The following is a 230686-nucleotide window of genomic DNA, read 5'->3' as shown; positions in this document are numbered from 1 at the left end:
TTGTCATGGGCTCTTGAAAAATCATACTTATATCTTTGCCAATAATTTTCCTGCGTTCTTTATCCGACATGTTAAGCAAATCCTGCCCATCAAAAATCATATGGTCAGCGGTTACAGTAGACGTCCATGGAAGAAGTCCCATCATTGCAAGCATTCCAACGGATTTTCCAGATCCAGACTCTCCAACAACTGCTACAATTTCACCTTCGTCTATTGTTAGATTGATTCCATCAACTGCCCTCAGCGAGCCAGTTGCAGTGGCAAAATCAACAGTTAAATTTTTAATTTCTAATAGAGCCATTATTAAGACCTTTTAAGTTTTGGATCAAGGGCATCTCGCAAGCCATCGCCCACTAGGTTTATTGCAAGAACTGCCAACAAAATAGCAACCCCAGGAAAGGTGACGGTCCATGGTGCGTTCAAAATTAGATCTCTATTCTCAGCAATTAAAGTCCCCCACTCAGGGATTGGCGCTTGAGCACCCATGCCTAAAAAACCTAGCGCAGCAGTATCAAGAATGGCTGTAGAAAAGCTGAGTGTCCCCTGAACAATGATTGGCGCCATGCAATTTGGAAGAATGCTTACAAACATTAGTCGTGTTGGGCTCGCTCCTGCTACTCTACTTGCTGTGACATAATCACGATTTAATTCGGTTAACGTTGATGCTCTTGTTAGCCTCACAAAAGAGGGCGTATATGTAATTGCAATAGCAATCATTGCATTTAACAGTCCTGGCCCTAATACGGCTACGAGTACTAACGCTAATAGGAGCCCTGGCACAGCCATAATTGTATCCATCACCCGCATTATAAAAGTCTCAATCCAGCCTCCACGATAGCCTGCTATAAGGCCTAATAGGACCCCAATTGATAGAGACAAAACGACTACTACACAGCCAGCAAGCAAGGACATTCGCGACCCATGGATAATTCTTGACCACATGTCCCGACCCGCATAATCAGTTCCAAGGAAGAACTGCGCTTGCCCTCCTTCCATCCATGAGGGTGGAAGTTTTGCATACTCTCTGAATTGTTCAGCAGGGCCATGAGGGCTAATGACATCTGCAAATATGGCCATTAATATTACTAAAATTAAAAATATCAATCCTGCCACAGCAGTTTTGCTTACGCTGAAATAGAACCAAAACTCTTTCCATTGTTGGCTTCTTATTGAGGTCGCTGGCGTAGTCTCAGTATTCATGATTTAGACTTCTGATGAAGGATTCTAGGGTTTATTAGGCCATATAAAAGATCGACAATTAAATTAACAATCATAATGCTTGTCGCAATTAACAAGAGCCCACCTTGGACTGCAAAGTAGTCTCTACTAAAGACTGAAAATATAATCCACTTCCCGATCCCTGGCCATCCAAAAATAGTCTCTGTAAGAATTGCTCCAGCAAGCAACACAGCTACCTGAAGCCCTATAACTGTGACTACAGTAATCATTGCGTTTCTGAGCGCATGAACTCCAATTATTCTAAAGGTTGATAAGCCTTTTGCTCGAGCAGTGCGAACATAATCCTCGCTTAATACTTCGAGCATGGCTGAACGTGTTTGGCGAGCAATAACAGCGAGGGGTATTGTTCCCAAGACAATAGATGGTAAGACTAGATGATGAAGAGCATTTAAAAAAGAGCCTTCTTCGTCACTGAGAAGAGTGTCAATAAGCATAAACCCTGTCACTGGAGGCACATCAAATAAAAAAGAGAGTCTGCCAGACACAGGCGTAAGATGCAATGTATTTGAAAAAAGGATTATAAGGAGCAGGCCCCACCAAAATATTGGCATAGAGTAACCCGTCAAGGAGATGCTCATTATTCCTTGGTCTACCCAAGAGCCTCTTTTTATGGCTGCAATTATCCCCGCAGGAACACCAATAATGAGGGCAAATAAGATTGCACAGACTCCAAGCTCAGCAGTAGCAGGAAATAGTTCAAAAAACTCCTCAACGACAGGCCTATTCGTGATTAAAGAGGTGCCCAAATCTCCATGAAGTATGTCAGTCAAATAGTTTAGATACTGTTGCCATATCGGCTTATCAAAGCCAAGTTGTGCGAGAAGTTCAGCGTGTCTTTCTGTACTCAGTCCTCTTTCACCAGCAAGAACCTCAACTGGGTCTCCAGGAAGAACCCTGATAAAGCCAAAGGCAACCAGCGTGACGCCAAAGAATACTGGCACCAGCAACATTAGACGGTTAATTAAAAAGCGAAGCATAGTTACTTTGTGTGTGGCTTAAATTGGTAGGCTAAATAGCTACTAAAAAAACACGTAGCTATTAGGTCTAACAACTTAAATATAAATTGACGCGGATATTAGATATCCGCGTCAAAATGTTATTTATTTTAGGTCGACACCATCATAAAAGATGTGGCTTCCAAGTGGGTGAACTTTAAATCCTGTCACTTCAGCGCGAACAGGTTTAAATGCAACTGAGTGCGCAATAGTTACCCATGGTGCTTCCTCTTTGAAGATCTCCTGTGCTGCTTCATATAAAACAGTTCTTTCAGCTTGATCAGTTAACTGTCTTGCTTCATTTAGGAGAGAATCAAATTCCTCATGGCACCAGCGTGCACGGTTACCACCAGATTTGGCAGCGGCACAACCTAATAAAACACCCATGAAGTTGTCTGGATCACCATTGTCTCCAGTCCAACCCAATAACACTGTGTCGTGTTCGCCAGCATTTGAGCGCTTGAGGTACTCACCCCACTCAAATGTAACAATTTCAGCGTCAACACCTACAGCAGCCCAGTCAGCCTGAATTAGTTCAGCCATACGACGGGCGTTAGGGTTATAAGGACGCTGAACTGGCATCGCCCAGATATTTGTCTTGAGTCCACTTACACCAGCGGCGTCTAGCATTGATTTTGCACCAGCTGGATCATAAGCGTAATCTCTAACCGCATGGTTATAAGACCACATGGTTGGTGGAATTGGGTTTTTTGCAACAGAGCCCGCACCCTCAAAAACGATATCCAAGATTGCTTGCTTGTTGATAGCCATGCTTAGAGCTTGACGAACCATCTTTTGGTCAAATGGCGCCTTCTCAGTGTTAAATGCTAAGTAACCAACATTTAAGCCTTCTTGTTCTAGGACATTGATTTCTGGATCTGCCTGCATCTCTGCAACATCAGCAGGGTTAGGATAAGGCATCACGTGACATTCTCCTGCCTTAAGTTTTTGATAACGAACACTAGAGTCAGTAGTGATAGCAAAAACTAGCTTATCAATGTTAGATCTACCGTCCCAATAGTCATCAAAGGCTTCATAACGAATCATTGAATCCTTCTTGTAAGACTTAAAGACAAATGGGCCCGTACCAACTGGTTTGAAGTCAATATCAGCTTGATTCCCAGAGGCAGTCAAATTGTCTGCATACTCAGCTGATAATATTGAAGCAAAGTCCATAGCTAAATTTGAAACAAAAGGTGATTCAGGCTTAGTCAAAGTGAACTTAACTGTATGGTCATCAATTTTATCAATGGACCCAATTAATCCATCCATACCCATCCATCCAAAATACAAGTGCTCTCCACCTACAGCATAATAAGGATGATCTTTATCCCACTGTCTGTTGAAGCTAAACATGATGTCATCTGCGTTAAAGTCACGAGTTGGAGTAAAGTAAGGTGTTGAATGGAACTTGACACCTTTACGTAAGTTAAACGTGTACTCTAGTCCATCATCAGATGCAGACCAAGATTCAGCTAAACCAGGGATTACTTTTGTTGTGCCTGTCTCAAACTGGACAAGGCGATTGAAAATAGTTTGTGAAGAAGCGTCAAATGTCGTCCCGGCTGAGTAAAGCGAAGGTGTAAAGCCTTCAGGACTTCCTTCAGAACAAAAAACCATTGTTTTGGCTTGTGCTACTCCACTTAATGCCATACTGAGACCAAGCCCAGCGGCAAGTAGTGATTTTTTCATATATTTCTCCTTAATTTAATACCTAGTCTGGCTAGGTTATAGAATTGCTAAACAAAAAAACCAACTAACAAAAATGTTTGTTGGTTTTACTACAACTATATAGTATCAAAAAACTTTGGTCAAGGTATTTCTCTTGTTCTAAGATAGATATACAGAATACATATGAGGTAATTAAACCTCCAAATAGAAGTAACTTTAAATTAATTAGCACGTCAAGTCTTAAGACTATCTGCCTGAAATTTTAGATCGAACGATCTGATAAGGGCGTTTTAAATATGTCACAGGAACACTCCAAACATGTACAAGCCTTGTAAATGGAAATATTAAGAAAATAGTCATACCTACCAGCATGTGGACTTTGTAAGCTATCCCAACATTTTCAATCAGAGAAGCGTTAGCCCTCAAGGTCGCAACACTCTTTAAGTATTCTGATAGAAGTAACATCTCAGACACATCTTTTTGGGATGCATGATGGTAAGAGTCAAAAATAGTATTTAAACCAAGGCCAGCTGTAACGACTATCAATAAAATGATAGAGGTGTCTCTTAAGCGGCTGATCGCCTTCACACGTTCATTTGACATACCATTCAAAGCGTTTTGGCGTCTTGAACTTGGAAATAGAGTAATTACTGCAGACAAACTCCTTTTTTCTCTACTTTCAGGTTTTAGGCGTCATAACACTTTTTAACTTTCGAATTATTTTTTGAGGAGATTATGGATATACTATTTAGCCCATTATTTATGGGCGCATTTTGTATAAGCATTTTTATTGCAGGCTTGGTCTTTGTTGGCCTTCTATTTAAAGAGCTTACTTAATATGAGTAATCAAGAGATTAGGGATATTCCAAAGTTAGTTGCTGTATGTTTGGGAGTAATGGCAGCGATGTTTATAGTTGTATATCTCGGAATATTAACATTGCTTCAGTATCTTCCTGCAGCAGAGTCTTTTGTCGGCTAGCCATAAAGTAAATCATTAACTGAAATAAAGATGAATTCGTACTAAATTCAAAAGATTCTTTTAGGTCGAAAGGTTTCTTAATTAGTTTCCATCTGGTTCAATTGGTTCAGGAGCTATAACATCTCGATTTCCAGCACTATTCATGGCGCTAACAATTCCACTTGACTCCATATCTTCAATAATTCTGGCCGCACGGTTGTAGCCAATTCGCATTCTTCTTTGAAGGCTTGATATGGATGCCCTTCTTGTTGATGTAACAATCTGAACAGCTTCATCAAAGAGTGGATCAAGTTCACCACTAGCTTGGCTAGATCCATTGTCACTCGTTGGCTCAGATTTGGGATTTAATATGCCATCTAAATAGTTAGGATTTGAGTGTTTTTTAAGGTGTTTGACAACTCTCAGTATCTCGCTATCTTCAACAAAGGCGCCATGAACTCTAGTGAGATGAGACATTCCTGGAGCCATATAGAGCATATCACCCATACCCAGGAGCTGTTCGGCGCCAGACTGATCTAAGATTGTTCTAGAGTCTGTTTTAGAGGAGACTTTGAACGATACTCTTGTTGGAATATTGGATTTGATAAGGCCCGTTATCACGTCAACACTCGGTCTCTGCGTGGCAACAATTAGATGCATACCTGCAGCACGTGCTTTTTGTGCAATGCGAACAATGAGGCTCTCAACTCGTTTTGATTTAGCTTTATCTTCTTGTGCTAGTGCACCCAACATGTCAGCGTATTCATCAATCACGATGACAATCAGAGGTAGCGCTTCAAGTTCTGGGTGCTTCTCTCCTTCTTTTGCAATTTCTGGATTAAAAGAGGGGTCTAAAAGTGGCTTGCCAGACTTTTTAGCGAGCCGCTGTTTTTCGTTGAATGATTCAATATTTCTAACGCCAAACTTTGCAAGGAGACTATAACGCCTTTCCATTTCATTGACGCACCACCAGAGCGCACTTGCAGCTTCATTCATGTTTGTCACTACTGGGGTTAGAAGGTGAGGTATGTCAGCATATGAGGCCAACTCTACAATTTTAGGGTCAATCATGATCAGTCTGACTTGCTCAGGTGAAGCTTTATAGAGGATACTTAAAATAATCGCATTGAGGCCTACTGACTTGCCCATTCCTGTCGCACCGGCTACCAGTAAGTGAGGCATTTTTGCAAGATCAACTACTACTGGTAAGCCATTAATATCCTTACCAAGGCCCATAGAGAGTGTAGATTTTGCCTTGGAAAAAGCCTCACTTGAGAGAATTTCTTTAAGGCCGATCATCTCGCGATTGTTATTTGGTATTTCAAGTCCAATGACTGGCTTTCCAGGAATCACATCCACGATTCTTACGCTCTCAACAAGAAGCGCTCTGGCGAGATCTTTGTTAAGGTTCATAATTTGACTGACTTTAATGCCAGGTGCTAGAGATATTTCAAATTGAGTGACAACAGGGCCTGGGGTGACTGCTGTGATGGTGACATCAAAACCAAAGTCTTTCAGCTTAATTTCAACTTGCTGACCCATTTCAACCAAAAACTCTTCTGTGTAGCCAAGACCAGAGTTATCAACATCATCAAGTAATGATAAGCCTGGCAGACCACCCGAAGTGCCAGATTTAAATAGGTTGCTGCCTTGTTCTTTTTGAGGCTTCTCAGCCTTCTTAGGTTTTTCAGCTTTCTCTGCTTTATTGGTTTTATCTATTTTGACGGAGTCTGCAGAAGCGGGTTTAGAGCTAATGATTTCTGGCTTTATTTTTTCCTTCTTTGGCTTGTCTTGAGTCTTTTCTCTTGTATTGAGACGATTTTTGAACAGTGAGGTAGTAATATTTTTCCAAGAAGCGCTAGTCGCGATACTAAAACTCACCAGTATGATTCCAACATAAATGAGTGTTGAAGAGTCCTCAAAAAGGTCATAAAAGAGGAGCTCATGCATTGATTTACCGATCATCCCGCCAGCCAAAAAGGTTTCTTTTAGTCCATCCATCACTTTTATTTCAGGTGCATATTGATGTGCAAGCGCTGCAATAAAGAACAGCATTATAAAATAAGAAATGAGACGAATTAGGAAGGTAAGCTGGCTCTGCCTTTCTTTGTTTGCATCTCGATGAAAGTTATAGCCCAACCATATAACAGATATTGGAATTACATAAGAGACATATCCCAATATTCCAATGCTAATGTCACTTAAGTAGGCACCAAATATTCCTGCGCTATTCATTACTGGCTTGCTAAGGACTGCTCCCCCAGTCCAGGGGTCTTCAGACGGTGCACTTGTTATTAGTGCAATAAAAAAAACAGCCCCAGCAGTCAAAAGCAAAATAAAAATAGATTCGCTGACGAGTTTTGAGCGCGGATTATTTATAGGGGTATTTTGAGTGGTTCGTTTATTATTTTTTTTCAAGACAGCTTATAATACTCATTTGATTAATTAGTATAAAGTATTTCATTATGAGTGATATTAAACATTGTCGAGTTTTGATTGTTGGATCAGGCCCTGCTGGTTATTCTGCCGCAGTCTACGCGGCTAGAGCTAACTTAAATCCAGTGATTGTTAGTGGGCTAGAGCAAGGTGGTCAATTAATGACTACGACTGACGTTGACAATTGGCCTGGGGATCATGATGGGCTTCAAGGTCCAGACTTAATGGAGCGTATGAAAGAACACGCTCTGAGATTCAATACTGAAATCATTAATGACCACATAACGAGCGTTGACTTCTCTAAGCGACCTTTTACGCTTCAGGGCGGCGAGACCACCTATACTGCGGATGCTGTCATTATTTCAACAGGAGCAACTGCCCAATATTTAGGGCTTGATTCTGAAGAAGCCTTCAAAGGAAAGGGCGTCTCAGCCTGTGCGACATGTGATGGTTTTTTCTATCGCGGACAAAAGGTTGCTGTTATAGGCGGCGGCAATACGGCAGTGGAAGAGGCTCTTTATCTGTCGAATATTGCTGACCATGTCACCGTTGTTCATAGACGAGATAAGTTCAGGTCTGAAAAGATTCTCTCAGACCAGCTTATGGAAAAAGCTCAAAATGGAAACGTCACAATAGAGTGGGACCATAATTTGGATGAAGTTTTAGGTGATGATATGGGCGTTACAGGCCTTCGTCTTAGGGGAAATGACGGAAACACAAAAGAGATTGATGTGCATGGCGTTTTTATAGCGATTGGACATAAGCCAAATACCGGTATCTTTGAGGGACAAATTGAAATCAACAATGGCTATATCAAAGTTCAGGCTGGATTAGAGGGAAATGCGACTCAAACAAGTGTTGAAGGCGTTTTTGCAGCGGGAGATGTGGCTGATCATATTTACAGGCAAGCAGTTACCTCTGCTGGCTCGGGATGTATGGCAGCTTTAGACGCAGAAAAATTTTTAGATAACTCTTAGACTAGGCAAGGCTTAGAGCCTTTAAATTCAAACTCAATTATGATTTGCCTTGTGTATAATTACGCGATTTGGCCATATAGCTCAGTTGGTAGAGCAAGGGACTGAAAATCCCTGTGTCCCTAGTTCAATTCTAGGTGTGGCCACCATATTTAAAGCCGAATTAGACCAAAGTTTAATTCGGCTTTTTTTATAACTTACTATCTAGCTTGAAGCGCGAGTTTTCCAAAAGAATAATGCTGCTAAAATTAGAGCTGGTATCATTCCCATTGGGTCAAATTTAGCTGCTCCAGTTGATATATGTAATACCTGAACTGCAACGAGACCAAGGTTAATGTATACACCAAAGATCATTCCAACTTTCATTAGGTTGTCTCCAACCCAGCTTGGTGCCATCCATGAGAACAATCCTAGAGCAAATAATGGAATCGCTAAGATTTGTCCAAAAGAAACCATATTAGGTGTTAAAGTCCAGCCAGGTCCTTGAGCAGCCATCTCAGGTGCCACCCAAAATAATGCTGCATAGAGCCAGACAAAGATTGCTTGTGCTTTAAATAAATTTGATAAAGTCATTCCTTACTCCTAAAGTTATTAAAGTTTTTATAGATCAGCCCTAATGAGCTAATTGATATTATAAGCCTTAATAAGAATGATTCCTATTAAATCAAATGATAACTTTCAGTGGAGTTGGGTTGGGCTAATAAAGTCCTGTTTTGAGGGCTGAAGCGTTTCTTGAATAAATAAAACGCCAATTCTAACGAACTCAACGATCTCATAAAAATCCTCAGTATTATCATCAGTATCCAGAAGATCTGCATCAAGCTGAGATATTTCACTGATATCTTTAATCATCTCTGTTACCTCTTCATCAGAGGTCTCTACTGAGCTAAGGCCTAGGCCCACTAGGTACCCTTGGCACCATTCAATCAGTGTATTTGCCTGCTCCCTGAGAGGCGAGTCATCGTCTGCAATCACAGGCCAAAAGTTGAGCGTTGGGTCGCCAAGTTGCTCACTGGTATTGTTGAATATCTCGGCTAGTACCTGGCGCGCTTCCTTTTCAAGGAGGTTGTTAAGATCAATGCTCACTAGGATTTCATTGAGCCATTCATCCAGATGGATATCTTGTTTGACACAATAAAAGCCGCATAGTAGGCCGTGCGCAGATGAGATCGTATCGTCGGTGTTGAGTTTATGAAGTGCATCTTTTGCAAGATCATAATTAATGGACTGGCTCATGATTTAAAAAGCACCAGCAAGTATTTCCATAACAGCCATGCGCACTGCAATGCCGTTGGTCACCTGTTGAAGTATCACCGATTGAGGTCCATCAGCAACATTAGAGCTCAGCTCTATGCCTCTATTAACGGGTCCAGGATGCATCACAATTGCATCGGGTTTAGCAAGCTTCAATCTTTCATTAGTAAGGCCAAATCCTTCAAAATAGGTCTGTTCATCAGGGATATCTGCGGCAATCATTCTCTCTTTTTGTAGCCTCAAAGAGATAATAACATCAGCCCCCTCAATACCCTGATCCAGATTATCAAAGCGCTCTAACCCTGGAGTCTCTTCTTTGTAATGAAGCGTCTCAGGAGCAATCAAACGAATATCCGTTGTTCCCAAAGTTTTCATGGCTTGTATTCCGGACCGCGCTACGCGAGAGTGCCTAATATCACCAACAATGGCGACCGATAGATTATCAAACGCCTTCTTGTGTTGACGAATAGTGAGCACATCTAATAGCGCCTGAGTTGGATGCGCATTGATGCCATCACCAGCATTGATGATGGACACGCCCTTTATATTTTCAGCGACATGATGCGGAAGGCCATTTTGCTTATGCCTGATGACAAACATATCAATCTGCATCGCCTTGAGGGTATGCATTGTATCCATCAAGGTCTCATTCTTCTTGGTCGCCGAGTTCGCCAGGTCTACGTTTATCGTTTTGGCGCTGGTCCTCTTTCCAGCAATCTCAAAGGTGTTTCGTGTTCGTGTTGAGGGTTCAAAGAAGAGATTGGCAACCGACATATCCCTCAAGATTTTAGTTTTTTGAAGGTTGCCTTTTTTATCTATCAGATCATCGGCAACATCGAGTATTTTTTCAATTTGATTTTTGGGAAGGCCTTCTAGCCCTAATAGATGAGATAACCTTCCATTCGAGTTGAGCTGTGCATCGTTGCTAATCGTGTGTGGTTTCATTGAGCCAAGTCTGCAAAATTAGTTCAGCTGATCGTTTATCTACATCAGCCCTATCAGCGTTTTTGTGAGCGTAGTGCCATTTTAGTTGGTTTTTTGCCTCTGAAGAGGATAAATATTCGTCGATAAAAAAGACAGGAATGTTAAAACGCTCCTCCAGCTTTCTTGCAAATGATTTTGCGATGAAAGTCATTTCCTGCTCTTGATTGTCCTTATCAAGTGGGAGTCCAACGATGAATCCATCTGGACTATGCTGACTGATAAGATGTTGAAGATCTTTCCAGTTTGTTGAGCCATCCTTGTTGTGAATGACAGTGTCAATTCCATTCGCCTGGGCGGTTAGACTATTTGCAATAGCTACGCCTGTTCGTTTCGTACCAACATCAAAACCAAGATAGGTTTTGATGGTCATTGGAGTTGTTGAAATAGTTCGTATCCAACGTAGCCATCTGCCACAAAGCCGATATCAGATTGGAATTTTCTGGTGGCCTGTCTTGTTTTGGGTCCAGCCATTCCATCAGGCGTACCGGTGTCATAGCCTAAGAGGTTCAGGGTGTTTTGAATCTGCATCACATCTTCTCTACTCAGAAGTGGCTCATCCAGTGGTTTTGCAGAGAGTCTTCCAGCGCCGTTCAGTCTATCCGATAAGTAGGCTACAGAGAGTGCATAAAGGATTGAGCGGTTCCAACCCATAATCACTTCAAAATTTCTGTAGACCAAAAAAGCAGGACCTTTATGGCCCATCGGAACAATTAATGAGGCCTTAAAATTAGATTTTGGAAGGGCTGATCGATTCCCTTTAAGAACACCAAGTGCTGCCCATTCATTCACCGTCTTTTCAACATTTAAGCCAGTTAATCGGTAGTCAAAGTTTTTAGGTATTAAAGCTTCACGGCCCCATTTCTCGCCTTTTTTCCAGCCAAGCTCACTGAGAAAGTTTGCAGCACTTGCGTAGATATCTTCCTTGTTATTCCAGAGGTCAACCTTGCCATCATTGTTGGCATCAACGCCATAAGCAATGACATTGGTCGGCATGAACTGAACAGCACCCATTGCCCCTGCCCATGAGCCAGTCGCATCAATCGGGATGGTTTTTTTATCCATCAGTTTTAGGGCGGCAATGAGCTCTCTTGTGAAGAATTTTGAGCGCCTTGGATCATAGGCTAGAGTTGCTAAAGATTGAATAAGCCTCTCGTTACCCATGTAGTTTCCATAATTACTCTCAAGGCCCATAAAGGCTACGATGAGATGAGCCGGGACACCATATTTTTGAGAGGCTTTGTTGAGTAATGTGGCATTTTGATTTAATGTATCATTGCCATTATTGAGCCGGGTCTTGCTAACCCTTTTGTTGACATAACGCCAAAAATTTTGAGTAAACTCAGCTTGAGATTTATCAGAATCAATAATTTCAGGCTTTGGCTCTACTAGGCCCAAGAAGGCCTTGTCAAGGGTTACTTTTGAAACGCCCTGTTCGGTTGCAGATTTGCGAACCTGATCAAGAAAGTCTTCAAAAGACTGTGAATTTGCAAAAACGCTTGTGGTTAGAAAAACAAGACAAAAAAATCTTAAAAACATATCTAAATTATAATGAGACAATACCACCTTATTTTAATTAATCTAAATCAAGATGTCGACCTATAAGCCATTAGCTGAAAAATTAAGACCATCAGAACTAAATGATTTTATTGGGCAGCGTCACTTGCTTGATTCTGACAAGCCAATTGGCAAAGCATTAAGTGACAAGCAGCTTCACTCTATGATTTTGTGGGGGCCTTCGGGCGTAGGAAAGACAACCCTAGCAAGAATTATCTGCGCTCAGATGGGCGCACATTTTGAGCAGATGTCAGCTGTCTTGGACGGCATCAAAGAGCTTCGAAATGTTATTAAGCACGCTGAACTCTATAAGCAAAATGATACAAGCACGATCCTATTTGTAGACGAGATCCATCGATTCAATAAAGCGCAGCAGGACGCTTTTTTGCCTCACATTGAGTCGGGTCTGATTACTTTAATTGGTGCAACGACTGAGAACCCCTCTTTTGAAATTAACTCTTCAGTGCTATCAAGGGCAAGAGTCTATATCCTAAATAAGCTAAGTAGCAAGGAGCTTGAAAGTATTGCCATGAGGGCTATGACTGACCAAGCCATTACTCTTGAGAATGACGGCTCCTTGTCTCTTATTATCGATAGTAGTGACGGCGATGCGCGCAGACTCATCAATATTATTGAGCAGTTAACGCATAAATCTAATCACGCGTTAAGCAAAAAAGATATTGTCAAAACGCTCCAAAGTAAAGTCAGCAGTTTTGATAAAGGGGGTGATATTTATTATGAGCAGCTTTCAGCCTTTCACAAGTCAGTCAGAGGATCTTCTCCAGATGGCGCTCTTTATTGGATGGCAAGGATGATTGTTTCAGGCTGCGACCCGAAAGTTATTGCGAGGAGGCTCCTTGCAATTGCCTCTGAAGACATTGGCAACGCTGATCCAAGGGCGCTTCAAATCACGGTGAATGCATGGGATGTTTATGAGCGCTTGGGGGACAAGGAGGGGAACCGTGCGATTGCCCAGGCGGCGGTATTTTGTGCATGCGCACCAAAATCAAATGCGGTTTATACTGCCTTTAATGAGGCCATCACAGAGGCGAAAGAAACCAATGACCTAGAGGTGCCTATCCATCTTAGAAATGCAAGCACGAAGCTCATGGAAGAGCTCGGCCATGGAAAGGATTATCGTTATGCGCATCATGAGCCCAATGCTTATAGTAAGGGGCAGACTTATTTTCCAGATGAGATGGGAGAAAAGATCTATTATGAGCCCACTGATAGAGGCCTAGAGATTAAAATTAAAGAAAAATTAGATCAGCTTAGGTCAGATTTATGAGCACTTTTTCATCTATTGCGAGTATCGGTATAGGCGCCACAATTGGCGCTACCTGTCGATACTATATAGGCATTTTATCCATTCAATATCTTGGGAACGGTGTCCCTTATGGAACCCTAATTTCTAATATCATTGGATCATTTCTTGCAGGCATTTTAATTGTACTTGTCTTAGAAAAACTCTACCTGAGTGAAACCTATCGCTTGATGCTTCTTGTCGGCCTTGCGGGCTCTCTAACAACGATGTCAGCGCTTTCTATTGAGTCCGTTGAGATGCTTAGCGCCGGAGATTACTCTCAGGCACTGATTAATATCTTATTAAATTTAGGCCTCTCACTTCTGGCCGCAAGTCTGGGAGTCATGCTTGCAAAATATGGATTTAATCTAGCGCAGGGATAACCTATCTTCAACTTCATCTAAAAGCATCGCTGATATATTGAGACCAAATTGTTTGTCGAGTTCTCGAATACAGGTAGGACTGGTCACGTTAATCTCAGTAATATAATCACCAATGACATCAAGACCCACAAACATCAACTCTTTTTTAATTAGCATTGGCGCGATCTGTGAGCATAGGTAGCGATCTCTCTCTGACAAAGGCTGTCCAACTCCTTTAGCGCCTGCGGCTAAGTTTCCTTTAAAGTTACCCTCAGCAGGAAGCCTTGCTAGTGCATAGTCAACAGGCTTGCCATTGATTAAAAGGATGCGTTTATCACCCTCTTTTATTTCTGGCAAAAATTCTTGCGCCATAATGTAACGACTTTGATTATTGGTAATCTTTTGAAGTACTTCTTCAATATTATGATCTCCATGGGAGAGTTTGTATATATCAGTCCCTCCCATGCCGTCAAGGGGTTTAACGACGACCGTTTTTATCTCATTAATAAAGGTATTCAGTTTTTCAATATTTGAGCTAACAAGGGTTTTCGGAATGCATTCTGGAAAATTAAGGGCAAATAGTTTTTCGTTTGCATCCCTCAAAGAACTAGGTTTATTGACCACCAGAACGCCATCCGATTCTAGTTGCTCTAGGAGATAAGTTGCATAAATATAATCCATATCGAAAGGCGGATCTTTGCGCATAAATACAGCATCTAGCGCGCCTAATGAAAGGGGTTGTGCATCTTCACGGGAATGCCAGTCTGACTCAGAATCATTCACCAAGGTTTTTCTTGAATCCGCAATAACCTTGCCATCTGAGTAATACATGTCTGAGCTGTCAAAGGTATAGATTTCCCAATGACGCGCCTGCGCCTCAAGCATCATTGCAAAAGTAGAGTCTTTGTGTGGCTTAATGCTGGAAATATCATCCATCAATACACCGAGTCTAATTGGCTTCATCGGCATATTATAATGCAATCAGTTTCAATAATAATAGGCATGATGGCCAAATTATGTTGAAGTAGCGAGGTTTTGGGCGTATAATTTCGCCTCTTTAGTGCGGGGTGGAGCAGCATGGTAGCTCGTCGGGCTCATAACCCGAAGGTCATAGGTTCAAATCCTATCCCCGCTACCAATTTAGACCCCCTCTTTTGGGGGTTTTTATTAGGAGTTTTTTGTGGCTAAGATAGCGGATAAAGTGCTTTCAATAATTAACCCAAGTATTAAAGACTTGGGCTATGAGCTGCTAGGTATTGAATATGTCCCTAGTGGAAAGCACTCTATATTGAGGCTTTATATAGACTCAGAGGATGGTATTGGTGTCGATGATTGTGAGATTGTGTCTCGCCAAGTAAGTGCAATAATGGATGTTGAGGACCCAATTACTGGGCAGTACAATCTTGAAGTGTCTTCACCAGGCATTGAGAGGCCTCTTTTTGTTGTCGCACATTACATGCGTTTTTTAGGGCATGACGTTCGATTGAGAACATTCAGGCCGATAGAAGGAAGAAGAAATTTTACTGGCGCCATTGGAAGCGTGAGTGAAAAAAGTAATTCACTAGAATTAGTGACAGAGCTTGGCCCTGTCACATTAGATTTAGATTTAATTGAAAAAGCAAATTTAGTTGCTCATTTTTAGGAGAAGCCCATGGATGGCAAAGAGTTATTTTTAATGATTGAGGCAATCTCAAATGAAAAGAATATCACAAAAGAGGATGTTCTTGAGTCATTAGAAGAGGCCTTAGCAGTTGCAACAAAGAAGCGCAGCAACATTGAGGTTCGTGTCGAGGTTGATAGGCACACAGGTGAGTTTAAAACCTTTAGGCAGTGGCAAGTCATCGAAGATGGCGAGGAGTTTGTTGATGATGATGGAAATATGTTTGATCCAGAGCTTCACATTTATCAAGCTGATGCTAATGGACTAGATATTGACGCTTTTGTTGAAGAGCCAATGGAATCTATCGAGTTTGGCAGAATCGCAGCGCAAGTTGCCAAGCAAGTCATTATTCAAAAGGTTCGTGAGGCTGAAAGAACGGTTGTCGTTGATAACTACTCTCAGCGCGTTGGTGAGGTTGTGATGGTCACTGTTAAAAGAGTAGACCGAGGTAATGTATACGTTGATATGGGCGGAATTGATGGCATGGTTTCAAAATATGACCTCATCCCAAATGAGTCAATTAGAAAGAATGATCGTTTGAGAGCTTATATCAAAGAGGTGAAATCGACACCACGCGGTGCTCAAATTTTCCTAAGCAGAACTGTAAACGACATGATGATTCAGCTGTTTGAAATGGAAGTTCCCGAAATTAGTGAGGGCGTCATAGAAATTAAAGCAGGGGCAAGAGATCCAGGCCTTCGTTCAAAGTTAGCTGTTAAGGCAAAAGACAAGCGCATTGATCCAATTGGCTCATGCATTGGAATGAGGGGTGCTCGCGTTCAGGCAGTTTCAAATGAGCTTAATGGCGAAAGGGTTGATATTATTCTTTGGGATGAAGATCCCGCCCAGTTTGTGATCAATGCAATGGCACCTGCAGAGGTGAGTTCAATTGTCGTTGATGAGGAAAAAGGGTCTATGGACATTGCAGTTGAAGAAGACCAGTTGGCACTTGCCATTGGAAGGGGTGGTCAAAATATCAAGCTCGCTAGCAAATTAACGGGTTGGAAGCTGAATGTCATGTCACTGAGTGATGCGGACGAATTACAAGCCAAAGAGCTTCAGAAAACCGGAGAGAAGCTTGCTGAAAAACTAGGCGTTGATGCTGAAGTTGCAGGCGTATTAATAGATGAAGGCTATACCAATCTTGATGAGATTGCTGAGGCGGAATCAGAAATTCTGTCTAAGATTGAAGAATTTGATTCTGAGATGGTTGGTGAGCTTCAAGAGAGAGCTCAGGATGCTCAGTTGGTTAAGGCATTAAATGATGCAGAAGCATCAGAAGTTTTACTTGGTGTTGAGGGTGTTGATGATGCATTAGCGCAAGCACTAGTAGACGCTGAAATTAGCACTGTTGACGAGTTAGCTGAACTATCAATTGTCGAATTATTGGACATTCAAGATATTGGAAATGATACTGCATCTGCTGTTATCATGGCAGCCAGAGAAAAAGAAGGCTGGTTTGACTAATTGATAGGGTTGATATTTAGTAAAAATAACTGAAATAAATAGGTAGAAATATGGCACATACTGTAGAAAGTTTATCAAAATTACTCAAGAAGTCACCTGATCAAGTTATTTCTATCTTGTCAAGCGCAGGTATTTCTGGAAAGACAGCAGAGTCAAATATTTCTGCCGAAGAAAGACAGATTTTAATGTCAAGTTTGAGTAAACGCTCAGCAACAAAATCAAGTATCTCCGTTACAAGAAAAACAACAAAGCCAGCTGCAAGCTTATCAACAGGTGGCGTTAAAATTCAGGTTAAAAAGAAGCGTGAAGTGCCACAAGTTGCTCAATCGAATGGGGTGGATGATGCTGCAATATTAAAGGCTAAAGAGGCTCTGGAGGCGGGAAGACTTGCTGAACAAAAAGATGAAGAGCATGATGCAAAGCGAAATGATATGGTGCGTCAGCAAAAAGTAAAGAATGAAGAGATACAGGCTCAAAAAACTCAAAAAGAATTAACTGAGAAGGAAGAGCAAGCTAAAAAAGATAAAGAAAAGCTTGAAGCTGACAAAGCACAAGACAAAAAGAAAGGTCCAAAGAGGCTTAGATCAGCATCAGATTCAGCACCAAAGCGTAAAGAGCTTCACGTTGCAAAGCACAATCCTAACAGGAAGCTTAAGAAAAAAGAAAGAACACAGATTTCACAAAAAGTTCAAGATGAGCAGGCACAGCATGGTTTTCACAAACCTGTTGAGCCAATCAAACATGAAGTTTTAATTCCTGAGACTATCAAAATATCTGAGCTAGCACTTAAGATGACAACGAAGGCTGGAGAGGTCTTAAAGGTAATGATGGGGATGGGCGTTATGGCAACGCTTAATGATGTTATTGATCAAGATACAGCAATGCTGGTTGTAGAAGAGATGGGGCACACCCCTATTGCAAGCAGTGAGGAAACAGTTGAAGATACACTTGTCCAGGAAGCTAGCACTGATTCAGAATCTGCTCCAAGACCACCTATTGTAACAATCATGGGCCATGTTGATCATGGAAAAACATCACTCCTTGACTATATTCGCAAGTCTAAAGTGACTTCGGTTGAGGCAGGCGGTATTACTCAGCACATTGGTGCATATCAGGTTGAACAAAAGGGCAGCTTAATTACATTTATCGATACACCAGGTCACGCCGCGTTTTCAAAGATGCGACATAGAGGTGCATCTGCGACTGATATTGTTATTCTTGTTGTTGCCGCGGATGATGGCGTAATGCCTCAGACCATTGAGTCTATCAAGCACGCGAAAGATTCAAATGTGCCAATCATAGTTGCTATTAATAAAATTGATAAAGAAGGTTCTGATATTGATAAGATAAAACAAGTCTTATCCACTCATGATGTTATCGCTGATGAATGGGGTGGTGACGTACTAATGGTCGGAGTTTCGGCGCATACAGGTGAAGGTATTGATGAGCTTCTTGAGAGCATTACCTTGACAGCTGAAATGTCTGAGATCAGTGCAGTTATTGACAAGCCAGCCAGCGGTGTTGTTCTAGAAGCCCGTTTAGATAAGGGGCGAGGAAAAGTAACGACTGTTCTGATTCAGTCGGGCACACTTAAAAAAGGTGATATCGTTATTGCAGGCCTTGAGTTCGGAAAGGTTAAACAAATTATTGATGATAATGGTAAGCCGATTAATCAAGCGGGACCATCTTTACCCGTTGAGATTTTAGGTCTTTCGGGAGTGCCAGACTCTGGTGCAGAGGTTCTAGTCGTCGAAAGTGAGAGAAAAGCTAGAGAGGTCGCAGAGTTCAGAAAAACAAAGGATCGTGAGACTAAACTCCAGAAGCAGCAAGCTGAAAAAATGGATAACTTCTTCTCAAAAATGGAAGAGGGAGAGGTCTCTACAGTTAACGTATTAATTAAATCAGACGTAAGAGGCTCAGCGCAGGCTCTTGTTGAAGCTTTAGAGGAGCTGTCAACTGATGAGGTAAAAGTCAAGGTCGTCTCTTCAGGTGTGGGGGCAATCAATAACACTGATATTTCATTAGCAAGCGCCTCCGAAGCAATTGTCCTTGGCTTTAACGTCAGAGCGGATGCCGTGGCTAGAAAAACAGCAGATACTGAGGGTGTCAGGGTCGAATATTACAGCATTATTTATAACCTGATTGATGACATTAAAGCAATCATGGGTGGATTGCTCAGTCCAGAGTTGAGCGAAAATATTATCGGAATAGCAGGCGTGAAAGATGTATTTAGATCACCTAAGTTTGGTGATATTGCTGGTTGTATGGTTGAAGAAGGCGTTGTAAGGAAAGATAGTCCAATTCGTGTTTTACGAGAGAGTGTCGTGATTTATGAAGGTGAACTAGAGTCACTAAGGCGCTTCAAAGATGATGTGAAAGAGGTGAAATCTGGAACTGAGTGCGGTATTGGTGTCCTTAACTATACCGATGTCCAGCCTGGCGACCAGATAGAAGTCTTCGAACGAATTGAACGAGCACGTTCACTCTAAGAGGTATAGTATAAATGCCGCAGCAAGCTAGCTTTAGAGCGGAAAGGGTTAATGAGTTGATTAAGCGTGAGCTCGTTCTATTGCTGTCAACTGGAACTAAAGATCCAAGGCTAAAAGATGTGATTATTACAGACGTCATCGTGAGTCGTGATTTGACAAGTGCTAAAGTTTTTTTCTCTGTTGATGATGAATCTCATAATGATGTCAGTCATCTACTTAACAAGGCCAGTGGTTTTTTTAGGTCCTCTTTATCCAAAGCACTTGACCTTAGGCATACGCCATCGCTGAATTTTATTTATGATACTGCTCCAAATACTGGCGCTAGAATGGATGACCTTCTAAATAAGCTTTAAATCATTGAATCGTGTCTAGACGCAATAAAAAAGGTAGAGACATTAACGGAGTTTTGCTTTTAGATAAAGCGAGTGGTTGTAGTTCTAATTCAGCCTTGCAAGATGTGAAATACCTATTTAATGCCAATAAAGCAGGCCACACTGGTAGCCTTGACCCCTTGGCGAGTGGTCTTCTTCCGATTTGTTTTGGCCAGGCAACAAAGATTGCACAGTTTTTACTCGATGGAGATAAGCGATATTTTGTTAGGGGAAAATTAGGTCAAGTCAGCAACACTGGTGACTCTGAGGGAGAACTGTCTGAGTATGGTTCAACTAAAGATGTTGACGATGCCACTATCAAAAGCACACTGCTCAATCTTATTGGTAGCATTAAGCAAATACCACCAATGTACTCTGCACTTAAGAGAGAAGGAACACCTCTATATAAACTTGCTAGAAAGGGTATTGAGGTTGAAAGAGAAGCAAGAGAAGTCAGTATTCATGAAATCCTTTTTAAGGATTTTGATGCAGATATATTAACTCTTGAAGTGTCATGTTCAAAGGGCACCTATATTAGAACACTTATCGAGGATATTGGTAAATTATTAGGCTGTGGTGGCTATGTGATTGAGCTTAGGAGGATCGGGTTTGCTCACTTTGACATTGCCCAGGGAAAAACGTTTGAAGAGCTGGAGATTCTCAAAGGAGATAGCTTATCTAATATAGATCCTGTTCTGATTGGAGCAGATAAAATGCTCCCAACTGTAAATAGTGTTTATTTAAATTTGGAGCAGTCAATTGACATTAAGTTTGGAAGAAAAATAACCTTTCCTGGCTTAGATAGCGATCAAAAAGTTAAGCTTTATGATGAGAATAAAGAATTTATCGGAATTGGCCAAAGCAACAACTTATCCGAGGTTTTACCAAAAAGGCTTTTTATAAATTAGTTAGAATTAAAATAGGAACAAGATGAAAGTTTTAATTATTGGTTCTGGTGGAAGAGAGCATGCATTAGCATGGCAATGTGCTCAATTTGATGAGGTGGGGCAAGTATTTGTGGCTCCAGGCAATGCAGGCTCAGCTTTAGAAAATAAGATATACAATATCCAGATTGAATCTGAGGACATTCCAGGACTCATTAAATTTGCACAGAGTGAGTTGATCGATATTACGATTGTAGGTCCAGAGGCCCCGCTGGTACTTGGGATTGTTGATGAGTTTCAAGATAAAAACCTTCCAATATTTGGTCCATCCAAGCTTGCCTCTCAGTTAGAGGGCTCTAAAGCATTTTGTAAGGATTTTTTAGCCAGAAATAATATACCTACTGCTTACTATGAGGTTTTTACTAAAACTTTACCAGCCATTGAATATGTAAAAGAAAAGGGCTTGCCAATTGTCATTAAGGCGGATGGATTGGCTGCTGGCAAGGGTGTCATTATTGCAAATACGCTTAGTGAAGCGACTAGTGCAATCAATGACATGCTTGATGGTAACCGATTTGGAGAGGCTGGATCAAGGGTTGTTATAGAGGAGTTTTTAAGAGGTGAAGAGGCAAGTTTTATTGTTATGGTAGATGGAAATAATATACTTCCGATGGCAACATCTCAAGACCACAAAGCTCGTGATAATGATGACAAAGGTCCTAATACTGGAGGCATGGGTGCCTACTCTCCTGCACCAGTTGTAAGTGAGTTAATATTTAAAGATGCTATGGAAAATGTGATCAAGCCAACAGTAAGCGCAATGAAAAAAGAGGGTATGCCCTATACTGGTTTTTTGTATGCAGGACTTATGATTGATCATAATGAAAAGGTCAAAGTACTTGAGTATAACTGCCGGTTTGGAGATCCAGAAACTCAACCAATCATGATGCGTCTGAAAACTAATCTGGCGAAATTATGTATGGCTGCAACTAAAGGTAATTTAGATCTAGAGTCGGCTGACTGGGATGAAAAAACTGCTTTGGGCGTTGTGATGGCGGCTAATGGTTATCCAAATTCTTATCAGAAGGGTGAGACCATCACCATACCTGATGCTTCATCTGAATCCAAAGTTTTCCATGCAGGTACAAAACTAGAGGATGGCAATATTCTAACTAATGGCGGGCGCGTTTTATGTGCAACATCTCTTGGATTGAACCTAGAAGAGGCTCAAGAAAAAGCATACAACTTGGTCAATAAGGTTAACTGGGATGGGAGTTATTACCGTACAGATATAGGATTTAAGGGCCTATAAGTGATTATATTATGATTTTCATTGGTGTTGATGAGGCTGGAAGAGGCCCACTGGTTGGAAGTGTCGTGGCTGCTGCTGTTGCTTTTCCTCCTAGTTTTCAAATCGATGGTCTTACTGATTCGAAGAAACTGTCTGAAAAAAGACGTGAAGATCTATATGCTCAAATTACAAAAAAGTGTTACTGGGCTTCAGCTGAATCAAACAGCATCGAGATAGATGAGATCAATATATTGCAGGCTACCATGATGGCTATGAAAAGAGCAGTTAACACATTACAGCATCAACTCATGAGCCAAACCCAAGAGCAAGCCTTCAAAGTCCTTGTTGACGGAAACAGATGTCCAGACGTTGAAAATTGTGAAGCGATTATTAAGGGTGATTTAATTGAGCCAGTAATATCAGCAGCCTCTATCATTGCTAAGGTGACTAGAGATAGACAAATGAAGGAGCTCGATAAAATTTATCCTGAATACGGGTTTTCAAATCATAAGGGTTACGGAACTAAAGAGCATCTCGAAGCCCTAGTAAAACATGGCCCTATAAGCGGACAGCACCGATTTACGTTTGCACCAATAAAAAGGCTAGTCAGAGCCTAGTTCGTAAAGCTGCTGGTTTAGCTCATTTTGTTTGGCCTCTAGCTCAGCTTTTTTGGCCTCTAGCTCAGCTCTTTTAACAGCTGCTTCTTTTCTCTTGTTGTCTTTTTCAATTTCTTTAGCAGGTCTTACCATAAGATAATTGAATAGCTTAACGACCTTCTTAACATTCTTTGCTTTACTTGCAACATTAGTAGCATGTTCAGCCTCTCTTTTTGTAACAGAGCCCATCAAGTAAACAACACTCCTCTCTGTCCGAACTGATACATGGCTAGGATGAAAAACCTCTTGATCAAAAAATAATGTTTCAATTTGTACAGTAATGACTCCATCTTTAGCCCTATCTAGATAGGAGCTATTGGGCATCACATCAACCTCATTGATTAGCTGACTTATTTTAGAGGATTTGCTTTTAACAATGCTCTCAAGATAATCTAAAGTATTCTCATCAGGCGCTTCACCAGTAATTAAAACAGCCTGGTTGTAGACGTTAAAGTTAATATGAGCATCTTCTAACATTTGATCTTTAGCAACAAGATTTCCTAAATCAATATATAGCGTTTTATCATCTAGGATTTCACCCATTGTTCTTCGATCATTCGACATGGTTGCAACTGTACTAACAGCCGCAGCACCTTGGACTATAGGAGTGCACGAACTTAAAATTGAAGAAGTGGTCATTATTGCGCATAAGATAATAACTCTTTTCATTGTTGCTCCTTATTCTCAGCTTGATAAAGTGAAATAGATTTCTTGATATATATTTTAAAGTAGATTCATGATGTTATCACGCAAAGAGAGATAAATTTAAATCTTAGTTATCACTAATAAAGCATAATACTACAAAGAATACTTATTTAAAAAACATTATATGACTGGAAAGCTTTATGTTGTTGCTACCCCAATTGGAAACCTGGGCGATATTTCAATTAGAGCAGTTGATATCCTTAAAAGTGTAGACCTCGTTTTGGCTGAGGATACTCGTCACAGTAAAAAACTTTTTGCACATTATGAAATTGGAACATCTTTAAGGGCCTTTCACGAGCACAACGAGAAAGATAAGACAGGGTCAATCATTAATGAGATTAATGAAGGTAAATCGATAGCAATGATTAGTGATGCAGGAACGCCGCTTATCAGTGACCCTGGCTATCACTTAGTCACAAAGGCTAAAAAAGCTAACATCGAGGTAGTTCCAATTCCGGGGCCAAGTGCTCTCATAACTGCTTTATCCTCATCAGGATTGGCTAGTAACAGTTTTACATTTTTTGGCTTTCTTCCATCAAAGCCAGTAGCTAGACTAAAGTTTCTTCAAACAAAAATAAACCTAGATGAAACCATCATATTCTATGAGTCACCAAAACGAATCTTATCCACATTAGAGAATATGCTTGAGGTTTTTGGAGAGAGTCGCGAGGTATGTCTTGCAAAAGAGTTGACAAAATCTTTTGAAACAATTCTGACAGATAGATTACCAAATTTAATTGAATATCTTGACGCAGATATTAGCCATCAAAAGGGTGAATTTGTGATTTTAGTTGCTTCTGCTGATAAAATAGATCTTATTGAGTCTGAGCACCATCTCGATAAAATATTGTCTATCCTGTGTTCTGAAATGGGGACTTCAAAGGCTGCTAAGTTAGCAGCCAAGATTACTGGCATTGATAAAAAACATTGTTATAAAAGAGCTTTAGCGTTATGAGTAAATTTTACAAGCGTCATATTTTTTTCTGCAACAATATTCGGACCGATGGCAAGCAGTGCTGCTCTCAGAGTGGCGCGAAAGAAATGTATCGTTATGCCAAAGATAAGTGTCGCGCCAATGCGTCACTCGGTGAAGGACGTCTTGGAGTTAGTGAGTCACGCTGTCTTGGACGGTGTGAAAATGGCCCTGTGGTAGTTGTATATCCAGATAATGTTTGGTATCAGTATATTGATGAAGAGGATATTGACGAGATTCTTGAGTCCCATCTTGAGGGCGGTAATACAGTAGATCGTTTACTGATTAAATAATATTGTTATTTCAATCTTGATAATGCTTCAACAATGTAAGGATTTAAGTTTGTAGCTATTACCTCAATTCCCATGGCATTCGGATGCTTATAGTCAGCAAGTAATAAACTTTTTTCTAGGGCAACCCCTTCCAATAAGAAAGGCATAAAAATTAGGCTATGCTTTTTTGATAGCTCCGGATAAATGCCATCAAATGCAGATTGATAATCTGGGCCCATGCTCTCAGGAGAAAGCATTCCAGCTAATATTACAATGGCATTATTGGTTTTGAATTTAGTAATTATTACATCAAGGTTATTATTAGTGAGGACTGGATCAAGTCCTCTCAACATGTCGTTAGCGCCTAAACATAAAATCACTATATTTGGTTTATCCCCAAGGGACCAGTCCACTCTTGATAGGCCATTCTTAGAGGTATTTCCAGAAATACTGGCATTGATGAATGTTAATGAAGGATTGCTTCCTTTAAAATGTCTTGTAAGTTCAGAAGCTAAATTCTCATTTTGAGGTAAGCCATATCCAGCCATTAGGCTGTCACCGTAGAGCATCACTTTTAATGAATTTTCTGCATATACATTTGATATAAAAAATATTAACAGTAATCCAATAAATACTGATTTAAGGCTGTTTTTTTTTGAGATAATCATGCGCTGAATTTTATATTAGATTGAATAATGAGTGCAGCGATACAGTTCAATAATGTTTCATTAAGTTATGGCGTAAAAGATGATGCTGTAGAAGTTTTAAAAGGGATTGATTTCTCAGTAGATAGTGAGGAGGTTGTTTCTGTAGTAGGGCCAAGCGGCTCTGGAAAGACTTCAATTATTATGCTTGCCTCAGGCCTAGAGACTGCCTCCAAGGGGTCAATTCAAATTAATAATCAGGAAATTGTCGGACTGAAGGAAAGTGAATTATCAGAAGTTCGAAGAAAAAATATTGGTATTGTATTTCAGTCCTTCTATTTAATTCCAAATCTGACAGCTGTCGAGAATGTCCTATTATCTCTTGAAGCTAATCAACAATATAATCTTGAAAAAAATGCAGAGACACTTCTTGGAGAATTTGGACTATCCCATAGACTACATCATCTCCCTAGTGAACTCTCTGGTGGCGAACAACAAAGAGTCGCCATTGCCAGAGCTTTAATTAATAAACCAAAAATTATTCTAGCGGATGAGCCTACTGGTAATCTTGATACAGTGAACTCTGATAGCATGATGGATTTACTCTTTGACTATACAAAAAAAAGCCAAACCTCATTAGTCATAGTCACACATGACAATTCAATAGCGAATCGATGTGACCGCATCATTGAAATAAAGGATGGTCAGATTGTTTGATATTCAGCAATTCAAATTAATTAATAAGTACGCGCTCAGAGACTTCTCAAGAAGCTATAAAAAATTATGGGTTATTACCTCAACTCTTTTTGTTAGTTTGTTGCTGCTCTCATTAACCTTTTCAGTTAAGGAGGCTTTAAATACTGAAATAGCAAGCAACGCCAAGGAGCTTTTGGGTGGGGATATTCAGATTGACAGTGATATTGAACCGTTGCCTCCTAAGGTTATTGATCAGTTCAATGCCCTTGGAAAAGTAAGCGCCGCTATTGAGTTTGCAACGATGCTTTCAAAGGAAGGCGAGTCTCCAGTATTTACTGAGCTAAGGGCAGTTGACAATAACTACCCACTTTATGGCGAGATTGAGACAATTCCTGAGGAGGCGGCTAATATCATTTTCTCTTCTTCACTAAAGCCACATGTTCTAATAAATGAAAGCATACAAAACCTTCTAAATGTTGGCCCAGGTGACGACGTAACAATAATGGGTCAAAAATTTGAAGTTGCTGGACTTGTCTCGTCAGTACCAGACCTAGCAGAAAGTGCTGTTTTTGGAGAATTCGCGATTATCAGTATGGATAGTTATGAGCAATTTGGGCTTAGCTCAGGAGGCAGTTTTCTTGACCATAAGTATAGAATTAAATTTAATAATTCAAGTCAGACTCAAGAACCAGAAACCATAGTTAACTCCATTATTGCCTACGATGATACAATCAAAACTCGACTTCCCGGGCAGAGTGGGCGTCGACTAAGCAGTGTGATAGACAACTTTTCAAACTTTTTAAACCTGGTCTCTGTAAGCGCAATGGTGATTGCAGGTATTGGAATTAGTAATACACTCTTATCATTCGTAAATCAAAATAATACTAGCATAGCGGTCAAAAAATCGATTGGATTTCCGTCTAGCTTTATTCAAACAATGTATTTTTATGAAATCATATTGATTCTGTTATCGACCTCGATTGTTGCCTACTTACTGGGAGTCTTTAGTCCATTGTTGGCGAACGAGCTGTTGCCCAAGTCTCTTGGTATTGATCTGCAGCCAACCTTTAGCCTGGTTGGATATCTCAACATCCTATTCATTGGACTCTTGGTTGTATTAATTTTCTCTATTCCCTCGCTGTATTCCATTAGTGAAATTAAAGCGGCCTCTTTATTTCGTAATTCTTTTAATCCTGTAAGCTTAAATTTCTCTGTTAAAAATATTCTCTTATTGGGTGTTTTGGTCATTATTTTGACTACCTACTTTGTTAATCAAACTGACCAGAAGCTTTATACAGTTTTTTACTTCGTGGCTTTTTTTACAACCATGCTAATTTTTTATGGCGTATCAAAATTATTAATCATATTTATTAAGCGCTTTCATAAATTTTCAAATAACAGCTATAGGATAGCCTATAGAAATATTGTTGCTAAAAAATCATTAGCACCAATTATGACAATCTCTTTAGGAATAGGGTTAACTCTATTATTAACCTTAAGTTTTGTTGCTAACAACTTAAAAAAAGAAATTTCAGATAGCATTCCATCTATGGCTCCAGACTTATTTTTTGTGAGCATTGATAAAGACATTCAAGGGGATCTCCAGTCATTTATTGAAGGAGTTGACCCAAATGCAGAGCTTGAATTTAGTCCGATGGCGAGCGCATCATTTATCTCATTAAATGATATACCTATTGAGGAGATTGTTTCCAGGAGTAACAGGTCCGCTTGGGTTGTAAGAGGCGATAGGCGAATTTCTTGGTCTGAAAAGCCAAAGCCAGACAATCCTATTGTTGAGGGAGAGTGGTGGGAGCCAGGTAATGAAAGCGAGATGTTTATATCAATGGACAGTCGGGCTGCATATGACCTTGGGATGAATATTAATGACAAGATAGTGCTCAATATCCTAGGTCGAGATGTGACTGGCACTATTAAGAACTTTAGAGAGGTTGATTATCGGGACATATCCATTAATTTTGCCATCATCATCAATAAAGCTTTTGCAAACAAACTTCCTCATGAGTTTGTTGGAACATTAAAGACTGAGTTGCCATCTGGCGATGTTTTGGCAATGGTTGTTGAAAAATTTCCAAATGTATCTGCTATAAAGATTGATAGAATCCTATCCCAAGTTAGTGATGTGTTAAATAAAATATTCATAGCAGTGACTGCAATATCACTCATAGTTATTATTATTGGGTTAATTGTTATTGTGAGTGCAGTTTTGGTGCAAACAACATTCAGGCGCTATAACAATTTGATCTACAAAATATTGGGGGTAGACTTTCCAACAATCCTTAAGGCAATGACAATGGAGTTTGCTGTCATCTATGGCACTTTAATATTTTTTGCTACCTCTGTTGCAGTTATAAGTTCTTACTTAGTTGTAGAGAATGCTTTGCAGCTGACTTGGCAATTTGATTTTGGGCTGACCCTTTGGATATTATTATCAACTGCATTGACATCATTTATACTAATTCTTCTGGCTAATCGAAGTATATTTAACCCCAAAGTTTACCCGCTCATTCGAAACGAGTAATTCTTTTTAGTAGAGAATCAAACTATAGCAAACAGTTTTTGACTAAGACTTTCTATACTATCTTTAAGATCACTGATCTTTGAGTTATTATCAATAATGTCAGTAGGCAGATGGTCACCTAGTTGGACTCGCTGCTCCCTACTAGCTTGGGCTAATAGCATGGTATGTGCTTTTGCACTATCAATATTCTCCCTAGCAGTTAGACGATTTATCTGTATATCAACATCACAATCGACAACGATAGCTCTATCAAATGGACCCCATAATTCTTTTTCAACCAAGAGAGGGATGACTACAACCATAACACCTTCTTTGAAAATCTCCATCGAAGACTTCATTTTTTGAAGTATTTTGGGGTGTAATATTTGCTCAATCTTAGCCCTATTTCGTCCCTTTTTATAAAGAACATCCCGAAGATTTTTTCGATCAAGTGATCCGTCACTCAAAAGGATCGAATCGCCAAAGGATTCTACTAGCTCATTAAGCCCCTCAGTTCCGGGCAATACAACTTCACGAGATATTACATCTAGATCAATAATATGACATCCATATATTGCAAGCAAGTCACTCACCAAGCTCTTGCCTGAGGCAATGCCTCCAGTCAGCGCTACTTTAAGAACTTTACCGGCCATATGGTTAAGAATTAATATTAATAAAACTTAAATTTTATAGCTAAATGAAGTTGAGACTATTGGAATGATAATATTATTGCTCAAATTTGTTATTTAGCTTGACTTTTGAGGTAAAAATTTCGATAATAGGCGCTCTTTTTGGTTATGTAGCTCAGCTGGTTAGAGCACAGCATTCATAATGCTGGGGTCGGTGGTTCAAGTCCACCCATAACCACCATATCCCATAAGGCTTTAAGCCATTTCACCTAAATCAAATAAATGTATTGGTAATGGCAATCCAAAGCCTTATGTAAGGTTTGCAGATGTTTCATTTTCTGACTATGAGACACTGCTTGAATTATAATAATTGTTCAAATAGTTTATACGGCTAAGTATTAATAATAATATTACTCTTTTGTAATGTAAATCCAGCCAGAGTCTGGGATGAAGGCACTTCCCCCAGATTCATTGCCGATATTTGTTCTTATAGCAATGCGATTTCCAGAAGACCCAATCCCAGTTAGGCCTAATCTCGGGCCTCCAGAAGATGTGGCAGAGTCGGTTCCATTAAATACGTTCTTACCATATGGGTTCTTGTTAATAGAGTTAAAGTATGTTATGAAATAACTAGCCCAATTGGCCGTACTTTGATTACAATATCGGGTAGAACTACCCAGAACAACACTTGAAGAACCTGTAGAACATTTAGTCAGCGTAGCTGCCACAAAAGATTTTATGTTGTTGTGGTTTGTTGTGGCACTTTGCACTTTGGCACTAGCCATATAGCCGTTGTACATTGGAACACCAACTCCAGCAAGAATACCAATAATAGCAACTACAATTAGCAGTTCAATCAATGTAAATCCTTTAATTCTTAATTTGAATTGAGTGTTCATAGTAAAGAACTCCTACTTTTCTTTAATTTATTTAGAAATAGAGAGAATCATATACTTAAATTACTAAAGATAAAGAGGAGAATAAGCTACGAATGTATAAATATTAATTTATAGCTATACATTCTAAGTTCAGAGCAACCATCCCTCGCATATTTATTCAGACTTTGATGCCTAGTGGGGGAGCCTCCTATTGAACTCGGCTAAGTATTAATAATCCCTCCCTCACACATCAAAAGAAGTTTTGACTTTAGTTCTATTTGACTTAAAATCCAAGTATGAAAAAACTACTTGAACGTATAAAGCTTTGTAAGTTGCCACCTCCTCAAAGACGAAGTCTACCTTACGAATGCTACTGGGAGGACTCAATCTTAACCCAAGAGCAAGAGCGTATTTTTTCTAATCAGTGGCTTGGGTTGGGCAGGTCCGATAGGCTAGAAAATCCAGGAGAATATGAGGTATTTGAGCTTTGCGGTCAAGCCTTAGTTTTGATACGTAATCAAGACAAAGAATTGAGGCTTTATGCAAATACTTGCCGCCATAGAGGCGCAAAACTATTGGATGGAACTGGCCAATGTCAAGCTATCAGCTGCCCTTTTCATGGGTGGACTTACTCACTAGATGGTAATTTAATGCACGCTAAAACAATGGCAGAAAATCCCAGTTTTGATTTTGAAGAGCATTCTTTAATTGAGTATAAATTAAAAGAATTGCAGGGATTCCTATTTGTTTTTCTGGGAAATAAGCCAACAGATTTATCTAAGCAGCTTGGTAATTTTTCTGAATTACATCAGCCTTGGTCTATGAATGAATTGGTTACAACTAGACGTGCAACTTTTGAAGTTCAGTGTAATTGGAAAGCATTTTTAGATGTCTTTAATGAATACTATCATTTGAATAATGTACATCCAACTAGCATCGATAATCTTTATAACAAGCCTGAAGAAGCAGATAAAACAACGGGAGATTTTGCAAGTCAATTTGGATTTACCGCGGGCACAGGGGCACTACTAGAGGTGGATCAAATTAACGCTTTACCGATAATGGAAAATTTGGAGGCCCCCTGGAGCCTTGGAGCAAGGTACAGTTGGATCTTTCCAAATATGACTTTTGCAGCAAGTCAAGAAGCAATTTGGGTCTATGAAGCAAGCCCAATTACTTCAATGAGTTGTCGTATTAGACAAAGTATTTGTTTTCCAAAAAATACAACAACACTTCCTGGTTTTAAAGAAAAGTCCCAGTCATATTATCAGCGACTTGATGATGCGTTAGACGAAGATATTGTCGCACTTGAAAATCAACAGAAGGGCCTCAATAAGTCCACTTCGCTTCAGGGGCAATTCTCGACATTAATGGAGGCAAATGTTGCAACTTTTTCTGAATGGTACGCCAATAAAATAATATAAGAGGTTTGAATTTAAGTCTTTAAAAAAACAGTAAAATTAAATTTTGTATTTAAGGAGACATTATGAGATTTATTTCATCTTTAGCAATCTGTTTAATAATGACTAACAACGCCCTTGCGAATAAAGAAATAGAACCTTATTCACAAGAAACTTGCCAAAAAATATATGAATCAATTGGAACTTTCGTTCTTCTCGCTGATACAGAGTGGAAGAAAGAGAAAGAGAAAAAAGCAATGTTTTATTCAACCGCAGCATCAAATTATGCAACTATTTATGAAACGGTTTGTAGTAAATAATTATTTATCTAAATGACCCCCCCTCACATATCAAACGAAATTTGGACTTTGGTTCAAAACTAACTTCACGAAATCTTTTTGTAAAGAACGTCTAAACTTCACTTGATAGATTTGAAGTTATTCTAAACTCAACTTCCTTATATTAACTTAGGAATGACGAAATGAAAAAATTACTCTCTATTACTTTTATGATTTTACTTTTGCCTTCTATGGCTTTTGCTGGGGCATGTCCAATGCTCAAATCAGAAGTTGAAGATAAAATTGCAACACTAGACCAAACAAAGCATGCAACTTTAATTAGTTTTGCCCTTATGCTACATGAGCAAGGTGTCAAAGCGCATGACTCTGGTGACCATGGCATGTCAGAAGACTTACTGAATGGCGCTTTAAGACTATTGGATGTCTAAACTGCAAATAATCTGATAAATATGCCTTAACTATTAGGGCATATTTATTCTCACTTCTAGGGCTCCAGTGAAGCCTTCTCAGAGCTCGTAGAAATATATACAGAACTTCCCTCACACATTAAACGAAGTTTGGACTTTGATCTTCTCAGTAATTTTTTTTTGTACTTGTTTACAGTGTGACTTAGAATAATGACTTTAGTTCATTAGAAAGTTCAGGGTTATCAGTTTTTAATTTTTTAAGAATTTTTACCAAATCATCTATGCTTAATTGGAAGTTTTTTTGCAGAGAGTATCGCCCATTTATATTGTAATAAATATCATCTCCAATGATAGAGAATAAGTTAAATATTTTCTCTAAATCTAAACTAAACTCTTTTTTAAAGTTAATTGCTGCTTTTGAACTTTTTGGAAAACACATTCCCAATCCATGAGAATGCTTAAATTCAAAGCACTGTTCTCGATGTTCTTTTTTTAGTTCATCCCAAAACTGATGGACACCGAATCCTGGCTTAATCTCATGAGTATCATGAAAAAGAACTATTGCTTCTTTGGATAATTTTGGATACCATGTGCAAAAATCATTACTTACAGCCTCATAGGAGTGAAAGCCATCTATGTGTAATAAATCTACTGAATTATCATCAAATTCATTCAGCGCCTCATCGAATGTCATTTTCATCAAAGTTGAAAAGTTATCAAAATGCTCAATGTTAAAATCCATCACCTTCTTAAATAAAGATTCAGAGTAAAAACCTGCTTGCTTCTCACCCATCCAGGTATCTATCGCGTATGTTTTTGTGTCCAACTTGTTGTCTACTACACTCTGACAGAAGCTAAAATATGATCCCCCACCATGCGTACCAAGCTCGACTAATATTTTTGGTTTGAGGGCAGCAACCAACCAATAGGCAAATGGCGTGTGACCGACCCAAGCTTTTCCTTGGAGGTCCTTATTTATGTGTGTACCAGCATATGTGAGTGCTGCCAATAGGGTATTTGTTGATGAAGCGATATCTTTCATATAAAGTCCAACATTATTTTAGAATTTTTTACTTTAGCTTGGTCTTACCAATAAAGAAAAAAATAAATTTTTTTATAATGCCTATTTAGGTTTTGTAAAAAATTTTCTTATTGCGAAAATTATTCCAATCAGAATTATCAAATAAGTTAGGCTTGATAAGACCCATTTAAATGAATTTATTCCAGAACCTATAGAAACTATTGTTTCGCCTATATCTCCAGCATTTGAATAGGTTTTAATCATTATTAATTCAATATAGTTCTCAGACCAATCAGAGACCATTCCAAGAATAGGAACTAATGCTAACCATCTCTTATTATTAAAGAGCCACACAATCCATGATGCATACATCAGTGTATAAATAATTGCAAATATTGCATCCCAAATTTGAAGGAATCGGCTATAACACTTAAGCTGCTCTTGAGATCTGGATTCAAAGAAGCTGAGAACCATATCCTTTGTGTAAGAAAAAGAAAGGCCCAATGAATTTGAGCCGCTATCAAGATTGAAGCATGCTCCAACAGGAGTTAAAACAAATGTGATATAGAGCATGAATGCTACAGTAGAGCCTATAGCAAAATATAAAATGTTCTTGTTCCTTGAAACTTGAGTTGCTGTAGTCATATTTTTAAATTCCTGGTTATGTTAATATTAGCCCCTTATCTATTTATGATTCAATATACACTATCCAGAAGTTTTCAATCAAATTTGAATGAGAGTTAGAACTAAAGAGTGCTCTAATTGTAGAAAAGAGAAAAACACACTGTATCGTTGTAAATATCAGCAGAGAGAGTGGTCATTTCTTTGTGGAGGGTGCCTTGAGAAGATAAAGGTCAGGTACGAAGACTCTTATCACTATGGTGGCACATGGAAGAGCGCCAAGTAGTCTTGAAGGCTTTATCTAAAGAACTCTCAATCTTCACGTTTCTTGTTTCTTGATTCCTTATAATAAAGTTTATGAAAAAAATTATTATATTAGTTTTCTCATTAGGTTTTATGAATACTTCTTTAGCAAACGATTTAAGTGATTGGACTTCTGAAGACCTATGCAGATGGGTCGATTCTGTGTCCATTCCTGATCCTATTTCTCAAGAGATCGATTTGAGAGAGGTAATTTGTTATGAGAATCAAGAATCAAGTCAATATGCACTAGAAACTCCAGCCTATAACGAGTATGGAACAGTCTTTCCATCGCCTGTAATTAAAGAGAAAAAGAAATCGAGCGGCCTAAGATTTATATTTAACTACAAGATAACGCTTTAATCCTTCCTTTGGAATAATTACTTTAAACTTTTCAAATTAATTATTAGATTCAATAATAGTATGAGTGGTCAGAGACGATTTTTAAAAGTTTGGGCAAGGACAGTTGGGATGCCAATTGGTGTCAACGATGAGGATAAGCCTGAGTTTTTACCCATTACACAGACAGATGTCAAAAAGGCACTGGCTTTCAGAACATTTTGGATTGTTCTTCATATAGTCACCTGTGTCCTCATTATTGCAGGAAATGGAAGAGCATTAGGCTGGTGGTAAATACTGCGAAACAATTTATAGCATTCATTTTGCTGTCTTTTATAGCGACTGTTTCTCTAGCACAGAATGATCTTGTGTTTCCAATTCAGGAGGGTGCAGTTAGCGACTGGAAGTACGTTAGTGATCGCGTCATGGGGGGCGTTTCTGAGGGCAATGTTTACTTGGAAAAAGATGGGGATACCTCATTTGCAAGGCTCACTGGTGATGTGAGCACAAGGAACAATGGGGGGTTCATTCAGTTACGTTCTGCTGTCTCTCTATTTAAAAAGCCAAAGATGTTTCAGCTAATTCATGATGCTAATAAAGGGGGTCAAGAGCTTCAAGGGGTTCGATTAAATGTTCGCGGTAACGGAGAGACCTACCACGTTATGATCCGCACTTATTTCACTTGGAGGCCAAGTGATTACTATTATCATACTTTTAAGGCGGGTCCTGATTGGAGTCAAGTAGAGATGCCGTTTAGTGCATTTAAGCGTTCAACCTCAAAGACCTCCAAGCTGGACATTAATGACATAAGAGACTTTGGAATCGTTGCTTATGGACGAGATTTTAAGTCTGATGTCTCTGTCTCTGAGGTCAGCTTCTATTTTTAATTTATCAGTTTAGCCTGAGGAGAAACTTTTAACATCATTAAAGGTTAGGTAATCAGTTGTACTTTTCCCATAGTAAGCATTTTCAAAGACTTCTCTTAATAAGGCTAATTATGATCTATAAGCTAAGGTTTAAATTTTTTTTGATTTCTTTTGTTTTTCCTTAATCCAGCGAACTCTTTTTCGCCAGAGCTTATAGGAGCTTGATTTAAGATTTGCTTGCATGATCCGCTTAACTTCGGGTTCCTTGATTCCGAGATCCCTCTCTATGTCTGAAAATGTGACATCATCACTCCAGGCCATCTCAATTAGCTCATTCGTATCGATCATATGGCATTATCCTCATTCATCAGAATAGGCCTACCATCTGGAGTGTTTAAGGGAATAATTTTGTCTTTGAACCTGGCACACAGAGTCGGACTATTTTGTTTTCTATCCCCTAGATTGACTTCAAGGTCAATGAGGACCAATTCGGCATCTAAAACTTTTAGTACTTTCATTTACTCTCCATAATTAATAGCTTTATTTGGCTCAATGTTATCTAGAGCTGAGTTTATTAAATCACATTCTTGTTTAAAGATTTTTTCATCATCTGTTTCACTAAATTTATCAATTGCTGGCTTAAAAAATTGATCTTCAAGTGGATAAGTTGACGCGTAGTGAATATATTTTTTAATATGTTCAAAAGGACTATTGGTTTGAATGAGTTTTCTGTTCACAATCTCATTAGCAAGGTAGTGGAGTGACATCCATGACATGCCATCTGCAAGATTCCACATGCAATCAAAAGATCCCTTGAGATAGCCAACTTCCACTAACCCACTGAAAAGACTGAATGCAAAGCCCTCACCAAATGGACTTTCAACAGTATTTCTGATCATAGGAACCCTGTCCTCGATATAGTTATTTTTGTATGCCCACTCGTTAAATTTAGAAGATGAGAGTCTGTCACTAAAGTCAGATGGCTGACCTCTTGTTGCAAGCCTTTCAATGAGTACATACTCCTTTTTTTGTTTCAGATACCATTCAAGATGTCCGTAATCATCATTTGAATAGAGGTTACTATTAATAACTAGTTTATTGCCTTGGTAGTCTTGATATTCAATACTATCAGTTTCAAATAGTCTCTCACTCAGACTAAAGTTTTCAAAACCCTCGGTGCCTTGAACCGATGGACTTAGTCCTAGAAGAACAAAAAGGGCTTCCTCAATTCTGGTTGTTTGAGTCTGTGAAACTCTTCTCATATCAAAGCGTGCCATCTCAAGTTTGTTGAGTCTAAAACACCATTTCTGATAGTATTTATTCCATACTTTCCAAAATGATGAATATGATTTATCTAGTTCATAAGAGGCCCAAGTACCACTCTGCTCATTGTCACTATTACCCTCTATGGAGGGAAGTGCTGTAATGATTTCTTCGTCAATACTGACACTATTAGGGTTATAGAAGCACCGGTATTCTTCAAGCTCTATCCAGCCAAAACTTGCATATATTTCTCTCCATTTTTCAAAGGAAATATTGCCAGCTTTTATTTCACCAAATGCTCTTTTATCCGATTTGTCTTTCCAGTAATCAACAATACTTTTGACGCGAAGTAGCTCCTCTCTGAGCTCAGCGACAGTCTTATGAGTATAGGCGCGTGTAACAGTAAACTTCATTTCACCGTTATATTTTTTACGAGTAATGTCGTACATTAGTTCTAAAATATTGAAAAACTATGGTTTTCATTAAAAGAACACTCAATTTACATTGATTCTTGGAGGAAACAGCATATATTAGGTGTTTTTTTTATAAACTTATCTTATTATGAAAAGTCGATATTTAATTGCTTTTGTTCTAGGTTTTGCAAGCACTTCACATGGCGCTCTTTTGGATGACTGGTCTAATGATGATTTGTGTGGATGGATGGAGTCGGCAGCAACTCCTGAATATATTCAGAAAGAAGTTCTTAAGAGAGAGATCATTTGTTACGGAGGTGTTGAGGTTTCTTCTTTGCCAGATGATAAATTAGTCACTTCAGGAGTTGGGACAACTTTTCCTTCGCCAGATCCTTCTTTAATTCCTGTGACGACAAACGATAAAGATAAGTCTTACTCATATTAGGGTCGCTTTAAAGGTTTACTCGCTAAGCCTAAATGGTGGGTACTTATCCGTTGTCAAAAGAAGAGCAAATGCGCTAACCCTTAATGACCATCTTAAAAAACCTTCATTAAATCTAAATATGGCTATTGGATATTTACCTGTAAATAAGATAGCGATTAAAGCAAAAATTGTGCCTAGTACAACACCAATAAAAATAATGATTAGCGCAATGATATGAGGGATTACGAGGATCCATTTAACGAGTGGCATCCATCTCTTTAGATCTTGTTTAACATCGGGAAAGGGGATAGTTAGGTGTACTGATTGATCATCATCCGTTGAGGGGTACTCATCTCTCATAAGGAAAACATAAGCCACAATTCTATATGCAAATTTAGTGATGCCAATGTTCCAGTCAAACCACCACTTCGGGTATTTTTCTTTAAAGAGAATCATCATTGCGATCGCAAAGGATAAGGCTTCAGCATAGGTTGAAATCAGGGCTAGGATAATGATAATCGGAATGACTAGAATCAGCCTAAAGACGGCAGTTAACCGATCCGATGATTCAGGATAATCAATTTTTAAATTTACGGGATACTCTTGCATGCTTCCTCTATAAAAAAAATAATGAATTATTTAAAAAATTCTATATAGATAATATAACCCACGAGTATTAACCATATAAGGCCCATATTATCACTGATTCTATTTGAGTTTTTTTGGAGTTTTTCTAGATTATTGTCAATACGGCTGAGTTGCTCGATCAACTGATTTTTTTCATTTGTCATTTTTCATCTCTCTTAAAGGTTTCATTAAAAATTGCATCAACCCTCCTAGTAAATTCATCCTGCGTATAGACATCGATGTAAAGACCTTGCACGTACTCTTTAAACTTTTGAGTCTTTTGTTGATGCATTATGAGTTCGTCTTGAGTATCTTTTATTTGTGGATCTAGTTCAGATATTTCCATTACTTCCTCCTGGTATTAATTATTAGTTTATAAAAAAAACTTCTTGTATTTCCCTATCAAATGCCAGCGCAATCTTAAATGCTAGATCTAGTGAGGGGGTGTACTTATACTTTTCAATAGCAACGATCGTCTGTCTTGAGACGCCAACAAGTTCTGCAAGTCCTTGCTGCGTCATTTCATTACTATTAAACCTGAGCTTTCTAACGGCATTTTCTATATGAATCTTTTTCTTAATCATTACTATCTGTAGAGGTAAATTTTTAAGAAAAGACTAATAATACTTCCTATAAAACCTGCAAAAGTAATAACAATAAGGCCTGTATTGATAGAAAGATTAAACCAACCCAATAAGACAAGTGTTGTTACAATCGAGATTCCAAATATAACACTGCTTAGCTGTAAGGCATAGAGTTCATAAATTTTATCCCTTTCATCATCAATATCTTTTTCGTATTGACCTGAGATGATTGACGATAGTATATTGAAAACGATATGAAGGATAATAATTAGAATAATGCTGATTCCAATTCCCTGAGCTAGGACTTTAGAGACCAACTCTATTGTCATTGTTGAGGCATCAGTTAACTGAAGCCACATCCAAGTCATCGCAATTAATGCGCCTATTATCTCTGCAAAAGTATTTCTAATTTTGATATTCATTATGCGAAGTGTTACTAATTAATGTAAAGTATAACATACATTATGTATTAAATAATATACTCTATGTAAAAAAAAATATACATTTAGCGTGATTGACAAAATATTTATTGCGACAGATACACTTTATAATTTACATTCATAATGAGAACATTTTTTTTTATTTCACTAGTACTTATCAGTCAATTTGTTTTTGCATCTTTAGATGTCAGTGATTTTAGCGATGACCAGATTTGTATATTTGCAAAAGATCCCCCCCTATCTGCCCAGGTAATTTTTGAGCTAGAAGCTAGAGACATTATTTGTGATGAGGGGATTTCATTTAAAAAATCTGAAGTATCAATCTCCAAAGAAAGCGAACGATTCCTTAAATTAAAAAGGTGGAATAAAATGCTTATGGGGAAGGGGCCAATATATTCAACGCGCTCTGGAACTAACTTAAAGATTGATACTTTTGGCAATGAGAAATCTATAACAGTTGATAAGGCGTTTTAATCTTTGAGATATTTATTACGTAAATTCAAAGTGAGAACTTCAGTCGCTAAAGAGATTATTATTCAAAGTCGCTTTGGTGGGGCCTATGGTTAGTGCTTTTGATGTTATAAATATCTTTATCTAAAGAACTCTTAATCTACATTTAATCTTCATGTCTGACCACTATCATGTGTCATGAAAATATTAAGTTTATTATTTATACCATTTCTAGTTCTATCTTTTAATGTCAACGCTGACCTCAAAAGAGCTCTTGCATATGATCAAGCAGGTGAGTATGAGAAATCTGCAAAAGAGCTATATAAAATCAGCCAGCTCGCAACAAGAGGCCACCCCAAGGCAATGTTCGAGTTTGGCACGATGTACATGAAGGAAGGTATGTGGGTTGTTCAGAGCGATGAATCTGCCTTCGAGTGGTGGCTCAAATCTGCCAACTTGGGTTACGCACCTGCGCAATTCTCAATCGGCGCTTCATACATAGGGGGGATAGGTGTTAATCAGGATATGCAAGAGGCAAAGAAGTGGCTTGAGAAAGCTATGGATAGCACCTATGAAAAATATAGTAAGGTTGCAGAAGAGCTATATAACATCAATGAGTTAGATAAAATTTAAACTCCAATGCCAAGGTGAGATTGGCATGAAAGACCTACAGCAAGAACTCTCACACCAAAGCTAGTAAGACGCGTCGGCTTTGAAAGCTTGCTGTAAATTTTAATGTCCTTACTATGTTCTTATCTTAATCCTGATTAGATCGATATTATAAGGCAGGGTTTATTTCTAAGAAAGAAGATATTTAACAATTGCTTTAGGAGAAAGTAATTTTTAAATTTATACCCTACCTTATTAATCAGTATACTAAATTTAGATGTCATAATGAGCTTAATTTTAAGATTCTTTTATCCACCCTTAATATGAATTAAAGGTTTATGGTATATTAAAATTTCTTTTAATAATAAGGGGTTATTATGAGTTTATCTTTAGTTTTCAGACTTCAAGCTGCCTTGATGGCAATCTTTGGTATTGGGATGTTATTGTCGCCAGCTTCTTTGATGGCAGGATTCAATGTCGGTGAAAATGCGCTTGCAGCAAATATGATGCAGGGCATGTCATTAATGGTCATCGCTATTGCTTATATCAGTTGGCAGATGCCAAATTGGGTTGGCGATAACTTAAAGTCAGTCGGTATGTTCTTCGCTCTATGGCATGTAGTATATTTGATTTTAAGCGTTTACCAGATGATGACAGGCGTGTTTCCTTCTGACGGTGCGAACCTCATTGGAAATTTAGGCCCTGATGTAATTTTTGCAATTTTGTTTTTTTGGAAATCTAGATAAAATTTAAAGAGTCAATAATGAAAGGTCCTAATTATTAGGGCCTTTCTTATTTGAAGCATCAAGACTATTTATGTTTTGTTTCGCCTGCATCTCTCACTGCAATACAGAACATTATCCCAGTCCTTTCGCCATTTCTTTCTCCAGGTAAAGGGCTTACCACAAGTCTTACAAATCTTTTCAGGCTTCATAGTGATCTCTAATCTAGAATTATGGAGAGACTTAATTTTCTTTTGAGTAAAAAAAAGCCCTCTAAATAAGAGGGCTTTAATTGAGCAAAGAGTGTTAAGCGTCGCTAGACTCTCTTACTGCTACATTCCATATAATTAAACCAAACAGAATCTTGTTAACAAAATCTGCAAGGTTGTAAATAATGTTTAGTGATCCTGAGTCAACACTGCCCATCATATATCCAAAGATATATCCTAGAGGGTAGATTGCCCAACCAACTAAAACAATAAGTCTTAGTGCGTTGAAGGCAGATTTAACTCCTGCATTAGCCTCTGCAGCCTTACTTGCTTCACCACCGAAGATTTCCCAGATGATGATTGCCCAACCTACCATTCCTATAATAAATCCTAGGGAAGCTGAGATCAGCATTAACTCACCTGCAAATCCACCGATAAGCATAACTAGAGTACCAACTAACAGTCTCCAGAAAGAGTTTGTTGAGATGCTGGCACCAACTGCTTTAAGAATAATGAAGAATTCAATCATTAATAAAGGTACAGTGATTAACCAGTCAATATATCTATAAACTATAGGAGAATCTGGAGTGCCAGCAATTACTGAAGCAACCCAATAGTCTCTCATATAGTAGTAATGAATTGCTGCAACTAGTGTCACTAGTCCTGCAATTGTCATTGAAAGTTTCCACTCTTTTTTTACTGACATTCCTTCATAAAAAAAGAACACTGTCGCAGCGACCATAGCAACAGATACTAACCAAAATGAGACGCCAACAAAATCTCCAGCTTGTAACATGCCTTCCATATTAACTCCTTAACTAAAAAGATAAAAATTTAAATTTTCTTGTAGCCCCTTTTTCTACAGTTTCGGATTATACCAACAAAGAACTAAATAATAAATACATGATATTATCATGGTTTTTTTTGATCTACTTTTATAAATATCTCTACATATATGTCAATAAGTTGATAGTATTATTAACTATAAATTTAATTAAACCGGAGCGATTACATTGGAAATAAAACTTATCTATTTTGATATGCCATTTTGGCGTGCTGAAGTTGCAAGACTTCCCTTATTTCTCTCTAACATAAAGTTTGAAGACTTCAGAATTACAAGTGATGACAACAAGTATCTTAAAGAGCATGGTAGGCTAAAAGATGGAACCATCATACCCTTTAGACAACTGCCAGTTTTAGTTGTGGATGGGCAAAGCATCGCTCAGACTGGGGCCATTGCAAGGATCTGTGGCAAGGTGAGTGGGATGTATCCTAAAGATATGTTAGAGGCTGGTCAGGTAGATCAGATTATTGATACGGTGACTGATATCAATGTACTTATAAACCCTTCAATGCGAGAAAATGATCCAGTCTTAAAAAAACAAATGAGAATTGAATTAAGTCGCGGCCCCTTAAGTCAATACTTTGGATACTTAGAGGAGCTGTTGAACTCAAATAACTCAGGCTGGTTTGTTGGAGAAGAGATGACTATTGCCGATATTGCTGTTTGGAGTATGCTCGGTTGGATTGCTCAGGGTGTGCTTGATGACATACCAAAAGATTTATCTAAGTCATTTAAGATGTTAACTGATTTATACAATAATATTAGCAGCCAGTCCGGAGTCCAGGATTGGAAAAAAATGACTTATGCCTATGAAGAGTCATCAACAGGCGAGTATAACTATCATGTGCCTGACAGAATATAAGACTCTTTCAGTCAACTACTATTTAGCTATCCCAAACTGCAAATGACTTGCCCTGGTTATTGAACTCATAGCCTATAAATGGTTCGTCACTAATTATTTCACCATCATGCCCTGGAGATATAGAGTATGCATCACCAGCTTTTACAATCATCTCTGTACCATCATCATGAGTGACACGCATGGTGCCTTGGATGCATGTTCCTAGATGTCCTGCCTGGCAACTCTCACCACCAACATGAGGCTTGATGCATTCCGACCACATCCATCCTGGTTGAAGTGTAATTCTATTTGCTTTTACTGAGCCAAACTCTAATGTTGCTACGCTAGTTTTATCAGGCGTTACGGAATCATCTGGGTTGTCAAAAGATTTTCTTACTAAATTAGCCATTGTGCTTCTCCTATATGTCAAATTTTTTTTATGAGTCTATGGTATTCTATAACAAATAATTAAATTCTACAAATATAAGACATTGTGAAAAATTTTCTACTCTTTTTCTTTCTTTCTATGACTATCGCTAGTTCTGCTAATGCAGATGGAGCTGATGACTGGCAAGATGTTGGTTTTAATACTGATATATTAAATCAACTGAATCAATGTAAGGGCTGTGACCTTCGCGCCACCAATTTTATTCGTGCCAACCTCTCTGGTGCAAACTTGAGTGGTGCAAACTTTATTGAAGCTAAACTCAGTGGCGCAAACTTAAGTGGCGCAAACTTTGAAGGATCAAGCTTATTTGGAGCTAACTTTGAAGGGGCTAATTTAGAGAATACTTCATTTTTTGCAGCCAATCTTTTTGGCGTAACCCTTAAGGAGGCCTGGTTGATTGGAGCTGACCTAAGACAAGCAGATTTAAGCAAGGCAGATTTAACGCTAGCCAATCTTACCGGTGCAAACCTGACAAATGCAAATCTAAGAGGGGCAATCCTTAATGGCACAATTTTTTGTAATACTAAAACCCCATGGGGCCTAGACAACTCTTCATGTGAGTGAAATAGTTTTAATCTTATATTTATATTCCAAAGTTTAAATTAATAGAGTTTTCTTGAATCATCTAGATAAGGTAGTTTTTCGCGCACTAATAAAATATCATCGGTATCAATCTCAGTGCAAATCAGTTTTTCCCCTTGTTCTGCGCTAACAAGATCTATCCCATCTGGACCGATAATCTTACTCCCACCCATGAAGTTAATATTATTCAGCTTGCCTGTTGAGTTTGCATATGCTACGAATATGCCATTCTCGAATGCTCTTGTTCTGCAGTTATGAATAGCAGCTGCTGGCCAATTCGACGACTGCCCAGTTGGGCAAATGATTAACTGGACATCTTGCATTGCTAAGTCTCTTATGAGCTCTGGAAACTCTAACTCATAACATATAACGATTGCTATTTTGATGCCACTGATTGAGACGATAGAGCTATCCTGACCAGGTGTAAATATTTTTGACTCATCCGCGGTTGGTGGCAACATTTTTTTACGATGGTTAGCCATTGATAGGCCTAAAGAGTCAAAAAGTTGAGCTGAATTGAAAAGCCTATCATCACTTATCTCTGGGTAACCATAAATAATTGCAGTATTAGTTTCTATTGCTAGGGATGATATTCTATTGGCATATTTACCATCACTGGTTTCACTATATTGTTGTATTTTTTCAAAACTTCCATAACCGGATATAAATAACTCAGGACATACGACTAAATCTAATTGGGGATTATTATTTAATTGGGTTTCAAGTCTGCCTATCTTTTCAAGAGGAATCTCATCCTGCATTTCATATTGAAAAATTCCGATATTTATTTTCATTAGTTTTTTTGGCGAATTTTTTTTATCAACCGATAAGGCTTTATTCCAAACCAGTATAGCCAAACTGGAGTGCCAACGATAAAAAATATGTGCCAGTAGACATTGTATAAGTCAAACCAACCCACAATGATTTGGTTATTGAGTTTGGAGTAGGTGGTCGCTATGAAAAATGAAAAAAGAAGCCAGCCACCACTCAGGTAAAAACTCACTCTTGTTTTTAATGATAGCTCTATCATCTGAAATAAATATACTTAATTTGTCTTAAGATAACTATAATTTACTTTCTAAATTTATAGGAACTATTATGATAAAAACTTTGCAAATTTCTGAAAAAGAGGGGTGGGATTTAGCATTCAACGCTCTAGTTAATAATAATACTTCAGAAGAAAATGCCAAAGAGGTTGCTGATGCATTAATCAGTGCTGAGTTTGATGGACAAGCGGGGCATGGACTTTCACGAGTACCCTCTTATGTTGAGCAGCTGACTGCAGGCAAGGTTAAAGGAGCTGAGGCGCCATCAATCATTAGTTCAAAGGGCAGCGTTATAAGAATTGACGCTAAAAATGGCTTTGCCTACCCTGCTATTTCATTGGCATTAAAAGAGATAACGACTACCTGTAAAAACTTTGGAATCGCTGCTGCTAGTATAACGCGCTCCCATCACTTTGGTCAGGCTGGAAGACATGTGGAGATTTTGGCTGATCATGGCCTTATAGGCTTAATGTTTGGCAATACCCCGAAAGCGATTTCGCCTTGGGGAGGTACTAAACCTCTATTTGGAACCAACCCAATAGCATTCTCAACGCCACGAGAGGGCGAGGCGCCACTCGTTATCGATATGAGTTTGAGTAAAGTTGCTCGCGGTAAGGTCATGGTTGCGAACCAACAGGATGAAAAGATTCCAGAGGGCTGGGCCATTGACAGTGAAGGTAAGCCCACGACTGATCCAAAGAAAGCTTTAGAGGGTGCGATGCTTCCGATAGGAGACGCCAAAGGAAGTGCTCTTGCGCTCATGGTAGAAATATTAGCCGCAGGACTAACAGGTTCAAATTTTGGTTTTGAGGCAAGCTCATTTTTAAATGCTGATGGAGATGCGCCAGGAGTTGGGCAGCTCATCATAGCAATTGATCCTAGCTTTTTTGCAGGTGATCAATTCTCTGAGAGAACAGAGACTATCGTTTCTTCAATTCTTGAGCAGCCATCAACGAGACTTCCTGGTAATAAACGTTTAGAAAAGAGAAAAATCCGTGAAAGCTCTCAGAGTATTACTATTTCAAAAGAATTATTTGAGAAGATTTCTAAGCTTAGTTAGATTGGCTCAAGAACGGAGCTCTTCTTAACTTCTATCATATATATGTCTCTTGATATATAATTACACCATTTAATGATGGGTATTTCTTTTATGAAATTATCAAGTAATAAGGTATCTAAGGTTTTACTTAGCTCTATCTTGACAATGTCACTAGGGTTTTCCTTGACGGTACATGCGGATGATTCTGAGCAGATTAAGTCCTCATTAATGAGCAGAATGACGGGAGCTACTGGATCTTTTATCTCTTCTGGTATTGGAGCAATTCTGAGTCCTAATTTTGACACGGTAGAGGTCAGTACTAATTTAAAAGAGGGCGATTCGAGTGTTGATATAGGTGTTCTAAAAGCCTTCGGTGATAACCCTAACTCTTTTCTTTTTAACCAGATCAATCTTAATCGGTTTGATAAGAGAACCACTTTAAATCTTGGTTTTGGTTACAGAAGACTTAATGCTGATGAAACCTGGATGACCGGGGTTAATGCATTTTATGATCACGAGTTTCCAGATGATCACAAACGAAACGGCGTAGGATTTGAAGTAGTAAGTTCAGTCTTAGAGTCCAGAGTCAATATATATAAAGGTACTACTGGGTATATAAAGGACAAGAGCGGAACTGACTCAAAGGTTTTAGATGGAAGGGACATGGGCTTCAAGGTTGCGCTTCCTTACCTTCCCGGCATGATGTTCGGTATGAACGCAGTGCAGTGGGATGGTATCGATGGCCTGAAAGATCAAAAGATGAGAAAGTACTCTTTAGGCGGAAGCTTATCTGATAACTTATCTTTGAATTACGTCCGCACTGATTATAAAGATGCCGCTAAGAAGGATACTGACAGCATTTCACTGAACTTCACTTGGGCATTTGGTCAAGAAAAACACGTAAGACCAACCCTCTTTACTTTGTCTGATAAGGCTTACGAGTTTAAGAAGCTTGGTGCTGAAAGGTATGACCTTGTTAAGCGTGAAAATCAGCTTGTCAAGAAAAGGTCCGGCACATTAACAGTAACTGGAATCTAATATGAAAACACTAAACTTAAATAAAATCATTTTATTAGCCACCTTATTTTTAGCGGCAATAGCATTTTCAAATAGTGCCAGTGCACTATGTGTTGTTAACGGAGATGGGGCCATTGTTACTGTGAGTGGAAACTCAACTACTCCTGTGAAGGATGACACTGCTGATGAAGAAGTTGCTGCTAATACAGCAAAGGATAGCTGTCTCATTACCCCTGATATCTACAAATTAAATATTTATAAATTTGGTCTTTGCACAGCAGACCCTGATCTCAATGACTTGAGTAGTTGTCAGATGTTCTTTGAGAGTGCTGCAGGCATTGAACTTGATATCCAGAAGGGTGTTAGTGCAACGCTACCTATACCAGAATTCTATATTGAGCCAGGAACCTATCCATACTTGTATGTTCAGTTAAGCTCCAAACTTGGCATGAAATGGTCAGGTACATTTAGTAACGATGTTGATGGATCGTCTGGTGATGGTAATGGCGGAACTTATTGTTGGAGCAGTAACGCTGGCATGAGGGCTTCTAGTTATCCAACTGGTGGTGCTGCATTTACTACAGCACATGGTACCTCTTTGGCAGATAATGTTAAAACAATGGACTGCGGTACCGCTGAAGGCACGGTTGTTACTACGTACGAGCTTTTAACCAAGTTTAGTGAGGAAAATTGTTCTGCTTTGGCTGCTAATGGTGATAAAGTTACCTTTGCAATTGAGGGCACAGGGTCGACTCGCGGGATACCAACCGTTAACTTACTGACAGCTGCTGAAGCGTTTGCAACAACTTGTGCGAATGCAGCCAAAATTGCTTGGACAACAGCCCTGTCGACCTCTTATGTCGTCACGGAAAATTCCACTTTTGCTATGAGTATTGTAGCAACCGCTGCAAATAGTCTTGAATTTAGTGATGGAAATGATAACGACATACGCCTTCTTGGTTCGGGCGCGCCTAGAATCTATTTGACTGTTACAAATTAATTAAATTCTATTATCTCTTTCACGCGGGTTGCTTTAGACTAAGAAAGTCTAGAGCGACCCCCATCAACTCCAATTATTTGACCTGTAACCCAAGAGCTTCCTTCACCTAGAAGAAAACCAGCAAGAGAGGCCGAGTCTTTTCCTTCGCCCAGTCTCTTGAGCGGGTGAGCCTTAGCAAGTGCCTCGGCAACCACTTCACTTTTAAGCATCGACTGAGAAATCTTTGAATCAGTCAGACTTGGCGCTATGCAGTTGACGCGAATACTTGGGGCAAACTCTGCAGCAAGGGTCACCGTTAAGCCCTCAATAGCAGCTTTGGCAGATGCAATAATTGTATGATTTGTGAAGCCTTTTTGCGCAGCCACAGACGAGAACAGTACAATCGACCCATGATTCTTTTTTAGATCATCTTGAAAGCCTTTGATTGCCTCGATCGCTGAGTAAAGATTTAGTTTCATACACTGATGTAAGTCAGATTCAGTTACTCTCTTGAGGGGTTTTAAGTCAATCGAGCCGATACAGTAAGCAAGTCCATTAATATTAAATTCCGATGTATCAGACTTAATTTTATCTATAAAGCCATCCTCCAAAACATCAGCAACTGTGAAAGTAAAACCCAGATTCTCTGAAATAGATTTAAGCTCATCTTCATTTCTGGCAACGAGATGTGCATCCTGGCTAGACTCCTTTAGTTGTTTAGCCAGACTAGAGCCTATTGCCCCAGTTGCTCCAAATATGAGGTGTTTGTTTGACATAAATAGTTGTTATTTAATAAAAGTTTCAATTTTAGCAATTAACCTATTCTAAAGATGTGATTTAGATGTAATTTAGATGTTTATTTTGGTTATACTTTATCGCTTATTTATCAAATTTCTATTAAAAAATATGAAGAATCTACTCATTGCTTTCACACTTTTAATTGGTTTTGTAATGCCAGCCCATGCGGATAAAGAAGTTGCAGATAGAGCAATCAGGTGCTCTGCTCTTATTTATATTGAGCTGACCAGGCCTGAGATGTCTGGCCTCACTGCAGGAGAGGCGCTGATGAATAGAATCTACGCCTATCACCAAATTGATGGAACTGATACTGAGATGACCAATGGGCAAATCACTGCTGCTCAAACTGAGGCAATTACAGGCTTGACTCAAGATTATATTAAAGGAATCAATCTTGCCGAAGAGTATAGAGGATGTATTTACTGGATGACTGATGTTGCAAAATTTATCAACATTAGTGAATATGTCTCTCAAGATAATCAAATGGAGGAAGCAGAAGAGATGGCGTTATTTTTATCAGCGCCAACAGAATCCTCTGTTACAATCTTTAAAAATCCTATTGAAACATGGGAGCAGCAAGTTGATTTAGGTTTTGCTGCGTGGGCATCACAGGAGTTAAAGGTGCCATACAAAGAAGCTATTCTAGTTAAGGTTAGCGAAAAATTTGAGTAAATTTTTAATAATTATTAATGGATAAGAAAACAAGAGACAACTCGGCAATGATGAATGGCCTATATTGGTGGGGCGTGCCAACACTTTTTCGTTGTCCACATAAGCCTGAGCCCGAAGGCTGTGATATTGCACTTGTTGGAGTGCCTCATAGCACAGGAAATGGAACGACTCAGCGTGATCAGCACTTAGGTCCAAGAGCGGTAAGAAACATTTCAGCTCAGGGGAGAAGGGGTCATTTAAAGTTTGGCATCTCTCCATGGGAGATGTGCGAAATTAGGGATTTTGGCGATGTTCCGCTTCCTGAAGCTAACAATAACGAGCAGTGCATTGAGAGAATAACGGAGTTTTATGAAGTGCTTGCTGAGTCTGGCGTTCGCCCAGTTTCAATTGGTGGGGACCATTCAATTACAGGCGGGATCTTGCAGGCCATTGCAGGCCCAAAATCCAAACTAACCAATGGGAAAAAGGCTGTATTGGTTCATTTCGATGCGCACACAGACGCCTTTCACCAGCTTGATCATTTTTTAGGTGCAGTCAAATCCGCAGCACACTGGGCGAGCTATTTGGTTAGAGATGGGTTTGTAGATGCGTCAAAAAGTATCCAAGTTGGAATCAGGGGAAACACGAGAACGCTTGACTGGTTGGATTCAAGCTATGAGCTGGGCTATGAGATCATTACCAAGGATAACTTTGATGAATTTGGTGTTGATAAATGCATAGAAATGATTCAAGAGCGCGTTGGTGATGCGCCTATCTATATTACATTTGATTTAGACTGTCTAGATGTGACAGTAGCTCCTGGTGTGTCTAACCTCGAGCCTGCTATCGAAGGCTTTAAAATGCCAGATGTCCTCAAGATGCTTCAAGGTCTTCGTGGTAAAAATATTATTGGGGGTGACGTAGTTTGTCTCATGCCAACAGTGGACTCACCTAACCAGATTACCTCACATGTAGCGAATTCAATCATGTTTGAGATGGTGTGTTTAATCGCTGACAATATGGGCGATAAAACCTAGGACTTATAATTCTTTAGATGAATGTCGAGCGCCTTTGTTGATATTATTGTTTCAAGAAGCGCAAAAAATAAAGAGCCAGAGAGCATCAATAGGCCAAAACCAAAAATGTAGTTGGCGAGTATGTAATATTTTAAGTAGACCAAAATAATGGTCATCAAGTTAAAAATAAAACTCATTACGCCAAAAACCTGCATCCTTCTAATATAGATCACACGCTTTTCAAGAATATTCAGTTGCTCATCTGCGTGCTTTGTCTTGGACTCATCGCTCCCTTCAGTTGTCATCGCCCGAATTAAGACACTCAGTGAGTGAAGGCGGTTTGTATAGGCTACAAATAACAAAGAGATTGCAGGAAAGAGAAGTGCGGGAGTTGTAATATCCATAGCTATCTATTTTAATAAGGAATGAGGCTCGATAAAGTCTATTTAAAACTTTGTTGTTTTAATAACTTCAATAAGATGACTCATATTTGCCTCATCATTATAAATGTGAGGCGAGATGCGTATGCCTTGACTGCGAACATCAACACTAATGTTATTTTCTTTAAGGCGGCTTAAGATCCTCTCTTGATTATTTTTAAAATCAAGGATCATGGTGCCTCCTCGCTTTGCCTCTTCCCTTGGAGATACAAATTCAACATCAAACTCTCCTGAGACTTTTTCAATGAGCATTTGATTATGCTGCCGAATTTTTTTAATTCCTATTTGATTGAAATAATTGATGCTATGCGCTGCAATGACGTAAGGAGCAATCGATGGCGTTCCTCCCCAAAACCTCATGGCAGTGTCTTTATATCTAAAATCATGAATATCAAATTCAAATGGATTTTCATGACTAAACCAGCCCACATCTCTGGGTTTGCAATAAGGAAGACGTTTAGAGTTGACCCACAAGTATGCTGACCCCGGTCCACCGCAAAGCCACTTTACCGATGATCCAATCATAAAATCAGGCTCTAAAGCCTCTAGATTAATTGGAACAATGCCAACGGATTGCGCGACATCCAGTATTGATAATATATTTTTGGATCTAGCAAAAGAGAGTACATTATCTATTGGGGAGAGCTGACCAGTATTTGAATAAGCATGACTGATAAAGACCATATCAATTTCATCTGTCAGATATTTCTCCCAAACAGTGTAATCAGTCACATCCTCATTAGAGGGAATGAACCTGATTTTAGAATGAATAGGTAATGCTTTTTGCAAGACAAATCCCATGCCCGGAAAATCGACTTCACTCATCAAAACAACCATTTTTTTGTTTTGATTTTCTTCGAAGGACTGTAATATTTTAGTGAGCCCTGAAGAGAGGTTAATCTGCGGACAGAACTCCTCTTTTTTAGCATTGAATAGCTGAGCTAATTCATTTGTAAAGTGATCAATGACTGGAAGCCATTGATTCCATGGCTCATCGAGAGAGCTGGACCAAGGTTCAAAAAACTGATTAGTAAAAATCGTTTCAGTGTCCTTGAGTGGCCTTCCAACCGAGTGATTTAGAAGGTAATTAGCGTTTGTTAATATAAAGTCTTTTTTGTAATTCTTATATTGGGTTGAATGCTTTTTCAATCTATTTTTAAGAGTTTCAATATCTTTAAATCGGGTGGGTATGTCATTTCGATCTGCTGCAGCTCTTCTATCTCTTAGTTTCTCAAGTGCACTAATTAAAACTTCAAGAGGAGGGCCACTCGCTGTAATGTTATCGAGCTGAGTCTCCTTTAAAGAATTAGAAGGTGTTGCGATATACTTTTCGACGAGTTGATTATGGTGCTGTGTTGCGGCTTTACCATGTAGTTCACAAATTTCTAAGAATAAAGTAAGATTATCCTGATACCATTTTGCGTTACTATCAGTAGCGTTTAAAAAGTCATCCATAAAGCTTGTTCTTCTCATGCAGTCCCTTAAAATACCCTGGTCTTCAGGCATCATATACATAAACTTATCAACAAGCATTTGGGAGTAAGCAGGCTCTTTTGCTAAACATAGTCCCAGTAGAATATCAATGACATTGATTCCTGCAAAATCGCCAGCATTAGCTCCCCGATAAACTTGAAATCCAACATGATAGGGCTTGTAGTAGGGCCTTACACTGAAGAAAAAATCATCAACACTTAATTGATCAAAGAGAAATTGATTGGATTGAATGACATCGATCAGGGATACTTTTACAACTTGGAGCAGTTCCTGGCACATTGGATGCGAGATACCAAGTGAGTGAAGTTTAAGGAGGGCATCTGCAGCTCGTTTATAAGCAAGAATGGCTTTCGTATTGTAATCAAGGAAGAGTTTTTCAGCAGGCAAACTCGTAAAGCTCTTGTAGACTCCATCGACAGCTTTGTTGTGAGTTGATAGATGAGCTGTTGCAAAGCGAGGCACCACACCTATCGATGCACCAATATTCATTGCAAGCCCAGAAGCTTCTTTCAAGGGCGATGATGAGTCTTTAGATGGGTCAGTTATTTCATGTCTTCGACATGCCGCCATGTAAAGCCCAACATTTCCTAAAAGGTCAAAAGCATTATCAAAGCCTTCATCTGTATTACCCTCCGATAGAAGTTGTTTGATGAGATCACGTCCTTCATCTTCAAGTGTTTTTTTTATTTGATCACCCACTTGATTCACATTAATGCGTTCATTTTGATTTTTATAGAGTAACTCAAGCTCTGTATTGAGCTCAACAAAGCGATTTCTAATCCAGTGGTCAAAGGTAAGAGAATTAGGTGTCATGAGTAATTTCTATATATATAAAAAAAGGCTTATATTATCATCAGAGTAGAAATTAAATTCACTAAAATCAACCCTTAAAATTTATTTAAATGAATTAATTCACTAATATTATTATAAATAATATAGAATATAGTTAATATATATTGAAATAATAATAAATCTTGCTATGGACTCTAAAGACTTACACATCTTATCAATACTACAGAAGAATGGAAGAATTCCAATTTCAGAGTTAGCTATTAAACTTAATATGTCTGACACGCCCTGCCTCAGGCGAGTCAAAAAACTTGAAAATTCTGGGGTCATCAGTGGCTATAGTGCTAATTTAAGTGCAGATAGTTTAGGCTTTAATGCTATTGTTTATGTTTTTGTAAGGCTCACTGAAAACTCTAACGATAATGCTGATATGTTTGAAGGTGCTGTAAAAGACTTTCCCGAAGTGCTTGAGTGCTCAGTTATTTCAGGCTCTCACGATTATCTTCTTAAGATTATATCTAATGACCTGTTAAGTTATGAGAGTTTTATTAAGCAATCATTTGGAAATTTGCGCTGTGTTTCTAGCATTGAGTCCACTGTTGTTCTTAAGCAAACATTTTCAAGGCAGCAGCTTCCACTCATTAAAACAGAAAAAAAAATGAGTTTCTTCTAGATTAAAGCTGCTTCTGGGACTAGACCACAGCTCTGATTTGCTGGAACAGCTACTTTAATTTTTTTTGGAAGTGATAGATCTAAATTATTTACATTTTGAATAAATCTATCTTGATCATAAGAGTCTTTGATCATCGTATTAAATTTTTTTTCTTCACCGATTGTGCTCACAGATAGGCCGTTATAGTCATGTGCTGGATAGACTTCAGTGTTGTCAGCTAGCTTGTAGAGTTTATGAATAGATTCATATAACGTTTCTGCTGAGCCTCCTTGGAAATCACAGCGCCCTGTGCTTCTGATAAAAAGTGCATCTCCTGTTAAAACTTTATCCTCTACAATATATGACATGCAGCCTATAGTGTGTCCAGGTGTTTCAATTGCCTTTATTTCATATGAACCAATTGGAAGAAGATGTCCTTCACTTACCATAATATCTGCGCAGGCTTCTGCATCAATATTTTCCATTCCTAATACGATTCTTGCATTGGGATAGTATTTTTTAAGTGGACAAGCACTAGTTATATGATCAGCATGAATATGCGTCTCAATAATGAATTTTAGGTCAAGTTCAAGTTCTTTCAATAAGGCAGTATCCCTCTCAATCATAATATCCACAGCATCAATAATGGCAGCCTCTTTGGTCAAACTATCTGCAATAAGGTAGGTATAGGTACAGCTCTCCCTTTCAAATAATTGTTTAAAAATTAGACTCATTTGATGCTCCTCATTAACCTATAAAGAACTTGGTTTATGCCATATATTCTACATTCATTTTTTCACTATGAACGTAATAATCATAGAGCTTAAGATTTGATGCAGCAAGCTGATCAAGAACAATGATAGCATTTTCATGATATTGAAGAACACTACCGGGGCAAAAAGATGATAATGGACCCTCAACTAGATCAGCGACCGCTTTACTCTTATGCTGACCAAGCCCAAGTAGTAAGATATTTTTCGCATCCATAATAGTTCCTATTCCCATCGTAATTGCAATGGAAGGCTGTGGCTCTGAAGCATCAAAGAAGCGCGCATTATTTGCAATTGTATTTTTAGTGAGTGTTTTTACTCTAGTTCTAGAGTTAAGGCTTGAAGTTGGTTCATTGAAGCCAATATGACCGTTAGACCCAACCCCTAAAAGCTGAAGATCAATACCGCCATGACTTTTTATTTTGGACTCATAATTTTCACATGTCGATTCAAAATCTCCATCTAGGCATTCAGGTATATGAATATTATTTTCATTAATATCAATATGACTGAATAGTTTTTCACTCATGTAATGCCTGTAGCTTTGCTTATGATTAGGCTCTAGTCCGACATACTCATCTAAGTTGAAAGAAATGACATTTTTAAAACTTAGATTTCCTTCATTATATTTATCAATGATTGCATCATAGGTTAATAAAACTGAACTTCCTGTGGCCAGCCCAAGAACTGAATCATTTTTTTCAGTTATAAATTTTTCAATAAAGTCCGCTGCAAAATCACTCGCCTCTTTTTCAGTTGGAAGTATTACTACTCTCATTGCGGATCCTCTTTTATTTGCTTTCCTGCGAGCCAAACATTTTGTACATGAAAGTTTGAGTCAAAATGAGCAAGATCTGCTCGGTACCCTTTTTTTAACTGGCCAATATAGTTAGACACACCTAAATATTCTGCTGGATAAAGTGTTGCCATAGAGATTGCACTTTCTAGGGGAATGCTGCATTTTTGATACGCATTTTTAATGGCATCAATTTGAGTAATGGATGAGCCTGCAAGTTTACCTTCTGAATTAATAATGCGTCCATTTGACTCACTAACCACTTCATCATAAAGCTCAAATGAGGGCTCCCCATGATTAATGGTTGCCATAGAATCTGAGACAAAAAAGAGTTTTCCTTTTGGTTTTTGTTTGAACGAGAGATTAATTAAAGAAGGATGAACATGGTGTAAATCAACAATAATACTTGCGGATGTTTCATCAAAATCAAATGCAGATCCGACAACACCTGGCTCTCGTGCTGAAATTTGGCCCATTGCATTAAAGAGATGAGTGAAGCCATCTAAGCCATATTTAACCGCTTCTTCGAGCTGATCGTAGTTTGCGTCGGTGTGACCTGCCAGAATTTTAAAACCTAAAGAATTAAGATGTTTAAGCTGCTTGATCGATATACATTCGGGAGCAAGCGTAAGCATGACTGGAAACTTATCGAGTGTCTCAAATAGATTTAAATATGAAGCATTAATGGTATTAATATATTGTTTTTGGTGGACCCCTCTATACTTTACATTGAAAAATGGCCCCTCAATGTGAATGCCAAGTAGTGAGTGATTATTATCAATCTCGTTAGAGATAGTGTCAGTGCATTTTTGCAAAATATTTAACGAGTCACTGATGACTGTTGGCATAATACTTGTAGTGCCAAAATATTGATGTGCAGATATTATTGTATTAAGGCTTTCCTTGTCTGGAGAGTTATTAAATAACTTTCCACCACCTCCATTAACTTGAAGATCAATAAAGCCTGGAGACAAGATGCCACCATCTAGTTTTTTGACTTGGAAGTCAGTGGGTATAGCATCTTTATTTACAATTCCAGCAATATGTTGATCTTCAATGAGGAGTGCTTTATGCTCAATAAAATCTATACCGTTGAAAAGCTTCGAGCCTGTGATTGCTTGTTTCATCCTAATTCGACCACATAATCATAGCGATCACCACGATAGTAGGATTGGGTATATTCGACCACTCGACCATTGGCATCTTTACCCTTTCTTTCAACAAATAAAATAGCACTTCCAGGATTGACTTCAAGCTTATCAGCTAAATTATCATCTGCAATAATCGCGTGAATATTTTGTTTTGCAGTGACTGGGTTCATTTTTTTGGATTCAAGAAGTTCATATAAAGAATTGTCAATGGCAGAGGTTATTGAAATGATTGACGCAGGTATGACAGCTATTTCATAAAGAAGTGGCTCATTAACTAGGTATCGAACTCGATTGAGTCTATGCACAAAGTCATCTTCATTTAAGTTCATTATCAACGCTTCCTTCGCGGTAGCTTTGCCTTCCTCTCTAAGAGTAATTCTTGAGTAGGACTCAAGGCCTCTTTTCTTCATATCAGCGGTAAAACTATTTAAAGAGGAGAGGTTTTTGTGAAGAACAAGGTCAACATTTTCAGATACAACTGTTCCAGCACCTTGTCTCTTAATAAGCATTCCAATTTCTACAAGCTGATCTATCGCCTTACGGACAGTGATGCGAGACATTTTTAAATTAGAAGCCAAATCCCTCTCTGGCATAAGCGCATCACCAGGCTTTAAAATTCCCTCTTGAATGGCACTATTTAGTGAGCGAGATAATTGTTTGTATAGAGATTCAGAACTATCACCAGATGGTCTTAAGAAGTTAATTAAATTGTCAGTACTCACCATATGATTGAATTAAGCTGTTAAATAAATTAACAGCATTTTTAGTTAAATTGGTATTTAATTGGTATTATTATATTCTAATAGTCTAAAGAAAGTCAATAACAAGAATATAAAATATTTAAAAGCGTTTATTACCCATATAATAATCATATATATTGGATTAAATGATCTTTATGAGATTAATTAAATACTAATCAATAAATCTTATTTGCTTTTTATTTAGTACCTGTTATATAATACCATTATATTACCAATTTTTACTAGACTAAGTGCTAATTAGACGCTGCAATGAGTCTATTTTGAGAAAGATAAATAACGATGAATACAACTGGTTTTGTGATGACTACATCAATCAATTCAGACAATTACTTTTGTTCAAGCTTGAGCAATAATTCTGATAACTCGATAGAGAATTTTAGGTTTTGTTTTAGCTTACTTGCACCTTCAAAAGCGATTGAAAATTGTAGTGTCGTCAAAAGTTCAGGTGGTTATACAGAGTTATGTCATTCTGAAGAGTTGATTTTAAAGCCTGGTGAACAGTGGAGTTTTAAATATGCCTATGAAGAGTCTAGGCACAAGCCTATGAATCATCGATGGTCACCCCAAGGCTGTTTTTTAAAAAAAGATAATGGAGATCTGATCAATCTTGAAATGATAGATTTAGATCTAGAAAGAATCTCCTCCGTGGCCCCAATTCCCAATTTTTTGGGAGACAAATTAAATTATGAATCTTTTAGATTGGTGCCACACCCTTACTCATGGAATCCAAGTGCAGGTGTTTGTAACCTGTGTTCGCCGATTAATGTAGCGTTTGAAAATCTGGAAATAATAACAAGTGCCTATCAATCAGCTTTAGAACTTGGTAATCGACTTAATCTCAATCTTTTATCTAACTCAACAAACGAGATAAATAAGAAAGCAACCACATCACTAAAGCTAACTTTTCAGGATCTTTCTGATGACTCTGCCTATAAAATTACCATAACGAGTGATGATGTTGAGATTGTATCAGGTGATGAATCAGGCTTTTATTATGCTCTTGTCTCTTTGATGCAGCTTTCCCAAAATTATCATCAGCTAGTCCCGTGTGGTTCTATCTTTGATAAGCCTCGTTTTAGTTGGAGAGGACAGCATTTAGATACTGTGAGGCATTTTTTCTCGGTAGACAGTTTATTTAAATTACTAGATTTAATGAGTCTTTTCAAGCTGAATAAGTTTCATTGGCATGGAGTCGATGATGAAGCCTTTCGATTTAAATTAGATAGTTATCCTGAAGCTGCTACTGAAACTTCAAAAAGAGGAAATAATTTATTAGTACCACCTGTTTTCGGATCTGGATCAGATGCAACTGGTGGTTATTATGACAAAGAAGATATTGATAGAATTATTAGTAGGGCCTCAGCTAACTATATTGAAGTCATACCCGAGTTTGATTTGCCGGGCCATAATATGGCGCTAATTAACTTGTACCCTGAGATGAGAGACCCTGAAGACAAAAGTAATGAAGTTTCAGTTCAAGGCTATAGAGAGAACACGTTGAATCCAGCCATGCCTGAAACCATAAAGGTTGTCGAGTCTTTAATAGACGATATGTGTAATCTATTTCCTGGGGAATATATCCATCTGGGTGGGGATGAAGTAGCGCCCGGCGCTTGGGAAAAATCTCCTAAAGTACAAGACTTAATGAAAGAGCATGATCTTAACAGTGCTAAAGATGTTGCTTCATGGTTTATCAATAAGCTTTCAAAAAGAGTAGAGTTAAATAACAAAAAAACTGCCTCTTGGCAGGAGGCTGAAGATGGCAATCATCATGACGATAAGTCAGAGAAATTATTATTTTCATGGCAGAATCTTGAGTCTGGTTTTGATCTAGCAAGACAAGGCTATAAAGTGGTCTTGTGTCCAGCTGAGAACATTTATTTTGATATGGCTCAAAGTAGAAACTATGCTGATCGAGGGGCAAATTGGGCAGCTGTGATACCTTTTGAGAGTTCTGTTGATTGGCAAATTATTCCTGAAGATGAGCCAGAACTTGAATCTAATATTATGGGTATTCAGGGGCATCTTTGGTGTGAAACAATTCTAAAAGATAGTGAGATGGAATCAATGCTTTGTCCAAGAGTTATTGGACTTTCAGAGAGTGCTTGGACATCTAATGAAAACAGACGAAAAGGCACTGATCTCCATAATTTGGCCACAAATAGCTTTAGAGAATTGTTTGATAGAATTGGATGGGACTATTATATAGCCGAGAAATTTGATATCATGTCAGATCCAGCAAAGAATGAGGAGGTTCTGGCGAGTGAGTAATTTTATACAAATGCTTAAACCTAAAACAAAGGCACAAACAACAACCATGTTTGCTTGGGCATTAATTGCGCCTGCTGCACTGGTTATGTTTTGGATTGTACTTTGGCCTTTATATGAAACCTTTCGACTGTCTTTTACTAATTCAAACCTTGGAACCTTGATGGGAGGTGCTGATTTTGTAGGTTGGGAAAATTATGAAAAAGCTATAGGAGGACGTAAGTTTCCTGCAATTGTTACAAGAACCTTTTATTGGATGTTCCTTTCAGTTGGTTTTAAAATGATTTTAGGCTTAATCGGTGCAACACTTTTAGCAAGTAATATAAGAGGCCGAGGTCTTATGCGCGCTTTAGTAATGCCACCATGGATTGTCCCTATTGCTATTGGCTGTTTTGGGTGGTTGTGGCTTTATAATGGTCATTTTGGATTGCTCTCAAACTTTGCAGAAATGGTTGGGATTACCAATGGACCATTTAGTTTCTTGGCTTACAAGCAGAGTGCTTTTTACTCAGCAGTTGTCACAGATGTTTGGATTGGAACGCCAATGGTAACCTTATTCTTTTTGGCGGCAATGCAAGGCGTTCCAAAAGATTTATATGAGGCTGCTTATGTTGATGGTGCATCAAGGTGGTATCGTTTTAGAAGAATCACTTTGCCCCAAATTATGCCTACTATTATCTCTATGGCTTTGTTATCTGCAATCTGGACGTTCAACTCATTTGAAATTATTTGGATTTTGACAGAAGGCGGACCTCGTGGTGCAACTACTACATTAATTATTGACACCTTCAAAACAGCAATCTTTAGTTATAAGTTTGGTGCTGGCGCAACTAGAGCAGTTCTTGTTGTTTTGATTCTAGGGGTATTTTCAGTAATATATTTAACTGTGCTTGGAAGACTGAGTAAAAAGTATGGATACAGTGGGGTTCAAAAATGATGGATAAATACTCATTACTTCACAAAATAGGCATCTATTTTTCCCTTGGGCTGTTCATATTATTTATGTTATTGCCTTTTGTTGAAATGTTTGTAGCATCACTCAGACCCATAACTCATTTGTTTAGTCGTCCAGAATTAGAGGTTGGTGAAACAATGGGTTTTCTCGACTTTATGAGTCGATTCTGGTCAGATACTATGAGTTTTCAAGCCTATAGAGATATGTGGGTTACAGTTCCTCAGTTGCCTCGCTATATATTTAATAGCGTATTTATAGCAACAGCTGTTACTCTTTTATCAATGTGTTTCATTATTCCTGCTGCTTATGCTTATGCCCGCTTTGACTTTCGTGGCAAAACAACTAGCCTTACATTATTTTTAGCAGTGAATATGTTTTCAGGGGCTGTTCTTTTAATACCTCTGTATAAATTATTACGATCTTATGGTTTGCTTAATACATATTGGGCTATGATTATTCCTGGTGTGGCTTTCCTTATACCAACGGGAATATGGCTACTTAAGTCTTTTTTAGAAAAGATTCCATACGAACTGGAGGAGGCTGCATTTGTTGATGGGGCATCTCGACTTTACACATTAAGACGTGTTATCCTACCTCTTGCAGTTCCTGGTCTAATTGTTGTTAGTGTTGCAATGTTTATTGGTGCCTATGCACAACAGTTTTTATTTGCAATTACTTTTAACCAAAATAGAGATTACATGCCACTTCCAGCTGGCATATTTGAATTTGTTGGATACCAGACAGTGCTCTGGAATGAAATGATGGCAGCAAGCCTTATTGGAATTCTGCCCGTGCTATTAATTTTCCTGTTTATGCAGAAACATCTCATATCAGGATTAACAGCAGGGGCAGTAAAGGAGTGAGAGGTAAGAGTCTCACATAAAGTGTTATTAGATTTTTTTTAATTTCTAGTAACTTGATGTAAATAGAAAAGGAGAAGTAAATGAAAAATATACAAAAAGCACTCTTCTTAGCTGTAATGGGTGCCAGTTTAATGGCTCCAGTGCAGGCTGAAGAAGTACACATGATTATGTGCGGCGGTGAAATCCGTGAAGCTGATCAAGTAGTAATTTCTGCTTTTGAAGCGAAATACTCAGGTGTTACAGTGAATGCTGAAGCAGTTCCTTGGGGAACATGCCAAGACAAATCAATGACACTAGCTGCTGCTGGTGATCCAGTAGGTTTGGCTTATATGGGTTCACGTACTCTTAAGCAACTAGCTCGTAGTGGTCTGATTGTTCCAGTTAATATTTCTGATGAGCAACAAGGCATGTATCAGCCAGGTATTCTTAATACTGTCAGTGATGGTGGAAAAACTTGGGGCTTCCCTCATGCGTTTTCAACCAAGGCTTTATTTATTAACTGTGGTCTAGTTGAAGAAGCAGGTATGGCTTGTGTCGCACCTAAAACTTGGACAGGAATGTACAACATGGCTAAAGCTATCAATGATAATACTTCGGCTGCGGGTGTTGGCGTAACTGGAAAGGACTTTGATAACACTATGCACCAATTCTTAAATTACTTATATAGTAATGGCGGTTCTGTAAATGATGCAGCAACTGGTGAAATCACTTTTAATAGTCCCGAGACTATCGAAACTCTTGAGTTTTATGGTAAGTTAGCGGGTGTTGCTCAGGAAGGACCTATGGGATATGAGCGTTCTCAGTTGACTCAGCTTTATAACGATGGACAAATTGGTATGTATATCAATGGACCATGGGGTGCTGGACAGCATAACGATAATATTTCTGAAATTGTTGTTCCAATTCCTGCAGGCCCAAGTGGTGAGAGCGGAACACTTTTAATTACTGACTCTATTGCAGTATTTAAAGGTTCAGCTAATGAAGATCTAGCCATGGAGCTAGCTTCAATGCTTTCATCTGGTGAAGCTCAGTACGACCTAGATAAGAGCTGGGGTTTAACACCAATCATGCAGTATGAAAAAATGATGGATGATGTTTACTATACTACCGACTACTGGCAGACATTTGTTGCGCCAATTGGTAGTGGTGGTCCAGAGCCAATGTTTGAAGACTTTAAAGCATTGCAAGCTGGTATCAATGGTGCTATCCAAGGCATCATTTTGGGTGAAGGTTCTGCTGCTGATCTAGTTGCAGAAGCTGCTGAAATTTTAGCTGAAGGTAATTAAGTCAATTAATTGACTATTTCAGGGGTAACACATTGTTACCCCTGAATTTTTAAAAGGCATACCTCAAAAAGAGACTTTCCTCAAAGGATCTTTTTGAAGCTTGCTTTAACTATAAGTAGAAAATTTAAATGCGCACTAAGTTTGCGCTCTTTTTAAGGAAGAAAGAATGGCAACAGTAAAACTCGAAAATATTTATAAAAGTTTTGGTGAGACAGAAGTTTTATTTGATATTAACCTAGAAATAAATGATAAAGAATTTGTTGTTTTTGTTGGCCCATCGGGCTGTGGAAAAACAACATTATTAAGAATCATTTCAGGCTTAGAGGAAGCTACAACAGGCGGTGTAATTATTGATGATAAAGATGTTTCTAATGCCCCTCCAGTTGAAAGAGGAATTTCGATGGTCTTTCAATCTTATGCTCTCTATCCTCATCTTTCAGTGTTTGAGAATATAGCCTTTCCACTCAGAGTTGCAAAAGTTAATGAGAAAGAGCTTGAAGAAAAGGTATTTAAAGCTGCTGATATTTTGCAGTTAAGAGATCGTTTAGATTTTAAACCAGGACAACTATCAGGAGGTCAGCGCCAGAGGGTTGCTATTGGTCGCTCGATTGTAAGAGACCCTAAAGTATTTCTTTTTGATGAGCCTTTGTCTAATTTAGACGCAGCTCTTAGAGGAGATATGAGAGTTGAGCTAGCAAAGCTTCATCAAAATTTAGCAACGACTATGATATACGTTACGCATGATCAAATTGAAGCTATGACAATGGCTGACAAGATTGTCGTATTGCGAGATGGGGTTATTGAGCAGGTTGGCTCACCAATGGACTTATACCACAACCCTAAAACAAAGTTTGTAGCAGGGTTTATTGGCCAGCCAAATATGAATTTCCTTAAAACAAGTGACATAGATATTAAAAATCAGAAGCTAACTGCAAATATTGGTGAACTATCTTTGGAACTAGCTGTTGATGTTTCAAACATAAAAACAGGTGACGAAGTAGATATTGGAATCAGGCCAGAAGACTTGATTGTTTCTTCAAAAAAAGGAGGAATTCCAATGACTGTAGATGTTGTTGAGCATATTGGAGCAACAGTAATCCTTTATGGTTCTGTTTTGGGCAATAGTAATTTTTGTGCTGTTTTACCAAGCGACTCAGTTGTTAAACCAGGTGATACTGTCAACCTAGCTTTAGAACCTCTTAAATGCCACGCTTTTGATTCATCCGGTCATTCTCTTTTAAAAAGCTAATTACAAAGACAAGGAGTAAATTATGCGAACTGGTATTGTTGGCTTAGGACTCAGAGCTGGAAATGTTCTAAAGATGATTCAGAAAGAAATGCCCGAGCTTGAGTTAGTTGGTTATGTTGATCCAGATCCTTGCGGGTTATCAATAATAGAGGAACATGCAAGTCAATTAAAACAATTTGAAAGCCTTACGAAAATGATTAGCGAAAGTGAGCTTGATTTGCTTTGGGTTGCTTCACCAAATCACCTTCATTTAGAGCATATTAAGTTAGGACTTGAGGCAGGGCTTCAGGTTTTTTCAGAAAAACCGATAGTAACGAGTAAAGAAGATAGTTTTGAGCTTGCCAAGCTAATTAAAAAATTTGGTGAAAATAAACTTATTGTTGGGCTTGTTTTACGCTACTCCACTCATATGAGAGAAATGAGGCGAGTCCTTGATGCAGGAACCTTAGGCAGTGTCACCTCTCTTGAAGCAAATGAGCATATTGCACCTTATCACGGATCCTTTTTTATGAGAGATTGGAGAAGGTTAGAAAAGTACTCCGGCGGATTCATGTTAGAAAAATGTTGTCACGACATTGATCTATATAACAGTATTGTTGGTGAGAGACCAGTAAGGGTGGTCAGTTTTGGAGGAAGAAATAATTTCATTCCTTCTGAGGCCCCGTCAGATAATAAATATGACAATGTCTATCAAAAAAAACTCTCCTACTGGGAAAATGTTGATAATCCATTTACTAGTGATGCTGATATTATTGATCATCAAAATGCATTAATTGAATATCCAAATCAGGTTACCTTTTCTTTCCATACAAGCATCAATGTGCCTGATGAGCAGAGACGTTTTTGTGTTATTGGTAGTCGCGGAATGGCTGAGGGAGATTTTGGTCGTGGAGGCCTCAGAATAACTGATGCTAGAACGGGTGATTGCCTTGAAGAGCATGATTTTAGCTATCCAAGCACTCCTGGTTCAGGAAACTATCCATCTCACTATGGTGCTGATCAATTAATGTGTGAGGATATTGTTAGTTTTCTAAGAGGTGACTTGAGTTCTTTGCCTGTGGGTCCTAAGGAGGCAATTGCTGCAGGCCTTGTTGCTATGGCAATAGATGAAAGTATGAAGACCAGTCAGATTGTTGATATGACTGAGACTTGGCAAAAGCTTGATTCATTATATTAAAGGAGTTTGTTTTGATTAAAGGTATCAGTTATCTTTCATTTGAGAATGGTTTGTCTAATAATGAGTCTATTGATTCTGCTTTAATCCAAACCCAATCGAATGGGTTTGAAGCACTAGAATTGTCAGTGTCTAATGAGGGCGTCATAAACACCAACTTGTCAGAAAGCGAGTGCGGTGCAATCCGTCATAAAATAAATGATTCAGGGGTTTTTGTAGACAGTATTGCAACAGGAATGAGTTGGGGCATCAGTCCTACTAGTGATGATGTAGAAGTTAGGAAAAATTCTATTAAGCTCCATCAAGATGCAATTAGGGTCGCAAGTTACCTAGATTGCAAAGCTTTATTATTTGTTCCAGGCGTCGTAAAAAGTCCAATTTCTCCTGAAATTGTTCGTTACGATAAAGCCTTGGATAGACTTAGGGAGGCTATTAATCAAATGCTTCCTATTGCAGAAGAGCTCGATGTTGACTTGTGCATGGAAAACGTTTGGAATGGGTTCTTTTATTCGCCTATAGAGCTTAGAGATTTTGTAGACTCTTTTGAGTCTGATAAGCTTGGAGTGTATTTAGATATTGGAAATTTAATTGGTTATCAGCAGTACCCACCTCACTGGATTGAGCTCCTTAACTCAAGAATCAAGAGGGTTCAAATTAAAGATTTTCAAGAGAACTTTGACTGGACTGGTAGTTTCAGTTTTTGTGACCTTGGAGCGGGAGATGTTCCATGGAAAGAAACAGTATCTGCCTTAAAATCTATTCAATACAAAAGTACTATTATTGCTGAAATGTTACCTTGGGATGAAACAATTTTGTCTCGGACATCGGTGGCTATGGATCAAATATTTAACTTTAAATAAACTAGTTTAGAAATAAATAATATGAGCAAGAAATTAAAAGTTGGAATCATTGGTCTTGGAAGTATGGGTTCCACCCACCTGGATATTTATTCCAAAATAAAAGGTGTAGAGGTTGTCGCTGTTGCGGATTCAATCCAGAGTAGACTCGATGGGTCTAGTAAAGCTGAAGGTAATATTAGTGGTCAAGCGGAAGGTGGAGTCTCTGGCCTTAGTGTTAAAAAATATCTTGATGGAATGGATCTTATTAATAATTCAGATATTGATATAGTGGATATATGTGTTGGTACAGATCTTCATTATATTTTTGTAGAGGCCGCTCTTGCCAAAAATAAACATGTATTAGTTGAAAAACCATTGGCTAGAACATACGACGAAGCTCAAAAAATAATTCAATTAGCAGAGCAGTCCACCTGCAATATTATGTCTGCGATGTGTCTAAGGTATTGGCCAGCATGGGTTTTTCTTAAGGAAGCAATTGAAAATTCAACATATGGAAAATGTTTATCACTAAACTTTAGACGACAAACAAGTTTTCCTGGCGGTGCTTTTTATTCAGATGATAATCAGTGTGGCGGTGCACTTCTCGATCTTCATGTCCATGATACTGACTTTGTGAATTACTGCATGGGGTTGCCAGATGCTGTCTTCAGTCAAGGCTACAAAGGTCCAAGTGGAGGCGTTGATCATGTAGTGACAAATTATATTTTTAATAAGACAAATGCATCACCTTTAGTGAGTTCTGAGGGGTCCTGGACCATGCAAGAGGGATATGGCTTCAATATGTCATATACAGCTAACTTTGAAAATGGAACACTTAGCTATCTTTTAGATGGAGAAGAAACGTTAAAGCTTTCTAGAGATGCGCAGTCTGAAAATATAAAGTTAAAAGAAGGCATGGGGTATGAGTTTGAAATTCGCGCTTTTGTTGATGAAATCTTATCTGGAAATAAGACTAATTTAGATCTATTGATTCAAGCAGCAAAAACCATTGCAATTATAGAGGCTGAGAAAATAAGTATTGAAACTTGCTCAGTTGTTGCTGTAAAAGCCTAAATTAAAACAAAATTTTGTAAAACAGTTTATTACTAGTAGGTTCCAAGTTTATAGTCATCCCAAACTTGTTGTGCAAGTGCGCCAATATATTGATCATTGTTTTCTAGAGCTTGCTTTATCCAAAACCTTGCCTCTAAGAAGTTTTTATCATCGCCCTTACCGAGTATATACATTCTTCCTAGATTGTATTGAGCAGGAGCGTCACCCTGTTCAGCTGCTTTGATAAACCAACTAAAAGCAAGTTTATCATTTTGGGTCGCTCCTTGGCCTCTTAAGTAGAGGTTACCCAAGTTATACTGAGCATTAACATTCCCCTGTTCAGCAGATTTTGTATACCACTTGATGGCCTCTTTAAAATCTTGCACTGTGCCTTTAGCGTTTGCATGCATCCAGCCAAGATTATATTGTGCTCTTGCATTACCATCTTCAGCAACTTGAGTCCATTCAAGAATAGCTACACCATAGTCACCACTTGCATAGGCCCTCTGACCATCAATATAGTCAGCTGATACATTTAATGTAAAGAATAAGGAGAATAAAAAAACTAATAAAGTATGATTTTTTGACATTTTTCCCTTTTGATTTGCACGTTTTTACTAATTAAAGTCTATTATAAAATATATTAACATATTTGTATTTATTTATGCAGGTTTGAAAGACTCTAATATGAATAACTAATAAGCTAAATCACTATAGAATATAGTGGATAGATTTTTCAAATTTGCTGATTCATTTGTTAAAAATCTAATCATTAAAAAAGTCATGAAATAGATATGTTGAATTCTCAGTTAAAGGTTTTTGCTTTGTTATTTGTATGCCAATTTTTTATTGGCACTCATTCTTTGGCTAATGAAATAAGAATAGCTGTTGCAAGTAATTTTTATCCAACAATGAAAGCAATTGTTGAAGAGTTTGAGTTAGAAAATTATGAGTCTTCTAAAATTAACAAAATAGTTTTGATTTCTGGGTCCTCAGGTAAACATTATGCACAAATCATAAACGGTGCTCCATTTGATATTTTTTTCTCAGCTGATAAAGCAAGACCTGTCTTACTTGAAAAAGAAGGAATAGTTGAGAATGAATCTAGATTTACCTATGCCTTGGGTAAAATTGTATTATGGAGTCCAGCTAATGGGTTTGTGGATTCAAAAGGACAGGTTCTTTATGATAACAATTTTCGATTTTTAGCTATAGCCAATCCTAAAATTGCTCCTTATGGAATAGCAACTAAGGAAACATTGGTATCAATGGGTTTGTGGAATAATATGGGTAAAAAAGTAGTCAAAGGTGAAAATATAGCCCAAGCATTTCAATTCATAAATAGTGGAAATGCAGAGCTTGGTTTTGTCTCATTCTCACAATTAATGAGCCCTAATTTCTCTTTATTGGGGTCCTTTTGGGAGGTTCCAAAGTCTCTCTATAATCCAATAGAGCAGCAAGTGGTTCTTTTAAGAGACAGTTTACTCGGTAGAAGTTTTATGGAGTTTGTTCAAACTGATAAGGTCTTAAATATAATTTCCAAATTCGGATATGACTTACCATAATGTTAAATGAATTAGATTTATCTGCAATCATTGTTACTATTAAGTTAGCCATAGTAAGTACTTCTATATTAATTTTAATTGGAACTCCGATCGCTTGGTGGCTCTCACAAACTAAGTTTAAATTTAAAGCAGTATTTGAGGCACTCATAGCCTTGCCACTGATTCTTCCACCAACAGTACTAGGTTTTTATTTGTTAATAACACTTGGATCTAACGGTCCTATTGGAAAGCTATTGGAGTCTCTTGGGGGAAGTTCAATAGCATTTACTTTCACTGGTCTGGTTGTAGGCTCAGTTATTTATTCTATGCCTTTTGTGGTTCAGCCACTTCAAAATTCCTTTAGCTCTGTTGGAAGAAAGCCACTGGAGGTTGCTGCGACATTAGGTGCGTCAAAAATTGATCGCTTTTTTTCAGTTGCTGTTCCTTTGTCACGTTCTGGCTTTATTACTGCTGCTGTATTAGGGTTTGCTCATACGGTAGGAGAGTTTGGGGTGGTACTCATGATAGGAGGTAATATCCCAGGTGAAACAGGAGTAGTATCAATCGCAATTTATGATCATGTTGAGGCAATGGAATATGGACAAGCTCACTGGTTAGCAGGAGGCTTACTTGCCACATCATTTCTAATGCTGTTATTTGTTTATATCATTAATCGTCATTTTTCAATTATGAGGAGTAAAGACTAGTGATTGAATGTAACATAAAAATTCAATTAGAAAGCTTTATGCTTGATGCTAATTTTAGTATTCCTGATAGGGGCATAACTGTAGTATTTGGTCCCTCTGGATCTGGAAAGACAACCCTACTCAGAGCGATTGCAGGACTTGAAAAGAGTGATGATGGCTTTCTTAAAATCGGCGATTCAGTTTGGCAGAAAGGTGAAGATTTTTTGGCAACACATAAACGCCAGATTGGATATGTCTTCCAAGATGCTGCACTATTTGATCACCTTGACGTTAAGGGTAACCTCAATTTTGTAGTTAAAAGAGCAATAGGACTAAAAGAAGATTTTATAGAATCCATACATAATTTATTAGAAATAAAAACCCTACTTAACAGGAAAACAACGCAGCTTTCAGGGGGGGAGAGGCAGAGAGTTGCAATTGCAAGAGCCTTATTGACTAACCCTAAAATTTTACTTTTGGATGAGCCTCTGTCTGCTCTAGACTCAAAACGTAAAAACGAAATTCTACCTTACCTAGATTCCATTCATAATGATTTGGAAATTCCAATTCTTTATGTGACCCACTCTCAAGATGAGATGTCAAGGTTAGCCGATCATCTTCTTCTAATTGAAAATGGAAATATTCTTGGTAGCGGGCCTGTAAATGATATGTTAACTCGATTTGATATGCCTTTATCTCATGGTGGTGACGCAGTATCAATAATCGAAGCTGAAGTCATGAAACGTGAATTAGAATTTAATTTGATGCATTTGAAGTTTTTAGGGGGGCAATTTATAGTTCCAGACAATCGCTTTCCAGTTCAAACCAAAGTTAGGATTAGAGTGGTAGCACGTGATGTGAGTCTTACAAAATTAAAACAGGTTGATACAAGTATTTTGAATATTTTTCCAGCAATGGTTCAGCAAATAGTAAATGAAGGTGAAGCCCAAGTCATGGTCCGCCTCCAGATTAAGGAGACCATTCTACTTGCATGCATCACTCGTAAATCATCCCATAAGCTTCGATTAGAAAAGGGATCAGAGGTTTTTGTTCAAGTCAAAAGTGTGGCGATACTCTCTTAACTGGTCTCAACGTTAGCTCGAATCCTTTTTATTGGCCGCTCATCGATGTAGACATGTATCAGTGCAGTAATTGCCGCAATGATGGCTGCCCACCACCAGACTTGATCATAAGAACCAGTTGTATCAAAGAGATAACCTCCAATCCAAACACCGGTAAATGAGCCAATTTGATGGTTTAGAAAAACGATACCGTAAAGTGTGCCCATAAATCTTAAGCCAAACATCTGAGCAACTAATCCTGATGTTGGAGGGACTGTTGCAAGCCAAAGAAAACCTGTTGCAAAAGAAAAAGCGTAAATTGTAAAAGTTGAAATCGGCGTTATAAGAAATAAAACAATGATAATTGATCTAGCTGCATAAATATAAGTGAGAATCCATTTTTTTGAATAGATTCCTGAAAAGTGTCCAGAAATGAGTGAGCCAAAAATATTACAAAGACCAATAATGGATAAACTTGCAGCTGCGACAGAGCTATCAAAGCCCTTGTCTGCTAGATAGGAAGGCATATGAACTACAATAAAAGCAAGCTGGAAGCCGCATACAAAAAAACCAGCAATAAGAAGCCAATAATGAATATGTCTTGAGGCTTCATTGAGAGCTTCTTTTAGAGTTTGGGATGGTTCATTATCTAAAGTAGTATTTTTGATTTCATCGCCTTTAAATACGGGCGAAAAAAGGATCATTGAGAGCGCCCCAATTGCCATAATAATAAGAGCTGTCTGCCATCCATAGGCCACTAAAAACTCTCTAGCAACTGGGATAAGTAAAAATTGACCTGCAGATCCAGCTGCGGTTCCTATGCCTAATGCCATAGCTCTTTTTTCTGGTGAAACCATTCTTGCCATAGCTGGAAGTATGACCCCTAAACCAGTTCCTGCAATACCCATACCAATAAGAATTCCTGCACCTATATGAAGACCCATAAAGCTATCTGCAGTGGCTGTAATATAGAGGCCCAGTGAATAAAAGAGAGTTCCTAATATAATGACTCGAGATGTTCCAAATTTATCTGCAAATGCTCCAGCAATTGGTTGAGATAATCCCCAAAAAAGATTTTGAAGGGCCAATGAGAATGCAAAAACTTCTCGACCATATCCAAATGTTTCTGAAACGGGCTTAAGAAATAAGCCAAGAGACGACCTCAAGCCAAAATTAATAGCCAAAAGTACACAAGCAAGTGCAATTGCCAAACTAATTATTTTTTTATGTTGAACCATTTTTTTGCATTGAAAACTTAGGACAATATAACCACTATTATTTGACGAGCTTATGTATAAGTATTAATATATATTTTATTACATATTTTGTATTTTAAAAAGGAGTCTGCAGATGCGAATATTAGTTTTTCAGCATGTTGATTGTGAACATCCCGGGTCATTAAGACAATTCCTGGCTGAAGATGAAATTGAATGGGATCCTGTATATTTACATCGCGGCGATAAAATTCCTAGCTTTGATAAGTATGATGCACTTTGGGTTATGGGGGGGCCAATGGATGTATGGGACATTGAAGAAAATCCGTGGCTCGTTGAAGAAAAGGCAGCAATTAGGCATTGGGTTTCTGAGCTAGGGAGACCTTACCTTGGTTTATGTTTGGGTCATCAATTGCTTGCAGATGCATTAGGTGGCACATGTGGTCCACAAAAAGTTCCTGAAATTGGAGTACTTGAAGTTGAATTAACGGAAGAGGGAAAGAAGGATCCACTATTTTTAGGGACAGCCCCTAAACAGCAATGTCTTCAATGGCACTCAGTTCGAGTGGCACAAGCGCCAGAAGGTGCAATTGTTTTGGCTAAGTCAGATGTATGTTCAATTCAGGCAATGAGGATTGGAACTAATGCCTGGTCCATGCAATATCATGTCGAGATCGAATCAGATACTGTAGATAATTGGGGGGCAATTCCAGCTTATGCTGAAGCGTTGACAAACACATTAGGTGAAGGCGCACTCTCAAATCTTAAAAAAAATACCGATGCAAATATGAGTCAATGCCTCAGCTGTGCGAGACAAATTTATGATAACTTCATGAGTGAGATAGTTTAGTTAAATTCAAGTTTTTTTTGTGATTTATTTCACATATTTTAAAACGTTCAATAGTTATATATAACAACATCTTAAAGGGAAATAAGTTCTAAAAAACTATGCAAATTGTACAATTTTTTTTAAATGTAAATTTAATGATTGACACCGAAATTAATTCAAGGTATCTTTCCGTTTTTTAAGTATTAATTATTCCTTTTATAACCGAGGCAAAGCAATGAGTGACGAAGACGATTTTGACCTGAATGATCTCGATGATAAAGAGCTTGTAGAGCAGATACAAGATGACCTTTATGATGGCCTTGATGCAGAGGTAACTGAAGGCACCAATATACTTCTTGAAAGGGGTTGGGACGCTAATGATGTTTTGGGTGAGGCGCTCGTTGGTGGTATGAAGATTGTTGGGATTGATTTTAGGGATGGTATTCTATTTGTTCCTGAGGTTTTAAAGTGTGCTGGCGCAATGAAAGGTGGAATGAAAATTCTGAGACCAATACTTGCAGAATCGGCGGAAGATACATCGCTTGGCAAATTTGTGATCGGAACTGTTAAGGGTGATATTCATGATATTGGCAAAAACTTAGTTGGAATGATGTGCGAGGGAGCAGGATTTGAGGTCATTGATTTGGGAATTAATAACCCTGTCGAGAACTATCTTGAAGCGGTAGATACCCATGAGCCAGTTATTGTTGGAATGTCTGCATTATTGACTACGACGATGCCTTATATGGGTGTTGTGGTTGAAGAAATGGAAAAAAGAGGTATGCGTAAAGATGTTCACATTATGTGTGGTGGCGCACCTTTGAACCAAGAATTTGCAGACTCAATTGGCGTTCCTGCTTATGGTCGTGATGCAGCAAGAAGTGCTGAAATGGCTGAAGAGCATGTTCGTGGTCTGAAAAAAAATCGTGCTCACAGGTAAGGAAGTCGCCAGTGAAAATAAAAAAAGATTAGTATTAGGTTGTGGTGCGCTTGTTTATGATCTTTTAAGATTAATAAAGCAAAACCCCTCATTTTCAGATAAAGTCAATCTTCAATGTTTACCAGCTGGTTGGCATAACTCCCCCCAATTAATTGCCCCAGGTGTGGAGGATTATTTATCAAAAAATGCTCATCTTTATGAAGAAGTATATATTGCTTATGCTGATTGTGGAACAGGTGGTGCACTTGATAGAGTTATCAATAAGTACAAAGCGAAGCGAATAGAGGGAGCACATTGTTATGAATTTTTTGCTGGCAAAGATGTCTTTGATAGGCTATCAGAAGAGGAAATAGGAACTTTTTATTTAACAGACTATTTGGTAAAAAATTTTAATAGAATAATGATTAAAGGTTTGGGCCTTGATAAGCATCCAGAACTTTTTGAAGTCTATTTTGAACATTATAAAAAATTAGTATATTTAGCTCAAACAGAAAATGAGCAGTGGAATAAGGATGCAGAGAAGTATGCAAAAGATTTTGGCTTTGAATACGAGTATAGGCTTGTAGGAACAGGCAGTCTTGATTCTGTTTTTGAGGAAATAGACATCCAACCATTAAGTTCATGAGTTAAATTAAGTGAAAAGAGATTAATATTACTGCGAGTTTTAGGAAGGTTAAATAATGTCGTTACTAAGTGCATTTTCTTCAAAAGAAAATAATAAGAAAACAAGTGATCAACTTAAGAATTTTTTAGATGATTTCTCAATTGAGGTTATGCCGCGCACTGCCTCAAAAATTGAGAGCTTTAAAGAGATATTGCCACAAAATACAAGGGTCTATATCGCCCATATAGAAGGTGTTCCAATTGAAGAGATGGTTGAAACTGCAAAGCGAATTAGTGGTGAAGGTTTTGCTGTGATGCCCCACTTCCCTGCGCGTATTATTAAAGATCAAAATACGCTTGAAGATTGGATAAATAGATACCAGAATGAGGCTGGTATTGAGCAAGCGCTGCTTTTGGCTGGAGGGGTGACTAATCCCCATGGGGATTACACCAGTTCAATGCAGCTTGTTGAGACAGAGCTTTTTGAGAAGTATAACTTTAAGCATCTGCATTTTGCTGGCCATCCAGAGGGTAACAAGGATATTGACCCTGATAGCTCTAATAAGAATATTGATCAGGCCCTTAGCTGGAAACAAAAATTTAAAGAACGCACAGATATCAATCTAGCTTTAACGACACAATTCTGTTTTGAGGCTAGTCCTGTAATTGAATGGGCAGACTCTCTAATCAAAAACGGTATTGACATTCCAGTTCATATTGGTGTTGCAGGGCCGGCTAAATTACAAACTTTAATCAAATTTTCAATCGCTTGCGGTGTTGGGCCATCTCTGAGAGTTTTGCAAAAAAGAGCAAAAGATGTTAAGAAATTATTGTTGCCTTTTGAGCCAAATGATTTTTTAGAGACATTGGCTGAGCACAAAAAAGCTAACCCCAGCTTCAATATCACAAATGTTCATTTTTTTCCTTTAGGGGGGATAAATGTGAATGCTTCATGGATTAAGAATGCAACAAATAATTAAAAATAGGAGTAAGTAAATTGGCAACAACAACACTATCATCTTCATCAAGAGAGGTAACCATTGGTTTTGGACATCCATTTGTAATGATTGGAGAAAGAATAAACCCTACTGGCAGAAAAATTTTAGCTGCGGAAATGAAAGCAGGAGATTACTCTCGTGTTGTTGCAGATGCAATTGCTCAGGTTGAGGCAGGCGCACAAATGCTTGATATAAACGCAGGTATTCCATTGGCTGATGAACCGGCAATATTGGCGGAGTCTATTAGACGTGTTCAGGCTGTTATGGATGTCCCAATATCAATTGACTCTTCAATAATTGAAGCGCTTGAAGCTGGATTAGGTGCATACCAAGGAAGAGCGTTAGTCAATTCCACAACTGGTGAGACAGAGGTATTGGAAAGGGTGCTACCTCTTGTCAAAAAATACGATGCAGCCATTGTTGCAATTTCTAATGATGAGACGGGAATCAGTGAAGATCCAAATGAAAGATTTAAGGTTGCTAAAAAAATTGTTGAACATGCTGCTGATTATGGAATCAAGCCACAAGATGTTGTTGTTGACCCATTAGTGATGCCAATTGGCGCCATCTCTCAAGCTGGAAATCAAGTATTTGAGTTGGTTAGAAAGCTTCGCAGTGAATTAAAGGTGAATACAACTTGTGGAGCTTCAAATGTAAGTTTTGGCTTACCTCAAAGAAGTGGAATTAATAATGCCTTCTTACCAATGTTGATTGCAGCTGGAATGACCTCTGCCATTGTTAACCCTTTGCATCCAGAACTTGTCCAAGCCATTAGAGCTGGAGATGTGTTGACAGGTGTGGATGATGGATGTACAAAGTGGATATCAGCCTACAAAGAACCATTGAAAGAGGGTGAAAATCCTAGGGAAGGAAGAAGAAGGAGACGTGCATAAATTATGCCTAGCATAGAGTATGAGGGGTCTTGTGTTTGTGGACAGACTTCCTATACAGCTTTTGATTTGAATGATATTTCATATTGCCACTGTGAGCAGTGTCGAAAAATGACAGGCCACTTTATGGCTGCATCACAAGTAAGCAGAGAGAATATTAAAATCAAGGGTAAGATTAAGTGGTTTTATACTCATGAAGGCTCAAGGCACGGCTTTTGTGATAACTGTGGTGCAAATATGTTTTGGCAGAATGACAACAAACCAACTATAAGCGTGACAGCAGGAAGTATTGATGATTCCAAAGAACTAAGGACTTGGCACCATATATTTACTGAAGAAAAAGGATGTTATTATAATATTAACCCTAAAGAGCCTCAAAGTGAGGGCTATGGCAACAGCAAAATAGACGAGTAAGAATAAAGATGGATGATAATTATCAAGTATGTTTCACTCCTTCAGGCCGCCAATTTAAGGGTGAGTTTGGTGATACATTATTACAAGTTGCACAAGATGCAGGAGTCGCTATTCGTTCACTATGTGGTGGATATGGACAGTGTCATCAGTGCTGGATAGAGGTTTCAGAGGGAGAACATTCGAAATTTGGTGTAAAGTGTGACCCTGAAAATGTAAGCGCTGTTACAAGACTTGAAAAACAATTAATTCAAGATAACCCAACATACAAAGGAAAAAGATTGGCTTGTCAGTCCTGTATACAGGGTGATTTAGTTATTGATGTTCCAGAAGATAGTCAAGAACACAAGGCCTATATTAGTAAGAAAAATGCTGCTCAAACTTATTCAATTTCTAGTTCAATAAGTCTCATTGATTGCACACTAGATGAGGCAACCCTGGATGAAAACCCATCAGCTTCAGAAAACCTTATTGCTCAGCTAACAAAACAAGGCGTTAAGGCAAACATTGACTTTAATCTACTGAGAGATCTTCAGCCACTTATTCATGAATGCAAAGGCAACCTCACTGTTGCAGTTCGTGACAGCAGTCAAATCGTTGCCGCATATCCAAAAGGCACTCATCAAATCCTAGGGGCAGCGATTGATATCGGCTCAACAACTTTAGCGCTTTATGTTTATGATCTAAAAAATGGTAAATTGGTTTATGAGTCTTCAGCAATGAATCCACAAATTCGTTTTGGTGAAGATTTAATGAGTAGAGTTTCTTATGTCATGATGAATAAGGGCGGCGATGAAAAGTTGACTGCTGCCGTTAGAGGAAAAATCACTGAAATGCTCCATGAAGCATGTGAAAATTTAGAAACAGAATGGGATAAATTACTTGAGGTTGTATTGGTTGGTAATCCCATTATGCACCATATATTTTTTGGAATCTCGCCAGTTGAGTTGGGGCAGGCCCCTTTTACTTTATCTATAAGAAGCTGGCTTGATGTTGACGCTAAAGATTTGGGTTTTGACCTCTATCCAAAAACTAGATTATCATTCTTACCTTTGATTGCAGGTCATGTTGGCGCTGATACAGCGGCAGCCTATCTCAGTCAAATGGATACAATGCATACCGAAACGACTTTGCTAGTTGACATCGGTACAAATGCTGAAATCATGCTCTCTAAAGAAGGTAAAGTTTATGCCACTTCATCACCAACAGGCCCTGCATTTGAAGGCGCTGAAATTAGTTCGGGCGTCAGGGCGACCTATGGCGCTATTGAGAGAGTTAGGATAGATAAAGATAGTTTGAAGGTCCGTTTCAAGGTAATTGGTTGTGATGCCTGGTCTGATGAGCCTGATTATGAACTCGTTCAAATGAAGGCAGTTGGGATTTGTGGAAGCGGTATTATTGAGGCCATTGTTGCATTCGCAGAAGCAGGAATTATTGACCAGAGTGGTCTTTTTGTTGAATCAATTGCCCCAGAACTCTTTTCAAAAAAAGGGAACACAACTCGATTTTTATTAGTTGATCAGGGTGATAAATCGATCTATATCGAACAAGTGGATATTCGATCTATTCAACTAGCCAAGGCGGCCCTATCAGCGGGTGTATCAATATTGATGGACTACCTTGATTGTGATCATTTTGATAAAATATTATTAGCAGGTGCTTTTGGTGCCCACCTAGATGCAAGATATGTCGCTTTACTAGATATTATCCCAACATCAACGGCTGAAAAAATAGAATCAGTGGGCAATGCTGCTGGTATTGGCGCAAGTGCAGCACTATTAGATGTTAATAAAAAGCAAGCAATTATCGAGGCGGTAGACAAAGTTGTGAAAATTGAAACTGCTACAGAACCAAGGTTTCAAGAGTTTTTTGTTGATGCGATGAAATTCAGTGTATCACCTGTTAAGCAACAACAAACTAAAAAAGTTAGGCGCCGAAAAAGAGCGTCATAAGTTTATCAAGGAGAATTTTAATGGCTAGAGAAAGAAGAAGACGTCGGGGCGGATCTGCTGATGAGTCTGATGCGAAGAATATTCCTAAAGCGCCGGCTTATATAAAACGAAAAATACCTCACTACAGTATTCTTAGTGATGATGATCTGAGTATTATTGAAGACAATGCAGATACTATTCTAGAGGAAATTGGCATTGTTTTCTCTGAAGATCAAGAGGCACTTGATATTCTTAAGAAAGCGGGTGCAAGCATTGATGGTATGCGTGTTAGATTTCCAAAAGGAATGTGTCGCAAACTAATTCAAGACAATGCTCCAAAGCAATTTACTCAATTCGCTCGTAATCCTGAGAGAAATGTTGAAATTGGTGGCGACAATATGGTTTTAGTTCCTGCTTATGGCCCTCCATTTGTTCATGATCTTGATGAAGGCCGACGTTATGCAACAATAGAAGATTTTAGGAATTTTATAAAACTTGCTTATATGTCAGACAATCTTCATCACTCTGGTGGGACGATTTGTGAGCCAGTTGACTTACCGGTTAATAAACGTCATTTTGATATGGTTTATAGTCATATCAAATACTCAGACAAACCTTTTATGGGGTCTGTTACTGCAGCCGAGAGAGCTCAGGATACTGTTGATATGGTGAAAATAGTTTTTGGAGATGAGTTCGTAGACAAAAACTGTGTGTTAATTAGTTTAATCAATGCCAGTTCACCTATGTCATTTGATGCAACGATGTTAGGCGCCCTTAAGGTCTACGCAAGAAATAATCAAGCAACTATCATTACGCCATTTATTGTTGCAGGGGCAATGGCTCCAACAACTGCTGTAGGTGTAGCCGCACAAAGTTTAGCAGAGGGGCTTGCTGGCATGGCATTTGCCCAACTTGTGAGACCGGGTGCGCCTGTTATCTATGGGAATTTTGTTACTGCAATGTCAATGAAATCTGGTGCGCCAACATTCGGCACCCCTGAAGCTGCCCACATGATGAATATTTCAGGAGCTTTGGCTAGAAGATTAGGCGTTCCATTTAGAAGTGGAGGTGGGTTTAATGGTGCAAAGATGCCAGATGCTCAAGCAGGCTATGAGGCTGCGAATACAATGCAAGCTACTTTAAATGCAAGTGTTAACTTTAACCTTCATACCGCTGGCTGGTTAGAAGGCGGTTTATGCATGAGTTATGAAAAATTTATAATGGACGCTGATCAAGCAGGAATGATGAGAGTTTCTGCAGAGGGAATCGACATGAGTGAAAATGGCCAAGCAATGGACGCAATTCGTGAAATTGGAAGTTTTTCTGATGATGTTCCTAAACATTTTTTAGGGTGTGAACACACTAAGAAAAATTTTAAGACAGCCTTTTATATGTCAGATGTTCTTGATGATAATAGCTTTGAACAATGGGTTCAGGATGGATCAAGAGATACAGCAATGCTCGCAAATGGCATTTATAAAAAAATGCTATCAGAATATGAATTGCCACCACTTGATACAGAAATTGATGAGGCATTATTAGCCTATATGAAAGAACGCAAAGATAGTTTTGAGGATTCTAATGTTTAATACAGTTTAGATCTGCATTTATTAAAATTCAAGCTGTTATGAATTTAATTATTAATAGCTGCTTGAATTTGTAAGATAATATCTATTCTAAAAATTCTAACACCAAGATTCAAGTTTTATACCGCCAATTTTTTTTCGTGGTAATAGACTTTTTTCTTTATTAATTGATTTAAAGCGCACTTAGGAGAAGAAATGAGCGAGTACAAAACAGATATTGATATTGCTAGAGAAGTTTCTGGTGAACACATAAATGATATTGGAGCAAAGCTCAACATTGATAAAGTGGATCTGGTTCCTTTTGGCCATGATAAGGCTAAGATTTCTTGGAACGCAATTGATAGTGTCCAAAAAAATAAGGATGGCAAACTTATTTTAGTAACAGCAGTCACTCCAACTCCAGCAGGTGAAGGTAAAACGACTACTTCGGTAGGCCTTACAGATGGTTTAAATAAGATTGGTAAACAAACTACGGTCTGTCTACGTGAGCCAAGTTTAGGACCTTGTTTTGGAATGAAGGGTGGTGCCGCTGGAGGCGGTTACGCACAAGTTATCCCTATGGAGGATATCAATCTTCATTTTACAGGTGACTTCCACGCAATAACATCAGCGCATAGTCTTCTATCTGCAATGATTGATAATCATATTTATTGGGGCAACTCGACCAATATTGACAGCAGAAAGGTTGCATTCCGCCGCGTTGTAGATATGAATGATAGATCTCTAAGAACTATCACTTCATCTCTTGGCGGTTCTACTAACGGATATCCAAGGGAAGACGGCTTTGACATTACAGTTGCTTCAGAGGTTATGGCAATTTTCTGTTTGTCTCAAAATCTAGTGGAGCTTGAGGAGAGATTAGGAAATATTATTATTGCATATACGCGAGATATGACTCCAGTTAGAGCAAAGCAGATCAATGCTCATCAGGCAATGACAGTTCTTCTTAAGGATGCCTTCAGACCAAACCTTGTTCAGACTCTAGAGGGTAATCCTGCACTTATTCATGGTGGACCTTTTGCAAACATTGCACACGGATGTAATTCAGTTATTGCAACAAAGACAGCACTTAAATTATCAGACTATGTGGTTACTGAAGCAGGCTTTGGAGCTGATTTGGGTGCTGAAAAATTCTTTGATATTAAGTGCCGTAAGGCTGGACTAGCTCCAGATGCTGTTGTTTTGGTTGCCACTGTAAGAGCGCTGAAGCATCAGGGAGGCGTCGCTAAAGATAAGTTAAATAATGAAAACGTTGAGGCCCTCAAAATAGGTTGTTCAAATCTAGGAAGGCATATACGCAACTTAAGCCAATTTGGGGTGCCATTAGTAGTTGGCATTAACAAATTTGTTTCGGATACTGAAGCTGAATTCCAAGTTATTAGAGATTATTGTGAGCAATTTAACGTTGAAGTCAGTGTTACAAGTCACTGGGAGCATGGCGGTGATGGTGCGATTGATTTAGCAGAAAAAGTTGCCAAATTGGCTGACTCTGGTGCTTCACAATTTAAGACATTGTATGATGATGAACTTCCATTGTTAGAAAAGGTTGAGACAATTGCTAAAACGCTTTATCAGGCGGATGAGGTCATGGCAGACAAAGTGGTGAGAGACAAAATGAACTGGTTTCAAGAGAATGGCTTTGGAAATCTTCCAGTATGTATCGCCAAAACTCAATATAGTTTTTCTACAGACCCTCAGTTACTTGGTGCTCCAACGGGCCACTCACTTTCTATTAGAGAAGTGAGACTTTCTGCGGGTGCAGAGTTTGTAGTTGTTGTATGTGGCGCAATCATGACTATGCCTGGACTACCAAGGGTTCCAGCTGCAGATAAAATTAAACTAGATGAAAATGGATTAGTTCAAGGACTATTCTAGATATGAAAGATGTTGGCTCAGTTGATTATGAGATTCACAGAGTTGAAGGTTTAACTCGAGGAATATCGGCTGACTGCATTGCAATTGAGGAGCCTCTTGAGATAATTGTAAGGTATTACAAGGGCAATGATTGGGTCATTGAGCCACTTATGGTGACAATGAGAACGCCAGGTGATGATTCGAATTTAGTGAGTGGACTTTTATTTTCTGAAGGTGTTATTCAGGATAAAAGTGCTATTGATTCAATTAAAGTTAACGCTAAGAATAAAGGGAAGTATGACGTTGACAATTCTTTGATTGTAACTCTCTCAAAAGGTAATAAACTTGATCTAAAGAATCTTCAGCGTCATTTTATGGTTAACTCTAGTTGTGGTGTTTGTGGAAAAGGTACCTTAAATGCGATTGAAATCGCTTATGAGCCAGAAATTAATAAAGAAGGACCTATAGTGAGTATTGGTTTAATTAGTAAGCTGCCCAATATACTGTCAGACAAGCAAAAGCAATTTGCAAGTACTGGAGGAGTTCATGCTAGTGCATTACTTTCTGATAAAGGTGAAGTCTTACATATAGCTGAAGATGTTGGTAGACATAATGCCCTTGATAAGTTAATTGGACATGTTCGCACCAACGAAATGTTAAAACCACTAGAACAATTTGTAATGTGTTCTGGGCGCTTAGGTTTTGACATTATTCAAAAAGCTGTTATGTCTGGTATTGGAATGATAGTTGGTATTGGTGCGCCAACTTCATTGGCTCTTGATTTAGCAGAAAAATTTGATATCACTTTAATTGGCTTTATTAAAAAAAATAAATATAATATCTACACTGGTAATTGGCGTATCAGTGAAAATTTCGGAGAATAGATGTCTAGAAACATAAGTTTACTGTCTGGTAAAAAAGACGATAAGAATAGTTTATTTGGAAAAATATCTGTAAGTCCAAATGACACCAGTGATGCCCAACTTGCGGGTGAGTACAACCTGGGCGTATCGACAATTCATAGTACTAAAAGTTTCTATGATTTCCTGAACGAAGATTTCAAAAATAAAAAAGCTTATGTTTGTACTGGAAGTGCCTGTATGTGTAGAGGTACACAGGAAGATGTTACTCAAAAACTAAAGAATAAGCTTGGCGAAGATAGTGTCGGTGAAATGATTTGCTTAGGTAGGTGTTATGAAAATAGTGCATTTTATTATGATGGTGAAAACTACTCAGGCGATGATATTAATCAATTAGATAATATTTTGGCTGGTAAGCATAAAAGCCTTCCTTACACAATGAAATCTTATTCAGAAACTTCATTCTTAGTAGAGAATGAGGTATTTTCTTCTTTTGAAGATTTTAAAGAATTACTTCAGAATTGTTTTGAAACTGACAAGGATGAGCTTATTAATACGCTCAAGGATTCAGGCCTTAGAGGAAGAGGTGGTGCCGGATTTCCAACTGGGATGAAGTGGGAATTTTGTAAAGCGCAGGAAGCCAAAGCTAAGTATGTGGTGTGTAACGCTGATGAAGGAGATCCAGGCGCGTATTCTGATCGTTATTTACTAGAAGAGCAGGCTTTGAAAGTCCTTTTTGGCATGGTAGTTTGCGGATACATTATTGGTTCAAAGCAAGGTTTTATGTATATTCGTGGAGAATATCCTGAATCGATTGATATTACTAATGAAGCTTTAGCCAAATTAAGAGAATTAGGTCTTTTAGGTGAAAACATTTTAGGTAGTGGGTTTGATTTTGATATGAATGTGGTTGAAGGCCAAGGTGCATATATCTGTGGTGAAGAGACAGCACTTATAGCATCAATAGAGGGTCGCCGTGCTGAGGTTGATGTTCGACCTCCTTTTCCTGTTGTTGAAGGCCTCTATAAAAAACCAACAGTTGTCAATAATGTTGAGAGTTTAGCAGCAGTTGCAGCTATTTTAAAGAACGGCAGCAAATCTTATAAGTCAATAGGAAATGGTCGTTCTCTGGGAACTAAGCTGATTTCTCTTGATGGGTTTTTCAATAATCCTGGTCTTTATGAAGTAGATTTGGGGACCTCACTGGAATTTATTATTGATGAGATTGGCGGCGGGTTTAATGCTGATATTAAGGCAATTCAGATTGGGGGTCCGCTTGGAGGAATTGTTCCAGTGGACAAACTGAAATCCTTAAAACTAGATTTTGAAGTTTTTGCTGAGGCTGGTTTTTTACTTGGACACGCTAGCTTTGTATGCATTCCTAAGTCATTTTCTGCTGTGGAGTACGCAAAGCATTTATTTGCATTTACAGCCCATGAGTCATGTGGGAAATGTTTCCCTTGTAGGCTTGGCTCTACTCGTGGAAAAGAAATGCTAGGTTCAGCGATTGATAATAATCAAAAATTCTCAGAAGAATTAATATATGATTTATTAGAAACAATGGAGGTGGGTTCCTTGTGCGCTTTGGGCGGTGGATTACCTCTTGCAATTAAAAATTTACTCGAACACTGTAGTGACGAGTTTAAACCTTTAATGGAGAAATAGTATGTCAGATCAACCAAAAGGTGTATTTATTGATGATGTTGAGTTTCCTTTTGATGACTCTTCATCAATTTTAGCTTTTACTGATAAAGCGCTTGGCGATAAAATTATTCCTACACTATGCAATGATGATAATTTGAATCCCTATGGAGCATGTAGGGTTTGTTCTGTTGAAGTTCAGCAATCAGAAGATGCGCCAAAGAGAACAGTCGCTTCATGTCATACACCAATAGCTCCTGGAATGAGAATTTATACTAACTCAGAGAGCGTTAAGAAGCTTCGCAAAAACATTGTTGAGTTAGTTCTTAGTGATCATCCGCCAGATTGTTTGACATGTGAAGTCAATGGCAACTGTGAGCTTCAAGATGTTGCTGCAAGCGTTGGTGTTCGTCAAATAAGATATGCAAAAGGTGATAATCACTGCGATCGTGAAAAAGATTTATCTCATGCATATATGCGAATGGACTTGTCTAAATGTATTAACTGCTCAAGGTGTGTTAGAGCGTGTGATGAGGTTCAGGGCCAGTTTACTCTCACAATGACTGGACGTGGTTTTGAGTCTCGTATTACTACTGATAACGACATGCTTTTTGGAGATTCTTCTTGTGTCTCTTGTGGTGCTTGTGCACAAACTTGTCCAACTTCAGCTATTTCAGACGTTTTTCAATCTAAGTCAGTTGAAGCAGATAAAACTGTGCGAACAACATGCTCATATTGTGGTGTTGGGTGTAATCTAGAAGTTGCCGTAAAGAATGATGAGGTTTTATCAATTCGAGCGCCTCAAGATGCAGTAAATGCTGGTCATACTTGTTTAAAAGGTCGTTATGCATTTAAGTTTTATAATCATGAAGATAGGCTAACTTCCCCTTTAATCAGAAAAGATGGAGTTTTAACGCCATGTTCATGGGACGAAGCGCTAGATTTCATTAAAGGAAAATTTGAATCAATAAAACAAGATCATGGTCCAGATGCAATTGCTGGAATATCATCAGCACGATGTACTAACGAAGAAAATTATATGTTCCAAAAAATGATTCGCCAGTTAGTTGGAACTAATAATATTGATTGCTGTGCTCGTGTTTGTCATTCCCCAACAGCTTGGGGAATGCAGCAAAGCTTTGGAACAGGTGCCGGAACGAATTCAACTGCAGATATTCCATTAGCAGATTTGATGATCGTAATTGGTGCTAATCCAACTGCAGCGCATCCAGTAACTGGCGCTAAAATTAAGCAGCAGGCTATGTCTGGGGCTACTTTAATCGTGATTGATCCGGTGAGAACAGAGTTAGCTCGAATGGCTGATCACCATCTTCAACTCAAACCAGGGACTAACGTCGCTGTTCTGAATATGATTCAGTACTATATAGTCGAGGCTGGTCTTTTAGATCATGAGTTTATTAAAGAACGCTGTGAAGGTGGAGAGGATTTCATAGAGCAAATAAAAGAGCTCGATGTGGATGCAATGGCAGAAATTTCAGGGCTTGATAAAGAGGATGTAAAGGCTGTTGCAATTGCTTATGCTTCAGCAAATAATGCAATGGAATTTCATGGTTTAGGTGTTACTGAGCATTCTCAAGGAACAAAGACTGTTATGCTAATTTCTAATTTGGCAATGATGACAGGAAATCTAGGTCGACCTGGCGTGGGTGTAAATCCACTTCGTGGTCAGAATAATGTTCAAGGCGCAGCCGATATGGGATGTCAGCCACATCATGGTCCAGGATATTTGTGGATGGATCAAAAAGATGTTCAAGACTTTTATGAGGATAAGTTGGGTCTTCCGACACCAACAACTCCTGGAAGAAAAATTCCTGAAATGTTCGATGGTGCAGTTGACGGCTCACTTAAAGCACTTTGGATTTTTGCTGAGGATGTTGTTCAGACTGATCCAAATACCCATCATGTCGTTAAGGCAATGCAGGGGCTTGATTTACTTGTTGTTCAAGAAATATTTATGAGTGAAACTGCTAAGATGGCAGATGTAGTTCTTCCCGGAACTACTTTTCTTGAAAAGAGTGGAACTTTTACAAACACAGAAAGACGAATTCAACAAGTTAATGCCGCAGTTAAACCTCTTCCAGGTACAAAAACAGATGGTCAAATTATCGTTGAAATGATGCGTAAATTAGGCCTTGATCAGCCTGATTTTGATGCAGCAGAGGTTCTTAAAGAGGTTGCTAGTGTTGTATCATTTTTTGAAGGTGTCACTTGGGAAGGTCTTGCAGCAAGCCCAATGGGGCTTCAGTGGCCTGTAAACAAAAAAGGTGAAGATACACAAATCCTTCATATTGGAGAGTTTAAGCGTGGCAAAGGTAAGTTTCATTACCATGACTGGAAAGAGAGTGAAGAGCTTACTAAGCATAAGAATGAGTACCCATTTATTCTTACAACTAGTCGTGAACTTCAACATTACAACTGTGCAACAATGACTAGGAGAACTTCAAATGTTCAAATCCTAACTAAAGATGTCATTATGCTCAACCCAAGAGATGCAAAAGCAAAGGATCTCATATCTGGTGATCGTGCAACTTTGAAGTCTGATAGGGGTCAAGTCACACTTGATGTCGAGGTTACAGATAGGGTTAAGAAAGGTGTAGTTAGAACAACCTTCCACTTCCCAGAAGTGCTAATCAATGAGGTTACTAGTGGTGTTACAGATGAAGAGACAAAGTGTCCTGAATACAAAATTGTAGCTGTAGACGTATTAAAAGCCTCCTGACGAAAATCAATAAAGTGAGTCTAAAGGGCTCACTTTATTAAAACCTAATACCTTCTCTCTAGTTTACTTTTTTGAAGTATACGTCCCGCAATTTCTTCGATTGAGATGTGGCTGGTGTCGATATAAGGAACATCATTTTGAACAAACATATCCTCCGCTCTTCTCACCTCTTTTCGACATTGTTCAATTGAGGCATAACCGCTATTAGATCTTCTAACATCTCTTATGTTTTGGAGTCTAACTGGGTTAATACTTAGGCCATAGAGTTTATTTTTAAAGCCTTTAAGAGCATTTGGAAGTTTAGAGGTATCTAAATCTTCATCAATAAGTGGGTAGTTTGCAGCATAGATTCCATACTGAAGTGCTAAAAAAAGACATGTTGGTGTTTTTCCAGACCTAGAGACCCCTGTCAGAATTATGTCAGCAGTTTCATAATTTTTAGTAGTAAGTCCATCATCATTATTAAGGGCAAAATTTATGCTATCAATTCGACCTGAATAGGTATTTTTATTACCCACGCCATGAGAAAGCCCCATCTCATGTGAAGATTGAGTTTCAAGTATTTTCTCCATTTTTGAAATATAAGTCTCAAAAAAATCAAAAATAATCCCACCACTATTTTCAAGAAGATGACGATATTCATTTGAAACTTGAGTGCTGAAAATTAGAGCAGCCTGACCATCAGTCTCTGACGCCTCTTTAATCAATTGAGCTGCTGTTTGTGCCTTTTTTTGAGTGTCAATAAAGGCAAGATTGACTCTTTTAAAATCAATTTGGGGAAACTGAGTAAGAAGACTATTTCCAAGTGCTTCAGCAGTTATTCCCGTTCTGTCTGAAATAAAAAATACGGTTCTCATGCTATTAAAGCGTACCCAGTTTGGTCCAGGTTTCAACAACAGTATCTGGATTAAGAGAGATACTTGTAATTTCTTTTTCTAAAAGCCATTGAGCTAAATCCATATGATCAGAGGGCCCTTGTCCACAAATACCAATATACTTGCCTTCACGGTGACAAGCATCAATAGCCATCGTGATCATTTTCTTAACTGCTGCATTTCTTTCGTCAAAACCATCAGCAATAAGGCCAGAGTCTCTATCCATTCCTAGAGTCAGTTGTGTTAAATCATTTGAGCCAATAGAAAAGCCATCGAAGTATTCCAAAAACTCTTCAGCAATAACTGCATTCGAAGGAAGTTCACACATCATGATTATTCTCAAACCATCTTTACCCCTTTCAAGGCCATTTTCTTTCAGAAGATCAATTACTTTTGAGGCTTCAGATGTGGTTCGAACAAAAGGGATCATGATTTCAACATTTGTTAAACCCATTACATTTCTGACATTTTTTATGGCTTTGCATTCAAGTTCAAAACACTCTCTAAAATCTGTTGAGATGTACCTTGAAGCGCCCCTAAATCCAATCATTGGATTTTCTTCATTGGGTTCATAGAGTTCTCCTGCAAATAAATTTGAATACTCGTTAGATTTGAAGTCTGACATGCGAATGATTACAGGGGATTTAGAAAAACTGGCTGCTATGGTTGAAATTCCTTCAGTGAGTTTTTGAACATAAAAGTCCACAGGTGATTTATAGCAGGATGTTCTTTTTTTGATTTCACTTTTGAGTTCAGACGGCAAGGTATCAAACTCAAGTAAAGCCTTTGGGTGAATGCCAATCGTATTATTGATAATGAATTCAAGGCGAGCGAGCCCTACCCCAGTATTGGGAATACTTGCAAAATCAAATGCGCGAGATGGATTTCCTACATTCATCATAATTTTGACTGGAATATCAGGAAGGTTGCTTACTTCAGAAAATGTGTGTTCAAAATTTAATTTACCTTGGTAGACTTTGCCTGTATCACCCTCTGCACATGAAGCCGTGACCTCTTCAGAATTTTTTAATAGTTCAGTCGCATTTCCAGTTCCAACAATGGCAGGAACTCCGAGCTCTCTAGCAATAATCGCAGCATGGCAAGTCCTCCCACCACGATTGGTGATAATTGCAGAAGCTAATTTCATGACTGGCTCCCAGTCAGGGTCGGTCATGTCTGTAACAAGTACGTCGCCCTCATGAACTGAGTCCATTTCAGATAAGTCATTAATTATCTTAGTTTTTCCTGTGCCAATTTTTTGGCCAATGGCTCTTCCTTCAACAATCGTTTTTGATGTTTCAAGAAGTTTATAGCGTTCAATTTTTTGAGAACTTTGTCTGCTTTTAACAGTTTCTGGTCTGGCTTGAACGATATAGATTTGTCCATCAACTCCATCCAGTGCCCACTCAATATCCATTGGTCTTCCATAATGGCTTTCAATTTTAATTGCATAATGAGCAAGCTCTTCAATTTGAGAATCATTTAAACTAAATCTTATTCGATCATCAGAATTTACTTCGGTTGTATTAACTAGTGATCCCGAATCTTTTTCTGCGTAAACCATTTTTATTGATTTAGAGCCAAGGCTTCTAGATAGAATTGCAGGTTTTCCAGATTTTAAGGTAGGTTTGTGCACATAAAATTCATCTGGATTGACAGAGCCTTGAACAACCGTTTCACCTAGGCCATAAGCCGAAGTGATGAATACTACATCATCAAATCCGGATTCCGTGTCCAGAGTAAACATAACACCACTAGAGCCTATATCACTTCGAACCATCTGCTGAATACCAGCAGACAATGAAACCATTTCATGTTCAAAGCCTTGATGGACCCTGTAAGAGATTGCTCTATCATTGTATAGAGATGCGTAAACTCTTCGTATTGAGGTTAAGATGTCATCAATTCCACTGACATTAAGATAGGTTTCTTGTTGCCCAGCAAAGGATGCTTCAGGTAAATCTTCAGCAGTAGCGGAAGATCGAACTGCGAAGGTAACATCTGAGCCATACTGCTTAGTCAGTTTTTCATATCCATCGACAATAGACTGATGGAGATCCTCTGGAAAAGGTGCCTCTTCAACCCATTGTCTTATCAATGAGCCAGTTTTAGTAAGTTCCTTAATGTTGGTAATATCAAGATTAGAGAGTAGATTGTTTATTTTACTTTTAAGATCGGAATGGTCTAAGAAGGACTCAAATGCGACCGCTGTTGTTGCAAATCCTCCTGGTACTCTCACACCTTGGGAATTGAGACCACTAATCATTTCACCAAGTGACGCATTCTTTCCACCAACTCTTTCAACGTCAGTCATAGTGACATCTTTCAGCCAGACAATATTTTCAATCATTAGACCCCTTATCTATGGTTCTTATTTTTAAGATACGATGCGTAGCAGCTATTTTTGACACAAAATGTAATAATAGAGTTTTTCATCAAAAGTATAATTTTAATACATTAGAAATGAAGTGAGTTATGCATTCCTAAGTATAGTTTAACTTTTGTAAATAAAGTAGTAATGATACTATACTGCTATTGAATATTTTTCCTCAAATTTGCTTTCATAGAGGCTTTTGAGGGCAAGATGATAGAAAAAAAAATGTATAATTTGGGGTTCACTATTTTTTCATAGGTTTTAACAATGGCTACACAACTCGAATTAGCAAATGCAATCCGTGCTTTGAGCATGGATGCTGTACAAAGAGCAAACTCTGGACATCCAGGGGCTCCAATGGGTATGGCTGATATTGCTGAAGTTTTATGGAATAAGCATTTAAAGTTCAATCCGTCTAACGCAAACTGGTCTGATAGAGATCGTTTTGTATTATCTAATGGTCATGGCTCAATGCTTATCTATTCATTGCTTCACTTAGCTGGATTTGATTTGAGCATAGAGGATCTTAAAAATTTCCGTCAACTACATTCTAAAACACCTGGACATCCTGAGTATGGTTATGCTGAGGGTGTAGAAACTACAACTGGCCCTCTTGGACAAGGAATTACTAATGCTGTTGGTATGGCAATTGCTGAGAGAACTCTAGCTGCCCAATTCAATAAGCCAGGACACTCTATTGTGGACCACAATACATACGTTTTTATGGGAGATGGGTGTTTAATGGAAGGCTTATCCCATGAATCATGTGCTCTAGCTGGAACACTTGGGCTGGGTAAACTAATCGCCTTTTGGGATGACAACGATATTTCAATCGATGGCCATATTGGTGATTGGATGGAGAAGGGCGTTCCGGGTCGCTTCAAGTCATATAATTGGCATGTTATATCCGATGTTGATGGGCATGACCCAGAGGCTATTAATGCTGCTATTAATGAAGCTAAAGGAATTCAGGATAGACCCTCTTTAATTTGTACTCGAACAGTTATTGGTTACGGTTCGCCTAATCTTGCTGGTTCACATAATTGTCATGGAGCCCCTTTAGGGGATGAGGAAATTGCAAAAACACGAGAGAATATAGGCTGGAAACATGAGCCTTTTGATATCCCTGAAGAGATTTACGAGGGCTGGAATCATGTTTCTGAAGGTGCAGAGGTTGAAGAAGAGTGGAGTGAAAAATTTAGAGCTTACAGCGCCTCTTTCCCCAATGAAGCGGCTGAGTATCAGCGTCGCATCAGTGGAAAATTACCTGAGAATTTTTCAACAAAAATGGATGAATTTATTGCTAAAACTCAGCAGGATATGCCAAATATTGCTTCAAGAAAAGCATCTCAAAATGCAATTGAAGCTATGGGCCCTCTTGTTCCAGAGTTATTTGGCGGTTCAGCAGACTTGACGGGCTCAAATTTGACTAACTGGTCTGGAAGTATCTTAGTTAATGCAGACAATGCAAATGGAAATTATATCTCTTGGGGAGTTAGAGAGTTTGGGATGGCTGCTATGATGAATGGTATGGTTCTGCATGGTGGATTCAAGATTTACGGCGCAACATTCCTAATGTTTATGGAGTATATGCGAAACGCATTACGCATGGCTGCAATGATGAAAATTGGAACCATTTTTGTCTACTCTCACGACTCTATTGGTTTGGGTGAGGATGGCCCAACGCATCAAGCAGTCGAACAAATTGCAACTATGAGAGTAATTCCAAATTTTCAAACATGGCGAGCATGTGACGCTATCGAGTCTGCAGTTTCGTGGAAAGTAGCTATGCTGAGAGGAAATGCTCCAACAGCACTAATATTTTCGAGACAAAATTTAACGCCAATGGAGCGTACAAGTCAGCAGGTTTCCAATATTGAAAAAGGGGGCTATGTGCTTTCAGACTGCAGTGGAAAGGCTGACATTATTCTGATAGCAACTGGCTCAGAGGTTTCACTTGCGATCGATTCTGCAAAAGCAATGGGTGACAAAAAGGTTCGAGTGGTTTCGATGCCATCAACTAACGCCTTTGATGAGCAGGAACAGTCTTATAGAGACTCAGTGCTAACGCCAGGAGTTAAGAGAGTGGCGATTGAGGCTGGTGTTTCCGAATCTTGGTATAAATATGTTGGGCTAGATGGTGGCATTGTTGCAATGAGTACCTATGGTGAGTCAGCACCTGCCGGAGAACTATTTAAGCATTTTGGTTTTACCGTAGACAATGTAGTTTCTACTGTTGAGAGAGTTTTAAGTTAATTTATTATAGGAGTTTGAGATGACAATAAAAGTTGGAATTAATGGTTTTGGTCGAATTGGAAGAATGGTATTTCGTGCGATTGATAAGGATTTTGATAATTTAGAGGTGGTTGGTGTAAACGATCTTCTTGATAATGATTATTTGGCTTACATGTTGCGATATGATTCTGTTCATGGAAGGTTTGGTAAAGACGTAGCTGTTGAAGGCAACAATTTTGTTATCGGCGGTAAAAAGATTCGCCTGACTGCTGAACGCAATCCTGCAGATTTGAAATGGGGTGATATTGGTGCTGACCTTGTAATTGACTGTACTGGATTTTTTCTGACTGAAGAAGGTTGCCAAGCTCATTTAGATGCAGGTGCAAAAAAAGTAATTCAATCAGCTCCATCTAAGGATAGTACTCCAATGTTTGTTTTCGGCGTAAATCATGATGCTTACGATGGTCAATCAATTATTTCAGCCGCTTCGTGTACTACAAACTGCTTGGCACCAATTGCCAAAGTACTGAATGATGAATGGGGTATTAAGCGTGGATTAATGACCACAGTCCATGCTGCAACAGCTACTCAAAAAACTGTTGATGGTCCGTCAATGAAAGATTGGCGTGGTGGTCGTGGTATTTTGGAAAACATAATTCCTTCATCTACTGGAGCTGCAAAAGCTGTTGGTAAAGTATTGCCAGAATTGAATGGAAAATTGACTGGAATGGCCTTTAGAATTCCTACCTCTGATGTTTCTGTTGTTGATTTAACAGCTGAGCTCAACAGCTCCTCTGATTACGATGCAATATGTGCAGCAATGAAGTCTGCATCTGAAGGTTCAATGAAGGGTGTTTTAGGATATACGGATGAAAAAGTAGTTTCTACGGACTTTGTTGGAAGTACTTGTGCCTCAACATTTGATGCAGAGGCAGGAATGTCAATGGATGACACTTTTGTTAAAATGGTATCTTGGTACGATAATGAGTACAGCTATACATGTAATTTACTTCGTTTAGCTGGCCATATTTCACAATAGGCCTTATTTTATTGAGTTGGAGCATTTGATGAATTTACTAAAGATGACTGATTTAGACCTGAATGGTAAAAGAGTTCTAATTAGACAAGATTTAAATGTTCCAATAAAAAATGGTGAAGTAACAAGTGATAAAAGAATTGTTGCATCATTGCCAACTATCCTTCATGCTATTAAAGCTGGTGCTAAAGTTATAATTACCTCGCATTTGGGAAGGCCTAATGCTGGTGAGTATGAAGAAAAATTCTCACTTCGACCTGTTGCTGATCACCTTTCAACATTGCTTGGACAGAAAGTCAGGCTTGAATCTGATTGGCTAGAAGGCGTTGAGATGGAGTCAGGAGAAGTAGTTCTCTGTGAGAATGTAAGATTTAATGAGGGCGAAAAAGAAAACGACGAGACCTTATCTAAAAAAATGGCAGCTTTATGTGACGTTTGTGTCCAAGATGCTTTTGGAACTGCCCATAGAGCGCATGCTTCTACATATGGCGTTACTCAGTTTGCACCTATCGCTTGCGCAGGTCCTCTTTTGGTTGGAGAGCTTGAGGCTCTTGGTAAGGCACTTGATAATCCTAAAAGGCCAATGGTTGCAATTGTTGGTGGTTCAAAAGTATCCACTAAACTAACTGTATTAGATGCCCTATCTAAGATTGTTGATCAGCTAGTAGTTGGAGGTGGTATCGCAAATACATTTATTGCAGCCCAAGGCCATAGTGTTGGACAATCTTTATGTGAGCATGATCTCATTCCAACAGCTCAGGCTTTAATGGAAGATTGCCAAATTCCAGTTCCTGGCGATGTTGTTTGCGGTAAAGAATTTTCAGAGTTTGCAGCAGCAGACACTAAAAATGCAACTAGCGTTGCCTCAGATGATATGATCTTTGACATTGGTCCCAATTCAACAGCTGAACTATGCGAAATTATGAAGAACGCTGGAACAATTGTTTGGAATGGTCCCGTAGGAGTTTTTGAATTTGATCAGTTTGCAAATGGCACAGAGCAGCTTGCAAGAGCAATAGCAGAATCTGAGGCATTTTCGATTGCTGGAGGCGGGGATACACTGGCTGCAGTTGATAAATTTAATATTGAAGATAAAATTTCTTATATTTCTACAGGCGGTGGTGCCTTTTTAGAGTTCCTAGAGGGAAAAAAACTTCCAGTTGTTGAAATACTTGAGGAAAGATTACAAAATTAATGATTAATAGACGTACTAAAATCTTAGCAACACTCGGTCCATCAACGGATAATCCAGAAGTTTTAAAAGGCATTTTGGATGCAGGAGTGAATGTTGTGAGAATCAATTTTTCTCATAATAACGAAAAAGAACACTTAGAGCGTATTGCTCAAATAAGAAAATACGAAAAAGAGAATGATAGCTTTATTGGAATCTTGATGGATTTACAGGGTCCAAAGATTAGAATTTCAGGATTCAAAGATGGAAGTATAGAGCTGAAAAAAGGTGATCATTTTGCACTTGATGCTGAACTTGATGAATCTGAGGGTAGTCAGGATTCTGTTGGAATCGCCTATAAGGAGCTCCCAAATGATTTAAATGTGGGTAATACGTTGTTGCTAGATGATGGAAAGATAATTCTAGAGGTCCAGCAGATTAAGGGACAAAAAATTCTAACTAAGGTATCGCAAGGTGGAATTCTTTCTAACAACAAAGGAATTAATCTGCGAGGTGGCGGCTTAAGTGCGAGCGCGCTGACTGAAAAAGACAAACAAGACATTATTACTGCGGCTAAAGCTGACGCAGATTTCGTTGCAATTTCTTTTCCTATTAATGCAGATGATGTTCGTGAAACAAAGAGACTTCTAATGGATGCAGGTTCTAACGCAAGTGTCATTGCAAAAATTGAAAGAGCAGAGTCTCTTCAAGAAGACGTCATTACTGAAATCATTCAGGAGTCGGCAGGCATTATGGTAGCTCGAGGTGATTTAGGAGTTGAAATTGGTGATCCTCAATTACCCGCTCAGCAAAAGCGATTAATTTTGTTAGCTAGAGCTAATGATAGATTTGTGATTACTGCAACTCAGATGCTTGAATCAATGATTATGAGCCCTATACCTACAAGAGCTGAAGTTTTTGATGTTGCAAATGCTGTTTTAGATGGTACTGATGCTGTCATGCTATCTGCTGAAACAGCAGTTGGTAAGCACCCAGTGAATGCTGTTAAAACGATGAATGATGTATGTCTAGAGGCTGAGAAGAGCCCAACAGCAAAAGTTTCTCATCATAGACTTCATGAAAATTTTGAAGGTATTGATGAAACGATTGCATTGAGTTCTATGTATGCAGCCAATCACCTAGGCGCTAGAGTTGTTGCTACACTCACTCAGACAGGTAAAACAGCGCTATGGATGTCTAGAATTAGTTCAAATATTGCAATTTTTGCTATGTCAGATAATTATAAAACATTAAAGAAAGTTACTATTTACAGAGGAGTCTATCCTTGTTATATTGACAAAACTAGCGCCGATGATTGGAATGATGTTAATAGTCATGTTATTGAAAATCTTGAGGATAGGGCTGAGGTGACTAATGGAGATATTGTTATTGTTACAAAGGGTATGCATAAAGATAAATCGGGTGGAACAAACTTGATGAAAATTTTGCGTGTTGGTGATGGAAATTATTAAAAGAAAATAAAAGGGTAAATATTATGATAAATAATCAAGAAGAGTTAAGACAAACGGCCAATCAACTTTCTGCGAAAGGCAAAGGACTGCTTGCAGTAGATGAATCTACTCCAACCATAGGTAAAAGACTTGCTGGAATTAATGTTGAGAATACAGAAGAGAATCGCCAGGCATACAGAGGCATGCTTTTCACCTCAGAGGGCCTTGGTCAATTTATCAGTGGTGCAATCCTTTTTGAAGAGACTCTATATCAAAACCATGCTGATGGTGAGACCATGGTTTCAAAGATTAATAAGCTCGGAATTATTCCTGGTATTAAAGTCGACAAAGGTTTAAGTCCGCTTGCAGGTGCTCACGAAGTTGAAACTTGGTGTAAGGGGCTCGAGGGCTTAGCTGAGAGAACTGCTGAGTATTATAAGCAGGGCGCGCGATTTGCAAAATGGAGAGCTGTTTTACAAATTACTGCTGACGGTTGTCCAACTGATTTAGCAATTCGCGAAAATGCTTGGGGTCTTGCAAGGTATGCAAAGATTTGCCAAGAATCTGGACTTGTCCCAATTATTGAGCCAGAAATCCTAATGGATGGTGACCATACAATTGAAACAACAGCAGAGGTTCAAGAAAAAGTTTTAGTTGAAGTCTATAAAGCTTGCTCAGAAAATAAAGTTTTCTTAGAGGGAACATTATTGAAGCCGTCAATGACTGTTTCAGGAGCTGATAATAAAAATAAAGCTGGATCTGAAGAGGTTGCAAAAATGACAGTAAGAACAATGAATCGTTGTGTTCCTGCCTCAGTACCTGGGATTATGTTCTTGTCAGGTGGTTTAACAGAAGAAGATGCTTCTGTTTATCTTAATACGATGAATAGTATTGAGCATAAAAGTTCAACTAGTCTCACGTTTTCATATGGTAGAGCGCTTCAACAGTCATGCTTACAAGCATGGAGTGGAACTAATATTGAAGCAGGCCAAAAGGCCTTAATGGCTAGATGTCAAGCGAATTCAGAAGCTTCAACTGGAGACTATGTTGCGGGCTCTCAGCCTTCATCACAAGAGACTCTTTTTGAGGCAGGCTATAAGTATTAGTATCAGCTCAATAAAGCAACCAATGACTTAATTTATCAAGTTAAAGTCTTAAAGCGTATAATGAAGGGCCCGATTAATCGGGCCTTTTTTATTGATAGGCAAAAAAAGATGAACCAAAGTAAATATTATCCTGTGATTGTTGTCGGCGGTGGTCATGCTGGAACTGAGGCTGCATTGGCTTCTGCAAGGATGGGTGTGGATACACTATTAATCACACATAATATCGAGACACTTGGTCAGATGAGTTGCAATCCTGCTATTGGAGGAATTGGTAAAGGACACCTGGTAAAAGAGATTGATGCAATGGGCGGATCAATGGCACAAGCGATTGATTTAGCAGGCATTCAGTTTAGAACTCTGAATGCATCAAAAGGGCCCGCTGTTAGAGCAACAAGAGCACAGGCAGATAGACTTTTATACAAGGGTGTTATTAGAGAGAAGCTCGAAAACCAAGACAACTTAACTTTATTTCAGCAACCAGTCGATGATTTAATTATCGAAAATAACCGAGTAAAGGGTGTCATAACCCAGATGGGGCTTGACTTTTTTGCTGATAAGGTCATTCTTACTTCTGGTACGTTTTTGGGTGGAATCATACATATTGGGCAACAAAATTATCAGGGTGGAAGAGCGGGTGATGCTCCAGCCAATATTTTGTCAGAAAGGTTGCGTTCATACGATTTGGGAGTAGGAAGGCTAAAAACTGGAACACCACCACGTCTAGATGGAAGAACCATAAACTATAGTCTTCTTCAAAAACAAGAGGGTGATACTCCATTACCTAGTTTTTCTTTTATGGGTAAATCATCAGATCATCCAAAGCAAATTTCTTGTTTTATAACTCATACTAACGCTAAAACTCATGAGCATATCACGAATGGATTAAAGGACTCTCCACTATTTAGTGGAAAAATTGAAGGAATTGGTCCGAGATATTGCCCATCAATAGAGGATAAAGTGGTTAGATTTTCTGAAAGAGACTCTCATCAAATTTTTGTTGAACCTGAAGGCCTCACAACACATGAGGTTTATCCCAATGGCATATCTACATCATTAGCTTATGATGTTCAGGAAGAGTTTGTAAACTCAATTAAGGGTTTTGAAAATGCCAAGATTATGAGACCTGGATACGCAATCGAATATGATTTTTTTGATCCGCGTGGATTAAAACAAACACTTGAGGTCAAGAAAATCTCTGGTCTATTTTTTGCAGGGCAAATTAATGGAACGACGGGTTATGAAGAGGCAGCTGCACAAGGTTTACTTGCGGGGGTTAATGCTGCTCTGCAAGTACAAGAAAAAAATCCTTGGATACCTAAGCGAGACGAATCTTACATCGGGGTCATGGTTGATGATTTAACCACTAAGGGTGCAACTGAACCCTACAGAATGTTTACTTCTAGAGCAGAATACCGATTACTACTTAGAGAGGATAATGCTGATGAAAGGTTAACCCCCCAAGCAAGAGAGTTGGGACTTATTGATGATAATCGTTGGCAGTCATTCAATGGCAAATATGAGCAAGTAGCACTTGAAAAAAAACGGCTCAAATCTTTTTGGATTCAGTCAAGTGATGCCCAAGCTGAGGATGTGCTTGGAATTAAACTTAGTCATGAGTACAGTCTAGAAGCGTTGCTAAAAAGACCAAATATAGATTACAAACTTCTTAGTAAAATCGAAAGCGCCAAGCCTTTTTTAGAGGATAGATTAATCATTGAGCAAGTAGAAAACCAAATTAAATATGAAGGTTACATCAAGAGACAGCTAGATGAAATTGAAAAATATCGTAAAAATGAAAATACGAAACTTTCCTCAGATATTGACTATTCAGAGATTAAAGCTCTATCTAATGAGGTCAGACAAAAGTTAAACGAGTTTAAACCTGAAACCATCGGTCAAGCTAGCAGAATTCAAGGGGTAACTCCCGCTTCCATTTCAATATTATTGGTCTTTCTCAAAACTTATAAAACATTGTCGTGAGTGAGATCAAAAAATTGCTTTGCGAGGGCGCAAAGACAATGGATGTTTCACTTACAGATGAACAGGTTAGACAACTTTTAGATTATCATGCGCTTATTAATAAATGGAACAAGGTTTATAACTTAAGTGCCATAAGAGATCCTCTTGAGTCTATAAAAAAACACTTTTTGGATAGTTTCTCGATTTTAGAGTTTATCAAACCAGGATTATTACTAGATGTTGGTTCTGGAGCTGGCTTGCCAGGTATTATCATTGCAATTATGAAGCCTAAAACCAATGTTTTTGTAATCGATAGTGTTGGAAAGAAGTGTCGTTTTATGCAAACAGTTAAGACTGAGCTAGGTCTTGAAAACTTAACGGTAATAAATACTAGAGTTGAATCTTTTAATTACCCCGAATCGTTTTCCCAAATAACTTCAAGGGCTTTTGCTTCAGCGATTGATACAGTTAATAAAACTAAGCATTTGATAGCTAATGATGGGCGATATTTATTAATGAAGGGTGACAATATCGCTTTAGAAAATATTGAAAATATGGAATCTAAAGTACATATTTTGCAGGTTCCATTTGTTTCAGATAATCGTTCACTTTTAGAAATTAAGATATAATTTTTTATTATGCAAATAGTTGATTCCCATTGCCATATTGACCGAGTTGATTTAGACGCCTTTGGTGGAAGTATGGAGTCAATGCTAAGGCATGCAAGTGAATTATCTGTTTCTAAATTTTTATGTGTTTGTATTGATTTGGAGCATTTTGAACAAGTTCATAATCTATCGCTTACCTACCCAAATATATACTCATCCGCTGGGGTTCATCCAACAGAAACAAATTGTAAGGATCCATCTGTAGAAGAGTTATTGGAGTATGCGGATAAAGAAAAGGTTATTGCGATTGGCGAGACTGGTTTAGATTATTTCCATGTTAGAAAAGATGAGGCAGATTGGCAAAGAGAGCGTTTTAAGAGGCATATTGAAGCGTCTAATGTTTCTGGTAAGCCTATGATTATCCATATGAGAGATTCTAAGGAGGATACGATTGAAATGCTCTCTAAAGAGAAGGCTCAAAAAGGCGTTATGCATTGTTTTTCAGAGGACTTACATACTGCTGAAGCTGCTCTAGATCTTGGATTCTATATCTCATTTTCTGGAATTTTGACTTTTAAGAGCGCTGAATCTTTAAGAGAGGTTGCTAAAAAAATTCCGGCTGAACGAATCTTAGTAGAGACAGATTCTCCTTACTTAACCCCAGTCCCTAAAAGGGGTAAGCCTAATAGCCCGGCTTACACATATTACGTAGCAGAAAAACTTGCTGAGATTCGTAATACAAGTATTTCAGAGATTGCCAAAGTAACTACTCAAAATTTCAATAGACTATTCTTCACCTAAACTAATGATCAATCATGACTCACCAAGATTTATAACTGTTGATGATTTTTCGGTTGGTCAGAGACTTGATAACTATTTAATTAAACAGCTTAAGGGTGTTCCAAAATCACGAATTTATCGAATTATCCGTAAAGGCGAGGTAAGAGTTAATAAAGGTAGAAAAAAAGCTGACTATAAACTTAATTCAGAAGATGTTGTTCGAATTCCACCAATCAGGACTTCTTCAGCAAAAGATATAAAGCCATCTGAGGACCTACTAGCGTTACTTAATTCTTCAATTCTATATGAGGACAAGGGACTTGTTGTAATCAACAAGAGGCATGGAATGGCCGTTCATGGTGGAAGTGGAGTTTCGATCGGAATCATTGAGGCGCTCAAGTCACAATATAAAGAGCCAATAGAGCTGGTTCATCGATTAGATAGAGCCACCTCGGGTTGTCTAATTCTTGCAAAAAAAAGATCAGTTCTTAAATCACTTCATGAACAGCTGGTAAATCACGAACTAGAAAAAAGATACACAGCACTTGTTAAAGATACTTGGAGCAAGAAAAAACATACTATAGATGCGCCTATCTATCAAAACTCTAGATACAGCGTTATTGACTCAAAAGGCAAGGAATCATTAAGCCATTTCCATCCAATCAAAAATTTCCAACTGGGAGACTTCAGCGCATCATTAGTCGAAGTCCTAATTGAAACAGGCAGAACCCATCAAATTCGGGTTCATGCTCAGTATGCCAAGCATCCTGTGGCCCAGGATAATAAATATGGAGACAGCTTATTTGATCAGTTTATGAAAAAGAAAGGTTTAAACCGATTATTTTTGCATGCAAAAACTATTACATTTACTAATCCAATGAACAATGAGATCCAAAAAGTTACAGCACCATTACCTAATGATCTAGAAGAATTTTTAAATAAATTATGAATGCATATATCCAATTAATGAGGCTAGATAAACCTATAGGCATATTACTTCTTCTATGGCCAACCTATTGGGCACTTTTTTTGAGTGCAGGTGGATGGCCAGATTTTGATTTATTGATTATATTTACTTTGGGTGTTATCGTTATGAGGACTGCCGGGTGCGTTATTAATGATTTTGCCGATCGAAACATCGACAAATATATTAAAAGAACAAAAGATAGGCCGCTCACCTCAGGCCAAATCTCACCAAGGTCCGCCTTAATATTGTTTTTTATATTGCTATTGATAGCTTTAGCTTTAGTTTTGCAAACTAATCAACTTACAATTAAGCTTTCATTTATAGCGCTATTTCTCGCATCGCTATACCCCTTTACAAAGCGATGGACTAACCTACCTCAGTTTGTATTAGGGGCCGCATTTGGTATGAGTGTTCCTATGGCATTCAGTGCGCAAACTGGTTCATTGCCTATCACTGCTGGAATTGTATTTCTTGCAACGCTTGTATGGACACTGATCTATGACACGCTATACGCAATGGCAGATCGTGATGAAGATATCCAAATTGGAGTAAAGTCAACCGCTATTTTGTTTGAAAAGTACGATCAGATCATCATCACTTTGTTACAAATCTTGCTCATTTTAATTTTTATAGTGATGGGAAATATATTCAAATTAGGCCAAATTTATTACTTTTCTTTAATAATTATTGCTATTTTCATGACTTATCATCAGTTTTTAATGAGAAAACGTCAAAATGAGCAGTATTTTCTGGCCTTTTTAAGCAATAATTACATTGGTATGACTGCGTTTGCAGGGATTTTCTTATCTGTGGCCCTATAAAGTTAAATTTTGTTGTTTTTTTGCAACTTCTAGTCAATTTTTGAGCATTTTTGCTCTTTTTTTAGTTTTTTTCATCAATTAAACTTGACACTCTGATTTCATTACTATAAAAAGTCCACCAATCGGCAAAGATGCTGATTATCTTTATAATTAATGGAGAGAAAATATGTTAAGTAATGTAACTGGTTGGATTAAAAAATTAACTGAAGCAGGTGTTGGTCTTGTAGCACTTGCAGTTGTTGTTCAAGTAATATTTGGCTCAAGCGCTTCATTCCTTCCTGGTGATGTTGTGGCTAGGTTAACGGATATGATTGGTGCTCTTGGTAGCGCTGGCTTAGTTGGTTTAATTACAGCAGGTTTGTTGTATACCATCTTTTCTAAGTAAACATTTCATATTTACTCAAGAAGAACCCGCCTAACGGCGGGTTTTTTAATATATAAATGAAATAATTCTGTGTTATTTAAATTGAGATTAGAAGATCTTAGCTAATTATTAGCCATTCTGAGTCTTGAAAACTTGACACACTGATTTCGATACTATAAAAAGTTTAACAATCAGCGAAGAATCTGGTTATCTTAAAATTAATGGGGAGACTATATGTTAGATAATGTAATTGGTTGGGTAAAAAAATTAACTGAAGCTGGTGTAAGTATCATTGCACTTGCAGTTGTTGTTCAAATAATTTTTGGTAGTCAAGCTGCATTTCTACCTGGTGATGTCATAGCTAGATTAACAGATATTATTATGGGACTTGGTTCTGCAAACTTGGTCGGCTTAATTGCTGTTGGTTTGTTGTATAAGATCTTTACTAAGTAATCAATACTAGCTTAGTAAAAAAACCCGCCTTACGGCGGGTTTTTTATAATCTAATTAAGTCAAAATTTAAATTCCTCTAAGGAGTTCATTTATGCCTACTTTTGATCTTGTCTTGGCGTCAACCTGTTTGACTATAACCGCACAATAGAGAGAATAACTTCCATCAGTAGAGGGAAGGTTGCCTGAAACTACAACTGATCCAGCTGGAATACGTCCATAACTGACTTCACCTGTCATTCTATTAAAAATTTTGGTTGATTGGCCAATATAAACTCCCATCGATATAACAGCTCCTTCTTCAACAATGACACCCTCAACTACTTCCGATCTGGCTCCAATAAAGCAATTGTCTTCAATAATAGTTGGACTCGCTTGCAAAGGTTCTAATACCCCACCAATACCAACACCACCTGAAAGGTGGACATTTTTACCAATTTGCGCACAAGATCCTACTGTGGCCCATGTATCAACCATTGTTCCAGAGTCAACATATGCACCAATATTTACATAAGATGGCATTAAGACCGTATTTGGGGCGATGTATGAGCCTCTTCTTGCAGTTGCAGGCGGGACTACTCTTACGCCTGAAGCTTGAAATTCTTTTAAAGTAGTTTCAGCATATTTAGATGGAACCTTGTCAAAGTACTGTGTAAACCCAGAGGGCATGGGGACATTGTCCGCAAGTCTAAACGATAGTAATACTGCTTTTTTAAGCCACTCATTGACTTCCCAATCACCAATGCCTTTTTGCTCTGCAACCCTAGCCTTTCCAGAGTCAAGCAAATGTATTGCTTCATTAACTGCTTCTTTGACCTCAGAGCTAGCTGATTCTGGTGTGAGATGGTTACGATCTTCAAAAGCTGCTTCAATAATATTTTTCATAATTCTTAGCTTAAAAAAAGGAAGAATTATATCATTTACATTGCTTTTAAAGCTATTTAATGTTCGTGATGGTGGTTGTGATGATGCTCATAAGTTGCCATTAAATCATTGATTTGATCAGCAAATAAGTCATTAAATTTCTCATCCTTTAAAATTGACTCTGGAAGTCCTTCACAGCAAATGTGGTGATAGAGGCATAAAACCTGAGTTGACTCTTTCATAACTCTATGGAGATCATGGGATACCATTAGAACCGCGCAATTTTGTTGTTGATGTATGTCTTGAATTAACTTGTAAAGCTGCATTTGCCCATCAACGTCAAGATTTTGAGCAGGCTCATCCAGTATTAAAACATTTGGCTTGTTGAGAAGTGCCCTTGTTAACAATACCTTTTGCAATTCACCGCCAGATAAGTTTTTTAAAGGGGATTTAAGTAAATCCTTTATTCCTGTTAGCTCAAAAGTCTTGAGCATAAATTCAGAGTCTAATTTTTGATTTAAGGTTAAAAAATCCTTTACAGAGATCGGTATAAAAGGATTGGCTGAAAAAGTTTGAGGTGTGTAGCCTAGTCTAATGTTATCAGTATATGTTATATCACCAGAGTCCTGCTTAATGACGCCCAACAGGACTTTAATTAAAGAGCTTTTGCCAGCTCCATTTGGGCCTATTAATGTTATAAATTCACCCTCATGGAGTTTAAAGCTAACATCATCAAGGACATTTTTTCCATTATGGCTTAGGCTTATATTGTTAAGTGTAATTAGAGCGTCAGACATCTTTACATTTTATATAACAATTTATATACAGACTCAATATATATATTTTGAAATAGCAAATTTATAACTTAGTTTTCAAGAACAACAAAACTTAGTTTAGATGTAAAATTTGGACATGGCCCACCCACTCATTTTAGTTGACGGTTCAGCGTTTTTATTTCGCTCATACTTTTCAACTATATCTCAGAATTTAACCAATGATAGTGGTTTTCCTACTGGAGCAATGTTTGGCGTCGTGAATGCCATTAAGCACCTACAAAGAAAGTACCAAGGAGCAAAACTCATAATGGTATTTGATGCGAAAGGGTCCAATTTTCGCCATCAAATGTTTCCTGACTATAAGGCAAATAGAAGTCCCGCTCATGATGACTTAATTATTCAGATAGAGCCTCTATATAAAATTATTCGCGCTATGGGTTTCCATTTCTTATGTGTTGAAGGTGTTGAGGCCGATGATGTCATTGCTACATTGTCAAGATTTGCAGCTCAAAGTGATATTGAGACAATCATTGCAAGCGGTGATAAAGACCTCTTCCAGCTTGTCGGTGGAAATATTAAGCAACTAGATATGAAAGGGAAATTATATAGTGAAGCTGATGTCAAAGAAAAAATGGGAGTTAATCCTAATCAAATTTTAGATCTGCTCGCTTTAACAGGTGATTCTGCAGACAATATTCCCGGTGTGCCGAGTGTTGGGCCTAAGACTGCATCTAAATGGCTTGAGCAATATTCTAATATTGAAGGAGTCAAAGCCAATGCTGAGAAGATTGGTGGTAAGGTAGGTGAAAAACTTAGGGAATCTTTTGATTTATTAGACCTCTCTTATCAATTAGTTCAACTTAAGTTTGATGTTCAGCTGCCTTTTGATATTTTAGAAGAGGAGCCTGGAGAAAATACAGAAGAATTAATTGCCCTATACAAAGAGTTTGGCTTCTCTATGTGGTTAAAGCAGTTAGATGAAAAGAATGAGACTGTTCAAATTAATTCACAAGAAAAAGAGATACCAGAATCTCCAAACACTGATGCCAAAATATCGATGGATGACTATACTAAATCGTTAGTGCTCACTGAAGATGAATTTACATTGTTATTATCGAAGTTATCCTCTAGCAAGTCCTTTGTATTTGATCTTGAGACAAATAGTCTTGACTATATGGAGGCCGAAATCGTTGGATTCGTTTTCCTTATTGAAAAGAGCAGTTATTACGTCCCAGTGGCCCATGATTATTTGGATGCTCCAGTGCAGCTTCCAAGATATATGGTATTGAATTCTCTCAAGTCAATTTTAGAAAGTGAGGTAATAGGCAAAATTGGTCAGAACTTAAAGTATGATGCCCATGTTTTAGCTAATGTCGACATAGAGCTCAATGGAATTGTTGATGACACAATGCTTAAATCTTATTGCTTGGATTCAGTAGCAAGTCGCCACAACATGGATGACTTGGCGCTGCATTATTTAGATCACACTACAATCCATTATTCAGATGTAGCTGGAAGCGGTAAAAAACAATTAACCTTTAATCAGGTCAGTATTGATGAGGCAATGCCATATGCCTGTGAGGATGTAATTGTGACAAATGAACTTAATAATTTACTTGAGCTAAAACTTCAATCCTTTCCTAAGCTTGTAGCGTTGTACAAGAGTATTGAAATTCCATTAATTAAGGTCATGCTCAGACTGGAAAGGAACGGTGCACTTTTAGATGAGACATCTCTTTTTAATCAGCAAGTTGAAATAAAGGCTGAGATGGCTAGCATTCAATCAAAGGCATTTGAAGTAGCAGGTGATGAGTTTAATCTGGAGTCGCCTAAGCAAATACAACAAATATTATTTAGTGAGGAGGGTTTTGGGCTTGAGCCAAAAAAGAAAACAGCCAAAGGCCAACCATCCACAAATGAAGAAGCATTAAAGTTGTTAGATCATCCCTTAGTTGACTTAATTCTTTCCTATAGAACTCTGACAAAGTTAAATTCTACATATCTAGAAGCACTTCCTAAACAGATCAATAGAAGAACAGGTCGACTGCATACCTCATATCATCAGGCTGTAACCGCAACTGGCCGACTTTCATCATCAAAGCCTAATTTTCAAAATATCCCAATAAGAACCGAACAGGGTGCTCAAATTAGGTCCGCTTTTATCGCTAATAAGGGAAGCATTATTCTTGCTGCCGATTACTCTCAAATTGAATTGAGGATTATGGCCCATATCTCAGAGGATAAAAACTTACTCACTGCCTTTAATAATAATGAAGATGTCCACCGATCAACCGCTTCTCAGGTTTTTGATACAGAAATTTCTAAGGTGACTAAAGATCAGCGTCGAAAGGCTAAAGCCATTAATTTTGGCCTAATTTATGGAATGAGTGCATTTGGTTTAGCTAAACAAATCGATGTTTCAAGGACGGAAGCCAAACAATATATAGATGGCTACTTTGAAAATTATCCTGGTGTCCTTCAATTTATGAATGAGACAAAAGAGAAAGCGAAATCTCAGGGATATGTTGAGACAGTATTAGGTAGGAGGCTTTATTTGCCTCAAATTAATTCTAAAAATAAAATGCTTCAGCAGCATGCATTGAGGACTGCTATTAATGCTCCTATGCAAGGGTCATCTGCTGATATTATCAAAAAAGCAATGCTTAATATTCAGGATTGGATTGATTCAGAAGGCCATGAGATCAAGATGTTTATGCAAGTGCATGATGAGTTAGTATTTGAGATCAACTCTGAAAAGGCTGATGAGTATGCAAATAAAATAAAATTAATGATGTCGAATGCTTTAAAGCTGCACATCCCCCTTGAGGTTGATATTGGTATTGGATCAAATTGGCAAGAGGCTCATTAGCTTTAAAGTAGATGTTTTACAGCGGACGCTGAAAGTATAATTTGAGCCTAGTTTAATATTAAGAAAATACTAATCTAGAAAATAATAGAAATCATTCGCAAGATTATATGAAAGATCAATTACAAGACTTACTTAAAAAATGTATCCAGGATCTTATTAATGAAGGGCTAATTAATGAGATGCCCCCTAAAGTAAGGCTCGATCATACAAAAGACAAAAGTCACGGTGATTATGCAACTAATATTGCATTGATGCTTGCCAAACAAGCCAAAACCAGCCCTCTTGAGCTTGCAAAAATTATTGTTAATCAACTAGAGGATGCAAGTTTTATTAAAAAAACTGAAATTGCTGGCCCTGGGTTTATTAATTTTTTCCTTTCGGATGCATCCAGTACCTCGATAGTAAGTGAGATTATTGAGCTGGGTGAAATGTATGGTAAATCAGAAATTGGTAAAGGCCAAAGTATTCTTTTAGAGTATGTTTCAGCCAATCCAACTGGACCGCTTCATGTTGGCCATGGAAGAGGCGCAGCATATGGTGCGACAGTATCTAACTTGTTAAGAAATATTGGTTTTAAGGTTGATAATGAGTATTACGTAAATGACGCCGGCAGACAAATGGATATTTTAACGGTGAGCATATTTTTACGATACTTATCCCTTTGTGGAGAGCAAATAAGATTTCCTGATAATGGTTACCAAGGCCAATATATCAATGATATTGCCGATAGTATTGTTGTTGAAAGTGGTGAGTCTTTTAAACAGAGTGCAGATATAGTTTTTGAAAATATTTGTAAAGATGGCATTGAGGGTGGAGACAAAGAGTCCCATATTGATGAGTTAATTGTCAGAGCAAAAGACTTATTAGGCGACAATTTTCAGACTATTTTTCAAGTCGGTATCGAAAGTATTCTTGGTGGTATAAAAGATGATCTTGCTGATTTTGGAGTGCGCTTTGAAAAATGGTTTTCAGAGCAATCATTAATCGATAGTGGTCTTTCAGAGTCTTGCATTACAAGACTAAAAGATAGTGGACATATTTATAAAAAAGATGGGGCACTTTGGTTTAAAACGACAAACTATGGAGATGAAAAAGATCGTGTTGTCGTTCGTGACAATGGAAATCATACTTACTTTGCTTCTGATATCGCTTATCACCTTGAAAAATTAGAGCGTGGTTACGACAAAATTATTAATGTTTGGGGGGCGGACCATCATGGCTATATCCCAAGGGTCAAGGCTTCTATAGGAGCCTTGGGTCATAAACCTGATAAATTAGAAATTCTGTTGGTTCAATTTGCTAATCTATATCGTGGTGGCCAAAAAGTACAAATGTCAACTCGAAGTGGTTCTTTTGTAACTCTTGAAGATTTAAGAAAGGAAGTGGGAAATGATGCAGCTCGTTTTTTTTACATTCTTAGAAAATCCGAGCAGCATATGGATTTTGATTTAGATTTGGCTAAATCAAAAACAAATGAGAACCCAGTCTTCTATATTCAATATGCACATGCACGAATTTGCTCTGTTTTTAGACAAGCAAATGAAAAAGGTTTTGAGTCAAATCTTGAAGATGCGAACTTATCCCTTTTAACAGAAGAGGTTGAAAAAAATATTCTAAGAGAGCTTAGTCGTTATAAAAGTGTTATTGAGTCGGCAGCGATTCAGTATGAGCCCCACCAACTTGCTTACTATCTCCGTGACTTAGCTACTCAGTTCCATAGTTACTATAATGCTTGCACATTTATTTTGGAAGACCAAGATCTGACTCAAGCTAGACTATCACTTATTCATGCAGCGAAACAGATCTTAAGAAATGGACTCTCTATTCTTGGGGTGGGCGCTCCTGAGTCAATGTGAATGATCAAAAACAAAGAGACCAAGCGTTAAATATTGAGAGCTCATTTATTGTTCAAGCCCCAGCGGGCTCTGGAAAGACTGAACTTATCACGCAAAGATATTTAAAATTATTGGGCTCTTCTGAAGAACCAGAAAATATCTTAGTTATGACATTCACTAATAGGGCAGTCGATGAGTTAAAGCTCCGAATTGTAAGTGCTTTAAGTGATGCACAAGTGGAGCCACCTAAGGAGCCTCATAAACTTATAACCTATAATCTTGCTTTACGGGTTTTAAATCAATCAAAGAAAAGAAACTGGGACCTTCTTAGGCACCCTTCACGGCTGAAAGTCATTACCATTGATTCATTATCTAATTTGATAGTTTCAAGGTTCCCATCTCTTGATCAATTGATTCCCCACAGAACAATCATCGACTCCTATGAGTACGAATTTATTTATCGTCAGGCCGCAGAAAATACTTTGCTATTGATCAATGATGATGAATATAAATCAAGCGTTTCCTCAGTCTTACTATCTCTTGATAATCATGTTGATAGATTTTATCGCCTCATAGAGGAGATGCTTGCTAAAAGAGAACAATGGCTACCAAGGCTATTCATTGATGGCGCTTTAGATATCAGCTCACTGGAGAGCATCTCAAAAACATTAATAACTGACTATCTAGAAGATCTTCGAGGTATTGCTCAAAATGCTCTTGGAGATAATTTTTTTAGTCTGTTAAAGGTTAGCAAGAGGGAAGATATCTCACAGATTTCAAAACTCCCTGGGTCAAGTATTAAAGACTTAAAGGATTGGAGGGCTATTGCTGATATTCTGATTACAAAAAGTTCAAAAAACTGGAGAAAGAAAATTGATGTAACTATTGGCTTCCCAGCTGAAATGAAAGATGAAAAAAATCAGTTAAGAAAATTTATTGATGGCCTATATTCTGAGTTTGAGCTTAAAAAATTGCTCATTAATTTACATAATTTACCCAGTGAACACTTTCCTGAATTTACAAAAAAATATATTACTGACATAGCACAGGTACTAAAGTTGAGCGTTGCAGAGCTTAAAGTTATTTTTGATGAAAAAGGCCTTCAAGATTTCTCTGAAGTCAGTTTGCAGGCGATAAATGCGCTTGATACTCGAGAGGAATTAACTGACATCGCTTTGTTACTAGACTATCAAATTAAACATGTCCTTGTAGACGAGTTTCAAGATACTTCTTATTCACAATTAAATTTAATTCAAAAGCTTGTCGAAGGTTGGCAGCAGGATGACGGTAAAACCATTTTTTTTGTTGGTGACCCAATGCAGTCTATCTATAAGTTTAGAGAGTCACAAGTTGGAATATTTCTTGAGGTCGTCAGAAGTGGTATTGCGAACCTTGACATTAAACCCCTCATTTTAAGTACTAACTTTAGATCAACTCAAAGTATTGTTAGAGAAAATAATGAGATTTTTGCTAACATCTTTCCAAATGAAGATAATTTAATTCTTGGTTCTATTCATTACTCAAAATCGACTCCATTTTCGAAAGAAGAGCAAAAAAATGCTATATCCTTTTATGTATTTAGTCCAAATCAGGATCAAGAAGAGGCAGAAGAGATAGTAAAAATTATTCAACAATCTCTTCTTAGAAATCAAGAGAAAGAAATAGCTGTTCTTGTCAGATCAAGATCTCATTTAAGCCAAGTGAGTTCAGCGCTTCAAAAAAATAATATAAATTTTGAATCATTAAAGACTGAGTCCCTTCGATCGAATCTTTTTACTAGGGATTTATTAAGTTTAACAAGGGCTCTTCTTAGTTTGAGCGATAAGCTAGCATGGCTTTCAATCCTCAGGGCTCCATGGTGTGGCCTGAAACTAAAAGACTTATTGGCGCTTAGTAAGACATCAGATCAAACCATTTTTAATCAATTAATGAATGTAGAGTCAGTTCAAAATCTGAGTGATGATGGGATCAAAAGGGCACAACACATTTTCCTGGCTACAAAAGAAGCCATTTTTTCTGAGGGTAAATTTACCTTTGTTGAGCGCTTTTCATTTGTATTAGAAATGCTTTATAAAGACCATTATTTAGAAGAGCAAGAAAAAAATATTAAAACTCAGTTTCTTAAACTACTTAATCATTGTGAGTCGAATCAAGTTTTGAATATCAAAACGATTGAGTCAATGCTTCAAGATTTATATGCACCATCAAGAAGTTCAAATTTGAAATTGATGACTATCCACCAAGCCAAGGGTTTGGAATTTGATATAGTCATTATTCCTGGTTTAGGCAAAAAGGGCAGGAATGACAACCTTCCATTAATGCAAATGCAAGAGTTTTCAGATAATCATGTTTTATTGGCTCCCATAAAGCCGACAGATGAAGATAGCGAGAGTGAGACATATCTATACTTGCAGTATTTAAAGAAGCAACAATCACACTTTGAGTTAATGAGGCTCCTTTATGTTGCAATGAGTAGGGCCAAACAAGAAGTCCATTTATTAGGCGCTCTATCAAAAAGTGGAAAGCCTACAACTGGTTCATTTCTATCATTATTGAGTGACTACTATGAGGACAATGTCATTCATATCAATAGTCAAAATGAGTCTAGTTTAGAAATAGAACAACCTCCAAAACTCCTGCGCAACAAAATCTTAATGCCACCTCTGGTTAGAAAGCAAAACTATGTAGATGATTTAAACAACTCTCCAAAAGCATTTGATTTAATTTATCAAGGTGCTCTGGGTACTATTGTTCACTTCTATCTAGAGCACGCTGAATTTAATCCATCATCGCTAAGTGTTGATACAATGCTTAGAGAGAGGGGAGTGCCATCAAGATTACTCAATTCTTTGTCTGATACAATTTTAAGCCTCCTAAAAAATACCAAGCGTGATAAAAACTTTGAGTGGATTTTTAAGTATAGAGAGTCAACAGAAGTTGAGTCAGAATTTAGTAACTCAACCCAAACGATTATTGTTGATCGATTATTTGTTGAGGATGGAGTTTTGTGGATTATAGACTTTAAGACCTCCTCTCTTCATGAAGGTGAAAATATTAATGCATTTATTGAGAGGCAAAAAAATGCTCACCAGGGGCAAATTGAAAACTACAAGGGCGTTCTTGAAGAGTTTTTTCAGCTTCCATCAAAATCGGCACTCTATTGTCCAGCAGCCAGCCAGTTAATATTTCTATAAAGCTATCCCTAAAAAAATTGCTGGACAAAGGATTCAATTCCTCCTATGATGGCATCCAATTCTTCAAATAATTATATATATGTCAAAGCGAAGTAATGATGTTGGCTGGATAGACTATACCCAGAAGTATGGTGATCGTGAAATACGAACTGTGAACCCAGACATTCAAAGTGGCTCTACAGTACTATTCAATAATTTTGAGGATATGCAGCTAGCCCTAGAGGGTAATTATCCAGGCGTAGATTATGGAACACATGGTCTGTCTACTCAAAAAGCCTTTGAAGAGGCAATATGTAAGCTTGAAAATGGTCATAGAACCTATGCATTTCCATCAGGGATTAATGCAATAACAAGTACTTTGATGGCTTTTACTCAAAGTGGTGATGAGGTTTTAGTTTGTGATAATGTGTATGGCCCAACCTCAAGGTTTTGTCATAAGATTCTTTCTAAATATGATGTAAAAACAACGCATATTCCATCAGATATTGGATCTAAGATTAGTAGCTATATTACCAAAAAAACTAGGCTAATATTTCTAGAGTCTCCAGGTTCGAATACATTTGAAATGCAAGATATTGTAGAAGTAGTAAAGGCTGCAAAAAAAGCAGGCATTATGACTATCATTGACAGCACCTGGGCTACTCCTTTGTATCTAAAGCCTCTTGATCTAGGGGCTGATATTGCAATTCAATCAGTCACTAAATATATATGTGGTCACGCAGATATGCTAATGGGCTGCGCAACGGTTAATAAGCAGTATGCTGACGAATTTGCAGACTATTTTAAGACTGTTGAGAATTACACAAACCCTCAAGACTGTTATGTTGCGCTTAGGGGCCTGAGAACTCTTAAGGTTCGATTGGAGGCTCATGAGAACTCGGCAAATGAGGTTGCTAGGTGGCTTGATGAGCAAGATATAGTAGATTGTGTCATTCATCCTAGCCTAGAGTCACACCCCCAACATGGATTATGGAAGAGAGATTTTTCAGGATCTTCAGGCTTATTTTCATTTACATTTAAAGAGGCTTATAGCGCAGATCAAATTGCGTTATTTATTAATTCGCTTGAGATGTTCGCCCTTGGTTTTAGCTGGGGAGGCTATAAAAGTTTGTTAACTGCTAGACCATATAAGAGAGATGGCCAATGGGTTCATGATGGCAAGCATGTAATTCGTCTGAGTATAGGACTTGAAGATACAACTGACCTTATTGAGGATTTAAAACAGGGCTTCTCACATTTAAGCTAGGGTGACTGACAGTCTAAGATTTATCCCTTTTATCGTTAATAACCGTGATTCGTTGCATATGCCTTAATTCAGGCAAGTAGTCACATACCGCATAATGCTGGGTTATTCGATTATCCCAAATGGCAACAGAGTCATCTTCCCAGTGAAACCTCACTTGGAACTCAGGCTTATTCATATGCTGATATAAAAACTGCAACACATGATCACTTGGACCTTGATTTTCATTAACGATATTTCGTGTAAATGACTGATTAACATTAATATATTTAAGGCCAGAAATTGGGTGAGTATCTATGACTTTATGAACTGCTGAGCCAACAGATTTCAGAGCATTATTAATTGACTCAACGCCACCTTCTTTATAGTAATCGTTGCGAAATGTCCCCATATCATGGATCGCCTCAAGGCCCTCCAAATAATCTTTCCAGCCATCTGGTAGCTGATCATAGGCAGCACTCATGCTTGCCCAAAGTGTATCACCACCAGACTTAGGAACTTTTATCCCATGGAGTATGCTAGCAAAAGGCGGATTTGCTTTAAAAGTCAAATCTTTATGCCAGTCAGCAGTATCAGGCCTATTATTAGCATCATTCCTCAGTAAAACAATACTTTGATAGCCATCTACATGAGGATAAACGGGGTGCCCAGGATCAATCTCTCCAAGACTTTCTGCTAATTTAAGATGTGAGTCTGGCGAAAGGTTTTGATTTCTAAAAAAAATGACCTGATGTTTAATAAGAGAGTTATATACTTGCTCGATAGCATCATCATTTAATTCATCATTAAGAGAGATACCTGAAATCTCAGCTCCAATTGATGGCGTGAGTGGTCTAACCTCAAACATTCATAACTCCAATAAGATTTTGTTGCATTATAAAAGAAAAAAACTGATTAGAATTAACCATTCTTCTTTAGCCACCACAAGAGCAGAACCAATTGCATTAAAAGAAGTGGGATCACCGAAAGAAGAACAACTTCCCAGCTAAAATTAAATACAAACCATCCCGCTGAGAGTGCAGCAAGGGCTTGTAGACCAAATATTAAAAAATCATTGATAGATTGAACTTTAAACTTTTCATTCTCATTGTAAGACCTTGGGAGTAAATTTGTACCACCAATAAATAGAAAATTCCATCCCAGTCCTAGCAGCACCAATGACCACCAATAATTAGTAAGTGCATGGCTCATAAAGGCAATGATTACCGAGATAAAGAATAATAAAATGCCTAAAAGCATCATACGGGTTAACCCTATATATCGAACAATTATTGCAGTGAATAGAGAAGGGAGAAACATTGCAATGACATGACTTTGCAGAACTACCTTAGTATGGTGAAGAGAGTGGCCATCCATGACGTGCATACTTACAGGAGTCGCAGTCATAATGAAACTCATAACGACATATCCAGTAGTTGCTGCACATACAGCGACTATAAAAGATCCTTGTTTGACAATCTCGACTAATGATCTTTTTGACTCATCTACTTGCTCTTTAAACTTAACAGCTGGCTGAAAAAAAGTCATCAAAATGAAAGCAATTACAAATAAAAACGCCAGCAGAACGAAAGATCCCACAAAGTCAGTCTCAAAATAATTCTTGCCTAAAGTTGCAACTTCGGTTCCAAGGAAGGCTGAAATTAATCCACCAAGAAGAACAACCGCAGTAGCTGACGGTCTTTTTTCAGGTTCAACACTCTCAATGGCAGCGAACCTAAATTGCATCATGGTTGCCACACTGGCGCCAAGGCAGAAGCTAGAAAAGCTAAAAAGAAAAAACATTTCTTTAGTGATTGAAAAGATACAAAGAGAAATCAATAAAATTGTGTAAAGGCAGGCACTTAAAAAAACCTTTTTTCTGCCAAATACTGACATCAGTCTTATCACTGGAATAACACTTACCGCAGTTCCTACAACAATAGTCGCAACAGGTAAAGTAGACAGGCTTTTTACTGGTGAAAGGTTACTACCAATAATGCCCGCTACAAAAACAATAAAAACACTCAGAGACATAAACAAGGACTGACAAGCGGTCAGTATCCATACATTTTTTGGTAGGTTAAACATTCAGATGTATCCTTTATGAGATAGATATTACTTCTTAAGAGGTCGTTTCCATTTACTAATGGTGGACTGCTTATTTCGACTCAGAGTGAGTTGACCGTCTGGCGTATTCTGAGTTATAGTGGAGCCAGCACCAATTGTTGCATTTTTCCCGATAGTGACCGGGGCGACCAACTGACTGTTGGAACCTACAAAAGCCCCATCTTTAATCTCAGTTTGAAATTTATTAATACCATCATAGTTACATGTAATAACGCCAGCCCCAACATTGACATCGTTTCCTATCTTGCTATCGCCAATGTAGCTTAAATGTGAGACTTTTGAATTATTCTCAATAGATGACTTTTTAACTTCAACAAAGTTACCAATTTTTGAATGATTACCTATCTTAGTTTCAGGACGTATTCGTGCGAAAGGGCCAATCGAAGCATTGGATCCAATGACAGCATTTTCAATAATTGAGTTTGCGAGTATATGAGTATTATCGCCGATTTTAGACGCTTTTATAATACAATTAGGCGAAATTAAAACATTTTTACCTAAATCATTATCACCTTCAAATACCACATTCACATCTATAACGCAGTCATCTTTAAAGCTCAACTCACCTCGACAATCAAATCGTTTTGGATCCATGATGGTTAAACCTTTTGACATTAAATCACTAGCTTTATTCTGTTGGTATGCTCTTTCAGCTTGTGACAATTGATTTTTGTCGTTAATTCCCATAACTTCTGCCACACTTTCACATATAAATGAAGCAATATTAACATTATCTTTAACTGCTTTTTCAACTATATCAGTCAGATAAAGCTCTCCTTGGGAATTATTTGGCTCTAATTCTTTTAAATATTTTTTTAAGATTGAGCCTCTGATTGCCATGATCCCTGTATTAATTTCTCTGACCTGAAGTTCATCTTTGCTCGCATCTTTTTGTTCAACAATTGACAAAATAGAATTATTTGAATCCCTAATAATTCTGCCATACCCAAAGGGATTTTCCATCATAACACTCAACAGGGAAAAGCCTGAAGATTCTGCTTTGTCAGTCAGTATTTGAAGTGTCTCAGTTTTGATAAGGGGCACATCACCATATAAAATTAAACAGATTAAGTTGTCATTGATATGAGGGATTGCTTGTTTAACAGCATGACCTGTTCCAAGCTGCTCTTTTTGATTAACCCAGTTAATGTCGTCATTTGAAGTTGTTTTTTTGACAGATTCTGAGTGATGTCCAATAATTACATTAATAGAATTGACTAGAGGGCGAGATGCATCAATGACGTGTTGAAGAAGACTCTTGTTGCCGACTTTGTGAAGAACTTTAGCCGTCTGAGAGTTCATTCGAGTGCCTTGTCCAGCAGCTAATATAATTGCAGTATTCATTCTAATTGGGTACGTTTTTATCTCGAAATAATTGATACTATGAATTAATTATTTCAAATATTTTGTATAATGTTACCCTTTAAATTCTTAGACTCCAAATTTAAACTTCATTTGTCATAAAGCAGAAATATTGACCCATTATGATGATTTATTTTTTTAGTTAGATTGAGCAAAATAAATAGTATGCAAAAAAAACTAATTGCAGAATTAATTGGAACTTTTATTCTTGTGTTTGCAGGAACTGGGGCCATCATTATTAACGACATTGCTAACGCAATTGGACATGTCGGTATTGCCCTAACTTTTGGGTTTGTTATCGTTGCATTAATTTATAGCTTTGCACATGTCTCTGGCGCTCACTTCAATCCAGCTGTGACAGTTGCTTTTTGGTCAATGGGTGAATTTGAACGAAAAAATGTTATCCCATATATTTCAGCACAAATACTTGGTGGAGTTCTTGCAAGCTTAGCCCTTTATTTACTTTTGAGAGAAAATTTTGTTTTAGTGTCAGACGTGAGCTATCTTGGGGCAACCCTTCCAAGTGGCTCTGCTTCGCAATCTTTTGGTTTTGAGTTTATCCTCACCTTTATTCTGATGATTGTCATTTGTTCTTCAGCAGTTCATGGCAAGGCGACAAAGGATTTCGCAGGATTAGCAATTGGACTCACAGTAGGACTCGAATCGATGTTTGCTGGACCAATAACAGGTGCAAGCATGAATCCTGCAAGAAGTATAGCACCGGCCCTTGTCAGTGGAAACTTTGAGCATCTATGGCTTTATATTGTCGCAACAATTTTGGGAGCGGTATGTGCAGCTTTAGTTTTTCTGAAAGTTTTTAAATCAGACTCATAAGAATTAACTATGGCAAAGAAAGTATTGGTTTTATGTACCGGTAATAGTTGCAGAAGTATTATTGCAGAGGCCCTCATTAATCGTACTTTTGATGGAAAAATTGCAGCATACTCAAGTGGCGTTTCTGCCAGCGGCATGGTTAATCCAAGTGCAAAAAAAATACTTCAATCTAAAGGTATTTGGAGAGATCATTACCACTCTAAGCCCATCAAAGATTTAGAGCAAATTGAATTTGATCTAGTGATTACGGTTTGTGAGAATGCAAGTCAAACCTGTCCCGTTTTCCCTGGCAATACTCCTGTGACTCATATCGGCTTTGATGATCCAGATGGGAAAGAATATGAGGCATTTGAGCTTTGTTTTGAGGAGATTAAAAGTAAATTATTGCCATTTATAAATAATTACTCTTTCGATAAATAATCTATCCGGTTTGAATAATATTCAACTACAGAAAAACTAAGGGCTCTCTCTAGTACCTTAATACTAAGGCTTAACAACTCAGCTATAATGAAGAGGTTGAATGATACTAAATACACTTCTTGTTGTAATAAAAAGCAACCTAAATTTGAATTCAATTCGTTATAATGCGCATTTTGGCTTCAACTGCCAAAGAAATTTTGAGTTATTTTGTAGTATTTTTTTACCTTTAAACTATATACGGAGTAGATTAGAGATATGACTGGAAAAGACAACATAACTAGCCTATTTGGAAAGTCACCAATAAGCCCATTACAGCAGCACATGAAACAGGTTCATTCATGCTTAAAAGAGTTTGGAGTTTTTGCTAAAGCGGCTAATACTGAAGATTGGGAAAAGGCTCAATCAGCTCATCTATCAATTGGCAAAAAAGAACAGAAAGCAGATGTTCTTAAGAAAAAACTAAGAATGAATTTGCCAAGTACATTTATGATGCCTTTCTCTAGAAGGGATTTACTGGATGTTTTGCTAATTCAGGACTCTATTGCCAACATTACAAAAGACCTTTCAGGCTTGATGATGTCGAGAAAAATGCACTTTCCAAAAGCGTTTGCAGAAGACTTTTTAGAATTATCTAAGCTATGCATTAAAACTTCAGCGGCCGCCTTGGTTGCAATTAATGAATTGGATGAGCTCTTAGAGACTGCGTTTAGTTCTAGAGAGCGAAAAATTGTTGACAAGATGATTAAGAAAGTCAACGAATTGGAACATGAGACAGATGTTGCTCAAGAAATTATTAGAAAAAAGCTTTATCTGCTTGAGGCCGAATTACCACCTATAGATGTAATGTTTTATTATCGAGCCATAGAGTGGCTTGGTGAGACTGCTGATGCTGCCCAAAAGGTTGGATCGCGTTTTGAAGTTATGTTGACAAAGTAGGGGGCTAACAATGGAAATTATCGTTCAAAATAGAGATATTCTTATCATGTTGGCTATTGGATTTGGCCTGTTTATGGCCTGGGGCATTGGTGCCAATGATGTTGCAAACGCAATGGGGACTTCTGTTGGCTCTGGTGCTATAACTTTCAAACAGGCTGTCATTATCGCAGTCATTTTCGAATTTGCAGGAGCTGTTTTGGCTGGTGGAGAGGTCACTGCAACTGTCCGTAAAGGTATTCTTGATGCAGGAGCATTTACAAATAATCCAGAATTATTAGTATATGGAATGCTTGCATCTCTATTGGCTGCAGCGACTTGGCTTTTAATTGCCTCATCTCTTGGTTGGCCAGTATCCACAACACACTCAATCGTTGGTGCAATCGTTGGTTTTGGAGCAGTTGGAGTTGGTATAGAGGCTGTATCATGGGATAAAGTGTATGCCATTATTGCAAGTTGGGTGGTCTCACCACTTATTGCAGGAACAATGGCTATTTTGATATTTAAAAGCTTACAGCGCCTAGTAATAGATACAGAGCAGCCACTTGAAAATGCAAAAAAATACCTCCCTTTCTACGTTTTTTTTGTAGGATTTGTCCTCTCATTGGTCACTCTATTAAAAGGACTCAAGCATGTTGACTCTTTAAAACATCTCGGTAAGGACCTTCCAACAAGCATGATGATTGCAACTTTAGTTGGAATTCTTGCAGCCATCATTGCCGCAATTATTATTAGGCGAATTAAAACCAACCCCGAAGATGATAATGAGTTCTCCTATGCAAATATGGAGAAACTATTTGGCGGACTGATGGTAATTACAGCTTGCTCAATGGCTTTTGCTCATGGATCAAATGATGTTGCAAATGCAATTGGCCCATTAGCTGCGGTCTATAGTATTGTTGAGTCGGGCGGGCAAATTGTTTCAAAAAGCGCACTCCCTTCATGGATATTGTTAGTAGGTGGTGGTGGAATCGTCTTTGGTCTTGCAACCTTTGGTTTTAGAGTAATGAAAACGATCGGTAAAAATATTACTGAGCTAACGCCAAGTAGAGGTTTTTCTGCTGAACTTGCCGCTGCAACAACAGTAGTATTTGCCTCTTATACGGGGCTTCCAGTTTCAACAACTCAGGTACTTGTTGGTGCTGTTCTTGGTGTGGGTATTGCAAGGGGCGTAGCATCATTGAACCTGAGAGTTGTTAATAGAATATTTCTATCTTGGTTAATTACATTGCCAGCTGGAGCAATAATGTCGATCTTGTTTTTCTTTACACTCAAAGGTATTTTTAGTGCTTAGAGCGTATAATTATTTCAAAATATTACATTAAAAATTATGACACTAGAAGAAGTTCAATTGAAGCTCGAATCAGGACTTGAAAGTTCAGATGTAACAATGGAGGGAGATGGTTGTAATTGCTCTGCTGTTATAGTATCCCCTGTCTTTGAGGGTTTGTCTTTGCTGCAAAGACAGCGTATGGTTTTGGGTCTTGTCAAGGAAGAAATTAAAAGCGGCGAGCTCCATGCATTAACTGTTAAAACATTTACCCCAGCAGAGAGATAGTATATAATTCCCACTTTTTGAAAAACTTGAAGATATAAGGCTATGCAAACAGATATTCACCCTTCATATGAAACAATAAAAGTTGTGTGCAGTTGTGGTAACTCATTCGAGACTCGCTCAACTTCAGGTAAAGACGAAATTCATCTTGATGTTTGTTCAAGCTGTCACCCTTTTTACACAGGCAAGCAAAAGATTATGGATACTGCTGGACGAGTAGAGAAGTTCAAATCTCGCTACGGCGCTTTCAAACGTTAAATTCAAATTGATTGACTCTTAAAGCCACAAATGTGGCTTTTTTTGTGTCAAAAGGAAACTTCAGATTAAAATTTAAAATTGATATAATCAACTATTTTGAGACAACATAATGGCTTTTGACTACATTAATGCGTTATTAAAAAAAGAGGTCACCAGAACCCCTATTTGGGTCATGAGACAAGCAGGTCGTTACTTGCCCGAATATCGAGCAACTCGAAAAAAAGCGGGTGATTTTTTAACGCTATGTAAATCAAGTGATTTGGCCTGTGAAGTTACACTTCAACCATTAGAGCGTTTTGATTTAGACGCAGCCATTCTCTTTTCTGATATTTTGACTATTCCAGATGCAATGGGACTTGGATTACACTTTGTTGAAGGGGAGGGTCCAAAATTTTCTCACCCGCTGAGCTCACTTTCAGAAATTAATCAATTAACTAAGCCTGACGTATCAAAAGATTTATCTTATGTCAGTGAGGCCGTATCAGTTATCAAAAAAAATCTTAAAGGAAGGGTTCCACTAATCGGCTTTAGCGGAAGTCCATGGACGCTTGCAACTTATATGGTTGAGGGCGGCTCCAGTAAGACCTTTTCAAAGGTTAAAGGATTGATGTACGAAAATCCAAAGCATATGCACCAACTTTTAGATGTTCTAGCTGACACAATTATTGACTATCTTAACTCTCAAATCGAGGCTGGTGTGGACTCAGTTATGATTTTTGATACCTGGGGTGGTCTTTTAAATAAAGCCAGTTATGAAAATTTTTCATTAATGTATATGTCAAAAATAGTGGCTGGAATTAACCGCAACCCCGAAGGCAAAACAATACCTGTTACGCTTTTTACAAAAGGCGGATCCGCATGGCTTGAACAAATTGCTGCAACTGGTTGCGATGCTGTTGGTATTGACTGGACAGTTGAAATTGGAGAGGCAGAAAGAAGGATTGGCTCGAAAGTTGCCCTTCAAGGTAACCTTGACCCATCTGTACTTTATGCATCAGCTGAGGTTATCAAAAGTGAAGCACATAAAATTTTAGATCAGTTTCAAGGCTCAACGGGACATGTATTTAATCTGGGGCATGGCATCACTCCAGATGTTAATCCTGAAAGTATGAAGGCCTTGGTTGATGCGGTCCATTCATACTCAAAATAAAAAATCACTTAAATAGAGTGAGAGTCTCTCTATGTTAAAATTTCGTAATAAATAATAATAATAACAATATGTCAAGAATCTCTAATATCTTTAAAAAACTTGATGATCAAGATCAGACCGCCTTCATTCCATTTATTACTGCTGGTGATGGTGGGTTAGATGGCTGTGAGGCTCTTGTCTTCACTTTGGCTGATAGTGGCGCCGACATTATCGAATTGGGAATGCCGTTCTCTGATCCAATGGCAGATGGGCCTGTCATTGCAAAGTCACATGAAAGAGCAGTTGCAGACGGTATCAACTTAGATTCTGTTTTTGCAATAGTGGAGAGGTTTAGAGAGCACAATCAGACGACAGGTATCGTTTTGATGGGCTATACCAACCCTATTGAAGTCTATGGCTACAAAGAGTTTGCTATTAGAGCAGACGAGGCTGGAGTTGATGGCATTTTGGTTGTTGATATGCCGCCTGAAGAAGCTGCAGATCTTAAACAGGAGCTGGATAAATATAAGATTGATTTAATTTTTCTGGTTGCCCCTACAACGACAGATGAGCGCTTAGAGCAAATTTCGAAAATAGCCAGTGGATATATTTATTATGTTTCCCTCAAGGGGGTAACTGGCGCTGCAAATCTTGATATTGACTCGGTCAATTATCACCTTGAACGAATGAGGAATTATATTCAACTTCCAGTGGGTGTTGGTTTTGGTATAAAAGATGCTGACACTGCAAAACAGGTTGGTGAAAATGCTGATGCAGTGATAGTTGGAAGTGCCCTTGTCTCTATTGTCGAAGAGCTCGCATCTGATAAGGATAAAATGGTTACCAAAGTTGGAAATTTAGCAAAAGAAATCTCGAGTGCAATTACTTAACTAAGGCATAGTATGAGTTGGTTAGAAAAAATAATGCCATCGATTGGCAAGAATGCTAAAAAAAATATTCCAGAAGGACTCTGGAGCAAATGTCCTGAGTGCAATAGGGTTCTTTATCAAGAGGAACTTGAACGCCTTCTATATGTCTGTCCAAAGTGTAATCACCATTTAAGAATTTCTGCCAGAAGGCGCATTCAAGATTTTCTTGATATGGAGAATCAAGTTGAGATAGCTCCAAATATTCAATCAGTCGACCCTCTTAAGTTCAAAGATCAAAAGAAATATAAAGATCGTTATCAAGATGCACAAAAAAAGACTAAAGAAAAAGATGCACTCATTGCAAAATCTGGTTTTTTAAAGGGCATGCCAATTGTCACAGTTGCATTTGATTTTAGCTTTATGGGCGGGTCAATGGGCTCCGTAGTGGGTGAAAAGTTTGTTCGAGCGGCTCATCTAGCTATCAAGAATAATCAGCCTTTAGTTTGTTTTTCGGCAAGTGGTGGTGCTAGAATGCAAGAAGGACTTTTCTCATTAATGCAGATGTCTAAAACATCTCTTGCGGTGAAGTTACTATCTGATAATAAAATACCATTCATTTCAGTTTTAACTGATCCAACGATGGGAGGTGTTTCTGCTAGTCTTGCGATGCTCGGTGACATACAAATTGCAGAGCCAAACGCAAGAATTGGTTTTGCAGGAGCGAGAGTGGTTGAGCAGACGGTTCGTGAGGAGTTACCAGAGGGTTTTCAAAGAAGTGAATTTTTGCTTGAGAAGGGTGCTATTGATATGATTGTTCCTCGATCAGAGCTTAGAAATAAAATTTTTCAAATACTCTCTGCGCTTCATCCAGCATCAGCTAGTTAATTTTTTTTAACTATTGTGTATTAAATTTTGAAGATATATTTAGCAAATCCGAGGGGTTTTTGTGCAGGAGTTGATCGCGCTATCGAGATTGTTGAGCGTGCCATTGAAAAACATGGACCTCCAATCTACGTTCGTCACGAAGTAGTCCATAATAAATATGTTGTAAAGAACCTTAAAAATAAAGGGGCTATATTTGTTGATGAAATTTCTGAGGTTCCAAGTGGGAGTGTGGTCATTTATAGTGCACATGGCGTATCGCAAGCTGTTAGAAAAGAGACTAATGGTATCTCCGCTATCATCTATGATGCTACTTGTCCACTCGTTACAAAAGTACATAAAGAGGTAACACGTCGCCAAAAATATAATCATCAGGTTATTCTTATTGGACATGCTGGGCATCCCGAAGTAGAAGGAACTCTTGGGCAGGCAACTGAAAATAATAATATCACCTTGGTTGAATCAATAAGTGACGTTGAGAAAATAGATCTGCAAAAAGACAGAGATATTTCTTTCACAACTCAAACTACCCTATCAGTCGATGATACAAATGAGATTGTAGATGCCTTGAAAGTAAAATTTCCTAATATTCAGTCCCCTAAAAAGAGTGATATTTGCTACGCAACTCAAAACCGTCAAGACTCAGTTAAAGAGGTCATTAAGCATTCTCAAATCCTTATTGTAATTGGGTCAAAAAATTCTTCAAATTCAAATCGCCTTAAAGAAATTGCTGATAATAAAGGTAAACCATCTTATTTAATTGATAGTCCTGAGGATATTGATATTGAATGGCTTGATGGTATTAGTTCTATTGGCATAACTGCAGGAGCATCAGCGCCTGAGATATTGGTTCAGGAGGTTGTTTCATTTCTAGTGTCTAATGGTGGATCTGAAGTTATCGAGCTCGGTGGTACAGAAGAGTCTGTGAGTTTTCCAATTCCAGCTCTACTCAAAGTATAAATTATTTATTAATCAATTTGGAGTTCTAAGTTAATGAAAAAATATGATATTTATGGCATTGGCGCAGCTATTGTTGATACAGAAGTTATTGTGAGTGACTCATTTCTAAGTGATAACGAAATTGGTAAAGGCCTAATGACACTTGTTGATGAAGAGCGACAAAAATATCTGATTGACTCTCTAACAACACAGCGCATCCCTGTGAAGATGAGTTGTGGTGGCTCTGCCTGTAATTCTGTTGTAGCTGCCAGTCAGTTTGGCTCTGCTACATTCTTTTCGGGTAAAGTTGCAGATGATGAGGTCGGTGTTTTCTTTGCTAAAGACCTCAACAAATCTGGCGTTGAATTTCATCAGGTAGAGCCTTCAAATGGGGTAACAGGCAAGTGCCTCGTTATGGTTACGCCAGACGCCGAAAGAACTATGAATACAAATTTAGGAGCAAGCCTTGAGCTTTCTTATCGAGAAGTTGATGAAAAAGCTTTAGCAAGCTCAGACTGGCTATACATAGAAGGCTATGTAGTCACTGATGATCAAAGAACTGCAGTTGCAAGAGATGCTATGAAATTTGCTAAACAAAATGGAGTTAAAACTTCTTTAAGCCTTTCTGATCCATTTGTGGTAGAAGTTTTTTCTGAAAATATTAAAACTATTATTGGCGATGATGGTCTTGATCTCATCTTCTGTAATGGGGATGAGGCCAGAAGTTTCACTGGGACACACACAATTGAGGCTGCAGCAGAGGAGTTAAAAAAATATGCAAAGACTTTTGCAATTACTAGGGGACCTGGTGGATCCTTAGTTTTTGATGGAACTCGTCTAATACAAACTGCTGGGGTAATGGCAAGTGCAGTCGATACGAATGGTGCAGGGGATATGTTTGCAGGCTCTTTTTTGTTTGCTTTAGGTCAGGGCAAGGACTTTGGTTGGGCTGCTGATTTTGCTAATGCCGCTTCTTCAAGGGTTGTAAGTCAATTTGGTCCAAGAATTAAAGCAATTGAGTATATTAGTCTCAAACAACAATTTAATCTCTAAATACTTGATATATTAGAAGTAAGTACTCATTGAAATTTATTGATTTTCCAGGTGTACAAAATTATTGTATACTTGCACTAAATTAATTAAGTGACGTAATTTATAATTTCTTTATATATTGCTTGAGGTAGTAAATGAAAAAAGCGGTTAACAGGTTATTCCAACTTAGACAGGCCCTTGATGAGTGTGAAAAAGAGCTTGGTTTGAGTGGTTACTCGGAAGTAGAAAGAGCAGTGTTCTCTTATATTACCTCTAATACTCATGTTACGATTACTTCAATTAAAAATGATCCATACTTCTCAAAATATTCTTTATCCACTATTAAAAGGGCAGTTCTTTTTCTAACATCAAATAGTATTATTAGCGCAAATCAATCTTCTGAAGATAAGAGGGAGATGATTTTGTCTTTTCAAAAATAATATTAAAATTTAGAAAATTTAGAGTAGACTTAATTTAGTATTTTTTTTATTCTGCATTAGAAATAAGTTAAATCATGCGACTTCATTTTTGCAAAAAAGCTTTTGTTTTGCTTGTAAGTTGTTTAATTTGAACTAATAAGAGTGGAGAAGTTCAAGGCCAATATAAAGGCGAGAATATAAAAAGGTGAGGGGCATCGAAACGACACCTTAAAAAGCGTAGGAGAAGACATGACTTTAAATGTTGAGAAAAGTGAGTCAACATACCATAATCTAAAAATATTTTTGCAGCCGCAAATTGTTACCTTTTTGGCTATTATATTTGCTACCTTTATTAATGGACCGTCTTATCCTTATATTGGAAACCTAATTTGGCTTCCATTAGGTGCTATGTCATTGTGTTTCTTATTGTTTGACTATAAAGTTGTTCTAGCAGCATTATTGGCAACACATTTTGCAGATGTTTGGTTTCACTCTGCGCCGATGATGATGACGCAAGATACAATAGTTCAAAATATTGCAGCTGTGATTGCGCCAATAATTGCCATTGCTAGTATGAAATTCTTTAAATTATCAAATTTTTTTGATGGGGGTAAGGTAGTTTTTCAGCACCTACTTTTCTTAGCAATTCTTACTGCTTTATTTAATACCATTAGCTCTTTCTTTATAAATTCATATATCGCATCCAAAGACGCAGCCATGGAGCAAATCAACGCGACAGTGTTTATAAAAAATTATCTAATCGGAGACCTATTAGGTTGCTTAGTCGTATTATTTTTTGCAGCACTGGTAATTGTTCCAGCTATTAAGTATTTTTCGCCCAAAAGTGTGCCAATGGTATAGCGTATTTGACTCTTTTTCATCTCCTCATTTCTTTGATTTAATCACACTAAGCGATTGCACTGAGTAGCTTGCTTATCTTTCTAATTCTTGACATGTCAGGCTCCATAGATTCATTAATAACGATAGTATTTTGATTTTTTAATTGATACTGGGTTGGTTTCGTTTGGATAAGGCCAATAATTTTGGATGCGTCGATACTATTCTTTTCATTTAAAGTAATTTCAGCTTTATCATCGTAAATATTAATTTTCAAAACACCGATATCATTTGAGTAGTTTTTTAATGAGGAGGATTCGAACAAGTTACTTGTTGAGTCTGGAAGAAGACCAAAACGGTCTATCATTTCAATCTTAAGATCTTTCAATTCTTCCTCATTATTCGCACTAGCAATTCTCTTATAGAGGATTAATCGTTCATGAACATCTGGAAGGTAGGTATCTGGAATAATGCAAGCTATACCAGGGTTAATCTCAACCTCTTCAGTAAGTGCTTCTTTAATATCTAGCTGTTTATTATTCTTAATGGCATGAATCGTTCGTTTTAATAAGTCATGATAAAGATTAAAGCCAATTTCTGAAATTTTCCCACTTTGATTTTCTCCTAATAAATCTCCTGCACCCCTTATCTCTAAATCATGATTGGCCAACATAAAGCCAGCGCCGAGTTCCTCTAATGATGCAATTGCATCAAGACGTTTCTTGGCATTTTCAGTAATAGATTGATGAGATTTTATGACGAGATATGCATATGCTTTGTGATGTGAGCGTCCAACTCTTCCTCTTAATTGGTGAAGCTGAGCAAGACCAAAATTTTGCGCATTATTTATAATGATGGTGTTTGCACTTGGGATATCTATTCCGGTCTCTATTATTGTTGTGCATACTAAGACTTGAAAGCGCTGATGATAAAAATCAGTCATTATTTGTTCAAGTTCTTTGCTTGGCATTTGACCATGAGCAATTCGAATCTTTAAATTGGGCATAAGCACTCTTAATGACTCAGCCATATTGTCTATAGAATCGATGTCATTGTGAACAACAAAGATTTGACCGCCTCTATGAATCTCTCTAGAGCATGCTTCAACTATTGTATTGTCATTCCACTGATCTACAAAAGTCTGAATTGCTGTTCTTTTTGCAGGAGGTGAGGCAATAATTGAAAGTTCCTTTAAAGATCCTAGGGCCATATTTAAGGAGCGTGGTATAGGGGTTGCAGTCATTGTTAATATGTCACTTTGACCACGGATTTTTTTTAATGATTCTTTTTGTTTAACGCCAAATCGATGCTCTTCATCAATAATAATAAGTCCTAATTTTTGATATTTAATGTCACCTTGGATCAGTTTATGAGTTCCTATAATAATATCAATTTTTCCTTCCTTTAGATTCAGCTTGATTTGTTTTTGTTCTCTCGCATCTTGGAATCTAGATAAAGATTTAATAACAATGGGAAATTTTGAAAAACGATCATTAAAAGTTTGGAAATGCTGATTAGCTAATAGGGTTGTGGGTACTAGAATGGCTACTTGCTTTCCAGATTCAACTGCTAGAAAAGCTGCCCTCATTGCAATTTCAGTTTTCCCAAAACCGACATCACCACAAACTAATCGATCCATTGGCCTATCAGACTGCATATCAAGTAGAACATCATCCATTGTTTTAAGCTGATCAGGTGTTTCTTCAAATTTAAAACTTGAGACAAAAGAACTATAAGAGTCATTGGGAGCTGGATAAGAAAATCCTTTTTGAGATTGTCTCTTAGCATAGATTTCTAGTAGCTCGGCTGCCACATCATAGAGTGCTTCAGCTGCTTTTCTTTTTGCTTTTATCCATTGCTGGCTTCCAAGTTTGTGAAGAGGTGCGTGATCAGAGCTCACACCAGAATATCTTGAGATCAAATTAAGGCTGGTTATTGGAACCATTAATTTTGATCCATTTGCATACTCTAGAGAGAGAAAGTCTTGTTGATTTTCATCAAAACTTCTGCTTTCAAGTCCTAGGTATCGCCCCACTCCATAGTGTTCATGTACAACTGGATCTCCAAGTTTAATTTCAACTAAACTTTTTATCGCTTCATCAAAATCTTTATGTTTAGCTCGCCGTCTACGCCTTTGCTTAATAGCATCCTTACCGAATAAATTATTCTCAGAAATGATTGCTATTTTTTTAAATACAACACCTTCGTTGAGACTTGCACTTGTAATACAGAGTTTTGAGCTGTGATTAATAAAATCAATCCAATCAGAACATTGAGTGGGATTCAGTTTATATGACGATAACAAATCTACTAAAACGCTCTGTCTTCCATCCGATTCGCATACAATTAAGACCCTTCCCTCAAAACCCTCAATAAATTTGATTAATTTGTTAAGTGGGTTTTTTGCTTGAGCTTCAATTTTGAGGGGTGGGAGTATTGAGGATGTAAAATTAAGGCCTGTCTTCTGCTGTATTTTTGAAGTCTGTATTTGTATTAGTTTTTTTTCATTGAGTGAACTAAAAAAATCATTACTATCCACGAAAACTTTATTGATTGGAAGGGGAAGTCTTTCCAGTGAACTTTGACAATAATTAAACCTTGATAATAATTCAATACTCTGATTTTCTAGTAACTCATCAAGCCCTTTTTGATAAACAATCATTGAGTTATTAGGAATGTAATCAAACAAAGTATTTGTTCCATTAAAGAATAATGGCAAATAGAACTCAATTCCTCCAGGGTATCTTCCTTCACTGACTTCTGTATATATAAAGCCATCAGTATTTCCAAACTCAGACAGATAGTTTTCCTTGAATATATTAATGCTGGCACTATCGGAAGCAAATTCTCTAGCTGGCAAAAGGTGAATTTCCTCAATCACCTCTATAGATCTTTGGGTGGATGGATCGAAGGACCTTATAGAATCAATCTCATTATCAAAAAGGTCAATTCTGAATGGATTTGCTGCGCCCATAGGGTACAGATCTATCAGTGCGCCTTTTATGGAAAACTCTCCTGGCTCCATTACAGTTGTTACTCTTCTATATCCAATTTTAATTAAGCTTTCAACAAATGAATCAATCTCAAGACTCTGTCGAGTCTTTAAATTTAGGCTGTACTGATTAATGTATTCCTTTGGGCACAATCTTTGGGAGAGCGTTTCAAGTGTTGTAACAACAATTGCACTGTCGATAGATAATAATTTGGATAAGGTATGAATCCTTGATGAAATAATGTCAGGATGAGGTGAGAAGTGATCAAAAGCTAACACTTCCCAGCTATCAAAATCTAATATATCTATAGATGTTCTAAAAAATAAAAGCGCTTTTTTAATTTCATCATGATGTGCAATGTCTCTCGCAATATAGAGAACAACACATTGATTTGATTCTGCAAGCTCTATAAGTGCAAGAGCTTCTGAGGACCCAAATAATGATCCCCAATAATTTTTTTTTAAGTCAGAGGAAAATGACCCAGATTCTTGCGGATAGACAATACTCATAAGACGTGAACATTTTCCTTTGCGAGCATATTTATTAATTGAATTGTTGGCAAACCAATAAGACTGTTAGGGTCATCACCCGCCATACTGTTAAATAATGCTATACCAAGACCTTCGGACTTAAAGCTGCCAGCACAATTGAGAGTATCCTCTTTAGATAAATAATTTAAGATTTGACTATCTGAAAGTATCTTAAAATTTACTTTGTAATATTCAACATGAAGCTGCATTTCTGAGGTGTCTGTATTCAGGAGCGCTAATCCTGTGAGAAAGTTTACATTCCTTCCAGAGCTTTTTTTTAATTGTAAGAAAGCATTCTCATGAGTACCAGGCTTAGTTAAAATTTCATCTGCTCCATTTTCGCCAGAATCAAAAGTGGCGACTTGATCTGAGGCAATAATTAGACCTGAATGAGTTTTAGCTACTTCTAGAGCTTTTTCTTTAGAAAGGCGAACAACTAAATCAAATGGAGACTCGTTGTCTTTTCTCATTTCATCAATCTCTGGAGCAATGACATCGAAAGGCAAACCTAGTTTATCTAGAATAGCTCTTCTGAATGGAGATGATGAGGCTAGAATGAGTGACACTGCGCGTTTAAAAATTGTAAAATAATCTAATATTTTACTTCAATCGGGCTGAATTAATGGGCTTATCAATAGTAGTTGCAATGGATAACAATGGGCTGATTGGTAAGGATAATCAACTACCATGGCACTTGCCTGCCGACTTAGCCTATTTCAAAAAAATCACAACGGGTAAATCTATATTGATGGGAAGGAAGACCTACGATTCAATTGGACGGCCATTACCCAATCGACGAAATATTGTCATTACTCGCAACACAAAAATAATAATTCCTGAATGTGAAGTTGTCTCTTCAATTGACGATGCACTTTTATTAACTGAGAATGAAAAGGAAGTTATGGTGATTGGAGGAGCAAGTTTATGCGAGCAATTACTGCCAAAGGTTAACCGTCTTTACATCACTAGGATTGACTCTGAGTTTGAGGGCGATATCTATTTCCCAACTTATGACGTTTCAAGTTGGCACCAAGTTAGCGCTGAGTCTCACCCAAAGGATATTGCAAATAACTACTCCTATCATTTTATTGTATTAGAGAGAAATTCTTGAACAAGCTAATTATTCTAAGTTTAGCCATTCTTTTTTTATCGGGCTGCGTTTTTACCAAAGTAGTCACGGTGCCTATGAGAGTTACAGGCGCTGTTATTTCAGTCATTCCAGTTGTGGGTGATGGGGTTGATAGTATTTTAGGGACTAGCGCCGATGTAATCGACGCAATACCTATTTAAATTGCCTTTAGGTGTTGTTTGTCTTGGGCAGCCAGAACTTCTTTTAAGGCTTTCGGCATAACCTTCACAAAGCAAAGTATCTCTTCATCCCAGTTATTTAATATTTGGCCAGCGATTTTTGAGCCTGTATATCTGTAATGCTTCTTTGTAAGTTCAAACAGCTCTGAAACAGATGCTTTATCCATAGGATCAAAATCAATCATTGAGGCATTAGCTCTGCCTTCAAGTGTTTTATTTGGATTATAAACATAAGCAATACCTCCACTCATGCCTGCTCCAAAGTTTCGACCAACCTCTCCTAGAATAACTGCTCTTCCTCCAGTCATGTATTCACATCCATGATCACCAATTCCTTCAACAACAGCAACTAATCCAGAGTTTCGAACACAGAATCGTTCTGCCACTTGACCCGAGAGATATAATTCACCACCGGTGGCGCCATAGCCGCACACATTGCCTGCAATAATTTCGTTCTGGGATGAAAATGTTGAATCTTTGGGAGGATAAACGATGACACGGCCACCAGAGAGTCCTTTTCCAACATAGTCATTAGCATCACCCTCTACAGTAAGCGTAATTCCATTCGCAAGAAAGGCTCCGAAAGACTGGCCAGCTGACCCTTTAAAATTGATATGAATTGAATCTTCTTTAAGGTTGTTGCCATTCCTATATTTAACAACATGGGAAGATAGCATTGCACCAACCGCCCTATCAACGTTTGAAATAACAGAGTCAAATTTAACTGGAACATCTTTCTCAATTGCCTCTTTTGATTTGACAATTAAATCAATATCCAGTTGTTCTTCAAGCTGATGATCTTGTTTCATAGTTTGATAGGTTCCGGCATCTCTATATAGATTTTCAGCTGGTGTCAGTATTGCACTCAAATCAATTGAGTCTTGCTTCCAGTGATTGATAGCTTTATTCATCTCAAGCATATCTACTCTTCCAACCATATCGGTTAGTTTAGAAAAGCCAAGTTCAGCCATAATTGTTCTTAACTCTTCGGCAACCATGAATAAGTAATTAACGACATGCTCAGGCTTGCCAGTGAATTTTTTACGCAATACTTTGTCTTGCGTCGCAATACCAACTGGACAGGTATTTAGGTGACACTTTCGCATCATAATGCAGCCAAGCGTTATTAATGGCGCCGTTGAAAAGCCAAACTCTTCTGCACCTAATAGCGCGGCAATAGCAACATCTCTTCCAGTTTTGAGTTGACCATCAGTTTGAATGACAACCCTTGAACGAAGATCATTCATGACAAGAGTTTGATGCGTTTCAGCAACTCCTAGCTCCCAAGGAAGGCCTGCGTGCTTGATTGATGTTAACGGAGAAGCTCCTGTTCCACCATCATGACCTGCAATAACGATATGGTCAGATTTGGCTTTAGTGACACCAGCTGCAACTGTTCCTACCCCAACCTCCGAAACCAATTTGACACTTATACGGGCATCTGGATTTGAGCGCTTAAGATCAAAGATGAGCTGTGAGAGGTCTTCGATAGAATATATGTCATGGTGTGGTGGAGGACTTATAAGGCCTACACCAGCAGTTGAGCATCGAATTTTTGCAATACCTTCATCAACCTTTCCACCAGGAAGCTCACCACCTTCCCCTGGCTTTGCACCTTGAGATACTTTGATTTGAAGTTCATCCGCATTATTTAAATAATCAATAGTGACTCCAAACCGACCCGAGGCAACTTGCTTGATAGCGCTGCGACGTGAATCACCATTCTTATCTGGAGTCCATCGCTTCGAGTCTTCACCACCCTCACCAGTATTGGACTTTCCACCAATACGATTCATGGCAATGGCGAGTGATTCATGAGATTCAGCTGATATTGAGCCAAAACTCATTGCACCTGTAACAAACCTCTTAACAATCTCTTTTGCGGGTTCGACTTGATTAATATCAATTGAGTTGCCATTTTTGAAAGACATGAGGCCACGGAGTGTACAATTTCTTGTGCCTTCTTCATCTGATTTTTTTGAAAATTCCCAGTACGCATTTTGATCATTTCCTCGAGCAGCCTGCTGTAAACTCGTGATAGTTTGAGGTTCCCACATATGCTTCTCGCCACCACTTCTCCAGTGATAGTGCCCAAGATTATCCAGTGACTTTGTAACAAAGGCTTTTTTATGCTGCTCTTCAGATTCTGTTTGAACCACATCAAAACCTACTCCACTAATTCGACTCGCTGTCTCAAAAAAGCATTTATGCATGATTTCATTCGATAAGCCGACTGCCTCAAAAATTTGAGCTCCTTTATATGAAGCGAGCGTTGAAATACCCATTTTTGCCATCACTTTTAGCATGCCCTTGGCAATTGCTTTTCGATATGAGTTAACGACAGCATGATCATCTTCAAGATCAATTAGTTTGTCTCTTCTTGCCTGCCATAATGCCTCAAAAGCGAGATATGGGTTAACAGCATCAGCACCAAATCCAGTCAAAAGGCAAAAGTGATGAACTTCTCTAGCCTCACCTGTTTCAACTATGATACCAACCTGTGTGCGTTTGTGATTTGCAACCAGATGACGATGAACTGCAGATGATGCCAGAAGAGCGCTGACAGCATTTCGATTAGCATTTATTTTTCTATCTGACAAGATGACAAGGCTATGACCATCATCAATGGCTTGAGTGCTTTGTCTACAAATTGAGTCAAGCATGTCACTCAAATTATGACCATTATTGATATCATAGGTAATATCTATCCTTTTACTGGTCCAGCCTCGATGGTCACAATGTTTCAGAGCCGACATTTCCTCATTGGTTAAGATGGGATGCTCAATCACGAGTCGATGAGCATTTTCCTCTATATTACTAAGTAAATTACCCTCAGGCCCAATTGCGCAACTCAAAGACATAACCACTTCCTCTCTTATTGAGTCAATAGCAGGATTTGTAACCTGGGCAAAGAGTTGTTTAAAGTAGTCGTAAATGATTCGAGATTGATCGGATAGACAAGCCAGTGCAGAGTCATTTCCCATAGATCCTACAGGATCTCTAAGCTCACTGACTAGAGGTAATAACATGAACTGAAGTGTTTCAGTGCTATAACCAAAAGCCTTAAGTCGGCTAATGAGAGTCTCAGGATAAAAACCTTTTGAGTCACCATGAATTTTTAGATCTGATAAAACTATTTGTTGATTTTTGAGCCAGTCACTGTATGGATTTTTTGATGCAAAACTATTTTTTATTTGCTCATCGTCTACCAACTGTCCTTTTTTGAAGTCAACCAGAAACATTTTTCCAGGCCTAAGCCTGCCCTTAGTTTTGACGTTATTAGTCTCCACATCAACAACACCAACTTCTGATGCCATAATGACTCTATCATCATGAGTTAGGTAGTACCTTGATGGTCTAAGACCATTTCTATCAAGAACAGCTCCAATATAGCGCCCATCAGTAAAGGCTATCGATGCAGGGCCATCCCATGGCTCCATCACATTTGAAAAATACTCATAAAAGGCTTTTTTCTCTGCACTCATTTCTTTATCATTTTGCCAAGCTTCAGGGACCATCATCAATATGGCTTCTTGAAGGGAGCGTCCATTCATCAATAAAAATTCAAGAACGTTGTCAAAGCTTCCTGAGTCAGAAACTTCAGTTTCAATAACAGGCAAGGTTTTAGATAAACTGTCACCAAAAATATCACTTTTGAGATCACCTTCTCGAGCTCTCATCCAGTTATAGTTCCCTTGACGAGTATTAATTTCACCATTATGTGCCATGAATCTGCATGGCTGCGCTCTATCCCAAGAAGGAAAGGTATTAGTTGAAAAACGAGAATGCACCATAGCTAAGTAGGTGCTAAATTTCTTATTACTGAGATCAGAATAGAATTCTAGTAACTGAGACCCCATTAACATACCCTTGTATATGATTACTCTGGTCGATAGACTGCAAATATAGAAAAGTAATGCCTGTGAGATAGACTCATCAGTTCTAATAACCTGAGAAATATTTTTTCGGATAACATAAAGAACTCCCTCAAAACTCTCTTGATTTAAGTTACCAGTGCTTTGAATGATTAACTGCTTGATATTTGGTTGAGAGTCACGAGCTGTATCACCAACATTTGCTTTTTTTGAGTCAACAGGAACATCTCTCCATCCAACCAAGGTTTGCCCCTCATCTTTGACCATTTTTTCAACCATAGACATGCAGAGATCTCTTTCTTTTTCATCTTGAGGTAGAAATATATTACCTACACCATAATTACCCGCAGTCACATCTAACCCAAAAAGGGTTTTTATCTCCTCAATAAAAAAGTCATGCGGAATGTTTGTCAGTATTCCAGCGCCATCACCGGTATTTGCCTCGCATCCACAGGCACCTCGATGATCCATACGAGTTAACATTTCCAAAGCATCTTGAGTAATTTTATGAGACGAATCACTTTTTAGATTGGCAATAAAACCAACACCACAATTCTCTTTCTCGTTGGCTGGGTGATAAAGCCCACGCGCTTTTGGCAAATGTAATTGCTTATTTTTCATAAAATTGAGATTAAAACGAATACAATCAAACCACACATCATACCTTATTTTTTATTACTTTTAAAGGCCAAATTTGCCTACTTATGTTGTTATAACAACGATTTTAAGGTAGAATCTTTTTCATTTTTGTACCGCATATGTTGGCAATTATTTCTCCATCAAAAACTCAAGATTTTTCTGAATGTAATATCGAAAAGTTTTCTCAAACAAGACAGCAAGAAAGTTCCAATGAATTAGTTAGCATTCTGAAGAATCAAAGCCAGTCTCAAATTTCAAAACTAATGTCAATCAGTGAAAAATTGTCAGCACTAAATTTTGAGCGTTTTCAAAAATTTAAAATACCTTTTACTCTTGAGAATGCAAAACAGGCCATTCTTGCTTTTAAGGGAGATGTTTATAATGGTATTGATGCTCCGTCACTATCAACAGAGGATTTGAATTTTGCTCAAGATAAGGTTCGAATGCTCTCAGGATTATATGGCGTGATTAGACCGCTTGATTTGATTCAACCTTATCGACTAGAGATGGGCACAAAGCTGAGTAATGCTAAAGGTAAGGATCTATATGATTACTGGGGGTCTGATATAAGTCATATTTTGAATGATGATGAGAATGAATTAATTGTCAATCTTGCATCCAATGAGTACTTTAAGGCAATAGATAAAAAATCACTTAACGCCAAAATATTGGATATTGTATTCAAAGAAAAAAAAGGTGATTCATACAAGGTGATTGGAATATACGCAAAAAGAGCCAGAGGATTAATGGTTAACTTTATTATCCGCAATAGGTTAAACAACCCAGAAGCACTTCAAGATTTTTCAGATGAGGGATATCGGTTTGATAAAGATCTATCGAGCGATTCAACTTGGGTTTATTTGAGAGGATAAAGCCACAATATTTATGTTGTGATGCTTGGCCTCTTTAGCCTTCACACTGGTATCATTTGCGCTCTTAATAACTGTATTGATCTTTTTTATTTTATGATTAAAGTTTATACATCACACTCTTGCTTCTACTGCACAAGAGCCAAAAACTATCTTGACAACCTAGATATAGAATACGAGACACTCAACATTCAAGAGGATAGTGATGCACGTAACTTCTTTATGAAGTCAGGTTTTAGGACAGTCCCACAAATATTTGTTAATGACACGCTTTTGGTTAAGGGTGGTTCTGATGGGTTGGTGCAAATGAGCAAAGAGGATATCCAAAATAAAGTTCTTGAGATTACAGGTTCCGAGCTCTAGAGTCCTCTAATACCAGCAATTCCCTGAGCACCAATACTTAATGCTCTATCCATCAATTTTTTATTCATTCCTCCTAAAAGAAATATAGGCGTCTTGCATTGATTAATAATGTCAGAGGCATTTTCCCAGCCTAAAACTCCAGTATTTGGATGAGAAAGTGTTTCATTAATCGGTGAGAGGCTGATGTAATCTGCAGATATATCCTCAGCATGTTTTGCTTCATTTAAATTGTGTACTGAAGCGCCAAATAATTTTTTTTCATCAAATGGCCTCTCTTTTATTTCCATCAGTTCATTGGAAGTGAGATGCCAACCATCACATGCTTCCTTAAAGCTTTTATTAGGCGTATTGAGTATAAGTTTTGCTTGATTCAGTTGACATAATGTAAAAATTTTCTCAATATAAGTATTGTTGAGAGTAGATTTGCTTCTTAGCTGAATTATTTTGATTCCATCTCTAAGGCGCTGTTTACACTGATTAATGACTAAGTCAGATTTGTGTTCATCTGGCGTAATCCAATAGCTTTTTGGAAGACAAATTCGATGGATAATTTTCCACATTGTGGGTAATAATTTATAGTCCTTTAATTTATCAATGCCACACCAGCAGAATTCTTGTCCTTCATTTCCCAGGGGGGCCCCGTCATATTTTTCAATAGAAAATACTGAAAGGTTAATTGTCTTTTGAGGATATTGATGCTCAATTGTTTGAATTAGATGGTGATTCTTTACAGTAACTCCTGTTTCCTCATAGAGCTCTCTCATAATGGCAATAGAATGACTCTCCTTATTCTCAACTTTACCCCCAGGAAGTTCCCAATACCCAGACATAAATTGATCAATTTGACGCTTTGTAATAAATATTTCATTGTTGTCGTTGCGCATCACACCAACAACAACTTCAATGCTCTTATTTTTATGACTCATCACTATTAGATATATTCATTTTGTAGTTATTTTCTATTATCACCGCTATCATGAGACCGAGGTAAAATAACTATTTTAATATTTGAGATAAAAAAGTGAGTCTTCAAGATAAAATTAATTCAATCCATTCTTTTAAAGACAGTCTTAATGGAAATCTTATAGGGATTGAGAAAGAAGGGCTGCGAGTTGCTGAAGATGGAACTATTGCGCAAACCCCTCATCCAGAGAGCTTTGGCTCTGCATTGACTCATCCAGAAATTACGACTGATTTTAGTGAGGCACTAGTTGAAATAGTTACAAAGCCAATCCAGGGCTCTCATAATGTCATTAATGAATTATCCAAAATACATCACTATGTTCAACATCACTTGCCTGAAAGTGAGCGTTTCTGGCCTGCAAGTATGCCCTGTATTCTGAGAGGGAAGACGAATATTCCTATTGCATATTATGGTGAGTCTAATATTGGAAAAATGAAAACGGTCTATCGCCGTGGGCTATCCAATCGTTACGGAAGTGTTATGCAGGCAATAGCTGGTATCCACTTCAATTATTCATTTTCAATGGATTTTTGGAATTCCTACCGTGAACTTATCGCACCCTCAAGCAAGGTTGATTCTCAAAAGTTTATGAGTCACCATTATATGTGCCTGACTAGAAATGTATTAAGGTATGGCTGGTTGGTCACCTACCTATTCGGAGCTTCTGCAACTGTTTGTAAATCATTTATGCAAGATTATCATGAGCATAATTTAGAGGAGTTTGACGACAATACATTATATCTTCCATACGCAACATCATTAAGAATGGGTGATATTGGCTATCAAAATTCTCAAGAGGATAAGAAAGGAGTTAAGGCTAACTACAATAGTTTGCGGCATTATGTTTATAGTCTGAGGGCTGCAATGCAAACAAGCTGCGATGATTGTGAAAACATTGGTGTAAAAAAACATGGTGAGTATCAACAACTGAATACCAATATTCTTCAGATTGCTAATGAGTATTATTCCTCTGTTAGGCCGAAGCCATCTGCCCATGGGAGTGATAGGCCATTGGGAGCTCTTTTAAATGAAGGAGTGGGCTACATAGAATTAAGGTCGCTTGATGTAAACCCAATGATGAAAGAAGGAATTGATGAGGAGCAAGTTCAATTTCTTGAGGCCTTTATGTTGTTTTGCCTTTTAGAAGATTCTCCCGCCGTTTCTTCTGCAGAGTTGACTGAAATTGATGTTAACGCAAATTTAGTTGCTCACAGAGGTAGAGAGCCAGGATTATCTCTATGTCATAATGGAGAAGATGTAACTTTATTAAATTGGGGTCAGTCTATTTTGGCTAGGATTAATGACTGTTCAGTGCTTTTGAGTGAGGCTCATCAAAAATCTGTTCGGAATATTTCAAAAAGAATCAATGAGCCTGATTTGACTCCTTCAGCCGAAATGCTTAATCAGATGAAGGATGAAGAAAAAGGTTTTTTTGAATATACCAATCAATTCAGTCTAAAGAACAAAGAGCTATTTAATGAAATGCCTATAACTGAAGAGTACTTTGTAGAGCTTGACAATCAAAAAATACTCTCAATTAATAAACAGCGTGAAATTGAGTCGAGTGATACATTAAGTTTCGATGATTTTTTAGCAGATTATTTCTCAAGTGATACATAAGTCAGATACCATATGTGCACTGGCAACTGCTTATGGCCAAAGTGGAATTGGTGTCATTAGGGTGACTGGACCTCTTTCAAAGTCTATTTCAAAAAAAATACTTCATCAAGATTTGCAGCCCAGGTATGCCTATTATGGCTCATTCTTTGATAACGACAATAACCTAATTGATAAAGGAGTAGCGATTGCCTTTCCTGGTCCCAATTCTTATACTGGAGAAGATGTGGTTGAGTTTCAGGGGCATGGAGGAGTCAGCGTTATTAGAAAGCTCTTAGCGACCATCATTTCACTGGATGTTAGGGTTGCTGAACCAGGTGAATTTACTAAGAGGGCGTTCTTAAATGGCAAAATGGATCTAGTGCAAGCTGAAGCAGTTCAAGATTTGATTCAATCCAGCTCTGAAGAATCTGCATTAAGTGCAGTGAGGTCATTAACTGGAGAGTTTTCAGAAAAAATCAATCAAATACTTTCAGAGTTAATCTCATTAAGAGTTTTTGTGGAGGCTACTATTGATTTTTCTGATGAAGAAATTGATTTTTTAGAGTCTCATGAAGTTTCAAGCAAGCTTCAAGATCTAAAAGTAACGCTTTTAAATATCCTAGAAAGTGCAAATCAAGGCGCAATTTTAAGAGATGGAATTCATGTGGCAATTGCGGGTAAACCAAATGCGGGTAAATCCAGTTTACTGAATTCCCTCACAAAACAGCCTAGTGCTATTGTCACCGATGTTGCTGGCACCACAAGAGATGTTCTAAAGGAAACAATCCAAATAGATGGAATGCCTATTCATATTATCGATACTGCTGGCCTGCACAATAGTGACAATATAATTGAGCAAGAGGGAATTAGGAGAGCACATACCGAAATTAATAATGCAGATGTTGTTTTGCTTGTTTATGATGCAAGTGATAAGTCCGTTGATCTATCTATACTGCCAGAATCAGTTAAAGACAAACCAAAAATCGTAATCAAAAATAAGATTGATTTAACAGGCTCTAAAACTGGGATTCAAAATATTCAAAACAACCCAGAAATATCTATCTCAGCAAAAAATGGAGATGGAATTAATATAGTTAGAAAAGCCCTTGCAGATTTTGCCGGACTAAATTCAAATACTGAGGGCGTCTTTCTGGCTCGCAAAAGGCATATCATTGCCATTAATGAAACCCTCTCGTTTATTAATAGTGCCATCAGTCAACTGGATGGAGGAGCAAGCGAACTGGTTGCTGAAGATCTTCGTCAGGCAGGAATGCATCTTGGTCAAATAACTGGTGAGTTTTCATCAGACGATCTATTGGGTCAAATCTTCTCTTCATTCTGTATTGGCAAATAGAGTACAATTGAGGGTTTTCGAGAGAAAAAAATAGGAAATTCTTGATCTTAGTAATTCTCTCTATATTGTTGATTTAAAACACTATTTTATAGACTGCTACTTTATTAATTTTAGCGCTCAAAAGTTTATTTAATAAAAAAGAGCAATATAGCTTGACGCAACAATTTGAGCATGTATAATTTCCCGCTTTCACCGCACAAATAGATCTTTTTTTGGGTGGTAGTTCTTTAACAATTTATCAAGCAACTTGTGTGGGCACTCGTGCAAGAAATTGTGCAGTGCACATAAAAAAACAAAAGCAGATAAGCTTTTAAAAAAATTGAACTATTGGTTATAAATGCCATGTGTTCTAAAAGTCAAAGATTAAACTGAAGAGTTTGATCCTGGCTCAGATTGAACGCTGGCGGTATGCTTAACACATGCAAGTCGAACGGAAACGATACTAGCTTGCTAGTAGGCGTCGAGTGGCGGACGGGTGAGTAACGCGTAGGAATCTGCCTGATAGTGGGGGATAGCCCGAAGAAATTCGGATTAATACCGCATAATCTATTCGTAGTAAAGTGGGGGACTTTCGAGCCTCACGCTATCAGATGAGCCTGCGTAAGATTAGCTTGTTGGTAGGGTAAAAGCCTACCAAGGCGACGATCTTTAGCTGGTCTGAGAGGATGATCAGCCACATCGGGACTGAGACACGGCCCGAACTCCTACGGGAGGCAGCAGTGGGGAATATTGGACAATGGGGGCAACCCTGATCCAGCAATACCGCGTGTGTGAAGAAGGCCTGAGGGTTGTAAAGCACTTTCAATTGTGAAGAAAAGTTAGCGGTTAATAACCGTTAGCCTTGACGTTAACTTTAGAAGAAGCACCGGCTAACTCCGTGCCAGCAGCCGCGGTAATACGGAGGGTGCAAGCGTTAATCGGAATTACTGGGCGTAAAGCGTGCGTAGGCGGTTTATTAAGTCAGATGTGAAAGCCCCGGGCTTAACCTGGGAACTGCATTTGAAACTGGTCAACTAGAGTATGGTAGAGGAAAGTGGAATTTCTGGTGTAGCGGTGAAATGCGTAGATATCAGAAGGAACATCAATGGCGAAGGCAGCTTTCTGGACCAATACTGACGCTGAGGTACGAAAGCGTGGGTAGCAAACAGGATTAGATACCCTGGTAGTCCACGCCGTAAACGATGATAACTAGCCGTTGGGGGGATTTACCCCTTAGTGGCGAAGCTAACGCGTTAAGTTATCCGCCTGGGGAGTACGGCCGCAAGGTTAAAACTCAAAGGAATTGACGGGGACCCGCACAAGCGGTGGAGCATGTGGTTTAATTCGATGCAACGCGAAGAACCTTACCTGGTCTTGACATCCTGCGAACTTTCTAGAAATAGATTGGTGCCTTCGGGAACGCAGTGACAGGTGCTGCATGGCTGTCGTCAGCTCGTGTCGTGAGATGTTGGGTTAAGTCCCGTAACGAGCGCAACCCCTATCCTTATTTGCCAGCACATCATGGTGGGAACTATAAGGAGACTGCCGGTGATAAACCGGAGGAAGGCGGGGACGACGTCAAGTCATCATGGCCCTTACGACCAGGGCTACACACGTGCTACAATGGGAAGGACAAAGAGCCGCGAAGCCGCGAGGTGTAGCTAATCTCATAAACCTTTTCGTAGTCCGGATTGGAGTCTGCAACTCGACTCCATGAAGTCGGAATCGCTAGTAATCGTAGATCAGAATGCTACGGTGAATACGTTCCCGGGTCTTGTACACACCGCCCGTCATACCATGGGAGTGGGTTGCACCAGAAGTGGCTAGTCTAACTTTATTGAGGACGGTCACCACGGTGTGATTCATGACTGGGGTAAAGTCGTAACAAGGTAGCCCTACCGGAAGGTGGGGCTGGATCACCTCCTTAAGAAAAGCATGAGTGTTCACACAAGTTGTTTGATAATATTAAAGTAAGAGAAAAAAGACCAATAACCCAAAGTCAATTTAATTGACATTAAGGGTCTGTAGCTCAGTTGGTTAGAGCGCACCCCTGATAAGGGTGAGGTCGGTGGTTCAAATCCACCCAGACCCACCATTTTCTGGGTTATTAGTTTTCTAATGGGGCTATAGCTCAGCTGGGAGAGCGCCTGGTTTGCATCCAGGAGGTCAGCAGTTCGATCCTGCTTAGCTCCACCATTTTTCTCTAATGAAAACTTAAGTAAGTTTTATTAATAATGCTTACTTAAGTTTTTATACCAAGCCTTGGTTTATTCCTTGGTTCGGAGCTCTTTAACAATTTGGATATGAAGTAAAGTTTGTTAAATACAATACAACGTAAAAAGGTGTATTGCATTGACACAACAATTTCAAAAAATATGGATTCTCATTGATAGATTTATCTATCATTGAAAAAATAGAATTCACCGATTGTATCGTGAGATACAGTTAGTGACTTCTCGGTGTAAAAAGAACCATTAACCCAGATACTTTGGGGTTATATGGTCAAGTGAATAAGTGCATACGACGGATGCCTTGGCAGTAGAAGGCGATGAAGGACGTGATAATCTGCGATAAGCTTCGGTTAGCTGATAATAAGCTCTAACCCGGAGATCTCCGAATGGGAAAACCCAGTGATCATAAGATCATTATCCTTAACTGAATACATAGGTTAAGGAGGCAAACCTAGGGAACTGAAACATCTAAGTACCTAGAGGAAAAGAAATCAACCGAGATTCCCTTAGTAGCGGCGAGCGAACGGGGACCAGCCCTTAAGCAATTTTTTGATTAGTAGAATGTTCTGGAAAGTTCAACGACACAGGGTGATAGTCCCGTATACGAAAATCTTTTAATTGTGAAATCGAGTAAGGCGGCGCACGTGAAACGCTGTTTGAATATGGGGGGACCACCCTCCAAGGCTAAATACTCTCTACTGACCGATAGTGAACAAGTACCGTGAGGGAAAGGCGAAAAGAACCCCGGGAGGGGAGTGAAATAGAACCTGAAATCGTATGCATACAAGCAGTGGGAGCAGACTTGTTCTGTGACTGCGTACCTTTTGTATAATGGGTCAGCGACTTACTTCTCAGTAGCAAGGTTAACCATTAGGGGAGCCGTAGGGAAACCGAGTCTTAAATGGGCGTTTAGTTGCTGGGAGTAGACCCGAAACCGGGTGATCTATCCATGGTCAGTGTGAAGGTTAGGTAAAACTAACTGGAGGCGCGAACCCACTTATGTTGAAAAATGAGGGGATGAACTGTGGATAGGGGTGAAAGGCCAAACAAACCCGGAGATAGCTGGTTCTCTCCGAAATCTATTTAGGTAGAGCGTCATGTATTACTTCTGGGGGTAGAGCACTGTTATGGCTAGCGGGTCGTCAAGACTTAGTAAACCATTGCAAACTCCGAATACCAGAAAGTATGAGCATGGCAGACACACTGCGGGTGCTAACGTCCGTAGTGGAAAGGGAAACAACCCAGACCGTCAGCTAAGGTCCCAAAATTATAGTTAAGTGGGAAACGATGTGAAAAGGCATAGACAGCCAGGAGGTTGGCTTAGAAGCAGCCATTCCTTTAAAGAGTGCGTAATAGCTCACTGGTCGAGTCGGTTTGCGCGGAAGATTTAACGGGGCTAAACTATATACCGAAGCTGCGGATCGCAATTTATTGCGATGGTAGGAGAGCGTTCTGTAAGCCGTTGAAGGTGAACTGTGAGGTTTGCTGGAGGTATCAGAAGTGCGAATGCTGACATGAGTAACGATAAAGGGGGTGAAAAACCCCCTCGCCAGAAGTCCAAGGTTTCCTACGCAACGTTAATCGGCGTAGGGTTAGTCGGCCCCTAAGGCGAGGCAGAAATGCGTAGTCGATGGGAAACGGGTTAATATTCCCGTACTTCATATAACTGCGATGGGAAGACGGAGAAGGTTAGCTCAGCAAGGCGATGGTTGTCCTTGTTCAAGCGTGTAGAAATGGTTCTTAGGAAAATCCGGGAACCTCTATTTCAAGGCGTGATAACGATCCCTCTTTTGGGAGAAGTGAGTGAGACCATGCTTCCAGGAAAATCCTCTAAGCTTCAGGTTATATGAAACCGTACCCCAAACCGACACAGGTGGACGAGATGAGAATTCTAAGGCGCTTGAGAGAACTCGGGTGAAGGAACTAGGCAAAATGACACCGTAACTTCGGGAGAAGGTGTACTCTTGTTATGTGATATCACTTGCTGATAAAGCAGAAAAGAGTTGAAAATACTAGGTGGCTGCGACTGTTTATTAAAAACACAGCACTCTGCAAACACGTAAGTGGACGTATAGGGTGTGACTCCTGCCCGGTGCTTGAAGGTTAATTGATGAGGTTAGCGCTTGCGCGAAGCTTTTGATCGAAGCCCAAGTAAACGGCGGCCGTAACTATAACGGTCCTAAGGTAGCGAAATTCCTTGTCGGGTAAGTTCCGACCTGCACGAATGGAGTAACGACGGCCACACTGTCTCCACCCGAGACTCAGTGAAATTGAAATTGCTGTTAAGATGCAGTATACCCGCGGCCAGACGGAAAGACCCCGTGCACCTTTACTACAGCTTTGCATTGAACTCTGATCCTACTTGTGTAGGATAGGTGGGAGGCTTTGAAGCTTTAACGCTAGTTAGAGTGGAGCCAACCTTGAAATACCACCCTGGTATGGTTGGGGTTCTAACCTAGGTCCGTAATCCGGATCGGGAACAATGCATGGTGGGTAGTTTGACTGGGGCGGTCTCCTCCTAAAGAGTAACGGAGGAGCGCAAAGGTATCCTCAGCACGGTCGGACATCGTGCAATGAGCGCAAAGGTAAAAGGATGCTTGACTGCGAGACTGACACGTCGAGCAGGTAGGAAACTAGGTCTTAGTGATCCGGTGGTTCTGAGTGGAAGGACCATCGCTCAACGGATAAAAGGTACGCCGGGGATAACAGGCTGATACCCCCCAAGAGTTCACATCGACGGGGGTGTTTGGCACCTCGATGTCGGCTCATCACATCCTGGGGCTGAAGCAGGTCCCAAGGGTATGGCTGTTCGCCATTTAAAGTGGTACGCGAGCTGGGTTTAGAACGTCGTGAGACAGTTCGGTCCCTATCTACCGTGGGCGTTGGAGACTTGAGGGAAGCTGTTCTTAGTACGAGAGGACCGGAATGGACACACCTCTGGTGTTTCGGTTGTCACGCCAGTGGCATTGCCGAGTAGCTATGTGTGGAAAGGATAACCGCTGAAAGCATCTAAGCGGGAAGCCCCTCCCAAGATTAGGTCTCCCTGATTATTTAATAATCCTAAAGATCCCTCGAAGACTACGAGGTTGATAGGCTAGGTGTGAAAGTGCAGCAATGTATTGAGCTAACTAGTACTAATTGATCGTGAGGCTTGACCATATAACACCCAAGATATTTGGAGATGTTGTTGTGTCAACAGGCAATATGCCTTATAGACTTTACTTTATCCATTTTGTTATACCTTTTTTGGTATAAAAACTTTTTAATTCACTTGGTCTAAGTTCCTTATTTAGTCCAGGTAAGCAGTTTGCTTAGTGATAATAGCAAGTGTGACCCACCTGATCCCATCCCGAACTCAGAAGTGAAACCACTTAGCGCCGATGGTAGTGTGGGGTCTCCCCATGTGAGAGTAGGACATTGCTAGGCTTTTATTCAAAATACCCCGACCTTTATAAAGGCGGGGTATTTTTTTGTCTGACTATTTTCTAGTAAAATAAACCAAGTTTTAATCATTAAGAACTGCCGATATGAGTAGTAAAGTAAATGTAATGAATGTTGTAGATGGGATTAGTGTGATTGATTCTGAATACTATAGTAAAGATTTCGCAGCAATATATCTCCTCAAGCAAAAAAACAAAGTTATTATTATTGAAACGGGGACTAATTATAGTGTTCCCCACGTTAAAGAAGCACTTTCTCAGATTGGTCTCAGTTTTTTAGATGTGTTATATGTTATCCCAACTCATGTTCATCTGGATCATGCTGGAGGTGCTGGCTTACTTATGATGCAATGTCAAAATGCAACCTTAGTTGTTCATCCAAGAGGGGCTCGTCATCTAATTGATCCAAGTAAGCTCGTTGCAGGGGCAAAGGCGGTCTATGGTGACAATAAATTCAAAGAATATTATGGTGAAATTTTTCCAATAGATGCCAATAGAGTAATTCAGGCAGACGATAACTTTATTTTAGATTTTGATGGAAGAGAGCTCAGATTTATTGATACTCCAGGGCATGCAAGGCACCATTTTTGCATCTGGGATAAGACAACAAAGTCGATGTTTACTGGCGACACATTTGGAATTTCCTATCGTGACCTTGACCATCAAGATGAGTTATATATTTTGCCTAGCACGAGTCCTGTCCAGTTTGATCCAGAAGCACTCATTCAAAGCATTAATCGAATTATGGAGTTCAAACCAGAAAGGGTCTGCTTAACCCACTTTTCAGCTATTAAGCCAACCAAAAAGGCTACTAATAAATTAATAGAAAGTATTCACTTTGTCAGTAATTTAGCAATCAAGTACGCAGATAAAAATGACTCAGAGTCCATCATTTATAAAAAAATGATGGATTATTTTCTTGAAGGACTTAATGAGATAGGTTTTCAAAACAATGATTATGCAAAGGATAGGTTAAGTCTTGATGTTCTAATTAATACTCAAGGTCTAATTTACTGGCAGAAAAATAGTTAAGGCCGACTCTTGAATTTAATCCTTTAATGAACATATAGATATAATATAAGTATGCGTTAGAAAACTAAATATGAAGAATCTATTACTTTATCTTAACGAGTATTTTGCGAGAGTGCCCGGTCAACTTATTCCCTATCGTAAAATAGTTCTTATAGTAGCCCTGCTATCAACTATTTTTATGGGTTTTGGAGCCTCTCGTTTTGTACTTGACACTTCTTTTGATGTCTGGTTTAGTGAGTCAGATCCTGCAATCGAAGCTTTGGATGATTTCCGGGACCAATTTGGAAGTGATGATGGTCTTTTCATTGTCTACGAGGCAAAAGATGGCGATGTTTTCTCAAATAAATCGCTCACATTAATCGCAGAGATAACAGAGTCTCTAGATAATTATGAGCAAATCAGTGATGATGAATGGCTTAATCAGTATGGTTTAACCCTAGATATTGTTGAATCACTTACTCACATTAAACGCGTTCAATCCTTATCAAACATTAGAATTCAGAAAAATGATGACGATGTTTTAAGTTCGCCTCGCTTAGTGCCTAAAAATATTCCAAGTGATATAAGTAAGTTAAGTGCAATTAGTTCTGAGGCAGATGATCAGCCTTCTCTTGAGCTATTTATGTTTTCTAAAGACCATCGTTTTGGGGCAATCTCTATAAAAACTGATTTTGGCGCTATTCCAGTTTTCCAAGAGTCTGATGACGACTCCTCTCTTTTTTCTGATGATGACTGGAGTGATGATTTTGATGCCAGCATGGATGATAGTGCTGTGATTCAAAAAATCGAATACCAGCCTGACGAGCCTGCCCTTTATATCCCCTTTATGAAGGCTATAACAGCAATCACAGAGCAGCCAAAGATGACTGAACACTTTAAATTTTATCCGATTGGCAACTCTGCAATGATCTCGTTAGCTATGGATACGCTTATCCAGGCTGCATTCTTACTGGTAGGAATGGTAGTAATCATTAACCTCTTGCTTTGGACTTTGTTTCGCTCTGCCAGCGCCGTTGTTCTGCCTCAACTTGCAATAGGCCTAAGTATTTTGTTTGTAATTGGTGGGCTGAGTTGGTTGAATTTAGCATCAACAACGCTTATAGCTCTAACAGTAATGCTTGTAATTGCAGTAGGTGTTGCCGACTGTGTACATGTTATGAGCTCCTACTTATTTTTTAGGCGAGATGGGAAGGAGCACGATGAGGCTCTTTCAAAGGCTTATGGCAAAACTGGTGTTCCTATACTCCTGACTACTATAACAACGATGGCAGGCATGTCTTCACTCGCCGCAACAGGCATGCCGATGTTCGTGCAGTTTGGTCTTTCTTCCGCAGCAGGCGTTTTTTTTGCCTTCCTTTACACAATTTATTTGCTACCCGTTTTGTTAAATTACTGGCATCCAATGCAGATTAAAAAATCAAGTAATGAAGATACTTATAACAAAAAAGGAATTAGAGCTCTGGCTTTATTGTTGAAATCAAAGCTATTAAGTTTTTTATGTTTCTTTGCAAAACCTCTATTAAGCGCATCAAAAAAAGTTGGCTTGACCTGGTTAGTGAGCGCAGAGTGGCTCCAGCCGTTATTAGATAGAATCCCAGCTTTTGTAGAGCGTTTTCGATACATGATTGCAATCATGTTTTTTGGTGGGTTTATCTTGTGTTTGTATGGCGCAACGCAAGTGAAAATAGACTCTAACCTAGTTGAGCTTTACTCTGAGGATGTTCCAATTGGTCAGGCATACGACATTGTTGATGACAATATGATGGGGACTGGAAACATGGTCATAGTTGTTGATACTGCTGTATCTGATGGAATCATGGATCCTGCGGTCTTAAGTTCAATGGATAGACTTCAGACTAAAATTGAAGATAGTTATAGTGATTACATTATCCGTACAAATTCCCTAGCTGACCTCGTTAAAGATACTCACGCGATTATGCAAAGTTCAGAGGAATTCAGAACTATTCCCGACAGTCAGATTGCTGTCTCCCAGCTCCTTTATCTCTTTAATAGCTCCAATCCAGAGGAGCGAAGAGCTTTAGTCAGTGATGATTTCAGTAAAAGTCATATTAGTGTGCAGCTAAGGAATGCAGGATCAGAAGAATACAAAGATTTTTTTGATGAGATACAGACGGATATTAATAATGAGTTTAATAAGCTGACAGCAACCTACCCAGAACTCAAGGTTCAAATTACTGGCTCATTTGCATTGATGATGAGGCTAGCAGATGATATCAGCAAGAATCAATTCAAGAGTTTGGCGATAGCTGCAGTTGTCATCAGTTTACTCATGATGTTGACACTTGGTTCATTGCAGGCAGGTGTAATGTCGATTGTTCCAAACCTAATTCCAGCGACATTGGCCTTTGGATTGATGGGTCTGCTTGGCATTTCGCTGGATACAGATACGCTCATGATTGCACCTTTAATTATTGGTATTGCGGTCGATGATACAATTCACTTTATTAGTCATTACAGAATGTCACTCGCTCAAAACCACAACATGAAAATTGCGTTGGTTGAAACCATTAAAGAGGTTGGACAGGCAGTTACGTTTACAACGCTCATATTGGGTTGCGGGTTTTTTATGCTAACCTTTAGTGACTACTTAGGATTAGCCAAAATAGGAGGCTTTGGCTCCTTAGCGATTTTTGTAGCGCTGCTATGTGACTTGTTGTTTTTCCCTGCACTGATAATGATATTTAAGCCCAAATTTGGCCAGAAAGATGTCGATGATAATTTAAACTTTATAGAGGTTTCAAAATGAATAAAACAGTTAGAAATGATTTGAACTTAAAACTGCTCATGTTAAGTTTTTGTGTGGCAATGTTTAGTCTAAATGTCAGTGCTGATAGTGATATGAGCGCTAGAGAAATCATGGAAAGGGTTGACGAAGAGTCCAGAAAATCGACAGACTCTGCGTTCACTAGAATGAAGTTAACGACTTGTAAATATGGCAAAAAGGATGGCAAGATTAAGTGTGCTGAAAAGCCTCGTGTTAAATTAGTCGAGAATGCACAAATCAATACTGGCATTGATGACAAGGACACCAAGAGTGTCGCAATCATTCTTGAGCCAGCAAGTGAGAGGGGAATTGGAATGCTCTCTTACAGCTATGATGACAGTGACAGAGATAATGAGACTTGGCTCTATTTGTCTGCGCTTGGAAAGGTGAAGAGAATAAGTGTCAGAAATAGTGATGATGAGGAGACTGAGTCGGCTAGTATTTTCGGAACTGAAATGACAACAGAAGATCAGGAGTCTGGAAAGCTCGATGACTATACCTATGAATTACTAGAGCAAGGCAAGTTTAGAGGTCGTGACGTTGCCGTCGTTGAGTCTATACCAAAGCCTCATCGACTCAGTAAAAGTAGTTATGGAAAAACTCAGAGTTGGGTAGATACTGAAAGATTCATTACCTTGAAGGTTCAAATGTTTGATAAGAACTCCAATCCTATTAAAAAGCTTGAGGTAGGTAAAGTTGAAAAAATTAATGATGTTTGGATGGGTAGAAGTTTGACATTTTTTAATACTGTCAGTAACAGGCTAACCAACATGAAGCTTGAGGCTATCAATTTTGATATGGACATTAAAGAGGATTTTTTAACTCAGAGAGCTCTTACTGATCAGGCCTTCAGAGAGAAATATCTGAAAGATCTTCGCAAACAGGCTAAATAAATCGTAAGATGTTAAATAGTGTTCTAAGACAATTAATATTTGTAATATTTGGCTTTACCTTCCTAATGAATGTAAATGCAGACAACTCATTTTTTGATGACGATATTGTTTTTGATGAGTCTGAAGGAGATTTTGATGAGTGGTCTGATGATAGTGATATCTTTGGAGAAGAAACTGCTATTAAAGAGAAGCCATTATCCTGGCTAGATCTTGGAGTGACTCAGAAGTGGGGCTTTAATCCTGCGAGTGATTACAGCACCACTGAAGAAAGAACAGAGATTATGCTCGGAACTAGTGGGAGTGTCTCTGATTCAGGCTATGGAGAGGTTGAATTAAAGGCAACCAAATACTGGCCAAGTGATAGCAATTATTCAACTGAAAAAAGCGATTTAGAGGTTGAGCAGGCTTTTTTACAGTTTAGTTTTGATGACTGGAGCACTAAGATAGGTAAACATACCATTGGGTGGGGTGAGCTCGAAGGTGGAGCACTTGATGTTGTTAATCCTTCTGGAGGATTAACAGATCCTTCCATGATTCCTCAGTGGTTTTTGAGTGCAACACGTTATTTTGATCATAGTGATTTAAGTTTTTTTTACAACACGAATCCAAAAGTTTCGAAGAGTAGTCTCCTTATTCTGAAAAACGATACCTATGATGAATTTGGAATGCGATACGGCATTAGCAGTGAGGGGAGTGATATGGCATTTTATTTGGGTCAACTAGTGCCCAATGATGCGCTGACTAATCTTACTGATGGACTGGTTTATGCAACTCCTTATCAATTAATAGGTTTTGGAATGAACAAGGCTTTTGATGACTTCTTGCTTAAATTTGATATTGCCCTCAAGAATAATGTTCAGCACAATCGAACAGGACAATTTATTAAAGTAGATCGGGTTGATTGGGACTTGGCATTTGATATTCAGAACGATGATAGGCAGTGGCTTATATCTATTAATTCTCAGTATCTTTTGGATTATGCTAATGATTATTTAACGCCTTCAATTTTAGGTGTTGGTGTTGGCGCAAAACGAAATAATATGAGCTACATGGCCAGTGTCAGTGATAAGTTTGGAAATTCTGATTGGAAATGGGGATTATCAAATGTCATATCTTCAAATAATGACCTAAATCTCAGCTCAGTATCTCTAGATTGGGACATTAATGATCAGTGGCAAGCTTCTTTTAGTGGGACCTATATCGATGCTAAAGATAATCGTGCTTTTGCTGCATTAGATGATTATCAGAGGGTTAATTTAGAAATTAAGTATCAATATTAAGATACAGTGGCCTTAAGTTAATAGGAAAGACTGTTGCAACACTATAAAGGCCTTATCCAGAGTGGTACATAGTATAATTTACGCATAATAATTTAACTTAACATCATGTTAGAGAGTAAGCTTTTAAGAGGGAATATTAATTTTGTTGTTGAGCAGCTCAAAAGAAGAAATTTTTCTTTTGATGTTGATGAATACAATGAACTTGAAAATCAAAGAAAAATCATCCAAGTTCAAACTCAAGAATTACAAAATTTACGAAACACCAAATCAAAGTCTATCGGACAAGCAAAGGCTAGTGGGGAGAATATTGAGCCACTTTTGGAAGAGGTTTCAGAGCTTGGTGATAAACTTGATAGTGCTAAAGATCAATTACAGGAAATCCAGTCAAAGATTAACGAGATAGTTTTATCGATACCTAATATTCCTCACACTTCAGTTCCAGAGGGTATCTCTGAAGATGATAATGATGAGGTTTTCAGCTGGCCAGAAAAGGGACCAGCAACATTAGACTTTGAACCTAAGGATCATGTTGATATTGGTGAAATGCATGGAATAGACTTTGCTGCTGCAGCTAAGATTTCGGGTTCAAGGTTTGTAGTTATTACTGGTAAGCTTGCAAAACTTCAACGCGCTCTAACTCAGTTCATGCTGGATCATCATACTGAAAAAAATGGATATACAGAGACTTATGTCCCCTATCTAGTTAATTCAGACTCCCTAATGGGTACTGGCCAATTACCTAAATTTGAGGCAGATTTATTCAAAACTCATCTACATGGTGAGGAGGGAGAAGCAAGAGCTTTGTACTTGATACCTACAGCTGAGGTTCCTGTGACAAATCTTGTTAGAGATTCAATCTTGAAAGCATCTGACTTGCCAGTCAAATTTGTTGCTCATACACCTTGTTTTCGATCAGAGGCTGGTTCCTATGGAAAAGATACTAGAGGATTAATACGCCAACATCAGTTCGAAAAAGTTGAGCTAGTGCAAATTTCAAAACCCTCTGAATCATACAAAATTCTTGAAGAGTTGACAAGTGATGCTGAGGGCATTTTGCAGTTATTAGGTCTTCCATATCGCAAAGTAGTCCTTTGTTCAGGTGACCTCGGTTTCTCATCAGCAAAAACTTATGACTTAGAGGTATGGCTACCAGGTCAAAATGCCTATCGTGAAATTTCTTCTTGTTCTTGTTTTGAGGCTTTCCAGGCCAGAAGAATGCAGCTCAGATGGAAGAACCCTGAAACGAATGAGACTGAGTTTTTACATACACTCAATGGATCTGGCCTTGCAGTTGGCAGAACATTGGTTGCAGTGATTGAAAATTATCAAAATGCTGATGGAAGTATAACCATACCAAAAGTCTTACAGGGCTACATGAAAGGCCTAACTAAGATAAAATAACCCCTTTACAATTTTTGGAGCAAAAAATGAATTTACCACCAGAACTCTTTCTGATAGCAATGTTTGTGCTTATGTATTTTTTACTTATCAGACCGCAACAAAAAAGAGCTAAAGATCATAAAAACCTTCTAAAAGCTTTGAAGAAAGGCGATGAAGTTGTAACGAATGGTGGAATTATTGGAAAAATTACTGCTGTCGACGAGTCTTTTGCTGAATTGGAAATTGCCTCGGGTGTCTCAGTAAAAGTTCAAAAGCAAGGTATTAACCAAAAAATGCCTAAAGGAAGTGTCAAGTCAATGACTAAGTCTAGCTCAAAAGCTAAGTCTAGCTCAAAAGCTAAATCAATCGAGAAAAAAGAAAAATAACTATAAATAAGTTTCTATGAATCATTACGCAGGATGGAAAAATGCACTTATCGTATTTTTCCTTTTCATCTCAACTCTCTACGCTATTCCTAATCTTTATGGGTCGGATTTAGCGATCCAAATTACCGGTACTGGTGACTATGTAGTTCAAGAAAAAGATCTGAAAAGCATAAATGAGACACTTTCTGAGAATAGTGTTGACTATAAATCTGCAATAATTGAAAATAATAATGTTCTAATTAGGTTTAGTGATTCAAAGTCTCAATTAACCTCTAAAGCTCTGTTGAAGGATTCATTGAATAGGAATTATGTTGTTGCGCTTAATCTTGCGCCTTCAATTCCACAATGGCTCTCAAGTTTAGGTGGCAGGGCAATGTCTCTAGGGCTTGACTTGAGAGGTGGTGTTCATTTTCTACTTGAGGTCGATATGAATGCAGTTACTGCAATGGCTATGGATCGTTATTACAACGAATTAAGAACAACTCTTCGTGAGGATAAGCTTTATAAAAAAATTCGTAAAGATGAAGATATTCTTGTAGTTAGCTTTAAAACTGAAGAACTTAAGAATGAAGCAAAAAAGGTTATAAAAAGCGATTTACCTGATTTGATTATTGCGGAAGGAAGCGAGCAAGCATTAGAGCTTGGTCTTGAAATTTCTTCAAGCGCACAAGCAGCTGCAAAACTAAGTGCATTAAAACAAAATATAACAACACTAAGAAATCGTGTTAATGAGTTAGGTGTCGCTGAACCAATCATTCAACAACAAGGTACAGAGAGAATTGTTGTCCAATTGCCAGGCGTTCAGGATACAGCAAGAGCCAAAGAAATCTTAGGTGCAGTCGCGACTATCGAGTTTAGAATGGTCGATGAGAAAAATGATGTACAAACAGCTATTCAGTCAGGAAAAACACCGGCTGGATCAAAAATATATAAATTTAAAGATGGCCGACCTTTGCTTCTGAAAACTAACGTCATAACGACTGGTGAAAATATAGTTGACGCTTCATCAAGTATGGATGAAAACAATCAGCCCAGCGTCAGTATAGTCCTGGATAGCTCTGGTGGAAGATCGATGTTAGATACTACTAAGGAGTTTATTGGTTACAGAATGGCGGTAGTGTTCATTGAGAACAAAGTTGAAACAGTTTTAGAGGAGGGTATTGCTGTCAAAAAGCGAAGTAAAACTCAGGATATTATTAATGCTGCAACAATACAAGGAACATTTTCTAACCGTTTTCAAATTACTGGCCTAGATAGCTCTAGAGAGGCTACAAATCTTGCTCTTCTCTTGAGGGCTGGTTCACTTTCAGCGCCAGTTGAAATTATTGAAGAGAGAACAATAGGCCCAAGTTTGGGTGCAGATAACATTCAAAAAGGCCTTATTTCTGTTCTTGTTGGTTTTGCTTTAGTATTAGTTTTCATGGGATGGCGCTATCGCGTTTTTGGCCTTGTTGCAAATCTAGCATTAACAATTAATTTAATTACAATAGTATCTATCTTATCCTTAATCCAGGCAACCCTTACTCTGCCAGGTATAGCCGGAATCGTTTTAACTGTGGGTATGGCTGTAGATGCGAACGTATTAATCTTTGAGCGAGTAAAGGAAGAACTGAAGGCTACAAAAAATATACAAAAGGCTATATCTGCAGGCTATGAAAAGGCACTGCTAACAATTGCAGATGCCAACATCACCACGCTAATAGCGTCCATAGTATTATTTAGTTTTGGCACTGGAGCAATTAAAGGTTTTGCTGTAACGCTATCGATTGGAATTATTACATCGATGTTTACTGCCATTATTGTTTCCAGAGCAGTGATAAATATTATTTATGGCGGTAAAAAAATTGAGGAGTTGGCAATATGAGTCTAAGATCATTAAATATTCCTGTGATTGACTTTGTTGGCAAGCGGAAGTATGCCATGATTTTTTCTGCAGTCTTATTAGTTTTGTCTATTGCTTCTATAAGCTTTCAAGGCCTAAAGTTTGGAATTGACTTTACAGGTGGAACATTAATAGAGTTAGGCTATGAAAAAACAGCCGACCTTGAAGATATCCGTTTAAAACTTTCAGAGGGTGATTTTAAGGGAACTAATGTTCAATATTTTGGTTCAGATACAGAGGTGCTGATTCAACTTGAGCCTCAGGAGGTCTCAAGTGCAAAGCTTAGCTCTTCAATCATCAGAATGCTTGGTGATGGCATTGATGTAAGAAGGGTAGAGTTTGTAGGCCCCAAAGTTGGCGAAGAATTAACAAATGACGGCGGCCTTGCAATGCTATATGCGCTCATAGGTATTTTGATTTATGTCGCATTTAGATTTGAATACAGATTTGCCTTAGGCTCTATAGCGGCCCTTGTTCATGATGTGATAATTACGTTAGGTATTTTTTCAATTTTACAAATTGAATTTGACTTGACTGTTTTGGCAGCAATTCTTGCTGTAATTGGTTACTCTCTTAATGACACCATTGTTGTGTTCGATAGAATTAGAGAAAATTTTCTCTCTACACGCCAAGTTGAGGCTGAGCCTATCATCAACGAGGCTCTTAATCAAACGCTATCGCGAACATTGATGACCTCACTGACGACCTTGTTGGTTCTTCTAGCATTATTTTATTTAGGTGGCGAAGTGATTCATAGTTTCGCAGGTGCATTATTGATTGGAGTTATTATTGGTACTTATTCATCAATATATGTTGCAAGTTCAATGATCCTTGCGCTCGGAATTTCGAAGGAAGATATGCTTCCTTCAGAAAAAGAGAAAAAAGAGATCGACGCTAGACCTTAATTATTTTGAATCGCTAAACTTTTCAAAAACTAGACACGCATTTGTACCGCCAAAGCCGAAGCTGTTTGAAAGTATTCGATTCAGTTTAATATTTTTGGTCTCAGTTACAATGGGCATTCCTTTCGCCTCATCGTCAAGATTTTCAATATTCACGGACTCAGCAACAAAGTCATTTTGAAGCATTAAAAGTGAGTAGATTGATTCGTTCACACCAGCAGCACCTAATGCGTGACCCGATAAGGATTTTGTAGATCCAATAAGTGGTATTGTGCTATCACCAAATACTTCCTTTATGGCCCCTAGCTCTTTAAGGTCTCCTACAGGAGTCGACGTTCCGTGAGCATTAATATAATCAATTGGTCCTTTAATTCCGTTAATTGCAATTTCCATACATCTTTTTGCACCTTCACCAGAGGGCGCCACCATATCATAGCCATCAGAGGTTGCGCCATAGCCAACTAGTTCAGCAATGATATTTGCTCCTCTTGCTTGTGCATGATCCAAGGATTCAAGTACAAGAGCACCCCCACCGCCTGAAATAACAAATCCATCACGATCGGCGTCAAATGCGCGTGAGGCTTTATTAGGAGAGTCATTATATTTTGAAGAAAGAGCTCCCATGGCATCAAACAACATAGTAAGAGACCAGTCCAACTCTTCACCACCACCTGCAAAAACAACATCTTGTTTCCCAAGTTGAATTTGTTCCATCGCATTACCAATACAGTGGGCACTAGTTGAACAAGCTGAGCTGATAGAGTAATTAATACCTTTAATCTTAAATAACGTTGATAGGCATGCAGATGTTGTAGAGCCCATTGTCCTTGGAACACGATATGGCCCAACTCTCTTAATACCTCTGTCTCTCAAAATATCAGCTGACTCAACAATATTTTGGTTTGAAGCACCACCAGATCCCATAATTAAACCAGTTCTCTCGTGCGATACCATCTCTGGGCTAAGTCCAGATTCTTTAATGGCTTCGTCAAGCGCTAAGGCATTATATATAGCTGCATCGGCCATAAAGCGAAGCATTTTTCGATCTATTACATCACTTGTATCAATTTCAGGAATAGAACCATGAACATGGGATCTTAAACCCATTTCTGAATATTTTTCACTAAACTCAATTCCGGTTTTTGCAGACTTAAGGGACTCTAATACTTCAGACTTATTTATGCCTAAGCTACTAACAATACCCATGCCAGTGACAACAACTCTATTCATCAGAATGCTGAAGTATCAGTAAACAATCCAACTCTTAGATTGGTTGCCTCGTAAATGGTTTTTCCATCAACTTCCATCGTAGCATCAGCTATACCCATATATAGTTTTCTTGCGATAACACGTGAAAGGCTAATGTTATAGGTGACTTTTTTGCTTGTAGGCAATACTTGGCCTGTGAATTTCACTTGTCCAGAGCCAAGTGCACGCCCTCTGCCTGGACCCCCTAGCCATCCGAGATAAAACCCAACCAATTGCCACATAGCATCAACACCAAGACAACCTGGCATGACTGGATCTTCATTAAAGTGGCAATCAAAAAACCATAAATCTTTATGAATATCAAGTTCAGCAGTCATTCCTCCCTTGCCATAATCTCCACCATTTTCATTAATCTCAGTAATACGATCAAACATTAACATGGGTGGTTGTGGTAGTTGGGCATTTCCAGGTCCAAACAATTCTCCTTTGCCACAAAGGATTAAATCTTCATAAGAGTAGCTATTTTGCTTCATAGAATTTGAAATATCTTGTTTTGAATGAATTTTAACATAGTTGAATTACGCTTAAAATTCAACTTAAGGCTTAAGGTCAGCAATAATATCTTCAACATTTTCTAATCCAACAGAAATACGAATTAGGTTTTCAGTGATATGCGTTTGTTTTTTTTCATCATCACTAAGCCTAACATGAGTCGTGGATGAAGGATGAGTAATAGTCGTTTTTGTATCACCCAGGTTTGCAGTGATTGAAATCATTTTAGTATTATTAATGAGTTTAAAAGCCTCTTTTCTGCCACCCTTGACCTGAAACGAGACAATTCCTCCAAAACCTGACTGCTGTTTTGAAGCAATCTCATGATGTGGATGGTTATTTAGGCCGACGTAGTGAACTTGTTCAACAAATGCTTGACTCTCTAGCCAGCTTGCAAGTGTCATCGCACTTTCACAGTGTGCCCTCATTCTAAGATTAAGTGTTTCAAGGCCCTTTAGAACAATCCAAGCATTAAAGGCACTTAAGGTAGGTCCAGTACTTCTCGTAAATGAGCTAATATCATCAATAATTGAGGCTTTGCCTGCAACCGCACCAGCAAGGCATCTTCCTTGGCCATCAATATATTTGGTTGCTGAATGAATCACTAGATCTGCACCCAAAGATAAAGGTTTTTGAAGAGCTGGCGACATAATACAGTTGTCAACTGCTAAAACAATATTATTACTTTTTGCAATAGACGAGAGTTTTTTGATGTCTACCACTTCACCTAAGGGGTTTGAAGGAGTTTCTAGCAGAAACAATTTTGTATTTGTTTGAACATTTGAGGCCCAATCATCAAGATTTGGTAGATCAACAAATGTGACTTTGATTTCAAATTTTTCAATAATATCATTAAGGAGAACAATGGTCGTCCCAAACATACAACGAGAGGCCACCATATGTTCACCCGGCTTAAGTATTGTCATGATAGTTGCAAAAATAGCTGACATACCGCTTGCTGTAGCTTGGCACTTCTCGGCGCCCTCTAAGGCTGCTAATTTGTTTTGAAAAGCATCAACTGTTGGATTTGTAAATCTAGAATAAACGTTACCCTCTTCCTTTTTATCGAATCGTTTTGCAGCTTCTTCAGCACTATTAAATTTGTAGCTTGAGGTTAAGAATATTGCAGCCGAGTGCTCTTGTTCATTCGTAGGCTCGTGTCCTTCACGAATTGATTTGGTTTGAAAGCTTTTTTCAGTCATGATTTTGTCTGTTTAGTCAGCATCATTGTAGATCAATTCTGAGCTTTCATTCGTCATATTGGTTTCTTTTGCTTTGTCAGATCTAATGGCTTCAAGGTTATCTAGGTAGGGTTTGTCAATGTCATTAGTCAAATAATTTCCATCAAAACACGAACAATCAAAAGATTTGATATTAGGATTTCCTTGCTGAACAGACCATATCAGGTCATCCAAGTTTTGATAAATGAGTTTATCTGCTCCAATGACTTTGCATACTTCATCAGTTGTTTTTTCATGAGCAATAAACTCATTTTTACTTGCCATATCAATGCCATATACATTTGGGTAGCGAACTGGAGGAGCGGCTGAGGCGAAGAAAACTTTTTTTGCGCCAGCTGCTCTTGCCATCTGAACAATTTCTTTGCTGGTGGTGCCTCGTACAATTGAATCATCAACGAGAAGAACGTTTTTATCCTTGAATTCTAGTTCGATTGCACTGAGTTTTTGACGTACTGATTTTTTCCTTTGTTTTTGCCCTGGCATAATAAAAGTTCTGGCAATATATCGATTTTTTATAAAGCCCTCTCGATATTTAATATCTAACTCATTAGCCAGCTGAAGCGCCGCCGTCCTCGAAGTGTCAGGCACAGGCATAACAACATCAATTTCATCCCTAGGCCATTGAGATTTAATTTTTTCTGCAAGTTTTTCACCCATTCTTAGGCGTGATTTATAAACTGAAATATTATCAATAATAGAGTCAGGCCTTGCAAAATAGACAAATTCAAAAATACAAGGAGAGAGCCTCGAGTTATCTGAGCACTGATGGGAGTGGACTTGGCCTTTGCGATCAATCACTACTGTCTCGCCAGGGTCAACATCGCGTGTAATCTTATATCCAAGAGCAGTCAAAGCAACGCTCTCTGAAGTTAGCATATATTTAGTACCCTCTGTAGTAGTTCTTTCACCAAGTATCAATGGTCTGATTCCGTTAGGATCTCTAAATCCAAAAATTCCATAGCCTGGGATCATTCCAATAGCTGCATATGCCCCCTTTACTCTTTGATGGAGCTTAGTTACTGCTTTAAAAATATCTCTTTCATTGATTCTATGTTTTTGCTCTTCAGCAATTTCACTTGCCAAGATATTCAGTAGAATTTCGGAATCTGAATTGGTATTAATATGACGAAGATCTTGCTCAAAAATTTCTTGAGCCAGAGTTTCTGCATTGGTAAGGTTGCCATTGTGTGCAAATGCAATTCCATAGGGTGAGTTGACATAAAAAGGTTGCGCCTCAGCCTCTGAAGAGCTTCCTGCAGTTGGATAGCGTATGTGTCCAATACCCATATCACCTATCAGTTTTTCCATATGCTTTGTTCTAAATACATTTCGAACAAGGCCATTACCCTTTCTCATATAAAAACGACCTTTATTGGCTGTTGTTATTCCTGCGGCATCTTGACCGCGATGTTGAATAATTGTTAATGCATCATAGATGTATAGACCAACATCTTTTTTAGTTGTGGAGAGAATACCAATAATTCCGCACATATATTAATCCTTCAAAATTTCACTTTCTATAAATTCAACAACAACATCACCCGGTTCAAGCTCTACAAAAAGAAGATACTTGGATAAGACGGGCTTAACGTCAACAGACCAGTCCTGAAATGTTCTTAATGCACCACTCGTTTCAACCCACGCATGATTTTGTGTGACCCAACTCATGTTTTGTAAAATAAGAACAACGATAAGAACAAAAGTACCACCTATAAACAAACCTAAAATGGCTCCAAAAAATTTATTCTTTAGACCATCAACATTTCTAGCATTAATAAGAGTATCTAAGGAACTTAATGCACTTAATATACCCTCATATACTGGCGCCATAATGGAAGGATTTTCTGTATCAACTTTAATATTAAGAAGTTTTGATAGGGCAAATAATCCAACCATTAAGATTACGAAAATTAGGACAAAAGACACAAAACTTCTGAGTGACTCGTTAGTGATTATTGCTTCAATAGTTTTAAGGTCTGCAACTGTTCCTAAAAAGTTAAAGCTAAATATTCCAACTATCACAAAGATCACTGAATTGGCAAAGGGTCTATTTAGATCATTAGAATTTTGGTTACTTGCCGATGCACTTGCAATTCTGTATAAGCCTTTTTTAATGAACCAAGCGCTCAGAAATAGTCCTCCAAAGGATAGTGCATAGGTAGATTGATTATCTGAGTTAATCCAGCTACTTAGAAAGGTCTTAGCAAATGGCTCATAGTAAAGCCAAGCTAATATGATTGCAATAATAACAAATATAAAGCTTATGACTTCTTTGGCAAGGCCTTGAATAAAACCTCGAACAACAAATGTGATAAGAATTAAGAGGGTGAGCCAATCTGACCAAGCCAATATGCTTATTGCACTCCAAACATTGTCAAAAAAATTGCCCATGAGCTCCTTGATAGATAGAATTGATTTTACAATAGTTTATGATGCTTTGTCGTTCTCTCCAACGACTAATACTATCTGAGTTTATTAATAATTATTGAAGCATCTGCAATTGTATAAAAAGAGCCAAAAATAACAATTCTTTCTACCTCTCTAAGAGCTAATGACCCATGAATTGCACTTTCCATATCTTGGCAGATTGTTGTTGAGTCAGAGCTTGAAAATTTTTTATTCAATACTTCTGATTTAATTGCTCTCTCTGAGGAAAGGGGGACCAGGTACCAATGCTTTATTGCTTTTGAGGCAAGTTCAATCATCTCAATAATATCTTTATCTACGAGCGCTGAAAAAATAGCGACTGTTTGCATCGACGATTTAGATAGAGTTTCTACAAGCGTTTTTACAGCTGCTGGATTGTGAGCAACATCCAGAATAATTGTTTTATCTCCAATCTCAACCTTCTCAAATCTTGCTCTGATTGATGCATTTTTGATGCCTTCGCTAATCATACTTTTAGAAATTGGGTTTTGTACTGCAAGACTTTCAACTGCTTTGATTGCAACAGCAGCATTGAGTCTCTGATGATCTCCCTCGAGTCCAATTTCATCTTCATAGGCCTTACTCACAAATGTAATATCGGTGCCAATTTCCTTAGCATATGCCAATAAGCTTTGAGGAGGGTCCTGATCTCCACAAATGCAAGGCCTAGAGCCTCTCATCACGCCTGCTTTTTCTCTGCCTATAGCCTCCCTAGTGTCTCCTAGGTAATCGGTATGATCGATTGCAATATTTGTGATGATGCTCACATCACTATCAACTACATTGACAGAGTCAAGCCGGCCGCCCAACCCAACCTCAAGTATTGCGATGTCGACCTCGGCCTTTTCAAAAATAATGAAGGCTGCGAGAGTTGAAAATTCGAAATAGGTTAACTTGATATCTTCTCTTTTGCCTTCAATGATCTCAAAAGCTTCGATTATGACGTCATCAGATGCATCTTCACCATCTACTGCATAGCGCTCATTGTATTTCAATAAGTGGGGAGAAGTAGAGCGCCCCACTTTATATTTTGATAGCTGGTAAATACTATCAATAAAGGAAACCGTGGAGCCTTTTCCATTAGTTCCTGCAACTGTTATAACTTTGAAGGGAACACCATTTGGAAAAAGTTTTTCAAAGACTAATTGAACTCTATCAAGTCCTAATACAATCGTCTCTTCCATAAGGGTTTCTTGCCAGGCCAACCAGTCATCTAGCGTTTTTTTGCTTGTCATTATGAGATATTTATTGCTGATTTTTTTTGAAATAGAGGATTATTTATCTTCCCAAAATTCACCCTCGATAGTGTCATCTTTATTTGATTTTTTTTCACTGCTGTTTGTTCTGTTAATAAAGACTGAGTTTCTTTGCTTAAAAACGCGCTCAGCATTTTTCTCAAGAAAATGATTAATAAAGTAACTTCTGCTCCAAGGCATTAGACCTAGAAGTCCAAGTGCATCTGTCAGAAAACCAGGAGTCAGTAAAAGGATTCCAGAAACTAAAATAACGACACCTTCCATCATCTCCATTGCTGGTGTTCTTCCCTCTGACATGCTTTGTTGAGCTTTGGCCATAGTTGACCAGCCCTGCTGTCTAAGAAGGCTTGATCCAATAAATGCAGTAATTACAACGAGTAGAACTGTTGAGAGGCCACCAATGGCCTGTCCCACAGAAACAAGAACGTATATTTCAGCTAGCGTTACAACAACAAATATAGGAAATAACATTTAACCCCCCTTTGTGTTTTTAAAAAGTAAGTCCCAAACACCATGACCTAATTTATGACCACGATTTTCGAATTTAGTAAGCGGCCTATTTTTGGGCCTTTCAGAATATATATGGCCTCCTGCAATGTTTTTAAAGTGAGGATGCGCTTCTAGAGTTTCCATGATATGTTCCGCATAGTTTTCCCAGTCAGTTGCTATATGGACAGTTCCATTGGTTTTTAGTTTTCTCGAAAGGAGATCTAAAAAGCTTGTTTGGACAATTCTACGCTTATGGTGCTTCTTTTTGTGCCAAGGATCAGGAAAAAATAATTGGAAATGCGAAATACTTTCATCAGGGATGTTATTAGCGATTACCTCTACAGCATCATCTTTGATAATCTTTAGATTGCTGACGTTTTGTTTACTCGCCTCATTAATAATTCTTCCAACTCCAGCCTCATAGACCTCAATACCAATAAAATTTTGAAAAGGCTGTTTTATGGCCATCTCAAGAAGGCTATCACCATTCCCAAAGCCAACTTCAAGCGTAATATCATTTTGCTTTACAAATATCCTATCAAAGTTGATGAGTTCCTTGTCATTAATCTCAACCCCAAAATCACTCCATAGATTATTCAGTCCAAGGAATTGGGCTTTTGAAAGTCTGCCCGACCTTTTAACAAAGCTCTGAATTTTGCGATGGCCTTTTACTTCACTCATAACTGATAATCAATGATTAAAGGAGAATGATCTGAAAAGCGCTCCTCTTTGTATATTTCACATGAGGTTGCAGTGCCAGCCATATTTGAACTGACGACATGATAATCAAGGCGCCAGCCAGTATTATTCAGCCAGGCTTGGCCACGGTTAGACCACCAAGTATATTGGAACTCTTCTTGGTTGATTTCTCGGAAAGAGTCGATATAGCCTAAATCATCATAAAGTATATCAAGCCATGCCCTCTCTTCTGGAAGGAAGCCTGAGTTTTTTTGATTAGATCGCCAATTTTTTAGGTCAATTTTTTTATGTGCAATGTTCCAATCACCACAAATTACGTATCTTCTATTATCTTTTTTGAGCTCACGTAAGTGTGGCAAAAAGCGGTCATAAATAAATTCCATTTTCAGTGCTTGTCTCTCCTCCTTTGATGATCCAGAGGGGAGATAGATTGATAAAACGCTCAAGTCAGCGAAATCTGCTTGAATAATCCTTCCTTCAGAGTTCATGTCTTCCCATGGACTATAAGATATCTTGTCAGGCTTAGACTTACAATAGAGACCAGTCCCGCTATATCCTTTTCGCTCTGCAGGATGATAATACGTATGCATATCGTCAGGATAAAAACGCTCATCAAGCTGATCTTCCTGCGCTTTAATCTCTTGCAGACAGACAAGATCAGCATTCTGTTTTTTAAGCCAATTAAAGAAACCTTTTCTCTCAGCAGCCCTTATTCCATTAACATTAATTGTTATAATTCTCATATCGCTTATTTTAATTGTTTAGGAATATTGGATGGAACAGTATCAAAAGGATTTTGTTGATTTTACGTTAGAGACTGGCGTTCTTAAATTTGGAGAATTTACACTTAAATCAGGCAGGATTAGTCCCTATTTCTTTAATGCAGGTCTATTCAACAAGGGCAGTCACTTATCTGAATTAGGAAAGTTCTACGCGCAAGCCATTGAAGCGAGTGCGCTAAAGTTTGATGTGTTGTTTGGCCCTGCATACAAGGGTATACCTCTTGCAGCTGCTGCGTCTATTGCACTTAATGACAGTTTTAATCATAATGTTCCCTACAGCTTTAATCGAAAAGAGGCAAAAGATCATGGTGAGGGTGGAAGCATAGTTGGCCACCCCCTGGAAGGAGATATTTTGATTATTGATGACGTTATAACGGCAGGAACTGCGATTAGAGAGGCTCAAGATATTATCCAAAATTGTGGGGCAAATGCGAAAGGTGTTATTGTGGCGCTTGACAGACAAGAGAAAGGGAAGGGTGAGCTTTCAGCCATACAAGAAGTAGAGCAGATATTTGGTATTACGGTTTTAAGCATCATCAATCTGTCTCATATCATTGACTATTTGAAGACAAGCGATGATTCAAAAATCCTAGATAAAATTGAGAGCTACAGATCGCAGTACGGGATCAGTTAAACTTCTGATTAGGTCTTAACAGGCTCGACAATAAAAGTAGACGCCTCAACGCCAACAATTTTAACGGTCTGACCCACACTGAGATCAGTGCCCTCAGCGAACCAAAGTGACTTTCCTATTTGAACTTTAATGACGCCATCCTCCATTGAGCTGACTTTACATTCTTTTCCGATATAAGTCTTGGCCTTCTCGTTTAATTCATCATCAACTGTTTTAATAGGATAATATTTTTTAGAAAGGTATGTTGCGGCAACTGAAATGGCTAGGAAAGTAAATACTTTTGTGAGCCCATCAACATCTGGAATGAGATAAAAAACAATACTCACGGTGATTGCTGAGGCTCCAACCCAGAGAAGAAATGTTGTCCATAAGAACAGCTCTAGAATGATGAGTGCAAGGCCCAAAACTAACCAATGCATGAAGTTTAAATTATCAAATAATATTTCCATGTAGATAATTTTATATTCTTTCTAATAGGCCATTAAATTTTTCTTTATTTTTTCTTAATTTTGGTTCATAATGCCCTTAGGAGGCTATGTATGCAAGTAAAAAATGAGTCTGACAACAAAGAACTGATTGATCAATTTCATCGAGATGGCTATATTTTCTTTGAAAATGCAATTACCAGTGAGCAATTAGTATCACTTAATGCTGAGCTTGCCAGCTGGGTTGATGAAAGTAAAAGCCACAAAAAGCCTTTTGGAAAGATAAAGGATGGAAGGCCTCGATTTGATATTGAGCCTAAAACTCATTCTGAAAGCACACCAGCAGTGAGAAGGATCACATCACCAGCAGAAATTTCGGAGATATGCCTTGACGTGGTAAAAGATAACAATGCATTGGATCTGGTGACTGAGATATTTGGACCAAATATCACACACCTTGGCAATAAAATAAATCTCAAGTTGCCCGGCTCAGGCACTGAGGTGAAGTTCCATCAGGACTTTCCTTTTGAGCCTCATTCCAATGAAGATATTATGACTGTTCTTTATTTTTTAGATGATGTGACCCTTGAAAACGGGCCGCTTGAGGTTGTTCCTGGAACCCATAATGGGCCACTACACTCTCATTGGCATAAGGGCATTTTTACTGGAGCTGTTGCTGAAAATGTTGTATCTGAAAATAAAAAAAATGCGTTAAGTTGTATTGGTAAAGCAGGTTCAGCTTGCCTTATGCATTCAAAATTGCTGCATGGTTCAGCACCAAACCGATCTTCACTGCCAAGATCATTATTCATCATTACCTATAAAGCTGAGGATGCAGTTGCACTCTCTCCAAACCACCTCCCAAGTGATCTAGTTGGTATGGTTGTCAGGGGTAAAGAGACTGGTACCGTGAGGTGTACTAGCTATAGTATCGAGTTGCCAGAATACCCAAAAGAGGTTTCCTTTTTTGGACAGCAATCCAAAAGTAAAAATATTGCAATGTAAAAAAACTTAAAGCTAGATTATCAAAGGGGACACAAATCGATTTAATCAAAATAATTTCTATAGTCGGTGATGAGTTGGTCATAGATTGGAGTGATGGAAATAAAAGCTCTCTTTATAGTCTTTGGCTAAGAGACCACTGTCAGATGCCTGAATCAAGAAACTTAGATAATGGGCAAAGACTATTTAGCGTTAAAGATCTGCCCTCTAATATTACTATTGAAAAGGCTTACAAGGATGCTGAGGGAAATGTTTGCGTGATGTTTCAACCTGAAAATCACTTGTCAGTCTTTTGTCAGAAGTGGCTCAGGGAAAACTGCTATGAACTCAACAGTCATTTCGAGGATAGGAGCGAAAAGTCCAAAAAATTATGGAAAAAAGATAGCTTTGATAATGGACTTCCTTTTATCAGCTATGACTTGATGCATTCTGATGATACTTCAAAGGTCTTAGCGCTTAGGTCGCTTAGAGAGTATGGTTTCTTTGTTTTAAATGACGTTCCAACCCAAGACGGCCAAGTGTTGAAAGTGATTAGTGAGTTGGGGTTCACTAGAGAGACAAACTATGGGGCTTTGTTTGAGGTAAGAACAGAGGTCAACCCAAATAACCTTGCCTTTACCAATCTCGGGCTTGGCTCTCACACAGATAATCCTTACAGGGATCCTGTTCCAACAGTGCAATTACTGCATTGCCTTGAGAGCTCTACTGAGGGCGGAGAGTCAATTTTGGTTGATGGTTTTAAAGCCGCATCTATTCTTCGAGAAGAGAGTCAAGAGAACTTTCTATCCTTAGCAAATACCTGGATTAATTATCGCTTTTCAGATAGTAAAACTGAGCTTCGCTCAAGGGTACCGATGATTGACTTAAATGATAAAAAAGAAGTTATCAAGGTTAGATACAACAACCGTTCAATCGATACGATCAATGTGCCTCAAGATAAAATGAGGTCTTTTTATAAGGCATACCGTCACTGGAGTGAGATCATTGAGAGGGATGAATTAAAGATTCAATTCAAGCTATCTGAGGGCGATTTAATGCTTTTTGATAATACTCGAGTGATGCATGCTAGAACAGAATTCTCTAAATCTGGAAAACGCCATCTGCAGGGTGCATATTCTGATTTGGATGGCCTTTATAGTCTTCTTAACAGGCTAGAAATGAAAAATAATAATGACTAATACCCCAGAATATATATTAGATCTTATTGAAGATATTTTTGAAAGGCGCGGTGCTGAGTCCTACTTAGGCGAGGAAGTTACGATGGCACAGCACATGCTTCAGGCCGCTCAGTGTGCTGAAGAAGCGGGTGCTGATAATAGTCAAATTGTGGCGGCACTTCTTCATGATATTGGGCATTACAAAAATGAAATTCCTGAGTCATCATTAGTTAAAGGTATTAATAACTTTCATGAAGAGGCAGGTGCTAATTTTCTTGAAGAGTATTTTCCGGCATCAGTCGTTGAGCCAATTCGTCAGCATGTCTCTGCAAAGCGATATCTTTGCGCAGTTCAACCTGATTATTTTGAACTTCTCTCATCAGCCTCAATCCACACCTTGAATCTTCAAGGAGGTCCAATGAGTGAGTATGAGGTGAGAGAGTTTGAAAAAAATGACTATTTAGAGCAGTGTGTCAATCTGCGCCACTGGGATGAAGAAGCTAAAGACCCGAACAAGCAATGTCCACCATTTTCATACTATCGGTCTTTAATTGAGGCTCAATTAATCAGTAATATTTAGTAAATAAATACTTGATTTTTAATCTTTCTATATAGTTTCATTCGGAAAGTATAATATTGTGGTAATAAATTGAAATTAATCACTTTATGAAAAAAAAATTATTAATAATCAATGGCCCTGGGCTTTCAGATTTGAGCAACTTTAATGAATTCGGCCATGATAACCTTACTTTGGAAAAGGTCCAAAAAAAATGTTTAGAAACTTGCGATAGTTTAGGGATTAGTGTGGATTTTTGTCAAACTGATGATCAGGCTGAGTTATCAAACTATCTTTTAAAGGCCTCTAAGGAGTTTGATGCTTTAATAATTAATCCTGCTGCTTATTCCAATGCAGCCTCTTTAGACCCCGATCTATACGCATCTAATATAGAGGCCATGGCTAATCAAAAAAAGCCAGTTATTGAGGTGCATATTGCAAATATTTTCCAGAAGGGAGTTAATATTAATAGTCCAATAAAGGCTTCGGAAGGGAATGTTGGTTTTGTAAGTGGATTTGGTATCCATAGCTATGATCTTGCTATTAGAGCAGTCAATAAGCAGTTGAGTCAAAAATCATGAATATTTTTGTTATCAATGGTCCAAATATAAACCTACTTGGCTCGCGCGAGCCCGAGATTTATGGGCATGATACATTAGATAGTATTTCAAAAGAGTGCATAGAACAAGGTCTTAAAGATGGCAATAATGTGAAATTTATGCAGTCTAATTATGAAGGTGAAATAGTTGAGTGGATTCAGAGCGCAATAAAAGAAAAAATTGATGTAATTGTCATTAATGCTGCTGCTTATACTCATACATCAATTGCAATTCATGATGCTTTAAAGTCTTTTCCTGGCTTGAAGATAGAGTTACATATTTCGAATCCACATTTACGTGAGTCATTTCGTCATATTTCTTTTGTCTCTCCAGCTGTGGATGCAGTAGTTGCTGGTCTTGGTGCAGATGGGTATAGCCATGTCATTGAGTTGTTGGCAGATTTACAAAGATCCTAGCCTAATAGTAAAACTCTAGTGTTGAGACTGAAATATCAGAAACATAGTCTTTACCATAAGCAACAATACCAAAACTCCTAATTTTTTTTGGATCCAAGGTCGAGTCCTTTGACCATCTTCGTTCAAATTTATTAAAAGGAAGGTCAATCATTTGCCACTCCTCACTAGCTATGAAAGTTGTAGCATAATAGTCTGAAGGCGACCAACTCTCATTTGTTCGGATATGGATGTAGTAAGTTTCACCATTTCCTCTTACGTTCAGTCGAACGCCTTTAAGATTCTCCCCTTCCTTTTCAGAATTTGCAAATGAAACACTCGCACGCAATTGAATAAAGCCACCGTTGTTTGCTGTACTTACATTACCAGTAAGTCTTGCGTAATACATTTCACCGTCTTGTTCAAGATTTACCTTGCCATCAGAGACACCACCCATGACCCTATCACTAACGTACTGCCAGTACCGGCCACTATCTGCGTTGAATGGATAAGCAAGTACTTCATCATTTGCAATTACATTTGAACTAATTGATAAGATTGAAAATGACATTAGTACTAGAAGATGTTTTAATTTGGATTGAAAGTATGAATATAAGGGCATAAAAGCGAATTTTTTATTAATAAAAAGCTTATTATATGTTTATTTTATAAACACTTAAATTATTTTATTTTGGCTCAGTTAAAGAGCATCTTGATTGGTTTCACCAGTTCGAATACGAACTACTTTTTCGATATCAGAGATAAAGATTTTTCCATCACCTTTTTGCCCAGATCGAGCGATATCACTTATAACATTAATGACTAAATCTAAATTTTTAGTAGAAATGGCAATTTCAAGTTTGACCTTGTGGACAAATTCAACAGTAAACTCTGTGCCTCGATATTGTTCGGTGTGACCTTTTTGTTTGCCAAAACCTTTGACTTCGGTAACAGTCATGCCTGGTATATCAACATTACAAAGCGCTTCTCTAACTTTGTCTAAAATTTCAGGCCTTAATATTGCAGTAACTAGTTTCAAATATAATCCTTATTATTTTGTTTTTAACTTATTGAGTTATAGGAGAAATAATATACTTAAATTGTATTTAAGTAGCAATGGATTACAATTTTAAATTGATTTTTTAGAAACTGCTTGAAAAGCATGTATCAATGGTGGAGGGACAGGGATTCGAACCCTGGAAGGGTATTAGCCCTTGCTGGTTTTCAAGACCAGTGCATTCAACCGCTCTGCCATCCCTCCGAAAGATTGGTATGATACCGTTTTTATGAATAAAGTAAATAAAATTTATTTAAAAAAACTGCAATTTTTTGCGTATAATTCTCCCTTTTTAGAAATTTGATTAGGTGGTCGTTATGTCTAAAGTATGCCAAGTAACTGGTAAGAGACCTATAAGCGGAAATAACGTTTCTCACGCGAATAACAGAACGCGTCGTCGTTTTTACCCTAACCTTCATACTCACCGTTTTTGGGTTGAGGCTGAAAACCGTTTTGTTAAGTTGAAGTTATCTGCAAGAGGTCTTCGCGTTATTGATAAAAAGGGCATTGATGTTGTTTTAGCAGAAATCCGCGGACGCGGCGAAAAGGTATAAGGAGTAAGTTATGAGAGAAAAAATTAAACTGGTTTCTTCAGCTGAAACAGGTCACTATTACACTACAACTAAAAATAAAAGAATTCACCCAGAAAAGGTTGAAGTTAAAAAATTTGATCCTGTTGTAAGAAAACACGTAATGTATAAGGAAGCAAAGATTAAGTAATCCTTAATAATATTCATAAAAAAAGCCGCTTTAGAGCGGCTTTTTTATTACCTAAAGTTTAACTTTGCAGGATCATCTCAAGTGGAACATTGGAAGAAGATTCTTGATAATCCGCGATTTGGTCAAAATTGAGATACTGATATATTTCACCTGATAAAGGCTCAATGTCTTTCATTAAGGATAAGTACTCTTCAGAAGTAGGAATATATCCCAGCTTAGCAGAGATTGCAGCAACCTCTGCTGATGCTAAAAATACATTGCTGTTATCTCCTAATCGATTTGGAAAGTTTCTGGTCGAGGTTGAAACGACAGATGCTCCTTCTTCAACCCTTGCTTGGTTTCCCATACAAAGTGAGCAGCCTGGGACCTCAGTCCTGTCTGTAAGTCGTTCAAAGGTTTCATATATTCCCTCAGCCCTTAACTGTTTTTCATCCATTCTTGTTGGAGGCACCACCCATAAAACTGTATTAAGCTCTGACTTATCTTTGAGTAGCTGTGCCGCAGCCCTGAAATGTCCAATATTGGTCATACAAGAGCCAATGAAAACTTCATCTATTGATGTTTTGGCAACTGATGATAGAAGTCTTACATCATCTGGATCATTTGGACAGGCTACGATTGGCTCCTTAATGTCATTAAGATTTATTTCAATGACCTCTGAATACTCGCAATCTTTATCAGCCTCAAGAAGCTCTGGATTATCAAGCCACTTTTTCATATCCTGTATTCTTTTTGCTATTGTTTTTTTATCATCATAGCCAGAATCAATCATCGAGCCGAGAAGTGTAATATTTGAATTTAAATATTCTGCAATGGGTTCTTTATTAAGCTTTACAGTACATCCATTTGCCGACCTCTCTGCTGTTGCATCTGCAAGCTCAAATGCTTGCTCAACCTTTAGATCCCCAAGACCCTCAATTTCAAGAACGCGTCCAGAAAAAATATTCTTCTTGTTAGATTTATCAACAGTGAGTAATCCCTTTTGAATGGCAACATATGGGATTGCATTGACAAGGTCCCTTAGAGTGATTCCAGGTTGCATCTCACCCTTAAACCTGACTAAAACTGATTCAGGCATGTCTAATGGTAGCACTCCAATTGAGGCACCAAAGGCAACAAGGCCAGAGCCAGCTGGAAAACTAATTCCTATTGGGAAACGCGTATGAGAGTCGCCACCAGTTCCAACAGAGTCTGGCAAAAGCATGCGATTTAACCAAGAATGAATAATGCCATCGCCTGGTTTGAGTGACACGCCACCTCGTGAATGCATGAAGTCTGGGAGTGTGTGCTGCAACTCAAGATCAATGGGCTTAGGATAAGCAGCTGTGTGACAAAAACTCTGCATAACTAGATCAGCAGAAAATCCTAAACAAGCTAATTCTTTGAGCTCATCTCGAGTCATTGCTCCTGTTGTGTCTTGAGATCCAACTGTACTCATGCGAGGCTCACAATAGGTTCCGGGCCTTATACCTTTAACACCACAAGCTTTACCAACAATTTTTTGAGCTAAGGTAAAGCCTAATGAACTATTCTTTGGGTCCACTGGACGAAGAAACACATCACTCACCGCTAAGCCAAGTTCAGCTCTTGTTTTATCTGTTAAACCTCTTCCAATAATAAGTGGAATTCTGCCACCAGCACGAACCTCATCTGGCATCGTACTAGGCGCAAGATTAAATTTTGAAATAACTTCTCCAGATGCATCTTTAATAGTGCCTTCATATGGATAGATTGTAATCTCATCACCCATTTTGAGTTCTGAAACGTCGCATTGAATTGGAAGTGCCCCTGAATCCTCAGCTGTATTAAAAAATATTGGAGCAATTTTGCCACCAAGGACTATGCCACCACTATTTTTATTAGGAATGTAGTCAATAGGTTCACCCATATGCCATAAAACCGAGTTAATTGCTGATTTTCTTGAAGAGCCAGTACCCACTACATCTCCAACATAGGCAAGAGGATTGCCCTTTTGCTTTAATTCTTCAATTTTTTCAAGGGGCTTATCCATTTTTTTGACAAGCATTGCTTTTGCATGAAGAGGGATATCAGGACGAGACCAGGCTTCAGTTGCCGGTGAAAGGTCATCAGTATTGGTTTCACCATCGACACGAAATACTGTCACTTTAATGCTCTCAGGAAGAGTCTCTTTGGAGGTAAACCAGTCAGCTGAAGCCCAAGAATCAACTATCTTCTTCGCATGTGCGTTGTTTGCTGACTTTTCCATTATGCTTTGGTGGGCCTCATAGATAAGTATTGTAAGAGATAGTGCTTTACAGGCTTCCTCAGCAGTTTCATCATCATCCAGAAGATTAATTAAGGATTCGATGCTATATCCACCAAGCATTGTTCCTAGCAAAAAAGTAGCATGTTTTCTTGAGATCGCATTGCAAGACTGTTCTCCTTTAGCAATACTAGTTAAAAAACCAGCTTTTACATAAGCAGCTTCATCAACACCCGGTGGGACTCTATGAGTGAGTAAATTCAAATAGAAGTCATCATCAAGCCCTGATATTAGGCTCTCTACGACAGACTTAGTTTGTTTAGCATCGAGTGCTAGTGGTGGAAGATTGTCCGACTTTCTCTCTTCACAGTGCTTTAAGTAAGCTTTTATCATAGTAATACTGGTTATTAGGTGATTAAATAAAAGAGTATAATTTTATCCTTTTTAATATGAAGGCTTAAATTTTTTGAAGCATTAGTTCGTATTATGACATTTGATAAACTTACCTCTATTTCACCAATCGATGGGCGTTACAGCGATAAGACCGCTCAACTCAAAACTATATTTAGTGAATTTGGGCTTATAAAGTATAGGCTTTTAGTTGAAGTGCGATGGTTAGAGGCAATGTCAAACAATTCAGAAATATCTGAAGTTCCCTTGTTTAGCTCTGAAGCCAACAAAAAATTATTAGCTATTGCCGATAATTTTTCTATAGATGATGCAAGAGCAATAAAAGAAATTGAAAAGACAACCAATCATGATGTTAAAGCGATTGAGTATTTCTTGAAAGAGAAAGTATCTTCAACTCCTGAACTTCATAAAGTGAATGAGTTTATTCATTTTGCATGCACCTCAGAGGATATTAATAATTTATCACATGCGCTTATGCTTGAAAATGGAAGAGAGGTTCTTTTGGCTGAAATGACAGAAACTTTGAATCTAATGACTGGCTTAGCAAGGGAAAATGCTGAAATTCCAATGCTTTCAAGAACGCATGGTCAAACAGCATCTCCCACAACTCTTGGAAAAGAGATGGCAAACTTCTCTTATCGACTGCAGAGACAAATAAAGCAGCTGAAAGATGTTCAAATAATGGGTAAGTTTAATGGGGCAGTTGGAAATTTCAATGCTCATCTCAGTGCGTATCCTGAAGTTGATTGGGAAAAAGTTTCTAAGAGCTTTATTGAGAGTCTCGGAGTGAATTACGCTCCTTATAGTTCACAGATTGAATCACATGATTATATTGCTGAGTATTTTCATGCATTAAATAGATTTAACACCATCTTAATTGACTTTTGCCGTGATGTTTGGGGCTACATTTCATTAGGTTATTTCACTCAAAAAACAGTTAAAGGGGAAATAGGTTCTTCAACTATGCCGCATAAGGTCAACCCCATTGATTTTGAAAATGCTGAGGGCAATCTTGGATTAGCCATTGCCATTGGAGAGCATTTTGCAACAAAACTTCCTATATCAAGATGGCAGCGTGACTTGACAGATTCTACTGTTTTAAGAAATTTAGGCGTTAGTAGTGCACATTGTTTAATTTCGTATGCTTCAATTTGTAAAGGCATAAAAAAACTTGAAGTAAATGAAGAAAAACTGATCGAAGATCTGAATAATTCATGGGAAGTTCTCGCTGAACCAATTCAAACTGTAATGCGCAGGTATGGCGTGTCAAATCCCTATGAGAAACTTAAGGCTCTGACAAGGGGAAAGAAAATTGACGCCAAAATTCTAAGTGATTTTATTGCCTCTTTGGACATCCCCTCAGAGGCAAAAAAAGAACTGAACAAGTTAACGCCAATGAACTATATTGGGGATGCGATTAAATTAGCACGCAACATCTAAAACTGATATAATTTCTCGCCTTAATAATTTAACAATCTAAAAGGAGCAAAAAACCCATGGTTAAGATAAGACTAGCCCGAGGTGGAGCCAAGAAAAACCCTTTTTATTCGATTGTAGCGACAGACTCTAGAAAGAGAAGAGATAGTGGTTACATTGAGCGTATTGGATATTTTAATCCTGTCGCTCGCGGACAAGAAGTCAGGCTTCAACTCGAAGAAGACAGACTGTCACATTGGATTTCTCAAGGCGCGCAGATTTCGGATCGCGTTAAGCAGCTTGTAAAAGAGTACAGAGATCCCTCTATTCGTGAAAAGCAATTAGCTAAACAATCAGCAAAGGCAGATGATAAAGCTAAAAAGATTGCAGCAGAAGAAAAAGCAAAAGCTGATCTAGAGGCTAAAGAGGCAGCAGCAGAAGCCGCAGCAGCAGAAGAAGCCGCAGCAGCAGAAGCCGCAGCAGAAGCTCCAGTAGAAGAAGCAGCAGCAGAAGCTCCAGTAGAAGAAGCCGCAGAAGAAGCTCCAGCAGCAGAAGCTCCAGCAGCAGAAGCTCCAGCAGAAGAAGCCGCAGCAGAAGAAAAGCCAGCTGAAGAATCTGAAGTAAAATAATTTGGTGTCATCTGCACCTCACTCAAACGAAAAAAAGCTATTAGTCGGAAAGATTAATGGCTTTTTTGGTTTACAGGGCTGGGTAAAAGTTTTTTCATACACCAAGCCCAGAGTTAATATCCTAAACTACTCACCTTGGTCAATTGATGTTGATGGGGAGCTTCAAAAAATCGAAATAAAGAATGGACGAGAACAGTCAAAAACAATTGTCGCACATATAAGTGGAATTGATACCCGTGAAGATTCTCAAAAACTGATTGGTAAAGATATATATATCGACAAAGAACAGCTTCCAGAATTGAATGAGGATCAATACTATTGGCATGAGCTGATAGGGTTTACGGTTTTAAATCATAATAAAGAAAACCTTGGATTAGTTGATTATTTTGTTGAAACTGGCGCAAATAATGTCATAGTTGTAAAAGGTATAAAAGAACATTGGATCCCATACATTGAGCCGTACCTTGTTTCAGTCGATTCAAAAAAGAAAGAGATTTTTGTTGACTGGGATAAAGATTTTTAATTACTAGTAAAAAAATTCTGTGTTTGCCTTCGCTAGTGAGGTAGACTTATTGCTGAATTAAATACAAAATTTCAGAAACATATTTCATGAATTGGATAACAAGACTATTTCCGTTTTTGTTATGGATTAAAGATTTAAGTAACCCTAAGAACTTAAAAGCGGATATTTTGGCGGGCACAACAGTTGCATTCGTTATAATTCCTCAGTCAATGGCCTATGCACAGCTTGCAGGTTTGGGTCCGCAATATGGTCTTTATGCCTCATTCTTGCCAGTTTTAATTGGTGCATTGATGGGCTCATCAAGACAACTTTCTACTGGACCTGTTGCCGTTGTTTCCTTGTTAACTGCTGCAGCACTTGGTGAAATCGTGACTGATCCTTCGAGTTACGCAGTGTACGCAGCACTTCTAGCATTAATTGTTGGCGTATTTCAGTTTTCACTGGGAATTCTCAGGTTAGGTTTTGTAATTAACTTCCTCTCGCATCCTGTGGTTACAGGCTTTACGAATGCTGCAGCAATCATTATTGGTGCTTCTCAACTTCCAAAGGTTTTTGGTATTAGGGTCATTAGTTCAAATGATACTGACTGGGTAAGTGCCTGCCAACCATTGACGATCATTGAAAGAATTGAGTCAATAGATGTTAATGGATTGCACGCAATTTGTAATGCAGATCAGAGCTACCAGACGATAGCAAGACTTCTAGAAGCGGCAGTTTTTCATACCCATCTACCTACCTTGGCAATGGCTATTTCTGGCGTATTAGGTATTATACTTTTTCAGCGTTTTTTCCCAAGATTGCCAGCTATTTTGTTAGTAGCTGTTCTTTCAACAGTAGCGTCATTCTTGATGGACTTCCAGGCTATGGGCGGAGCAATCGTTAGCTCAATCAATATTGATGGACTGTTTAGCTTTAAGGTGCCAAGATTTGATTTCAACGCGGTTGGAACTTTGTTTATCTATGCAATTACAATTTCATTAATTGGATTTATGGAGGCGATTTCTGTTGCTAAATCAATGGCTGCAACCACGAAACAGCGATTAGACGTTAACCAGGAATTAATTGGTCAGGGTTTATCAAACGTGACCTCAAGTTTTTTTCAAGGTTACTCGGTTTCAGGATCTTTTTCGCGATCAGCAGTCAATTTGACAGCAGGAGCAGTGACTGGATTTTCATCTGTCGTGACTGCTGTTATCGTAGGTTTAACCATCGTTTGGCTAACCCCTTTGCTATACCATCTTCCTCAGGCCACTCTTGCTGCAATTATTTTAATGGCTGTTGTCAACCTGGTTCACTTCTCACCACTCAGGCACGCATGGAAAGTAGAGAAGCATGACGGTTTGGTTGGTTTGTTGACTTTTGTGATGACGCTAACTTTTGCGCCTCATCTTGAGAACGGAATCGCATTTGGAATCATTCTGTCATTAGGTTTGTTTCTTTACAGAACGATGGAGCCAAACTTTACCGAGTTATCAGTCGAACATGGGTCAATTATTGCGTCAAGATTCGCTGATGAATCTGTTGAAGCAAGTCAATCCGTTAAGGTTGCTAAGTGGAGCGGCTCACTTTACTTTGCAAATGCTGCTTATTTTGAAACAAAGTTACTTGAGTTAATTGCTAAAAATAATGACGAACTCCAGTATGTCATTGTTGATGTGGCATCGATTGTTCAAGTGGATGCAAGTGGTGAACAAGTATTATCAAACCTGGTAGAGAGTTGTTCAAGCTCTGGAGTTGAGATACTTTTTGCAAGAACAGAAAGATTAGAAGCAGAATTATTCCGATCAGGGTTTAAAAAACGTTATGGTGAAAATCGTTTTTTTGATTTAAGAGCGGATGCCCTTAAATATGTTTGGCAGGAGTTAGAAAACATTGAAAAAGAAAAAGATGAAGCGCAGGTAGAAGATATTGACGAGACCAGCGAATCAAATTAATTAAATCTCTTCATAGAATGCTTTGATAAAATAAAGGCCTTGTGGCTCTGCAGTTGGCCCCGCCTCTCTTCGATCTTTACTTGCCAATACAGATGTCATCCACTCAATATTCTTCTCACCCCTTCCAATTTTTAAAAGGGTTCCAACAATATTTCGAACCATATGATGAAGGAAGGCATTCGCCTTAATGCTGATGATCATCTCGTCTGTAGATGATTCAATTTGAATATATTCAATCGTTTTAATTGGTGATTTTGCCTGACACAGGCTTCCTCTAAAACAAGAAAAGTCATGCTCTCCAACCAGTAAATCTGCAGCTGTTTGCATCTTAGTTATATCTAGAGATCTTGGCTCCCACAAATAATAATCCCCTTTAAGTGATGATCTAACAGGATTATGATGGATCTTGTATTCATAGGATCTTGCAAAAGCACTAAACCTTGCATGAAAGTCATCACTCACCTCCTTAACCCATTTAAAGTTGACATCACTTGGAAGGTTAACATTCCCACCAAAAAGCCACGCGCGTTCTGTTCTAATTACTGACGTTTCAAAATGAATGACTTGTTCCATGGCATGAACTCCTGCGTCTGTTCTTCCACTACAAAATACACGCACAGGGTGGTTTGCTACTTTTGATAAAGATGCTTCAACAGAGCTCTGTACAGTTCGAAGGCCAGATTTTTGAACTTGCCAGCCATGAAAATTCTTACCAAAATATTCAACGCCTAATGCAATTTTCATAATCAACCACTAAATTTTTTTATTGTAAAATCAATCTTAATATTTTAACAAATTATTGTGACTCGCCTGTCGAGTCTAATTTGGATGCTAATTATATGACAGAAAATCAAAAACCGACTGGTATAAAAAAACTTTGGTCTGCTTCTATCTATTCAGCTCAGGGTTTAAAGGCATGTTATCAATCAGAATACGCGTTTAGGCTTGAAGTATGGTTAGCCGTTTTTTTGGTTCCAATTGGTTACTGGCTTGGTGAATCCTCAATCGAAAAAGTACTTCTTATTTTTCCTATATTTTTAGTTTTAATTGTTGAAATGTTAAACTCTGCTATTGAAGCAGTTGTTGATAGAGTTAGCCTTGAACACCATGAGCTGTCAGGTTTTGCTAAAGATGTAGCGTCAGCAGCAGTTCTAATCTCACTAATTATTTTCTTGTTCACATGGATCATTATTCTTCTTTAAGGAAGTTAATAGAAGATGATATTGATTGTCATTTTTTTGATTCAATAGAGAGCACAAGTTCTTACCTGACAAAGGTTCCCTATTCAAAAAGAACACAGCTTTGTGTAACTAGAGAACAAACTATGGGGAAAGGTCAACATGGAAGAGGCTGGGCATCCCAAAAAGATGGCAGTATTCTCTTCTCACTTCGCAAATGTTTTAATATTGATACAAATCTAAATGGACTCAGTTTAGTGATTGGAATGGCCATTATTAAATCCATAGAGGAGGAATGCCAACTTGAAGGTTTAAAAATTAAGTGGCCTAATGATGTTTATTATGGAATTAACAAGTTAGCAGGCATTTTGATGGAAAATAATATTCATAAAGAGGCACAGTATGTAGTTATTGGAGTTGGAGTTAATTATCAGTTGGATCAAAAAATTAATATTGATATCCCATGGACTGATTTGGCACAAATTTTAAAAAAATTACCTAGTTTTGACACATTAACTGCTGCATTCATTAAAAATATATTAGCCATGACCAAAGATTTTGAAAGCAAGGGGCTCTCTACTCTGCTATCAGAGTGGAACGATTATGATATGCTCAAAGGGGTCAAAATTAGATCAAAAGATTCAAAAGAAATTTTTGAAGGTGAAGTGGATGGAATTACTGAGCATGGGGCGCTTAGGATTTCAACAACAGAAGGCGTAAAAGAGGTTTATAGCTCTATCCATATTGAGTACATTTAGGGTAAGATAGTTTCTATCATATAGCCGCTTGATTGGAATGGTAAATCACCAGTTAGAAGTTAAAAATCTTTATAAAAAATATGCACGTCGTGAGGTTGTTAATGATGTTTCATTTTCTGTTAAAGGTGGTGAAATTGTTGGTTTGCTGGGTCCAAATGGTGCTGGTAAGACAACGTGCTTCTATATAACTTGTGGCCTTGTAAGGTCGAGCAGGGGTGAAGTAACTCTGGACAATAAGAGCATCGGCCATATGCCAATGCATAAGCGTGCAAAGCTGGGTCTTGGATACCTTCCTCAGGAGCCATCTATTTTCCGTAAGCTAAGCGTCGAAGACAATATTATGGCAGTCTTAGAAATGAACAAATCGGTTGCAGAAAAAGATAGGCCTGCAAGACTCGAAGAACTTTTATCCGAATTTAAGGTTGAGCATGTTCGCCATATAAAGGGCATTACCTTATCTGGTGGAGAGCGAAGAAGGGTTGAAATTGCTAGAGCTTTAGCGATGGATCCAAAATTCATTTTATTAGATGAACCATTTGCCGGCATTGATCCAATCTCAGTTGGTGATATTCAAGAAATAATTTATCAACTTAGAGATAAAGGAATTGGGATATTAATTACTGATCACAACTATAGGGAAATGCTTGATACGTGTAATCATTCTTATGTCTTAAGTGCAGGAAAAATCATAGCTCAGGGCGGCAAAGATGCAATTTTGGCTAATGAAGAAGTTAAAAAAGTTTACTTAGGTGAGAGCGTTGGTGGTTAGTAATAATCTTATTACTTTGGGGATTGAATCCTCTTGTGATGAAACAGGAATCGGGATTTATACTAGTGAGGGCGGCCTAATTTCACATAAGTTATTTTCCCAAGTGAGTCTTCATGCAGAATATGGTGGTGTAGTTCCAGAACTAGCTTCTAGAGACCATATTCAAAGAGCCATACCCTTGATTAAAGAGGCTCTTAATGAGAGTGGAATTAAATTAAATGAACTAACTGGCATTGCATATACTGCTGGACCAGGCTTATCGGGAGCACTTTTAGTTGGTGGTTCAATTGCTCAGAGTTTAGCATGGGGTCTAAGTATCCCTGCATTAGGTGTTCATCATATGGAAGGACATCTTTTAGCACCACTTTTAGAGGTTGAAAGGCCTGAATTTCCTTTTGTAGCACTTTTAGTTTCTGGAGGCCATACATTGCTTGTCGATGTTCCTAGAATTGGTGAATATAAAATTCTAGGAGAGTCACTGGATGATGCAGTTGGTGAGGGGTTTGATAAAACTGCAAAAATACTTGGTTTGGGTTATCCAGGTGGTCCTGCTCTGGCAAATCTGGCTAAACAAGGTGACAAGAATCGATTCACTTTTCCAAGACCCATGACAGATAGACCCGGACTTGATTTTAGTTTTAGTGGTTTGAAGACATACGCAAGAAACACATTCATTGACTTCCCTGAAGAGAAAGCTAATATTGCTAAAGCATTTGAAGTTGCAGCCACTGAAACATTAACAATAAAATGCAATAGAGCGCTTAAACAAACTGGATATAAAACACTTGTGGTGGCTGGTGGAGTTAGCGCTAATTTGTCCCTGCGTGAATCTTTGAATGAGATGACAACAAAAAATAATGCAAGTGTTTTTTATCCTGCGCTAGATTTTTGTACGGATAACGGTGCGATGATTGCTTTAGCTGGCCACTATAGATTCCTCGCAGGCCAAAGTAATCAAAATTATGAAATAACCATTAAGCCTCGATGGAGTCTTGAAGAGCTTCTACCGGTGGATTAATTATTCGATTTTCGTTATGGAGCCTCTGTTTCCAGAGCATAGAGTATAATTTAACTCACAAATAAAACTTCTTAGCCAAATAAATATCCTTATGATTATTATTCCTGCGATCGACTTAAAAGATGGTCAATGTGTCCGCCTCCGTAAAGGGAACATGGAGGATACAACTGTTTTTTCAAATAACCCTACTGAAATGGCTTCCAAATGGGTTGCAGAGGGAGCAAGAAGACTTCATTTGGTTGACCTCAATGGCGCCTTTGAGGGTAAATCTATAAATGCAGACTGTGTCAATGAGATTACTAGGTCTTTCCCAAATCTTCCAGTACAAATTGGCGGAGGTATTCGTAATTTACAGACTGCAAATGCATATATTGAAGCAGGGATAAGCTATCTCATCATTGGAACTATGGCAGTAACCAATCCTGATTTTGTGGAAAAACTTTGTGATGAGTTTCCTAATAAAATTATTGTGGGCCTTGATGCCAATAATGGTCTTGTTGCTACAGATGGTTGGGCAAAACAAACAGATATAGATGTTGTAGAACTATCAAAAAAATATGAACAGTATGGAGTTAATTCTATTGTTTATACTGACATTGCAAGGGATGGGATGATGCAAGGTGTCAATGTTGAAGCTACTGCAAATCTTGCTAAAAAAACATCGATTCCAATCATTGCATCTGGCGGGATAACTAATCTGGATGATATAGCGGCACTTTTGAAAAATGCACATCATGGGATAATGGGTGCTATAACTGGAAGGGCTATATATGAGGGGCAGCTAGACTTCAATGATGCCCAAACAATGAGTGATATTTATGATAGTTGAGGTGGCTTATGCCATAGCTAACAAGCAAAGCCTTATTAGTATTGAGGTAGACAATGGTACAACACTTAAAGAGGCAGTTTTGGCATCAGGTATTCTTGATACTTATAAGGAAATTGATTTATATAAAGACAGAGTAGGTATTTTTTCAAAATTCGCAACCTTAGAGACAATACTGAGAGAGAAAGACAGAGTTGAGATTTATAGACCGCTCATTGCTGATCCAAAAAAAGTTCGTAAAGAGAGGGCAGCTGAGGGTAAGGCAATGCGAGTCAATAAAAAGGCCTAATTCAAGGTAAAATAGATCACCCATAACACATTTAATAATTTTATGAGCGACGACAAACCTCCGAGTAGATCATTTTTTAAGTTATTTGATAAGTTTTTTCCTAAAACTTTAAAACCAAGAGCACAACTAATGCAGGCCTTAGAGGAGGCTGAAGAGAATCTCGTAATTGACCCTTACAGTAGGTCAGTTATTGAGGGAGCATTGCAGGTTGAAAGTTTAAAAGTGCGTGATGTCATGGTTCCACGATCAAAGATGATCATGATTGATTCTGAGGCAACTACAAAAAATCTCCTCCAGGTTATGGTGGCATCGTCTCACTCAAGATTTCCAATTCATAACGAAGAGCAAGACTCAATTTTAGGTGTTGTTTTAGCTAAAGATTTGCTGTCACATTTTGCACAGAACCAAGAGGAAGAATTTAACTACAAAGAGTATCTTCGAGACGCTTTATCTGTCCCTGAAAGTAAGCCATTGGGAGCTTTACTGCGTGAGTTTCAACAAAATAAATCACATATGGCAATAGTACTTGATGAGTATGGTGAAATAGCTGGATTGGTAACTTTAGAGGATGTCATAGAGCAAATTGTTGGAGAAATTGAAGACGAACATGATAAAGAAGAAGACAACATTATAGATTATGGCGATGGTCGTTATTTGCTTCAAGCCAACACAACATTGACAGAATTTAATGAGTTTTTTAATTCGAGTATTGCTAGTGATGATTATGATACTGTTGCCGGATTAGTTATCTCTGGCTTTAGTTACTTGCCCGAACAAATGAGTGAAATCAGTCTTCATGGATTCCAATTCAAAGTTTTAAAAACAGACAACCGTAGGCTACACCTTCTTGAAGTTCAACATAAGCTGAGTGATCACAAAGTTAAAGAATGAAAAAAGCAATCATTGAGGCTTCATTTAATATCAGTCAGTTAGTATAATCCAGCATTATGAATTCACTAGAACAGACAACGCAATTAGTCATCGACCTCATTAAGCAAAATAAAGCGAGCGATTTCGAGTTTTCTATTGGTAGGAGCTCAGGAGTTTCAACCGCAGTAAGATTGTCAAATGTAGAAACACTTCAATATCACTTGGATACAAGTTTTGATGTCAGTGTCTATTTTGGAAAGAATAAAGGTCAAGCGACCAGTGTTGATCTTAGCAAAGAAAGCTTAAAAAAAGCTATTGATTCAGCTTGTATGATTGCTAAATACACTCAAGAGGATCCATTTAATGGTTTGGCGCCAAAAGATAAAATGGCTTGGGATGCACCTGATTTGGATCTTTATCATCCATGGAAATTGGAAGCTAAGCAGAGTATAGAAATTGCCACAGAATGTGAACAAATCGCACTTGAGCAGAATGAAATTGATAACTCTGATGGCGCTGAATTATCAAGTTATGAGGGTGAAACTTATTACGCAAATTCAAATGGATTAGTTACAAGTATAAAAAATACCAGACACTCTCTTCACTGCTCTTTGATTGCTAAAAGAGATGCAGAAATGCAGACTGCTTATGAGTATTCAATTGCAATAGATTCAAATGATTTAATAAGCCCTTCTAAAATAGGTCAAAAGGCAGCAAGCCTAGCACAACAAAAACTTGGCTCAAGAAATTTAAAATCTCAGAAGTGTCCTGTTATTTTTGTACCAAGACAGTCCTCAGGTTTATTCTCTCAATTGCTTGGTGCTCTAAGTGGTTCAAGACAATTCAAGAAAACCTCTTTTCTTCTTGACTCATTAGGTAAGGTTGTTTTGAATGAATCGATCAGTATATTTGAGGATCCATTAAAAGCTAAAACACTTGGAGCAAGAGCATTTGACCTAGACGGTGTATTAAAATCTAAGCAGTTTTTTGTAGAAAATGGCATAGTTTCAACTTACATGATGGGCCAATATTCTGCTAATCAACTTGGTTTAAAAACTACCGCAAATGCCGGAGGAGTGAGTAATTGTAGAGTTAATTCTAATTATGATGGGGGGCTTGCTGAGCTAACCAAAGAAATCAAAAAAGGCCTCATTGTTACAGACTTGATGGGGCATGGTGTCAATGCAACAACAGGTGATTATTCTCGAGGGGCAAGCGGCTTTTGGGTAGAAAATGGAGAGATTCAATACCCAGTCTCTGGCATCACAATAGCTGGAAACTTAAAGGATATGCTTAAAAACATTACCTATGTTGGTAATGATTTTGATCTCAGAAGCAATCTAAAAGTAGGTACCACCTTGATAAGTGAAATGACAATTGCTGGGGAAGGGTAATTGAAAGAGTTTGATGTCATCATAGTTGGTGGCGGCATGATTGGACTCTCATTAGTGGTTGAACTATCAAAAAAAATGGAATTAAGTATTGCAATTATTGACCCAAATAATTCTAATCCAACAATAACTGACTCATTTCATACCCGGGTTAGCGCTATTACACCATCTACCCAAGATTTTTTATGTTCAATCAATGTCTGGGATAAGATAAAAAGAAAAAAAGGGTTTAGTGCCACCAAAGTTTGGGATCAAAACTCACATGGCCATCTTAATTTCTATGCAAAAGATGAAGGCATTGAATACTTAGGTCACATTGTAGAGAATGATCTCATTCAAGCTGCCCTTTTTAATGCAGTTGATCAATCTAAAGTCACCATGATTAATGCAAAGCTAACTGAACTCACAAAAACAGACTCAGGTTATACGTTAGATCTAGATAATGGTGAAAATTACTCATGTAACCTTTTAATTGGGGCAGATGGACCTCACTCAAAAGTAAGAGGTTTGGCAGAGATTCAAGTCACCGAGCATGATTATCAACAAAAAGCAATTATTGCAAATATTGTAAGTGAAAAGCCTTTGATGGATACCACATGGCAAAGATTTTTAACAGATAGTATTCTTGCCATATTGCCTCTATCAGAAAATCAGGCTTCGATTGTTTGGTCCTGTAAAGAGACACTTGCTAATGAGCTTGAAACAACAACAATAAGTATATTCAATAAAATGTTATCTGAGGCATCAGAGTATCAATTTGGATCTTTGGAGCTTCAAAGTAGTAAGAAAAGTTTTCCTTTGGTCTCAAGAAGTGCAAAAGAGTACGTTCTTGAAAATTTAGCATTGATTGGTGATGCTGCTCACAATATTCATCCACTGGCTGGCCAAGGTGCAAATCTGGGCTTTTCTGATGTCATCGAGCTAAGTAAACAGTTATCCGAAAATATTGACAAACCAATGGGAGATTTTATTGTTCTTCGAAAGTATGCAAGAGCAAGAAGGCTAGACAATGAAATGATGTCAAAGACCATGACAGGACTGGACTGGATTTACAAAGAGAATAACGAATCAATAAGATGGCTTAGGGGTTATGGAATGAATTTAATTGATGAAACTCCCATTCTAAAATCTTTTTTTCAAAGACAAGCCTTAGGAAAAGTGAATAAAAATAGTTAACGTATAAATCGCGTTGGAGTGACTATTCCATTGACTGGAACATCCCAGGGCTGAGAATAAAGACGACTCACCTCTTGAGCATCAAATGCTAATCCAAATAATTTTGGTACTCGAAAATTCTTTAATTTTGTATGAAAGCTCAGAGTTTTATCATAGAACCCTCCCCCCATTCCAAGTCGATTTTTATTTGCATCAAATCCGACGAGAGGCATCAGAATAAGATCCATCTTATGAGCGCCAACAAGAGGACTAAAGATTGGTTCATCTATACCAAATCTATTCTTTCTAAATAGTTTGCCCATCTTTGCAAACTTTAGTTTTTCCCCAACAAGAATCGGCAAATATACATAATAACCCTGATGTGTTAAAAAATTTATGGTGTCAATAGTTTCGATTTCACCATCATTAGGTGTGAAAATTGCAATATGTTTCGCATTTCTGAAGATGGCATGTTTTTGACATTGATACAGGAGTTTTTTACCTTGCTTTTTTCGAGTTGGCGTATCGATTGACTTTCTAATGATTCTTAGTTTTTTTCGAAGTTCTTTCATTCGGCAATTTATTTAAATATGTACTAATTTTAGCAGTACAAAAAATGCAAAGAATGGTTATTTATAATTAGATTAGAGGGTCCATTGTGCCGTGTTGACATGGTCCTGAACCATTCTGGTTCAAGGCGGAAGTTCGATGTTTACCGTAGGTTTCCCACTTCAAGGTGGGCATACACAAAAGTAACCAATCTCATCTCCTTTTCTATACTTAATCGGCTCAGGGAAATAAATCAAGCACGAACACAACAGATAGATAAATTATCACCTTTAGAGGATTGAATTGCAATGATATTTCTTCTTTTATTTGCTTAAATTTTTAGGAACAGATAATTTGATAATTTCATTTACTATTATATTAAAAATCTATTCCTATAAAATGCCAGCTCCATTTCTTATAAAAAAACCCTCAAGTGACTGTATTAGCTGCAATTTTATTATTAATTATTATCATGGACCCTATTGGAAACGTGCCTGTATTTCTTAGTATCCTTAAAAATATACCAATTGAGAGACGAAGAATCATCATTGTTCGTGAATTATTAATTGCCCTAGTCATTTTGTTATTTTTTATGTTTGTTGGAAGATATATTCTTCAGTTGTTAGATATAGATCAGTCTTCGCTTGGTATTACTGGTGGAATAATATTATTTATTATTGCCATTAGAATGATTTTCCCTGGAACAAAACCTATCTTTAGTCACAATGAGAATACTGAGCCTCTAATTGTGCCGCTTGCTGTCCCAATGCTAGCTGGTCCATCAGCGATAGCAGCAGTAATACTGTTTATGGCAAAAGAGCCAAATAGATGGGTTGAGTGGACTTTTGTTGTATTTGTTGCTTGTTTAATAACTGGGATTATATTAATCTCATCAGAGGCATTGGGAAGAAAACTAGGTAACAGGGCATTAATTGCTATTGAAAGGTTAATGGGAATCTTGCTGATAATGGTTTCTGTTGACTTTATTCTTGACGGATTAAAACAAACATTCAATATTTAGATTTTTTTCATAAATTTTTAACTTGTCTGCTTCTATTCAAATTTGCTATGTAAGCTTGCAAAGGCTATAATGGCGCCTTTTTTACAACTTAATGGCGAAGAATTTGGCACCTATAGTAATGAAATTTGGAGGCACAAGTCTTAGAGATGAGGATTGTCGCTCTTATGCTTTAAAGCAATCCAAGAACTACCACGAGTCTGGAGAGAGAATTGTGGTTGTTGTTTCTGCTATGGGACGAAAAGGTGAGCCATATGCTACGGATACCCTTGTTGCCCTTCTTAGGGATGTTGGTCACAATATTAATCCAAGGGAGTTGGACCTAGTGATGAGCGTTGGAGAAACGTTAAGTTCTGCTTATTTTTCTCACCTTTTGAGTCACAATGGAATGCCTGCCGAGTCATTTAATGGAAGGCAATCTGGAATTCTTACAGATGACAATGCAGGCAATGCTGAAATTTTAGATATTAATCCTGCTCGAATTGTTGAAGCTCTTGATAATGGGTTCATCGCTGTAGTGGCAGGTTTTCAAGGTGTCAATGATAAGGGTGATATTCGCACTCTTGGAAGAGGGGGGAGTGACACTTCAGCTGTAGCACTCGCATCTGCATTGGGAGCTGAAAAAGTTGAAATTTTTTCTGATGTGGATGGTATAGCTAATTGCGATCCAAGACAGGTTGAGGGTTCTAGCTACTTAGAATCTGTTAGTGTTAATCAGATGCTTGCAATGGCTGATGAGGGGTCTAGAGTGATTCATCCAAGAGCAATCAAAGCGTCATTAAAAACTCAAACACCACTTATTGCTAAAAACACCTTTAATGATTCAGAAGGTACTTTGATACACCATGACATATCTAAAAAGAAAGAGGTTGTTGCTATTGCCCATCGTGAAAGTATGGTTCTGATAGAGTTCGCATTGGAGCATAAGGCCGCAAGTCATGTTAATGGTGTTGTCAATATTGACTCAAAGAGACTGCTACTAAATGACGATGTGTATTTGAGTGATAAGTTGGCCCAGCTAGAGGAGAAGCTCGGCTTCTATAAGTTAAGTAGACACTGGGCAACGATCTCTGTGGTATTTAATAATAAAGTTTCAAAAAAACCCGCCGAACTTGACTATGCTGAATTGCTGGATTCCCCAGATACCATTATCAGATACCTCCTAAAAGAGGTTAAAGTTAGAGAAACCTTGAAATTTTTACATGGCAGATATACAAGCTAATTTAAGGCTTATAACCTGCGTTATTTACATAACTTAAAAGCACTTCATCTGTAAACGCTGCCTCAAGTTCAGCCGCCTTTGTCTCGACTGGCTCTTTTAAATCTCCGTCTGCAATTTCAGTGACCTCATTGTGCCAATCTGTAAGGTATGCATCTGCATCTGTAGAGTCACCTAACGTTGCAGCAGAGTCAACAGCCTCCATAAAGCGATTATCTAGCTGAAGTTTTTCAACCTCCCTCCTGCTTTTTTTTATCATCACCTGTGTAGGTATATCACGCCATTTAATAACAGTTAGCTTCATTTTATTCTCCAAAAAAACAACATATAATTATCCCAATAAATTTCAAAAAATTCTACCATTAACTTATTGATGTAATTGCTATAATTTAGGTATATAATTCACGTTTTTCGAAGTTAGAATTTGTATTGAGGAAGGTATGAAAAATAAAGCACAAGTAGTTGTAATTGGTGGTGGTGTTGTGGGCGCTGGGACACTTTATCATTTGGCTAAAAAAGGTTGGACTGATGTTGTATTATTAGAACGTAAAGACTTAACTTCTGGTTCAACTTGGCATGCTGCTGGATTATTGCCTCTATTTAATATGAGCTACTCAGTGGGGAAGCTGCATCAGTATTCAGTTGATTTTTATCATGATCTTGAAAAAGAAACGGGTATGAATGTTGGCTTTAGTGTCGTATCAAACATCCGCTTAGCAAATTGCCAGGATCGAATGGATGAATATAAATACTATTCTGGTGTTGGAAGCACCGTAGGTGTTGATGTTAAATTTTTAACTCCAGACGAAGTTAAAGAGGTTTGGCCTTTATGCAATACTGAAGGCCTGCTTGGCGCAATTCAGCATCCAGATGATGGCTATATTCAGCCAGCAGACTTAACTCAAGCATTGTGCAAAGGTGCTAGAAATCGTGGCGCTGAAATCTATGAAAACACGATCGTAACTGATTTAGAACAGCAAAAAGATCATACATGGGTAGTCAAGACTGATCAAGGTGATATTGCTTGTGAACATATTGTCTCATGTACCGGAAGCTTCGCAAGAAAAACAGGTGAAATGGTGGGTCTCGATGTACCTGTAATACCTGTTGAGCATCAGTTCCTCGTAACAGAGCCACATCCTGACATTTTAGAAAGAAAGAAAAAAGGCCTACCTGAAATGGCTGTACTTCGTGAATCTGATGCGGCTTATTACCTTCGTGAAGAGGCTGGGGGAATGATCTTAGGTATCTATGAAAAAGGAGCGCCTGCATGTTATGTTGATGGCCCAAGTGACGACTCAAAGTATGAGTTGTTTAATGGTGAACTTGACCGCTTAATGCCACATATTGATGCTTGTATAAATCGTGTTCCAGCTTTTGGCGAGGTTGGAATTAAAGAAATTTATAATGGCGCTATTGCGTATACGCCAGATGGCAACCCAATTGTTGGTCCTGCTCCAGGACTTAAAAATTTCTGGTTGAATGAGGGACATAGTTTTGGAATAACTGCTGCTGGTGGTGCTGGTTGGCAGCTTGCAGAGTGGATAGTTGATGGTGAGCCAACCGTTGATATGATGGGTGTGGATCCGCGTCGATTTGGGCCCTATGCCACTCGTGGATATTTGAAAGAAAAGAATGAAGAGGCATACTCAAATGTTTTCACTACGCACTATCCTGATGAGGAGAGGAGTGCGGCAAGACCTCTCAAAACTGCACCATGCTATGATCGAATGAAAGACTTGGGTGCGGTTTTTGGATCTGTTTATGGTTGGGAGCGTCCAAACTGGTTTATGCCAAGTTTAGATTATTCACTCACTGCTGAAGATTTAAATCAGGCAGATCCTTCCAAGGTTATTCTTAACAAAAACCACTCTAAAGCACTAGATGATGGTCGCATTGTTGAAAAGAATTCATTTCGCCGCTCCAACTACTTTGAACATGTTGGAAATGAGTGTAAGCATGTCAATGAGAACGTAGGTCTTCTTGATATGTCAGCCTTTGCGAAGTGTATTGTTAAGGGGCCTGGTGCAGAGGAATGGTTGGAATATATCTTTGCTAATAAGATGCCTCAAACTATTGGCAGGATTAGTCTGGTTCATATGCTATCTTTGAATGGCGGAGTCAGATCAGAATTTACAGTTTATAAAACTGGACCTCAAAGCTATTATTTAGTTTCCGCTGGTGCGTTTGAAACACATGACCATGACTATTTATTCAAACTTGCTCCTAAAGATGGAACTGTCAGCATTCAAAGAGTTACTACACAAACAGGTGTTCTTGTATTGGCTGGACCAAGGTCTCGAGATGTTCTTCAAAAGCTTACGGATACAGATCTATCAAATGAAAACTTCAAGTGGCTAACTGGGAGAAAAATCAATGTTGGATATGCATCTGCTGAAGCACTTCGTGTTAACTTTGTTGGCGAATTAGGTTGGGAGCTGCATCACCCAATTGAGATGCAAAATTATATCTTCGATCAAGTAATGGAAGCTGGTGCTGAATTTGATATCAAACCTTTTGGTATTCGTGCAATGGATAGTATGCGTCTTGAAAAATCGTATCGTCTTATTCCTAGAGAAATGTCAATTGAATATTCTGCCTATGAATCTGGATTAGATCGTTTTGTTAGGCTTGATAAAGAAAATGATTTTATTGGTAAAAAAGCCTTGAAAGATTGGCAAGATAGAGGTGCTTCAAACGGTTTTGTAACTATGGAAGTGCAGGGTGTTGTTGATGCAGATGCTCGAGGCTCTGAGGCTATTTATAAGAATGGTGAAGTTGTGGGAAGAGCAACCTCAGGAGGTTTTGGTTGGCGCTGTGGTAAGTCGCTAGCGTTAGGCCTTGTCAAGAAAGATCTAACTTCAATTGGAACTGAACTTGAAATTGAAATACTGGGTGAGAAATATAAGTCAGTTGTTATAGAAGAGTCACCATTTGATCCTGCTAACGAAAGTTTGAGGTCCTAACTATGTCTCTCATTAAAACAAAATCTGAACTTCATGAACAAATGGTGACTTGGCGTCACTATATTCATAAACACCCAGAACTTAGTTTTAAAGAGGAGATGACTAGTGACTTTATAGCTTCTGTTTTAGAATCTAATAATATTGAAATGCATCGCGGTCTTGCAGTCACAGGAATAGTTGCTACTGTTCATGGAACAAAAAATGGCAAGGCTATTGGACTGCGTGCTGATATGGACGCTCTTCCAATTCAAGAGAGGAATGAGTTTAGTCATAAATCTATTCATGACGGAAAGATGCACGCTTGTGGGCATGATGGCCATTCGACAATGCTTCTCGGGGCTGCTGTTTATTTAAAAGAGAATAATGATTTTTCTGGTACTGTTCATTTTATTTTTCAGCCTGCAGAGGAGGGTGGAGGTGGTGGCCGTGTTATGGTTGAAGAAGGTATATTTGAAAAATTTCCTTGTGAGGCAGTTTATGGGATGCATAATTGGCCAGGTATGGCGGAAGGTCAGTTTGCCGTTCATGATACTGCAGTAATGGCTGCAAATGAAACACTCAAAATTACAATTAAAGGCAAGGGTGGTCATGCCGCTATGCCAGACCAATGTGTTGATCCAATTGTTATAGGAGCTCAAATCATTACAGCGATTCAAAGTGTTGTTTCAAGAAATGTTGCACCACTAGATTCTGCAGTGGTGAGTGTTACTATGGTTGATGCAGGATTTGTATCTAACGTCATTCCGAATGAAATGAATTTAACAGGCTCACTGAGATACTTTAAGTCTGAGGTTGGGGATGATGTGAAGAAAAAAATTAAGACTATTGCTGAAGGAATTAGTCAGTCTATGGGTGCAACAGCATCATTCAGCTCAGTTCCAAATTACCCTGCAACTGTAAATACTCCAAAGCATGCTAAGCTCTGTGCTAGTGCTGCTGAAGTGGTTGTAGGTAGTACAAATGTTTTAAGGAATGAGAAGCCTAGTATGGGCTCTGAAGATTTCTCATTCTTGCTTAATGCATCTGAAGGTGCATATATTTGGATTGGTAACGGACTTGTTCCAGAAGATGGACCTGAAGGTGGCTGTATGCTTCATAATACTCAATATGATTTCAATGACGAAATTCTTCCACTCGGAAGCAGCTACTGGGTAGAGTTAGTTAAAGGAATCCTAAAGTAATTTTTAAAGGTTTAGCTTATGTTTTCTAAGGCAATTGTTAGAACTCCTGGAAAAAGTTTAATTGATGGCCTCACTGATTCCAAACACCTAGGCTCTCCAGATTATCAAAAGGCTATCACTCAGCATAAGGCCTATATCATGGCTCTTCAGTCATGTGGCCTTGAGGTTCATGTATTGGAATCTTGTGAGGATTATCCTGACTCGACTTTTGTAGAGGATGTAGCTCTTATAACCCCAAAATGTGCTATTTTTACCCGTCCAGGCGCCGAGTCTAGAAGAGGCGAGGTTGAACAAATTGAAACCGTTTTAAGGGATCAATTTGATAATGTTGAGCGTGTTGAGGCTCCTGGAACTATAGAGGCGGGTGATATCATGATGGTTGATAATCATTATTATATTGGATTATCAGATCGAACAAATATTCAAGGCGCTGAGCAAATTATTGGGATTCTTAATAAATATGGCTATACAGGATCTACTGTAAATCTCAAAGAAGTGCTCCATCTTAAGACTGGTCTTTCGTATCTCGAAAACAACCTATTGGTTATATGCGGTGAATTCAAAAATGACCCTATTTTTTCAAGGTTTGATCACATTGATATACCTGAAGAGGAGAGTTATGCTGCAAATTGTATTTGGGTAAACGATAATGTTCTTATTCCAACTGGATACCCACTTGCGAAAGGGAAAATAATTAGCACTGGGTATAACGTTATAGAGGTTGACGTTTCTGAATACAAGAAACTTGACGGTGGTTTGAGCTGCCTATCACTCAGATATTAAAAAGTTTCTACACTAAAGCTAACTTTCTAGTGTTTAAAATGTCGCATTCCTGTAAATACCATAGCAATCCCATGCTCATTAGCTGCTGAGATTACTTCCTCATCGCGCATTGATCCTCCTGGATGAATAATTGCATTTATACCGACTTGAGCAGCTGCATCTATACCATCACGGAATGGGAAGAATGCATCTGACGCCATGACAGAACCTTTTACCTCTAAGTTTTCATCGGATGCTTTAATGCTGGCAATCTTCGCTGAATAAACTCTAGACATCTGACCTGCCCCAACACCTATGGTCATTTGATCTTTTGCATAGACGATTGCATTTGACTTAACGTACTTTGAAACTTTCCATGCAAATAATAAATCCTTCATCTGAGATTCAGTCGGACTTAAAGAGGTTACGCAATTCATATCAGATGGATTTAATAAGGTTAGGTCTTTATCTTGAATGAGCAAGCCACCAGATATTTTTTTATAGTCAAAAGCTGGTTGTGTTTTTTCTAGTTCACCACACTCAAGAACTCTAATATTTTCCTTTTTTAATAAAATAGATCTTGCACTATCAGCAATCTTTGGGGCAATGATGACCTCTACAAACTGTTGGTTGATAATGCACCCAGCAGTTTCTTTATCTAACTCACGGTTAAAAGCAATAATCCCTCCAAATGCAGAGGTAGGGTCTGTAAGGTAGGCGCTTTGATAAGCTTGGAAGATATTTTCTCTCGTTGCAACACCACAAGGATTTGCGTGTTTAATAATGACGCAGCTAGGTTCTTCAAAATCCCTGACACACTCTAAAGCAGCATCCGCATCGGCTAGATTATTAAATGAAAGAGGCTTACCTTGGATTTGTTGACTAGATGATACCGATGCTTCATTGAGATTTGATTCTATATAAAAGGCAGCATTTTGATGAGGATTTTCACCATAGCGCATCGCTTGTGATTTGATCAATTGAAGATTTAATGTATTTGAAAAGCCATCATTCATTCTGCCAAGATAATTTGCAATAGCGCCATCATATTGTGCTGTATGTTCAAAGGTTTTGAGAGCTAATGACTTTCTCATTTCATGAGTTGTATCACCCCTATTAGTTATTTCATCGAGTACCAATTTATAATCAGAACTATCAACAATCACAGTGACTGAAATATGATTTTTAGCGCTTGATCGAAGCATAGCAGGGCCACCAATATCAATGTTCTCAATAGCATCTTCCTCAGTGCAGTTTGGATTTTGGATGGTTTTTTGAAATGGGTATAAATTAACAACCACCAGATCGATTGGTTTAATTTGATTCTGTGACATCACCTCTTCATCTTTTCCTCTTCTAGCTAAAATTCCACCATGAATCTTTGGGTTAAGAGTTTTGACGCGACCAGCCATCATTTCAGGATAGCCAGTATAGTCAGATACTTCAGTTACAGGAATGTTGTTATCCCTAAGGAGTTTTGCTGTTCCGCCTGTAGATAAAATTTCTATATTTAATAACGAGAGGCCTTTTGCAAATTCAGCTATTCCAGTTTTATCTGAAACGCTTATTAAGGCTCTTTTTATAGGCATTTTAGGATTAAGAGATGTAGATATTTTTAAGAATCAAATTATAAACTCTTAGAGGTTATAAAGGCTTGCTTTTTTCTTTAAGGTAGCACGGTTTATACCAAGTATTCTGGCTGCCTCACTTTGATTTTGATTGACTTTATCAAGAACATACTTAATAGTTGCTGACTCAGCTTGTTGCGTAACCATCTTAAAAACACCGTTAGATGATTCACCGTTCAAGTCTGAGAAATACTTCTCAAGATTTTCTTTAATGCAATCCTGTAAACCCCTTTGTTTCATATTGAATACAAAAATTCATGAAATTTCGAATATTGTTCAGAGTGATCTGACACTCTGTTAATGCTTGGCCAAAAGGCTAGGCCTTTTTCTTGGTCAAGGTGCATAGAATACCAAAAAATATGCTTTCTGGATAGTTGTGTTCCCATTTTATGACCATAAAAATCATGAATTTGTGAAATATGACCCAAAATCAATGGAATTTTTTTCTCTAATGTTGGCTCTTCTCCTGTTTTGCCAGATGTCAGAAATTGATTAACTTGACTAATCAACCAGGGGTTTCCTTGCGTTGCTCTTCCAAGCATCACTGCATCTGCACCAGTGAAGTCTAATATATCTTTAGCTCTTTTTGGCGAATCAATATCTCCATTTGCTACAACTGGAATTGATACTTGGCTTGCAATTTTTTTGACTGTATCAAATTCAGCATCACCATTGTATTTCTGTGATCTCGTTCTGCCATGTATTGCAAGCATCTTTATGCCATTATCTTCTGCAATTTTTGCAATTGTTGGTGCATTTTTATTTTCCTCATCCCAGCCTGTTCTCATTTTGAGAGTGACAGGAACTTCAACAGCATTTACTACAGCTTTTAAAATATCTTCTACCAATTCTTCATTTTGCATGAGAGCGGATCCAGCTGCTTTATTGCATACTTTTTTTGCTGGACATCCCATATTGATATCAATAATATCTGCCCCAAATTCTAGTGCTTTAATTGCAGAATTTGCTAGTTCTTGTGCCTCTGATCCAGCAATTTGAATGCTGATAGGCAGTTGTTCCGAGCTAAAATCCAAGCGGTGTTTTGATTTATTTGAATTTAATAGATGATTTTGAATTACCACCATTTCAGATGTTGTAAGGCCAGCACCTTGATCCCTGCATATCATTCTAAAGGGTTTGTCACTTGTGCCTGCCATGGGAGCAAGCAGTACTTTCGAAGTTAGTTTATGTGAACCAATATTCATAAAGATATTAACTTAAAGCTTTTTTGTTTGCTTTTCCGCTTTCTTTTTAAGTCTCTTCTGCTTTAGTTTTGATAAATGATCCACAAACAATATTCCATTTAAATGATCCATTTCATGCTGAATACAAACAGCAAGCATCTCACTTGCTTCAATCTCAAATGATTGGCCTAGTTCATTCAGGGCACTGACTTTAATTTCATTAGCTCTTTTAACACTCTCATAATAATTTGGTACTGAAAGGCAACCCTCTTCCCATTCAATTTCACCATTTTTTTCAATAATCTCAGGGTTAATAAGGCAGATTGGCTCATTACACTCTTCTGATACATCCACAACTATAAGGCGCTGATGAAAGTTAACTTGAGTTGCTGCAAGACCAATTCCTGGCGCATCATACATAGTTTCAAACATATCTTTAACTTGCTTTTTTATCTCACTGTTAACATTCTCAACTGCCTTTGCAACAGTTCTTAAGCGCTTATCAGGGTATTTGAGAATTTCTAATATCATGACTTAGTCATTACTGTGTTTTGAATTTTGCTCATTTTATTTGGATAATCTTGGTTATAGTGCAATCCTCTACTCTCTTTTCTAGACAGTGCAGATTCTACAATAATTTTAGAAGTTTGAGCTAAGTTTCTTAGTTCAATTAAATCCTCAGTTACAGTATAAATACGATAATACTCATCAACTTCTTTATTAATTTGTTGAATTTTTAGATACGCGGAGTTCAGTCGATTATTACTTCTAACGATGCCAACAAAGTTCCACATGATGAGTCTTATTTCGTGCCATAAATGAGCAATAACTACTTTTTCTTTAGAGGGCGCCACTCTTGAGTCGTCCCATTTTTCAATTTTAGTTTGTGAATTTTCAAATTCACTACTGTTAATATGATTGGCACAGGATTTAGCAAACACTACGCACTCAAGCAAGGAGTTACTTGCCATTCTATTTGCACCATGCACTCCAGTATGTGCGACTTCACCAACGGCATAAAGATTGTTTATGCTGCTTTGTGCATCTATGTTTGTATTAACGCCACCACAAGTGTAATGTGCAGCAGGAACAACGGGGAGAGCTTCTTTAGATATATCAATACCAAGTTCTTTGCAGCGCTGAGTGATTGTTGGAAATCTAGATTTAATCCACTCTTTATCTTTAAATGAGAAGTCTAGATAGACACAATCATAGCCATTAACCTTCATCTCATTATCGATTGCTCTTGCAACGATATCACGAGGTGCTAGCTCAAGTCGATCGTCGTATTTATGCATAAACTCCTGACCATCAGGCAAAAGAAGTTTTGCACCCTCACCTCTAAGAGTCTCTGATATTAAAAAAGATTTGGCATGCGGATGAAAAAGACATGTAGGATGAAATTGGGTAAATTCCATGTTGGAAATCTCGCATCCTGCTCTGTAAGCCATCGCAATACCATCTCCAGTTGAAGTATCTGGGTTTGAAGTGTACAAATAAGATTTTGAAGCGCCACCAGTTGCAAGAATAGTTTTGTTTGAACTAAAGGTCACTACCTCCTTCGAGTTTTTATCAAACACATATGCGCCATAACAATTTTTATCTTTAACAACAAGATCGACAGCAACATATTCTTCAAAAAGCTCTATGTTATTTTTTTGCCTTACCTTAGCAAGAAGGTTGACTTGGATTGACTGACCCGTTTTATCGGCAACATGGGCCACTCTTTTTGAGCTGTGACCACCCTCAGTTGTGAGATCATAGCTATTATTGATGTGAGAAAATTGAACACCAGTGCTTTCAAGATCTTTAATAGCCTGGGGGGCTTGCTCTACCATATACCTGATACTCTTTTCGTTCCCGAGGTTAAAGCCGGTGTTAACAGTGTCTTCAATATGTGAATCAAAATTATCTTCTGGATCTAGTACAGCTGAAATTCCACCTTGGGCATAATACGAAGAGCCTTCCAATATTTTATCTTTAGCAATCACCGCTATTGAGGTGCTACTTGAGAGCTGAACAGCACTCATTAATCCAGCAGCTCCAGAGCCTATTATAAGAACATCGAATTGATATTTTTTAGCCATAGTTTATTGTCACAAAAAGACACAAAATTAAAAAATATTAAAATATTTTTTATATATAATTTCCCGCAAGTTAAACACTACTATATTTAACTTATTTCTCCTTTTAATAGTAGACTAACCCCACACTCTTATTCGAGGTGGGGTTTTTTATTTTAAGGATTTTTTTAATTCATTTCTGGTTTAAAAAATATTAGCAATTTGGGTAATAAAGTAAGATTAACAAATACTGCACTGAGCATTGCAATTGCCATAAATATTCCAAAATATATGCTTGGGATAAAGTTTGATAATATTAAAACCAGAAATCCTATAGCAACCGTTGCTGCCGTATAAAACATAGAAACACCAATAGAGTTATGTGCTCTATACATCGAAGCTTCAAAATCAGAATCAACCAAAAGTTCTGATTTAAATCTACTAATATAGTGTATTGCATTGTCAATACCGATCCCAATAGCAATGGCTGCGATTGTGATTGTCATTATATCCAGGGGTATTCTTGCTAAGCCCATTAATCCAAGAATTATTAAAGACGGTATTATGTTTGGAATTACTGCTATTAGAGCAATAGAAATTGACCTAAATACAATTAAGAAAAGCATAAAAATGATTATAAAAACGGTAAAGATAGTTTTAACTTGTGAAGAAAATAAACTTTGAAGAAGATTGTTATAGAGTGAAAACGTTCCAGTGAAATAAAACTCATCCTCACTGAAGTAAAAGCGTTCAACTAATTCTTTTTTGACATCAATGATTAATTGATTCCTATCTAAGTCTGTGGTTGTTTCCTTGATTCTAGCAACGATCCTGATTTGATCAGTTTCGTCTGAAATATGAGGCTTTAAAACTTGTGATTTTGCAAACTCAGGCATATTGTTTTTGCCAAGCATAAGTAAAAACCCATTAGGCGTTTTTCCATCATTTGATTCTTTGAGGACTTGTATAAAGGTGTCAATGGATAAAACTTTTCCGATACTGGGGATGCTGTCAAGATATTGATGAACATCATGGAAGTCCTCTCTTAAGCTTGAATCTGCCCAGTAAGCACTTGCCAAATCATTAAAAACAATTTCAAGTGGAATCGTACCTCCCAACTCTTTGTCAATGAAATTTAGCCCCTGATAGATTTCAGTATCTTTTTTAAAGTAATTGATGAAGCTATTTTCTACAGAGATTTTACTTAAGCCAAAAATTGCAATAGCACTGACTAGTGCGATTCCTAAAATTATATTTTTGCCACCTTTGTCTGTAGCAATGGCTAACTTTTGAAGTACATAAAATTTTTCAGTTTTGTGGGATGTTTGAGAAGTTGGAAAGAGGGTCATGACTAATGCAAAGCTGACAAATGATAATATAAAAGCAACCGTTACGCCAATACTCATCATTAAGCCAAAATCTATAACAGGCTGAACATGGCTTGTGGTGAGTGAAGCAAATGCAGCTATCGTTGTGACCACAGTATAGAGGCATGGCCTTAACATTTCATTTAGAGTTCTTCGAGTGATTTCATCATTACTCATTCCTGTCTGTTGATTTAAGATTTCTCTATACCGAACAACTAAATGAATGATAACTGAAAGAGTCATGACCAAAAGAAGTGAAAAGAAATTAGCAGAAATCACTGTCACCTTCCAGCCTATAGAGCTAATCAATCCAGTCATAAATAAAGCACCAATGATACTTATCGCAATTGGCATTAATACCCATCTCACTTTATGAAAAAAGAGTGAAAGCATTAATGACATAGCTAGGACTACTGCAAGACTAAATATAATTAAATCACTTTTAATGAAATCAATGACATCATTTCTAATCATCGGGACCCCACCCAAGTATAGTTTAGCGTTATTTTGATATTGACTCATTGTGGTGCGAATCTCTCCTATTAATTGCTTTAATGAATCGTCATTTATTATTTCACGTGGATCATCAGTTGCAAGAGGGATTAATAAGGCCGTGGTTTTTAAATCAGCACTGATAATATTATTAGCGTAAAGGGGGCTGGTTTTAAACTCTTTAGCAACTAAATTTTGGTCTGCTTTTCCGTTATCAATAGTGTAAACATCACTTGCTAGTTCAACTAATGAGAGTGGTGGTGACTGAAAAAGTGAAACATCTAAAATTGATATGACTGAACTAACTCCATTGATATTTAATAAGTCATCCCTCAGTGAGCTCAGGTAAGTCAGTTGTTCTTTTGAGAGAACAGTTCCTTTTTTAGCTGTGTAGCTAATGACTAAAGACTCATCTGAGCCAAAGGTCTTTTGAGTATCAAAGTAAAGTTCTAGATTATTATCTCCATCTAAAGATAATGATTCTGATGAAGCATCAAGGGAAAAGTGCTGTATCTGAAAAAATGATGAACCGATGATCACTAAAAATGCCAATAATGACCAAAGAGGCTTCTTAGTCAAAAAATTTAAAATTGAATTAAGCATGCCTGCCTATTTCAAATCAAAAAGAGAATTTTTTAGGTGGTTCATGACCTTTCATGAATTCTAGATGAGTCTCAAAAAGAGATTTAGAGTTCCAAATAAGTTCAGTTTCTCTTGAAATAAGATTGGCGTGCATTTGATTTTTAGAGCCTAAAACAACAAATAATTTTCCACCTACTTTTAACAGTTTTTTTAAATCATCTTCAATATTGGGAAGAGCAGATCCAATAATAATTGAATCAAACTGCCCCTCTTTAAAGTTTGAGCTATTAAAAGTATCATTAATTAGGTTGGTATTGATTATCTTGAGTTTATCTATATTTTCTTTTGCTTTGACATGTAAGTCATGTTCTATTTCTATGCTTGTCACAGAGTTTGATAGTTTTGCTAGAACCGATGTTAAGTAGCCACTTCCAGTCCCAACCTCTAAAATGTCTTCATTGCCTTGAAGGTTTAGACTATCTAAAATTCTTCCTTCTATTTTTGGAGAGAACATCTTATCTGACTCATTAAGAGGTATTTCAATATCTGCAAATACGAGTTTTTGATATTCCTCTGGCACAAAGTTCTCCCGTGGAGTATCTGAAAGTGCTTGATTTGCTCTCACATTTAGCCCACCCCAAGGTCTTATTTGTTGCTCAATTACATTTTTTCTTGCTTCTTTAATATCCATAATTAACCTACTTTCTTTTCCTTGGCGGCATTAAGTCAGTAATTGTTCCTTCAGCCATTTCTGCTGCAAACGCAGTCGTTTCTGATAATGTTGGGTGAGCATGAATCGTTAACGCAATATCACTCATATCGCAGCCCATTTCAATTGCTAGACTCGCCTCAGCAATTAAGTCACCTGCATTTGTTCCACATATTCCCATGCCGAGAATCTTACCTGATTTAGAATCAAAAAGGCTTTTTGATACTCCTTCAGTTCTTCCAATGCTCAGACTTCTTCCAGAAGCAGCCCATGGGAAAACTCCTTTTTCAAATTCTATTCCAGCTTCTTTGAGCTCCTTTTCAGTTTTGCCAGTCCATGCAACTTCTGGGTCTGTATAGGCAACAGAAGGAATAGTTAGTGCATCAAAACCAGACTTTTCACCACAGATAACTTCAGCAGCAACTTTAGCTTCATGAACTGCCTTATGGGCAAGCATTGGTTGGCCGACAACATCTCCAATTGCGTAGATGTTGTCAACATTAGTTTTCATTTGTTTGTTTGTTCCAATGAAGCCATTGTCATTAATATTGACTCCAGCTTTCTCAGCGTCAATTAACATTCCATTTGGTGTTCTTCCAACGGCAACTAAAACCTTATCAAAAGTATCTGATTCAGGTGCATCTTTACCTTCAAATAAAACTTTAATGCCTTTCTTTAGGGGCTCCATTGAAGTAACTTTAGTGTTTAAAAAGATATTTGCATAATTTTTCTTAGCTTTCTTAAAGAGTGGATTAACAATATCTTTATCAGCAGCAGGAATGATTTGACCTCCGAGTTCAACAATCGTAATTTCAGAGCCAAGAGCATCATAAATTGTGGCCATCTCAAGGCCAATAATCCCACCACCAACTATTAGCATTCGTTTCGGTACGTCATCCAAAAGAAGTGCATCAGTCGAATCCATCACTCTTTCATCATCAAAAGGGAACATAGGAAACTTAGTAACCCTAGATCCTACAGAAATAATGCACTGTTCAAACTCTATAACTTCATCACTTCCATCCAGACTAACTTGATTTTTAGATAAAAATTTAGCATATCCATTAATCACTTTAACTTTTCTTGCTTTGGCAAGTGCATGGATTCCGCCTGTTAGTTTATTCACTATGCCGTCTTTATTTTTCTTAACACCTTCTAGATCAATTTTAGGTTTTGAAAAAGTGATCCCAAGTTCACTTGCATGCTTACTTTCGTTAATTACTTCAGCCGTATGAAGAAGAGTTTTGGATGGAATGCAGCCTACATTGAGACAAACTCCGCCTAATGATTCATAGCGCTCAATTAGGGTCACTTCTTTTCCTAAGTCTGCAGCTCTAAACGCTGCAGTATATCCGCCAGGACCAGATCCAATAACTAAAACTTGAGTTTTAATCATAATAACATCTCCATAATATTACTTAAGACTTGATTTAGTTCAGCCATAAACCTTGCTCCCTCAGCACCATCAATGACCCTATGATCATAAGAGAGTGCCAATGGAATCATGGCTGTTGGTTCAAAAGTGCTACCATTCCAAATTGGTTTAATTTGAGTTCTTGATACACCTAAAATTGCAACCTCTGGGGAGTTGATGATCGGCGTGAATTGTGTGCCACCAATCCCACCTAAACTGGATATCGTGAAACCAGCCCCCTTCATTTCACTTGAATCTAGTTTGCCTTCCCTGGCTCTCAAAGAAATATCTGCAAGCTCCTCTGAAAGCTCAATCAGTGATTTTTTATTAACATCCTTAACAACTGGAACTAGAAGTCCATTAGGGGTGTCTACCGCTATTCCTAGATTGAAGTACTTTTTAAGTATGAGGTTTTCACCACCTTCATCCAAAGAGGCATTGAAGTTAGGGTGGCGCTTTAATACTTGAACAATTGCCTTCATGATAAAAACTAGAGGACTTAATTTGATATTTTTTTCTTTTTGATGCTTACGGAATTTTTCTAATTGATCAATATTTACTTCATCAAATTGACTGACATGTGGAATTGTGTTCCAGCAATTAGAAAGATGTTTGCCAGATAATTTCTTAATCCTGGATAAAGGAATGGTCTCAACTTCTTCATTTGAAGACCCATGAGTGACAAGATCTTTTACAAAGGATTTTAGATCTTCATCAAGAATCCTACCTTTTTTTCCTGTTCCATTTATTCTGGATAAACTAACTCCAAGCTCTCTAGCTAGTTTTCTGATTGAGGGCGAAGCATGCGAATTTGAATCAGTTTTCAGTGAAACTTCCTCAGTTTGTTTTGTATCATCTTGTGATACGGTCTTTGTGATAGTTGGCTCATTATCATCATTGATTTTAGTATCAGGTTTCTTAGGTTCTTCCACTGAATCATCAGCTTGATCTGCAGAAGCTGAGTCAGTTTCTAGGATAAGTATGAGATCACCTTTAGCTACCTTATCTCCAACCTTTATTTCAAGGCTAGTCACCTTTCCAGAAAAGGGTGCCGGAATTTCCATTGTAGCTTTATCAGTCTCAAGGGTGACGATGCTGTCATTTTCATTTACAACATCTCCAACCTTTACCAGAACTTCGATAATATCTACGGCATCAAAATCACCAATATCAGGTAACTCTACATTTTTTTGAGACAAAGCTAAATTAAGGTGTTGATCACTATCTAATTTTGATGTTTTTGATTCTTCCACTGAATCATCAGCTTGATCTGCAGAAGCTGAGTCAGTTTCTAGGATAAGTATGAGATCACCTTTAGCTACCTTATCTCCAACCTTTATTTCAAGGCTAGTCACCTTTCCAGAAAAGGGTGCCGGAATTTCCATTGTAGCTTTATCAGTCTCAAGGGTGACGATGCTGTCATTTTCATTTACAACATCTCCAACCTTTACCAGAACTTCGATAATATCTACGGCATCAAAATCACCAATATCAGGTAACTCTACATTTTTTTGGGTAGGCATATGTACTATTAAATAGCTTTATATTTGAACAATGCAATTATCCCAAATTTACTCTATGAAAGGCGATTAATGTTAAAATTAATTTAAACTATAAAACGATAAATAATCCACATTTCCTCTTCATTTTTTAACTCTAGTTATTAATTTATGTCTCTTGCTCTTTCTACTGATAACCTAGCTAAAACCTATTCCAATAAACTTGAAGCTTTGAAAGGTATCAATCTAAAGGTAGAGAAGGGTGACTTTTTTGCATTATTAGGCTCAAATGGTGCTGGCAAAACAACAGCAATCGGAATCATTTCAGGACTATTGAAGAGCACTTCAGGAGAAGTGATCATCGATGGCTTGAATCAAAAAAAGCATGTGAATGACATTAAGCAAATGATTGGGCTAATGCCTCAAGAGTTTAATTTTAATCCTCATGAGCCAAATATCGAGATCCTAATTAACCAGGGTGGTTACTTTGGAATTCCTAGGAAAGAGGCTAAAATTCAGGCTGAAATTCTTTTAAAAAAAATGGAACTATGGGATAGGCGCTTTGATGTTGCTCAATCCCTATCGGGAGGAATGAAGAGGCGTTTAATGCTTGCAAGAGCTTTAATGCATAAACCTAAAATTTTAATTTTAGATGAGCCAACAGCTGGAGTTGATGTCGAGATTCGACAATCGATGTGGCATTATCTGAAGCAGCTCAATAAAGAGGGTATGACAATCATATTGACTACTCATTATTTGGAGGAGGCGGAGTCCTTGTGCCGAAATATTGCGATTCTTAACAATGGCGTTTTAGTTGAGCAGTCTAATATGAAAAAACTCCTCTCAAAAGCTAAGAGGCAAGTCATTATCATTGATACAATTGAAAAATTACCTGAGAGTATTCAAATAATAAACTGTGATTGTGAAATCATTGATGAAAATACATTGCAAGTTTCTCAAGGTGAAGGCACAACAATATCTGATGTCATTTCAGCACTATTAGCTCAAAATATAAATGTTTTACATTTAAGAAGCTCTCAAAATCGCTTAGAGTCACTCTTTTTATCACTTACTAGTTAAATATTTATGTGGATCGCATTTAAAACTATTGTTATCAAAGAGATACTGAGGTTTTCTAGAATCTGGGTTCAAACAATAGTGCCACCAGTTATAACAACCTCACTATACCTTCTAATTTTTGGTGGACTGATGGGATCCAGAATTGGTCAGATGCGAGGGATTGATTATCTTGACTTCATCGTTCCTGGAATCATCTTGATGACAGTAATCATGCAGTCATATGCAAATACAGTGTCCTCATTCTTTATGACAAAATACAATAATAGCTTTGAAGAATTGCTTGTATCAACCACACCAAATTGGGTAATATTGTTAGGCTTTGTAAGTGGCGGTATCTCTAGAGGGCTTTGTGTTGGCGCAGCTGTAACATTCACAATTTCTTTTTTTGTTGAAATTCAAATTCATAGCTTTTTAATAATTGCAGTTACTTTCTTTTTAACATCAATAATGTTTGCATTGGCCGGCTTTATCAATGCAGTTTATGCGAAGACTTTTGACGATATTTCTATCATTCCAAACTTTGTTTTACTGCCACTGACTTATCTCAGTGGAATGTTCTATAGTATCGATATTTTGCCTAGTTTCTGGCAGAGCTTGTCAGCATTTAATCCCATCTTCTATATGATGGATTCTTTCAGATTAGGTTTTTTAGGTGTAAGTTCTGTAGAGCTATGGAAGGCTTTTTTGATCCCTGGAGTTATGATAATTGTATTAGCTTTCGCTGCAAATTTAATGCTTAATCGTGGTGTAAGTATTAAAACAGAGTAATATAGCACCTCGCAAACCCATTCCTCATAAGATATCCACAAAAGTTCGTAATGCGTTTGTAATAAAAGCAATAATCTAACTATTATCTTATATGTTTAAAAATTCTTTAAAAATTTCAAAAATAAGTTATTTTTTATTCTTAATAGTTATTTTTACTTTTAATTCAAAAGCGATTGCTGTTGAAGACCTCTCATATCCATTTAATTCAGATAGTGGAAAGTACTGGCAATACATTAGTGATCAAGTGATGGGCGGTGTTTCTGTTGGTAAAGTTACTCTTGAGCAAGATGGAGAAATCTTTTATGCAAGACTTACAGGCAATGTAAGTACAAGGAATTATGGCGGCGTTATTCAATTACGCACAGGAATTTCATTTGCAAATTCTGAAAAAGATGGCAAAAATCTTCAGGGAGTTCGTCTCAATGTAAGAGGCAATGGTGAAACTTACGATATCCATATATTAACAAATGATATGGCTTATTATGGAGACTTTTATTCTGCAACCTTCCAAGCTGATCCTAATTGGAAAATGATTGACTTGCCTTTTAATAAATTTGAACGCAAGCGTTACAATTCTTCGAAGTTAGATGCTAAAAATATAAGAAGCTTTGCTATTGCTGCTTATGGCCGTAATTTCACATCTGATGTTTCAGTCTCAACAATAGAGTTTTACTACTAGAGAATAAATGAAAAAAGCAAAATTTGGACTTTAGTCCAAGTTGGCATATAATCCTATTTTTTCTAGGAATTTCTTTGATGCGATTTGCTAAATATGAACAACAGTTGAAGTGGTTCGCACTATTCCTCGGCATCCTAAGTACAATTGCCATTATCAATGACTTGTATCCTTACACGATGTTTATTGGACTTCCATTTTGTTTAATCTGGGTTTACTGTGCCTGGCTTCATACTGAAAAACAATTGAAATGGATTAATATAATTTTTACTGGGTTATATACATATGGAATAGTGAATTACTATATTTAAAACTAAGTAACAAAGTAATAAAGTATTATTCATCTTTGATGAATTCAAGCAGTAACCAAACTAAGGCATATGATTTTAAAACTAGAGATATAAAGGTTTTAAAAAAGCTATTGCCGTATTTACTTAAAATGCGAGCCCGTGTTATTTGGGCTGTTAGTTTTTTAATGTTGGCGAAATTGGCTAATGTCGCAGTTCCACTTGCACTAAAAGAAATCGTTGATAGCCTAGATCAGACGAATATAATATTGGTATTGCCACTTGGCATGTTGCTAGCTTATGGCCTTTTAAGACTAGCAAGTTCTCTATTTAATGAGCTTCGTGATGCCATTTTTGCCAAAGTTCGTTATCACGCAATGAATTTAATTGCACTTGGCGTATTCAGGCATTTACATACTTTGGATTTATCCTTTCATTTGGATCGACGCATTGGCGGTATAACCCGTGATATTGATCGGGGAACTCTAAGTGTCTCAACCTTACTCTCCATTTTTGTCTTTAACATTCTGCCTTCTTTGTTTGAGATATGCCTAGTAATTGGTATTATGTGGCTAAATTACGACCTACTTTTTGCTGGTGTCTCTTTATTGACAGTATTGTTTTATGTTGCGTTAACAATGGCTATTACGACTTGGCGAATGAAGTATCGCTATCAAATGAATGATATGCAATCCGAAGCCAATACCAATGCTGTTGATAGTTTGATTAATTACGAAACTGTCAAATACTTCAATCAAGAAAAATTTGAAGTCGATCGTTACGGTGAGACCATGCAGCGCTGGGAAGAACTTGCGACCAAAAGTTTTACCTCGATGACGGCGCTTAATTTTGTTCAAGGAGCGGTAATTGCTATTGGTGTGACCATTGTTTTGATTATGGCAGCACAAGGTGTAGTTGATAATAGCCTTAGTTTGGGTGACCTTATTATGATTCAAGCACTCCTCTTACAGCTCTTTATTCCACTAGGTGGCTTGGGTATTATTTACCGTCAAATTAAACATAATTTCATTGATATGAATAATATGTTTGACCTATTGGATCGCACCTCTAAAGTCACTGATATTGCTAATGCATCTGAGCTTAAAGTCACTCAAGGTGAGGTTAAATTTGATAATGTCTCTTTTGCTTACGCAGGTAAAAATGAGGTTTTAAGTAATATTAATTTTGTTCTTAAACCAGGCCAAAAAGTAGCAATTGTTGGCCCTTCTGGTGCTGGCAAGTCAACACTTGCTAAGCTACTCTTTCGTTTTTACGATATTTCTAGTGGTGAAATACATATTGACCAACAGGACATTAAACAATACACCCAAGATTCAGTCCGCGCGTCAATAGGTGTCGTACCTCAAGACCCTGTAATGTTTAATGAAAGCATTTATTACAATATTGCTTACGGCCGTGCAGGTGCAACTGAAGCTGAAGTTAAGGAGGCAGCAAAACTCAGTTTTATTGATAGCTTTATTGACTCCTTGCCACAAGGCTACGACACTCTGGTTGGCGAGAGAGGTTTAAAGCTCTCAGGCGGAGAAAAGCAGCGTCTAGCAATTGCTCGAGTGCTGTTAAAAAATCCATCGATATTGATTTTTGATGAGGCAACCTCAGCACTTGATTCTTATTCAGAGAAAATGGTTCAAAAGGCTTTAGCAAGTTTGGCACATAATCACACAACATTGGTGATTGCTCATCGCCTTTCTACCATTGTGGACGCCGATCAAATTATTGTCCTTGGTAATGGAACTATTGTTGAACAAGGCATGCATCAACAGTTGCTAGATCTTAATGGCCAATATGCAAGACTTTGGCAAATACAAGTCAACAAGCAAGATCAGACTTAGCCTAATAAAAAAAAATGTTTATCAGGTATGTAACTAAAAATAGTCATTAAAAACTTGATATCAAGTAGAATCAAAATTTACTCATTATGAAATACTCTTTATGAAAAAACTACTCCTAATTTTTTTTATCTCTATTAGTTTAAATGTTTTTTCTAGTAGCCCAATATTAGATGACGACTCTCTTAAACCAATGCCTGTGGTGGACTATGTTGATCTAGAACGGTTCATGGGGGGCTGGTATGTTATTGCAACTATACCGACTTTTCTTGAAAAGGATGCATTCAATCCCGTTGAAACCTATCAAATGTCTAGTGATGGGAGTATTGCAACGACATTTACTTTCAATAAAGGTAGTTTGAACGGTCCCGAAAAAATATATCGACCTCGTGGGTTTGTTGAAGATAAAAGCACTAATGCGATTTGGGGTATGCAGTTTATCTGGCCAATAAGGGCGGATTATAGAATTGTGTATTTAGATTATGACTACCAACAAACCATTATTGGACGCAACAATCGTGATTATGTATGGATTATGGCTCGAACGCCAACGATTTCTCAAGAGGATTACTTAAACTTAGTGACACTGGTAGGCAACCTTGGATACGATCTAGATGCTTTGCGAAAATCTACTCATTCTATTAACTAGGAGCCAATTACACCCTCTTCACCATTCATAATTCTTCTAATATTTTCACGATGAGTAAAGTAGATAAAAAGATTGATTAGAAAAATAACCATAGTTGCTCTCACATCATGAGTGGTTATGAAATAAAAATAAATTGGAGAGAGAAGCGTTGCAGTTAAGGCTGCAATGGATGATACTTTCATTACTTTAGCAACGATGAGCCATATAATCGAAAATGTTAGTCCTACAAAAAAACTCAACCCTATCAGTCCTCCAAGGTATGTTGCAACACCCTTGCCACCTTTAAATCCATAATAAATTGGGAAAACATGTCCAAGGAAAGCGCTAAGAAGAATAATTGTTAATTCAAATAGGTTTAGTCCAAAATAATGAGCAAGCATGACTGGAATTGCGCCTTTAAGGCCATCAAAAATTAGAACAAAAGCCGCAACTTTTTTACCACCAATTCGCAGAACGTTTGTAGCTCCTGGATTACCAGATCCTTGGGTTCTTGGGTCGGGTAGATTGCAAATCTTACATATAATTATGGCACTTGAGATTGATCCAAGTAAGTAACTACCAATTAAAAAATATAACAATAAATTCTCCTGTCACTTCTTAAAGTGAAATTTTTAATTACCCGCGAATTATATCAATGAAAGGAATTTATTGTGGTTATTAGTGGATATCACAAAGGTATCATAAGAGTTTTTAATCAATTTATATAAAAATTATGGATATTGTTTTTGTGCAAGGGCTTAAAGTTGATACGGTAATAGGTATTTATGACTGGGAAAAGAAAATTCGTCAAGATATTGTTCTAGATATAGAGATGTCATCTGATATAGCTGCGGCAGCAGAAACTGATCATATCGATCAGGCTCTTAACTATAAAAATGTTTGTAAGCGTGTGGCCAGTTTTGTTCGTGAGTCAAAGTTTGAACTTGTAGAAACCTTGGCTGAGAGAATCTGTCAAATTATTCTAAATGAGTTTAATGTTCACTGGGTCAAATTAAAGCTTAATAAAGGTGAAGCAATTACGGGCGCTGAGGGAGTGGGAGTAATTATTGAGAGGTCAAAGAGTTAATGAGTCTGCTACACCTTAATATTGGATCAAACCAAGATAGACGAAAAAATATTCGTTTAGCACTAGATCAGCTTCAACCTTTCTTTAATAAAATTACTATTTCTTCAATTTTTGAGAGCCCTTCTGAGGGTTTTGAGGGTAGTGATTTTTATAATGTTGGGGTCAATGTTGAAACCCATAAAAGTGCTTCTGAAGTGATCAATTTTTTGCATAAAATTGAAGACTCGCTTGGAAGGAATCGAGAGCTCCCAAAATTTTCTTCGCGGATTATTGACCTTGATCTTGTTTTGTACGACGACTTAATTGATGAAAAATTAAATATACCTCGAAAGGACATTCTCAAGTATGCATTTGTCTTGGCGCCACTTTTTGAACTAAATCCTGAAGGAGTACATCCAGAAAAAAAAGTTCTTTATTCAAGTCTTTGGAAAGATTTTCAGAGTAATCAGGATTTTGATTTGCACAAGTATAATATTGATAAACTATATAATTAATCTTGTTTAAATTCGATATATGAAAGATAATTATTCATATAAATAATGAGTGTTATAAGCCGAATTTATCTATAATTTATTTTTAAAATTAAAATGACCAATAACATGAAAAAAATAACAGCACTAACCTCACTAATTGTTCTATCAGTTTTTGTTTTTTTTACTAACACTACTCAGGCTGAGTTTGTTGCAGGAAAGAATTATGTTGTTCTAGATAAACCTGTTGAAACTCAAACTGGAGATCAGGTTGAGGTTAGAGAGTTGTTTTGGTATTTTTGTCCTCATTGTTTCTCTGTTCATCCTATGCTTGAAGAATGGATGCAGACTATGGATAGTTCAGCTCAATTGGTTCTGCAGCCCGCTGTTTTCCCTGGGTGGGAGTATGGCTCTACTTTTTATTATGTTTTAGAGGAATTGGGTGAACTTGACCGATTACACTCAGCATTGTTCAATGCGATTCATATTCAGAAATTAAACCTCAAGACTCAACAAGACTTTGTGACATGGCTTGCTTTAAATGGAGTAGATGAGGCCAAAGCAAATAAAGTTTGGGAATCATTTCCAGTTAAGGTTGCAGTGAATAAAGCAAAAGCTAGTACATATAAATACCGTATTACTGGAGTTCCTGCATTTATTGTAAATGGAAAATATATGGTTAATGCTACAAGCGCTGGCAGTGAAGAGAGAATTTTTGAAGTAATCGATTATTTAATTCAAAAAGAAACCCAATAATACATGGATAGGCCTAAAGCCGATTCAGTTTTAGTACTTTCGGGCCTAGATCCATCAGGTGCTGCTGGGATTGCTGCTGATATAGAGACTATCAATCAATTTGGACTGACTCCGCTTCCAATCATTACTCTACTAACTGCTCAAAATACTCAAAAAGTAGAATCATTAGAAGTTACAAAAAATGATCTTTTGGAGCATCAATTTAAGTTAATTGATGAGGACATTCACTTTAATACAGTCAAAATTGGCCTTTTGGGGTCATCAAGTCAGATTATTGCTATTTCTAATCTGATAAAAAATAGAAAACAACTCAATATTGTTCTTGATCCTATTTTAATTTCAGGAAGCAATGAAAATTTAAGTTCCATTGAGATCATTGAGGCAATGAAAGCTGAGCTTTTCCCTCTTTGTTTGGTGCTAACACCTAATCTAGCAGAGCTTAATGCTCTTGCTCCTGGTTTAGATGAACAGGCGGCAGTCGCGAGCCTTAACTGCCCGTGGGTTCTTGTAACCACTTCTGACAGTTCAGAGGCTGAAATTGAGCATCGCCTCTATCATGAAGCTAAGCTAATTCAAAAGTTTATTTACGATAAATTACCACACAAATTTCACGGTTCAGGCTGCACCCTTTCAAGTGCAATTTCAGCGTTAATTGCAAGCGGTGATGATGTTGATGTGGCTTGCAATAAGGCACTTCAGTATACTTATCAATGTCTATTAAACGCAAAAAAGCTTGGTAAAATGCAATTTCATCCAAATAGAACTTCATCTAAACTAATATGACCTTTATCGAACAATGGCTAAGATCTGATATAAAAAATATCGACGCTTATCATGTGCCTGTTTCAAAGGATATGATTAAGTTAGATGCAATGGAGAGTCCTTTTGGCGTTCCTGAAGATTTGAAAGTTGAATTCTTAAAATGCATTGAGCAGTCTGAGGTAAATAGATATCCTGAAGCTGATCCAAGCCTACTTAAAGATACTCTTAGATCCCTTATGGATATACCTGATGAATTTGGCATTCTTCTTGGGAATGGCTCAGATGAGCTGATTCAGCTTCTGGCACTTGCATGTAGTAAAGATGATTTGATAATGAGCTTTGAGCCAAGTTTTGTGATGTATGAGCTTGTGTCAAAGTATGTTAATTTAGAGTACTTTGGGGTTCAATTAGACTCTAACTTTGATATCAACTTAAGTGATGCACTTTCAACTATCGAAAGAGAGAAGCCAAAGATAATTTTTATTGCTTACCCAAATAACCCAACAGGTAATTGCTTTGATTATGATGCTATTATTGAAATCATTAAATCAACTAACAGTATGGTTATTCTCGATGAGGCTTACTATGCATATTCAGACAAAAGTTTTTTATCTGAAATTTCAAATTTCCCTAACTTACTCGTTTTAAGGACCATTTCAAAAATTGGTTTTGCTGGACTTAGGCTGGGCCTCTTAATTGGAGATCAAGAAACAATAGCACAATTAAACAAGTTGAGACTTCCTTACAACATTAATGCCCTGACACAAACTAGTGCCAATTTTTTACTCCAGGATAAGCAACGAATAATTAATAATGCACAAATCATTATTGAAGAAAGAAGGCGCCTTGCTCATGAGCTTTCATTGTTTTCAAAATTTAAAGTCTATCCTTCACAAACCAATTTTATTCTTGTTCATTCTGAGGATGCATATCCTCTGCATACTGCTCTTAAAGAGAATGGGATATTGATTAAAGGCTTTCCCAAAGACTCTAAGTTATCAGATTTTATTCGTATTAGTGTTAGTGAACCGGTTGAGAATAACATCCTTATAGATGCAATCAGGAATTACTATGGTTCATAGAGAAGAGTTAGATAATTATTGTAATAAATTCTTAAGTGTTAAAAATTTTAAGGATTATGGCCCCAATGGAATTCAAATTGAAGGATCTGACAGTATTGATAAAATTGTAAGTGGTGTTAGTGCCAATTTAGATCTTATTGAGCGTGCTATTGAAGAAAATGCGGATGCTATTTTTGTCCACCATGGTATTTTTTGGGATAACGAATCTAATTTAATAACGGGAGCGAAGCGAAAGAAGATTGCCCTGCTTATGAATAATAATATCAATCTATTTGGTTACCACCTTCCATTAGATGACCATCCTGAAGTAGGAAATAATATTGAATTAGGTAGAATCCTTGGAATAAAAAAAATGAGGCCAGTTGAGGATAGTTACCTTTGGCAGGGTGAATTAAAAACTGATTTAAAGAGTTTTTCTAGTTTAATTGAGAAAGAGCTGGGAAGGACGCCCCAGTTATTTGGTGAAATGAAAGAATCAGTAAACAAGATTGCTTGGTGCACTGGTGGAGCACAAGGCTTCATAGATGAGGCTATAAAACTCAAGGTTGACTTATATTTAAGTGGTGAGGTCTCTGAAAGAACTCCTGCAGTGGCTAAAGAGAATGGCATTGCCTTTATCTCAGCTGGACACCATGCAACTGAAAGATATGGAGTTCAGTCACTATGCAATCATCTCAGTGCTAAATTTAAATTGCAACATCAATTTATTGATGTCGATAACTCTGTCTAGTTACATTATCATTTGGAGCCTCCATGGAGCGTGTAAATTTATCTAGTTCTTCTAGCATTAGTAGAATAATTTATGGAATGTGGCGTTTAGCTGACGACATCAATACCTCATCAAAACATATTAGTGATAAAGTTAACCTTTGCCTGGGTCAGGGGATAACTTCATTTGATCAGGCTGCTGTATATGGCTTGTATTCAGCTGAAGCATTATTTGGAGAGGTCTTGAAAGCTAATCCATCGTTAAGGCATAAGATTGAGATTGTATCTAAATGTTGCATAGTCAACCCCTCTGATAGATATGCTGGTGTATCTGTGAGTCATTATGACACCTCAAGGGAGCATATTTTTAATTCTGTGGACTCATCTTTAAAGAATATGGCTACAGATTATCTAGATCTACTATTAATTCATCGCCAAGACCCTTTTTTGGATCATCATGAGACTGGAAAGGCTTTAGATGATCTTATAAAGTCTGGAAAAGTTAAAGAAGTGGGTGTCTCAAACTTTAAGCCTTGGGACTTCAATCTTCTGCAGTCATCCATGAAAAGTCACCTAGTGACTAATCAAATTGAAATGTCCTTAGCTGCAACTGACTCTTTTACAAATGGAGATCTGGCTTTTCATCAGGAGCGAGCAACAACAATTATGGCTTGGTCACCTCTTGGAGGTGGCAAACTGATGAAGGATAAAGGAATACTTGGTAAGGCCTTAAAAAAGATAGCTGTTAATCAAAATGTTGATATAGCAGCAGTTGCAGTTGCTTGGTTATTGGCTCATCCAGCAAGGATTTGTCCTGTAATGGGGACAAATAATCTAAATAGGATAGCGAAAATTTCAGATGCTATGAATGTAAAAATGGATCGTGAGTCTTGGTTTGAGTTGTACACAGCTTCGTTTAATGATGGTAAATTGCAATGGAGACTCCCTTGATTTTATTAAAAATAAGAGTATTTTCTTGATTTCAGGCAATAAAAAGCCGAAAGTGTTGTATATATTTATGAATATTAGGTCTAGTACTTTATAATCTAAAGTCTTTTTAAAGCCTTAGAACATTATGAGTCAAAAATATAACGTAGCTATTGTTGGAGCAACTGGAGCAGTTGGTGAAACTCTAATCTCAATTCTTGATCAGAGAAACTTTCCTATTGAAAATCTTTACCCTTTAGCCTCAAAAAGATCAGCAGGAAGTAAGGTCTCTTGCCAAGGTAAGTCATGGGTGGTTGAAGATCTTGAAACTTTTGATTTTTCAAAAGTCCAGATTGGATTGTTTTCAGCTGGAGGAAGTATTTCGGAAAAATATGCACCCATTGCAGCTGAACAAGGCTGTATCGTGATTGATAATACTTCACATTTTAGAAGGGACGAGGAAATCCCTTTAGTAGTTCCGGAAGTAAATCCCCATGCAATCGCTAACTATACAAATCGCAATATTATTGCTAATCCCAATTGTTCAACGATTCAGATGTTAGTTGCTCTTAAGCCAATATATGATGCTGTAGGCATCTCAAGAATTAATGTGGCTACATATCAGGCGGTTTCAGGCAGTGGCAAAGAAGCAATTACAGAGCTCACCTCTCAAACTGCTAACTTACTCAATGGTAATGATGTTGAAGTGGAAGTATATCCTAAGCAAATAGCATTCAATGCTATACCCCATATAGATACTTTTCAAGAAAATGGATACACAAGAGAAGAGATGAAAATGGTCTGGGAGACACAAAAAATCTTTGAGGATGAAAGTATTCTCGTTAATCCAACGGCTGTAAGAATTCCAGTTGTATATGGTCATTCTGAGGCTGTTCATATAGAAACTAAAGAGAAAATTAGTGCAGATGATGCTAGGAATTTGCTTGAAAAAGCTGACGGCGTGGTAGTGATGGATCAAAGAGAGGATGGTGGTTACGCAACTCCATTTTCTGAAGCAACTAATAATGATGCAACTTATGTCAGCAGGATAAGAGAAGATATTAGTTTTGAAAATGGGTTAAATATGTGGGTTGTTTCGGATAATATTAGGAAAGGAGCGGCTCTGAACACAATTCAAATAGCTGAAATACTCATCAGAGACTATATTTCATAAGATAAAATCAAATCATGATTATTAAAGAGCGCAAAACAAACGAAACTAACATCAAAATAAGCCTTGAGCTTTATGGCGTTGGTAATTCTAAAATTGAAACAGGTGTTCCATTCTTGGATCACATGTTAGATCAAATTGCTCGTCACGGACTAATGGACCTGACCATTGACTGTAAAGGAGATAATGAAATTGATGATCATCATACTGTTGAAGATATTGGAATAACACTTGGGCAGGCTTTTTTTGAGGCAGTAGGTGATAAAAAAGGTCTAACTCGATATGGTCACGCCTATGTTCCTCTTGATGAAGCGTTATCAAGAGTGGTTGTGGACCTATCAGGGAGGCCAGGATTAGATCTAGGTGTTAAGTTCACAAGGGATAGAGTGGGTTCATTTGATCTTGATCTTATTAGAGAATTTTTTCAAGGGTTTGTTAATCATTCATTGGTCACTCTTCATATTGATAATTTAAAGGGAATTAATTCGCATCATCAAGCTGAAACAGTTTTTAAGGCATTTGGAAGGGCACTTCGAATGGCTACAACTCCAGATGAAAGGCAATCAAATATAATTCCCTCAACCAAGGGTTCACTCTAGAAGATAACTAGGAAGGGCAACATGCAAACAATTGCAATTGTTGACTACGGAATGGGAAATGTCCGTTCTGTTCAAAAAGCATTAGAATATGTTGCTCCAAATGATGAGTGTATTCTCACTAATGATCCAAAAGTTATTCGAGACTCAGATAGAGTTGTTTTTCCAGGACAAGGAGCTATGGGCTCCTGCATGAGAGCACTTGAGTCCAATGATCTTATAAGTGCAATAAAATTATCTTCCGAATCGAAACCATTTCTAGGAATTTGTCTTGGACTTCAGTTATTATTTGGTTATAGTGAAGAAAATAATGGTACAAATGGTCTTTCAATAGTACCAGGTGATGTCGTTAAATTTAATAATAAAGATTTAAAAATACCACATATGGGATGGAATAATGTTAATCAAGTAAAAAATCATCCACTTTGGTACAAAATTGATAATAATAGCCGTTTTTATAGTGTCCATAGTTATTATGTTACTCCGACTGACACTTCTTGCGTGGTGGGGACAACAGAGTATGGTCAATTATTTGCTTCTGCAATAGCTATTGATAAAATATTTGCGGTTCAATTTCATCCTGAAAAGTCACAAAGTGACGGTCTTCAATTACTCAGAAATTTTGTTGAGTGGGCTTAATTTATAAGCATTGTTAGTAGTCTAGATCTAGGCTATTAATCTATAAATTTTTTAAAGCTGTTTTAGAGCCTGAATGTAACCATCAAGATCAAAAGCAGCATTATTTTTTTGAGCATTGAAAATCATTTCTGCTATATGTTCCATCATCATATGTTCTACTTCATGCGCATCTTTGATTTTTAGTAAAAGTTGACTATGAATTTCCTTAATTCCTTTTGGTTGGTCCATTGTAATTTGATCTTGAAGGGTCAGATGAAGGTTAATATGAAGAAAGGGGTTAGTGTTGCCTTGTTCAGGAAAATACTCTGAATCTAAATTTTTGATTAAGTTTTGATATTCTGGATGTTGTTCAACTATCTTTGATAATTGAAGTTCCAATGGCTCTAGTTGTTCCTGACTCGTGTATTTTTCCCAGGCTTGTTTTAGATATTGTCTTTGTTTAGATCTGTTGGATGTAAACACTTAATATGCTTTAAATATTTTTCTCTTCATATTCACACAAATCTAGCAAGGTACAATCAGGGCAGTGCGGTGATCTTGCCTTACATACGTATCTGCCATGAAGAATCATAAGGTGGTGTGCTGGAACTTTAAATTCATCTGGAATGAATTTAATGAGTTTCTTTTCAACCTCTAGAACAGTTTTCCCAGATGCGATAGCAGTTCTGTTGGCTACTCTATATATGTGTGTATCTACTGCAATGGTAGGTTGACCAAATGCCGTATTTAGAACTACATTTGCGGTTTTTCTGCCGACACCTGGTAAAGCTTCAAGTTCCTTTCTAGTTTCTGGAACTTCAGAGTTATATTTATCAATCAATATCCTGCAAGTTTGAATGATATGCTTAGCTTTTGAATTAAATAGACCAATAGACTTGATTGTTTCTCTTAAGGTATCTTCACCCAGCTCAAATATAGTTTCGGGTGTATTTGCAAGAGGAAATAAGATATCAGTGACTTGATTAACGCTCTTATCAGTCGCTTGTGCTGATAGTGTAACAGCAACTAGAAGTTCAAACGATGTTGAGTAGTTCAGTTCAGTTGTAGGATTTGGTATTTGCTTTAAAAGCCTAGCAAACATTTCACTTCTTGTTTCTGCGTTCATTTGAACCTTTTTAATGATTAAACTATGGGCAAATATTATACTTAATTTTTACATATTTATCAATAACTAGCTCTTGCTCTTAGATAAATGATTGTGCATAGTCTTCTAGCTCTTTCCAAAGGTTTTCCCTTCTAGGCTGAGTCTCTCTGAGGCTTTCTATGCTTCTTTCAAAGCTATCAATTGAAAGAAATCCATTTGCACCACTCTGAATTCTGGATTGAACTATTTCAAACCACTGTTCTTGTTCAAATTCATTGAGTAGCTGAGGATAATTTCTTGCTTTAAAGTTTAAAAATAACTTGGTCAGTCTTCTATCTTCAAATTCTGGGACAAATTCAGATAGTTGAGTTGGTGATAAATTTTGAATCTCATTGCAAATTTGTCGATCATTATTACTTATAAAACCATCATATAGTGACTGATCAACATCTCTGCTTGGCTCCCTATCAGAGTCGTTTCTGTAAATTGCACGCACTTTATCTTCAATACTTTGGCTATTATGCTGAATAAATCGTAAATTTTTCAGACACTTGTCTAAGTTTAATTCAAATTTCTCAATCAAAATTGGCGATAGTTTAAAGTTATCTGAGTTTGGACTACATACAAACATTGGGCTTTTGTTATAGACCAACTCACTGAGATCAAGCTTTTCAATGCCTTTAGGTAGGTCTGATTTTTTGGAAAACGTTAATGTTTTTAATTCTTCAGACTCAAGCTCTAAAAAAATCTCAGGGTCTTGATTCAAATTAAAGACAATCGAACGATCATTGTATTCAGGATGATTACAAATTGAAGTAACGAGTCTTGTAAATGATGACTTATAGCCAAAAGATGAAGATGTTAAAAGCATAGGGTGTAGAGGCTTTACCAGTTGAGCGACTTCTTTTTTATCATTGAGGCTTAACGCGTAATTAAAAAACTTTGGCTGCGTATCTTTGATAATCCTTGCAATACCAATAGTAGCTCTAACATCAGCCATTGCATCGTGAGCATTAGTATGTTCAATGTGATTAGCAGGAGCTAGCCTATCAAGTTTAAAGATAGGTCTATTTCTTTCATTTTTAACCCAATTAAGGCTTCCCTCTTCTTTATGTGCATAGCAAAATCTTGCCACATTAAGTATGTCCCATCTTGCATTGCCATTTTGCCAATGCCAAGAGTAAGGATCTAAGAAGTTTCTGAAAAGAGTGTGCCTTGTATATTCATCATCAAATGCAATTGAGTTGTATCCAACAATGCAGGTACCAGGTTTAGAGAATTCATCATGAATTTTCTTTATAAACTCATGCTCAATTAAGCCTTTTTTTTCACACAGCTGAGGTGTGATACCTGTAACTGCGCAAGCTTCAGGAGCTGGAAGAGAGTCATGAGTGGGTTTACAGTAAAACATATGCTCGTCTAGAACATTTAGATTTTCATCTGTTCTTATTCCTGCAAATTGAGCAATTCTTTGGACTTTTGGCGAAAGGCCAAAGGTTTCGTAGTCGTACCAGTAAAATGTCTTCATGTATTCCTGTGTTTACAGTAATTATATATGTAACAAGAGATTTTTAACAGGCATGGCTTGATTAATCAAAGAGTCCACCTTAAAAAAATAAGACGTACAAGGGGCTAAACTTAAAATCAATAAGAGATTTAAATTAAAACTGTGTTTTCTTTGGGGTTAAAAAAAACCAAAAAAACAGTTTAATACGGAACGTTAATTTAAAAACCCAGCACTGAGGCTGGGTTTTTATAAAATAATTCTTAAATTATTTCGCTACTACGTTAGCAGCTTGAGGGCCTTTAGCGCCATCTTCAAGTTCGAATTCTACTTCTTGGCCTTCCTCTAGTGATTTGTAACCATCACCTTGAATAGCTCTGAAGTGAACAAATACATCATCACCACTTTCTTGTTCAATAAAACCAAAACCTTTTTTTGCGTCAAACCATTTGACGCGTCCTGTTGTTGTAGACATGCAGTCTCCTAAAAAAAAATAAAACATGGAAAAGATGCAACCAACCCAAATTACTGTGAAACCGTCATACAATGAAGCAACAACACAACATAAAAATCAGCTGAATTTTAACCAGCACTTGCAATTTTAACCTAAAAATTCAAAAATGTATATTAATTTGATAGTAGCAGTATTTTGAGGCTATTTTCTAGACCTGCTTCTTGAAAATTTCTTATCTCTATTTGAGCGTGGCTTGCCATTTCCTTTTCTTTTTGAGTGCTCCCTTTTGAAATGACTTTTTGATTCACGAGGTGCTGTACTGTTATTTTTTTCTGAAAGCTCCTCTATATTTAGTTTCTTATCATAGACTCTTGTGTTTTTCAAAATAGCAAGCGTTTCTTTTGGCATCTCATCAGGTAAATCAACCGTTGAGAAATCTTGGAAAATTTGAATAGCTCCAATAAAAGCGCTACTAATCTCTGCCTCATTTGCTATTGCACCTAGAATATTCCCAGGTTTGATGTTGTCTTTTCGTCCAACTGATATTCTATATCTTCGCATTTGAATAGAGGGATTATCTTTAAGAGGGTCAGCCTTAATCGAAATTGAAATTTTATTTTTATTATCTGAGTCAAATTTAGGTTGATTAATCTCTTTCTCATTAAGAAGAAGCGGTTCAGTGCCTTGCGCCATTAGAGCTAGAGATGAAGCAATCTTAAATGCGTCAACTTCATGCTCTGCTTGATAGCTTGATACGAGTTCTTCAAAAATAGTTAAATCTTGGTTTTCCAGGGTATTAGTAATTCTTTGTTTAAAGTTAATGACTCTTTGTTCATTTATAATTTTTGCTGAAGGGAGCATCATGGGATCAATCGGCTGACGTGTAATTCTTTCAATCGTCTTAAGCATTCTTCTCTCACGTGGTGCTACAAAAAGAATCGCTTTCCCTTCTCTTCCAGCTCTTCCAGTTCTTCCTATCCTATGAACATATGATTCAGGATCTTGAGGTATATCATAATTTACTACATGAGAAATTCTCTCTACATCTAGCCCTCTAGCAGCAACATCAGTTGCAATTAATATATCAATTTTGCCATTTTTGAGTTGCTGAATAATTCTCTCTCTTTGGTTCTGAGCAATATCACCATTGATTGCTTCAGCAGTAAATCCTCGAGCCGATAATTTTTCTGCCAAATCTACAGTTGCAGTTTTTGTTCTAACAAATATAAGAAGAGCATCAAATGACTCAACTTCTAAAATTCGCGTTAGCGCATCAAGTTTATGAACTCCACCAACCAGCCAGTATCTTTGGCTAATTGTCATTGCTGTAGCAGTCTTTGTTTTTACTTTTACTATTTTAGGATTGTTAAGAAATTTTTCAGCAACCCGTCTAATAACATCTGGCATTGTTGCTGAAAAAAGAGCAATTTGGCGCTCTTTAGGTAGCTTTTCCATGACCCATTTGACATCATCAATAAAGCCCATTCTTAACATTTCATCTGCCTCATCTAAGACGAGTGCCTTGAGTGAATTTAGCTTAAGGGTTCCTCTTTTTAAGTGGTCCATGACTCTGCCTGGAGTACCTACCACTGCATGGACTCCTCTTTTTAAGGGCCTTAGTTGAACATCATATGACTGTCCACCATATATCGGGAGAACATGAAAACCTTTAAGATGTCTTGAGTATGTTTGGATTGCCTCAGAAACTTGAATAGCGAGCTCCCTAGTAGGAGCTAGAACCAAAAGTTGAACTTGATTATTGCTTATATCTATTCTGTCAATGAGAGGAAGGGAAAAGGCTGCTGTCTTACCTGTTCCAGTTTGAGCTTGACCAATGACATCATGGCCATCAAGAAGATGAGGTATGCATTGCTCTTGAATTGCAGAGGGTGTTTCATATCCTACGTCATCAAGTACTTTAATGATTTCTTTAGATAGGCCAAAACTGTTAAATGTAATGCTTGATGCATGCTCAGACATGATATGAGAGGGCAGTGAAAATAAAGGGCGGTATTATACCTTGATTTAACTCTTCACATGAAGGCGAGGTCACTAGTAATGGTAAATGAATTAAAAAGTATCATTAATCAAACCATTTAATTGAGCAGCCCATAGAAGGAATTTGATCGACGGGTCCTTTTTCAGTCTCAGCAATAGTCTTCATTGCCTCAAATAGCTCTCGTTTTGCATCTGTGACAGACTCTTTTCTGGATTCATCAAGTCTTCCCCGATATTGTAATCCAAGATCTTTGTTGTATCCAAAAAAATCTGGGGTACAGACAGCACCATAAGACTTTGCAACTTCTTGTGTTTCATCAATTAGATAGGGGAAAGGAAAAAACAGATCTGTTGAAATTTTTTTCATATTCTCAAACGAGTCTTCTTCATACTCATTTGGATTATTTGACATAATACCCACACTATTTACACCAAGTTTCTTAAGCTCATTCGTATCTCTGATTATTCGTTTAATAATAGATTTCACATAAGGGCAATGATTACAGATAAACATAATCAATAAGCCATTTGGTCCTTTTAGCGAATTTAAGTCATAGTACTTTCCATCTACTCCCTTTAGTTTGAAATCAACTGCAGGTAAATTGAAGTCACAAATTGGGCTTTCAGTTCTCACCATGACATGTTTATTTTAAATTTACTCATGACCTTAGTATAGTTTGAATAATGTGTCCTGCCATCATTAAACCAAAAATATTGGGCATATAAGATATAGCTCCATTTACCGCTCTTGGCCTCCCTGGCGGCGATAGATCAGTTTCATTAACTGCCTTATGGGGAAGAGCCTTAATTTGTACTTCTGTAGAGTGAACCACTGGAAACTTTAATGAGGCGTGTTTATTTCTAAGTTGTCTTCTTAATTCTCTAGCCAGGCCACAATACTCTGTTTTATCCATTCTTGAAATGGTGACTTTCGTTGGATCAAGTCTTCCACCTGCTCCCATGCTAGATATTATTGGCATATCTGAACGATTACAAGCATCAATTAAATTTGTTTTGCAGGCAATAGCATCAATACAATCTGCCACAAAGTTCAAATCGGAATCAGTGGCAATTACCTCAGCTTCTTGACTATCAATAAACAGGTTTTTTTCATTAATAATAGTATCCGGATTAATATCTCTTAATCTTTGCGCAAGGACATTAACTTTTGACTCACCTAAAGTCGAATGAAGTGCAATAAGCTGACGATTCAGATCTGTTTTGGATACTGTATCAAAATCAATTAGGGTTAATTCGCCAATTCCTGCCCTGCAAAGAGATTCAGCGCAAGCTCCACCGACTCCACCAAGTCCAGCAATAACGACATGTGATTCAGCCAATTGAGCTAAACCCAGCTGACCCACTAATATTTCAGTTCGAGCACAACTTCCAGCCATTAACTAATCTTAAAAATATTAAAAGTATTTTGATCGCATTGTTCTATGACTTGATCAACGGTTATTTTTTTTATTCTTGCTACTCTTTCGGCAACTTGAATCAATTCATCGGGATTTTTCCTGTCATCTGTTTCAATGACTATCGATTCGATGGGCAGGAATTTAACGATATCATGCAGCTTGTATGCATGAGGATTGGTAAGAGAGGTTCCAAATCCAAATGAAAAATTGATTTTTAGTAAATTTTCAGCTTGTTGGAGGCTTCCAGAATAGGCATGGATTACGCCTCGTGATTTTGAATATGACTTAAGTAAGTCAGTGACGTCTTCTGTAGCATGAACTGAGTGAATGATTAATGGCAAGTCAAACCTTGTCGCTAAAGCAACTTGCTCGTCAAAGAAAAATCGTTGCGTATTTTGATCTTTTACCTTTGCATAATCTAATCCGCATTCTCCAACTGCAATAGGCTTTTCCTCTTCAATTCGAACTTCAAGGTCATGCAAATCAATCATTTGATGATCTTTTACAAACCATGGATGAATCCCAAGGGCAAAATAACTATTGTCATTGGAATGACAACATGCAATGACGCTATCCCAGTTATCTTTCCCAGTGGAAGGGATAATAACCCCAGTTGTTGAGCTTGATGGTGAATTAACGTTATCAAAATCTAAGTGTATGTGTGAGTTAAGCATTACTTCCTTTATGATCTAATGGATAATATAATAAAAATTTTTTCAATCAAAATAAATGCAGCTTTTTTCTAAAAAATTATCTGAAGTTAATCTAGTATTGTTAGTTGCAGCATTTCTAACTTTAACGGGTAATTTTACATTTTTAGAAAAAACATTGCAGATTTATCCACTATCTGAAAACTGGTTATTTGTAGGATCTTTATTTTTATTTTTATTCACTTTTCTATCTGCATTACTTATAGTATTGTGTTTTAGATGGTCACTAAAACCGATTTTAATCCTTTTACTGCTTATCTCTGCAGTTTTGACTTACAGTACCAATAACTTTGGAGTAGTTTTTGATCATAATATGATCACCAATACTTTTGAGACTGATACAAGTGAATTTAGCGATCTTGTCAGCATTAAATCATTAATTTATTTCTGCCTATTGGGCCTAATTCCATCAACTTATGTATGGAAAATCCAACTTGTCAAATCTTCAATTAAAACTCAATTATGGCAAAGAGTTAAGATGTTGTTGGCACTGATTGTTGTTTTTGTCATTGTTGTTTTATCTTTTTCTAAGCATTACACATCTTTTGCTAGAGAAAATCGAGATTTAAGACTCTATATCACTCCAACTTATTATTTGTACTCTTCAGTAAAGTTTATTAATTCTCAAATAGAGACAAGTGCTAAGCCATTTAAGGAGATTGGCTTAGACGCCAAAATTAATAAAAAGTCAGATAAAAGACGATTAGTCATATTTGTCATTGGAGAAACTGCTCGAAGGGATCGTATGTCAATTAATGGCTATGATCGGAAAACGAATCCCTATCTTGAGCAAGAGGATATTATCTCATTTAAAGAAATGACATCGTGTGGCACTGATACAGCGCTGTCAGTTCCATGTATGTTTTCAATCCTTGAACGTGGTAATTATTCTCATGCCAAAGGAAAAAATATGAGTAATGTGCTCGACCTAATAAGTCAGGCTGGAGCGAGTGTAATCTGGTTAGAGAATAACTCTAGTTCAAAAAGCGTTGCAGATCGAATTGAATTCAAAGACTATCGATCCTCTGAAAATAATCCTATCTGTAATCCAGAATGCAGGGATGAAGGAATGTTGATTAACTTACAGAATTACATTAATGAACAAAATAAAAGAGACACATTAATCGTGTTACATACTATGGGTAGTCATGGACCAGCCTACTATAAGAGATATCCAGAAGAATTTGAGGTATTCAAGCCAATCTGTAAAACAAATCAATTAAATGAATGTTCCAATGCGCAGATCAGTAATTCTTACGATAATACAATTTTGTACACTGACTATTTTCTCTCGAAGGTCATAGAGCTTCTTGAAAGCAATTCACAAGAATCAGACACTGCTATGTTTTATGTAAGTGACCATGGAGAATCACTAGGAGAAGGGGGGCTATATCTACATGGAATGCCATATTTTATGGCGCCTAATGAGCAGATAGATGTTCCAGCTTTTATGTGGTTAGATGAATCATTGTCTGAGGTTTTTAACAAAGAAAAGTTAAGAAAAAATGCTGAACTTCCTCAATCACATGACAGTTTATTTCATACATTGCTTGGATTAATGGATGTAGAAACTAAACTATATAAAAAAGAAATGGATTTGATGACAAAATAATTAGAATTCTGCCTCATATTGATTGCTAGATATTTGATGTATTTGCAATATGAAAACTTACATTAAGAATAAAAAGTGATTATAATAGTGCGCTTGTTCTAATCTGACGAAGATAATAGAGTTATGAAAACATTTAGTGCGAAAGCAGATGAGGTAAAAAGAGATTGGTTTTTAGTTGATGCGGACGGCAAAACACTTGGTCGTCTTGCGACTGAAGTTGCCTCTCGACTGCGCGGAAAGCATAAACCAGAATACACACCTCATGTTGATACAGGAGATTACATTGTTATTGTAAACGCGTCTAAGGTTGCAGTTACTGGTAACAAATATAATGACAAAATGTATCATCATCATACTGGATATGTGGGTAATTTAAAGTCGGTACCATTTAAAGAGTTACTCGCTAAGAAGCCTGAAGAAGTTATTCAGAAAGCAGTTAAAGGGATGCTTCCTAAAGGTCCACTTGGAAGAGAAATGGCAAGAAAAATGAAGGTTTTTGCAGGCGGTGAACATACTCACGCAGCCCAACAGCCGCAACTTTTAGATATTTAAGGCTTATTAATATGGCAGAAAAAGAAGTTTTTTACGCAACTGGAAGAAGAAAGACATCAGTTGCTAGAGTTTATATGACAAAAGGTAAGGGTGTTTTCACTGTTAACAAAAAGCCAATGGCTGAGTATTTTGGTAGAGAGACATCTTCAATGATTATCAATCAACCTCTTGATGTTGTTGAAATGCATAATAAATTTGATTTCAACATTATGGTTAGAGGTGGTGGTGACACCGGTCAAGCGGGCGCAATTAGACTTGGGGTTACTAGAGCATTGATGGCCTATGATGAGGCTACTCGTTCTGATCTAAGAAGTGCTGGACTCGTGACTCGTGATGCACGAGTTGTTGAACGTAAGAAGGTTGGTAAGAAGAAAGCGCGTAAGAGTGAGCAGTACTCAAAACGTTAATCTTGAGGCTAAAACTGATTCAAAAAAAACCCGCTCTAAGCGGGTTTTTTTATATATCTATTAGAATTCTAACTAGTTTAAAAAGTCATGTCTCTGGAGTTGATTAAAGTTTATGACTGATTTAATTGATTCAATATATTCGTCACCTGGGAAAGCATAGTTGCCAAGACCTTCAGCTAAAATAATTCCTGTGATTGGTTGATATTGTTCGCGCTGATTTTGTCTAATTGAACGAAGGTCTTCATAAGCATAGCTTCTATTGATATTTAATACATAATAATCAATACAATCATCTAATGAGTTAAAACTTGCCACTTCATGGGTTGCATCTTCTTCTCGTTTCATTGGCACAACGCCACAGCCTTTGGAAAAACACCAGATACCAAAATAGTTATTAAATTCCTTGGCGAATCTTGATCTTCCCCAGTTAGATTCATTCGCTGCTTGAGCGAGGACAAGTGACGGTGGAAGTATATCAATAACTTTTAATAATTCTTCTTTAGAAGCAGGCGTACTTAAGCGATATTTTTTTGCTAAATCATCTAATTGAGCATTG

Annotated in this window: 228 protein-coding genes, 6 tRNA genes, 3 rRNA genes, 1 other RNA gene and 1 pseudogene (2 of these 239 cut by a window edge); 152 read left to right on the top strand and 87 right to left on the bottom strand. The window is 37.9% G+C overall.

Translation table 11 applies throughout. From position 1 onward, the window contains the following. The 5 genes from W908_RS08435 to W908_RS08415 all read right to left on the bottom strand — a co-directional run. Positions 1 to 301, bottom strand: partial view of an ABC transporter ATP-binding protein gene (locus W908_RS08435; protein WP_053820728.1) — the 5' portion only. Its footprint begins 671 nt before the window's first position; the window shows 301 of its 972 coding nt (coding positions 1-301); the start codon lies at positions 299 to 301; its stop codon lies beyond the left edge, outside the window. 2 nt (positions 302 to 303) lie between these two features. After that, complete coding sequence (locus W908_RS08430) at positions 304 to 1200, bottom strand: ABC transporter permease subunit (protein WP_053820727.1); 897 nt, start codon at positions 1198 to 1200, stop codon at positions 304 to 306. Further along, positions 1197 to 2216 carry an ABC transporter permease subunit gene (locus W908_RS08425; protein ID WP_053820726.1) on the bottom strand — a complete coding sequence of 340 codons (1020 nt, stop codon included), beginning with the start codon at positions 2214 to 2216 and terminating at the stop codon, positions 1197 to 1199. Before W908_RS08425 ends, W908_RS08430 begins: the two co-directional genes overlap by 4 nt. Before the next feature lie 123 nt (positions 2217 to 2339). Continuing rightward, on the bottom strand, positions 2340 to 3926 hold the full coding sequence (locus W908_RS08420) for an ABC transporter substrate-binding protein (protein ID WP_053820725.1): 1587 nt from the start codon (positions 3924 to 3926) through the stop codon (positions 2340 to 2342). A 225-nt stretch (positions 3927 to 4151) separates the two neighbouring features. Then, positions 4152 to 4565 carry a respiratory nitrate reductase subunit gamma gene (locus W908_RS08415; RefSeq protein ID WP_053820724.1) on the bottom strand — a complete coding sequence of 138 codons (414 nt, stop codon included), beginning with the start codon at positions 4563 to 4565 and terminating at the stop codon, positions 4152 to 4154. Between the two features lie 178 nt (positions 4566 to 4743). Between W908_RS08415 and W908_RS08800 the strand changes: the two genes are divergently transcribed. After that, positions 4744 to 4884 carry a hypothetical protein gene (locus W908_RS08800; protein ID WP_156736151.1) on the top strand — a complete coding sequence of 47 codons (141 nt, stop codon included), beginning with the start codon at positions 4744 to 4746 and terminating at the stop codon, positions 4882 to 4884. Positions 4885 to 4965: 81 nt separating this feature from the next. Here W908_RS08800 and W908_RS08410 read toward each other — a convergent pair whose 3' ends face one another. Beyond that, complete coding sequence (locus tag W908_RS08410; RefSeq protein ID WP_053820723.1) at positions 4966 to 7281, bottom strand: DNA translocase FtsK; 2316 nt, start codon at positions 7279 to 7281, stop codon at positions 4966 to 4968. Between the two features lie 47 nt (positions 7282 to 7328). Here W908_RS08410 and trxB point away from each other — a divergent pair, with 47 nt between their 5' ends. Together trxB and W908_RS08400 are read left to right on the top strand one after the other, a co-directional pair. Next, positions 7329 to 8276, top strand: a complete 948-nt coding sequence (trxB, locus tag W908_RS08405; RefSeq protein ID WP_053820722.1) for a thioredoxin-disulfide reductase — start codon at positions 7329 to 7331, stop codon at positions 8274 to 8276. A 70-nt stretch (positions 8277 to 8346) separates the two neighbouring features. Continuing rightward, positions 8347 to 8422: transfer RNA gene (locus tag W908_RS08400), tRNA-Phe, on the top strand. A 55-nt stretch (positions 8423 to 8477) separates the two neighbouring features. Here the strand turns inward: W908_RS08400 and W908_RS08395 are convergent. The 5 genes from W908_RS08395 to W908_RS08375 form a co-directional block, all read right to left on the bottom strand. Next, positions 8478 to 8846, bottom strand: a complete 369-nt coding sequence (locus W908_RS08395) for a hypothetical protein (RefSeq protein WP_053820721.1) — start codon at positions 8844 to 8846, stop codon at positions 8478 to 8480. A 105-nt stretch (positions 8847 to 8951) separates the two neighbouring features. Beyond that, positions 8952 to 9509 carry a UPF0149 family protein gene (locus W908_RS08390; RefSeq protein WP_053820720.1) on the bottom strand — a complete coding sequence of 186 codons (558 nt, stop codon included), beginning with the start codon at positions 9507 to 9509 and terminating at the stop codon, positions 8952 to 8954. Between the two features lie 3 nt (positions 9510 to 9512). Then, positions 9513 to 10472, bottom strand: a complete 960-nt coding sequence (locus tag W908_RS08385; RefSeq protein ID WP_053820719.1) for an aspartate carbamoyltransferase catalytic subunit — start codon at positions 10470 to 10472, stop codon at positions 9513 to 9515. Beyond that, on the bottom strand, positions 10453 to 10881 hold the full coding sequence (gene ruvX, locus W908_RS08380; RefSeq protein ID WP_053820718.1) for a Holliday junction resolvase RuvX: 429 nt from the start codon (positions 10879 to 10881) through the stop codon (positions 10453 to 10455). Before ruvX ends, W908_RS08385 begins: the two co-directional genes overlap by 20 nt. Then, complete coding sequence (locus W908_RS08375) at positions 10878 to 12047, bottom strand: lytic murein transglycosylase (RefSeq protein ID WP_053820717.1); 1170 nt, start codon at positions 12045 to 12047, stop codon at positions 10878 to 10880. The genes ruvX and W908_RS08375 overlap by 4 nt, the downstream gene beginning before the upstream one ends. Positions 12048 to 12099: 52 nt before the next feature. Here W908_RS08375 and W908_RS08370 point away from each other — a divergent pair, with 52 nt between their 5' ends. Beyond that, entirely contained in the window at positions 12100 to 13353 is a 1254-nt protein-coding gene (locus W908_RS08370; RefSeq protein ID WP_053820716.1) for a replication-associated recombination protein A, read from the top strand. Next, entirely contained in the window at positions 13350 to 13751 is a 402-nt protein-coding gene (crcB, locus tag W908_RS08365; RefSeq protein WP_053820715.1) for a fluoride efflux transporter CrcB, read from the top strand. The genes W908_RS08370 and crcB overlap by 4 nt, the downstream gene beginning before the upstream one ends. Here crcB and gshB read toward each other — a convergent pair. Then, positions 13737 to 14693: a glutathione synthase gene (gene gshB / locus W908_RS08360; protein ID WP_053820714.1), complete on the bottom strand. Its 957-nt coding sequence runs from the start codon at positions 14691 to 14693 to the stop codon at positions 13737 to 13739. The genes crcB and gshB overlap by 15 nt on opposite strands. Positions 14694 to 14791: 98 nt before the next feature. Here gshB and W908_RS08355 point away from each other — a divergent pair. From W908_RS08355 to W908_RS08320, 8 genes are all read left to right on the top strand, one after another. After that, a tRNA-Met gene (locus W908_RS08355) sits at positions 14792 to 14868 on the top strand. A gap of 42 nt (positions 14869 to 14910) precedes the next feature. Continuing rightward, positions 14911 to 15372, top strand: coding sequence for a ribosome maturation factor RimP (gene rimP, locus W908_RS08350; RefSeq protein ID WP_020025122.1), 462 nt, complete (start codon positions 14911 to 14913; stop codon positions 15370 to 15372). Between the two features lie 9 nt (positions 15373 to 15381). Beyond that, complete coding sequence (gene nusA / locus W908_RS08345) at positions 15382 to 16857, top strand: transcription termination factor NusA (protein ID WP_053820713.1); 1476 nt, start codon at positions 15382 to 15384, stop codon at positions 16855 to 16857. 50 nt (positions 16858 to 16907) lie between these two features. Next, positions 16908 to 19346, top strand: coding sequence for a translation initiation factor IF-2 (gene infB, locus W908_RS08340; RefSeq protein ID WP_053820712.1), 2439 nt, complete (start codon positions 16908 to 16910; stop codon positions 19344 to 19346). A gap of 14 nt (positions 19347 to 19360) precedes the next feature. Next, positions 19361 to 19699: a 30S ribosome-binding factor RbfA gene (gene rbfA, locus W908_RS08335; protein ID WP_053820711.1), complete on the top strand. Its 339-nt coding sequence runs from the start codon at positions 19361 to 19363 to the stop codon at positions 19697 to 19699. 11 nt (positions 19700 to 19710) lie between these two features. Beyond that, positions 19711 to 20625, top strand: coding sequence for a tRNA pseudouridine(55) synthase TruB (gene truB / locus W908_RS08330; RefSeq protein WP_053820710.1), 915 nt, complete (start codon positions 19711 to 19713; stop codon positions 20623 to 20625). A gap of 22 nt (positions 20626 to 20647) precedes the next feature. Next, complete coding sequence (purD, locus tag W908_RS08325; protein ID WP_053820709.1) at positions 20648 to 21913, top strand: phosphoribosylamine--glycine ligase; 1266 nt, start codon at positions 20648 to 20650, stop codon at positions 21911 to 21913. Between the two features lie 11 nt (positions 21914 to 21924). After that, positions 21925 to 22509 carry a ribonuclease HII gene (locus W908_RS08320; protein ID WP_053820708.1) on the top strand — a complete coding sequence of 195 codons (585 nt, stop codon included), beginning with the start codon at positions 21925 to 21927 and terminating at the stop codon, positions 22507 to 22509. On the opposite strand, the gene W908_RS08315 is transcribed toward W908_RS08320, so the two are convergent. After that, on the bottom strand, positions 22495 to 23217 hold the full coding sequence (locus W908_RS08315; RefSeq protein ID WP_053820707.1) for a BON domain-containing protein: 723 nt from the start codon (positions 23215 to 23217) through the stop codon (positions 22495 to 22497). The two genes, W908_RS08320 and W908_RS08315, sit on opposite strands and share 15 nt — an antisense overlap. A gap of 160 nt (positions 23218 to 23377) precedes the next feature. On the opposite strand from W908_RS08315, the gene rsmI reads away from it, so the two are divergent. Both rsmI and W908_RS08305 read left to right on the top strand, forming a co-directional pair. Then, positions 23378 to 24208, top strand: coding sequence for a 16S rRNA (cytidine(1402)-2'-O)-methyltransferase (rsmI, locus tag W908_RS08310; protein WP_053820706.1), 831 nt, complete (start codon positions 23378 to 23380; stop codon positions 24206 to 24208). Beyond that, on the top strand, positions 24205 to 24519 hold the full coding sequence (locus W908_RS08305; protein ID WP_053820705.1) for a (2Fe-2S) ferredoxin domain-containing protein: 315 nt from the start codon (positions 24205 to 24207) through the stop codon (positions 24517 to 24519). Before rsmI ends, W908_RS08305 begins: the two co-directional genes overlap by 4 nt. Positions 24520 to 24524: 5 nt before the next feature. Here the strand turns inward: W908_RS08305 and W908_RS08300 are convergent, their stop codons facing one another. Then, on the bottom strand, positions 24525 to 25166 hold the full coding sequence (locus W908_RS08300; protein ID WP_053820704.1) for an arylesterase: 642 nt from the start codon (positions 25164 to 25166) through the stop codon (positions 24525 to 24527). Positions 25167 to 25193: 27 nt separating this feature from the next. Here W908_RS08300 and W908_RS08295 point away from each other — a divergent pair, with 27 nt between their 5' ends. Then, on the top strand, positions 25194 to 25859 hold the full coding sequence (locus W908_RS08295) for an ABC transporter ATP-binding protein (RefSeq protein WP_053820703.1): 666 nt from the start codon (positions 25194 to 25196) through the stop codon (positions 25857 to 25859). Beyond that, positions 25843 to 28377, top strand: coding sequence for an ABC transporter permease (locus W908_RS08290; RefSeq protein WP_053820702.1), 2535 nt, complete (start codon positions 25843 to 25845; stop codon positions 28375 to 28377). Before W908_RS08295 ends, W908_RS08290 begins: the two co-directional genes overlap by 17 nt. A 17-nt stretch (positions 28378 to 28394) precedes the next feature. Here W908_RS08290 and coaE read toward each other — a convergent pair whose 3' ends face one another. After that, the gene (gene coaE / locus W908_RS08285) at positions 28395 to 29009 is read right to left on the bottom strand and encodes a dephospho-CoA kinase (protein ID WP_053820701.1); all 615 of its coding nucleotides are present in this window, start codon (positions 29007 to 29009) and stop codon (positions 28395 to 28397) included. Between the two features lie 140 nt (positions 29010 to 29149). Between coaE and W908_RS08280 the strand changes: the two genes are divergently transcribed. Beyond that, positions 29150 to 29226 (top strand) — tRNA-Met (locus tag W908_RS08280). A gap of 169 nt (positions 29227 to 29395) precedes the next feature. Here W908_RS08280 and W908_RS08915 read toward each other — a convergent pair. After that, positions 29396 to 29884 carry a type IV pilin protein gene (locus tag W908_RS08915; RefSeq protein WP_053820700.1) on the bottom strand — a complete coding sequence of 163 codons (489 nt, stop codon included), beginning with the start codon at positions 29882 to 29884 and terminating at the stop codon, positions 29396 to 29398. A gap of 275 nt (positions 29885 to 30159) precedes the next feature. Between W908_RS08915 and W908_RS08270 the strand changes: the two genes are divergently transcribed. The 3 genes from W908_RS08270 (at position 30160) to W908_RS08260 (ending at position 31990) form a co-directional block, all read left to right on the top strand. Next, positions 30160 to 31287 carry an aromatic ring-hydroxylating oxygenase subunit alpha gene (locus W908_RS08270; protein ID WP_053820699.1) on the top strand — a complete coding sequence of 376 codons (1128 nt, stop codon included), beginning with the start codon at positions 30160 to 30162 and terminating at the stop codon, positions 31285 to 31287. A 98-nt stretch (positions 31288 to 31385) separates the two neighbouring features. Beyond that, complete coding sequence (locus tag W908_RS08265) at positions 31386 to 31583, top strand: hypothetical protein (protein WP_144417913.1); 198 nt, start codon at positions 31386 to 31388, stop codon at positions 31581 to 31583. A gap of 161 nt (positions 31584 to 31744) precedes the next feature. Continuing rightward, on the top strand, positions 31745 to 31990 hold the full coding sequence (locus W908_RS08260) for a hypothetical protein (protein WP_020026669.1): 246 nt from the start codon (positions 31745 to 31747) through the stop codon (positions 31988 to 31990). Positions 31991 to 32171: 181 nt separating this feature from the next. Here the strand turns inward: W908_RS08260 and W908_RS08255 are convergent, their stop codons facing one another. Together W908_RS08255 and W908_RS08250 are read right to left on the bottom strand one after the other, a co-directional pair. Continuing rightward, entirely contained in the window at positions 32172 to 33011 is an 840-nt protein-coding gene (locus W908_RS08255; protein ID WP_053820697.1) for a class I SAM-dependent methyltransferase, read from the bottom strand. Between the two features lie 81 nt (positions 33012 to 33092). Then, entirely contained in the window at positions 33093 to 33635 is a 543-nt protein-coding gene (locus W908_RS08250; RefSeq protein ID WP_053820696.1) for a hypothetical protein, read from the bottom strand. A 333-nt stretch (positions 33636 to 33968) separates the two neighbouring features. Between W908_RS08250 and W908_RS08245 the strand changes: the two genes are divergently transcribed. From W908_RS08245 to W908_RS08235, 3 genes are read left to right on the top strand one after another with little or no spacing between them, the layout of a single operon-like run. After that, entirely contained in the window at positions 33969 to 34274 is a 306-nt protein-coding gene (locus W908_RS08245; RefSeq protein ID WP_053820695.1) for a hypothetical protein, read from the top strand. Between the two features lie 60 nt (positions 34275 to 34334). Further along, the gene (locus tag W908_RS08240) at positions 34335 to 34544 is read left to right on the top strand and encodes a hypothetical protein (RefSeq protein WP_020023875.1); all 210 of its coding nucleotides are present in this window, start codon (positions 34335 to 34337) and stop codon (positions 34542 to 34544) included. After that, on the top strand, positions 34538 to 35137 hold the full coding sequence (locus W908_RS08235; RefSeq protein WP_053820694.1) for a CIA30 family protein: 600 nt from the start codon (positions 34538 to 34540) through the stop codon (positions 35135 to 35137). The genes W908_RS08240 and W908_RS08235 overlap by 7 nt, the downstream gene beginning before the upstream one ends. Before the next feature lie 129 nt (positions 35138 to 35266). Here the strand turns inward: W908_RS08235 and W908_RS08230 are convergent, their stop codons facing one another. The 3 genes from W908_RS08230 to W908_RS08225 are packed head-to-tail and all read right to left on the bottom strand — an operon-like array spanning position 35267 to position 36828. Next, positions 35267 to 35464, bottom strand: a complete 198-nt coding sequence (locus tag W908_RS08230) for a TIGR03643 family protein (protein ID WP_020023873.1) — start codon at positions 35462 to 35464, stop codon at positions 35267 to 35269. Further along, positions 35461 to 35634: a hypothetical protein gene (locus W908_RS08830; protein WP_020026702.1), complete on the bottom strand. Its 174-nt coding sequence runs from the start codon at positions 35632 to 35634 to the stop codon at positions 35461 to 35463. Before W908_RS08830 ends, W908_RS08230 begins: the two co-directional genes overlap by 4 nt. Further along, a complete protein-coding gene (locus W908_RS08225) occupies positions 35635 to 36828 on the bottom strand; it encodes a hypothetical protein (RefSeq protein ID WP_053820693.1) in 1194 nt (397 codons plus the stop codon). A gap of 112 nt (positions 36829 to 36940) precedes the next feature. Between W908_RS08225 and W908_RS08220 the strand changes: the two genes are divergently transcribed. After that, positions 36941 to 37237, top strand: a complete 297-nt coding sequence (locus tag W908_RS08220) for a hypothetical protein (RefSeq protein WP_053820692.1) — start codon at positions 36941 to 36943, stop codon at positions 37235 to 37237. A 15-nt stretch (positions 37238 to 37252) separates the two neighbouring features. Here W908_RS08220 and W908_RS08215 read toward each other — a convergent pair whose 3' ends face one another. From W908_RS08215 to W908_RS08200, 4 genes are all read right to left on the bottom strand, one after another. Continuing rightward, on the bottom strand, positions 37253 to 37825 hold the full coding sequence (locus tag W908_RS08215; protein WP_053820691.1) for a DUF4389 domain-containing protein: 573 nt from the start codon (positions 37823 to 37825) through the stop codon (positions 37253 to 37255). A gap of 178 nt (positions 37826 to 38003) precedes the next feature. Next, the gene (locus W908_RS08210; RefSeq protein WP_053820690.1) at positions 38004 to 38189 is read right to left on the bottom strand and encodes a hypothetical protein; all 186 of its coding nucleotides are present in this window, start codon (positions 38187 to 38189) and stop codon (positions 38004 to 38006) included. Positions 38190 to 38211: 22 nt separating this feature from the next. Further along, positions 38212 to 38427, bottom strand: a complete 216-nt coding sequence (locus W908_RS08205; protein ID WP_053820689.1) for a helix-turn-helix transcriptional regulator — start codon at positions 38425 to 38427, stop codon at positions 38212 to 38214. A gap of 2 nt (positions 38428 to 38429) precedes the next feature. After that, positions 38430 to 38849, bottom strand: a complete 420-nt coding sequence (locus W908_RS08200; RefSeq protein WP_053820688.1) for a hypothetical protein — start codon at positions 38847 to 38849, stop codon at positions 38430 to 38432. 141 nt (positions 38850 to 38990) lie between these two features. On the opposite strand from W908_RS08200, the gene W908_RS08195 reads away from it, so the two are divergent. The 3 genes from W908_RS08195 to W908_RS08185 all read left to right on the top strand — a co-directional run bounded on the left by W908_RS08195 (position 38991) and on the right by W908_RS08185 (position 40672). Further along, positions 38991 to 39341 (top strand): hypothetical protein, encoded by a 351-nt coding sequence (locus W908_RS08195; protein WP_053820687.1) that lies wholly within the window; start codon positions 38991 to 38993, stop codon positions 39339 to 39341. Positions 39342 to 39515: 174 nt separating this feature from the next. After that, complete coding sequence (locus W908_RS08190; protein ID WP_053820686.1) at positions 39516 to 39950, top strand: tetratricopeptide repeat protein; 435 nt, start codon at positions 39516 to 39518, stop codon at positions 39948 to 39950. A gap of 353 nt (positions 39951 to 40303) precedes the next feature. Beyond that, positions 40304 to 40672 (top strand): hypothetical protein, encoded by a 369-nt coding sequence (locus tag W908_RS08185; protein ID WP_053820685.1) that lies wholly within the window; start codon positions 40304 to 40306, stop codon positions 40670 to 40672. 68 nt (positions 40673 to 40740) lie between these two features. On the opposite strand, the gene W908_RS08745 is transcribed toward W908_RS08185, so the two are convergent. Both W908_RS08745 and W908_RS08180 read right to left on the bottom strand, forming a co-directional pair. Then, complete coding sequence (locus W908_RS08745) at positions 40741 to 40860, bottom strand: DUF2256 domain-containing protein (protein ID WP_082345036.1); 120 nt, start codon at positions 40858 to 40860, stop codon at positions 40741 to 40743. Positions 40861 to 40954: 94 nt separating this feature from the next. Further along, the gene (locus W908_RS08180) at positions 40955 to 41662 is read right to left on the bottom strand and encodes a bacteriorhodopsin-like (RefSeq protein ID WP_053820684.1); all 708 of its coding nucleotides are present in this window, start codon (positions 41660 to 41662) and stop codon (positions 40955 to 40957) included. A 208-nt stretch (positions 41663 to 41870) separates the two neighbouring features. On the opposite strand from W908_RS08180, the gene W908_RS08175 reads away from it, so the two are divergent. Continuing rightward, positions 41871 to 42563 (top strand): glutathione S-transferase family protein, encoded by a 693-nt coding sequence (locus W908_RS08175; RefSeq protein WP_053820683.1) that lies wholly within the window; start codon positions 41871 to 41873, stop codon positions 42561 to 42563. A gap of 22 nt (positions 42564 to 42585) precedes the next feature. Here W908_RS08175 and W908_RS08170 read toward each other — a convergent pair whose 3' ends face one another. Next, positions 42586 to 42951: a cupin domain-containing protein gene (locus W908_RS08170; protein ID WP_020027193.1), complete on the bottom strand. Its 366-nt coding sequence runs from the start codon at positions 42949 to 42951 to the stop codon at positions 42586 to 42588. A gap of 84 nt (positions 42952 to 43035) precedes the next feature. On the opposite strand from W908_RS08170, the gene W908_RS08165 reads away from it, so the two are divergent. After that, positions 43036 to 43554, top strand: a complete 519-nt coding sequence (locus tag W908_RS08165; protein ID WP_236849147.1) for a pentapeptide repeat-containing protein — start codon at positions 43036 to 43038, stop codon at positions 43552 to 43554. A 38-nt stretch (positions 43555 to 43592) separates the two neighbouring features. On the opposite strand, the gene W908_RS08160 is transcribed toward W908_RS08165, so the two are convergent. Next, positions 43593 to 44366, bottom strand: coding sequence for a nitrilase-related carbon-nitrogen hydrolase (locus tag W908_RS08160; protein ID WP_053820682.1), 774 nt, complete (start codon positions 44364 to 44366; stop codon positions 43593 to 43595). A 304-nt stretch (positions 44367 to 44670) separates the two neighbouring features. Here W908_RS08160 and W908_RS08150 point away from each other — a divergent pair, with 304 nt between their 5' ends. The 3 genes from W908_RS08150 to W908_RS08140 all read left to right on the top strand — a co-directional run bounded on the left by W908_RS08150 (position 44671) and on the right by W908_RS08140 (position 47674). After that, positions 44671 to 45678, top strand: coding sequence for an Ldh family oxidoreductase (locus tag W908_RS08150; protein WP_053820680.1), 1008 nt, complete (start codon positions 44671 to 44673; stop codon positions 45676 to 45678). A gap of 90 nt (positions 45679 to 45768) precedes the next feature. Then, the gene (locus W908_RS08145; RefSeq protein ID WP_053820679.1) at positions 45769 to 46695 is read left to right on the top strand and encodes an inverse autotransporter beta domain-containing protein; all 927 of its coding nucleotides are present in this window, start codon (positions 45769 to 45771) and stop codon (positions 46693 to 46695) included. Position 46696: 1 nt separating this feature from the next. Continuing rightward, complete coding sequence (locus W908_RS08140) at positions 46697 to 47674, top strand: hypothetical protein (protein ID WP_053820678.1); 978 nt, start codon at positions 46697 to 46699, stop codon at positions 47672 to 47674. 38 nt (positions 47675 to 47712) lie between these two features. On the opposite strand, the gene W908_RS08135 is transcribed toward W908_RS08140, so the two are convergent. Next, positions 47713 to 48429: an SDR family NAD(P)-dependent oxidoreductase gene (locus tag W908_RS08135; protein ID WP_053820677.1), complete on the bottom strand. Its 717-nt coding sequence runs from the start codon at positions 48427 to 48429 to the stop codon at positions 47713 to 47715. Positions 48430 to 48559: 130 nt separating this feature from the next. Between W908_RS08135 and W908_RS08130 the strand changes: the two genes are divergently transcribed. Together W908_RS08130 and W908_RS08125 are read left to right on the top strand one after the other, a co-directional pair. Continuing rightward, the gene (locus W908_RS08130; RefSeq protein ID WP_236849146.1) at positions 48560 to 49123 is read left to right on the top strand and encodes a hypothetical protein; all 564 of its coding nucleotides are present in this window, start codon (positions 48560 to 48562) and stop codon (positions 49121 to 49123) included. A gap of 17 nt (positions 49124 to 49140) precedes the next feature. Further along, the gene (locus W908_RS08125; RefSeq protein WP_053820675.1) at positions 49141 to 50139 is read left to right on the top strand and encodes an arginase family protein; all 999 of its coding nucleotides are present in this window, start codon (positions 49141 to 49143) and stop codon (positions 50137 to 50139) included. On the opposite strand, the gene W908_RS08120 is transcribed toward W908_RS08125, so the two are convergent. The 3 genes and pseudogenes from W908_RS08120 to W908_RS08945 all read right to left on the bottom strand — a co-directional run. Beyond that, positions 50136 to 50522 (bottom strand): DUF2721 domain-containing protein, encoded by a 387-nt coding sequence (locus W908_RS08120; RefSeq protein WP_020026245.1) that lies wholly within the window; start codon positions 50520 to 50522, stop codon positions 50136 to 50138. The genes W908_RS08125 and W908_RS08120 overlap by 4 nt on opposite strands. 42 nt (positions 50523 to 50564) lie before the next feature. After that, positions 50565 to 51707, bottom strand: a complete 1143-nt coding sequence (locus tag W908_RS08950) for an aminotransferase class V-fold PLP-dependent enzyme (RefSeq protein WP_335334136.1) — start codon at positions 51705 to 51707, stop codon at positions 50565 to 50567. Beyond that, positions 51702 to 52865 (bottom strand): annotated as a pseudogene (locus tag W908_RS08945) (PrnB family protein); the annotation flags it as partial. The gene W908_RS08950 and the pseudogene W908_RS08945, both read right to left, overlap by 6 nt. A gap of 166 nt (positions 52866 to 53031) precedes the next feature. On the opposite strand from W908_RS08945, the gene W908_RS08110 reads away from it, so the two are divergent. Then, positions 53032 to 53514, top strand: a complete 483-nt coding sequence (locus tag W908_RS08110) for an Lrp/AsnC family transcriptional regulator (protein WP_020023846.1) — start codon at positions 53032 to 53034, stop codon at positions 53512 to 53514. Here W908_RS08110 and W908_RS08105 read toward each other — a convergent pair. Genes W908_RS08105 through W908_RS08090 form a run of 4 tightly spaced genes read right to left on the bottom strand, consistent with a single transcriptional unit; the run spans position 53511 to position 56935 of the window. Further along, positions 53511 to 54227, bottom strand: coding sequence for an MBL fold metallo-hydrolase (locus tag W908_RS08105; RefSeq protein ID WP_053820673.1), 717 nt, complete (start codon positions 54225 to 54227; stop codon positions 53511 to 53513). The two genes, W908_RS08110 and W908_RS08105, sit on opposite strands and share 4 nt — an antisense overlap. A gap of 34 nt (positions 54228 to 54261) precedes the next feature. Then, positions 54262 to 55041, bottom strand: coding sequence for a glucosamine-6-phosphate deaminase (nagB, locus tag W908_RS08100; protein ID WP_053820672.1), 780 nt, complete (start codon positions 55039 to 55041; stop codon positions 54262 to 54264). Further along, entirely contained in the window at positions 55038 to 56186 is a 1149-nt protein-coding gene (gene nagA / locus W908_RS08095; RefSeq protein ID WP_053820671.1) for an N-acetylglucosamine-6-phosphate deacetylase, read from the bottom strand. The genes nagB and nagA overlap by 4 nt, the downstream gene beginning before the upstream one ends. After that, positions 56183 to 56935, bottom strand: coding sequence for a GntR family transcriptional regulator (locus W908_RS08090; RefSeq protein ID WP_053820670.1), 753 nt, complete (start codon positions 56933 to 56935; stop codon positions 56183 to 56185). Before W908_RS08090 ends, nagA begins: the two co-directional genes overlap by 4 nt. A 315-nt stretch (positions 56936 to 57250) precedes the next feature. On the opposite strand from W908_RS08090, the gene W908_RS08085 reads away from it, so the two are divergent. The 8 genes from W908_RS08085 (at position 57251) to W908_RS08050 (ending at position 66679) form a co-directional block, all read left to right on the top strand. After that, positions 57251 to 59242, top strand: coding sequence for a beta-N-acetylhexosaminidase (locus W908_RS08085; protein WP_053820669.1), 1992 nt, complete (start codon positions 57251 to 57253; stop codon positions 59240 to 59242). Between the two features lie 10 nt (positions 59243 to 59252). Then, positions 59253 to 60176 carry a carbohydrate ABC transporter permease gene (locus tag W908_RS08080; protein ID WP_020023840.1) on the top strand — a complete coding sequence of 308 codons (924 nt, stop codon included), beginning with the start codon at positions 59253 to 59255 and terminating at the stop codon, positions 60174 to 60176. Further along, a complete protein-coding gene (locus W908_RS08075) occupies positions 60173 to 61057 on the top strand; it encodes a carbohydrate ABC transporter permease (protein ID WP_020026254.1) in 885 nt (294 codons plus the stop codon). Before W908_RS08080 ends, W908_RS08075 begins: the two co-directional genes overlap by 4 nt. Before the next feature lie 80 nt (positions 61058 to 61137). Beyond that, positions 61138 to 62343, top strand: coding sequence for an ABC transporter substrate-binding protein (locus tag W908_RS08070; protein ID WP_053820668.1), 1206 nt, complete (start codon positions 61138 to 61140; stop codon positions 62341 to 62343). 166 nt (positions 62344 to 62509) lie between these two features. After that, on the top strand, positions 62510 to 63592 hold the full coding sequence (locus tag W908_RS08065; RefSeq protein ID WP_053820667.1) for an ABC transporter ATP-binding protein: 1083 nt from the start codon (positions 62510 to 62512) through the stop codon (positions 63590 to 63592). A 22-nt stretch (positions 63593 to 63614) separates the two neighbouring features. Next, positions 63615 to 64769 (top strand): Gfo/Idh/MocA family protein, encoded by a 1155-nt coding sequence (locus W908_RS08060; protein WP_053820666.1) that lies wholly within the window; start codon positions 63615 to 63617, stop codon positions 64767 to 64769. 11 nt (positions 64770 to 64780) lie between these two features. After that, on the top strand, positions 64781 to 65626 hold the full coding sequence (locus tag W908_RS08055) for a sugar phosphate isomerase/epimerase family protein (RefSeq protein ID WP_053820665.1): 846 nt from the start codon (positions 64781 to 64783) through the stop codon (positions 65624 to 65626). Between the two features lie 21 nt (positions 65627 to 65647). After that, positions 65648 to 66679, top strand: a complete 1032-nt coding sequence (locus tag W908_RS08050) for a Gfo/Idh/MocA family protein (RefSeq protein WP_053820664.1) — start codon at positions 65648 to 65650, stop codon at positions 66677 to 66679. Between the two features lie 32 nt (positions 66680 to 66711). On the opposite strand, the gene W908_RS08045 is transcribed toward W908_RS08050, so the two are convergent. After that, positions 66712 to 67248, bottom strand: a complete 537-nt coding sequence (locus W908_RS08045; protein WP_053820663.1) for a tetratricopeptide repeat protein — start codon at positions 67246 to 67248, stop codon at positions 66712 to 66714. A gap of 204 nt (positions 67249 to 67452) precedes the next feature. On the opposite strand from W908_RS08045, the gene modA reads away from it, so the two are divergent. From modA to modC, 3 genes are read left to right on the top strand one after another with little or no spacing between them, the layout of a single operon-like run. Next, positions 67453 to 68223 carry a molybdate ABC transporter substrate-binding protein gene (modA, locus tag W908_RS08040; protein ID WP_053820662.1) on the top strand — a complete coding sequence of 257 codons (771 nt, stop codon included), beginning with the start codon at positions 67453 to 67455 and terminating at the stop codon, positions 68221 to 68223. After that, positions 68223 to 68909 (top strand): molybdate ABC transporter permease subunit, encoded by a 687-nt coding sequence (modB, locus tag W908_RS08035; RefSeq protein ID WP_053820661.1) that lies wholly within the window; start codon positions 68223 to 68225, stop codon positions 68907 to 68909. The genes modA and modB overlap by 1 nt, the downstream gene beginning before the upstream one ends. Then, entirely contained in the window at positions 68909 to 69970 is a 1062-nt protein-coding gene (gene modC / locus W908_RS08030) for a molybdenum ABC transporter ATP-binding protein (protein WP_053820660.1), read from the top strand. The genes modB and modC overlap by 1 nt, the downstream gene beginning before the upstream one ends. Here modC and W908_RS08025 read toward each other — a convergent pair. Beyond that, positions 69967 to 71187, bottom strand: coding sequence for an MFS transporter (locus W908_RS08025; RefSeq protein ID WP_053820659.1), 1221 nt, complete (start codon positions 71185 to 71187; stop codon positions 69967 to 69969). The genes modC and W908_RS08025 overlap by 4 nt on opposite strands. Positions 71188 to 71299: 112 nt before the next feature. Between W908_RS08025 and W908_RS08020 the strand changes: the two genes are divergently transcribed. The 12 genes from W908_RS08020 to fdhF all read left to right on the top strand — a co-directional run bounded on the left by W908_RS08020 (position 71300) and on the right by fdhF (position 86446). After that, entirely contained in the window at positions 71300 to 72013 is a 714-nt protein-coding gene (locus W908_RS08020) for a type 1 glutamine amidotransferase (protein ID WP_053820658.1), read from the top strand. A gap of 214 nt (positions 72014 to 72227) precedes the next feature. Beyond that, positions 72228 to 72932, top strand: coding sequence for a cobalamin B12-binding domain-containing protein (locus tag W908_RS08015; protein ID WP_020023827.1), 705 nt, complete (start codon positions 72228 to 72230; stop codon positions 72930 to 72932). After that, positions 72919 to 73557 (top strand): DUF1638 domain-containing protein, encoded by a 639-nt coding sequence (locus W908_RS08010; protein ID WP_020023826.1) that lies wholly within the window; start codon positions 72919 to 72921, stop codon positions 73555 to 73557. The genes W908_RS08015 and W908_RS08010 overlap by 14 nt, the downstream gene beginning before the upstream one ends. A gap of 55 nt (positions 73558 to 73612) precedes the next feature. Continuing rightward, positions 73613 to 74515, top strand: a complete 903-nt coding sequence (locus tag W908_RS08005) for a methylenetetrahydrofolate reductase (RefSeq protein WP_020027163.1) — start codon at positions 73613 to 73615, stop codon at positions 74513 to 74515. Positions 74516 to 74532: 17 nt separating this feature from the next. Then, a complete protein-coding gene (locus tag W908_RS08000) occupies positions 74533 to 75426 on the top strand; it encodes a dihydropteroate synthase (protein ID WP_053820657.1) in 894 nt (297 codons plus the stop codon). A 3-nt stretch (positions 75427 to 75429) separates the two neighbouring features. Then, positions 75430 to 75837, top strand: coding sequence for a GFA family protein (locus W908_RS07995; RefSeq protein WP_053820656.1), 408 nt, complete (start codon positions 75430 to 75432; stop codon positions 75835 to 75837). A gap of 8 nt (positions 75838 to 75845) precedes the next feature. After that, on the top strand, positions 75846 to 77786 hold the full coding sequence (locus W908_RS07990; protein WP_053820655.1) for an ASKHA domain-containing protein: 1941 nt from the start codon (positions 75846 to 75848) through the stop codon (positions 77784 to 77786). A 20-nt stretch (positions 77787 to 77806) separates the two neighbouring features. After that, positions 77807 to 79354, top strand: coding sequence for a trimethylamine methyltransferase family protein (locus tag W908_RS07985; RefSeq protein ID WP_053820654.1), 1548 nt, complete (start codon positions 77807 to 77809; stop codon positions 79352 to 79354). Between the two features lie 192 nt (positions 79355 to 79546). Beyond that, positions 79547 to 81226: a formate--tetrahydrofolate ligase gene (locus tag W908_RS07980; protein WP_053820653.1), complete on the top strand. Its 1680-nt coding sequence runs from the start codon at positions 79547 to 79549 to the stop codon at positions 81224 to 81226. Between the two features lie 2 nt (positions 81227 to 81228). Then, positions 81229 to 82089, top strand: a complete 861-nt coding sequence (gene fdhD / locus W908_RS07975) for a formate dehydrogenase accessory sulfurtransferase FdhD (RefSeq protein WP_053820652.1) — start codon at positions 81229 to 81231, stop codon at positions 82087 to 82089. Next, positions 82090 to 83730: an NADH-ubiquinone oxidoreductase-F iron-sulfur binding region domain-containing protein gene (locus W908_RS07970; RefSeq protein ID WP_053820651.1), complete on the top strand. Its 1641-nt coding sequence runs from the start codon at positions 82090 to 82092 to the stop codon at positions 83728 to 83730. Position 83731: 1 nt separating this feature from the next. Next, on the top strand, positions 83732 to 86446 hold the full coding sequence (gene fdhF, locus W908_RS07965; RefSeq protein ID WP_020023817.1) for a formate dehydrogenase subunit alpha: 2715 nt from the start codon (positions 83732 to 83734) through the stop codon (positions 86444 to 86446). 44 nt (positions 86447 to 86490) lie between these two features. Here the strand turns inward: fdhF and ppsR are convergent, their stop codons facing one another. Next, positions 86491 to 87303 carry a posphoenolpyruvate synthetase regulatory kinase/phosphorylase PpsR gene (gene ppsR / locus W908_RS07960; protein ID WP_020023816.1) on the bottom strand — a complete coding sequence of 271 codons (813 nt, stop codon included), beginning with the start codon at positions 87301 to 87303 and terminating at the stop codon, positions 86491 to 86493. Between the two features lie 4 nt (positions 87304 to 87307). Next, positions 87308 to 89671 carry a phosphoenolpyruvate synthase gene (gene ppsA, locus W908_RS07955; RefSeq protein WP_053820650.1) on the bottom strand — a complete coding sequence of 788 codons (2364 nt, stop codon included), beginning with the start codon at positions 89669 to 89671 and terminating at the stop codon, positions 87308 to 87310. 291 nt (positions 89672 to 89962) lie between these two features. Here ppsA and tkt point away from each other — a divergent pair, with 291 nt between their 5' ends. The 12 genes from tkt to W908_RS07895 all read left to right on the top strand — a co-directional run bounded on the left by tkt (position 89963) and on the right by W908_RS07895 (position 102646). Further along, positions 89963 to 91951, top strand: coding sequence for a transketolase (gene tkt, locus W908_RS07950; protein ID WP_053820649.1), 1989 nt, complete (start codon positions 89963 to 89965; stop codon positions 91949 to 91951). A 19-nt stretch (positions 91952 to 91970) separates the two neighbouring features. Further along, a complete protein-coding gene (gene gap, locus W908_RS07945; protein ID WP_020027153.1) occupies positions 91971 to 92969 on the top strand; it encodes a type I glyceraldehyde-3-phosphate dehydrogenase in 999 nt (332 codons plus the stop codon). A 28-nt stretch (positions 92970 to 92997) separates the two neighbouring features. Beyond that, a complete protein-coding gene (locus tag W908_RS07940) occupies positions 92998 to 94161 on the top strand; it encodes a phosphoglycerate kinase (protein ID WP_020023812.1) in 1164 nt (387 codons plus the stop codon). Next, positions 94161 to 95609: a pyruvate kinase gene (pyk, locus tag W908_RS07935; protein ID WP_053820648.1), complete on the top strand. Its 1449-nt coding sequence runs from the start codon at positions 94161 to 94163 to the stop codon at positions 95607 to 95609. The genes W908_RS07940 and pyk overlap by 1 nt, the downstream gene beginning before the upstream one ends. Positions 95610 to 95632: 23 nt before the next feature. After that, positions 95633 to 96694, top strand: coding sequence for a class I fructose-bisphosphate aldolase (locus W908_RS07930; protein ID WP_020023810.1), 1062 nt, complete (start codon positions 95633 to 95635; stop codon positions 96692 to 96694). Positions 96695 to 96802: 108 nt separating this feature from the next. After that, a complete protein-coding gene (mnmG, locus tag W908_RS07925) occupies positions 96803 to 98674 on the top strand; it encodes a tRNA uridine-5-carboxymethylaminomethyl(34) synthesis enzyme MnmG (RefSeq protein WP_053820813.1) in 1872 nt (623 codons plus the stop codon). Next, positions 98671 to 99282, top strand: coding sequence for a 16S rRNA (guanine(527)-N(7))-methyltransferase RsmG (gene rsmG, locus W908_RS07920; protein WP_053820647.1), 612 nt, complete (start codon positions 98671 to 98673; stop codon positions 99280 to 99282). Before mnmG ends, rsmG begins: the two co-directional genes overlap by 4 nt. 9 nt (positions 99283 to 99291) lie before the next feature. Then, positions 99292 to 100062: a TatD family hydrolase gene (locus tag W908_RS07915; protein WP_020026280.1), complete on the top strand. Its 771-nt coding sequence runs from the start codon at positions 99292 to 99294 to the stop codon at positions 100060 to 100062. Between the two features lie 4 nt (positions 100063 to 100066). Then, complete coding sequence (locus W908_RS07910) at positions 100067 to 100990, top strand: RluA family pseudouridine synthase (RefSeq protein WP_053820646.1); 924 nt, start codon at positions 100067 to 100069, stop codon at positions 100988 to 100990. Then, entirely contained in the window at positions 100987 to 101829 is an 843-nt protein-coding gene (ubiA, locus tag W908_RS07905) for a 4-hydroxybenzoate octaprenyltransferase (protein ID WP_053820645.1), read from the top strand. Before W908_RS07910 ends, ubiA begins: the two co-directional genes overlap by 4 nt. A 166-nt stretch (positions 101830 to 101995) precedes the next feature. Beyond that, positions 101996 to 102214 carry a hypothetical protein gene (locus W908_RS07900; RefSeq protein ID WP_020023804.1) on the top strand — a complete coding sequence of 73 codons (219 nt, stop codon included), beginning with the start codon at positions 101996 to 101998 and terminating at the stop codon, positions 102212 to 102214. 213 nt (positions 102215 to 102427) lie between these two features. After that, a complete protein-coding gene (locus W908_RS07895) occupies positions 102428 to 102646 on the top strand; it encodes a hypothetical protein (protein ID WP_020023803.1) in 219 nt (72 codons plus the stop codon). Between the two features lie 66 nt (positions 102647 to 102712). Here the strand turns inward: W908_RS07895 and dapD are convergent, their stop codons facing one another. After that, positions 102713 to 103528 (bottom strand): 2,3,4,5-tetrahydropyridine-2,6-dicarboxylate N-succinyltransferase, encoded by an 816-nt coding sequence (gene dapD / locus W908_RS07890; RefSeq protein ID WP_053820644.1) that lies wholly within the window; start codon positions 103526 to 103528, stop codon positions 102713 to 102715. A gap of 56 nt (positions 103529 to 103584) precedes the next feature. Then, complete coding sequence (locus W908_RS07885) at positions 103585 to 104304, bottom strand: metal ABC transporter ATP-binding protein (RefSeq protein ID WP_020023801.1); 720 nt, start codon at positions 104302 to 104304, stop codon at positions 103585 to 103587. A gap of 115 nt (positions 104305 to 104419) precedes the next feature. On the opposite strand from W908_RS07885, the gene polA reads away from it, so the two are divergent. From polA to metC, 4 genes are all read left to right on the top strand, one after another. Next, complete coding sequence (gene polA, locus W908_RS07880; protein ID WP_053820643.1) at positions 104420 to 107152, top strand: DNA polymerase I; 2733 nt, start codon at positions 104420 to 104422, stop codon at positions 107150 to 107152. Positions 107153 to 107259: 107 nt separating this feature from the next. Further along, the gene (argS, locus tag W908_RS07875; protein WP_053820642.1) at positions 107260 to 109008 is read left to right on the top strand and encodes an arginine--tRNA ligase; all 1749 of its coding nucleotides are present in this window, start codon (positions 107260 to 107262) and stop codon (positions 109006 to 109008) included. Beyond that, positions 109005 to 112181 (top strand): UvrD-helicase domain-containing protein, encoded by a 3177-nt coding sequence (locus tag W908_RS07870; RefSeq protein WP_053820641.1) that lies wholly within the window; start codon positions 109005 to 109007, stop codon positions 112179 to 112181. The genes argS and W908_RS07870 overlap by 4 nt, the downstream gene beginning before the upstream one ends. A gap of 79 nt (positions 112182 to 112260) precedes the next feature. Further along, positions 112261 to 113427, top strand: coding sequence for a cystathionine beta-lyase (metC, locus tag W908_RS07865; RefSeq protein ID WP_053820640.1), 1167 nt, complete (start codon positions 112261 to 112263; stop codon positions 113425 to 113427). 13 nt (positions 113428 to 113440) lie between these two features. Here metC and W908_RS07860 read toward each other — a convergent pair whose 3' ends face one another. From W908_RS07860 to glmU, 3 genes are read right to left on the bottom strand one after another with little or no spacing between them, the layout of a single operon-like run. Then, positions 113441 to 114271: a TauD/TfdA dioxygenase family protein gene (locus W908_RS07860; protein ID WP_053820639.1), complete on the bottom strand. Its 831-nt coding sequence runs from the start codon at positions 114269 to 114271 to the stop codon at positions 113441 to 113443. A 53-nt stretch (positions 114272 to 114324) separates the two neighbouring features. Then, complete coding sequence (locus W908_RS07855; protein WP_082345034.1) at positions 114325 to 115491, bottom strand: MFS transporter; 1167 nt, start codon at positions 115489 to 115491, stop codon at positions 114325 to 114327. Between the two features lie 27 nt (positions 115492 to 115518). Further along, complete coding sequence (glmU, locus tag W908_RS07850) at positions 115519 to 116874, bottom strand: bifunctional UDP-N-acetylglucosamine diphosphorylase/glucosamine-1-phosphate N-acetyltransferase GlmU (protein WP_053820637.1); 1356 nt, start codon at positions 116872 to 116874, stop codon at positions 115519 to 115521. 183 nt (positions 116875 to 117057) lie between these two features. Between glmU and W908_RS07845 the strand changes: the two genes are divergently transcribed. From W908_RS07845 to W908_RS07785, 13 genes are all read left to right on the top strand, one after another. Next, positions 117058 to 117726: an MIP/aquaporin family protein gene (locus W908_RS07845; protein WP_020023793.1), complete on the top strand. Its 669-nt coding sequence runs from the start codon at positions 117058 to 117060 to the stop codon at positions 117724 to 117726. A 9-nt stretch (positions 117727 to 117735) separates the two neighbouring features. After that, positions 117736 to 118146: an arsenate reductase ArsC gene (locus W908_RS07840; protein WP_053820636.1), complete on the top strand. Its 411-nt coding sequence runs from the start codon at positions 117736 to 117738 to the stop codon at positions 118144 to 118146. Between the two features lie 255 nt (positions 118147 to 118401). After that, positions 118402 to 119082 carry a TIGR00153 family protein gene (locus tag W908_RS07835; protein WP_020023791.1) on the top strand — a complete coding sequence of 227 codons (681 nt, stop codon included), beginning with the start codon at positions 118402 to 118404 and terminating at the stop codon, positions 119080 to 119082. 10 nt (positions 119083 to 119092) lie between these two features. After that, positions 119093 to 120373 (top strand): inorganic phosphate transporter, encoded by a 1281-nt coding sequence (locus W908_RS07830; RefSeq protein WP_020023790.1) that lies wholly within the window; start codon positions 119093 to 119095, stop codon positions 120371 to 120373. A 36-nt stretch (positions 120374 to 120409) separates the two neighbouring features. Beyond that, entirely contained in the window at positions 120410 to 120637 is a 228-nt protein-coding gene (locus tag W908_RS07825) for a BolA family protein (protein ID WP_020026303.1), read from the top strand. A gap of 42 nt (positions 120638 to 120679) precedes the next feature. Then, on the top strand, positions 120680 to 120892 hold the full coding sequence (rpmE, locus tag W908_RS07820) for a 50S ribosomal protein L31 (protein WP_020023788.1): 213 nt from the start codon (positions 120680 to 120682) through the stop codon (positions 120890 to 120892). Positions 120893 to 121001: 109 nt separating this feature from the next. Then, positions 121002 to 122042, top strand: a complete 1041-nt coding sequence (gene hemE / locus W908_RS07815) for a uroporphyrinogen decarboxylase (RefSeq protein WP_053820635.1) — start codon at positions 121002 to 121004, stop codon at positions 122040 to 122042. Between the two features lie 68 nt (positions 122043 to 122110). Continuing rightward, entirely contained in the window at positions 122111 to 122911 is an 801-nt protein-coding gene (trpA, locus tag W908_RS07810) for a tryptophan synthase subunit alpha (RefSeq protein WP_020028006.1), read from the top strand. Positions 122912 to 122923: 12 nt separating this feature from the next. Beyond that, a complete protein-coding gene (gene accD, locus W908_RS07805) occupies positions 122924 to 123775 on the top strand; it encodes an acetyl-CoA carboxylase, carboxyltransferase subunit beta (protein ID WP_020027098.1) in 852 nt (283 codons plus the stop codon). Between the two features lie 27 nt (positions 123776 to 123802). Then, complete coding sequence (ispH, locus tag W908_RS07800; RefSeq protein ID WP_053820634.1) at positions 123803 to 124732, top strand: 4-hydroxy-3-methylbut-2-enyl diphosphate reductase; 930 nt, start codon at positions 123803 to 123805, stop codon at positions 124730 to 124732. A gap of 33 nt (positions 124733 to 124765) precedes the next feature. Further along, a complete protein-coding gene (locus tag W908_RS07795) occupies positions 124766 to 125764 on the top strand; it encodes an adenosine kinase (protein ID WP_053820633.1) in 999 nt (332 codons plus the stop codon). Between the two features lie 134 nt (positions 125765 to 125898). Beyond that, positions 125899 to 126183, top strand: coding sequence for a hypothetical protein (locus tag W908_RS07790; RefSeq protein ID WP_053820632.1), 285 nt, complete (start codon positions 125899 to 125901; stop codon positions 126181 to 126183). Positions 126184 to 126411: 228 nt separating this feature from the next. Then, positions 126412 to 127023: a hypothetical protein gene (locus W908_RS07785; protein WP_053820631.1), complete on the top strand. Its 612-nt coding sequence runs from the start codon at positions 126412 to 126414 to the stop codon at positions 127021 to 127023. Between the two features lie 46 nt (positions 127024 to 127069). Here W908_RS07785 and mfd read toward each other — a convergent pair whose 3' ends face one another. Continuing rightward, complete coding sequence (gene mfd / locus W908_RS07780) at positions 127070 to 130501, bottom strand: transcription-repair coupling factor (RefSeq protein WP_053820630.1); 3432 nt, start codon at positions 130499 to 130501, stop codon at positions 127070 to 127072. After that, the gene (locus W908_RS07775) at positions 130498 to 131088 is read right to left on the bottom strand and encodes a Maf family protein (protein WP_053820629.1); all 591 of its coding nucleotides are present in this window, start codon (positions 131086 to 131088) and stop codon (positions 130498 to 130500) included. Before W908_RS07775 ends, mfd begins: the two co-directional genes overlap by 4 nt. Positions 131089 to 131144: 56 nt before the next feature. Here W908_RS07775 and folA point away from each other — a divergent pair, with 56 nt between their 5' ends. Together folA and W908_RS07765 are read left to right on the top strand one after the other, a co-directional pair. Beyond that, complete coding sequence (gene folA / locus W908_RS07770; protein ID WP_053820628.1) at positions 131145 to 131633, top strand: type 3 dihydrofolate reductase; 489 nt, start codon at positions 131145 to 131147, stop codon at positions 131631 to 131633. Further along, positions 131630 to 131812, top strand: coding sequence for a DUF6726 family protein (locus tag W908_RS07765; RefSeq protein ID WP_020023777.1), 183 nt, complete (start codon positions 131630 to 131632; stop codon positions 131810 to 131812). Before folA ends, W908_RS07765 begins: the two co-directional genes overlap by 4 nt. Here W908_RS07765 and gltB read toward each other — a convergent pair. Next, on the bottom strand, positions 131809 to 136326 hold the full coding sequence (gene gltB / locus W908_RS07760) for a glutamate synthase large subunit (protein WP_053820627.1): 4518 nt from the start codon (positions 136324 to 136326) through the stop codon (positions 131809 to 131811). The genes W908_RS07765 and gltB overlap by 4 nt on opposite strands. A 137-nt stretch (positions 136327 to 136463) precedes the next feature. Between gltB and yaaA the strand changes: the two genes are divergently transcribed. Together yaaA and W908_RS07750 are read left to right on the top strand one after the other, a co-directional pair. Next, positions 136464 to 137216 carry a peroxide stress protein YaaA gene (gene yaaA, locus W908_RS07755; protein ID WP_020023775.1) on the top strand — a complete coding sequence of 251 codons (753 nt, stop codon included), beginning with the start codon at positions 136464 to 136466 and terminating at the stop codon, positions 137214 to 137216. 93 nt (positions 137217 to 137309) lie between these two features. Then, positions 137310 to 137576 (top strand): glutaredoxin family protein, encoded by a 267-nt coding sequence (locus tag W908_RS07750; protein ID WP_038328893.1) that lies wholly within the window; start codon positions 137310 to 137312, stop codon positions 137574 to 137576. Here W908_RS07750 and W908_RS07745 read toward each other — a convergent pair. Then, positions 137573 to 138502: a Nudix family hydrolase gene (locus W908_RS07745; RefSeq protein ID WP_053820626.1), complete on the bottom strand. Its 930-nt coding sequence runs from the start codon at positions 138500 to 138502 to the stop codon at positions 137573 to 137575. The two genes, W908_RS07750 and W908_RS07745, sit on opposite strands and share 4 nt — an antisense overlap. A gap of 95 nt (positions 138503 to 138597) precedes the next feature. On the opposite strand from W908_RS07745, the gene gshA reads away from it, so the two are divergent. From gshA to secF, 15 genes are all read left to right on the top strand, one after another. Next, the gene (gene gshA / locus W908_RS07740) at positions 138598 to 140160 is read left to right on the top strand and encodes a glutamate--cysteine ligase (RefSeq protein WP_053820625.1); all 1563 of its coding nucleotides are present in this window, start codon (positions 138598 to 138600) and stop codon (positions 140158 to 140160) included. Beyond that, positions 140150 to 141493, top strand: coding sequence for a tRNA uridine-5-carboxymethylaminomethyl(34) synthesis GTPase MnmE (mnmE, locus tag W908_RS07735; protein WP_082345033.1), 1344 nt, complete (start codon positions 140150 to 140152; stop codon positions 141491 to 141493). The genes gshA and mnmE overlap by 11 nt, the downstream gene beginning before the upstream one ends. A 365-nt stretch (positions 141494 to 141858) precedes the next feature. Next, positions 141859 to 143399 (top strand): 16S ribosomal RNA (locus tag W908_RS07730). 91 nt (positions 143400 to 143490) lie between these two features. Next, positions 143491 to 143567 (top strand) — tRNA-Ile (locus W908_RS07725). 25 nt (positions 143568 to 143592) lie between these two features. Beyond that, positions 143593 to 143668 (top strand) — tRNA-Ala (locus tag W908_RS07720). A 304-nt stretch (positions 143669 to 143972) separates the two neighbouring features. Continuing rightward, positions 143973 to 146862: ribosomal RNA gene (locus W908_RS07715) — 23S ribosomal RNA — on the top strand. Positions 146863 to 147013: 151 nt separating this feature from the next. Then, positions 147014 to 147129: ribosomal RNA gene (gene rrf, locus W908_RS07710) — 5S ribosomal RNA — on the top strand. Together the 16S, 23S and 5S rRNA genes with 2 tRNA genes alongside form the textbook arrangement of a ribosomal RNA operon. Before the next feature lie 101 nt (positions 147130 to 147230). Beyond that, on the top strand, positions 147231 to 148175 hold the full coding sequence (locus tag W908_RS07705; protein ID WP_236849144.1) for an MBL fold metallo-hydrolase: 945 nt from the start codon (positions 147231 to 147233) through the stop codon (positions 148173 to 148175). Positions 148176 to 148353: 178 nt separating this feature from the next. Next, on the top strand, positions 148354 to 150942 hold the full coding sequence (locus W908_RS07700) for an efflux RND transporter permease subunit (RefSeq protein WP_053820811.1): 2589 nt from the start codon (positions 148354 to 148356) through the stop codon (positions 150940 to 150942). Further along, complete coding sequence (locus W908_RS07695; protein ID WP_020028023.1) at positions 150939 to 151853, top strand: outer membrane lipoprotein-sorting protein; 915 nt, start codon at positions 150939 to 150941, stop codon at positions 151851 to 151853. Before W908_RS07700 ends, W908_RS07695 begins: the two co-directional genes overlap by 4 nt. 8 nt (positions 151854 to 151861) lie before the next feature. After that, positions 151862 to 153133, top strand: a complete 1272-nt coding sequence (locus tag W908_RS07690; RefSeq protein WP_053820623.1) for a hypothetical protein — start codon at positions 151862 to 151864, stop codon at positions 153131 to 153133. Positions 153134 to 153238: 105 nt separating this feature from the next. Next, on the top strand, positions 153239 to 154534 hold the full coding sequence (gene serS, locus W908_RS07685; RefSeq protein ID WP_053820622.1) for a serine--tRNA ligase: 1296 nt from the start codon (positions 153239 to 153241) through the stop codon (positions 154532 to 154534). Between the two features lie 26 nt (positions 154535 to 154560). After that, positions 154561 to 154899: a preprotein translocase subunit YajC gene (yajC, locus tag W908_RS07680; protein WP_053820621.1), complete on the top strand. Its 339-nt coding sequence runs from the start codon at positions 154561 to 154563 to the stop codon at positions 154897 to 154899. 16 nt (positions 154900 to 154915) lie between these two features. Next, the gene (secD, locus tag W908_RS07675) at positions 154916 to 156763 is read left to right on the top strand and encodes a protein translocase subunit SecD (RefSeq protein ID WP_053820620.1); all 1848 of its coding nucleotides are present in this window, start codon (positions 154916 to 154918) and stop codon (positions 156761 to 156763) included. Next, positions 156760 to 157686, top strand: a complete 927-nt coding sequence (gene secF, locus W908_RS07670; RefSeq protein WP_053820619.1) for a protein translocase subunit SecF — start codon at positions 156760 to 156762, stop codon at positions 157684 to 157686. Before secD ends, secF begins: the two co-directional genes overlap by 4 nt. Here the strand turns inward: secF and fabB are convergent, their stop codons facing one another. From fabB to W908_RS07625, 9 genes are all read right to left on the bottom strand, one after another. Then, a complete protein-coding gene (gene fabB / locus W908_RS07665) occupies positions 157687 to 158913 on the bottom strand; it encodes a beta-ketoacyl-ACP synthase I (protein WP_053820618.1) in 1227 nt (408 codons plus the stop codon). It lies immediately after the preceding gene. After that, entirely contained in the window at positions 158913 to 159425 is a 513-nt protein-coding gene (fabA, locus tag W908_RS07660) for a 3-hydroxyacyl-[acyl-carrier-protein] dehydratase FabA (RefSeq protein WP_020023761.1), read from the bottom strand. The genes fabB and fabA overlap by 1 nt, the downstream gene beginning before the upstream one ends. A gap of 63 nt (positions 159426 to 159488) precedes the next feature. Then, the gene (locus W908_RS07655) at positions 159489 to 160646 is read right to left on the bottom strand and encodes an O-succinylhomoserine sulfhydrylase (RefSeq protein WP_053820617.1); all 1158 of its coding nucleotides are present in this window, start codon (positions 160644 to 160646) and stop codon (positions 159489 to 159491) included. Positions 160647 to 160658: 12 nt separating this feature from the next. Continuing rightward, a complete protein-coding gene (gene purF / locus W908_RS07650) occupies positions 160659 to 162176 on the bottom strand; it encodes an amidophosphoribosyltransferase (RefSeq protein WP_020023759.1) in 1518 nt (505 codons plus the stop codon). Positions 162177 to 162179: 3 nt separating this feature from the next. Then, positions 162180 to 163076, bottom strand: a complete 897-nt coding sequence (locus tag W908_RS07645; RefSeq protein WP_053820616.1) for a CvpA family protein — start codon at positions 163074 to 163076, stop codon at positions 162180 to 162182. 71 nt (positions 163077 to 163147) lie between these two features. Then, complete coding sequence (locus W908_RS07640) at positions 163148 to 164347, bottom strand: bifunctional folylpolyglutamate synthase/dihydrofolate synthase (protein ID WP_053820615.1); 1200 nt, start codon at positions 164345 to 164347, stop codon at positions 163148 to 163150. Positions 164348 to 164386: 39 nt separating this feature from the next. Next, complete coding sequence (locus tag W908_RS07635) at positions 164387 to 164839, bottom strand: FxsA family protein (protein ID WP_020025565.1); 453 nt, start codon at positions 164837 to 164839, stop codon at positions 164387 to 164389. After that, positions 164840 to 165538, bottom strand: coding sequence for a tRNA (guanosine(46)-N7)-methyltransferase TrmB (trmB, locus tag W908_RS07630; RefSeq protein WP_053820614.1), 699 nt, complete (start codon positions 165536 to 165538; stop codon positions 164840 to 164842). Next, entirely contained in the window at positions 165535 to 166299 is a 765-nt protein-coding gene (locus W908_RS07625) for an exodeoxyribonuclease III (protein WP_053820613.1), read from the bottom strand. Before W908_RS07625 ends, trmB begins: the two co-directional genes overlap by 4 nt. A gap of 31 nt (positions 166300 to 166330) precedes the next feature. Here W908_RS07625 and pyrE point away from each other — a divergent pair, with 31 nt between their 5' ends. Continuing rightward, complete coding sequence (gene pyrE / locus W908_RS07620; protein ID WP_020023753.1) at positions 166331 to 166972, top strand: orotate phosphoribosyltransferase; 642 nt, start codon at positions 166331 to 166333, stop codon at positions 166970 to 166972. An 8-nt stretch (positions 166973 to 166980) separates the two neighbouring features. Here the strand turns inward: pyrE and W908_RS07615 are convergent, their stop codons facing one another. Beyond that, positions 166981 to 167421 carry an NfeD family protein gene (locus tag W908_RS07615; protein ID WP_053820612.1) on the bottom strand — a complete coding sequence of 147 codons (441 nt, stop codon included), beginning with the start codon at positions 167419 to 167421 and terminating at the stop codon, positions 166981 to 166983. A 90-nt stretch (positions 167422 to 167511) separates the two neighbouring features. On the opposite strand from W908_RS07615, the gene W908_RS07610 reads away from it, so the two are divergent. The 5 genes from W908_RS07610 to W908_RS07590 all read left to right on the top strand — a co-directional run bounded on the left by W908_RS07610 (position 167512) and on the right by W908_RS07590 (position 171127). Then, positions 167512 to 168402, top strand: a complete 891-nt coding sequence (locus tag W908_RS07610) for a phytanoyl-CoA dioxygenase family protein (RefSeq protein WP_053820611.1) — start codon at positions 167512 to 167514, stop codon at positions 168400 to 168402. 74 nt (positions 168403 to 168476) lie between these two features. Then, complete coding sequence (locus W908_RS07605) at positions 168477 to 169577, top strand: gamma-butyrobetaine dioxygenase (protein WP_082345032.1); 1101 nt, start codon at positions 168477 to 168479, stop codon at positions 169575 to 169577. Next, on the top strand, positions 169570 to 170136 hold the full coding sequence (locus tag W908_RS07600; protein WP_053820609.1) for an HD domain-containing protein: 567 nt from the start codon (positions 169570 to 169572) through the stop codon (positions 170134 to 170136). Before W908_RS07605 ends, W908_RS07600 begins: the two co-directional genes overlap by 8 nt. 86 nt (positions 170137 to 170222) lie before the next feature. Continuing rightward, positions 170223 to 170693 carry a type II 3-dehydroquinate dehydratase gene (locus tag W908_RS07595; protein ID WP_020023748.1) on the top strand — a complete coding sequence of 157 codons (471 nt, stop codon included), beginning with the start codon at positions 170223 to 170225 and terminating at the stop codon, positions 170691 to 170693. Beyond that, on the top strand, positions 170690 to 171127 hold the full coding sequence (locus tag W908_RS07590; RefSeq protein WP_053820608.1) for a type II 3-dehydroquinate dehydratase: 438 nt from the start codon (positions 170690 to 170692) through the stop codon (positions 171125 to 171127). Before W908_RS07595 ends, W908_RS07590 begins: the two co-directional genes overlap by 4 nt. A 1-nt stretch (position 171128) precedes the next feature. Here W908_RS07590 and W908_RS07585 read toward each other — a convergent pair whose 3' ends face one another. From W908_RS07585 to W908_RS07575, 3 genes are all read right to left on the bottom strand, one after another. Further along, on the bottom strand, positions 171129 to 171674 hold the full coding sequence (locus W908_RS07585) for a CIA30 family protein (protein WP_144417912.1): 546 nt from the start codon (positions 171672 to 171674) through the stop codon (positions 171129 to 171131). 129 nt (positions 171675 to 171803) lie between these two features. Beyond that, on the bottom strand, positions 171804 to 172142 hold the full coding sequence (locus W908_RS07580; RefSeq protein WP_053820606.1) for a P-II family nitrogen regulator: 339 nt from the start codon (positions 172140 to 172142) through the stop codon (positions 171804 to 171806). Between the two features lie 132 nt (positions 172143 to 172274). Beyond that, positions 172275 to 172364: transfer RNA gene (locus W908_RS07575), tRNA-Ser, on the bottom strand. Positions 172365 to 172477: 113 nt separating this feature from the next. On the opposite strand from W908_RS07575, the gene rpmB reads away from it, so the two are divergent. Both rpmB and rpmG read left to right on the top strand, forming a co-directional pair. Further along, positions 172478 to 172714: a 50S ribosomal protein L28 gene (rpmB, locus tag W908_RS07570; protein WP_020023744.1), complete on the top strand. Its 237-nt coding sequence runs from the start codon at positions 172478 to 172480 to the stop codon at positions 172712 to 172714. A gap of 10 nt (positions 172715 to 172724) precedes the next feature. Further along, a complete protein-coding gene (gene rpmG, locus W908_RS07565) occupies positions 172725 to 172880 on the top strand; it encodes a 50S ribosomal protein L33 (protein WP_020023743.1) in 156 nt (51 codons plus the stop codon). Positions 172881 to 172938: 58 nt separating this feature from the next. On the opposite strand, the gene acnB is transcribed toward rpmG, so the two are convergent. Further along, positions 172939 to 175497: a bifunctional aconitate hydratase 2/2-methylisocitrate dehydratase gene (gene acnB, locus W908_RS07560; protein WP_053820605.1), complete on the bottom strand. Its 2559-nt coding sequence runs from the start codon at positions 175495 to 175497 to the stop codon at positions 172939 to 172941. Between the two features lie 93 nt (positions 175498 to 175590). On the opposite strand from acnB, the gene purB reads away from it, so the two are divergent. From purB to W908_RS07540, 4 genes are all read left to right on the top strand, one after another. Next, positions 175591 to 176955, top strand: a complete 1365-nt coding sequence (gene purB, locus W908_RS07555; protein WP_020027140.1) for an adenylosuccinate lyase — start codon at positions 175591 to 175593, stop codon at positions 176953 to 176955. 56 nt (positions 176956 to 177011) lie between these two features. Further along, positions 177012 to 177560: a 30S ribosomal protein S16 gene (rpsP, locus tag W908_RS07550; protein WP_053820604.1), complete on the top strand. Its 549-nt coding sequence runs from the start codon at positions 177012 to 177014 to the stop codon at positions 177558 to 177560. Positions 177561 to 177564: 4 nt separating this feature from the next. Further along, positions 177565 to 178083 carry a ribosome maturation factor RimM gene (gene rimM / locus W908_RS07545; RefSeq protein ID WP_053820810.1) on the top strand — a complete coding sequence of 173 codons (519 nt, stop codon included), beginning with the start codon at positions 177565 to 177567 and terminating at the stop codon, positions 178081 to 178083. 86 nt (positions 178084 to 178169) lie between these two features. Then, positions 178170 to 180017, top strand: a complete 1848-nt coding sequence (locus W908_RS07540) for a SulP family inorganic anion transporter (protein WP_200908877.1) — start codon at positions 178170 to 178172, stop codon at positions 180015 to 180017. On the opposite strand, the gene truA is transcribed toward W908_RS07540, so the two are convergent. Next, entirely contained in the window at positions 180018 to 180761 is a 744-nt protein-coding gene (gene truA, locus W908_RS07535) for a tRNA pseudouridine(38-40) synthase TruA (protein ID WP_053820603.1), read from the bottom strand. Positions 180762 to 180856: 95 nt separating this feature from the next. On the opposite strand from truA, the gene W908_RS07530 reads away from it, so the two are divergent. The 9 genes from W908_RS07530 to W908_RS07490 all read left to right on the top strand — a co-directional run bounded on the left by W908_RS07530 (position 180857) and on the right by W908_RS07490 (position 188292). After that, positions 180857 to 181219 carry a diacylglycerol kinase gene (locus W908_RS07530; protein ID WP_020027360.1) on the top strand — a complete coding sequence of 121 codons (363 nt, stop codon included), beginning with the start codon at positions 180857 to 180859 and terminating at the stop codon, positions 181217 to 181219. Continuing rightward, positions 181198 to 181953, top strand: a complete 756-nt coding sequence (locus W908_RS07525; protein WP_053820602.1) for a biotin--[acetyl-CoA-carboxylase] ligase — start codon at positions 181198 to 181200, stop codon at positions 181951 to 181953. Before W908_RS07530 ends, W908_RS07525 begins: the two co-directional genes overlap by 22 nt. 37 nt (positions 181954 to 181990) lie before the next feature. Continuing rightward, a complete protein-coding gene (gene lptB / locus W908_RS07520) occupies positions 181991 to 182722 on the top strand; it encodes an LPS export ABC transporter ATP-binding protein (protein ID WP_020027357.1) in 732 nt (243 codons plus the stop codon). Beyond that, positions 182712 to 183740: a tRNA (adenosine(37)-N6)-threonylcarbamoyltransferase complex transferase subunit TsaD gene (tsaD, locus tag W908_RS07515; protein WP_053820601.1), complete on the top strand. Its 1029-nt coding sequence runs from the start codon at positions 182712 to 182714 to the stop codon at positions 183738 to 183740. The genes lptB and tsaD overlap by 11 nt, the downstream gene beginning before the upstream one ends. A 91-nt stretch (positions 183741 to 183831) precedes the next feature. Continuing rightward, positions 183832 to 184569: a 1-(5-phosphoribosyl)-5-[(5-phosphoribosylamino)methylideneamino]imidazole-4-carboxamide isomerase gene (gene hisA, locus W908_RS07510; protein ID WP_053820600.1), complete on the top strand. Its 738-nt coding sequence runs from the start codon at positions 183832 to 183834 to the stop codon at positions 184567 to 184569. Continuing rightward, positions 184559 to 184855 (top strand): RnfH family protein, encoded by a 297-nt coding sequence (locus W908_RS07505; protein ID WP_053820599.1) that lies wholly within the window; start codon positions 184559 to 184561, stop codon positions 184853 to 184855. The genes hisA and W908_RS07505 overlap by 11 nt, the downstream gene beginning before the upstream one ends. Positions 184856 to 184897: 42 nt before the next feature. Then, on the top strand, positions 184898 to 185746 hold the full coding sequence (locus W908_RS07500; protein WP_053820598.1) for a CorC family transporter: 849 nt from the start codon (positions 184898 to 184900) through the stop codon (positions 185744 to 185746). 56 nt (positions 185747 to 185802) lie between these two features. After that, positions 185803 to 187119, top strand: coding sequence for a metallopeptidase TldD-related protein (locus W908_RS07495; RefSeq protein WP_053820597.1), 1317 nt, complete (start codon positions 185803 to 185805; stop codon positions 187117 to 187119). Next, entirely contained in the window at positions 187120 to 188292 is a 1173-nt protein-coding gene (locus tag W908_RS07490; protein ID WP_053820596.1) for an FAD-dependent monooxygenase, read from the top strand. It abuts the gene before it with no gap. Here W908_RS07490 and W908_RS07485 read toward each other — a convergent pair. After that, complete coding sequence (locus W908_RS07485; RefSeq protein ID WP_053820595.1) at positions 188289 to 188843, bottom strand: 5-formyltetrahydrofolate cyclo-ligase; 555 nt, start codon at positions 188841 to 188843, stop codon at positions 188289 to 188291. The genes W908_RS07490 and W908_RS07485 overlap by 4 nt on opposite strands. A 74-nt stretch (positions 188844 to 188917) precedes the next feature. Next, positions 188918 to 189098, bottom strand: a non-coding RNA gene (ssrS, locus tag W908_RS08740) — 6S RNA. 155 nt (positions 189099 to 189253) lie between these two features. Here ssrS and W908_RS07480 point away from each other — a divergent pair. Further along, positions 189254 to 189841 (top strand): MarC family protein, encoded by a 588-nt coding sequence (locus W908_RS07480; protein ID WP_053820594.1) that lies wholly within the window; start codon positions 189254 to 189256, stop codon positions 189839 to 189841. A gap of 91 nt (positions 189842 to 189932) precedes the next feature. Beyond that, positions 189933 to 191060 carry an amino acid kinase family protein gene (locus W908_RS07475; RefSeq protein ID WP_053820593.1) on the top strand — a complete coding sequence of 376 codons (1128 nt, stop codon included), beginning with the start codon at positions 189933 to 189935 and terminating at the stop codon, positions 191058 to 191060. A 1-nt stretch (position 191061) separates the two neighbouring features. Here W908_RS07475 and W908_RS07470 read toward each other — a convergent pair whose 3' ends face one another. Beyond that, on the bottom strand, positions 191062 to 191361 hold the full coding sequence (locus W908_RS07470) for a virulence factor (protein WP_053820592.1): 300 nt from the start codon (positions 191359 to 191361) through the stop codon (positions 191062 to 191064). A 136-nt stretch (positions 191362 to 191497) separates the two neighbouring features. Here W908_RS07470 and W908_RS07465 point away from each other — a divergent pair, with 136 nt between their 5' ends. The 3 genes from W908_RS07465 to W908_RS07455 are packed head-to-tail and all read left to right on the top strand — an operon-like array spanning position 191498 to position 195987. Then, positions 191498 to 194023 (top strand): GcvT family protein, encoded by a 2526-nt coding sequence (locus tag W908_RS07465; protein ID WP_053820591.1) that lies wholly within the window; start codon positions 191498 to 191500, stop codon positions 194021 to 194023. A gap of 2 nt (positions 194024 to 194025) precedes the next feature. Continuing rightward, entirely contained in the window at positions 194026 to 195204 is a 1179-nt protein-coding gene (locus tag W908_RS07460; RefSeq protein WP_053820590.1) for a M20 aminoacylase family protein, read from the top strand. An 18-nt stretch (positions 195205 to 195222) separates the two neighbouring features. After that, entirely contained in the window at positions 195223 to 195987 is a 765-nt protein-coding gene (locus tag W908_RS07455; protein ID WP_053820589.1) for a dimethylarginine dimethylaminohydrolase family protein, read from the top strand. Between the two features lie 26 nt (positions 195988 to 196013). Here W908_RS07455 and purH read toward each other — a convergent pair whose 3' ends face one another. The 9 genes from purH to W908_RS07410 form a co-directional block, all read right to left on the bottom strand. Continuing rightward, on the bottom strand, positions 196014 to 197555 hold the full coding sequence (purH, locus tag W908_RS07450; protein ID WP_053820588.1) for a bifunctional phosphoribosylaminoimidazolecarboxamide formyltransferase/IMP cyclohydrolase: 1542 nt from the start codon (positions 197553 to 197555) through the stop codon (positions 196014 to 196016). Positions 197556 to 197603: 48 nt separating this feature from the next. Then, on the bottom strand, positions 197604 to 197834 hold the full coding sequence (locus W908_RS07445; RefSeq protein WP_020027342.1) for a helix-turn-helix domain-containing protein: 231 nt from the start codon (positions 197832 to 197834) through the stop codon (positions 197604 to 197606). Further along, a complete protein-coding gene (gene dusB / locus W908_RS07440) occupies positions 197831 to 198799 on the bottom strand; it encodes a tRNA dihydrouridine synthase DusB (RefSeq protein ID WP_082345031.1) in 969 nt (322 codons plus the stop codon). Before dusB ends, W908_RS07445 begins: the two co-directional genes overlap by 4 nt. Positions 198800 to 198811: 12 nt before the next feature. Then, positions 198812 to 199309: a peptide deformylase gene (gene def, locus W908_RS07435; protein ID WP_053820587.1), complete on the bottom strand. Its 498-nt coding sequence runs from the start codon at positions 199307 to 199309 to the stop codon at positions 198812 to 198814. Beyond that, a complete protein-coding gene (gene nadB, locus W908_RS07430) occupies positions 199306 to 200865 on the bottom strand; it encodes an L-aspartate oxidase (protein WP_053820586.1) in 1560 nt (519 codons plus the stop codon). The genes def and nadB overlap by 4 nt, the downstream gene beginning before the upstream one ends. Before the next feature lie 164 nt (positions 200866 to 201029). Beyond that, positions 201030 to 203303: an efflux RND transporter permease subunit gene (locus W908_RS07425; protein WP_053820585.1), complete on the bottom strand. Its 2274-nt coding sequence runs from the start codon at positions 203301 to 203303 to the stop codon at positions 201030 to 201032. A 16-nt stretch (positions 203304 to 203319) separates the two neighbouring features. Continuing rightward, positions 203320 to 203973: a protein-L-isoaspartate O-methyltransferase family protein gene (locus tag W908_RS07420; protein ID WP_053820584.1), complete on the bottom strand. Its 654-nt coding sequence runs from the start codon at positions 203971 to 203973 to the stop codon at positions 203320 to 203322. A gap of 7 nt (positions 203974 to 203980) precedes the next feature. Next, positions 203981 to 205387, bottom strand: a complete 1407-nt coding sequence (gene lpdA / locus W908_RS07415) for a dihydrolipoyl dehydrogenase (protein WP_053820583.1) — start codon at positions 205385 to 205387, stop codon at positions 203981 to 203983. Next, positions 205384 to 206928 (bottom strand): dihydrolipoyllysine-residue acetyltransferase, encoded by a 1545-nt coding sequence (locus W908_RS07410; protein WP_082345030.1) that lies wholly within the window; start codon positions 206926 to 206928, stop codon positions 205384 to 205386. Before W908_RS07410 ends, lpdA begins: the two co-directional genes overlap by 4 nt. A 147-nt stretch (positions 206929 to 207075) precedes the next feature. Between W908_RS07410 and W908_RS07405 the strand changes: the two genes are divergently transcribed. From W908_RS07405 to W908_RS07385, 6 genes are all read left to right on the top strand, one after another. After that, positions 207076 to 207984 carry an ABC transporter ATP-binding protein gene (locus W908_RS07405; RefSeq protein WP_053820582.1) on the top strand — a complete coding sequence of 303 codons (909 nt, stop codon included), beginning with the start codon at positions 207076 to 207078 and terminating at the stop codon, positions 207982 to 207984. 6 nt (positions 207985 to 207990) lie between these two features. Then, positions 207991 to 208752, top strand: a complete 762-nt coding sequence (locus tag W908_RS07400; RefSeq protein ID WP_053820581.1) for an ABC transporter permease — start codon at positions 207991 to 207993, stop codon at positions 208750 to 208752. Between the two features lie 91 nt (positions 208753 to 208843). After that, positions 208844 to 209431, top strand: a complete 588-nt coding sequence (locus W908_RS07395; protein WP_053820580.1) for a CIA30 family protein — start codon at positions 208844 to 208846, stop codon at positions 209429 to 209431. A gap of 77 nt (positions 209432 to 209508) precedes the next feature. Further along, positions 209509 to 209739 (top strand): hypothetical protein, encoded by a 231-nt coding sequence (locus W908_RS08735; protein WP_020025613.1) that lies wholly within the window; start codon positions 209509 to 209511, stop codon positions 209737 to 209739. A 38-nt stretch (positions 209740 to 209777) separates the two neighbouring features. After that, positions 209778 to 211568 (top strand): ABCB family ABC transporter ATP-binding protein/permease, encoded by a 1791-nt coding sequence (locus W908_RS07390; protein ID WP_053820579.1) that lies wholly within the window; start codon positions 209778 to 209780, stop codon positions 211566 to 211568. A gap of 100 nt (positions 211569 to 211668) precedes the next feature. Then, positions 211669 to 212214 (top strand): lipocalin family protein, encoded by a 546-nt coding sequence (locus W908_RS07385; RefSeq protein WP_053820578.1) that lies wholly within the window; start codon positions 211669 to 211671, stop codon positions 212212 to 212214. Here W908_RS07385 and plsY read toward each other — a convergent pair. Beyond that, entirely contained in the window at positions 212211 to 212792 is a 582-nt protein-coding gene (gene plsY / locus W908_RS07380; protein ID WP_053820577.1) for a glycerol-3-phosphate 1-O-acyltransferase PlsY, read from the bottom strand. The genes W908_RS07385 and plsY overlap by 4 nt on opposite strands. A gap of 134 nt (positions 212793 to 212926) precedes the next feature. On the opposite strand from plsY, the gene folB reads away from it, so the two are divergent. From folB to hisH, 10 genes are all read left to right on the top strand, one after another. Next, entirely contained in the window at positions 212927 to 213280 is a 354-nt protein-coding gene (gene folB / locus W908_RS07375; protein WP_053820576.1) for a dihydroneopterin aldolase, read from the top strand. Further along, complete coding sequence (gene folK / locus W908_RS07370) at positions 213280 to 213774, top strand: 2-amino-4-hydroxy-6-hydroxymethyldihydropteridine diphosphokinase (protein WP_053820575.1); 495 nt, start codon at positions 213280 to 213282, stop codon at positions 213772 to 213774. The genes folB and folK overlap by 1 nt, the downstream gene beginning before the upstream one ends. A 105-nt stretch (positions 213775 to 213879) precedes the next feature. Continuing rightward, positions 213880 to 214506: a thiol:disulfide interchange protein DsbA/DsbL gene (locus W908_RS07365; protein WP_053820806.1), complete on the top strand. Its 627-nt coding sequence runs from the start codon at positions 213880 to 213882 to the stop codon at positions 214504 to 214506. Between the two features lie 3 nt (positions 214507 to 214509). Continuing rightward, complete coding sequence (gene thiD, locus W908_RS07360) at positions 214510 to 215289, top strand: bifunctional hydroxymethylpyrimidine kinase/phosphomethylpyrimidine kinase (protein WP_053820574.1); 780 nt, start codon at positions 214510 to 214512, stop codon at positions 215287 to 215289. Further along, positions 215286 to 216350, top strand: a complete 1065-nt coding sequence (gene hisC, locus W908_RS07355; protein WP_053820573.1) for a histidinol-phosphate transaminase — start codon at positions 215286 to 215288, stop codon at positions 216348 to 216350. The genes thiD and hisC overlap by 4 nt, the downstream gene beginning before the upstream one ends. Then, positions 216340 to 217080, top strand: coding sequence for a Nif3-like dinuclear metal center hexameric protein (locus tag W908_RS07350; RefSeq protein ID WP_200908876.1), 741 nt, complete (start codon positions 216340 to 216342; stop codon positions 217078 to 217080). The genes hisC and W908_RS07350 overlap by 11 nt, the downstream gene beginning before the upstream one ends. Positions 217081 to 217103: 23 nt before the next feature. Further along, on the top strand, positions 217104 to 218009 hold the full coding sequence (locus W908_RS07345; RefSeq protein ID WP_053820571.1) for an aldo/keto reductase: 906 nt from the start codon (positions 217104 to 217106) through the stop codon (positions 218007 to 218009). 124 nt (positions 218010 to 218133) lie between these two features. Further along, positions 218134 to 219159 carry an aspartate-semialdehyde dehydrogenase gene (locus tag W908_RS07340; RefSeq protein WP_053820570.1) on the top strand — a complete coding sequence of 342 codons (1026 nt, stop codon included), beginning with the start codon at positions 218134 to 218136 and terminating at the stop codon, positions 219157 to 219159. A gap of 14 nt (positions 219160 to 219173) precedes the next feature. After that, positions 219174 to 219755 (top strand): imidazoleglycerol-phosphate dehydratase HisB, encoded by a 582-nt coding sequence (gene hisB, locus W908_RS07335; RefSeq protein WP_053820569.1) that lies wholly within the window; start codon positions 219174 to 219176, stop codon positions 219753 to 219755. Between the two features lie 21 nt (positions 219756 to 219776). Then, on the top strand, positions 219777 to 220391 hold the full coding sequence (gene hisH, locus W908_RS07330) for an imidazole glycerol phosphate synthase subunit HisH (protein ID WP_053820568.1): 615 nt from the start codon (positions 219777 to 219779) through the stop codon (positions 220389 to 220391). A gap of 51 nt (positions 220392 to 220442) precedes the next feature. On the opposite strand, the gene W908_RS07325 is transcribed toward hisH, so the two are convergent. The 8 genes from W908_RS07325 to W908_RS07290 all read right to left on the bottom strand — a co-directional run bounded on the left by W908_RS07325 (position 220443) and on the right by W908_RS07290 (position 227523). Then, complete coding sequence (locus W908_RS07325) at positions 220443 to 220853, bottom strand: DUF1841 family protein (protein WP_053820567.1); 411 nt, start codon at positions 220851 to 220853, stop codon at positions 220443 to 220445. Between the two features lie 10 nt (positions 220854 to 220863). Beyond that, positions 220864 to 221496 (bottom strand): endonuclease III, encoded by a 633-nt coding sequence (gene nth, locus W908_RS07320; protein WP_053820566.1) that lies wholly within the window; start codon positions 221494 to 221496, stop codon positions 220864 to 220866. A 79-nt stretch (positions 221497 to 221575) separates the two neighbouring features. Then, positions 221576 to 223003: an exodeoxyribonuclease I gene (gene sbcB / locus W908_RS07315; RefSeq protein ID WP_053820565.1), complete on the bottom strand. Its 1428-nt coding sequence runs from the start codon at positions 223001 to 223003 to the stop codon at positions 221576 to 221578. Between the two features lie 244 nt (positions 223004 to 223247). Then, positions 223248 to 223454 carry a cold-shock protein gene (locus W908_RS07310; RefSeq protein ID WP_020024734.1) on the bottom strand — a complete coding sequence of 69 codons (207 nt, stop codon included), beginning with the start codon at positions 223452 to 223454 and terminating at the stop codon, positions 223248 to 223250. Positions 223455 to 223634: 180 nt separating this feature from the next. Continuing rightward, positions 223635 to 225413: a DEAD/DEAH box helicase gene (locus tag W908_RS07305; protein ID WP_020025628.1), complete on the bottom strand. Its 1779-nt coding sequence runs from the start codon at positions 225411 to 225413 to the stop codon at positions 223635 to 223637. A 103-nt stretch (positions 225414 to 225516) separates the two neighbouring features. Next, on the bottom strand, positions 225517 to 226068 hold the full coding sequence (locus W908_RS07300) for a thioredoxin family protein (RefSeq protein WP_053820564.1): 552 nt from the start codon (positions 226066 to 226068) through the stop codon (positions 225517 to 225519). A 22-nt stretch (positions 226069 to 226090) separates the two neighbouring features. Beyond that, positions 226091 to 226828, bottom strand: coding sequence for a tRNA threonylcarbamoyladenosine dehydratase (locus tag W908_RS07295; protein WP_053820563.1), 738 nt, complete (start codon positions 226826 to 226828; stop codon positions 226091 to 226093). Continuing rightward, positions 226828 to 227523 (bottom strand): TatD family hydrolase, encoded by a 696-nt coding sequence (locus W908_RS07290; protein WP_020027313.1) that lies wholly within the window; start codon positions 227521 to 227523, stop codon positions 226828 to 226830. Before W908_RS07290 ends, W908_RS07295 begins: the two co-directional genes overlap by 1 nt. A gap of 55 nt (positions 227524 to 227578) precedes the next feature. Here W908_RS07290 and W908_RS07285 point away from each other — a divergent pair, with 55 nt between their 5' ends. The 3 genes from W908_RS07285 to rpsI all read left to right on the top strand — a co-directional run bounded on the left by W908_RS07285 (position 227579) and on the right by rpsI (position 230130). Further along, positions 227579 to 229171, top strand: coding sequence for a phosphoethanolamine transferase (locus W908_RS07285; RefSeq protein WP_053820562.1), 1593 nt, complete (start codon positions 227579 to 227581; stop codon positions 229169 to 229171). Positions 229172 to 229294: 123 nt separating this feature from the next. Further along, positions 229295 to 229723 carry a 50S ribosomal protein L13 gene (gene rplM, locus W908_RS07280; RefSeq protein ID WP_020028489.1) on the top strand — a complete coding sequence of 143 codons (429 nt, stop codon included), beginning with the start codon at positions 229295 to 229297 and terminating at the stop codon, positions 229721 to 229723. 11 nt (positions 229724 to 229734) lie between these two features. Beyond that, the gene (gene rpsI, locus W908_RS07275) at positions 229735 to 230130 is read left to right on the top strand and encodes a 30S ribosomal protein S9 (RefSeq protein WP_020024741.1); all 396 of its coding nucleotides are present in this window, start codon (positions 229735 to 229737) and stop codon (positions 230128 to 230130) included. A 72-nt stretch (positions 230131 to 230202) separates the two neighbouring features. Here the strand turns inward: rpsI and W908_RS07270 are convergent, their stop codons facing one another. Beyond that, positions 230203 to 230686, bottom strand: partial view of a glucosaminidase domain-containing protein gene (locus tag W908_RS07270; protein ID WP_053820561.1) — the 3' portion only. It continues 242 nt past the right edge of the window; the window shows 484 of its 726 coding nt (coding positions 243-726); the start codon falls outside the window, past its right edge — the gene reads right to left on this strand; it ends in the stop codon at positions 230203 to 230205.

Source organism: Candidatus Pseudothioglobus singularis PS1 (genome assembly GCF_001281385.1).
GTDB classification, from domain to species: Bacteria; Pseudomonadota; Gammaproteobacteria; order PS1; family Pseudothioglobaceae; genus Pseudothioglobus; species Pseudothioglobus singularis.
This window is presented reverse-complemented; position numbering and strand designations above follow the sequence as displayed.

What these genes read in the sequence shown, in the direction of transcription:
- W908_RS07290 (WP_020027313.1), bottom strand. Translation starts at nt 227,523, where the DNA reads ATGCTTAACTCACACATACACTTAGATTTTGATAACGTTAATTCACCA.
- W908_RS08025 (WP_053820659.1), bottom strand. Translation starts at nt 71,187, where the DNA reads ATGGTTCAACATAAAAAAATAATTAGTTTGGCAATTGCACTTGCTTGT.
- folA (WP_053820628.1), top strand. Translation starts at nt 131,145, where the DNA reads ATGGGCTTATCAATAGTAGTTGCAATGGATAACAATGGGCTGATTGGT.
- modB (WP_053820661.1), top strand. Translation starts at nt 68,223, where the DNA reads ATGTTAAATGAATTAGATTTATCTGCAATCATTGTTACTATTAAGTTA.
- W908_RS07635 (WP_020025565.1), bottom strand. Translation starts at nt 164,839, where the DNA reads ATGTTATTTCCTATATTTGTTGTTGTAACGCTAGCTGAAATATACGTT.
- W908_RS07445 (WP_020027342.1), bottom strand. Translation starts at nt 197,834, where the DNA reads ATGAAACAAAGGGGTTTACAGGATTGCATTAAAGAAAATCTTGAGAAG.
- acnB (WP_053820605.1), bottom strand. Translation starts at nt 175,497, where the DNA reads ATGATAAAAGCTTACTTAAAGCACTGTGAAGAGAGAAAGTCGGACAAT.
- fdhD (WP_053820652.1), top strand. Translation starts at nt 81,229, where the DNA reads ATGAAAGATGTTGGCTCAGTTGATTATGAGATTCACAGAGTTGAAGGT.
- W908_RS07390 (WP_053820579.1), top strand. Translation starts at nt 209,778, where the DNA reads ATGAATTCAAGCAGTAACCAAACTAAGGCATATGATTTTAAAACTAGA.
- W908_RS08210 (WP_053820690.1), bottom strand. Translation starts at nt 38,189, where the DNA reads ATGGAAATATCTGAACTAGATCCACAAATAAAAGATACTCAAGACGAA.
- W908_RS07785 (WP_053820631.1), top strand. Translation starts at nt 126,412, where the DNA reads ATGACTTTAAATGTTGAGAAAAGTGAGTCAACATACCATAATCTAAAA.
- W908_RS08195 (WP_053820687.1), top strand. Translation starts at nt 38,991, where the DNA reads ATGAGAACATTTTTTTTTATTTCACTAGTACTTATCAGTCAATTTGTT.
- W908_RS07485 (WP_053820595.1), bottom strand. Translation starts at nt 188,843, where the DNA reads ATGAAAGAACTTCGAAAAAAACTAAGAATCATTAGAAAGTCAATCGAT.
- W908_RS07455 (WP_053820589.1), top strand. Translation starts at nt 195,223, where the DNA reads ATGTTTTCTAAGGCAATTGTTAGAACTCCTGGAAAAAGTTTAATTGAT.
- W908_RS07830 (WP_020023790.1), top strand. Translation starts at nt 119,093, where the DNA reads ATGGAAATTATCGTTCAAAATAGAGATATTCTTATCATGTTGGCTATT.
- trmB (WP_053820614.1), bottom strand. Translation starts at nt 165,538, where the DNA reads ATGAGTGAAGTAAAAGGCCATCGCAAAATTCAGAGCTTTGTTAAAAGG.
- dusB (WP_082345031.1), bottom strand. Translation starts at nt 198,799, where the DNA reads ATGAATATTGGTTCACATAAACTAACTTCGAAAGTACTGCTTGCTCCC.
- W908_RS07885 (WP_020023801.1), bottom strand. Translation starts at nt 104,304, where the DNA reads ATGTCTGACGCTCTAATTACACTTAACAATATAAGCCTAAGCCATAAT.
- rbfA (WP_053820711.1), top strand. Translation starts at nt 19,361, where the DNA reads ATGCCGCAGCAAGCTAGCTTTAGAGCGGAAAGGGTTAATGAGTTGATT.
- modA (WP_053820662.1), top strand. Translation starts at nt 67,453, where the DNA reads ATGTTGAATTCTCAGTTAAAGGTTTTTGCTTTGTTATTTGTATGCCAA.
- W908_RS07400 (WP_053820581.1), top strand. Translation starts at nt 207,991, where the DNA reads ATGTGGATCGCATTTAAAACTATTGTTATCAAAGAGATACTGAGGTTT.
- ubiA (WP_053820645.1), top strand. Translation starts at nt 100,987, where the DNA reads ATGAATGCATATATCCAATTAATGAGGCTAGATAAACCTATAGGCATA.
- W908_RS08745 (WP_082345036.1), bottom strand. Translation starts at nt 40,860, where the DNA reads ATGAAGCCTGAAAAGATTTGTAAGACTTGTGGTAAGCCCTTTACCTGG.
- W908_RS07995 (WP_053820656.1), top strand. Translation starts at nt 75,430, where the DNA reads ATGCCTAGCATAGAGTATGAGGGGTCTTGTGTTTGTGGACAGACTTCC.
- W908_RS07645 (WP_053820616.1), bottom strand. Translation starts at nt 163,076, where the DNA reads ATGGGCAATTTTTTTGACAATGTTTGGAGTGCAATAAGCATATTGGCT.
- thiD (WP_053820574.1), top strand. Translation starts at nt 214,510, where the DNA reads ATGGATAGGCCTAAAGCCGATTCAGTTTTAGTACTTTCGGGCCTAGAT.
- W908_RS07990 (WP_053820655.1), top strand. Translation starts at nt 75,846, where the DNA reads ATGGATGATAATTATCAAGTATGTTTCACTCCTTCAGGCCGCCAATTT.
- W908_RS08130 (WP_236849146.1), top strand. Translation starts at nt 48,560, where the DNA reads ATGAAGAATCTACTCATTGCTTTCACACTTTTAATTGGTTTTGTAATG.
- fabA (WP_020023761.1), bottom strand. Translation starts at nt 159,425, where the DNA reads ATGAAGCAAAATAGCTACTCTTATGAAGATTTAATCCTTTGTGGCAAA.
- rpmG (WP_020023743.1), top strand. Translation starts at nt 172,725, where the DNA reads ATGAGAGAAAAAATTAAACTGGTTTCTTCAGCTGAAACAGGTCACTAT.
- rsmI (WP_053820706.1), top strand. Translation starts at nt 23,378, where the DNA reads ATGACTGGAAAGCTTTATGTTGTTGCTACCCCAATTGGAAACCTGGGC.
- nadB (WP_053820586.1), bottom strand. Translation starts at nt 200,865, where the DNA reads ATGGCTAAAAAATATCAATTCGATGTTCTTATAATAGGCTCTGGAGCT.
- W908_RS07295 (WP_053820563.1), bottom strand. Translation starts at nt 226,828, where the DNA reads ATGGCTGGAAGTTGTGCTCGAACTGAAATATTAGTGGGTCAGCTGGGT.
- W908_RS08080 (WP_020023840.1), top strand. Translation starts at nt 59,253, where the DNA reads ATGCTTAAACCTAAAACAAAGGCACAAACAACAACCATGTTTGCTTGG.
- W908_RS07465 (WP_053820591.1), top strand. Translation starts at nt 191,498, where the DNA reads ATGAAAAATAAAGCACAAGTAGTTGTAATTGGTGGTGGTGTTGTGGGC.
- W908_RS07470 (WP_053820592.1), bottom strand. Translation starts at nt 191,361, where the DNA reads ATGAAGCTAACTGTTATTAAATGGCGTGATATACCTACACAGGTGATG.
- trxB (WP_053820722.1), top strand. Translation starts at nt 7,329, where the DNA reads ATGAGTGATATTAAACATTGTCGAGTTTTGATTGTTGGATCAGGCCCT.
- ppsR (WP_020023816.1), bottom strand. Translation starts at nt 87,303, where the DNA reads ATGAGAACCGTATTTTTTATTTCAGACAGAACGGGAATAACTGCTGAA.
- accD (WP_020027098.1), top strand. Translation starts at nt 122,924, where the DNA reads ATGAGTTGGTTAGAAAAAATAATGCCATCGATTGGCAAGAATGCTAAA.
- W908_RS08315 (WP_053820707.1), bottom strand. Translation starts at nt 23,217, where the DNA reads ATGAAAAGAGTTATTATCTTATGCGCAATAATGACCACTTCTTCAATT.
- W908_RS08090 (WP_053820670.1), bottom strand. Translation starts at nt 56,935, where the DNA reads ATGGTGAGTACTGACAATTTAATTAACTTCTTAAGACCATCTGGTGAT.
- W908_RS08160 (WP_053820682.1), bottom strand. Translation starts at nt 44,366, where the DNA reads ATGAAAATAAATATCGGAATTTTTCAATATGAAATGCAGGATGAGATT.
- W908_RS07595 (WP_020023748.1), top strand. Translation starts at nt 170,223, where the DNA reads ATGAAAAAAAAATTATTAATAATCAATGGCCCTGGGCTTTCAGATTTG.
- W908_RS07840 (WP_053820636.1), top strand. Translation starts at nt 117,736, where the DNA reads ATGGCAAAGAAAGTATTGGTTTTATGTACCGGTAATAGTTGCAGAAGT.
- W908_RS07900 (WP_020023804.1), top strand. Translation starts at nt 101,996, where the DNA reads ATGTTAAGTAATGTAACTGGTTGGATTAAAAAATTAACTGAAGCAGGT.
- W908_RS07475 (WP_053820593.1), top strand. Translation starts at nt 189,933, where the DNA reads ATGGCGAAGAATTTGGCACCTATAGTAATGAAATTTGGAGGCACAAGT.
- nagB (WP_053820672.1), bottom strand. Translation starts at nt 55,041, where the DNA reads ATGAGAGTAGTAATACTTCCAACTGAAAAAGAGGCGAGTGATTTTGCA.
- secF (WP_053820619.1), top strand. Translation starts at nt 156,760, where the DNA reads ATGAGTCTAAGATCATTAAATATTCCTGTGATTGACTTTGTTGGCAAG.
- W908_RS08215 (WP_053820691.1), bottom strand. Translation starts at nt 37,825, where the DNA reads ATGCAAGAGTATCCCGTAAATTTAAAAATTGATTATCCTGAATCATCG.
- W908_RS08005 (WP_020027163.1), top strand. Translation starts at nt 73,613, where the DNA reads ATGTCGTTACTAAGTGCATTTTCTTCAAAAGAAAATAATAAGAAAACA.
- W908_RS07610 (WP_053820611.1), top strand. Translation starts at nt 167,512, where the DNA reads ATGCAAGTAAAAAATGAGTCTGACAACAAAGAACTGATTGATCAATTT.
- W908_RS08915 (WP_053820700.1), bottom strand. Translation starts at nt 29,884, where the DNA reads ATGAACACTCAATTCAAATTAAGAATTAAAGGATTTACATTGATTGAA.
- W908_RS07655 (WP_053820617.1), bottom strand. Translation starts at nt 160,646, where the DNA reads ATGACTGAAAAAAGCTTTCAAACCAAATCAATTCGTGAAGGACACGAG.
- W908_RS08140 (WP_053820678.1), top strand. Translation starts at nt 46,697, where the DNA reads ATGAAAACACTAAACTTAAATAAAATCATTTTATTAGCCACCTTATTT.
- W908_RS07910 (WP_053820646.1), top strand. Translation starts at nt 100,067, where the DNA reads ATGATCAATCATGACTCACCAAGATTTATAACTGTTGATGATTTTTCG.
- W908_RS07895 (WP_020023803.1), top strand. Translation starts at nt 102,428, where the DNA reads ATGTTAGATAATGTAATTGGTTGGGTAAAAAAATTAACTGAAGCTGGT.
- hemE (WP_053820635.1), top strand. Translation starts at nt 121,002, where the DNA reads ATGGCTTTTGACTACATTAATGCGTTATTAAAAAAAGAGGTCACCAGA.
- W908_RS08070 (WP_053820668.1), top strand. Translation starts at nt 61,138, where the DNA reads ATGAAAAATATACAAAAAGCACTCTTCTTAGCTGTAATGGGTGCCAGT.
- W908_RS08305 (WP_053820705.1), top strand. Translation starts at nt 24,205, where the DNA reads ATGAGTAAATTTTACAAGCGTCATATTTTTTTCTGCAACAATATTCGG.
- W908_RS08120 (WP_020026245.1), bottom strand. Translation starts at nt 50,522, where the DNA reads ATGGATATTACAACTCCCGCACTTCTCTTTCCTGCAATCTCTTTGTTA.
- W908_RS07300 (WP_053820564.1), bottom strand. Translation starts at nt 226,068, where the DNA reads ATGGTGAGAACTGAAAGCCCAATTTGTGACTTCAATTTACCTGCAGTT.
- W908_RS07310 (WP_020024734.1), bottom strand. Translation starts at nt 223,454, where the DNA reads ATGTCTACAACAACAGGACGCGTCAAATGGTTTGACGCAAAAAAAGGT.
- polA (WP_053820643.1), top strand. Translation starts at nt 104,420, where the DNA reads ATGGCCCACCCACTCATTTTAGTTGACGGTTCAGCGTTTTTATTTCGC.
- W908_RS07940 (WP_020023812.1), top strand. Translation starts at nt 92,998, where the DNA reads ATGAATTTACTAAAGATGACTGATTTAGACCTGAATGGTAAAAGAGTT.
- W908_RS07585 (WP_144417912.1), bottom strand. Translation starts at nt 171,674, where the DNA reads ATGTCATTTTCAATCTTATCAATTAGTTCAAATGTAATTGCAAATGAT.
- rpsP (WP_053820604.1), top strand. Translation starts at nt 177,012, where the DNA reads ATGGTTAAGATAAGACTAGCCCGAGGTGGAGCCAAGAAAAACCCTTTT.
- W908_RS08145 (WP_053820679.1), top strand. Translation starts at nt 45,769, where the DNA reads ATGAAATTATCAAGTAATAAGGTATCTAAGGTTTTACTTAGCTCTATC.
- gshB (WP_053820714.1), bottom strand. Translation starts at nt 14,693, where the DNA reads ATGAAGCCAATTAGACTCGGTGTATTGATGGATGATATTTCCAGCATT.
- crcB (WP_053820715.1), top strand. Translation starts at nt 13,350, where the DNA reads ATGAGCACTTTTTCATCTATTGCGAGTATCGGTATAGGCGCCACAATT.
- W908_RS08425 (WP_053820726.1), bottom strand. Translation starts at nt 2,216, where the DNA reads ATGCTTCGCTTTTTAATTAACCGTCTAATGTTGCTGGTGCCAGTATTC.
- serS (WP_053820622.1), top strand. Translation starts at nt 153,239, where the DNA reads ATGTTAGAGAGTAAGCTTTTAAGAGGGAATATTAATTTTGTTGTTGAG.
- W908_RS08200 (WP_053820688.1), bottom strand. Translation starts at nt 38,849, where the DNA reads ATGAATATCAAAATTAGAAATACTTTTGCAGAGATAATAGGCGCATTA.
- W908_RS08180 (WP_053820684.1), bottom strand. Translation starts at nt 41,662, where the DNA reads ATGGAAGGCATGTTACAAGCTGGAGATTTTGTTGGCGTCTCATTTTGG.
- lpdA (WP_053820583.1), bottom strand. Translation starts at nt 205,387, where the DNA reads ATGATTAAAACTCAAGTTTTAGTTATTGGATCTGGTCCTGGCGGATAT.
- W908_RS07495 (WP_053820597.1), top strand. Translation starts at nt 185,803, where the DNA reads ATGAATTCACTAGAACAGACAACGCAATTAGTCATCGACCTCATTAAG.
- W908_RS07915 (WP_020026280.1), top strand. Translation starts at nt 99,292, where the DNA reads ATGCAAATAGTTGATTCCCATTGCCATATTGACCGAGTTGATTTAGAC.
- W908_RS08300 (WP_053820704.1), bottom strand. Translation starts at nt 25,166, where the DNA reads ATGATTATCTCAAAAAAAAACAGCCTTAAATCAGTATTTATTGGATTA.
- gltB (WP_053820627.1), bottom strand. Translation starts at nt 136,326, where the DNA reads ATGAAAAATAAGCAATTACATTTGCCAAAAGCGCGTGGGCTTTATCAC.
- W908_RS08255 (WP_053820697.1), bottom strand. Translation starts at nt 33,011, where the DNA reads ATGAAAGATATCGCTTCATCAACAAATACCCTATTGGCAGCACTCACA.
- trpA (WP_020028006.1), top strand. Translation starts at nt 122,111, where the DNA reads ATGTCAAGAATCTCTAATATCTTTAAAAAACTTGATGATCAAGATCAG.
- W908_RS08735 (WP_020025613.1), top strand. Translation starts at nt 209,509, where the DNA reads ATGCGATTTGCTAAATATGAACAACAGTTGAAGTGGTTCGCACTATTC.
- W908_RS07525 (WP_053820602.1), top strand. Translation starts at nt 181,198, where the DNA reads ATGGATCATTATTCTTCTTTAAGGAAGTTAATAGAAGATGATATTGAT.
- W908_RS07540 (WP_200908877.1), top strand. Translation starts at nt 178,170, where the DNA reads ATGAATTGGATAACAAGACTATTTCCGTTTTTGTTATGGATTAAAGAT.
- W908_RS08385 (WP_053820719.1), bottom strand. Translation starts at nt 10,472, where the DNA reads ATGAAACCACACACGATTAGCAACGATGCACAGCTCAACTCGAATGGA.
- W908_RS08390 (WP_053820720.1), bottom strand. Translation starts at nt 9,509, where the DNA reads ATGAGCCAGTCCATTAATTATGATCTTGCAAAAGATGCACTTCATAAA.
- W908_RS08085 (WP_053820669.1), top strand. Translation starts at nt 57,251, where the DNA reads ATGAATACAACTGGTTTTGTGATGACTACATCAATCAATTCAGACAAT.
- W908_RS08830 (WP_020026702.1), bottom strand. Translation starts at nt 35,634, where the DNA reads ATGAAAGTACTAAAAGTTTTAGATGCCGAATTGGTCCTCATTGACCTT.
- purD (WP_053820709.1), top strand. Translation starts at nt 20,648, where the DNA reads ATGAAAGTTTTAATTATTGGTTCTGGTGGAAGAGAGCATGCATTAGCA.
- W908_RS08245 (WP_053820695.1), top strand. Translation starts at nt 33,969, where the DNA reads ATGAAAAAAATTATTATATTAGTTTTCTCATTAGGTTTTATGAATACT.
- W908_RS07410 (WP_082345030.1), bottom strand. Translation starts at nt 206,928, where the DNA reads ATGCCTACCCAAAAAAATGTAGAGTTACCTGATATTGGTGATTTTGAT.
- W908_RS08320 (WP_053820708.1), top strand. Translation starts at nt 21,925, where the DNA reads ATGATTTTCATTGGTGTTGATGAGGCTGGAAGAGGCCCACTGGTTGGA.
- W908_RS08050 (WP_053820664.1), top strand. Translation starts at nt 65,648, where the DNA reads ATGAGCAAGAAATTAAAAGTTGGAATCATTGGTCTTGGAAGTATGGGT.
- W908_RS08020 (WP_053820658.1), top strand. Translation starts at nt 71,300, where the DNA reads ATGCGAATATTAGTTTTTCAGCATGTTGATTGTGAACATCCCGGGTCA.
- glmU (WP_053820637.1), bottom strand. Translation starts at nt 116,874, where the DNA reads ATGAATACTGCAATTATATTAGCTGCTGGACAAGGCACTCGAATGAAC.
- W908_RS07340 (WP_053820570.1), top strand. Translation starts at nt 218,134, where the DNA reads ATGAGTCAAAAATATAACGTAGCTATTGTTGGAGCAACTGGAGCAGTT.
- yajC (WP_053820621.1), top strand. Translation starts at nt 154,561, where the DNA reads ATGAATTTACCACCAGAACTCTTTCTGATAGCAATGTTTGTGCTTATG.
- W908_RS07750 (WP_038328893.1), top strand. Translation starts at nt 137,310, where the DNA reads ATGATTAAAGTTTATACATCACACTCTTGCTTCTACTGCACAAGAGCC.
- W908_RS07530 (WP_020027360.1), top strand. Translation starts at nt 180,857, where the DNA reads ATGACAGAAAATCAAAAACCGACTGGTATAAAAAAACTTTGGTCTGCT.
- W908_RS07385 (WP_053820578.1), top strand. Translation starts at nt 211,669, where the DNA reads ATGAAAAAACTACTCCTAATTTTTTTTATCTCTATTAGTTTAAATGTT.
- W908_RS07700 (WP_053820811.1), top strand. Translation starts at nt 148,354, where the DNA reads ATGGGTTTTGGAGCCTCTCGTTTTGTACTTGACACTTCTTTTGATGTC.
- W908_RS08150 (WP_053820680.1), top strand. Translation starts at nt 44,671, where the DNA reads ATGATAAAAACTTTGCAAATTTCTGAAAAAGAGGGGTGGGATTTAGCA.
- W908_RS07790 (WP_053820632.1), top strand. Translation starts at nt 125,899, where the DNA reads ATGAAAAAAGCGGTTAACAGGTTATTCCAACTTAGACAGGCCCTTGAT.
- W908_RS07980 (WP_053820653.1), top strand. Translation starts at nt 79,547, where the DNA reads ATGAGCGAGTACAAAACAGATATTGATATTGCTAGAGAAGTTTCTGGT.
- W908_RS08125 (WP_053820675.1), top strand. Translation starts at nt 49,141, where the DNA reads ATGGATAAGAAAACAAGAGACAACTCGGCAATGATGAATGGCCTATAT.
- hisH (WP_053820568.1), top strand. Translation starts at nt 219,777, where the DNA reads ATGCAAACAATTGCAATTGTTGACTACGGAATGGGAAATGTCCGTTCT.
- W908_RS07705 (WP_236849144.1), top strand. Translation starts at nt 147,231, where the DNA reads ATGAGTAGTAAAGTAAATGTAATGAATGTTGTAGATGGGATTAGTGTG.
- W908_RS07505 (WP_053820599.1), top strand. Translation starts at nt 184,559, where the DNA reads ATGATAGTTGAGGTGGCTTATGCCATAGCTAACAAGCAAAGCCTTATT.
- W908_RS07860 (WP_053820639.1), bottom strand. Translation starts at nt 114,271, where the DNA reads ATGTTTGAGGTTAGACCACTCACGCCATCAATTGGAGCTGAGATTTCA.
- W908_RS08295 (WP_053820703.1), top strand. Translation starts at nt 25,194, where the DNA reads ATGAGTGCAGCGATACAGTTCAATAATGTTTCATTAAGTTATGGCGTA.
- W908_RS08225 (WP_053820693.1), bottom strand. Translation starts at nt 36,828, where the DNA reads ATGTACGACATTACTCGTAAAAAATATAACGGTGAAATGAAGTTTACT.
- purB (WP_020027140.1), top strand. Translation starts at nt 175,591, where the DNA reads ATGACATTTGATAAACTTACCTCTATTTCACCAATCGATGGGCGTTAC.
- W908_RS08220 (WP_053820692.1), top strand. Translation starts at nt 36,941, where the DNA reads ATGAAAAGTCGATATTTAATTGCTTTTGTTCTAGGTTTTGCAAGCACT.
- yaaA (WP_020023775.1), top strand. Translation starts at nt 136,464, where the DNA reads ATGTTGGCAATTATTTCTCCATCAAAAACTCAAGATTTTTCTGAATGT.
- W908_RS07395 (WP_053820580.1), top strand. Translation starts at nt 208,844, where the DNA reads ATGTTTAAAAATTCTTTAAAAATTTCAAAAATAAGTTATTTTTTATTC.
- W908_RS08240 (WP_020023875.1), top strand. Translation starts at nt 34,335, where the DNA reads ATGAGTGGTCAGAGACGATTTTTAAAAGTTTGGGCAAGGACAGTTGGG.
- W908_RS07855 (WP_082345034.1), bottom strand. Translation starts at nt 115,491, where the DNA reads ATGTTTAACCTACCAAAAAATGTATGGATACTGACCGCTTGTCAGTCC.
- W908_RS08045 (WP_053820663.1), bottom strand. Translation starts at nt 67,248, where the DNA reads ATGTCAAAAAATCATACTTTATTAGTTTTTTTATTCTCCTTATTCTTT.
- W908_RS08265 (WP_144417913.1), top strand. Translation starts at nt 31,386, where the DNA reads ATGACTAACAACGCCCTTGCGAATAAAGAAATAGAACCTTATTCACAA.
- W908_RS07285 (WP_053820562.1), top strand. Translation starts at nt 227,579, where the DNA reads ATGCAGCTTTTTTCTAAAAAATTATCTGAAGTTAATCTAGTATTGTTA.
- W908_RS07420 (WP_053820584.1), bottom strand. Translation starts at nt 203,973, where the DNA reads ATGGATATTAAAGAAGCAAGAAAAAATGTAATTGAGCAACAAATAAGA.
- W908_RS08170 (WP_020027193.1), bottom strand. Translation starts at nt 42,951, where the DNA reads ATGGCTAATTTAGTAAGAAAATCTTTTGACAACCCAGATGATTCCGTA.
- truA (WP_053820603.1), bottom strand. Translation starts at nt 180,761, where the DNA reads ATGAAAATTGCATTAGGCGTTGAATATTTTGGTAAGAATTTTCATGGC.
- W908_RS07305 (WP_020025628.1), bottom strand. Translation starts at nt 225,413, where the DNA reads ATGTCTGAGCATGCATCAAGCATTACATTTAACAGTTTTGGCCTATCT.
- ruvX (WP_053820718.1), bottom strand. Translation starts at nt 10,881, where the DNA reads ATGACCATCAAAACCTATCTTGGTTTTGATGTTGGTACGAAACGAACA.
- mfd (WP_053820630.1), bottom strand. Translation starts at nt 130,501, where the DNA reads ATGAGTATTGTCTATCCGCAAGAATCTGGGTCATTTTCCTCTGACTTA.
- W908_RS07640 (WP_053820615.1), bottom strand. Translation starts at nt 164,347, where the DNA reads ATGACAAGCAAAAAAACGCTAGATGACTGGTTGGCCTGGCAAGAAACC.
- W908_RS08420 (WP_053820725.1), bottom strand. Translation starts at nt 3,926, where the DNA reads ATGAAAAAATCACTACTTGCCGCTGGGCTTGGTCTCAGTATGGCATTA.
- W908_RS07460 (WP_053820590.1), top strand. Translation starts at nt 194,026, where the DNA reads ATGTCTCTCATTAAAACAAAATCTGAACTTCATGAACAAATGGTGACT.
- ppsA (WP_053820650.1), bottom strand. Translation starts at nt 89,671, where the DNA reads ATGATTGAAAATATTGTCTGGCTGAAAGATGTCACTATGACTGACGTT.
- W908_RS08075 (WP_020026254.1), top strand. Translation starts at nt 60,173, where the DNA reads ATGATGGATAAATACTCATTACTTCACAAAATAGGCATCTATTTTTCC.
- W908_RS07345 (WP_053820571.1), top strand. Translation starts at nt 217,104, where the DNA reads ATGGAGCGTGTAAATTTATCTAGTTCTTCTAGCATTAGTAGAATAATT.
- pyk (WP_053820648.1), top strand. Translation starts at nt 94,161, where the DNA reads ATGATTAATAGACGTACTAAAATCTTAGCAACACTCGGTCCATCAACG.
- W908_RS07835 (WP_020023791.1), top strand. Translation starts at nt 118,402, where the DNA reads ATGACTGGAAAAGACAACATAACTAGCCTATTTGGAAAGTCACCAATA.
- W908_RS07405 (WP_053820582.1), top strand. Translation starts at nt 207,076, where the DNA reads ATGTCTCTTGCTCTTTCTACTGATAACCTAGCTAAAACCTATTCCAAT.
- W908_RS08185 (WP_053820685.1), top strand. Translation starts at nt 40,304, where the DNA reads ATGAGTTTATCTTTAGTTTTCAGACTTCAAGCTGCCTTGATGGCAATC.
- fdhF (WP_020023817.1), top strand. Translation starts at nt 83,732, where the DNA reads ATGTCAGATCAACCAAAAGGTGTATTTATTGATGATGTTGAGTTTCCT.
- W908_RS08205 (WP_053820689.1), bottom strand. Translation starts at nt 38,427, where the DNA reads ATGATTAAGAAAAAGATTCATATAGAAAATGCCGTTAGAAAGCTCAGG.
- W908_RS07970 (WP_053820651.1), top strand. Translation starts at nt 82,090, where the DNA reads ATGTCTAGAAACATAAGTTTACTGTCTGGTAAAAAAGACGATAAGAAT.
- W908_RS08430 (WP_053820727.1), bottom strand. Translation starts at nt 1,200, where the DNA reads ATGAATACTGAGACTACGCCAGCGACCTCAATAAGAAGCCAACAATGG.
- nth (WP_053820566.1), bottom strand. Translation starts at nt 221,496, where the DNA reads ATGAACGCAGAAACAAGAAGTGAAATGTTTGCTAGGCTTTTAAAGCAA.
- W908_RS07985 (WP_053820654.1), top strand. Translation starts at nt 77,807, where the DNA reads ATGGCTAGAGAAAGAAGAAGACGTCGGGGCGGATCTGCTGATGAGTCT.
- rpmE (WP_020023788.1), top strand. Translation starts at nt 120,680, where the DNA reads ATGCAAACAGATATTCACCCTTCATATGAAACAATAAAAGTTGTGTGC.
- W908_RS08230 (WP_020023873.1), bottom strand. Translation starts at nt 35,464, where the DNA reads ATGATCGATACGAATGAGCTAATTGAGATGGCCTGGAGTGATGATGTC.
- W908_RS07365 (WP_053820806.1), top strand. Translation starts at nt 213,880, where the DNA reads ATGAAAAAAATAACAGCACTAACCTCACTAATTGTTCTATCAGTTTTT.
- rpmB (WP_020023744.1), top strand. Translation starts at nt 172,478, where the DNA reads ATGTCTAAAGTATGCCAAGTAACTGGTAAGAGACCTATAAGCGGAAAT.
- W908_RS08800 (WP_156736151.1), top strand. Translation starts at nt 4,744, where the DNA reads ATGAGTAATCAAGAGATTAGGGATATTCCAAAGTTAGTTGCTGTATGT.
- lptB (WP_020027357.1), top strand. Translation starts at nt 181,991, where the DNA reads ATGGTAAATCACCAGTTAGAAGTTAAAAATCTTTATAAAAAATATGCA.
- purH (WP_053820588.1), bottom strand. Translation starts at nt 197,555, where the DNA reads ATGCCTATAAAAAGAGCCTTAATAAGCGTTTCAGATAAAACTGGAATA.
- nusA (WP_053820713.1), top strand. Translation starts at nt 15,382, where the DNA reads ATGGATGGCAAAGAGTTATTTTTAATGATTGAGGCAATCTCAAATGAA.
- folK (WP_053820575.1), top strand. Translation starts at nt 213,280, where the DNA reads ATGAGTCTGCTACACCTTAATATTGGATCAAACCAAGATAGACGAAAA.
- purF (WP_020023759.1), bottom strand. Translation starts at nt 162,176, where the DNA reads ATGTGCGGAATTATTGGTATTCTCTCCACAACTAAAAAAGATGTTGGT.
- W908_RS08250 (WP_053820696.1), bottom strand. Translation starts at nt 33,635, where the DNA reads ATGACTACAGCAACTCAAGTTTCAAGGAACAAGAACATTTTATATTTT.
- W908_RS07500 (WP_053820598.1), top strand. Translation starts at nt 184,898, where the DNA reads ATGAGCGACGACAAACCTCCGAGTAGATCATTTTTTAAGTTATTTGAT.
- W908_RS07425 (WP_053820585.1), bottom strand. Translation starts at nt 203,303, where the DNA reads ATGCTTAATTCAATTTTAAATTTTTTGACTAAGAAGCCTCTTTGGTCA.
- W908_RS07825 (WP_020026303.1), top strand. Translation starts at nt 120,410, where the DNA reads ATGACACTAGAAGAAGTTCAATTGAAGCTCGAATCAGGACTTGAAAGT.
- W908_RS08015 (WP_020023827.1), top strand. Translation starts at nt 72,228, where the DNA reads ATGAGTGACGAAGACGATTTTGACCTGAATGATCTCGATGATAAAGAG.
- W908_RS08370 (WP_053820716.1), top strand. Translation starts at nt 12,100, where the DNA reads ATGTCGACCTATAAGCCATTAGCTGAAAAATTAAGACCATCAGAACTA.
- W908_RS07845 (WP_020023793.1), top strand. Translation starts at nt 117,058, where the DNA reads ATGCAAAAAAAACTAATTGCAGAATTAATTGGAACTTTTATTCTTGTG.
- W908_RS07745 (WP_053820626.1), bottom strand. Translation starts at nt 138,502, where the DNA reads ATGAGTCATAAAAATAAGAGCATTGAAGTTGTTGTTGGTGTGATGCGC.
- fabB (WP_053820618.1), bottom strand. Translation starts at nt 158,913, where the DNA reads ATGAATAGAGTTGTTGTCACTGGCATGGGTATTGTTAGTAGCTTAGGC.
- sbcB (WP_053820565.1), bottom strand. Translation starts at nt 223,003, where the DNA reads ATGAAGACATTTTACTGGTACGACTACGAAACCTTTGGCCTTTCGCCA.
- folB (WP_053820576.1), top strand. Translation starts at nt 212,927, where the DNA reads ATGGATATTGTTTTTGTGCAAGGGCTTAAAGTTGATACGGTAATAGGT.
- metC (WP_053820640.1), top strand. Translation starts at nt 112,261, where the DNA reads ATGTCAAAGCGAAGTAATGATGTTGGCTGGATAGACTATACCCAGAAG.
- W908_RS07625 (WP_053820613.1), bottom strand. Translation starts at nt 166,299, where the DNA reads ATGAGAATTATAACAATTAATGTTAATGGAATAAGGGCTGCTGAGAGA.
- coaE (WP_053820701.1), bottom strand. Translation starts at nt 29,009, where the DNA reads ATGGCCGGTAAAGTTCTTAAAGTAGCGCTGACTGGAGGCATTGCCTCA.
- W908_RS07795 (WP_053820633.1), top strand. Translation starts at nt 124,766, where the DNA reads ATGAAAAAATATGATATTTATGGCATTGGCGCAGCTATTGTTGATACA.
- W908_RS07350 (WP_200908876.1), top strand. Translation starts at nt 216,340, where the DNA reads ATGGTTCATAGAGAAGAGTTAGATAATTATTGTAATAAATTCTTAAGT.
- infB (WP_053820712.1), top strand. Translation starts at nt 16,908, where the DNA reads ATGGCACATACTGTAGAAAGTTTATCAAAATTACTCAAGAAGTCACCT.
- hisB (WP_053820569.1), top strand. Translation starts at nt 219,174, where the DNA reads ATGATTATTAAAGAGCGCAAAACAAACGAAACTAACATCAAAATAAGC.
- mnmG (WP_053820813.1), top strand. Translation starts at nt 96,803, where the DNA reads ATGAACCAAAGTAAATATTATCCTGTGATTGTTGTCGGCGGTGGTCAT.
- W908_RS08375 (WP_053820717.1), bottom strand. Translation starts at nt 12,047, where the DNA reads ATGTTTTTAAGATTTTTTTGTCTTGTTTTTCTAACCACAAGCGTTTTT.
- W908_RS07690 (WP_053820623.1), top strand. Translation starts at nt 151,862, where the DNA reads ATGTTAAATAGTGTTCTAAGACAATTAATATTTGTAATATTTGGCTTT.
- argS (WP_053820642.1), top strand. Translation starts at nt 107,260, where the DNA reads ATGAAAGATCAATTACAAGACTTACTTAAAAAATGTATCCAGGATCTT.
- W908_RS08260 (WP_020026669.1), top strand. Translation starts at nt 31,745, where the DNA reads ATGAAAAAATTACTCTCTATTACTTTTATGATTTTACTTTTGCCTTCT.
- W908_RS07600 (WP_053820609.1), top strand. Translation starts at nt 169,570, where the DNA reads ATGACTAATACCCCAGAATATATATTAGATCTTATTGAAGATATTTTT.
- W908_RS07615 (WP_053820612.1), bottom strand. Translation starts at nt 167,421, where the DNA reads ATGGAAATATTATTTGATAATTTAAACTTCATGCATTGGTTAGTTTTG.
- W908_RS08395 (WP_053820721.1), bottom strand. Translation starts at nt 8,846, where the DNA reads ATGACTTTATCAAATTTATTTAAAGCACAAGCAATCTTTGTCTGGCTC.
- W908_RS07930 (WP_020023810.1), top strand. Translation starts at nt 95,633, where the DNA reads ATGATAAATAATCAAGAAGAGTTAAGACAAACGGCCAATCAACTTTCT.
- def (WP_053820587.1), bottom strand. Translation starts at nt 199,309, where the DNA reads ATGATATTAGAAATTCTCAAATACCCTGATAAGCGCTTAAGAACTGTT.
- W908_RS08135 (WP_053820677.1), bottom strand. Translation starts at nt 48,429, where the DNA reads ATGTCAAACAAACACCTCATATTTGGAGCAACTGGGGCAATAGGCTCT.
- W908_RS08190 (WP_053820686.1), top strand. Translation starts at nt 39,516, where the DNA reads ATGAAAATATTAAGTTTATTATTTATACCATTTCTAGTTCTATCTTTT.
- gap (WP_020027153.1), top strand. Translation starts at nt 91,971, where the DNA reads ATGACAATAAAAGTTGGAATTAATGGTTTTGGTCGAATTGGAAGAATG.
- W908_RS08060 (WP_053820666.1), top strand. Translation starts at nt 63,615, where the DNA reads ATGCGAACTGGTATTGTTGGCTTAGGACTCAGAGCTGGAAATGTTCTA.
- pyrE (WP_020023753.1), top strand. Translation starts at nt 166,331, where the DNA reads ATGGAACAGTATCAAAAGGATTTTGTTGATTTTACGTTAGAGACTGGC.
- W908_RS07590 (WP_053820608.1), top strand. Translation starts at nt 170,690, where the DNA reads ATGAATATTTTTGTTATCAATGGTCCAAATATAAACCTACTTGGCTCG.
- tkt (WP_053820649.1), top strand. Translation starts at nt 89,963, where the DNA reads ATGGCTACACAACTCGAATTAGCAAATGCAATCCGTGCTTTGAGCATG.
- hisA (WP_053820600.1), top strand. Translation starts at nt 183,832, where the DNA reads ATGATTATTATTCCTGCGATCGACTTAAAAGATGGTCAATGTGTCCGC.
- W908_RS08110 (WP_020023846.1), top strand. Translation starts at nt 53,032, where the DNA reads ATGGACTCTAAAGACTTACACATCTTATCAATACTACAGAAGAATGGA.
- W908_RS07695 (WP_020028023.1), top strand. Translation starts at nt 150,939, where the DNA reads ATGAATAAAACAGTTAGAAATGATTTGAACTTAAAACTGCTCATGTTA.
- hisC (WP_053820573.1), top strand. Translation starts at nt 215,286, where the DNA reads ATGACCTTTATCGAACAATGGCTAAGATCTGATATAAAAAATATCGAC.
- W908_RS08065 (WP_053820667.1), top strand. Translation starts at nt 62,510, where the DNA reads ATGGCAACAGTAAAACTCGAAAATATTTATAAAAGTTTTGGTGAGACA.
- rplM (WP_020028489.1), top strand. Translation starts at nt 229,295, where the DNA reads ATGAAAACATTTAGTGCGAAAGCAGATGAGGTAAAAAGAGATTGGTTT.
- nagA (WP_053820671.1), bottom strand. Translation starts at nt 56,186, where the DNA reads ATGAAACAAGCAATCACAGGCTCGAAGCTTTTCAACGGTATAGATTTT.
- secD (WP_053820620.1), top strand. Translation starts at nt 154,916, where the DNA reads ATGAATCATTACGCAGGATGGAAAAATGCACTTATCGTATTTTTCCTT.
- W908_RS08290 (WP_053820702.1), top strand. Translation starts at nt 25,843, where the DNA reads ATGGTCAGATTGTTTGATATTCAGCAATTCAAATTAATTAATAAGTAC.
- rpsI (WP_020024741.1), top strand. Translation starts at nt 229,735, where the DNA reads ATGGCAGAAAAAGAAGTTTTTTACGCAACTGGAAGAAGAAAGACATCA.
- W908_RS08105 (WP_053820673.1), bottom strand. Translation starts at nt 54,227, where the DNA reads ATGAGTCTAATTTTTAAACAATTATTTGAAAGGGAGAGCTGTACCTAT.
- dapD (WP_053820644.1), bottom strand. Translation starts at nt 103,528, where the DNA reads ATGAAAAATATTATTGAAGCAGCTTTTGAAGATCGTAACCATCTCACA.
- W908_RS08270 (WP_053820699.1), top strand. Translation starts at nt 30,160, where the DNA reads ATGAAAAAACTACTTGAACGTATAAAGCTTTGTAAGTTGCCACCTCCT.